Source organism: Streptomyces sp. NPDC085946, assembly GCF_044540485.1.
GTDB lineage: Bacteria > Actinomycetota > Actinomycetes > Streptomycetales > Streptomycetaceae > Streptomyces.
In genome coordinates this window covers 1-171630 of record NZ_JBITSF010000001.1, presented here as the reverse complement: position 1 = coordinate 171630, position 171630 = coordinate 1, and the positions used below count along the sequence as shown (strand labels likewise).

Sequence of the window (171630 nt, the reverse complement as noted above, 5' to 3'; positions counted from 1 at the left end):
GCGCACCACGAGGCCTGGAAACGGCCGGTCGGACCGCGGGGGCGTCGCCGGGCCGCGGGGGGCGGGGGGGGGGGGGGCCCCCGCCGCGCGCGGGGGGGGGCGGGGGGGGGGGGGGGGGGGGGGGGGGGGGGGGGGGGGGGGGTTTGGGGGGGGGGGGGGGGGCGGGGGGGCGGCCCCCCCCCCACCTTCCGGTCCTACTGCTTCGAACCCCTCACCGCCAACGAAACCGCCGACTCCTCACCACCCAAAGCCATTGGCTGCCCACCCTGTTCGAACCCGCCCTGCACATCGGACTCCGGACTCCGCGAGGCGAACTCCTCGGCCTGTGCTGAGAAGACCTCGACCTCAACGCAGGCACCGCCGCCATCCGCCACTCGCTCCAGCGCACCCGCACCAGCGACTTCACGCACCTGCCCACCAAGACCCGGGCGTCCGAGCGCCGTATCGCGCTCCCGACCGAATGCATCCACTCCCCCAAGGAGCACAAACAGCAGCAGGACACGGAGCACGAGACCGCAGGGTCAGCCCGGCGGGACAGCGGCCTCATCTTCACCACCCCTACCGGCCGGCCTCTCGACCCCGCCAACCTCACCGCCACTTCCGCAGCTTCCTCGACCAGGCTGGGCTCCGCCGCGTTCGCTTCCACGACCTCCGGCACTCGACCGCCAGCCTGCTCCTCGAACAGGGCGTCGAACTCGTCGTGATCAAGGAACTCCTCGGCCACGCCCACATCGGCGTCACCACCACCGTCTACGCCCACGTACGCATCCGCCTTCAGCGCGACGCCATCGACCTGCTCGGCCACGCGCTCATCCGCCCCTGACAGTCAGACGGCGGCGGACACCACTGTGTCCGCCGCCGTTGCCGTCAACTACTGCCGTCAGGCGGTAAATTAGCCCCGCCGCACACAGCTCGGCGGGGCTAAAATTTGCTACTGGTCACGATCCCTAGCAGCGCAACATCTACTAGCGGTCACCGGACAGCCGGGCAAGTACATCCGCAGCGAGCTCTGCTGAAGCGTGGTCGAGACCTACCGTCGCCGTTCCATCCAGACGTTCGGACATGTAACCGGCCATCGCAGACACTGCATCCGCAGAGGCCACGGGGGCGAGCCACCTAAGCCACTCGCAGACCATGCGCATTCGAAATTCCCTGAGGATTTCCACGCGGTCCAAAGGATCTGACTCCGAGGCCAGCTTGATCACCTTGAACGAGGCGGCAAGGCGATTGTGCGGCATATCGTGAGCCGAAAGAATCAGTCCAAGTTCATCAGACTTACCGAGATTGAAATTATCGGCTACTACAAACTGGGGCAGCGGGTAACCGTCCACGCTTGTCAGTGCTTGCCCGTCGCGTCCGGAATCGATAACTACGTCGACACGGGAAGCAATCCCGGGGTCATCGACAGCGACTCGGATGTGATGCACGCCAGGATCCCCGACGTTCTGCACGAAACGTGACACGCCGAGGATGTCGCCGACTCCGACGGCCCCGTCGTCGAGCACCAGGTCTCCGTCGAACAGGACGCTGCCTTCGGCCGGGCCAGCCCTGTTCCACAGCCTGACCCGGACCAGCCCCACCTGCGCACGTGCGGCGATCTGGACGTGACTCCTAGACGCCACCAGTGGCGCACCGGCCAGCGCCAGAACCTCCTCCGGAGGGGCTGTCGATCCAATACGGATCACGCGATGGTTCAAGTAGAGCTCGGCACTACCGATGAGCATTTCTCCGCCAACTACCAGATCTGAATTTGATGGTGCACCCGGTCAGCGCCATCGCCAACCGGGCGCACCCTGACCCTACTACCGCGTATGGCCTGGCAGTAGCTCCGCTAGCTTCTCAGCTGCACTCGGAATCCCTGGTAGCCCCGCAAACGTGGGATCGTGATAGCCGTGATTGCGCAGCATCTGCTGGGCTTTCGATACAGCAACCGCCTGAGTATCACTGCACGTTTCACAGTGAGGAAACAGGCTGCGCGGAAGGCTAGTCGGTCCAATTCCAGTAGACGGCTGGTGGTCACCCGTCATCGTCGGACTGCTCCCACCGCAGGAGTGGCATGGCCTTCCCTGCATGGCCGCACTCTGCTCCGAGGTAACGACCGGCCCGGTCGCAGGCACCGACTCATCGGCATGAGGACCGACGCGCAGCGTATTCGCCTCCCTCTGACTCAGCGATACGTTGCAGTTGTGAACCAGGATTGGCGTGGCGCCCGCCACCACATAGTACGTATGCAGATCACTGACAGTCAGGTTGTGCACCGTCGCCGATGCGACAGTCCAGCGCTTGACCTTGGTGATCTGGACGTGCGTCCCGGCGCTGGTGCGCAGCCACTCGCCCGATGTCAGGTCGGTGGCGTCGATCCATTCGCCCAGTTCGGCGACCCAGAAGGGATGGCCGTCGGTCGCGGTGACCGACGTGGTCTTCGTGCCCTTGTCACCGTCGACGTCGATGGTGACCTTGACGAGGTGCTTGAGCCCGTGCCCCTTGATCTCGGCCGTGACCGTCTCGACCGTCGTCTCCCCGGTCTCCGGATCCGTGGCCAAGACCTTGTCGCCGATGTCGACGTCCTTGATCGCCTTGTGGGATCCGTCGGCCATCAGGACCTTCGTCCCGGGCGTGAAGCTGTTGTCCTCGACGTCGCAGGTCGAACGCGCGGCCCTGCTGCTCTTCCGCCAGTCCCCGAAGGCTTCCCACAGCTTCCGGCCCAGGTTGGTGATCCGCTTCACCAATGCCCAGGCCTTGTCCATCTTGTTCCAGTACTTCACGGCCAGGCGGGCCATGGGACCGCCGGCCAGCAAGGAGGACACGACGTTGAGTGCCGTGGCTCCGCAGGAGCCGAGGGCTCCGGTGGTGAAGCAGTCGAGAGCGTCGGTGAGCCCGAGCTCGTCCGCGGTGATCTGCGCCAGTTCCTTGGCGATGGCGATCGCCCGCTGCTTGGCCGCCTCGGCCGCTGCCTTCTGCTCGCGGGCCCTGTACTCGGCCGTCGACTCCTTCGGCTTCTGGACGCTGTAGTACTCGTAGTACGTGTCGGTCGCCTTGACCTCCCAGCCGTCCTTGGTCAGCGAGCAGGTGATGCCGGTCAGCACACAGTCGTCGGGCGCCAGACCGCTGGGGTCGGACAGCGTGACCGGGCTGTTGTTGCTGTAGGAGTAGCCGTTGATCTGCTGCGGGTCGCTGTAGTCGATCAGCGGGTCCGCCGAGATGAAGCGGCCCGTGTCGGCGTCGTACTCGCGTGCTCCGAGCGTGGTCAGTCCCGTGGACTCCTGGACGGTGCCGCCCACGAAGCCCTTGTCGTTCACCCAGCCGGAAGAGGACGACGTCGACTCGTCACGCCTGTTCCCGAAGGGGTCCATGCGGCGGCGGGTCGTCTCGCCGGTCTTGGCGTCGATCGCCAGCTGTGCCGTGCCCTGATGGTCCGAGGCGAGGTAGTGGACGCCGCTCGCGTCCCGCATCGCGACGGTCGTGCCGGCGAAGGAGTAGTAACGGGTCGCCGTCACCTTGGCCGTGGCCTTGTCCAGGCGCAGCTCCATGCCCGGCAGGTAGAACGTCTTCTCACCGGAGGTGTCCCGGAGGATCCGCTCGCCCGACGCGTCGTACTTGTACTGCGTCACCGTGCCGTCGGCGTTGGTGACCTTCGTCAGCTCACCCTGCTTGTCCCAGTCCAGGGTCTGGGTGTCGCCGCCGAGGACCCGCGTCCTGGTGTGGCCCGACACGTCGTACGTGTAGGTGTCCTGGGACGTGACGGCGGGCGTCGTGCTCGTCGCCTCGGTCGTCTCCACGACCGACGAGACCGTGTGCGGACCGGAGTTCGTGCCGTTCGGGCCCGAGCCCTCTCCGTACGTGTACGTCCGGGTCCTGGTCGGGGCACCGTTCAGCCCGTGGCGGACCTCACTCTTGCGGTTGCCGATCGCGTCGTAGTCGTACTCCGTCCAGTACGGAGACGCTCCGCCCACGGTCGAGGACGAGGCCCCCGACGTGCAGGCCGCGTCCGCGCTTCCCGTGCCCTTGGCTCCGTTCGGCGACAGCGACGAGGTCCACGCGTCGGTGAGGCGGCGCAGGCCGTCGTAGGCGAAGCACTGCACGTCCTTCGCGCCGTTGGCGGGCGTGTCGGCGATGGAGAGGATGTCACCGGCCGCGTTGTACGTGTAGTTCGCGTTGTACGCGGTGCTCGACGCGCCCTCCACCGTCACGCTTCCGCGGGTCAGACGGTGCGTGCCCGCTTCGAAGGTGTTGTTGATCCAGGTCTTCCGCGCCGTCGACTCGCCCGTGAAGAGCTCCACCTGCTCCAGGTCGGACGTCGGCGAGTACGACGCATCGGTGACGTACTTGAGTCCGCCGAGCGACGTGTTGAGCCCGTCCGGCCGCTGCAGTTCGTCGTAGGCGAAGCCCAGGGCCTCACCGGGCAGGTCACCGGCCGCCGGAAGGCCCTGGGCCTTCATGGTGCCGTCGTCGTTGTACTCGGTGGTGAACTCGTAGGTGCCGCCCAGCTCGGGCTCGGCCGTCTTCGACAGGTAGTACTTCGTCGAGACCGGCTTGAAGTCGTTGTTCGGGTCGAGGGCGGGGTAGGTCACCGAGGAGTGGACCGCGCCGTCCTTGTAGGTGTAGACGCCGTACAGCTCGCCCTTCGCGAACGTGTCGTACTTCGTCAGCGACAGCCTGGTACCGGTGTCCGGCTCGCCCTGCCAGGTGGAGACCGCGCGGCCCAGTTCGTCGTACTTCGTGGAGGTCTTGTCGCCGTTGACCGTCACGGACGTCTGACGGTCCAGGTCGTCGTAGGTGAACGCCGACGTGCCCGTGTCCGGGTCGACCGCCGTCTTCTTGCGCCCCAGCTGGTCGTACGTGTACGTCCACAGGTTCCCGGCGGTGTCGGTCACCTTCCGCAGCTGACCGGCCGGCGTGTAGGCGTAGGACGTGGTGACCGCGCTCCCGCCCTCGGGGTACTGGATCTGGGTCGTGGTCCGGTCCCGGGCGTCCTTGACGACCGTCGTCTTCACGCCACCGGCCGGCGGCGTGGTGGTGACCCGGTCCCCGCCGTGCGCGTACGTCGTGCGGTGCCGCTCCGCTCCCTGCACCTTGAAGACGGAGGCCGTGACCCGGCCGGCGCCGTCGTACTCCGTGACCGTCTGCGCGTCGAGGTCCGCGTTGACCGGCTGGAAGAGCGTCGAGGAGGGAGCACCGGAGGCGTAGTAGGTCTGGTTGGTCTGCACCACGCGACCGGAACCGTCGTAGCGGGTGTCGGCGACCATGCGACCGCCTCCGGGACCCTCCGTCTGCTCCTGGCGCGGCCTGAGCAGACCGTCGTAGAGCGTCCACTCGCTGCCGTACGAGGTGGCCCCGTTCTCGATCTTCTGGGTGTGCACGGCGGTCGGGCCGTCGTCCCCGCGGACCACGTAGGAGTACTTGACCGACGGACTCATGCCGATGCGGTCGGGGAACCACACCGACGTCAGGCGGCCCAGGCCGTCGTAGGCCATCTCGGTGCGCCTGTTGTTCTGGTCGACCTTGACCTTGGGGACGCCCCAGTGGGGCGCGTACTCGGTCGAGGCCGTCCACCCCAGCCTGTTCGTCACGACCGACTTCGTGGCCAGGCCGAAGGTGTCCGTGTACGTGGTCGACGTCGTGTAGGCGGTGGAGGAGGCGGCGGTCTCCGCGTCCTTCACCACCAGCGGGCGGCCGTAGTCGTCGTACGTCGTGACGGCGGTCGTCTGGTACTTCGCCGTCGTCCCGTCGTGGGAGACCAGCCGCTTGATCGTGGTGGCGTCGCCCTTGACGGGGGCGGCTCCCAGCGTGGTGGAGCCGTCGTAGAAGGTCAGATCGTCCGAGATGACCTGGCTCTGACGGTTGGGGGTGGCGGCGCACTCGACGCTGACCGTCTCCTGGCGGGAGACGTACGTGTACATGTGCCGGCTCGCGTTGTCCGCGTACTCGACACGGGTGCACTCGTTGTCGGCTACGCCGATCTCGCCCACGTCGTTGACCTGGGTCACGCGCCCCGTCTTGGAGTCGTACGTGGTGATCGACCGGGTGTGGCGCCAGCCTCCGACGGCGAGCGCGACGTAGGAGTTGGTCGTCCCGCTCGCGACGTAGCGGGCCCTGCGCGTGCCCCAGTCCTTGGTGGAGGTCGCCGTCACCGCGGTCCAGGGAGTGGTCACCGACTTCTGGGTGATGTCGGAGCCGTTGTACGTGATCGTCTCCAGCTCCCGGCCGGCCTTCCACTCCGAGTCCTCGTGCGAGACGCCGGTGGAGTCGGTCACCGTCGCGGAGCGCGTCGCACCGCTCGCGTCCACGTCGCCGTGCAGACCGCGGAAGAAGACGTGCTCCGTCCTGGTGTTGGACGGTGAATTGGTGCCGTCGGACGTGACGACCCGTACCTTGCCGTAACCGCGCCAGTCGCCCCAGGTGCGGTACTCGGACTTGGTGATGCCGTCGGCCCTCGCCTTTCGCCAGCCCGCGTCGCCGAGGTACGTGTACGAAGTGACCTGGTCCCTGCCGCCGCCGGTCAGGTCGGTCTCGACGACCGACTCGACGACGTACTTGTGGAACCAGTCGACGATCGGGTCCTCGACGCCCGGCGGGTTCCACTTCACCGGGAAGCAGCGCTTGGTGGAGGAGTCCTCGGCGGGCAGGCTGCTCGCCGTGCACTCCGCCGGGGCGTAGTTGACGCTGAGCGCGCCGCCCGACTCGTTCTTCACGCCGGTCAGGCGGTGGCGGTGGAAGGGCTGGATGTTGTCGCCGGCCACGTCGACGCGGTTGGGGAGCTGGGTGCCGTAGAGCTCGACGGACGGCACGGACGTGTCGGTGCCGACCTTTCCGGTGTGGTCGATGCGGTCCAGCCACAGCGACTTCGAGCCGTCACCGTTGTCGGTGAAGATGTGGGTGAGCCGCCACTCGTCGACCGGGGAGTAGGTGGCGTCGCCCGTGCGGATCTGCGTGGTGACCTTGGTGAGCTTCTTGCGCGTCCAGAACGTGGGCGAGTTCTGGCCCTCGCACTTCGTGTCGGCCTTGCAGTTCTGGTCCCAGGGGACGTCCGGCCAGTCGGCGGCCGTCGCGTCCGTGAGGTCGGCGGCCTCGCAGTCGGTCAGGCTGCCGATGCAGCGCTCGGCGGTGGTGAAGACGACCTGGGCGGCCGGCTTCGTCGTGTACGCCTTCCCCTCGCGCTGGCCGTAGTCGATGCGCTTGAGGTAGCCGCCACGGGTGTAGGCCTTGCCGTTCTCGGCCGTCTTCAGACCCTGGGTGTAGTGGTTCGTCTCCTTGCCGTAGAAGAACGACATCGCGTTGCCGTGCCGGTCGATGACGTGGTCGAGGTTCCAGCGCCAGGCCTGCGCACAATGGGCGCTGGCGAACGTGGCGTTGTAGCAGGGCTCGCCGGAGTCGTCGCCGTAGACCGGGACGGTCCAGGTGGAACCCGTCTCCTCGTTCCCGCTGGCGTAACCGGGCAGGCGGTTCAGGCCGAAGAAGTACTGGGTGCCGTCACCCGTGGTGACCTTCCAGTGCTCACCGTTGTTGTCGCCGTTGGTCGTCCCGGTCAGGCGCTCGACCTTGGAGTTGTCGTCGTTGCTGATCCGCCACTCGCCCGTGGTGTCGTCCTTGACGATCTCTCCGGAGGTGCCGCCGGCCAGGGCGAGGGTGGCGTTGTCGTACGCCCAGCACTGGTCGCCGTAGGTCTTGTCGTGGCCGTCGTCGGCGCAGGGCTTGTACCGGCGCTCGATGTGGCCGGGTTCGTAGGAGAAGCCCTGTCCGACCCAGGAGCCCTGGTTGTTCGTGGTCGCCGTCTGGCCGTCGATCGACTGGGAGTTGTAGCCCAGCCCGACGCTGGGCTGCAGACCGCCGGGGACGGGGGGCGTGGTCACCGGGTACGACCAGGTGAACGCGCCCGACCTCGTGTCGACGCCCCACTCGGACGACGCGGAGAGGCCGGTCGCCTTGTAGTCGCCTCCGTCACCCGCACTGCCCGCCGTGGCCGCCAGGACGGTGGCGGAGGAGGTGCCCGACTCCGCCTCGATCAGCTGAGTACGGGGACCGGAACTGTCGCCGGCGGCGTTGACGGTCGCCGTCAGCGTCTGCTGCACGGCGTTGTTGGTGCTCTTGACGTACGTGGGGGTCGAGCACCCCTTCTTCTCCGGGGTCGTCAGCACACACGCCGGGTACTGCGCGAGGCGGAGCCGGGAGCCGTAGCCGCCACCGTAGGCATGCGCGAAGTCCGAGTAGTCCAGCGTCAGGCGAGCGGGGCCCTTGGCGGTCTCGCCGTCGGTGCGGGCGACGGTGAACAGGACGCCGTCGACGCCCGCCGCCTTGACCGCCTTGCGGCCGAGGACTTCGACGCGGATCGACTCGGCGGCCTTCGCCCCGCCTGCCGCCTCGGCGGTCACCGGCAGGTCGCCGGCCTTGGCCGCCTTGCCGGACAGAGTGACGTCGGCGCGCGCCGCCTTGGGCCAGCGCACATGGTCGGCCTGTTCGACCGCGGCCTTGCGAGCCTCGTCGGTCTTCTTGAAGACCCTGGGCTCGGCGTTCTTGCCACGCACCGGGTCGTCGAGGTCGGTCTGGGCCTTCGGCCTGGTCGCGCCTGTGTCGGCGGCGGCTTCCGGGCCGTACTGCGGAAGCAAGCCCACCGACAGGGCCAGACCCAGCACGATCGCCGCGCGACGGCGGCCATTGCGCCAGGCCGGTCTGGCCGACCGGAACCAAGGGGGCGAGGACATGACATCTCCATCGGATTGAGGGATGCGGAGGACAGCGGAAAGGCAGGGGTGGGGGGCGAGCGGCTCCGTGCCGCTCGCCCCTTCGGATCCGTGGGTCAGGCCGAGGTCTCCTGGATGCTGGCGCCGCCGGGCAGAGCCGCGACGATCGGCACCATGGAGGCGTCCAGGGGACCCTGGTACATGCGGACCTCGTCGACGGCACCCGAGAAGTGCTCCTTCGCCGCCGTCCCGGACAGTGTCCGGCCGACCTGAAGGCTCGTCGTGCTGAAGTTCCAGGTGTTGTCCCAGGCCGCCTTGGCGGCCACGTCACCGTTGACGTACAGGAGCGCCTCGCCGAAGACCGCGTTGTAGACCAGCGCGAGGTGGTCGCCGATCCCCATCGTGTTGGGCGCGGGGCCGTTGTCGAGGACCGTGGTGACCACCGGGGTGGCGGAGTCGCCGCCGGTCACGACGAGCTGCCAGCGGGCGTCTGCCGCGCTGTACCTCACCCTGATCGCACTGCTGTTGGCTCCCGTCAGGGACAGCACCGTCTGGTCCGTGGCCGCGTTCGCCGAGGTGAGCCGGGCACGGGCGGTCAGGGTGAAGCTGTCCTGCGCGGGCAGCGGTCCCTGGGGACGCGTCGCGTAGGCGCTGGTGCCGTTCAGGGCCAGATGTCCGTCACCTCGCAGAGGCGCGGCCGGCGGCGTGCACTCCGGGTCGGCCGCGGGGTCGCAGGACTCGTCCGGCACGTAGACGGCGGCACCGCCGCCGAGGGTCAGACCCGTGCCGCCCGCCGTCTCCGGGGAGACGCCGTTCGTCGCCTGGTCCATCTGCCAGTAGGCGAGCTGACTGGGCCGGATGCCCCCGAGGTCGTGCCCCTCGGTCGGGGGGATCACCCGGTCGTGGAGCTTGACGTCGGCGACGCTGCCCTTGAGGTGGTTGGTGTAACCGTCCAGGGAGATCTTGCGACCGATCTGCAGGGCCCCGGTGGCGTTCCACGTGGTGTGCCGGGCCTGGACGTCGTCGGCGACGAGGACGCCGTTGACGTACAGCATCATCTTGGCCAGTTCGGCGTCGTAGACACCGATGAGGTGCGTCCAGGTCTGGGGCACGGCCGCCGCACCGGAGACCTTCCACGTGCCGAGGGACTCGACGTCGCTGACCGGGATCCGGAAGGTCCACGACGCGCTGTCCACGTCGTAGCCCAGCTCGAAGCCGGGCTGCCCGGTGCCGTCCTGGCTGACGACGGTGACGTTCTCGGTGGGCAACGACGGGAGCATCACCCAGGCACCCACGGAGAAGCTGCCGCTGGTGTCGACCGCGGACGCGCCCGCGTCGAGGTAGGCGTTCTCGGTCCCGTCCAACGACGCCGCGGTGTCGGCGGAGCCCAGCGGTCCCTTGGCTCCGAAGGTCACTCCCGGTCCGGCCGTGGCGTCGGGCGCGCCACCGCTGCCCGCGGCCTTCGCGGCACCCTTGGGGTCACCGAGCGTCCACGCCGCGACCGGAGCCCGGCCGTCACTGACCAGGAAGGCATGACTGGTCCGCGTCCGCTGGTCGTTCCCCGCGCCGTCGACCGCGGTGACGTGCAGGTTGAACGGACCCTCGCTCGGCGGCATCCAGCGGATGGTCGCCGGACCGCCGGCCGATGAGGCGGCCACTGTTCTCGGCCTGGTGTCCGCCTGCGGGCCGGTGAAGTAGTACCTGTACTCCACCACGTCCGAGCTCGGTGAGTCCATGGTGAAGTTGCCGTAGTCACCCACGCCCACATGCCACTCTTCGTCGCTCGGGTACTCGGATGACGTGATGACGGCGGCCTTCGGCTGCTTGTCGTCGAAGATGAACTCGCAGCGGGTCTGGTCGCCGTCGGTGGACCACGGACCGGGCGACGCGTTGTCATGACCGCGGACCGCCCACGCGATCGTGGTGTTCAAGGGGAGGGAGAAGCCCGGCTCGCCATCGCCCGACACATCGCTGCCGACCCTGTACGTGAAGGCTTGCTGGCCGATCTGGTCATTGCCCGCGTCGATGGTGCCCTTCTTGACCGTCCTCGCGTAGTGGACCACCTCCGCACCGGAACTGTTCGTCCACCAGACCTTGAACTCGGCGTACACCTGCTCGGACGCGCCGGTGTCGCGGTGGTCGTAGTCCTTGATGACCGCGTTCAGGGTGGGCGCCTCGGTCACGTAGTGCTCGGTGGCCCGCCCGTACTCGCACGTGTCGCCGGGCGTCATGCTGAGGGCGTCCTGGTCCGGCTGCAGCGGCGGCCGGTTGTAGGTCACCGAGAGAAGCGCGTTCCCGCAGAACCGCTTCCAGTACGAGGTGTCGCTCTCGCTGCCCGCCCTGAGCCGGAAGGTGGTGGTGTCCCAGCCGCTGTCCGCGGCCTTCTGGACCGTACCCGTCACCCCGAAACGGACGTTCTGGTTGGTCGCCGTGCAGGATCCGGCCGGGTTCGTCGGCGACTTGGTGGCGATCGTGTCCTTCGAGGAGGGCTGGTTGGACCAGTTCGTGGACGAGTTGATGGCACTGGCGCCCGTGCTGTTGACACGGGCCAGCTGCACTTCACGCGCCGAGTCGCTGTAGGTGTGCACCATCGTCACGGCGAACTCGGCGCTGATGATGTCCTTGCCCTCGAAGCCGCCGGTCGGGATCGCGAAGAACTGCCGTTTGACGTCGGAACTGCTGGAACAGCGGTACGACACGTCGGACGGGCACCGGCCCACGCCCTCGTCGTCGTCGAACTTCCAGAACTCGGAAGACGAGTAGTACGAGGACACCATGGTCCAGCCGCTGCGGTTGGCGGTCTTGACGACGGGGTCGATGTAGACCGGATAGACGGTGTCCGCGTCGGTCAGCATCTCCTTGTCGGGAGTGAGGACCAGGGCGTCCGACGCAAGGTCCACGTCGACGTCGGCCACCTGAGCGCCGTCCGGCGGCGTCACCGCGTCCGCCTGCGCGTCTTCCGGCGAGGGGGACGGAGACGGTCCTGCGGCCGTCGTGTGGCTGGAGTCCCACATCACCGGCTGCGGCGCCTCGAAGACGACGCCGCCGGCCCCGCTGTCGGTGGCCGTCAGCCCTCCGTCGGCGGACTCCGTGAGCTCGAGCGACGAGCTGTCGACCGGCAGGTGAAGGTCGACGAGGTCGGGGTTGGCCGCCGCCTCGGCGTTCTTGACCACCAGCACGTGCGAGAAGCCCTCCGTGCTCGCGGTGACCTTGAGGTCGACCCCGGGCAGGACGCTTGCATAGGTGGCGGTGGAGCCGTCGACCTTCGGCTTGGGCAGCTTGCCCGGCCAGTCCAGGGCGAGCGTACGCCCGTCCTTCTCGATCGCGGCGAAGGTCGTGTCACCGCCGCCGGAGAAGGACATCGCGGTCACGGCGGCCTTCGGCGCGAAGGTGCCGTTCTTCTGCTCGACCAGTGTGGTGTCGACGTCCGTCCACCCGTCGTCCTTGCGGACTCGGACGGGCTGGACGTACTCGGTGCTGGTGAAGGTCCCGTCCGGGTTGGCGACGGTGGTGCTGCGCTCGTCGCGCAGGCTGAGCATCTCCACCGGCTCGTCGGACTTCGCGGCCTCGGCCTGGGCTTCGGCCGGGCTGAGCGCCGGGCTGCCGGTGCTCTGCTCGGTGACCGCCTCCGAGGCGGCCGCACGCTCGACAGCGGGCACGCCGCTCGCGCCGGACGCCAGCAAGGCCGCAAGCGCTGTGGCGACGGCAGTCGTACGGCGTTTGCCGGCCATGTAGGTCCTCACGGCGGTGCGCTTCCTTCTTCCCGTCCCGCTCATCCGACCGTTCCGAACGCCACGCCCTGATCGGGCAGCCCGCCGGTGCCCGGCAGGTAGGTGGTGGCGCCGGCAGTGGTCGTGCCGTCGACGTCCGTCCACGGCAGGACGTAGAGCACACCCTTGGAGGAGTCGGACGCCTTGCTGTACGGAACTCCGACGTAGAGGTTGCTGGAGCCCGAAGACAGGGCCAGGCCGTTGTAGTCGCGGGCGGTGGCGGTGCCGGGCAGCCCTGAGCCGCGGACGAGGATCTTGTCGGTCCAGCCGATGGCCGTGTCCAGTGGCCGCAGGACGCGGACGGCACCCGCGTCCTTGACCGAGGAGGTGTCCCGGCCCGGGACGCCGACCGCGAGGCGCACCGTCGCGGACGTCGTCACGACATTGGTGTCGGTGTTGGCGATCGTCACACGCTGTCCCATGAAGTCGCCGGCCGCCGGTGTTTCCCCGAGATCCGCGGCGTCGATCTCCGCCGTCTCCGTGTACGCGCCGGACGGCTGGACGCGGAACACCGCGGCACTGCCCGCGTCGGCCGTCGTGCCGACGTCCTCACCGGGGATGCCCACGGCCAGGAGTGCGTCCGAGTTGTACGTCTGTCCGCTGGGCCGGTAGTTCGTCATGGAGATCGACGTGCCGAAGCCGTCGTTCGCCTCGGCGACGCCGCTGGCACCGACGCTGTCCTGATCGAGTCCCAGGAGAGCGGTCGGCAGGCCAGCGGACAGCGTGTGGTTGAAGACGGTGACGCCCCCCGCGAATTTCGCGTCTCCGATGGCCTCACCTGGCGTACCCACCGCGAAGAAACGATTCGTCCCCGTCAGCGAGTAGCCGAAGCGGTCGTGCGCCTCGACGTTGCCGGGAACACCCGGGTCCTTCTGGCTCACCGGGACCTTGACCGAACCCTGCACGTACTCGACACAACCGGCGTCGGCGTACGTCTTCCCGTCCTCGGTGACGTTCTCTCCGGGCACGCCGACGACCAGGTAGGGAGACCCGCTCGCCGTACTGCCGGCCTTCACCGCGTATCCGAACCAGTCGTAGGCCTCGGTGGAGGTGACGGGGTCGAGCTCTCCCTGGGTGTAACCCACGATCCGCGAACCCGCGCCGATACCGGTCGGCGTCCCGTGGATCACGTAGACGGCTCCGGCATCCGCCAGCTGCGCGCCGTCCTTGGCCACGTCCTCGTACGGGGTGCCGACCACCAGGTCGGTGCAGCCGTCGCCGTCCGCGTCGTAGGTCGTGCGCGAGAAGCCGAAGTGATCACCGGCCTCCGCGGTGGCGGCCATGCCGCTGGTCGCCTGGGAGATCTCCGATACACCCTTGCCGCCGCCGAGCACCACGCGCACCAGGCCCGCGCCCTTGGCCCCGTTCACCGTGGCGTTCGGGTCGGCGATGACCGTGTCGGTCACCCCGTCGCCGTTGAAGTCACTCGACGTTCCCGCGGAACAGGTGGCGGCCGCGGCCTGTTGCGAAGCCAGCGGCACACCCCCTGCCGCCATCACAAAAGCGCTTGCCGATGCCGCGAGGACACCGGCAAGACGCGTACGCGTACGCACACCCCACCCCTTGGGCCGATTTGGCAGACTCTCCCCAGCCTGCTCTGTGTAAGTTGTAAAGGCAGACTAAATACGGGCCGAGTAAAGACTGTCAAGCCTCGAATGGAGCGCTGAATGTAGCCGACACTCACCCGAGAGGTGATGTGTGCCACCTTCTGCGGCGCAATGAATCGGAAGCAATCATTCCGCATTGAAACGGACATATCGCCAGCAGGATCGACGGCTGAAAACAGTCTTGCGCCACCCCTTCACCGAGTGGTCACCCTGCAGGTACGGGCGATTCATGTTATCTTCGCAGTCCTCATGGCACCGTTCCCCGAATAAGCGGCATTTCAAGGCTGAACAAAAGCCCGATTGCGGGCCCACGAAAAGCGGGGTGTGGGCCCCGCATTTCTGGGAGAGCACAACCATGACCGGCCCGACCGTTTCGGTGATCATCGCCGCTTACAACGCAATGCCTTATATAACGCGTTGCGTTCTTTCCGTCGCCGGACAGAGCATCGGACAGGAAGCGCTGGAAATCGTCGCGGTCGACGACGGCTCGACCGACGGGACCAGCGAGGAACTCGACCGGCTCGCAGGCCTCTATCCGAACCTTCTGCGGGTCATTCACCAAGACAATTCAGGTGGCCCTTCGGCCCCGCGCAACGCCGGTCTCGACCACGCGCGGGGAACGTTCGTCTTCTTCCTGGACGCCGACGACCACCTCGGGCCGGAGGCCCTGCAGCGCATGGTCGCCATGGCGGAGGACAACGGCACGGACATCGTGCTCGGCAAGATGGTGGGCGTCGGCGGCCGCGAGGCGCCGACCTCGATGTTCCGGCGCAACCAGCCGAAGACCGACGTGTTCTCGTCCCGCGTCTACTGGACGCTCAACCCCATGAAACTGTTCCGTCGCGCCTTGCTGGAACGGCTGGAACTCCGTTTCCCGACCGACCTGAAGATCGGCGAGGACCAACTGTTCGTGGCCCCGGCCTATCTGCACGCGACCGGGATCTCGGTCCTCGCGGACTACGACTGCCTGTTCTGGGTGGAGCGCGAGGACAGCGGAAACATCACCCTGCAGACCGGTGTCACCGAGCGCCGTCTGAAGTTCCTGCCCCGCATGGTCGACATGCTCCTGGAGCAGGTGCCGTCCGGACCGGGACGCGACCACCTGGCCCACCGCCATCTGACCGTCGACGTGCGGCAGGTTCTCGAGGGTCTGGTGCAGGAGCCTCGCCCCCGGCAGGAGAAGCTCCTGCGCCGCCTGGCCGAGATCATCGCCCCGCTCTGGCACGACGGATTGAACGACCGCCTGTCCGCGATGGCCCGCCTGCGCCTGCATCTCGTACGCCACGTCATGCTCGACGAGGTGCTGGAACTGATCCGGTTCGAGGACGAGCTGGCACGGAGCAAAGTCGCCACCCCGGTACTCCTCGACGGCGGCCGCGCCTACGCCCGCTACCCGTACCTGCGCGACCCCGCTCGCGCCATCCCCGACCGTTGCTACGACGTCACCGGCCAGTTGGGGGTCCGCCACCGTGTCACCCGCGCCGAACTGCGCGGCACCGCTCTGCATCTCACGGGGTTCGGCTATCTCCACCGGGTGGCGACCGAAGACGTGACCACCGGGCTCGTCCTGCGGGAGAGGGACGGCGGCTCGGAATACCGGATTCCCGTCAGACACACAGCGACGCCCGGTCTCGGCAAGGATGAGGACGAGGGGCGGTACGCCTACGGGAGGGCCGGGTTCGAGGCCGTCGTCGACCTCGGCACCGCTGCGGACGGTCACCCGCTCGGGGACGGGCTGTGGGACGTCTTCCTGGTGATCGGTGCGCAGGGACTCACACGCGAGGTACGGATCGGCCACAAGCGGGACGCCGACGTCTCGGGCAAGCCCGCGACCCACCTCGTCGACGTCGGCGGAGAACTGCGTGCCGTCACCCTCTACGCCACCAAGCCGCACGGCAACTTCACGCTGGACATCGGCGAGTGCAAGCACGAGGTGCTGCCGCAGCTCGGTCTCCACGGCGTGAACTGGGCACCGGACGCGCCGGCCACGCTGGAGTTCACGGGCCGCTGCACGCTCGCTGCCTTCCCGGACGGCCACCTCGCCGTCCATCTGGCGAACGAGCGAGGAGACACCGCTCGATTCCCCGCACACCCGGCCCCGGAAGCCGATCACGCCTTCGTCGTACGGGTGCCGGTCGCCGAGCTGCCGGCCGGAGTCTGGGCCGGAGAACTGCGCGTGGGGCCCTGGACCCTGCCCCTCCCCCAGCTGCCCGACGACCTCGCCCCGGCCAAGTGGCGCCGCCGCGGACTGCCTTGGTACGCGAAGCCGGCCGATGAACCGTCCGAGGCGTTCGGGCTCCAGGTCGCGCGGACCGACCTCGTCCGGGCCGTGACCCGTCGCCTCAAGGCCTAGGCCGACTCACCCTTCCACCGCTCCAGGAACACGACCGACACCACCGCCGCCCCGGCGTCCGGTCCCCTTCCGCAGGACCACAGCCGACCGGTAGCCGCAGGGTCACGAAGGCACCCACAGGAGCAGGGCCAGGACGGCTATGCCCTTTTTGTCCCTGGACTCCCCGACAGTGACGCCCTGTACCGCGACAGGGTGATCCTCGGCGAACCCCCGGCACCCCCCGCACCTCACGCCCCTGACGGAGCCGGCCGTACGCCCGGGCATGGCCCGGCCGTCGCCGGGGAAGTCTCCCCCGGACCCCCTCTGGACAAGATCTGAGGTTAGGCTAACCTAAGGCTGACTCAGCCAAGTGGCCCAACCGGTGCGCACGCAGTGGCTCCGTACGCATGAAAGCAGATCCACCCATGTCGAATGCCAGAACCGCCCGCTTCTCCCGTCGCGGACTCCTCGCCACCGGTGGCGCCCTCGGCCTCGGTGCCCTCGTGACCGCCTGCGGCAGCGACAGCAAGGACGGCGGTTCGGACTCGACGGCTTCCGCCAAGGCTTCCGGCCCCTGGACGTTCAAGGACGACCGGGGCACCACCGTCAAGCTCGACAAGGCCCCCGCGAACATCGTCGCCTTCACCGGCGTCGCCGCGGCCCTCTTCGACTACGGCGTCTCCGTCAAGGGCGTCTTCGGCCCGACCAAGACGCAGGACGGCAAGGCCGACGTCCAGGCCGGCGACATGGACGTCAGCAAGGTGACCGTCCTCGGCAACACCTGGGACCAGTTCAACGTCGAGAAGTACGCGACCCTGGCGCCGGACGTGCTGATCAGCACCATGTTCGACGACGCCGGCACCCTCTGGTACGTCCCCGAGGCGTCCAAGGAGAAGATCGCCAAGCTCGCCCCGAGCGTCGGCATCTCCGTCTACGACCGCCAGCTCACCGCGCCCCTGCAGCGCATGTGGGAGCTGGCCGAGTCGCTCGGCGCCGACATGACGGCCGCCAAGGTCACCGACGCCAAGAAGCGCTTCGAGGAGGCCTCCGCGCGGCTGCGCAAGGCCGCCAAGGCGAACCCCGACCTCAAGGTGATGGCCGGTTCCGCGAGCCAGGAACTGTTCTACGTCTCCGGCACCAACCTCTCCATCGACCTGGAGTACTTCAAGGCGCTCGGCGTGAACTTCATCGAGCCGCCGGAGAAGGCCAAGGCCGAGGGCGGCGGCTGGTACGAGTCCCTGAGCTGGGAGAACGTCGACAAGTACAAGGCCGACATCATCATGATGGACGACCGTTCCTCGACCATCCAGCCCGCCGACATCACCGAGGCGACCTGGAAGAAGCTGCCCGCCGTCAAGGCCGGCCAGGTCATCCCCCGCTCCCCCGAGCCGATCCTGTCCTACGACAAGTGCGTGCCGCTGGTCGAGAGCCTCGCCGAGGCCCTGGAGACGGCCAAGAAGGTCGGCTGACCCCCTCACCGGCCCCCTGACGACACATCAGGAGCACTCATGACGACGGCCGTAGCCGCCCCGTTCCGCTTCTTCTCCCTCCAGGTCGTGCGGACGAGGCGGCTCGGCCCGTCCCTGGCCCGGATCACCTTCGCCGGACCCGATCTGCACGCCTTCCACTCCGACGGGCGCGACCAGTCGCTGTCGCTGTTCCTGCCCCGTCCGGGGCAGCGCGAGCCGGTCGTGCCGCTGGAGCTCGGCGACGGCTGGTGGCAGGGCTGGCGGGAACTCCCGGACGACGTACGGGCCGTGATGCGCTCGTACACGCTGCGGGCCCTGCGGCGGGACCCCGACGAGATCGACATCGACTTCGTGCTGCACGGCGTGGAGCCGGGCGCCGCCACCGAGGCGGGCCCCGCCTCCCGGTGGGCCGCGCGGGCCGCGGCCGGGGACCGGGTGCTGCTGCTGGGTCCGGCGATCGCCGACAACCGGGCGATCCGCTTCCGCCCGCCCGAGGACACGGACCTGGTGGTGGTCTGGGGCGACGAGACGGCCGTGCCCGCCGCCTCGGCCATCGTCGAGTCGCTGCCGGCCGGCGTCCGCGCCCGGGTGTGGCTGGAGGTGCCGCACGCCGGGGACATCCAGGACCTGCCCACCGCGGCCGACGCCGAGATCACCTGGCTGGTGCGCGACGCGCACGGGCCGCACGGCACCCCGTCGGCCCTCGACGTCCTGCGCGCCGCCCGGCTGCCGGACGCCGAGCGGCCGTACGTCTGGATCGCGGGCGAGTCCGGCTGTATGAAGCGGCTGCGCCGGCACTTCGTGGGCGAGCGCGGGATCGACCGCCGCTCGGTCACGTTCGTCGGATACTGGCGCCAGGGGCTGACGGAGGAACAACTGCGGGCGCGCGGCGAGTAGGTGTGCGCTCCGGCGCCACGGCACCCGCGGCGCCGAGTGATCGCGATCACGGCAGGGGCCGGGTCTGGCGAGTCGAACTTAGGTTAGGCTAACCTAAGTTGAACTCGGGCTCGGCCCCGCTTCCGTCCCGCACCGGACCGTCCCCACCGGAGGACCCCCACATGCGCTCGCACCTGCTCAACGACACCACCGCGGAGCATTACCGCCGCTCCGTGACCGAAGGAGTCGAGCGGGTGGCCGCGAAACTCGCCACCACCGACCGGCCGTTCACCGGCGTCACGGTCGACGCCCTCGCTCCCCGCATCGACGAGATCGACCTCGACCAGCCGCTGCACGACACCACCGCGGTGCTCGACGAACTGGAGGACGTCTACCTCCGGGACGCGATCTACTTCCACCACCCCCGCTACCTCGCCCACCTCAACTGCCCGGTCGTCATCCCGGCCGTGCTCGGCGAGGCCGTGCTGTCCGCCGTCAACTCCTCCCTGGACACCTGGGACCAGTCGGCCGGCGGCACCCTCATCGAGCGGAAACTGATCGACTGGACGGCCGGCCGCATCGGCCTCGGCCCCGCCGCCGACGGCGTGTTCACCTCCGGCGGCACCCAGTCCAACCTCCAGGCCCTGCTGCTGGCCCGCGAGGAGGCCAAGACCGACGACCTGGCGAAACTGCGCATCTTCGCCTCCGAGGTCAGCCACTTCAGCGTGAAGAAGTCGGCGAAACTGCTCGGCCTCGGCCAGGACGCCGTCGTCTCGATCCCCGTCGACCACGACAAGCGCATGCAGACCGTCGCGCTCGCCCACGAGCTGGAGCGCTGCCACCAGGACGGCCTCGTCCCCATGGCCGTCGTCGCCACCGCCGGCACCACCGACTTCGGCTCCATCGACCCGCTGCCCGAGATCGCCGAGCTGTGCGAGCAGTTCGACGCCTGGATGCACGTCGACGCCGCCTACGGCTGCGGCCTGCTCGCCTCGCTGAAGTACCGCGGCCGCCTCACCGGCATCGAGCACGCCGACTCCGTCACCGTCGACTACCACAAGTCCTTCTTCCAGCCGGTGAGTTCCTCCGCCGTCCTGGTCAAGGACGCCGCGACGCTGCGGCACGCCACCTACCACGCCGAGTACCTCAATCCGCGCCGCATGGTGCAGGAACGTATCCCCAACCAGGTGGACAAGTCCCTGCAGACCACCCGCCGGTTCGACGCGCTCAAGCTGTGGATGACGCTGCGCGTGATGGGCGCCGACGGCATCGGCCAGCTCTTCGACGAGGTGTGCGACCTCGCGCAGGAGGGCTTCGAGCTGCTGGCCGCCGACCCGCGCTACGACGTCGTCGTCGAGCCGACCCTCTCCACCCTCGTCTTCCGCTACGTCCCGGCGACCGTCACCGACCCCGCCGAGATCGACCGGGCCAACCTGTACGCCCGCAAGGCCCTGTTCGCCTCCGGCGACGCCATCGTCGCCGGCACCAAGGTGGCCGGGCGCCACTACCTGAAGTTCACCCTGCTCAACCCCGAGACACAGGCGTCCGACATCGCCGCCGTCCTCGACCTGATCGCCGGCCACGCCGAGCAGTACCTGGGAGAATCCCTTGACCGCGCTTCCTGAAGCCGCCGTGCCCACCGACAAGACCCACGACTTCGTGGGGATCGGGCTCGGGCCCTTCAACCTGGGACTGGCCTGCCTGACCGAGCCCATCGCCGAACTGGACGGCGTGTTCCTGGAGTCGAAGCCCGACTTCGAGTGGCACGCCGGCATGTTCCTGGACGGTGCCCACCTCCAGACGCCGTTCATGTCGGACCTGGTCACCCTCGCCGACCCGACGTCCCCGTACTCCTTCCTCAACTACCTGAAGGAGAAGGGCCGGCTGTACTCGTTCTACATCCGCGAGAACTTCTACCCCCTGCGGGTCGAGTACGACGACTACTGCCGCTGGGCCGCCTCCAAGCTGAGCAGCATCCGCTTCCGCACGACCGTCACCGAGGTCACCTGGGACGAGGCCGCCGAGCTGTACACGGTGCGCACCGAGGCCGGTGACACCTACCGCGCCCGCCACCTGGTCCTGGGCACCGGCACCCCGCCGTACGTGCCCGAGGCCTGCCGGGACCTGGGCGGCGACTTCCTGCACAACTCCCGCTACCTCCAGCGCAAGGCGGAGCTCCAGCGCAAGAAGTCGATCACCCTGGTCGGCAGCGGCCAGTCCGCCGCCGAGATCTACTACGACCTGCTCAGCGAGATCGACGTCCACGGCTACCAGCTGAACTGGGTGACCCGCTCCCCGCGCTTCTTCCCACTGGAGTACACCAAGCTCACGCTGGAGATGACGTCGCCGGAGTACATCGACTACTACCACGCGCTGCCCGAGCGGACCCGCTACCGCCTCACCGCCGAGCAGAAGGGCCTGTTCAAGGGCATCGACGGCGACCTGATCAACGAGATCTTCGACCTGCTCTACCAGAAGAACCTCGGCGGCCCGGTCCCCACCCGCCTGCTCACCAACTCCGCGCTCACCGGCGCGGCGTGGGAGAACGGCACGTACCGGCTCGCCTTCCGCCAGGAGGAGCAGGAGAAGGACTTCGAGCTGACCAGCGAGGGCCTGATCCTGGCCACCGGCTACAAGTACGTCGAGCCCGAGTTCCTCGCGCCGGTCCGCGACCGGCTGCGCTACGACTCCCAGGGCAACTTCGACGTCGCCCGCAACTACGCCGTCGACGTCACCGGTCGGGGCGTGTTCCTGCAGAACGCCGGCGTCCACACCCACAGCATCACCAGCCCCGACCTGGGCATGGGCCCGTACCGGAACGCGTACATCATCCGCGAGCTGCTCGGCACCGAGTACTACCCGGTCGAGAAGACCATCGCCTTCCAGGAGTTCGCCGTATGAGCACCCCCACCATCGGCACCCTCGCCTTCCGTCCGCTCGACCCGCTGAAGGACGCGGAGCTGCTGCACGGCTGGGTCACGCACCCGAAGTCCGCGTTCTGGATGATGCAGGACGCGCGGCTCCAGGACGTCGAGCGCGCCTACATGGAGATCGCCGCCGACGAGCACCACCACGCCTACCTCGGGCTGCACGACGGCGAGCCGGCCTTCCTGATGGAGAAGTACGACCCCGCCCACCGCGAGCTGGTCGGCCTGTACGCGCCGGAGCCCGGCGACGTCGGCATGCACTTCCTGGTCGCGCCGACGGACCGGCCGATCCACGGGTTCACCAAAGCCGTCATCACCGCCGTCATGGCGTTCCTCTTCGAGGACCCGGCGACCCGGCGCGTGGTCGTCGAGCCGGACGTCGGCAACAAGGCGGTGCACGCCCTGAACGAGGCCGTCGGCTTCGTGGCGGAACGCGAGATCCAGAAGCCGGAGAAGAAGGCCCTGCTGAGCTTCTGCACCCGCGAGCAGTTCGAGAAGGCGGTGCGCGCATGACCCTCACCGACGCGGTCGTCCACCTCTCCCCCGAACGCTGGGAGCAGGCCAACCGCCTGCTGATCCGCAAGGCCCTCGCCGAGTTCGCGCACGAGCGCCTGATCACCCCGGAGCCGGACGGGGAGGAGTACGTCGTCCGCAGCGACGACGGCCTGACCCGCTACCGCTTCCGGGCCGTCCGCCGCGCCCTGGACCACTGGCAGGTGGACGCCGGCTCGATCACCCGGCACCGCGACGGCGCCGAACTGCCGCTGGCCGCGCTGGACTTCTTCATCGAGCTGAAGGGGTCCCTCGGCCTGAGCGACGAGATCCTGCCGGTCTACCTGGAGGAGATCTCCTCCACCCTCTCCGGCACCTGCTACAAGCTCACCAAACCGCAGGTGACCTCCGCCGAGCTGGCGCGGAGCGACTTCCAGGCCGTCGAGACCGGCATGACCGAGGGCCACCCCTGCTTCGTCGCCAACAACGGGCGGCTCGGCTTCGGCATCCACGAGTACCTGTCGTACGCGCCGGAGACCGCGAGCCCGGTCCGCCTGGTCTGGCTGGCCGCGCACCGCTCGCGGGCCGCCTTCACCGCCGGCGTGGGCATCGAGTACGAGTCGTTCGTCCGGCAGGAGCTGGGCGAGGACACGGTCGAGCGCTTCCACGGCGTGCTGCGCGAGCAGGGCCTGGACCCGGCGGACTACCTCCTCATCCCCGTCCACCCCTGGCAGTGGTGGAACAAGCTCACCGTCACCTTCGCCGCCGAGGTCGCCAGGAAGCACCTGGTCTGCCTGGGCGAGGGCGACGACGAGTACCTGGCGCAGCAGTCCATCCGGACGTTCTTCAACACCTCGCACCCCGAGAAGCACTACGTGAAGACGGCCCTGTCCGTCATCAACATGGGCTTCATGCGCGGGCTGTCGGCCGCCTACATGGAGGCCACCCCGGCGATCAACGACTGGCTGGCCCAGCTGATCGAGGGCGACCCGGTGCTGAAGGCGACCGGCCTGACGATCATCCGGGAGCGGGCGGCCGTCGGCTACCGGCACCTGGAGTACGAGAAGGCCACCGACCGGTACTCGCCGTACCGCAAGATGCTCGCCGCGCTGTGGCGGGAGAGCCCGGTGCCCTCGCTCCAGGAGGGCGAGACGCTGGCGACCATGGCCTCCCTGGTCCACGTGGACCACGAGGGCGCCTCCTTCGCGGGCGCGCTGATCGAGCGGTCGGGGCTCGCCCCGAAGGAGTGGCTGCGCCGCTACCTGCGGGCGTACTACACCCCGCTGCTGCACAGCTTCTACGCCTACGACCTGGTCTACATGCCGCACGGCGAGAACGTCATCCTGGTCCTGAAGGACGGGGTGGTGCGGCGGGCGATCTACAAGGACATCGCCGAGGAGATCGCGGTGATGGACCCGGACGCGGTGCTGCCGCCCGAGGTCGCGCGGATCCGCGTCGAGGTGCCGGAGGACAAGAAGCTCCTGTCCGTCTTCACGGACGTCTTCGACTGCTTCTTCCGCTTCCTGGCGGCCAACCTCGCCACCGAGGGGATCCTCGCCGAGGACGACTTCTGGGGCACGGTCGCGGAGGTCACCCGCGAGTACCAGGAGGCGACGCCGGAACTCGCCGACAAGTTCGCGCAGTACGACATGTTCGCCCCCGAGTTCGCGCTGTCCTGCCTCAACCGCCTCCAGCTGCGCAACAACAAGCAGATGGTGGACCTGGCGGACCCGTCCGGCGCGCTCCAGCTGGTCGGCACGCTGAAGAACCCGCTCGCAGGGCTGTAGGCCCCCGCAGACAGACGGGCACCCCGCAGTACGGTCCTGCGGGGTGCCCGTCCGGCGTTGCTCAGGCCGCCGGCCAGGGCACCTGCGGCGAGCGGTAGTAGCCGATCCCGAGGGCGTCCCAGCGCGGCCCCTGCGCGGCGAGCCGCACCCGGTAGTCCTCCCAGTCGTGGGTGGCGGCCGGCGACCAGCCGAGTTCGGCGACGCCGGGCAGCCGGGGGAAGGCCAGGTAGTCGACGTGGGCGGAGTTCTCGACGGTCTCCGTCCACAGCGGCGCCTCGACCCCGCGGACCGCCGAGGCGGGCACGTCCGGCAGGTAGGCGCCCGGGTCCCAGTCGTAGGACCGCCGCACCTCGACGTATCCCGCCCAGGACAGGCCGAGCGGGGTGTCCTCGGTGTACTTCATGTCGAGGTAGATCCGGTCGGCCGGGGACAGGATCAGTCCCGTGCCGCCCCGCGCGGCCCGCGCCACCTGCGCCTTCTCCTCGGCGCTCGTGCCGTCCAGGCCCCAGTACTGGGCGAGCGCGCCCTCGGCGGGGGCGGCGCCGGTGAGCTGGTGCCAGCCGACGACCGTCTTGCCGTACTTCGCCACGATCGGCTGCACCCGGTCCATGAACCGCACGTAGTCGGCGTGGCTGGTGGAGTGCGCCTCGTCGCCGCCGATGTGCAGGTGGCGGCCCGGGGTGAGCGCGGCGATCTCGCGGACGACGTCGTCGACGAAGTCGTAGGTGACCTCCTTGTCGACGCACAGCGAGCTGAAGCCGACCTCGGTGCCGGTGTAGAGCGGGGGTGCCACGCCGTCGCAGTTCAGCTCGGCGTAGGAGGCGAGGGCCGCGTGGGTGTGGCCCGGCATGTCGATCTCGGGGACGACCTCCAGGTGGCGGGAGGCGGCGTAGCGCACGATCTCCCGGTACTGGGCCTTGGTGTAGGAACCGCCGGGGCCGCCGCCCACCTCGGTGGAGCCGCCGTACGCGGCCAGGCGCGGCCAGGAGTCGACGGCGATGCGCCAGCCCTGGTCGTCGCTGAGGTGCAGGTGCAGCTTGTTGAACTTGTAGAGGGCGAGCCGGTCGACGTACCGCTTGACCTCCTCGACGGTGAGGAAGTGGCGGGCGACGTCGAGCATGGCGCCGCGCCAGCCGTAGCGCGGGGCGTCCTCGATCGTGCCGCCCGCGACGAGCCAGGGGCCGGGCTGCACGGAGTCCTTCTCCACGGCCGGGGGCAGGAGCTGGCGCAGGGTCTGCACGCCGTGGAAGAGCCCGGCCGGGGACCCGGCGCTGATCGTGAGGTGTCGGTGGCTGCTGTCCAGGCGGTAGCCCTCGGGTCCTGACACGCCCTTCGTGAGGCGGAGCCGGATGCCGCCGTCGCCGTGGGCGGTGACGGGCAGGCGGTAGCCGGTGGAGGGCCGCAGGAGGTCCGCGAGGTACTCGCCGACCCGGCGGGCCTCGCGGGAGCCGTCGACGCGGATGTGCGTGCCGCGCGTGATGCGGTACGGGGATCCGCCGGGGTGGACCGCGGCGGGGGCCGGGACGACCCGGTCCAGCGGGGTGGGGGCGGCCGCCCGGGCGGGGGCGGCCGCGGTGACGCCGGCGCCCGCCGCGACGAGCAGCAGGGAACCGAGAAGGCGCAGTGTTCTGTGGTGCTGTCTCACAAAACCGTTCCTTCCGTGAGCCGTTGAGCTCCAAGAGGTCTGGACCACTCTCTCGTGAGACTGATGGAACAATCCACCCCATGGCGGAAATCATCCAGCGGGACGGCACCTGGGTCTTCGACGGCGACACCCTGCGCCTGACGCCCGGACGGGACAAGAGCGTCAGCCTGCTCCGCAGGACCCTGGGCGAACTGACGATCCCGCTGCGGGCGTTGGCGGGCATCTCGTTCGAGCAGGGGAAGAAGGCCGGGCGGCTGCGGCTCCGGCTGCGGGACGGCGCCGACCCGCTGCTGCACGCGACCGGGGGCCGGCTCACCGAGCCCCACGACCCCTACCAGCTGATCGTCGAGTCCGACCGGTACGGCGTCGCCGAGTACTTCGCCGAGGAGGTCCGCGCCGCGCTGCTCCTGGACGAGGTGCCCTCCGGCCCGGTGGGCGAGTACCTGCTGCCGGGCCCCGCCGTGCCGCTGTCCTGCTCGGCCGGGGACGGCACGGCGAGCTTCGACGGGGAGCGGGTCCGCCTGGAGTGGAACTGGAAGACGGAGGACGCCAAGGCCGCCGCCGGCCCCCGCGTCCTGGCGCTGGCCGACATCAGCGCCGTGGAGTGGCACCCGGCCTCCGGCCTGGACAACGGCCACCTGCGCTTCACCGTGCGCACCGCCCCCACCGAGGCGCCGCCCAAGTACGACCCGAACGCGGTCGAGTTGTGGGGCTTCAAGAAGGACCCGCTGATGGCGCTGATCGCCGCCGCGGTGCAGGCCCGGCTGCCCCGTCCGGCCGCCCCGCGGGACGCGGTCCCGCCGGCGACCGGGGCGCCCGGCCGGACCGCCCCCGCCGGCGAGGACGACCACGACGCGCTGCTGCGCCGGCTGCGCGAGCTCGGCGAGCTGCACCGCACCGGGGTGCTCACGGACGAGGAGTTCACGCTGGCCAAGCAGGCGATCCTGAAACGGATGTAACAGGGCAATCCGGACCGTACGAAGTGACGTATGCCACGCTCCACAGCAATCTCCGCACCCTTTCAGGGACTTCACACAGCCGCCTGCCCGGAATCGGGCAGGATTCTTGCGAAACCGCGGCCGGTACCTCAGGATCTACCGGGTGCACGACGAACTCGTTGATCATCTGACGCGGTCCACGCCCCTCAACCGGGGCGAGGCGCTGCGCGTGGTCCAGGACGTGCTCGCCTACTTCGACGAGACGACCGAGGAGTACGTCCGTCGCCGCCACCGCGAGCTGCAGGCCCAGGGCCTGGTGAACGCGACGATCTTCGAGCGGATCGAGGCGGACCTGAAATACCGGGCGGTGGCACCTCCGGAGCTGACGCTCCGCCAGCTGCGCCGCATCGTCTACGGCTGAGGAATACACCTTTATGTGCGGAATCGTCGGATACATCGGGAAGCGTGACGTCGCTCCCCTGCTCCTGGAGGGCCTGCAGCGCCTGGAGTACCGCGGCTACGACTCCGCGGGCATCGTCGTCACCTCCCCGAAGGCGGCCGGCCTGAAGATGGTCAAGGCCAAGGGCCGGGTCCGCGACCTGGAGGCCAAGGTCCCGGCGCGCTTCAAGGGCACCACCGGCATAGCCCACACCCGCTGGGCCACCCACGGCGCCCCCTCCGACGTGAACGCCCACCCGCACCTGGACGCCGAGGGCAAGGTCGCCGTCGTCCACAACGGCATCATCGACAACGCCTCCGACCTGCGCCGCAAGCTGGAGGCGGACGGCGTCGAGTTCCTCTCCGAGACCGACACCGAGGTCCTCGTCCACCTCATCGCCCGCTCGCAGGCCGGGAAGCTGGAGGACAAGGTCCGCGAGACCCTCCGGCTCATCGAGGGCACGTACGGCATCGCCGTGCTGCACGCCGACTTCCCCGACCGCATCGTCGTCGCCCGCAACGGCTCCCCGGTCGTCCTCGGCATCGGCGAGAAGGAGATGTTCGTCGCCTCGGACATCGCCGCCCTGGTCGCCCACACCCGCCAGATCGTCACCCTCGACGACGGCGAGATGGCCACCCTCAAGGCCGACGACTTCCGCACGTACACCACCGAGGGCACCCGCACCACCGCCGAGCCCACCACCGTCGAGTGGGAGGCCGCCTCCTACGACATGGGCGGCCACGACACCTACATGCACAAGGAGATCCACGAGCAGGCCGACGCCGTGGACCGCGTGCTGCGCGGCCGCATCGACGACCGCTTCTCCACCGTGCACCTCGGCGGCCTCAACCTGGACGCCCGCGAGGCGCGCCGGATCCGCCGCGTGAAGATCCTCGGCTGCGGCACCTCGTACCACGCGGGCATGATCGGCGCCCAGATGATCGAGGAGCTGGCCCGCATCCCCGCCGACGCCGAGCCGGCCTCCGAGTTCCGCTACCGCAACGCGGTCGTGGACCCCGACACCCTCTACATCGCGGTCTCGCAGTCCGGTGAGACGTACGACGTGCTGGCGGCCGTGCAGGAGCTCAAGCGCAAGGGCGCCCGGGTGCTGGGCGTCGTCAACGTGGTCGGCTCCGCGATCGCCCGCGAGGCGGACGGCGGCGTCTACGTCCACGCCGGCCCGGAGGTCTGCGTGGTCTCCACCAAGTGCTTCACCAACACCACGGTCGCCTTCGCCCTGCTCGCCCTGCACCTGGGCCGCACCCGCGACCTGTCCGTGCGGGACGGCAAGCGGATCATCGAGGGCCTGCGCAAGCTGCCGGGTCAGATCGCCGAGATCATGGAGCAGGAGGAGGAGATCAAGAAGCTGGCCCTGCAGTACGCCGAGGCCCGCTCCATGCTCTTCATCGGCCGCGTGCGGGGCTACCCGGTGGCCCGCGAGGCCTCCCTGAAGCTGAAGGAGGTCTCGTACATCCACGCCGAGGCCTACCCGGCCTCCGAGCTCAAGCACGGCCCGCTGGCGCTGATCGAGCCCGCCCTGCCCACGGTCGCCATCGTCCCCGACGACGACCTGCTGGAGAAGAACCGGGCGGCCATGGAGGAGATCAAGGCCCGCCAGGGCCAGATCCTCGCCGTCGCCCACCAGGCGCAGGAGAAGGCCGACCACACCATCGTCGTCCCGAAGAACGAGGACGAGCTGGACCCGATCCTCATGGGCATCCCGCTCCAGCTCCTCGCCTACCACACGGCCCTGGCCCTGGGCCGGGACATCGACAAGCCCCGCAACCTGGCCAAGTCGGTGACGGTGGAGTAGCGGACCGGCGGGGGACGCGGGGCGCCGCGCACCGGGCCCCCGCACCCGCACCCGCACCCGCACGGGCGGAACAAGCGAACGGACCCCCGCGTGTCGCCACCGGACACGGGGGGTCCGCTCGTGTCGCCGGGGCCGCCCGCCCCCGGCACGGCTGCCGATCAACCGGTGGCCGTCACTCCCCGGCCGGCAGCACGTCGAGGGAGGGCCACCGGCCCACGGCCGGGAGCAGCAGGGCGGCGATGGTGGTAGTGGTGGCGCTTCCCGCGGAGACGTCGTCGTCCGCGGCGGGCTCCCCTCGTGCGGGCGCGGTCGTGCGGTGACCGGTACCTGCCCTTCACACCGGCACGAACACCTCTGCGCGCCGGCGGATCGGCGCGCCACCAAGGGAGTTGGGGGTGCCCGGGTCTCATCCCGCCCGGGAGGGAGGCCCGTTACGGGATGACGACGACGGGGCGCTTGGCCCGCTTGGCGAGCCGCCCGGCGACGGAGCCGAAGATCCGGCCGACGATGCCGTGGGTGGATCCGACGACGATCGCGTCGGCCTCGTACTCCCGCCCCACCTCTTCGAGTTCGTGGCAGATGTCCCCGCCGCGCTCGACCAGGATCCAGGGCACCTCGGCGAGGTAGTCCGCACAGGCGAGCTCCAGCCCCAGCACCTCGGTGCGGTGGTCCGGGACGTCGACGAAGACCGGCGGTTCGCAGCCCGCCCACACGGTGGTGGGCAGCCGGTTGGCGACGTGCACGATGATCAGGCCCGCACGGGAGCGCATCGCCATGCCGATCGCGTACGCGAGGGCGCGTTCGCTGGAGGTGGAGCCGTCGAAGCCGACGACGACGCCGTGCTTGAAGGCGGGGTCGCACGCGTGGCGTGGCTCTTCCGCCGCCAGGGGATCGGCCGCCGTGGGGTCGGCGACCGGCCGCTTGCGGTCCGCGGGTTCGGAGAATTCGTGACCGGCCATGGCTGTCTCGGCGTTGTGATCCTTGTCGGGTGGGGACGACCGGGTGCGGCGGAGCTGTGTCCGGGAATCATCTTCCCAACCCCATACCCTCAAGGGTACGGCGGCACGCCTCCTTCGCCCAGGGCCCGCGCACGCTGGGCACGGGTTCCCCGGAGCATGCACGAGGGGACGCCCGTAACGCAATGGTTGCTGCGCTGTACAGGCGGTTTGCACGGGATTCACTTACCCGTGGGGGTGAGGCGCCGACCAGCGGTTGCACAGTGACCGACGGCCCGGCCGCGCGTTGAACCCCGTGAGCCACGCCACAGGGAGCACGCATGCCCGGACCCCGCCCCACCCCCGAGGCCGACCGCGCGGTCCCGCCGTCCCGGGACACCGCGGCCGACGTGGTCCGCTGGGCGGTCTTCAGCTGCCTGCTCGTACCGGTCGTCCTGCTCTGGTGCGGCACCTCCCTGGCGGGCACCGCCGGCACGGCCGCCGGGCTCGCCGCCGTCACGGGCGCGTGCCGCCTGCTGCTGCGCCGGTCCGAGCGCGGCGCGGCCCGGCTGCGCGCCGAGGAGCACCCGCACCACCGGGGCCGGCACCAGCGCACCGGGAGCGGGGCGCACCGGGGCGGGCGGCACGGCGGAGGCGATACACCGGTCGGTTGACCGGTTTCCGCGCACGCGCCCGCATCTTTTCAGCCAACTTCTGAAACCCGTGCATCCCCCACCCCGAGTACCCCCCAACCCCCGTTCCACCTGCACGGAAAGGGCCTCGGAGGGCCTGCGCACCCTACGGGGATTGGCCACCGCGACGAGGCGCACTTCCCTGCACCCTCCCCGAGCGCAACGCTTCGTGATCGAATGCTTCACGCCAAGTTGCCAAGTCGACAATGAGCCGGGTAGCGAACCGGCCACTGCGGCACGAGGCGACACAGTAGATTCGATCTTGACTGTCTACGGCGGGGGACTCGTGCAGGACCGAGGGGAAACGTGCAGGAACGACGCAACCGAGGAGCCGCGACCACCGAGGGGGGCTTAGCAGTATGAGCCACGACTCCACTGCCGCGCCGGAAGGCGCAGTCCGGAAACTCTCCGGGCGACGCCGCAAGGAGATCGTCGCGGTGCTGCTGTTCAGCGGCGGCCCCATCTTCGAGAGTTCCATACCGCTGTCGGTGTTCGGGATTGACCGCCAGGACGCCGGCGTGCCGCGCTACCGCCTGTTGGTGTGTGCCGGCGAGGAAGGCCCGCTGCGGACCACAGGGGGCCTGGAACTCACCGCACCACATGGCCTGGAGGCGATCTCGCGGGCGGGCACGGTCGTCGTGCCGGCCTGGCGCTCGATCACTTCGCCACCGCCGGAGGAGGCGCTCGACGCGTTGCGCCGGGCCCACGAGGAGGGCGCCCGCATCGTCGGGCTGTGCACGGGCGCCTTCGTCCTCGCGGCGGCGGGCCTGCTGGACGGCCGCCCCGCGACCACACACTGGATGTACGCGCCGACGCTGGCCAAGCGCTACCCGTCGGTGCACGTCGATCCACGGGAGCTCTTCGTGGACGACGGGGACGTGCTGACGTCGGCGGGCACGGCGGCCGGCATCGACCTGTGCCTGCACATCGTGCGCACGGACCACGGCAACGAGGCGGCAGGGGCCCTGGCCCGCCGTCTGGTGGTGCCGCCGCGCCGGTCGGGAGGCCAGGAGCGCTACCTCGACCGGTCTTTACCGGAGGAGATCGGCGCCGACCCGCTCGCCGAGGTCGTCGCCTGGGCGCTGGAGCACCTCCACGAGCAGTTCGACGTGGAGACGCTGGCGGCGCGCGCGTACATGAGCCGTCGTACGTTCGACCGCCGGTTCCGCTCGCTCACCGGGAGCGCGCCGCTGCAGTGGCTGATCACGCAGCGGGTGCTCCAGGCGCAGCGGCTGCTGGAGACGTCGGACTACTCGGTGGACGAGGTCGCGGGCCGCTGCGGCTTCCGGTCGCCGGTGGCGCTGCGCGGGCACTTCCGCCGCCAGCTCGGCTCGTCGCCGGCCGCGTACCGGGCGGCCTACCGCGCCCGGCGCCCGCAGGGCGAGCGTCCCCAGGACACCGACGGCTCCGCCCTGCCCGGCTCCGGACCGGCCGGTACGCCGGGCCAGCCGGGCCTCGGGCAGCCGCTCCACGCGGGCCAGCCGTCCCTGGCCCCGCACCCGGAGAGCCCCGTCCCGCTCCAGTCCCGCCGCGCGGCGGCCGCGAGCGCGGTCGGCCCGTCGTCCCTGTCGGCGCCGGCCGCGTCCGACCACGGCCGTGAGGCGTACGCGGGGAGCCGGGCGAGTCTGCCGGGGCAGCGCAGCGCGCCCTGAGGACACCGGGCCGGGCCGGTGAGGAGAGCCTCCTCGCCGGCCCGGTGCCGTGCGCGCCCGCCGGGTCGCCGCACGGCCCGCTCCCCTCGCACACCCGCGCCGTATGGTGAGACACATGAACGATCGCATGGTGTGGATCGACTGCGAGATGACCGGCCTCTCGCTGTCGGACGACGCGCTCATCGAAGTGGCCGCCCTCGTCACCGACTCGGAGCTGAACGTGCTCGGGGAGGGCGTGGACATCGTCATCCGCCCGCCGGAGCGGGCGCTGGAGACGATGCCGGAGGTGGTGCGCCAGATGCACACCGCGTCCGGGCTGCTCGCGGAGCTCCCGAACGGCACGACCCTGAAGGACGCCGAGGAGCAGGTCCTGGCGTACGTCAGGGAGTACGTCAAGGAACCCGGCAAGGCGCCGCTGTGCGGCAACTCGGTCGGCACGGACCGCGGCTTCCTGCTGCGCGACATGCCGACGCTGGAGGACTACCTCCACTACCGGATCGTCGACGTCTCGTCGATCAAGGAGCTGGCCCGCCGCTGGTACCCGCGGGCGTACTTCAACAGCCCTCCGAAGAACGGCAACCACCGGGCCCTCGCCGACATCCGGGAGTCCATCGCGGAGCTGCGCTACTACCGCGAGGCCGTCTTCGTCCCGCAGCCCGGCCCCGACTCCGACACGGCCAAGGCGATCGCCGCGAAGCACGTCCTGCCTGCTCAGCCGGCCTGACGGGGCCCGCCGGAGGGGCGCCGCGAAACGCGGGCGCGAGCACCCCTTCGGACCCTGTACACTTTTTCTCGGCCGGTCAGGGAAGCGACTGATTCCCCAGCCGGTCATGGTGGGTGTAGCTCAGCTGGTAGAGCACCTGGTTGTGGTCCAGGATGCCGCGGGTTCGAGTCCCGTCACTCACCCTGAACGAATCAGCCGGTGGCCTTCGGGCCACCGGCTGATTCGTTTGCCCGGCCGGGGCAGGCCGGGCCCTGGCCGCGTCGAGGACGGGGCCCGTCGCTCGGGGAGGACGGCGCGGCGAGGACGCGCGGGACGCGGTCCCTCAGGACGACGCCCGCTCCACCAGTTCCGTGGCCAGCACCACCTGGCGTCGTTCCAGGCCGCGCGAGGCCGGCGGGCGGCGGTCGGCGATCTCGCTGAGGAGGAGGTCGATCATGCGGCGGCCCATCTCCTCGATGGGCTGGCGGACGCTGGTGAGCGGCGGCTCCATGTGGCGGGCGATGGCGGAGTCGTCGTAGCCGACCAGCGCCACGTCGTCGGGGATGCGGCGGCCCGCCTCGCGCAGCACCTGGCGGGCGCCGGCCGCGGTCACGTCGGAGGCGGCGAAGACGGCGTCCAGGTCGGGCCGGCGCTCCAGCAGGGCCGCCATCCCCCGGCGGCCGCCCTCCTCCGTGAAGTCGCCCGCCTCGATGAGCAGTTCGTCCGGCGCGTGGCCCGCGTCGCGCAGGGCGTCGCGGTAGCCGTCGATGCGCCGCTGGGCGCCGTACACGTCCAGGCGCCCGGTGATGTGGGCTATGCGGCCGCGGCCGCGGGCCAGCAGGTGTTCGACGGCCTGGCGGGCGCCGCCGTAGTTGTCGGAGTCCACCGAGGTCAGGGTCTCCGCGGCCGACCTCGGGCCGCTGATCACCGCCGGGATCTCCAGCTGCGAGAGCAGGTCGGGCAGCGGGTCGTCGGCGTGCGTCGAGACCAGCAGCACACCGTCCACCCGGTGGGCGGCCAGGTACTGGGCCAGCCGGCGCCGCTCCCGGTCGTTGCCCGCGAAGATCAGCAGCAGCTGCATCTCCGTCTCCGACAACTCGGCCCCGACACCCTTCAGCATGTCCGAGAAGTACGGTTCCGCGAAGAACCGGGTCTCGGGCTCGGGGACGACCAGGGCGATGGCGTCCGTGCGGTTGGCCGCCAGGGCGCGGGCCGCGGTGTTCGGGACGTAGCCGAGTTCCGCCACGGCCGCCTCGACGGCCGCGCGGGTCGCGTCGCTGACCCGGGGAGAGCCGTTGATCACCCGGGAGACGGTGCCCCGACCGACGCCGGCGCGCGCCGCCACCTCCTCGAGGGTGGGCCGGCCCCCGCTCCGGCCCCGCGCTCCGTGGCTTGCCATGGGCTCCGCCTTCCGTCGTGTGTCACGCTGGCCTGGAATCTAACAGCCCCGTCAGGGGTGGTGACCGTCCCCGGGAGTCATCGGCGTCCAGGCCTCCGCTTCGGCCCCGACGGGACCGTTCCCGGGCACCGGACCGGCTGAAACGAGTCAGCCGGGGGTGCCGGTCCACCGCCCCCGGCGTCCAGTTAACAGCCCGATAACTGAACACATCTCTCGGCGTCCGGTCCCTTGACACCCCCGCCGCAACCGGGGACTCTTCAACACATCACCGGTGGGAGCGCTCCCACGGTACCTGACACTTACACATCCCGCACGTTCCCCGCCCGAGCCGCAGCGACTGAAGCATGTCAACTAACGGGCCCAACAATGCCGTTGGCCGGGGGGTCGGCACGTCAGGGCAACAGGAGGACGCAATGCGAGCAGCACGCACTCGATCCGCCCGCAAGGCGCTGGCCCTCGCGGCCGTCGCGTCGCTGGGCGCCGGGCTGCTGGCCGGCTGTGCCGACGACGGCGGAGACGACGGCTCCGGCTCGTCGTCCGGCGACGGCAAGGGCAAGACCACGATCACGCTGGGCCTCTTCGGCACCATGGGCTTCAAGGAAGCCGGCCTCTACGCCGAGTACGAGAAGCTCAACCCCAAGATCAAGATCGCCGAGAACGTCGTCGAGCGCAACGAGAACTACTACCCGGCGCTGCTGAACCACCTGACGACCAACAGCGGCCTGCAGGACGTCCAGGCCGTCGAGGTCGGCAACATCGCCGAGATCGTCAGCACCCAGGCCGCCAAGCTGGAGGACCTCTCCAAGGCCCCCGGCGTGAACAAGGCCGACTGGCTGGACTGGAAGTGGCAGCAGGCCACCACCAAGGAGGGCCAGACGATCGGCCTGGGCACCGACATCGGCCCGATGGCGATCTGCTACCGCAAGGACCTGTTCGAGAAGGCCGGTCTGCCCAGCGACCGCGCGGAGGTCGCCAAGCTGTGGGCGGGCGACTGGAGCAAGTTCGTCGACGTCGGCGAGCGCTACCAGAAGAACGGCCCCAAGGGCACCACCTTCCTGGACTCCCCCGGCGGCCTGATCAACGCCATCCTCAGCAGTGAGGAGGAGAAGTTCTACGACGCCTCCGGCAAGGTCGTCTACAAGACCAACCCGGCCGTCAAGAACGCCTTCGACCTGACCGCCGAGGCCGCGGAGAAGGGCCTGGTCGGCTCGCAGACGCAGTTCCAGCCGGCCTGGGACCAGACGATCGCGAACAACAAGTTCGCCGCGATGGCCTGCCCGCCGTGGATGCTCGGCTACATCAAGGGCAAGTCGCAGCCCGACGCCAAGGGCAAGTGGGACGTGGCCGTGGCGCCCAAGTCCGGCAACTGGGGCGGCTCCTTCCTGACCGTGCCGAAGAACGGCAAGAACGTCGAAGAGGCCAAGAAGCTGGTGGCGTGGCTGACCGCGCCGGAGCAGCAGGCCAAGCTGTTCAAGGTGCAGGGCAGCTTCCCGAGCGCCCAGGCCGCCTACGACAGCCCCGAGGTGACGGGCGCGAAGAACGACATGACCGGGGACGCCCCGATCGGTGAGATCTTCGCCGAGGCCGCGAAGCAGATCCCGGTCCAGGTGATCGGCCCGAAGGACCAGATCATCCAGCAGGGTCTGACCGACAACGGCGTCATCCTCGTCACGAAGGGCAAGTCCGCGAAGGAGGCCTGGGAGACGGCGACGAAGACCATCGACAACAACCTGGACCAGTGACCCGCATGGCCACCCGTCACGACACCGCCGCGCCCCCCGTCAAGGGGGGCGCGGCCCCGGGCCGCCCGCCCGCCGACGCCGCCTCCGAGCAGGAGGTGAAGCGCCGGGCCAAGCTGTCCCGCCGCTGGCAGCGCGACGTGCGCTGGAGCCCGTACGCCTTCGTCTCGCCGTTCTTCCTGCTCTTCGTGGCCTTCGGCCTGTTCCCGCTGGTCTACACGGGCTGGGCCTCGCTGCACCAGGTGGAGCTGACCGCGCCCACCGACATGAACTGGGTGGGGCTGCGCAACTACACCCGCATCTTCGACGACGAGTTCTTCTGGAACGCGGCGAAGAACACCCTGACCATCGGCATCATCTCCACCGTCCCGCAGCTGCTGATGGCGATGGGCATCGCCCACATCCTCAACTACAAGCTGCGCGCCTCGACCTTCTACCGGGTCGCGATGCTCGCGCCGTACGCCACCTCGATCGCCGCCGCCTCGCTGGTGTTCGTGCTGCTCTTCGGCCGCGACTACGGCATGATCAACTGGGCGCTGGACTTCGTCGGCGTCGACCCGGTCGACTGGCAGGGCGACAAGTGGCCCTCCCAGATCGCCGTCTCGTCGATCATCGTCTGGCGGTGGACCGGCTACAACGCGCTGATCTACCTGGCCGCGATGCAGGCGATCCCGCAGGACCTGTACGAGTCGGCGGCGCTGGACGGCGCCAGCCGCTGGCAGCAGTTCCTGCACGTGACCCTGCCGTCGCTGCGTCCGACGATCCTGTTCACGGCCGTGGTGTCGACGATCGGCGCGAGCCAGGTCTTCGGCGAGCCGCTGCTGTTCGACGCCAACAAGGGCGCCTCCGGCGGCGCGGAGCACCAGTTCCAGACGCTCGGCCTGTACCTGTACGAGCAGGGCTGGGTGAACCAGCACCTGGGCCGTGCCTCGGCGATCGCCTGGACGATGTTCCTGATCCTGATCGTCATCGGCATCGTCAACTACGTCATCTCGCGCCGGCTGCGCGCCAGTAGTTAAGGAGTTGTGGCCGTGACGACGACTGTGACGCCCCCCGAGACCGCACCCGCCCGGCAGGTCAAGCGCTCGCGCCTGCCGAAGTCGGCGCGGGCCGGCGGGACCCTGCACGGCGGCCCGATCGCGTACGCGATCCTGATCCTGTTCACGATCGTGTCGCTGTTCCCGCTGGTGTGGACGGCGATCGCCGCCTCCCGCGACAACCAGCGCCTGGCGCAGACCCCGCCGCCGTTCTGGTTCGGCTCCAACCTGTTCAAGAACCTGGAGATCGCCTGGACGGACGCCAACCTGGGCGAGGCGTTCCTCAACACCACCATCGTGGCGGGCATCTCGGCGGCGACCATCGTCGTGCTGTCGACGATCGCCGGGTTCGCCTTCGCCAAGCTGCGCTTCAAGGGCCGCAACGCGCTGATGCTGGTCGTCATCGGCACGATGATGGTGCCGCCGCAGCTCAGCGTGATCCCGCTGTACATGATGGTCGCCAAGCTGGACTGGACCGACCAGCTCCAGGCGGTGATCTTCCCGTCGCTGGTGAGCGCGTTCGGCGTGTTCTTCATGCGGCAGTACCTGATCCAGGCGCTGCCGGACGAGATCATCGAGGCCGCCCGGGTGGACGGCGCGAGCAGCTGGCGGGTGGTGTGGCACGTGGTGTTCCCCGCCGCCCGGCCCGCGATGGCGGTGCTCGGCATGCTGATGTTCGTGCAGACCTGGAACGACTTCCTGTGGCCGTTCCTGGTGCTCACCCAGACCGGCAACCCGACCGTGCAGGTCGCGGTGGCGGGCCTGGGCCGCGGCTACACCCCCGACCAGTCACTGATCATGGCGGGCGCCCTGCTGGGCACGCTGCCGCTGCTGCTGGTCTTCGCGATCTTCGGCAAGCAGATCGTGGGCGGCATCATGCAGGGCGCGGTCAAGGGCTGACGCCCGTACACGTTCCCCGGGGGCCGGGTCACCGCCGCCTCGGCCCCCGTCTCCCCGTTCTCCTCTCCTCTCCTCCCCCTCCCCCTACCCGCCGGTCTCCTCGACCTCCGATGGGAGCGCTTCCATGCCTGACTCCGCACACCCGGTGACCCCGGTGACGTTTCCTCCCGCCTTCCTCTGGGGCGCCGCGACCTCCGCGTACCAGATCGAGGGGGCGGTGCGGGAGGACGGCCGAACGCCGTCGATCTGGGACACCTTCAGCCATACCCCCGGCAAGACGGCCGGCGGCGACACCGGCGACATCGCCGTCGACCACTACCACCGCTACCGCGACGACGTGGCGATGATGGCGGCCCTGGGCCTGGGCGCCTACCGCTTCTCCGTCTCGTGGTCGCGGGTGCAGCCCACCGGCCGCGGTCCCGCCGTCCAGCGCGGCCTGGACTTCTACCGCCGCCTGGTGGACGAGCTGCTCGCGCACGGCATCCGGCCCGCCGTCACCCTGTACCACTGGGACCTGCCGCAGGAGCTGGAGGACGCGGGCGGCTGGCCGGAGCGCGACACGGCGTACCGGTTCGCGGAGTACGCGCAGCTGGTCGGCGAGGCGCTCGGCGACCGCGTGGAGCAGTGGATCACGCTCAATGAGCCGTGGTGCAGCGCCTTCCTGGGGTACGCCTCCGGGGTGCACGCCCCGGGCCGCACCGACCCGGCGGCCTCGCTGCGCGCCGCCCACCACCTGAACCTCGCGCACGGTCTGGGCACCTCGGCGCTGCGCTCGGCGATGCCGGCCCGCAACTCGGTCGCGGTGAGCCTGAACTCCTCCGTGGTGCGGCCGCTGTCGCAGGACCCGGCCGACCTGGCGGCGGTCCGCCGGATCGACGACCTGGCCAACGGCGTCTTCCACGGCCCGATGCTGCACGGCGCCTACCCGGAGTCGCTGTTCGAGGCGACCGCCTCGCTCACCGACTGGTCCTACGTCCAGGACGGCGACCTGGAACTGATCCGCCAGCCGCTGGACGCGCTCGGCCTGAACTACTACACGCCCACCCTGGTGTCGGCGGCCGACCCGGCGGCGAAGGGGCCGCGGGCGGACGGGCACGGGTCCAGCGACCACTCGCCGTGGCCGGCCGCGGACGACGTGATGTTCCACCAGACGCCGGGCGACCGCACCGAGATGGGCTGGACCATCGACCCGACCGGCCTGCACGAGCTGCTCATGCGCTACACGCGCGAGGCGCCGGGCCTGCCGCTGTACATCACGGAGAACGGCGCGGCCTACGACGACAAGATCGACTCGGACGGCCGCGTGCACGACCCGGAGCGCATCGCGTACCTGCACGGCCACCTGTCCGCGGTCCGCCGCGCCATCACCGACGGCGCGGACGTCCGCGGGTACTTCCTGTGGTCCCTGATGGACAACTTCGAGTGGGCGTACGGCTACGGCAAGCGCTTCGGCGCGGTGTACGTCGACTACGCCACGCTGGAGCGGATCCCGAAGTCCAGCGCGCACTGGTACGCCCGGGCGGCGCGGACGGGCACGCTGCCGGGCGTGGACGAGCCGGCGGAGCCGGTCGAGACGGTGGAGTAGACCGGCGGCCACCCTCCGGGGGAACGGGGAAGGGGCGCGGCACCCGACGGGGGGTGCCGCGCCCCTGCGCGTTGCGGCGGGGGAGCTCACCGGTAGGCGGCGAACGCCTTGGTGAAGGCGAACGGGGACTGCAGGACGGAGCTGCACGTGGCGTCCGCCGCGGGCTTCTCGCCGCCGGGGCACTGCTTGTCGCGGGTGGCGGACCACATGGAGAGCCAGCCGAGGCCCTTGGCCTTGGCGAAGTTCACCAGCTGGGTGGCGTCGTCGACCTTGAAGACCTCGGTGGTGACGTCGTTGACGCCGATCATGGGCGTGACGGCGACCGTCTTCCAGGCGGCGCTGTCGCTCAGGCCGAGGACGCCCTTGACCTGGGCCTGGGTGGCGGTGGCGGCCTGCTCGGCGTAGGTGCCCATGTCACCGCTGTACGCGGGTCCGTAGTCCATCGCCATGATGTTGACGGTGGTGATCCGCACGCCGTTCCTCTCGGCGTCGGCCAGCAGGTCGACGCCGTCCTGGGTGAGGCCCTCCGGCATGACCGGCAGGGTGAAGGAGACGTCGAGGCCGGGGTGGCGCCGCTGGAGTTCGGCGACGGCCTGGGCGCGGCGGGTGTTGGCCGCCTTGTTCGGCAGCGCGCCGCCCTCCACGTCGAAGTCGACCTTGGTCAGCTTGTACGTGTCCACGACCTTGCCGTAGGCCGCGGCCAGCGCGTCCGCCGACGCGCAGGTGGTGCCGAGCTCGGAGCCGGCCGCCCCGCCGAAGGAGACGCGGACGTCACCGCCCCGGGCGCGCAGGGCGCCGATCTGGGCGGCGACCGCGTCGCTCGCCAGGTCGGTCACGCCGCCCCACTTGGGCGTGCAGCCGCCGCCGTCCGTGACGAAGGCCAGGTTGTAGTCCTTCACCCCGGTGGCCTCGGCGCTCGCGACCAGGTCGAACGCCGGGTAGAGGGAGGTGTCGACGTACGGGGCGAAGCCGGCGGTGGCGGGGGTGCCGGTGCCGGTGCTCTCGGTGGGCTTCGCGGTGGCGGTCGGGGTGGGGGCGGGGCTCTGGGCGGGGGGCGCCGTGGGGGTGGGGGACCCGGTGGGGCGTCCGGAGGGCTCGGGCGTCGCGCCGCCGTCCGCGGAGCACGCGGCGCCGTCGATGCGGCACCCGGACGGGTCGCCGGTGCCGTCGACGACGAAGCCGACGGTGACCGACTCGCCGGCGGCCAGCCCGTCCGTGTCCCACTTCGGCGGCGTGACGGTGACGCGCTGCCCGCTGACACCGGCCTCGCCGTTCCACAGGGAGCCGAGCTTCGCCCCGGACGGCAGCTCGAACACCAGCGTCCAGTCGCGCTTGGCCTGCCCGCTGTCGTTGGTGACGACGTACTGGGCGGTGTACCCCGTCGACCAGGAGCTGGTCCTCGTGTACGCCGCGCCGGTCCCGGCCGCCTGGGCGGTTCCGGTGACCAGGAGCGCGCCGCCGCCCGCCACGGCCGCGGCGACGACCGCGCCGATCGCCTTGTTCCTGCCGCTGACCCTGCGCCGGTGCGTACTCATCGTGCCTGCCTTCGCCGTTCGGGGGTCCCGGTGCCCTGCGGGGCCCCGGGGGTGGGTGCGGCAGCACGCTAGCGACGCCGAACCGGGCAAAGCGCCTGATCCGGGCGGGCGCCGGGGATCTTAGGGTGCGCTTAAGGAAGGGATCGGGACCGATTAATGGTGGCGGTCCGTCCGGGGCGCCGGCGGCGCCGGACGGCTCCCCGGTGTCCGCGGCGCACCGGCTCCCTGCCGTCGAGCTGGAGCCAGATCCGCACCTCGGTCCCGCCGAGCACCGACGAGCCGATCCGCACGTCCCCGCCGGTGGACTCCGCGAGCCGGCGCACGATGTCCAGGCCCAGTCCGGTCGACCCGTCGCTGCCCGAGCCCCGGCCGCGCGCCATCGCCGCCTCCGGGTCGGGTATGCCCGGGCCCGCGTCGGACACCAGCACGATCACCGCGTCCTCGGCGTTGTGCACGTCGACCGCGAAGGCGGTGCCCTCGGGCGTGTGCCGGAAGACGTTGCCGAGCAGGGCGTCGAGCGCGGCGGCCAGGTCGGCGCGGGCCACGGGGATCCGCACCGGGCGGTCGGCCCCGGCCACCCGCCACTTACGGCCCTCGTCCTCCGCGAGCGCCGACCAGAACGCCATCCGCTCGCGCACCACCTCGGCCGCGTCGCACCCGGCGCCGGGTCCGGCCGCGGCGGTCTGCGGCTTGGCCTCCCGGGCGGTGCGGATGATGGTGTCGACCTCGCGCTCCAGCTGCTCGACGGCGACCCGGGTCTGCTCGGCGGCCGGTCCGTCCCCGAGCGAGGCCGCGTTGAGCCGGAGCACGGTCAGCGGCGTCCGCAGCCGGTGCGAGAGGTCCGCCGCCAGTTCCCGCTCGTTGGCCAGGAGCTGGACGACCTGGTCGGCCATGGAGTTGAACGCGACCGCCGCCAGGCGCAGTTCGGTCGGTCCCTCCTCGGGCACCCGGGCGCCCAGCTTGCCCTCCCCCAGCTCGTGCGCGCCCTCGACCAGGCGCTGCGCGGGCCGGACCATCCGGACGCCGAGGCGGTCGGCGACCGCGACGGAGCCGACGACGAGCGCGGCCCCGACGGCGGCGAGCACCGCCCAGGCCGTGCCGACGCCGTTGGTGACCTCGGCCTCGGGCACGTACACCTCGACGACGGCGATGCCGGAGCTCAGCGCCACCGGCTGCAGCAGCGTGGAGCCGCCGGACACCGTGGTGGTGGAGGCCCGCCCCAGCTTGCGCACGGCCGTGATGTCCGCGTCGGCGGCGCGCTGCCGCCCGAGGTCGAAGGCCGGCCCGGCGTCGCCCGCCGGTATGTGGACGGCCAGGTCGGCGTCAAAACCGGCGGAGGCCACGACCCGTTCGAGCTGCTCGCGGTCGGTGGTGATGGACAGGGCGGGGGCGAGGGCCGCGGCCTGGCGCTCGGCGTTGGAGAAGGCGCGGTCGCGGGCCATCTCCCGGACGACGAGTCCGAGCGGCACCGCGAAGGCGACCACGACCATGGTGGTGACCGCCAGCGACACCTTCACCAGGGCCCACCTCATCGCGGCGGCTCCGCCGCGGGGAACTGCCCGGCGGGCGGCTCCAGTTTGACCCCGACGCCCCGGAGGGTGTGCAGGTAGCGGGGGTTGGCGGCCGTCTCCCCCAGCTTCCGCCGCAGCCAGGACAGATGGACGTCGATGGTCTGGTCGTCGCCGTAGGACTGCTGCCACACCTCGGCGAGCAGCTCCCTGCGGGGCACGACGACGCCGGGCCGGCGGGCCAGGAAGGCGAGCAGGTCGAACTCGCGCCGGGTGAGGTCGAGTCGGACACCGTCCAGTTCGGCCTGGCGGCGCAGCGGGTCGACGGTCAGGCCGCCGACCCGCAGGACGCTGGAGGGCTGGGCGTCGGCGGGGCCGGAGCGGGCACGCCGCAGCACGGCCGCCATCCGGGCCGAGAGGTGTTCGACCGAGAAGGGCTTGGTCAGGTAGTCGTCCGCGCCCGCGTTGAGCAGCCGGACAATCTCGGACTCGTCGTCCCGGGCCGTGGCGACGATCACCGGGACGTCCGTGATGCCGCGCAGCATCTTCAGGGCCTCGGACCCGTCCAGGTCGGGCAGTCCGAGATCCAGGATCACCACGTCGAAGCGGAGCTGGGCGACCTCGCGCAGCGCCTCCAGGGCCGTCCCGACGCTGCGCACGGTGTGCGAGGCGTCGGTCAGGTGCCGGATGAGCGCGGAGCGCACGAACTGGTCGTCCTCGACCACGAGCACACTTGCCATGCGCCGCACCGTACGCCATCCGCCGTACGCCGGTGCGAGCCTGTGGACAACTCCCGTGGCGCGACACCGCTGTGGCGCGTGAGGCAGTATGGCCGCGATGCGCAGAGGACTCGTACACGTACTGGCCTGGCTGCTCGCCACGGGCGCGGCGGTCACGCTGTCGTGGTGGGGTGTCCACACGGTGATGGCGGGCACGGCCTACGACCCGCCGCGCGCCCTGCCCATCACGGCCGCCGACGCGGCCGCCGGCACGGCCGCGCGGGAGTCGCAACCGCCGGCGTCGTCGACCCGGCGGCCCGCTCCGGCGCCCAGCCCGTCGCGCACGCCGGCGCCGGCGTCGACGCCGTCCCGGGAGCCGAGTCCGCCGCCCCCCACGAGGACACCGGCCCGGACCCCGAGCCCCTCCCCCACTCCGTCCGGCCGGATCAAGAGCTACGACACCGCCGGCGGGCGGGCGGTCTTCGACCTGGGCCCGGCCGCCGCGTCCCTGGTGTCGGCGACCCCCGCGGCGGGCTGGTCGATGCAGATGTGGAAGACGCCGACGTGGATCCGCGTGGAGTTCGCCTCGGGCGCGGACCGGGTGTCGGTGTTCTGCACCTGGCACGACGGGCCGCCGCGGGTGGAGATCGGCACCTACTGAGCGCGCCGCCGGAGCGGAGCGCCGGTCACGTGAAGACGGACGGGGGCGGCGCCGGGGACGCCACCGCCGCGCTGTCCGCGACCGGCGCGGCCCCTCCGGTGAAGTCGGTGAGCGCCCTGCCGTGCTCGACCCGGCCGGGATGCGGGTCGGAGGCGGCCCGCCGGGTCAGTTCGGCGACCGGCAGCGGCTCGTCGCAGGCGACCAGGACGGCGTTGCCGAAGCGCCTGCCGCGCAGCACCGCCGGGTCGGCGACCAGCGCGAGGTGCGCGAACCGGGCGGCGGCGGTGGCGATCTGGCCGCGCAGGTGGGCCAGCGGCGGCCCGTCGGCGACGTTGGCGGCGTAGACGCCGCCGGGCCGCAGCGCCCTGCGGACCTCGTCGAGGAACTCGGTGGAGGTCAGGTGGGCCGGGGTGCGGGCTCCGCCGAACACGTCGGCGACGACGAGGTCGGCCCACCCGTCGGGCACCTTGGCGAGCCCCGCGCGGGCGTCCGTCGAGCGCACCCGGATCCGCGCGTTCGCCTCCAGCGGCAGTTCCCGGCGGACCAACCGGACGAGGGCCGCGTCACGCTCGACGACCTGCTGGGTGGAGCGGGGGCGGGTGGCGGCGACGTACCGGGCGAGCGTGAAGGCGCCACCGCCGAGGTGCACGGCGTGCAGGGGCCGGCCCGGCGGGGCGGCGAGGTCGATGACGTGCCCGAGGCGCCGCTGGTACTCGAACGACAGGTACGCCGGGTCGTCGAGGTCGACGTGCGACTGGGGCGCCCCGTCGATCAGCAGGGTCCAGGCCCGTGCCCGGTCCCGGTCGGGGACCAGCTCGGCGAGACCGCCGTCGACGCGCTCGGCGACGGCTGCGGCGGCGGCCGGCCGGCGCCGGGCGTTCCTGGACTTCCCCATGGCGGCATTGTCGCAAGCCGCTCCGGCCCGCGGCCGACGGGCCTCACCGGACCGCACCGCGGGCTGCGGGCCGTGCGCGTACCGCTCAGGTGCAGCTGTCCGCCGCCTCGATCGTCCGCGCCGCCTCGCCCAGCGCCGCGCGCAGCACCGCGGGGTCCGTCGCCGGTTCCGCCTCCCCGGGCGGCAGCAGCCAGTCCGCGCCGTCCACCGGCGGGCCGGGGACCGGGCTCACGCCCCGCCCCTCCGTCCGGGTGCAGGTGCTGCCCGGCACGTCCCAGCCCGCGGCGGTGCCCGGCGGGACCAGGAAGACCAGGGTGCCGCCGCCGTCGTCGTGCAGCACCGGCCCCACCGCGTCCCCCGCGCCGCGCCGCAGGATGTCGACCGCCTCCAGCCCCTGGCGCGCCGGAACGGTGACGACGTCGCACCCGCCGGGAGCGGGCGGGCGCGTGTCACCCGGCGCGATCGGCGGCGTACGAGGATCGTTGCCCTGGCTGGTCTCCATGCCGGCCTCCACGACGAGAACCCCGGTGCGGACGAGCGGGTCGGGAGTCGGGGGCCTCCCGGTCCACGGGGTTCAACGGCCGCGGCCGTCAACGGCTACGGCGGACGTCAGCCGCAAAGGATGGCACTTCATGGCGGATCACGCATGAGACATCCGGTTTGTAGCCAAACCCCGCGTGGCGACTCCGTCACAGCCGGTACGTTCTTGCCCGCCGGACCCAGGACGGCGATCCGGGCGGAACGGCCCGCCGTCGATCCGTCACTGGTCCGGCATGGTTCGACGGTTCGCACGAGAGGACCCGGCCATGGCGTCGTCAACGGTGACCTCGTCCCCATCCGACCGGCCACCGCGGCCGAACCTCGTCTTCCGGCACCTGCGCGGACAGCGCTCGCCGGCCGAGTTCGCGGCGGCGGTGCGGCGGGCCGCCCGCGAGATCGGCGAGCGGGTCAGCTGCGACGCGCGGTACATCGGCCGGGTCGAGGCGGGCGAGATCCGCTGCCCCAACTACGCGTACGAACGGGTGTTCCTGCACATGTTCCCCGGCCGCACGCTCACCGACCTGGGGTTCGCGTCCCGCTCGTCCGTACGCGGACGCCGGGCGCGCGCCGCCGAGGACGCGCCCGGCCCGCGCCCCCCGGACCCGGCGAACGCCACGAGTGAGACCAGCGGGGCGTACGGGCCGTATGACACGCAGGACCCGTACGACCCGCACGACAACCACGAGGAGAGCGACGTGCTGCGTCGCGCATTCATGACCGGCGGGGGCGCCACGGTGGCCGCCGCCTCCCTGGGCCCCCTGGGGCTCGCCTTCGACGCCGCGGCGGCGGACACGCCCGTGCGCCGCGCCGGGGCGAGCGACGCGGGCGCCCTCGAAGAGGCCGTCCGGCGCATCCGGCTGCTCGACGACCGCCACGGCGCGGACGGCCTCTACCGGCGCGCGGCCGCCCCGCTGCGCGCCGCCTACGCGCTGCTCGACGCCGGCACGACCCGGCAGAGCACCGCGGACCGGCTGTACTCGGGCGCCGGCGAACTGGCCGTCTCGGTGGGCTGGCTGGCGCACGACTCGGGGCGGTTCGACGACGCCCGCTCCCACTACGCGGAGGCGCTGGCGACCGCCCGCCTGAACGGGGACGCGGCGCTGGAGGCGCACGCCTTCTGCAACACGGCGTTCCTCGCGCGCGACGCGGGCCGGCCCCGGGAGGCGGTCCGGGCGGCGCAGGCCGCGCAGCGCGCCGCGCGCCCGCTGGGGTCGCCGCGCCTGATGTCGCTGCTCGCGCTGCGCGAGGCGGGCGGCTGGGCGGGGCTCGCCGACCGGGCCGGCTGCGAGCAGTCCCTGGCCCGCGCCCACGCCCTGTTCGAGCGGGGCCCCTCGCAGGCCGACCCGGAGTGGATGACCTTCTACGGCGAGGCCGAACTGGAGGGGCTGGAGGCGCAGTGCTGGTCGACGCTGGGCGACTGGCCCCGGGCGGCCCGGCACGCGCGGCGGGCCGCGGAGCTCCAGGACCCGCACTTCACGCGGAACATCGCGCTGTACACCGCCGAACTCGCCGACGACCTGGCCCGCGGCGGCCGGCCGGACGAGGCGGCGACGGCGGGCATGCGGGTGCTGGACCTCCTGGGGGAGGTGCAGTCGTCCCGGATCCACACCATGCTGGCCGGGACGGCCCGGGTCCTGCTGCCGCACCGCCGGGCCTCCGGGGTGTCGGCGTTCCTGGAGCGGCACGCCTCGCTGCCGCGCACGGCGTGAGCGGGCCGTGCGGTCGCCGGCCGGGTCACCGGCCCGGCCCCGGCGCCCGGGGCCGCCGCCGGGCGGCTATCCCGCCAGGTGCCCCAGGTCGTTCCAGCTCTCGACGGCCGGTTCCCCGTACGCCCACCCCAGGACCGACAGCGACGTGGGGTTGAGGCGTATGCGGGCCGCGAAGCCGATCGGCAGGCCGAGCCACCGTGCCCCGATCGACCGGAGTATGTGCCCGTGGGCGAAGACCAGCACGTCCCGGTCCTCGGACCGCGCCCAGGACACCACCTCGTCCGCGCGGGCGGTCACCTCCGCCAGGGTCTCGCCCTCGGGGACGCCGTCGCGCCAGATCAGCCAGCCGGGCCGGACGGCCTGGATCTCGGCCGGGGTCATGCCCTCGTACGCCCCGTAGTCCCACTCCATGAGCGCGTCCCAGGTCCGCGCGCGGTCCCCGAAGCCGGCGAGCTCGCACGTCTCCCGCGCGCGTGCCAGCGGGCTGGTGCGCACCTCCACGCCGGGCAGGGCGTCGTACGGCGCCCGGTGCAGTCGCTCGCCGAGCAGCTTGGCGCCCCGCCGGCCCTCCTCCAGCAACGGCACGTCGGTCCTGCCGGTGTGCTTGCCGGACAGCGACCACTCGGTCTGTCCGTGCCGGGCCAGCAGGATGCGCGGTGCCATGGGAGACCTTTCCGGAACGGGAACGCGGGCTGAACTCCTCTCCATCATCGCGCACCCCCCGTGCGGGCAACCCGGCGGGCGATCTCAGCGTCTATCAGGGCCGGAGGCGCGCACAGGGGGCGCGCGCACGCCTTAAAGTGGCACGACCGACCGGCCGGGCGCCGTGCGAGACCAAGGGGGAGGGCGATCGGATGCCGCACACCGAGACACCGGGCACCGAGGCGACCCCGGCGACCCGGCTGCGCTGGTGGACGGAACTTCCGCTGATACTGCTGGTGTACGCCTGCTACTCGGCGGGCCGGCTGCTCGCGCGGGGCGACGTCGCCGGAGCCGTCGACCACGGCCTGGCGATCCTGCGCGTGGAGAAGGCGCTGTACCTGAACGCCGAGCACCCGCTCAACCGCCTCTTCACGCGCGAGCCCTGGATCGGCATACCCGCCGACTTCTGGTACGCCTCCCTGCACTACCTGGTCACCCCGGCCCTCCTGGTGTGGCTGTTCCGCTCGCGCACCGTGCACTACCGCGCCGCCCGGACCTGGCTGATGACCTCCACCTTCATCGGCCTGATCGGCTTCACGCTGCTGCCGACCTGCCCGCCCCGCCTGCTCGACGCGCGTCACGGCTTCGTGGACACGATGGCCTACTACAGCTCGTACGGCTGGTGGGGCGGCGAGGCGAGCGCCCCGCGCGGACTGGGCGGCATGACGAACCAGTACGCGGCCATGCCCAGCCTGCACGTGGGCTGGGCGCTGTGGTGCGGGGTGATCCTGTGGCGCCACGGCGGCGGCACCCGGACGGCGAGGACCGCGGCCGTCCTCTACCCGCTGGTGACGACGGTCGTGGTGATGGGCACCGCGAACCACTACTTCCTCGACGCGGTCGCGGGCGCGGCCGTCATGGGCGCGGGGCTGCTGCTCGCGCCGTTCGTGACGCGGGGCGCGGACCGGGTACGGGCCCAACTGCTGCCGCGTGTCGCACCCGTCACGGCGGACTCCCCCGGCGCAGATTCCCCCATTGTCAGTGCCGGATGCCAGACTTCCGCGGGTGAGCGAATCCCACGGCAGCGCGAATCACGGTTCCCAGCGGGAACCGAGCCGAGTTCCTCCCCCTCGGACGCGGGAGAAGGCGCTCCGGCACCTGCTCGCTGAGCTGCGCGGTCCCGACGTACCGGCCAAGGCGCTGGACGCGCGTGCCCTGGCCGCCCTCGCCGCCAACCCGGGCTGCCGGCGGCGCGCGATCCTGGACGGCGCCGGGGTGGACAAGACGGCGCTGGCGAGCGCGCTGGGCGCGCCCTCCGGGTTCGGGCAGTCGCAGTTCGCGTTCATGCGGGGCAACGCGTTCGAGGCGAAGGTCAAGGCGGACGGCGGCGCGGAGTTGCTGCGGCTGGCGCACGAGCGGCTGGACCGGGGCGCCGAGCCGCCCGCCGGCGCGCACGTGCCCGACCTGACGGCGGCCGGTCCCGAGGGGCGGACGGCGCGGACGGCGCTGGCGCTGCGGGAGGCCGCGGCGGCGCCGGGCACCTGGACGCTGCTCGACCACCCGATGCTGGCCCTGCACGTCGCGGGCTCGCCCGCCTTCCTGGAGCCGGACGCGGTGGTCGTGCACCCCGACGGCAGCTGGACGGTCGTCGAGATCAAGTCCTTCCCGCTGCTGGACGGCGCCGCGGACCCGGCGAAGGTCGGTGCGGCGGCCCGGCAGGCGGCGGTGTACGTGCTGGCGCTGGAGGAGGTCGCGGCCCGTCTGGACCCGGCCCCGCGCGTGCGGCACCGGATCCTGCTCGTCTGCCCCAAGGACTTCTCGAACCTGCCCGCCGCGTCCGCCGTGGACGTCCGCAAGCAGCGCGCGGTGACCGCCCGTCAACTGGCCCGGCTCACCCGGATCGAGGACATCGCCGAGGCGCTCCCCGAGGGCACCTGCTTCGCGCCGGACCTGCCCTCCGAGGCGCTGACGGCCGCCGTGGAGTCGGTCCCGGCGACGTACGCGCCCGAGTGCCTGTCCGCGTGCGAACTGGCCTTCCACTGCCGGGCCCGCTCCCGCGAGGCGGGCGCGGTGACCGCGCTGGGCCGGCCGGTCCGTGCCGAACTGGGCGCGCTGGCCACGGTGGAGGACGTGCTGGCGGCGGCGCGCGGCGAGGCCGGCGATCCGGCGGACCCGGCGGTGGCGGCCCTGCGCCGGGCGGCGGCGCTGCGCGCGGAGGCCCTGGAGGGGGCGGCATGTCGCTGATCGCCACCCTCGCCCGCCTGGAGGCGGTCCGCACCGGCCGCGCCCAGCCCGCCGCGACCGTCCGCCACCGGCACCTGTCCGAACGGCCCCTGGTGTTCGTGCCGCTCACCACCGCCGGTGAGGCCGGTGCCCCGCTCGGCGCCCTGGTGGGCACGGACCGCGACGCGCCGCACCTGCTGGTCGTCCCGCAGCCCCGCGACCGCGACCTGCGCTTCGCGTTCCTGGCGGAGCTGTCCGACATCGTGCTGCCGTACGTCGACGGGTACGCCGACGCCGTCGAGGCCGCCGAGCGCACCGAGACCGACCCGGAGACCGGCAAGCGGGTCAAGGTCGAGGTCGACCTGTGCGCGGACGCCCCGCAGCTGATCGTGCCGAGCCGCGCGGGCATCGACTACGTCCGGCTGCTGGGGCGTTCCATGCGGTTCCGGCGGACGGCGGAGCAGGACCCCGAGGCCCCGCACCCGGCGCCGCCGCGCGTGCCGCTGCTCGGGCGGTGGCTGACGCACTTCGGGGAGCGGGCCCGGGTGCCCGGCTCGTCGCTGCTGCTGGCCGTGACGGACCTGCTGGCCCGGCACTGGGCGACCGGCCAGTCCACGCTGGAGGACCAGCACCTGGGCGCGCTGCTCGCCTGGATCGACCCGCCCGAGGGCCTGTCGGGCGCCGAGGCCGCGGTGCGGGCCGAGCTCGCGCGGGACGCGGACGGGCAGTTGCTGTGCCCGCCCGCCGGTCCGGCGACCGACCCGGCCTTCGACAACAGGCTGCTCGCCCCGGCCGTCGAGCGCTACGACCGGGCCCGCACCGCGCTCGCCGCCGCCGAGGACGGCCTGGAGGCCGACGACCGGCTGGGCGCGCTGACCGCCGCCGAGCGGGAGATCCGCGCGCTGGTGGCGAGCCGTACGCGGCCCACCTGGGACGCGGTGTGGCGGGGCCTGGACCTGCTGCGCGGGCTGCCCGAGGGCGCGCACGTCGAGGACCGGTGGACGCGCGACCGCTGGTCGTTCACGGGCCACCGCGACCGGGTCCTGGCGGGCGAGCCCCCGCAGCCGCGCCGCGACGACGCGGTCACCGCCGCGAACAAGCTGGCCACGCGCGAGCGCGAGCAGGCCCGCCTGGAGGCGCACGAGGCGCTCGACGACCCGCTGGCGATGGCGGCCCGGCGGCTGTCGGGGGAGGCGTTCGCGGGCGAGGTGACCGACGTCGCCATGGCGTACAGCGAGGGCAGGCGGCCCGGCCCCCGTCCGCTGGTCACGGTCCGCACCGACGACCGGCCGCACCTCGGGGAGCGGGTGAAGGTGTACCGGTCGCTGGGCGGCAAGCCGCAGTCGGCGGAGTTCGTGGGGTACGAGGAGGACGGCGCCCTGGTGGTGCTGCGGATCCTCGACAAGATGGGCCGGGGCAAGGAGCCGGAGGCCGGGTCGGTGCCGGAGAAGGGCGACCCGGTGTGCTTCACGCTGTTCGAGCACGAGCCGCGCGGCGGGGCGAAGCTGCCCGACCCGGAGGAGACGCCCTGGACGCACGGCGGGCCGCCCGGCGAGGCGACGCCGGAGGCCGCCGACCCGGTGACCGAGGAGGACGTGCTGTGACGACCGCCCGCGCGCCCGAGGCGCGCGCCGCCTTCGACCCCGGTGCCGCCGCCGCGCGCGCCACCGACGCGATCCTGCGCGACACGCTGCACGGCGCCGCGCGCGGGGTCGTCGTCGACTCCCCGCCCGGCGCCGGCAAGTCCACGCTGGTCGTGCGGGCCGCGCTGGAGCTCGCCGACGCGGGGCGCCCGCTGATGGTCGTGGCGCAGACCAACGCCCAGGTCGACGACCTCGTCCTGCGGCTCGCCGAGAAGAACCCCGAGCTGCCGGTCGGCCGTCTGCACAGCAGCGACGCCGACCCGTACGACAAGGCGCTCGACGGCCTGGAGCACGTCCGGAAGTCGGCGAAGGCCGCCGACCTGGCCGGCCTGCCGGTGGTGGTGTCCACGGCGGCCAAGTGGGCGCACGTCAAGGCCGACGAGCCGTGGCGGCACGCGATCGTCGACGAGGCGTACCAGATGCGCTCGGACGCGCTGCTGGCCGTGGCGGGGCTGTTCGAGCGGGCGCTGTTCGTGGGCGACCCGGGGCAGCTGGACCCGTTCGCGATCGTGGGCAGCGAGCAGTGGGCGGGCCTGTCCTACGACCCGTCCGCCTCCGCCGTCACCACCCTGCTCGCGCACAACCCGGACCTGCCGCAGCACCGCCTGCCGGTGTCCTGGCGGCTGCCCGCCTCGGCGGCCCCCCTGGTGTCGGACGCGTTCTACCCCTACACGCCCTTCCGCAGCGGCACCGGCCACGGCGACCGCCGCCTCGCCCTCGCCGTCCCCTCGGACGGCTCCGGGCCCGACCGGGTGATCGACGAGGCGGCCGAGTCCGGCTGGGGCCTGCTGGAGCTGCCCGCCCGGCACACCCCGCGCACCGACCCCGAGGCGGTGCGGGCGGTCGCGACGGTCGTGCGGCGGCTGCTGGACCGGGGCGGCGCGGCGGTCTCGGAGCGCTCGCCGGACCCCGTGCCCCTGACCGCCGGCCGGATCGCCGTCGGCACGGCCCACCGCGACCAGGCGGCGGCGGTGCGGGCCGCCCTGGCCGAGCTCGGCGTGCCGGACGTCACCGTCGACACGGCCAACCGGCTCCAGGGACGGGAGTACGACGTCACGGTGGTGCTGCACCCGCTGTCCGGCCGCCCCGACGCCACGGCCTTCCACCTGGAGACCGGCCGCCTGTGCGTGCTGGCCTCGCGGCACCGGCACGCGTGCATCGTGGTGTGCCGGGCGGGCGTGGGCGACCTGCTGGACGACTACCCGTCCACGGAGCCGGTCCAGCTCGGCACGCTCGTGAAGTTCCCGGACGGCTGGGAGGCGAACCACGCCGTGCTGGCGCACCTGGCGGAGCACCGGGTGGCGTGGCGGCCGTGACCGCCGCCGGGGGACCGTGCCGGGTGGTGGGGGCGGCGTGACCCGCGCCCGGGCGGGCCGGTGCGACGGGAGTGCTCCCGCACGCCTCGGGCCCTCTTGCGCGGCCGCGCGACAATGGACGGTGGCCCACCGCACCGGCGGGTCCACGGCGACGAGCCGGACGTACGAGGAGGAGAAGACATGGCGGAGCAGACGCCGCGTCGGAACGAACCGCGGCTGCGCCCCGCGCCCCTGCTCTTCGAGCCCGCCGAGGCGGCCTCCGATCCGGAGCACTTCTTCGACCTCGAGTCGATCGACGACCCCCGGGCGCTGCTGGAGCGGGCGACGGAGCTGACGCAGGCGTTCCGCGCCGCGGCGGACCGTGCCGTGGAGTTCCAGGCGATGGCGGCCGCGCAGCTCGCGGACCCCCGGCGGTTCGACCGGCTGACGACCGCGGACATCGCGGAGCGGGCCGAGTGGACCGAGGACTACGCGAAGAGGATGGTCGAGTTCGGCCAGGACCTGCTGCGCGGCGGCGAGGGGTCCGGGCACGCCGACCCGGTCTGACCGCCTGGCATATGCCGGGCGGGCAAGATACCCGCTCCCCCGCCCCCCTGTCCCGGTTTCCCGCAACTCTGCGCAAGGGTCCGCTCACCGCCGGTAGACCTGACGGCATGAGCGGCATCTGGAAGGTCTCCGACGTCACCACGGACGGCGCCGACTGGCTCGCCTCGGCAGGAACGTATCCGCGCAGCACGCTCGCGTACTGGGAGGAGCGGCCGGACGCGCCGGTCGTCCTGCCCTGCGGTGCCGTCTTCGACGTGGTCAGCACCCCCGCGACGTTCGGGCGGCGGATGCTGGACCGGCTCTGGGAGGACGGGCCGGGCTCCGGCCCGGTGGCCGAGTTCCGCGGGCGGACGCTGCTGTTCGCCGCGCCCGGCACCGCCCAGCGGCTGCCCTCGCTGCTGGCCTGGGAGGAGTGGGGCGCGCACGGCCGCGACGACACCCGTACGGCGGCGATCCCGCCGCTGCTGTGCCACGGCACCGGCGACGCGGTGACCGTCCCGGCCCCCTGCGGAACGGCGGCCTCCGCCCGGTCCGGCGCACGCTGGCTGGTCGCCCCGGACACCCGTCACCCCTGGCTGCCCGGCCCGGAGGTCCTGCTGTGGGCGGCCGTGCGGGCGGCCCGGGCGGCCGTGCGGATATCGATTTTTCCTCCCGCCGATCAGGGTGCTAATGTCTACGACGTCAGCAGGCGCCGCTAGCTCAGTTGGTTAGAGCAGCTGACTCTTAATCAGCGGGTCCGGGGTTCGAGTCCCTGGCGGCGCACGGTGACGATGGCGAGGAAATTCGCGGAAAACGCGAATCTCCTCGCCATCTCTGTTTGTGCGCGGTCGGCGCCGCGCGGTGCGGGGCTTCGCCGCTCGCTCCCCCTCCGGGGCCGACGGGACAGCCGCCGGATCACGGGCGCCGGGTCCGCCGGACGGGAGGCCCGGGGCGGCCACCGGAGCCCGGACCGCCCGGCAGGGCGCCCCCGCGCCGGCCGCCACGGCCGCACGTCCCCGGGCCGGGCACCGGAGCCGCACCGGCCGGGTTCACACCGTGGTGATCTTCACCGTCCAGCCGCCGGCCGCCGTCCGGTCCTCCACCTCCACCCGTACGCCCTCCCCCGGCACCGTGAAGCTCTCGCCCACGGCGACCGGGGCGTCGGCCAGCGGCGGGTAGACCGAGTCCTCCCAGCAGGCCTCCGTCTCCGGGTGGGCGTCGATGACCTCGATCGGTCCGCCGCCGGACTGGGCCCCGCTGCGCACGCGGTACACGAGCACGCCCTGCCGGCAGGCGGCCGCGTCGTTGCCGACGGGGGCGCGCACCTCGAACGCGAGCACGCTGTCGGCGCCCGTGCGGACGACCGCGAGCTTGGTGCCCCGCCCGAGACCGAAGGCCGGCGCCCCGGCGGCACCCGTCACCGGCGCCCCCGGCCCCGCCTCCAGCGGCTCCAGCGTCAGCCGCGCCGGCTCGGCGCCCCGTACGCACGCCACCTGCCGGGAGTCCAGCCAGCCCAGCTTCCACTTGTGCCAGCCGAACAGGTCCGGGGCCAGGCCGAACTGGCTGCCCATCAGGTCCCAGTCGCCGACGTACGTGTCCCAGTCGCCCTTGCCGTCGACGGGCCGCCGGTACAGGTCCGGCAGGTCGAAGACGTGCCCGGTCTCGTGGGCCAGGACCAGCCGGTCGGGCGGATGCCGCTCGAACACGGTGACGATCCGGCGCAGGTCGGTGCCGTCGGCCCGCAGCGGGGTGTCCAGGTTGACGACCTTCGTGGCGTCCGAGTCGACGCCGGGCGCGTCCGGGTCGGCGACGAAGTAGACGACGTCGTAGCGGGCGAAGTCGACCTGCCCGTCCGCCGCGGCGAGCGCGTCGCGCAGGTAGGCGGCCCGGTCCGCGGCCTTCCAGTCGCGCTGTATGGCGTACGCCGTGGAGGGGCGCGGCATCCGGATCCAGTGCCGCAGGGGGTGCGGGCGCAGGGTGAACCTGCCGTAGGAAGCGCGCGCGAAGAAGCGGGTGGTGTCCGGGAAGTGGTCGGCGGCCAGTTCGTGCGGTTCGGTGAGCGGGTGGGAGTCGGGGAAGGACAGGAAGACCAGCACCGCGTCCAGGCTGCGGGCCGGGCGCGGATAGGCGGCGTTCCAGGTGTCCAGGCCCTCGGAGTGGTGGGCGTCGGTGCGGGTCAGGACGCAGGGGGCCGACGTGCGGGACTCGGTGTCCGACGGGCCGGCCGCCAGGGACGTCGCGGCGAGCGCGGACAGGGTGGTGCACACCGCCGCGGTGCCGCGCAGTCGGGGCCGCGCCCTCAGCGGACCTGGGAGCTGACGCGGCACAGGGACCTCCGGATGCGGTTGGCGGAACACCGCATCCAGATTGTGTGTGCTTGTCGTACTGCGTCCTGTTTGTCTGCACCAGTCGGGTGAGAGTGCCCACACCAAGGGGGGCCGACACCCTGGAACCACTCACGGAACGTCACAACTGGTCGGAGGCCCGCAGAAGCCGTCCAGGTGCGGGCAGAAACGATCTGTCAGGGGGGTGGGCCGGGTCCGGAGACCGTCGAGCGGCTGGAAGGGTCCGGGGGCAGCATCTATGATCGGCACACTTTCCTGAGACTTTCCTGCACGGACAGCGATCGAGTGCACTGCGGGAGCGAGCGGTGAGCGGAACGTCCGAAGGGCCGGCGCCCGCGGCACACCCCGACCGGCCGGTCGTCACAGAGAGTGAGATTGAGACGTCTCCCCGTACTGAGCCCCCGTCAGGCGCGCCGTACCGTTCCGTCTTCGCGGCCGCCCCGCTCGCCATGGCCGTCGTCGACCGCGAGGGCCTGGTCGTCAGCGCCAACGACACGCTCGCCGCGCTGCTCGGCAGCACGCCGGACGCGCTGAGCGGGACCGTCGCCGCCGACCTGGTCGACCTCACCTCCGACGCCCGGACCTGGCACGCCTACCGCGAGGTGCTGCGCGGCCGGCAGGCCCGGCTGCGCTGCACCCGCCGCCTCAAACGCCCGGAGGGGCGGTCGGTGTGGGCGCAGGTGACGGTCGCCCCGCTGCCCGCCGGGGACGGCGGCGGCGTGCTGCTGTCCGTCGCCGACGTCAGCGCCCGCCACGAACTGCAGGCGCGGCTGCGGCACTTGCAGATGCACGACCCGGTGACCCGGCTGCCCAACCGCACGCTGTTCTTCGAACGCCTGTCGGCCGCGCTGGAGGCGGAGTCGTACGAGCAGAGCGGCACCGGCCGGATCGGGCTGTGCTACCTGGACCTGGACGGTTTCAAGGCCGTCAACGACACGCTCGGCCACCGGGTCGGGGACCGGCTGCTGGCCGCCGTCGCCGAACGCCTCACGCGCTGCGCCGACGAGGCCGGTCACGCCCGCGCCGGCACCCCGCTGGTGGCCCGGCTCGGCGGCGACGAGTTCGCGCTGCTGGTCGAGGACTCGACGGGCACCGAGCAGCTCGCGGACCTCGCCGAGTCGGTGCTGCGGGCGGTGCAGGCCCCCTTCGACATCTCCGGCCAGCGGCTGTCGGTGTCGGCGTCGATCGGGGTGGTCGAGCGGCACGCCGCCGGGACCAGCCCGACCGCCCTGATGCAGGCGGCGGACACCACGCTGTACTGGGCGAAGGCCGACGGCAAGGCCCGCTGGACGCTGTTCGACCCGGAGCGCAACGCGCACCGCATCACCCGCCAGGCCCTCGCCTCCACGCTCCGTCCGGCCATCGAGCGCGGTGAGTTCACGCTGGAGTACCAGCCGCTGGTGGGCATGGAGGACGACCGCGTGCACGGCGTCGAGGCGCTCGTCCGCTGGAACCATCCCCAGTTCGGCGTACTGACGCCGAATCGGTTCATCGGACTTGCGGAGGAGGACGGTTCGATCGTCCCGCTGGGCCGCTGGGTGCTGCGGACGGCCTGCCGGCAGGCCCGCCGCTGGCAGGTGGACCACCCCGGCGAGCCGCCGATCTTCGTGAGCGTGAACGTGGCGGTCCGCCAGGTGTGGGACTCGGACCTGGTGGCGGACGTGGCGGAGACGCTGGCGGAGACCGGCCTCGCCCCGCACCTGCTCCAGCTGGAGCTGACCGAGTCGGCCGTCATGGGCTCGGCGGGCCGCCCCCTGCAGACGCTGCAGGCCCTGAGCGACATGGGCGTGCGCATCGCCATCGACGACTTCGGCACCGGCTACTCGAACCTGGCGTACCTCAGCCGCCTGCCGGTGTCCGTGCTGAAGCTGGACGGCTCCTTCGTCCGCGGCTTCCAGTACGAGGACCGGGACACGGCCGCCCAGCCGAACCCGGCCGACGAGGTCATCGTGGAGGCGATGATCCAGCTCGCCCACCGGCTCGGCCTGACCGTCACCGCGGAGTGCGTGGAGACCTCGGCGCAGGCGACGCGGCTGCGCCGGATCGGGTGCGACACCGGGCAGGGCTGGCTGTACTCGCGCCCGGTGCCGCCGGATCGTATCTCCGGACTGCTGGGGCCGTCCGGGGTGCAGGCGGGGTGCGGGAAGCCGTGACGGCCTCCGGCCGGCTCCTCAGGCGGGGGCCGGCAGCCCGTAGGCGTCCGCGATGAGCTCGTAGGAGCGCAGGCGCACGTCGCCGCCGTGGGCGTTGGCCGTGAGCATCAGCTCGTCGGCGCCGGTGCGCTTGTGGAGGTCGTCGAGGCCGGCGCGGACCTCGTCGGGGGTGCCGTGGATGACGTTGGCGTTCCAGGAGTCGACGAAGTCGCGCTCCATCGGGCTCCAGTCGTACGCCTCCGCCTCCTCGGGCGTCGGGACCAGGCCCGGACGGCCGGTGCGCAGCCGGACCATGTTGAGGGCGGCGGCCAGCACCTGGCGGCGGGCCTCCTTCTCGTCGTCGGCGGCGAGCGCGGAGACGCCGATCAGGGCGTACGGCTCGGCGAGGACGGCGGACGGCCTGAACGACTCCCGGTACAGGTCCAGGGCCGGGACGGTGTTCTGCGCCGAGAAGTGGTGGGCGAAGGCGAAGGGCAGGCCGAGCACCCCGGCGAGGCGGGCGCTGAAGCCGGAGGAGCCGAGCAGCCAGACCGGCGGGCGGTGCGGGGACTGCACGCCGCCCGGGCTGGTGGCCTGGACGGGGCCCGGGACGGCGTGGATGCGGCGGTAGGGGTGGCCGTCGGGGAAGTCGTCGTCGAGGAAGCGGGTCAGCTCGGCGAGCTGCTGCGGGAAGTCGTCGGCGCCCTCGTTCAGCCGGTCGGTGCGGCGCAGCGCGGCGGCGGTGGCGCCGTCCGTGCCCGGGGCGCGGCCGAGACCGAGGTCGATCCGGCCCGGCGCCATGGCCTCCAGCGTCCCGAACTGCTCGGCGATGACCAGCGGGGCGTGGTTGGGCAGCATCACGCCGCCCGAGCCGAGCCGGATGCGGTCGGTGTGGGCGGCGAGGTGGGCCAGGATCACGGCCGGGGAGGAGGAGGCCACGCCCGGCATGGAGTGGTGCTCGGCGACCCAGTAGCGGTGGAAGCCGCGTGCCTCCGCGAGGCGGGCCAGGTCGACGCTGGTGCGCAGCGCGTCGGAGGCGGTGCGGCCCGCGCCGACGGTGACCAGGTCCAGTACGGAGAGGGGGACGGGGGCGCTGCCCTGGGCCGCGCCTCGGATCTCGTCTGCCGCCACGGTGGGGTGCCTCCTGGTGTGGGCCGTGTGCTGGTTCCGCCGGTGGGCGGGTGCTGTCGCGGCCCACCGGCGTGTGCGGTCGTTCCGGCGGAAACAGGAGACTGTCCCCGGTTATTCCCGGGCGGCCGGGGCAGGCCGGATCCGCGGGGCCGGGGAGGGCGTTTAGTGTGGTGCATCCACGTGTCCGTGCATCCACGTGTCCGTGTGTCCGTGTGTCCGTGTGTCCGTGTGGATCGGCACGCGCCGTCGGTGTCCGACGCCGCGTGCGACCCGATCGATGGTGGGGGTGGCGGCGTGCCCGGTGAGCGACCGGAGCTGTACGAGGTCCTCGACGAGCGGTTCCGTACGGGCCGGTGCACCGCGGGCGACTCGAAGCTGGAGGTCCTCCACGAGGGCTGCCGCTGGGCCGAGGGTCCCCTGTACGTCCCGGCCGGGCGCTACCTGCTGTGGAGCGACATCCCCAACGACCGCCTGCTCCGCTGGGACGAGACCACCGGGAAGGTCGGCGTCTTCCGCTCGCCCGCCGGATACCCCAACGGCAACACGCTGGACGGCGAGGGTCGCCTGATCACCTGCGAGCAGGGCAACCGCCGCGTCACCCGCACCGAGCACGACGGCTCGGTCACCGTGATCGCCGACCGTTTCCGGGGCAAGCGGCTGAACAGCCCGAACGACGCCGTGGTGCGGTCGGACGGGTCGGTCTGGTTCTCGGACCCGGACTTCGGCATCGCCAGCGACTACGAGGGCCACCGCGCCGAGAGCGAGATCGGCGCCTGCAACGTGTACCGCGTGGACCCCGGCAGCGGCGAGGTGCGGCTGGTCGCCGACGGCTTCAGCGGCCCCAACGGCCTGGTCTTCTCCCCCGACGAGCGCCGGCTGTACGTGTCGGACAGCCGGGCCAACCACATCCGCGTCTTCGACGTCGACGGGGAGCGGGGCACCCTCTCGGGCGGCGAGGTCTTCGCCGCGTGCCGGATCGGCACCTTCGACAACATCCGCTTCGACGACGCCGGCCGGCTCTGGGCCGCCGCCCTCGACGGCGGCGTGCACTGCTACGACCCGGACGGCACGCTGCTCGGCCGCCTCCTGGTCCCCGACGTCGTCGCCAACATCCGCTTCGGCGGCGCCCGGCGCAATCGCCTGTTCATCGCCGCCGACACGGCGCTGTACTCCCTGGTGATGTCCGTCACCGGCACACCGCCGCTGCCGGCGCGCCGCCCCTGACCACCCCTCCCCCGACCTTCCGACCCCTTTCAGGAGCAACCGTGACCGACCCGACGCCCATGGCCGTGCAGCAGGAGATCGCCCGGGACCTGCGGGTGAGCGCGTCCTTCGACGCCCGGCAGGAGATCGAGCACCGGGTGGCCTTCCTCGCCGGACGGCTGACCTCGACGGGCCTGCGCTCGCTGGTGCTGGGCATCAGCGGCGGGGTGGACTCCACGACCACGGGCCGGCTGTGCCAGCTCGCGGTGGAGCGGGTGCGGGCCGCCGGGCACGAGGCGACGTTCTACGCGATGCGGCTGCCGTACGGCACGCAGGCCGACGAGAAGGACGCGCAGCGGGCGCTGGAGTTCATCCGGCCGGACCGGGTCCTGACCGTGGACGTGAAGCCGGCGAGCGACGCGGCGCTGGAGGCGGCGGTGGCGGGCGGCACGGTGTTCCGCGACGCCCACCACCAGGACTTCGTGCACGGCAACATCAAGGCGCGGCAGCGGATGATCGCGCAGTACGCGGTGGCGGGCGCGCACGACGGCCTGGTGGTGGGCACCGACCACGCCGCCGAGGCGGTCTCCGGCTTCTTCACCAAGTTCGGCGACGGCGCGGCGGACGTGGTCCCGCTGACCGGCCTCACCAAGCGGCGCGTGCGGGCCGTGGCGGCGGAGCTGGGGGCACCGGACGCGCTGGTGTGGAAGACCCCGACGGCGGACCTGGAGACCCTGGACCCGGGCAAGCCGGACGAGGACGCGCTCGGTGTCACGTACGACGACATCGACGACTTCCTGGAGGGCAGGCCGGTCGCCGAGCCGGCGTTCTCGGCGATCGTCGCCCGCTACCGGCTGACGGAGCACAAGCGGCAGCTGCCGATCGCTCCCTAGCGCTCCGCTTCGGGCAGGGCGGGGTCCGTCCCCAGGGCGTCGGCGGAGGCGGTCGCGCGGCGCGCGGCGTGACGGACCCGTCAGGCCGCCCGCTCCCCGGCGGACCGGGACCCGGCGGGTCGTCGATCGGCGGGGGACGGCCGCCCGGCCGTCGGGGAACGCGGCCGCTCGGTCCCCGGGGCAGCGTCGGACCTGCCGCTTCGCGCGCGGCGCACGTCCGTGGTGCGATGGAACCGGGGGCGGAGAGGAGAGCGGTCATGCCCGCAGCGAAGCGAACGAGTGCCGCCGCCCCGGTGTCGGTCCGCCCGCTGGCCGAGCCGGACCTGGACCGGGCCGACGAGATCTTCAGGGTCGCCTTCGGGACCTTCCTCGGGGCTCCTGAGCCGGAGACGTTCTTCGGAACCGCCGACTACGTCCGCACCCGCTGGGCGGCGGACCCCCACGCGGCCTTCGCAGCGACCGTCGGGGGCGAGGTCGTCGGATCGAACTTCGCCGCCGACTGGGGCAGCGTCGGGTTCTTCGGCCCGCTGACCGTACGTCCGGACCTGTGGGACCAAGGCATCGGCAGACGCCTCATGGAACCGGTCATGGCCTGCTTCGGCACCTGGGAGAACCGCCACCTCGGCCTGTTCACCTTCGCGCACAGTCCCAAGCACCTGGAGCTCTACCGCCGGTACGGTTTCTGGCCCCGGTTCCTCACCGCCGTCATGAAGAAACGGGTCGCCGCCGGCGCCGCGGTCCCCGGCCGAGTGCTGTACGGCGAGCTGACCGCCGCCGAGCGGCCCGGCGCACTGAGCCTCAGCCGCGCACTGACGGGGAGCGTGTACGCGGGCCTGAGCCTGGAGCGCGAGATCACGGCCGCACAGGCGCAAGGGCTCGGCGACACCGTCCTCCTCGAGGGCGCCGACTCCGGCCTCGACGGCCTGGCTGTCTGCCACTGCGGGGCGGGGTCGGAGGCCGGTGAGGACGTGTGCTTCGTCAAGTTCGGCGCCGTACGCCCCGGCCCGGGCGCCGCGGACCGGTTCGAACGGCTGCTGGACGCGTGCGAGCGGCTGGCCGCCGAGAAGGGACTGGGGCAACTGGACGCCGGTATGAACCTGGCCCGCCAGGATGCCTACCGGCGCATGGCCGACCGCGGTTTCCGCACCTGGCTGCAGGGCGTGACCATGCACAAGCCCAACGAACCCGGCTACAGCCACCCGGACGCCTACGTGATCGACGACTGGCGCTGAGCCCACCGCCGTACTGGGCTCCGGGGAAGACCCGATGCCGTCAGGAGACGGCTGGCACCGGGACCCCACACCGAGCGCCCTGCCGCTGCCCCCTCCCCGTTCCTGCTGATCACGCCGGCGCACCGCGGGGATCACGAGACGTCAGCCCTTGCGACACCACGCGCCGAAGGTCAGTGACCGCCGGCCGGGAGGGGCGTTTTCAGCAGGGCCGGCCCAGGGCAGACCGACCACAGGTCGGAGACCTCGGCGTGAGGAGAACGTGAGGAGGGAGGGGAGGTGCCGATGTTCGCTGCCGCCGGAGGTGCGAGCCTCCCGGTCGGGACGGCGACGGTTGTCGTCGTCCTTCTCGTGGGTGTCGCCTGCCTGGTCGCCGCCCACCTGACCGAACGCGGAACCCGGTCCGGCCCCGGGGAACCGGATGAGCGGTGAGCGGTCCGGCCTGCCCCGGCGGGGGCGTGGTGCGCTCCGGCTGGGCGTCTTCGGAGGCATCGTGACGGCGCCGCAGGGGTTTCTCGGCTCCGGGGCCGGATGGGACGCCCTGCTGTCGCCGCTGGTCGGGGCCGTCGCAGGGGGAGTCGCCGGGTTCGCCTTCCCCGCTCTCCTGGCCCGCCACCGGAAGGAGCGCACCCCTCCCCCGCCGCCGCCGCATCCCCCGGGCCCACCCCCGCCGCTCGACTGAGGAGGAGACGACCCGGTGAAAAGGCCAGTCGCTCTGATCATGATCTGGACCGGCCTCGCGCTCGGCGCGCTCGGTGTGCTGTTCTCGCTGCTCGACCGATGACGGGCCCGCTCCGGCGGACCCGCCCCTGCCAGCCCCGTGGGAACCCGCTCCCGCGGGCACCCCTCACACCTGCACGATCGGCTCCCGGGTGAACAACCGGCCCAGCTCCGGCGCGTTCACCCGCCGGTCCGCCAGCCGCAGGGCCTCCCAGACCGTGACCTGGTTGGCGGTGAGGACCGGCTTGCCCAGTTCCTTCTCCAGGTCCGTGATGTGGGCCGCCGTGTGCAGGGCGTTGTCGGGGAGGAGGAGCGCCTGCGCGTCGGGGTGGTCGGCCGCGCGGGCCAGCGCCAGGAGCTCCGGCTCGCCCCACGTGCCGGCCTCGGCCGCCCCGACGGTCCCCGCGCTCTTCACCGCCACCACGTCCAGGTCCGCCGCCCGCAGGAACTCCGCGAACAGCGACGCCACGTCCTCCGGGTAGGTCGCCCCGACCGCCACCCGGTGCACGCCGAGCTCCTGGACCGCGTGCACGAAGGCGAGCGACGTGGAGGAGGCGGGCAGGCCGGCCGCCTGGGCGAGGGCGCGGACCTGGGCCCGGGCACCGTCCCAGCCGTGCACGAAACCCCCGCTGGTGGACGCCCACACCACGGCGTCCGCGCCGGCGTGCCGCAGTTCCTGGACGCCCACGGCGAGCCGCTCCGGCGAGCCCAGCTCGCGCAGCGCGTCCAGCCGGTGCGCGTCCTCGCCGAGGTCGGTGTGCACCAGCTCGACCCGGATGTCGCTGCCCAGGAGCTGCTCGATGCGCGGGTAGTCGTCCTCGGCGGAGTGGCCCGGGTAGAGGAATCCGAGTGCGGTCATGTCCAGCCTTCCTGCTGATCTGCCATCGGCCGACGGGGGCCGGTACGGCCCCTCGGCACGGGTACCCCGTAGGCGGACCGCCGCCCACATCGGCACCGGGGCGCCGGACGCCGGGATGCGGGCACGCGGCGCGCCCGGCCGCCGGCCTGCCGTGCGCGCGGCCGTGTTGACGGTGACGGTGTGCGGTGCGAGCGTGGTCCGTCCGCCCCCTCGCCCCCGTCCCCGCCCGCAGGACCCGGTCGGCCCGCCCGGAGAGGAACGGCTGTCATGACCACCCCCACCCTGCTCGTCCTGGACGCCGACCCGCCGCCCCGCCTCGGCCGTCTCACCGGCCGCGCGAGGATCGAGCACGCGGACGCCGCCACCCTCGCCGGGCGGCTGCCGCGCGCCGACGTGCTGCTGGTGTGGGACGTCACCTCCTCCGCGGTGCGCGAGGCGTGGCCGGGCGACGGACCCCGGCCGCGCTGGGTGCACACGGCCAGCGCCGGGGTCGACCACCTGATGTGCCCGGCGCTGACCGCCTCCGCGACGGTGGTGACGAACGCGCGCGGCATCTTCGACCAGCCCGTCGCCGAGTACGTCGCCGCCCTCGTGCTGGCGATGGCCAAGGACCTGCCGCGGACGCTGGAGCTTCAGCGGGAGCGGGTCTGGCGGCATCGGGAGACGCAGAGGGTGGCCGGGACGCGGGCGGTGGTGGTCGGGTCCGGGCCGGTCGGGCGGGCGATCGTCCGCGCCCTCAAGGCGCTGGGCGTCACCACCGCGCTCGTCGGGCGCACCCCGCGCACCGGCGTCCACGGCCCCGACGACCTGGACCGGCTCATCGCCCGCGCCGACTGGGTGATCGCCGCCGCGCCGCTCACGGAGCAGACCCGCGGCATGTTCGACGCGCGGCGCTTCGGCGTGATGCAGCCGTCCGCCCGGTTCGTCAACGTCGGCCGGGGGCAGCTCGTCGTGACCGAGGCGCTCGCCGACGCCCTGGCCAGGCGCTGGATCGCCGGCGCGGCCCTGGACGTCTTCGCGTCCGAACCCCTCCCGTCCGGCAGCCCGTTGTGGGGGCTCCCGGGGCTGGTCGTCTCCCCGCACATGAGCGGCGACACCGTGGGCCGGCTCGACGAACTCGCCGCCCAGTTCGTGGAGTTTTACACCCGCTGGGAGGCGGGCAGGCCGCTGGCGAACGTGGTCGACAAGCGGCGCGGATACGTGCCCGGCCACTGACGGCCGGGCCCGCACCGCCGCCCGCCGGCCCGCTCGTTGCGGGCGCATGCTTTGCATCGGCTCGGGCAGCCGCGCGCCCATGGCTCCACCACGACACAGAAATGGCCGGAACTCACCCGGACTTGCCCGCCGGTCGCTGCTCGCGGGGGTCGCGGCGCTCGGCGCGCGCTCGGGACCGCGGGCTGTTCCCGGGTGGCCACCGCGTCGCGTGCGAACGGAGGTGACCTGCTGGAACGCCTGCGGGCCGCGGGCGTCGTACGCCTCGGGATCGCCGGGGAGATCCCGTTCGGCTACATCGACCGGGACGGTGAACTGACCGGTGAGGCACCAGAGTTGGCCAAGGCCGTCTTCAAGCGGCTCGGCGTGGACCGGGTGCAGCCCGTACCGACCGAGTTCGGCTCGCTGATACCCGGGCTCACCTCCCAGCAGTTCGACGTCGTGGCCGCCGGGATGCACGTCACCCCCGAGCGCTGCGAGCAGGTCATCTTCTCCGACCCGGACTACCAGATGCTGGACGCGTTCATCGTCCGCAAGGGGAACCCGATGGGGTTGCACACCTACCGGGACGTCGTCGGGAAGAAGGCGAGGTTCGCCACCGGGACCGGATACGCCGAGATCCGGTACGCCGTCGAGGCCGGGTACCCGGAGAGCGACATCCTCATCGTCCCGGACCAGGTGGCCGGACTGAACGCCGTCGAGGCCAGCCGCGTCGACGTCTCCGCCGGCACGGCCGTGACCACCCGCGAGGTGGCGAGGAAGTCGGCCGGGGCGGAGGTCACCCGGCCGTTCAGGCCGGTCGTCGGCGGCAGGCCGCACGTCGACGGCGGCGCCTTCGCGTTCCGGCCGGCCGAGACACGGCTGCGGGACGCCTTCAACGCCGAGCTGCGCGGGCTCAGGAAGAGCGGCGAACTGCTGCGCATCCTGCGGCCGTTCGGTTTCACCGGGGCCGAGATGACGGAGCTGACCGCGAAGGAGCTGTGCCGCGGATGACCCCGGGACTCTGGAAACCGGTGTTCGAGGGCGTCTGAGTCACCCTCCAGCTGCTCCTCCTCAGCGGACTGCTGGCCGGCGCGGCCGCCTTCGCCGCCGGCATCGCGCGCACCCACCGGCGGTGGATCGTCCGCTTCCTCGCGGGCCTCTGCACCGAGGTGTTCCGCGGCACGTCCGCGCTGGTCATGATCTTCTGGGTGTTCTTCGTGCTGCCGCTCGCCCTGGGCCGGCAGCTCGTGCCGATGTGGGCGGGCACGCTCGCGCTCGGCCTGACCTACGGGCCGTACGGCGCGGAGATCGTGCGCGGCGCGCTCGGCGCGGTCGACCCGGCGCAGCGGGAGGGCGGGATCGCGCTCGGCTTCACGCCCTGGCAGCGGATGCGGCTGATCCTGCTGCCGCAGGCCGTGCCGGAGATGATCCCGCCGTTCTCCAACCTGCTGGTCGAACTGCTCAAGGGCACCGCGCTGGTGTCGGTCATGGGCATGGGCGACCTGGCCTTCAGCGGCAACCTGGTGCGCCTGGCGCTCCAGGAGAGCGCGGAGATCCACCTGTACGTCCTGCTCCTCTACTTCGCCATCGCCTTCCTGCTCACCCGGAGCATGCGCGGGCTGGAGAGGCGGCTGAAGGCGGGCGCCGGCACGGCGCCGCGGAAGGGGACGGCCGCCGTGCGCGTGCCCGAGGGGAGTGGTGCGGCATGAACCGGGAGTGGAGCGCGGTCGCCGACTTCGTGCCGCACCTCCGGGACGGCCTGCTGGTCACCCTCCAGGCGCTGGCCCTCGGCTCGCTGATCTCGTTCGCGCTGGGACTGGTGTGGGCGCTGCTGACGCGGGCGCCGAGCCGGTGGGTGCGCCGGCCGGTCGGGGCGGTCACGGAGTTCGTCCGCGACACCCCGCTGCTGGTGCAGCTGTTCTTCCTCTTCTACGTGCTGCCCGAGTGGGGCGTGACCGCCTCGGCGCTGACCACCGGGGTCCTCGCGCTGGGGCTGCACTACTCGACGTACACGATGCAGGTCTACCGCGCCGGCATCGAGGCGGTGCCGGCCGGCCGGTGGGAGGCGGCGACGGCGCTGAACCTGCCGCTGCGGCGCACGTGGACGGTGGTGATCCTGCCGCAGGCGGTGCGCCGGGTCGTCCCCGCGCTCGGCAACTACGTGATCGCGATGCTCAAGGACACGCCGATGCTGATGACGATCACGGTCCTGGAGATGCTCGGCGAGGCGCGGCTGTTCTCCCAGGAGACCTACCGGTTCACCGAGCCCGTGACCGTGATCGGCGTGGCCTTCGTCGTTCTTTCCTGCGTGGCCTTCGTCGTTCTTTCCTGCCTGGCCTCCCTCGTCCTGCGAACCCTGGAGCGACGCCTTGTCCCCTGACACCCGTCCCGCCCACGGAAAAGACCCCGCGCGCCCCTCGGGCGAACCGGTCCGCCTGGAGCGGGTCACCAAGCGGTTCGGGGACCGCACGGTCCTCGACGGGCTGGACTTCTCGGTGGACGCCGGCCGGCACGTCACCCTGATCGGGCCGTCCGGGTCGGGCAAGACCACGATCCTGAGGCTGCTGATGACGCTGGCCGAGCCCGACGAGGGCACCGTCACCGTCGACGGTGAGCGGCTGTTCCCGGCGTCCGGGAAGCAGGTCCGCGAGGTCCGCAAGAAGATCGGGATGGTGTTCCAGCAGTTCAACCTGTTCCCGAACATGACCGTCCTGCGCAACCTCACCGAGGCGCCGGTGACCGTGCTCGGCATGTCCAGGGACGCCGCCGAGGAGCGGGCGCGGGAGCTGCTGGAGACGGTCGGGCTCACCGAGCACCTCGGCAAGCGGCCGGGGCAGCTGTCCGGCGGGCAGCAGCAGCGGGTGGCGATCGCGCGGGCCCTGGCCATGCGGCCCAAGGTGCTGCTGCTCGACGAGGTGACCTCCGCGCTCGACCCGGAGCTGGTCGCGGGCGTCCTGGACGTGCTGCGGGACATCGCCCGCTCCACGGACATCACGATGCTGTGCGTGACCCACGAGATGGCCTTCGCCCGGGACATCTCCGACCAGGTCCTGATGTTCGACCAGGGCCGGGTGATCGAGGCGGGCCCGCCGGAGAAGATCTTCGGCGAGCCGGAGCGGGACCGGACCCGGGAGTTCCTCGGCGCGGTCCTGTGACCACGGGCCGTGCCCGGGCCAGGAGGCGACACCCGAGGGCCGGGTGGTGCCGCTGTCATATGCCAGCGTGCCAGCGCCCCAGTTGGGAGGGACGGATTCTTGTCAACCTCCGCTCCCGGGGCGTCCCTTGCCGGTTATCGTGGAAGAGGTTAACCGACCGGATTACGGCCTTATCAGCAAGCGCAGGGGGAGACCACCGTGGCGCTGAAGCACGAGCCGACCGCGCCGCACCACTCGGCCCAGGACGCCCTGCGCGTCCTGGAGACGGTGGCGCGGTACACCGCCGGAGTCACCGAAGCCGACCTCGTCCGCCACACCGGCCTGAGGCAGGAGCGACTGACCGCCCTCCTGCGCATGCTGCGCCGCGAGGGATACGTCGAGCAGGTGGCCGACGGCGCCTACGTCACCGGGGAGGCCCTGGCCCGCCTCGGCTCGGCCGAGGACCGCGAGGAGGCGCTGCGCGAGAAGCTCCAGCGCATCCTCGACCGGCTGCGCGACTCGGTGGGCGCCGCCGTCTACCTCAGCCGGTACGTCGACGGGGAGGTCAAGGTCACGCAGTACGCCGACGGCCCGGACACCCCGAGGGTGAACGAGTGGGTGGACTTCCGCTCCTCGGCCCACGCCACCGCCGTCGGCAAGAGCCTGCTGACGCAGCTGGACCACGACGGCCGCCGCGACCACCTCTCCCGGCACCGGATGGCCCGCCTGACCTCGCGCACCATCACCAGCGACAAGCTGCTGCTCTCCCGCCTGGAGTCCCAGCCGCCCACGGTGCCCGTCCTGGACCTCCAGGAGTACGCGGTCGGCACGGTCTGCGCGGCCGTCCCGCTCACGGCCGGCGCCACGGCGGGCTGCCTCGCCCTGTCGCTGCCCGTCGCCCACGCGCACCGGCTGCGCCGGGCCGCCGACACCCTGAACCGGAACGCGGCGCCGGTCCTGCTGTCCCTGACGATCTAGGACTGCCGGCCCTGGTCCCGGGCGGTCGGAAGCACCCCCCGGGACCAGGTAGTATTTCTCTCGTCGCCGGCCGCGAGACGCGCTTCACGCGGACGGCGGGAGTCATGCGCCGCTAGCTCAGTTGGTTAGAGCAGCTGACTCTTAATCAGCGGGTCCGGGGTTCGAGTCCCTGGCGGCGCACAGATGAGGGGCCTCTCGTGGGAGCGAGGGGCCCCTCGGCATGTGCCCCGGCGCACCGGCCGGGGCCGCCCCGGTACCGCTCCGGGGCCGGTCCGCCGGACGCGACCGGCCGGCGCGGGGAACCTCCCCGCGCCGGCCGCACCGGTGACCCCGGGAACCTCAGAACGTGACGTCCGAGCACGCGTAGAAGGCGTTGCCCGTGTCGGCGATCGTCCACACCGCGAGGATGACGTGCCGCCCGCTCAGCCCGGTCGGCAGGGTGCCGCTGTGGGAGAGGGTGGACGGCGGGCGCTGACCGCCGTAGGGCACCGTCAGGAACGGGGTGAGGTTGAGGTCGGACCGGGCGAGGTTGTGGTTCTGGTCCCAGCCCGGCTTGGTGATGTAGTACTTGAAGTCGGTCGTGGCGTGCATGGCCGTGAACTGCCACCGGAAGGTGTAGCTCTGGCCGCCCGTCACCTTGGTCGCCGGCCAGGCGCCGCCCGAGGGCGTGCGCGGGCTGTCGAGCTGCGCGAACGTCGTGTTGTTCCCGGAGCACAGCCGTCCGTCGGCCGGTCCGGAGGCCGGGAAGCCCTTGGGGCCCTCGACGCTCTGCGGCTCCCACTGGATGGCTCCGCAGTTGGTGACGGTGCCGTTCTGGCAGAGCTTCTGCCGACTGAGGGGAAGGTCGGTGTAGCCGTGGCTGCTCGCGCCGCCGGTGGAGAGCACAAGGGCCCCTGCCGTGGTGAGCCCGAGCGCGGCGGCGTACCACTTGGTCTTTTTGCGCATTGCTGCCGCTCCTGGAGAACGTGGGGGAGATTCAGTGAGCCGTGCAGAGTAGGTCTAGACCAAGTCCCACATTATGACCGCGGGTTGAACATGTCCATACCAATCACGGACCTTGTTCGCCACGGCCCGCGCAGAACGCCACCGTCAAGTCCTTGACCAGCGCCTTGCGTTCGCGGTCGTCGAGCTCGACGAGCCCGCGCGTGGTCAGCCGGGTCACCGTGTCCTCCACCGAGTCCACGACCGAGGTGAGCACGCTCGCCCGGTACTGGGCGTCCAGCGCGGCGATCCGGCGGCGGTGCATGGCGGAGGCGACCTCGGGGGCGTACTCCACCCGCAGCGGCTGCACGGAGTACACCTCCAGGCCGACCGGTCCCGCGTCCGCCGTCACGAGCCGGGTCAGCGCGTCACCGGCCGCGCCGGCGGACCCCCCGGCTCCGCCCGGCGTCTCCACCGGCACCCGCACCAGCGCCGCCTCGACGCACGCGCGCAGGTACGCCTCGTGGTCCTCCACGCCCAGCGTGGCCCGCGCGGTGTCCCGCACCCGCCACACCACCAGGACGACCACGCGCAGGGCCACCCCGCTCGCGTCGGCCCCGGCCATCGGCTCGCTGCGCCAGTGCCGCAACCGCACGTCGACCCGCCGGCGCAGCAGCAGCGGGTTGACCCACAGCAGACCGGAGCGCCGCACGGTCCCCCGGTAGCGGCCGAACAGGCCGAGCACCCACGCCCGCCCGGTCCGCCCCCGCGCCAGCCCGCCGAGGCCGAACAGGGCCAGCGCGCCGGCTCCGGCGTACGCCGCCCACTGGGCGGGACCGAGTCCGGCGCCCGCGTGGCCCGGCAGCCCCAGCGACTGCGCCGCGGACGGCGGCACCAGGCCCGCCCACCAGGACGTGGCCAGGCACCCGGCCGCCCCGCACGCCCCGGCGAGCACCCCCGCCGCACCGGGCAGCACCCGGGCGGGCCGCTCCACCAGGTCGGGATCGACCCGCGGCACGGGACGGTGCCGCGCGGCCACCGGCCGGCGCGGGCGCGGCTGCTCCCCGGTGCCCTGCCGCCGGCCCACCACCGCGGGCCCGAGCGGCACGGGCACCGGGGTGGGGGCGTCGCGGAAGAGCAGGTGGACCGGGATCTCGGTGGCGGCCTCGTTCCGGATGAGCCGGGCGGGCCGGGCCGGGACGCCCCCGGCGGGATCCTCGGGCCCGGGCGTGTGGGAAGGGGTCGTCCTCATGCGTGCTCCAGCCTCCGCGCCAGACGCGTCATGACAGGGGTCGGCGCTCAGGAGAAGAGCCGCCGCCAGGTCTCCGGCCCCGGGTGGCCGTCCGCCGCGCCGCCCCGCCGCGGCCCCGGCCCGGTCGTGCAGTGCGTGCCGAACCCCTTCCTCACCAGGTGCTTCCCCAGCCGGGTGACGTACGGGGTGTCCGCGCCGGGCCGGAACACGGCCCGGCCCGGACAGCCGTGGACCCCGTGCGAGGCCGGGGGCGCCGCGGCCGGTGCCGTGCCGTCCCCGCCCCGGTCCGTGACCGGCAGCAGCCGGGCCGGCGGGCCCGGCAGCCCGTCGGCGGCGGCGCCCCGCCGGTCCGCGTCCGTCCGGCGCGGACCGGGACCGGAGGCGTGGAACCGCCCGGCGCCGCGCGCGACGAGCACGCGGCCGGGCCGGGCGACGTGCCCGTGGTGCGGGCCGTGGCCGCGGGACGCCGCTCCCGGGTACGGCGCCGGGGGCGTCGTGGCGGGCCGGGCGGGGTCCGGCACGATCCCCTTGTACCGGTGGGGGACATAAGCGGAACCGCTCCCCCAGGCACGGGGAACGGTCTGCCGACGGGTGTGCGGGCGGGTCCGCTCGTAGGCGGTGCGGGAGCTCCGGGTGCGGTCCGTCCAGCCTCCGAAAACGACGACGCGCGAGTCGTTCCGGGGGTCCGCCGCATTGTGGAACAGCAGAATGTCGCCCGCCCGGATTTCCGCCTCGGAAATGCGGTCCGCGTACCGGGCGAGCGAACCCGTCCATTCGTTCCCGGGCAGCTTCCAGGCCATCGGCGCATATCCCGAACAGTCCTGCCGGTATCCGTCGGACCAGTGACCGGACAGGCGGTACGGCACCTCGGCCGCGACCCGGGCCGTGGCCCGCTCGATGATCTCCGTGCGGGTGATCGCGGGAGCCGCCGGGGGACCGGCGGGCCGGGCCGGGCGGCCGCCGGGGCCGTGCAGCGGTGCCGGACCGCCCTGAGCGGTTCCGGGCTCGTCACCTGCGGGAACGTCCGAACGGCGGGGCGCGGCGGTCGCGGCGGCCGTCACGGCCCGGACCCGGTGCGCGGCCGGATGGCCGGCACCCCGGCCGGCCCGGTAGTACGGCAGGACCCGCCGCCGGTGGACGCGGCCGGGACAGTCGCAGTCGCTCGCGGGATCGAATTCCTCGCATACCGGAGACCCCATGCGATGCCCCTCACATTTCCGGTGGAATGGTCCGCGCCCGTGCACGTCGGCAGTTTCTCAACCGTCGTCCCGGTGCGCATGTTGACGGTCCGAATGATGTACGGGGTCCGGCGGCGGGTTTCCGGGCCCGCGGCCGGGGCGCCGGGTGGTCGGGAGCACCCTCCGGCGTCCTGTAGAGTTGTCCCGTCAGCACGCGCCGCTAGCTCAGTTGGTTAGAGCAGCTGACTCTTAATCAGCGGGTCCGGGGTTCGAGTCCCTGGCGGCGCACCGACCAGAAGGCCCCTCGCTCCGGCGGGGGGCCTTCTGCATGGGTCCGGCGGGCCGGCCGTCCGGGGCGGTCCCGTTGAACGCGACGCGCCCGCCGACCGTATGGGACGGCGGGCCGCCCGGGGCGCCGGCCGCACCCGGACCGGCCGGGGCCGAAAGATACCGGGCGCGGCCCGCCGCGGTCATGCGATCCGGGCAGAGGAGTCCATAGGAGAATACTTCGGTAACATCCCCCCGCACCTGTCCGCAGCGGCTCCACCCGCTCCCCACTGGCACCACAATGAGCGGATATGACCGGTAAACACCGTGTTTCGCATCTTGCGATCATGATGAACACCGTAGAACCCTGGTTCTTCAACATTCCGCACGAACGCGGTAGTTGGGGGGCAGGGACCGGTTGCCCGTACTGCGGGGAGAGGGGCCCCGTTCATGACGGGATGCCGAGGGGGGCATCATGCAACCGGAACGTCGCGTTGCCATGTCTATAGGGTGTGGATGACGTGGTGACAGCGACCCACCACTGATACGTCTGTGACGGTCGAGGGGGACCGGCAGCAGGCGGTAGGAAGCGACGAAACACGCGGGGAGCCGCGTGTGGGGGGATGACTCATGACGTCGACACCGACGGGCTCCCGGCAGGACGACCCGTCACAGACCACCCAGCTCAGGGTGCCGGCCCACCGGATGAGCACCACGGGGACATTCCGGCGGATCAAGAAGACCCTGCCGAAATACGACTACGAGCACTACAGCCGGCTCGCTGGTCCCCTCACCCAGCCCGATCCGGCCAAGCCGTACAAGGTGCAGTACCGCTCGCTGATCTCGCAGGAGCCGCACCGCATCCGGATCGCCCTGATGCTGGCGGCGGCCCCCGTGCTGTCGCTGGTGCTGCTGGTGTGGCTGCTCCAGCCCTCGCACTGGACCGAGCGCGACTACCCGGCCTTCGACTGGCTGCCGGCGCTCGACGTCGTCATGCTCGTCTCGATCGGCCTGATCGAGTTCTTCCGCTGCATGAATGTGCTGTCCAACGCGCACGCCACGCTGGTCGCCCGCGACCCGGTCCCGGTGGTGCCCGAGACCGGCACCCGCGTGGCCTTCCTCACCTCCTTCGTGCCCGGCAAGGAGCCGCTGGAGATGGTGACCAAGACCCTGGAGGCGGCCGTCAGGATCCGCCACCGGGGCCTGATGCACGTCTGGCTGCTCGACGAGGGCGACGACCCCGAGGTGAAGGCGGTCTGCGAGCGCCTGGGCGTGCACCACTTCTCCCGCAAGGGCGTGGCGAAGTGGAACCAGCCCTCCGGCCCGCACCGCGCCAAGACCAAGCACGGCAACTACAACGCCTGGCTCGAGGCCCACGGCGACGACTACGACTTCTTCGCCTCGGTCGACACCGACCACGTGCCGCTGCCCAACTACCTGGAGCGGATGCTCGGCTTCTTCCGCGACCCGGACGTCGGCTTCGTCATCGGCCCGCAGGTGTACGGCAACTACGACAACTTCGTCACCAAGGCGGCCGAGTCGCAGCAGTTCCTCTTCCACGCGCTCATCCAGCGCGCCGGCAACAAGTACGGCGCGCCGATGTTCGTGGGCACCTCCAACGCCGTGCGCATCAAGGCGCTCAAGCAGATCGGCGGCCTGTACGACTCGATCACCGAGGACATGGCCACCGGCTTCGAGATCCACCGCCACAAGAACCCGGCCACGGGCAACAAGTGGCGCTCGGTGTACACCCCGGACGTGCTCGCGGTGGGCGAGGGCCCCAGCGCCTGGACGGACTTCTTCACCCAGCAGATGCGCTGGTCGCGAGGGACGTACGAGACGATCCTCAAGCAGTACTGGAAGGGCTGGTACTCGCTGCCGCCGAGCAAGCTCTTCAACTACACGATGATGATCATCTTCTACCCGATGTCGGCCCTCAACTGGATCCTGGCGGCGCTGAGCTGTGCGCTGTTCCTGGGCCTGGGCGCCTCGGGTGTGAACATCGACCCGGCGGTGTGGCTGATGCTCTACGGCAACGCCTCCGCCCTGCAGATCGGCCTGTACGTCTGGAACCGCCGCCACAACGTCTCGCCGCACGAGCCGGAGGGCTCCGGCGGCGTGGCCGGCATGGTGATGTCGGCGCTGTCGGCGCCGCTGTACGCCAAGGCGCTGATCGACTCCGCGCTGCGGCGCAAGAGCAAGTTCGTGGTCACCCCCAAGGGCGACTCGGCGAGCCCGGACCGCTGGTTCGGGACGTTCCGGTACCACTGGTACTTCATCGCGATCTTCGGCGGCTCCATCGCGGCCGGCTTCGTCTTCGGCCACTCCCACCCGGCGATGGTCATCTGGGCCGTGTTCGCCATGCTCATCACGGCGTTCCCGATCTTCGCCTGGCGCCACGAGCTGCGGCAGGCGCGGAAGAAGCCCGGCGCGCACGCGTCGGGCGCGCCCTCCGCCGCACCGCCGCAGGAGGCCGCGGGGCCGCACCGGGTGCCGCCCGTGCCCCAGCAACAGCAGGCGCACGCCCCGCAGGCCCGGCCCAGCTGGTCCGCCTCCCCCGGAGGCGCCGACGGAGGCAACGACCAGACCATGCAGATCGCCCTTGGTGGACTTGGGGGACGTAAGGAATGAACGACCGTGCAGGCCGCCGCCGCGCCCGTCGACTCGCGATAGGCACGGCGGTGGTACTCGCGCTGGCCGGCATGAACGGGCCGTGGCTCTACCGCTTCGGCACCGAGAAATACCACCAGTACAAGATCAACAAGCCCGAGTACAAGGCCGCCAACGGCAAGTGGGAGATCGTCGAGTTCCCCGAGGAGTACCGGCAGAACACCATCCACGCGGCGCTGCTGCGCACCGGCAAGGTGCTGCTCGTCGCGGGGTCGGGCAACAACCAGGACAACTTCGACGCGAAGAGGTACGACACCCGCATCTGGGACCCGGTCAAGGGCACCATCAAGAAGGTCCCCACGCCGACCGACCTGTTCTGCACCGGCCACACCCAGCTCGCCAACGGCAACCTGCTGATCGCGGGCGGCACCAAGCGGTACGAGAAGCTCAAGGGCGACGTGAAGAAGGCCGGCGGCCTGATGATCGTCCACAACGAGAACCCGGACAAGCCGATCACCCTGCCCGCGGGCACCAAGTTCACCGGCAAGGAGAACGGCAAGACCTTCATCTCGAAGGACCCGGTCCTCGTGCCGCGCGCCAAGAAGAAGTTCGACCCGGCGACGGGCGCGTTCCTGGGCAACGACCCCGGGCTCGGCCGGATCTACGTCGAGGCGGCCAAGGAGGGCGCCAAGTACGAGACCGGCACCCAGGACAACTACCGCATCCAGGGCCTGAAGGGCGCCGACGCCCGCAACACCTACGGCATGGCGCAGAAGCTCGCCCTGGACAAGAAGGACTTCCAGGGCATCCGCGACGCCTACGAGTTCGACCCGGTCGCCGAGAAGTACATCAAGGTCGACCCGATGAACGAGGCCCGCTGGTACCCGACGCTCACCACGCTGAGCGACGGCAAGATCCTCAGCGTCTCCGGCCTCGACGACATCGGCCAGCTGGTCCCGGGCAAGAACGAGATCTTCGACCCCGAGACCAAGAAGTGGACGTACACGGCGAAGGCCCGCCAGTTCCCGACGTACCCGGCGCTGTTCCTCATGCAGAACGGCAAGATCTTCTACTCGGGTTCCAACGCGGGCTACGGGCCGGACGACGTGGGCCGCGAGCCCGGCGTCTGGGACGTGGAGACCAACGCCTTCACCAAGATCCCCGGGCTGAGCGACCCGAAGCTGATGGAGACGTCCGGCACGGTGCTGCTGCCGCCGGCGCAGGACGAGAAGTACATGGTGATCGGCGGCGGCGGGGTCGGCGAGTCCCGGCTGTCCAGCAACAAGACCCGCATCGTCGACCTGAAGGCCGACAACCCGCGCTTCGTGGACGGCCCGGCGCTGGAGAAGGGCACGCGCTACCCGCAGGCCTCGGTGCTGCCCGACGACAGCGTGCTGGTCACCGGCGGCTCGGAGGACTACCGCGGCCGCGGCGACTCCAACATCCTCCAGGCGCGGCTGTACGACACGGAGAAGAACGCGTTCCAGCGGGTCGCCGACCCGCTGGTGGGCCGCAACTACCACTCCGGCTCGGTCCTGCTGCCCGACGGGCGGGTCATGGTCTTCGGCTCCGACTCGCTCTTCGCCGACAAGGCCAACACCAAGCCGGGCCGGTTCGAGCAGCGCATCGAGATCTACACGCCGCCGTACCTGTACCAGGACGGGGCGCGGCCGGAGCTGTCGGGCGGTCCGCAGACCCTCGCGCGCGGCGCGTCCGGGACCTTCACCTCGAAGCAGGCGGCGTCGGTCGAGAAGGTGCGGCTCATCCGGCCGAGCGCGTCCACGCACGTCACGGACGTCGACCAGCGGTCGATCGCGCTGGACTTCGAGGCGGACGGCGACCGGCTCACGGTGACCGTGCCGAAGAACCGGAACCTGGTGCAGCCGGGCTGGTACATGCTGTTCGCCACGGACGGGCAGGGCGTGCCGAGCAAGGCGCGGTGGGTCAAGATCTCCTGACCCGTCCCCGGGCCACGACGACGGCCCCCGGCGCCGAGCGCCGGGGGCCGTCCCGTTCCCGCGACCGGGAGCCGCCGGAACCCGTCAGTCCGACCCCTGCGCCAGCTTCACGGCGTACTCGCCCCACCACTGGCCGGCCTTCGGGCCGCCCTTGCACTCGCCGTCGGACTCGCCGGGACGCTTCACCCAGAGGTAGGCGTCCACCAGCGGGTCGGCGGTCCTGACCGTCGGGGTCTCGCCGAGCGCCCGGCCCGGCGGGTTGCACCAGCGCTCGCCGGGATCGCCCTCGGTGTAGGGGCCGTTGCCGTTGCGGCTGGTGTCGACGACGAAGTGCTTGCCGCCGACCTTCGCGGACAGCTCCTTGCCGTACGCGATGGAGTCCTCGGTGGTGTAGAAGTTCGAGACGTTGACCGAGAAGCCGTCGGCCCGGTCGATGCCGGCCCACTTCAGCGGCTCGAAGATCTGGTCGGGCTTCCCCCAGCCGGCGTTGCCCGCGTCCAGGTAGACCTTGGTGTTCTCCAGCGCCGTGAGCTTGGCGATGGCGCCCTTGAGGAGGTCGTAGCGCTCCTCGTGGAACTGGTCCGGGGTGCAGCTGTCCACCAGGTGCAGCACCGCGTCGGGCTCCAGGACGACCGTCGCCGGACGGTCCCCGATGCCCTTGGCCACGCCGTCGATCCACGCCCGGTAGGCGTCGCCGTCGGCGGCGCCGCCCTGCGAGTACTGGCCGCAGTCGCGGTGCGGGATGTTGTAGAGGACCAGCAGGGCGGTGCGCCCCGCCTTGTCGGCGGCCTCGGTGAAGCCGCGGGCCTGCTCCTCGGGGTTGTCCGGGCTGATCCACTCGCCGGTCGGCTGCTCGGCGATCTTGCGGATCCGGGCGGCCTCGTCCTTCTTGCCGGCCTTCTCCAGGGCCGCGAGCTGCCGGGCCGCCGTACCGTCCGGGTTCACCCAGAACGGGGTGACGTCCTTGGGCCGCTGGGTGATCCCGGCGCCCGCCCCGGTGCCGCCCCCGCCGTTCGCCCCGTCACCGTCGCCGTCGCCCGAACACCCCGTGGCCAGCAGCGCCGCCCCCAGCACCGCTGCGGACGCCCGCCTCGCGACGGACGCCCCCACCCCCCTGCTGCCGTACATCCAACTCCCCCTCGGGTGCACCGTTCCGAGCCCCAATCCTGACATAGGTCCCGCGCCCCGCACGCGGTCGGCGACTTCCCCGTCCGCGGCCCGTCTACCCTCGCCCCGGCCGGTGCCACCTGGGCGGACGGCACGGGGAGCGGTCAGCGGCCGGTCCCCGTGAGGTAGGCGGAGACGATCACGTTCGCCGTGTAGCTGCGGGTCCGCTCGTCGAAGGTGCCGCCGCAGGTCACCAGCCGCAGCTCGGCCCGGCCGGCCCGGCGCGGCCCGTAGGCCAGGTGGGCGTCGAAGCGGTCGCGGGCGACGACCTGGACGTCGTCGACGGTGAACTCGGCCACCCGGGCGTCGTCGCGGACCACCCGGATCCTGTCGCCGGGCCGCAGGGTGCCGATCCGGTGGAAGACGGCGGGCCGGGTCTCGGTGTCGACGTGCCCGACCATCAGCGCGGTGCCGGCCGCGCCCGGCTTGGCCCCGCCCGCGTACCAGCCGACGACTCCGGGCTGGTCGAGGGGCGGGGGGTCGAGCGCGCCGCGCGCGTCCAGGCCGCGGGCCACCACCGGGGCCTGGACGCCGAGGCCGGGGATGTCGACGCGCTGCGGCAGCGCGTCCGCGAGCGGGCGGTGGGCGGGGGGCAGCTCCCTGTGGGGCGGCCGGCCCACCGCCGCCATGTCGCCGGTGGCCGGCCCGGACGTCCCGGGCGGTACGTCGGTCGCCTCGCGGCCCCACAGCCACAGCCCGAGCAGCAGGACCGCCCAGGCCAGGCCGATCGTCATGCGTCCCGCGCCGGAGCCGCGCCGTCTGTCGTCGGACATCGTCACCGCGCTCCACGGCTCCGGCGGGCCCGGGCGACGGCCACCGCGGCGATCCCGGCCAGGACCGCCCCGGTCACCGCGTGCGCCGTGCCGGGGCCGGTCTGCCGGGCCTCGGCGGCGAGCCGGGCGGTGCCGCCGCCGCCCGCCCGCACCGGGGCGACGGGTGATGCCGGGGCGGACGGCCGCGCACCGGCCCGTGCGACGGTGATCGTGCCGGTGCGGGCGGTGCCGCCGCAGGTGACCCTCACGGCGTAGGAACCGGCGGTGAGGGTGGAGCGGACGCGGCTCTCCCCGACGAGCGTGCCGTCGGCGGGGGCCAGCGGCACGGCCGCGACCAGCGCGGAGGAGGCGGCCACGGCGGTCCGCTCGGCGCAGTCGGACACGCGCAGCGTGACGTCGGTGCCGGGGGCGGGAGCGGCCGGGATCACCGAGACGCCCCCGCCGCCCGCCGCGTGCGCCTCCGGCGCGAGGGCGACGGCGGCCAGGGCACCCGAACAGAGAGTGACGCGCAGTGATCCCATCGTGTACCTCCAGTCCCCTGGAGCCTGCCCCGCCGCACCCCGCCCCGCATCCTCGAGGCGGGCCGGGGTGCGCCGGACGGGTGACGACGGGTTTGGACGGCGCGGGCGCCCGGAGCGGCCTGGAGCTGTCGTTCGGATCAGGTCGCGGGGAATCGGCCGTAGGCCGTCGGCGCCGGTGAGCGGGGCCCGGTGTGTGCGGCCGCACGGCGCAGGAGGGCGGCGATGCGGAGCACCGGCGACCGACGACGACGCCGCGGACGCGCGCACCGGGCCCGCGTCCGCGGCGTGATCCGGACGGCAGCCCCTAGATCCGGTCGACGAGGTCCGCGATGGAGTCCACGATCTGCGAGGGCCGGTACGGGAAGTTCTCCACCTGCTCGGGCGCGGTCAGGCCGGTGAGCACGAGGAAGGTCTGCATCCCGGCCTCGATGCCGGCCAGCACGTCGGTGTCCATGCGGTCGCCGATCATCGCGCTGGACTCGGAGTGCGCGCCGATGGCGTTGAGCCCGGTGCGCATCATCAGCGGGTTCGGCTTGCCCGCGAAGTACGGCTGCTTGCCGGTCGCCTTGGTGATCAGCGCGGCCACCGCGCCGGTCGCCGGGAGCGGGCCCTCGGTGGAGGGGCCGGTCTCGTCGGGGTTGGTGCAGATGAAGCGGGCGCCGCCGTTGATCAGCCGGACCGCCTTGGTCATGGCCTCGAAGGAGTAGGTGCGCGTCTCGCCCAGCACCACGTAGTCGGGCTCGTGGTCGGTGAGGATGTAGCCGATGTCGTGCAGCGCGGTGGTCAGCCCCGCCTCGCCTATGACGTACGCCGATCCGCCCGGCCGCTGGTCGTCGAGGAACTTGGCGGTGGCCAGGGCCGAGGTCCAGATGTTCTCGATCGGCACCTCCAGGCCCATGCGGCGCAGCCGGGCGTGCAGGTCGCGCGGGGTGTAGATGGAGTTGTTGGTGAGGACCAGGAAGGGCCTGCCGGACTCGCGCAGCTTCTTGAGGAAGGCGTCGGCGCCGGGGATGGGCACGCCCTCGTGGATGAGGACGCCGTCCATGTCGGTGAGCCATGACTCGATGGGCTTGCGGTCTGGCATGTGCTTCGGTCTCCTGGCGTACGGGCGGGCAGGGGCTGGGCCGGAACCACGGCGTACCGACGGCCCCAGCCTAGTCAGGACGGCGTGATCCGGACCCCGTCGATCACCAGGTACCGCGGAGGGGCCGCCTTTCACCCGTGTCCCGTCGGCGACCGCCCGGCGGCGCCGGGCGGTGGGCGGTCCCTCCTCCTGGCGCCCCCTCAGCGGCGCCGCCGCGCCACCAGCAGCGCACCGCCGGCGGCGAGCAGCAGGGCCACGCCCGCGAGCGCCGCGTAGGCCCGGCCGGGTCCGGTGCGGGCGAGTTCGTCGGCGAACGGGAACGGGCTGGACACGGCGGGGTCCGAGGCCCGGGGGGCGGGCGAGGCGGGGCCGGTCTCCGCCTCGTCCGGCGGGGGGTAGGCGCGGATGCGGAAGCGGTAGTCGCCGGACTGGCCGACCCAGTCGCCGTCGTCCCGGTGGCGCTGGACGACGGCGGCGTTGGCGGTGACCTCGTCGGGTGCGGCGTCCGCGGTGAAGGAGAGCCGGAGCTTCACGGTGAGGGTGCGGCCGGGGCCCACGGTGAAGCCGGGGAAGGCGGGCGGCGCGGTGGTGTCCCCGGCCTCGCCGCCGTCGTCGGCCAGCGCGGCGACGAGTTCGTCCCGTTCGGTGCGCTCGAAGCGGACGGGGCGCGGCCGGTCGCCGTCGTAGAACTCCAGCTGGGGCTGGGACGGCAGCAGGGCGCGCCGGGCGTCGACGAGGACGACGACCGGGTGGATGTGGGTGCAGGTCCGGTCGGTGGTGTTGGTGAGGTCCAGGTACCAGGTGCCGAAGCCGCCGCCGGCCTCGTAGCGGTCGGGGCCGCCGTGGATGCGGGTGGTGAGGGGGAACGCCTGGTCGTCGGAGGCGGCGCAGCCGGGCTCGGGGGCCGGGGCGGCCGCGTGCGCGGCGACCGGCACGGCGAGGAGGGCGGCGGCGGCCGCCGACAGGCAGAGGGAGGTGGGCGCATACCGTCGCATGAACACATGACCATGCCGGTGGACGCGGCCCACGGGGGACGCCGTGCCGTACGGGGGCCCCGGACGGCGCAGCGCGGCCGCCCGGCCGGACCAGTCCTCAGGCGTCGCCCCGCCCGAACAGCGGCGCGAGGAGGAGTTGGGCCGCGCCCTCCGCGACCCCGCGCGCCCCGCCGGGCACGCTGCGCACCGGCACCGCTCCGTCCCGCCCGCCCGCGCGGCGGGCGCGTGCGTCCAGGACCGCGCCGACCCCGCGGACGAACACCTCCGGCGCGGCGGCGACCGTGCGGCCGCCGAGCAGGACCAGGTCGATGTCGAGCAGCCCGGCCAGGTTGGCGGCGCCCGCGCCCAGCACCCGGGCCGCCTCGTCGAGCTCGCCGCGCGCGACGGCGGCCAGGCACAGCGCCTCGACGCAGCCGCGGTCGCCGCAGGTGCAGGGCGGTCCGTCGAGCTGGATGACCTGGTGCCCGAACTCGCCGGCCCCGGTCCGGGCCCCCCGGTGCACGCTGCCCGCGATCACCAGCCCGGCGCCGAGTCCGGTCCCGAGGTGCAGGTAGGCGAAGGAGCCGCCCTCGCCGCCGACCGCCAGGGCGAGGGCGGCGGCGTTGGTGTCCTTGTCGACCACGACCGGCACGCCCAGCCGCCGCGCCAGGGCGTCCCGCAGCGGGAACCCGTCCCACTCGGGGAAGCCGGTGACCCGGTGCAGCACGCCCCGCGCATGGTCGAGCGGGCCGGGCAGCGCGACCCCCACGCCGAGCAGGGCACCGGCCCCGGCGGTCGCCGGCAGTTCCTCGGACACCAGCCGCTCCACGACGTCCGCCACCGCCGCGACCACGGCCCGCGCGCCGGCCCCCAGGTCCAGCGGGGTCCGCCGCTCCCCCACCACGGTTCCCCTGAGGTCGGCCAGGACCGCCCGCAGCTCGTCGCGGTCCAGGTGCACCCCGGCCGCGTACCCGGCCTCCGGCACCAGCCGCAGCACCGTGCGCGGCTTGCCGCCGGTGGAGGCGCGGCGCCCGGCCTCGGCCGCGAGGCCGTCCGCGCGCAGCCGGGCCGTGATCTTGCTGACCGCCTGCGGGGTGAGCCCGGTCCGCTCGGCGAGCTCCAGCCGGCTGATGCCGCCGGCCCCGGCCGTGCGCAGCAGGTCCAGGACGAGGGCGGTGTTGTGGCTGCGCAGCGCCAGCAGGTTCGCGCCGCCCGTCGCGCCGCGACCGCGCATGCCGCCCGCCGTCACGGCCCGACCGCCGCGGCTGCCGTGCCGGTCACCGTCGCCCGGATCGTCACCGGCGCCCGGACGGTCACCGCTGCCCGGACGATCACCGCTGCCGGGCCGGTCCTCGCCACCCAGCCGGTCACCGCTGTCCGGCCGGCCCTCGCCGTCCGGCCGATCGTCACCGTCCGGCCGGTCACCGCGCCCCTCCGGGCCGCTCGCGCCCGCTCCGTCACTCGCCCTGTCCACGCTCCCATTCTCTCCTGCGCTTGCACTTTGGCAACAGCGTTGCGAAAGTAGACGCATGACTGGCACCCCCCTCCGCGTCGGCCTCGTCGGATACGGCCTGGCCGGCTCCGTCTTCCACGCCCCGCTGATCGCCGCCACCGAGGGCCTGGCCCTCGACACGGTGGTCACCGCGAACCCCGAGCGGCAGCGGCAGGCCCGCGCCGAGCACCCGGACGTCCGGGTCGCCGAGTCGCCGGACGAGCTGTTCGAGCGGGCCGGCGAGCTCGACCTGATCGTCGTCGCCTCCCCGAACAAGACGCACGTCCCGCTCGCGGCGACCGCCCTGAAGGCCGGCCTGCCGGTCGTGGTGGACAAGCCGGTCGCGGGGACGGCGGCCGAGGCGCGCGAACTGGCGGCGCTGGCGGACGAGCACGGCCTGCTCCTGTCCGTCTTCCAGAACCGCCGCTGGGACAACGACTTCCTCACCCTGCGCAAGCTGATCGCCGACGGTGAGCTGGGCGACGTGTGGCGCTTCGAGTCCCGCTTCGAGCGCTGGCGGCCGCGGCCCAAGGGCGGCTGGCGGGAGTCCGGCGACCCCGCGGAGATCGGAGGTCTGCTGTACGACCTCGGCAGCCACGTCGTCGACCAGGCGCTGGTCCTCTTCGGCCCGGTCACCGCGGTGTACGCCGAGACGGACGTCCGCCGCCCCGGCGCGGAGACCGACGACGACACCTTCCTGGCGCTCACCCACGCGAACGGCGTCCGCTCGCACCTGTACGTCTCCGCCACCACGGCCCAGCTCGGCCCCCGCTTCCGCGTGCTGGGCTCGAAGGCGGGCTACGTGAAGTACGGCCTGGACCCGCAGGAGGCGGCCCTGCGCGAGGGCGGGCGGCCGGGCACCGGCGGCGCCTGGGGCGTGGAGCCCGAGGAGCTGTGGGGCCGGGTCGGCGCCGGCGAGTCCCCCGTGACCGGCGGCGGCCGCCCGGAACCGACCCTGCCGGGCGACTACCCCGCCTACTACGCGGCGGTGGCGCGGGCCCTGCACGAGGGTGCTCCCAACCCGGTGACCGCGCTGGAGGCGGCCGCCGCCCTGGAGGTACTGGAGGCGGCCCGACGTTCGGCCCGCGAGAAGGTGACGGTGACGCTGTGACGCCCAACCAGGAGATCACCCCGAAGTTCCACCCGGAGCTCACCCCGAGTTTGGAGGAACTGGAGGCGCAGGAACGGCGGCTGGTGTTCCGGCAGTTCACCCACGACGACGCCTGGGAGCTGGGCTCGCTGCTGGTGCGGCTGGCCCGGGAGCGGCAGGCCCCGGTGGCCATCGACATCCACCGCGCCGGCCAGCAGCTCTTCCACGCGGCGCTGCCCGGCTCCGCCCCGGACAACGACGCCTGGATCGCCCGCAAGCGCCGGGTCGTGGAGCGCTACGGCCACGCCTCCTACCTGGTCGGCGCCCGCTTCCGCGCCAAGGGCTCGTCGTTCGAGGAGTCCTCGCGCCTGGACCCCGACACCTACGCGGCGCACGGCGGTTCGTTCCCCGTCACCGTCGAGGGCGTGGGCGTCGTCGGCGCGGTCACGGTCTCCGGCCTGCCGCAGCTCCAGGACCACCGGTTCGTGGTGGAGGCGCTGGAGGAGTTCCTCGGCCTGGCCGAGTAGCACGGCCGGGCGGCCCGGGGCCGCACCGGGGATTACCCGCGGGCCCCCTCCGGTTGGCACGTGCGGTACGTGATCGCGTACGGCAGCCACCCGGAGGGACGGAACCTGTGACCACCCCGCTGAAAGAGACGGTCGGCCGGTACGGCGTCTGGAGCGTCGGTCTGCGCGCGGAGGACCCCGCCCGGCACGGCGAACGCGCCGAGGCCGCCGCCGAACTGGAGGAACTCGGGTACGGCGCCGTCTGGCTGGGCGGCAACAGCGCCGCCCGGCACGCCGCGCCGCTGATCGGGGCGACCTCGGCGCTCACCGTCGGCACCAGCATCCAGAGCATCTGGGAGCACGAACCGGCCGCCGCCGCGGCGGCCTTCGCCGAGCTGGAGGCGGCCCACCCCGGCCGCTTCGTCCTCGGTCTCGGCGTCAGCCACGCCAAGCTCGCGGACGGCTACCGCCGCCCCTACTCGGCGCTCGTCTCCCACCTCGACGCCCTGGACACCGCCGGGGTGCCCGCGGACCGCCGCGTGCTGGCGGCCCTCGGCCCGAAGACGCTGCGGCTGACCCGGGACCGGGCGGCGGGCGCGATCCCGTACCTGGTGACCCCGGAGCACACCGCGCGGGCCCGCGAGGCCCTCGGCGAGGCCCCGCTGCTCGCCCCGGAGCTGGGGGTCGTCCTGGAGACGGACCCGGACCGGGCCCGCGCCCTCGCCCGCGACTTCCTCTCCCTGTACCTGGGCCTGCCGAACTACACCAACAACTTCCTGCGGCACGGCTTCACCGAGGACGACCTGGCCGACGGCGGCAGCGACCGCCTGGTCGACGCGCTGTTCGCGTGGGGCGACGACAGCCGGATCCGGGAGCGGATCACCGCCTTCCAGCAGGCGGGCGCGGACCACCTCGCCCTCCAGGTGGTGGACGACGGCCCGCGCGACGCACTGCCGAGGGCGGCCTGGCGCCGCCTGGCGGACCTGCTGGCCTGACCCGGCCCGACGCGAGGGGCGTGGGGAACCGCGCGGCCGGCCGCGCACCGCCCGCGGTGTCGGCGCACCGCGGTTCCCCACCGCTCAGGCGTCCTCGAACACCTGCCGCTGCCGCCCGAGCCCCTCGATCTCCAGCTCCACCACGTCCCCGGCCCGCAGGAACGGCTTCGGCTCCGGATGCCCCATCGCCACCCCGGCGGGCGTCCCCGTGTTGATGACGTCCCCGGGGTACAGGGTCATGAACCGGCTCAGGTACCGCACGACCTCCCCCACCGGGAAGATCTGCTCGGCCGTCGTGCCGTCCTGCTTCAGCTCCCCGTTGACCCACAGCCGCAGCGCGAGGTCCTGCGGATCGGGCACCTCGTCGGCGGTCACGAGCCACGGCCCGAGCGGGTTGAACGTCTCGCAGTTCTTGCCCTTGTCCCAGGTGCCGCCCCGCTCGATCTGGAACTCCCGCTCGGAGACGTCGTGCGCGACGGCGTACCCGGCGACGTGCGCGAGCCCCGCGTCCGCCGACTCCAGGTAGCGGGCCGTACGCCCGATGACGACGGCCAGTTCGACCTCCCAGTCGGTCTTGGCCGACCCGCGCGGCACGAGCACGGTGTCGTGCGGCCCGACGACCGTGTCCGGCGCCTTCATGAAGACGACGGGCTCGGCGGGCGGCTCGGCCCCGGTCTCGCGCGCGTGGTCGTGGTAGTTCAGCCCGATGCACACGATCTTGCCGATGCGGCCGAGGGGCGGCCCGATCCGCAGCCCGGCGGGGTCCAGCGCCGGCAGCTCGCCGGCGCCGGCCGCGGCGCGGATCCGGTCGAGCGCGGCCCCGTCGGCGAGCAGCGCCCCGTCGATGTCGGCGACGAGACCCGACAGGTCACGCAGGGTCCCGTCGGCGTCGAGCAGCGCGGGCCGCTCCGCTCCCGCCGTACCGACTCGCAGCAGCTTCATGATCACAATCTCCCTCGATCGCGGGCGCCCGGCCGAGGCGTGCGACCGGGTGCGGCGGCGCCGGCCATCGGAGGACCGGTCGATCCTCCAAGGTCGGTGTCCAGGTCGCAAGACCCCGTTCACGGACTGGACCGAAGCCCCGCCCCGGCCGCGGCGCCCGCCGCCCGGCCTACCGGTGGAGCACGGCCCGCTCGGCCACGCTCCACGTCGTGCTGGTCACCACGTACAGCGCGGCGGCCAGCGGCACCACGGCCACGGTGACGAGGGTGAGGAAGGGCAGGAACGGCATGACCCGGGTGATCGCGCCCGCCCCCGGCACCGGCTGCCCGTCCCCCGTCACCGGCACGGCCGGGTTCGCGGCCGTCATCAGCTTCGTCAGGTGGCAGCCGAACGCGGCGACGACCGCGACGAGGGCGAACACCCCCGCGTACACCAGCCCGGCGTCCCCGAACGGCCCGCCGTGGCCCAGCGCGTCCGCCCAGCGCCCGCCGAGCGGCGCGGCGAACAGCCGGTGGGCGAGCAGTCCGTTGGCCCGCCCGCCGATCGTGTCGCTGGAGAACAGGTGGTACAGCAGGAAGAACGCGGGCGCCTGGAGCAGGCTCGGCGCGAGGCCCGACAGGGGGGAGACGTTCGCCCGCGCGTGCAGGTCGAGGACGGCCTCCCGCAGCTTCTCCGGGTTCCGGGCGTGCTTCCTGCGCAGTTCGGCGATCCGGGGCTGGAGCGCGGCCCGGGCCTTCTGCCCGCGCGCGGCGGCGCGGGACAGCGGGTGGAGGAGGAGGCGTACGAACGCGGTGAACAGGACGATCGCGGCGGTCGCGGCGCCGGCGCCGAACAGCGGCTGGAGCAGGTCGGCCAGGTGCTCGACCAGGGAGGCGAAGACGGACATGGGTGAGCCCTCCGGGGGTCTCGTCGTGCCGGACGTCCGGAACGCGCGCAGGGGGCGTTCCGGGCAGGGAGAGGCGGCATGACGACCCGCGCGGGGCGGCCCGTGGGCGGGCAGCCCTACGCGGCGGTCGCCGGGAGGGCGTGTCCGGGCGCCCGGGGCCTGGTGCGCCCCCGGGCGTCGGGATCGCGCTGCGGCAGGAAGGCGGTACGGCGGTCGCGGTCGCGGATGGCCGTGCGCACCCGGGTGCGCGGCACGGCGGGCGTGCAGCGCGCGGCGAGGACGGCGCAGGCGGTGAGCGCGGCGCCGGCCGCGGCGGTGGCGGCGAGGGCGACGGTGGCGGTGAGGCTCCCCGTGTCCAGCAGCACGCACTGCAGGAGGAGGAACAGCGGCACGAGGGCGGGCCGCAGCCGCGTCCGGTCACGGACCATCGACTGCCCCCTCTCGCGTCGTACGCGTCGTACGCGTGTGCGTCCTGCTGACGGTTATACAGGACCACCCCCGCGAACGACCCCTCCCCCGGGCGCCAACCCTTGTCCTAACCGTTGGACGAATGACGGAGAAAGCGCTGTCACACCTCTCGACAATCCCACCCGACGCGCCCGATGCTTCGGATGACACGCGGGGGAGCCCAGCCCATCAGCGCTCAACTGCCTTTCTTTCTAGGGCAATTGACCGTTCGGACGGATAGGCGGAACACCCATGATCCGACGCAGGAGCCTGCTGGCGGCAGCGGGCGGCACCGTCCTCGGCGGCGCCCTGGCGGCCGGCACCGCGCACGCGGACGCCACGATCGCCGTCGACCCGTCGACGACGTACGGCACTTGGCAGGGCTGGGGCACCTCCCTGGCCTGGTGGGCCAACGTCTTCGGCGCCCGGGACGACTTCGCCGACCTGTTCTTCACCACCGGGTCCGTCCCCTACGACGGCCGGACGCTCCCCGGGCTGGGCCTGAACATCGCCCGCTACAACCTCGGCGCGTGCAGCTGGAACAGCGTGAACGGCGCGTCGATGGTGAAGTCGCCGAACATCCCCGGCTTCAAGCAGATCGAGGGCTTCTGGCAGGACTGGACCGACGAGGACCCGGCGTCCCCGGCGTGGAAGTGGTCGGCGGACGCCGACCAGCGGGCCATGCTGGTGAAGGCGACGCAGCGCGGCGCCGTCCCGGAACTGTTCGCCAACTCCCCGATGTGGTGGATGTGCGCCAACCACAACCCGTCGGGCGCCGCGGACGGCGGCAACAACCTCCAGTCCTGGAACCACCGCCGGCACGCCTCCCACCTGGCGGCCGTGGCGCTGCGCGCCCGCACCCACTGGGGCGTGGACTTCGCGACCGTCGACCCGTTCAACGAGCCGAGCTCCTCCTGGTGGACGGCCACGGGCACCCAGGAGGGCTGCCACATGGACGCCGCGGTCCAGGCGTCCGTCCTGTCGTACCTGCGCGGCGAGCTGGACAGGCGCGACCTGACCGGCGTGCGGATCTCGGCGTCGGACGAGACGGGCTACGACCTGGCGCGCACCACCTGGAACTCCTTCGGCGCGTCGACGAAGGCGCTGGTGGACCAGGTCAACGTGCACGGCTACCAGGGCGCGGGGGGCCGGCGCGACCTGCTCCACACGGACGTGGTGACGACCTCCCGCAAGGTCCTGTGGAACTCGGAGACCGGCGACGGCGACGGCACCGGCCTGACCATGGCGGGCAACCTGCTGTACGACTTCCGCTGGCTGCACCCGACGGCCTGGTGCTACTGGCAGGTCATGGACCCGTCGGCGGGCTGGGCGATGATCGCCTACGACCCGGGCACGCTCCAGCCCGGCGCGATCCAGACCAAGTACTACGTGATGGCCCAGTTCAGCCGCCACATCCGCCCGGGCATGACGATCCTCGGCACCGGAGTGAGCCACGCGGTCGCGGCCCTGGACCGGGCGGCGCGCCGCCTGGTGATCGTGGCGGCGAACACCTCCGCCTCGCCCCAGACCCTCACCTTCGACCTCTCCCGCTTCTCCTCCGTGACGGGCGGGCCAGGCGGCCTGGTCCCCCGCTGGAACACGGTGACGACGGGCGGCGGCGACCTGTACACGGCCCGCTCGGACATCCGTCTGAGCGGGAGGTCGGTGAGCGTGCCGTTCGCGGCGAAGTCGGTGCAGACGGTGCAGGTGGACGGGGTGGTGGCGTAGGGGGCGGGCGGGCGAGGGGCGGGTGGGTGCGGGACCGGTGGGGCGGCGTGCGGAGCGGTTGCGGGCCGGCGGAGGCCGCGGCCGGGGTGAGCGGCGAGAACCGACGGCCGCTCGGCGAGGCCTCGGGACGGCCCTGACCCGCACCTCCCTCACCTTTGTCACCGACCGGCAGTACGGTGTCCCCCATGCGCCCCGACACGCCTGCCGAGAACGTCGACCACGCCACCGAAGCGGCACGCCTGGAGCGGACCGCCGGCCTGTACCCCGAGGACGCCGAGGCCCTGCTGCTGCGGGCCGCGGCCCACCGGGAACTGTCCGGCGACCGCCCCGCGGCCACCGCGCTCTACGACCGCCTGCTGGCCTCCGCCGAGAGCCTGGAGAACCCCTTCCTGGTCCGCGCCCTGAAGGCCTCCAACCTGTGGGAGTACGGCCACGAGGCGGAGGCCCGGGCGATCATCGACGGCATCCGCACGGGCTCCCCGCGCGACCCCGCGCCCTGGGTGATCGCCGCGGAGGCCCTGGAGGCGCACGACGAGCTGGAGGCGGCGCACGAGACCTTCACACAGGGCGTGCGGCTGCTCCTGACGGACGTGCCGGAACCCCCGTACGCCACGCACCCGCTGCTCTTCGGCCGCCACCGGGTCCGCCGCATGCTGGGCGTCGCCCACGACGAGTGGGACGCGGTGGCGGACTCCGTCCACACGCTCCCGGTCTCCCTGGACGAACTGCACGACCCGGGGCGCGTGTGGTCCCTCGGCTCGGAGAACCCGGCGGAGCTGGAGGCGGAGATCTCCCGCCTGCGCGCGGAGCTCGGCGCGTACCGCACGGCCCTGTCCCGCCCGTTCCCGGTGGCGATCCTGCACTGGCCGGCGCAGGAGCTGACGGAACTGGTCACGGCGTACCCCTCGCTGGCGTCGGAGTACCCCTCCCACGAGGAGCACCTGGCCGCCATAGAGGCCGCCCTGCGCGAACTGGCCGCGTCCGGCACGCCCAACCTCGGCGTCGTGACCGGCACGGTCCCGTCCTACGAGGCCTTCGCGGCCTCGGAGGGCACGTCCCCGTCCGACACGTCCCTGCTGCCGCAGTACGCGACGATCCTGGCGGCACGGGGCCGGGCGGTGGCTTGGCCGCCTCGGGGCGGGGCCTGCTGGTGCGGGTCGGGGCGGGGGTATGAGGGGTGTCACGGGAGCGAGGACGCCTGATCCACTCGACCGGAGCGCGGATGTCAACTGATCGTGACGACATGTGTTCGCGAGGCCCGACGACGGTGAACAGCGTGACGCCTTCCTCCCCCGGTGTCTCGGCCCGCATGAGCAGGCAGGCGAGCAAGGACACGGGTGTCGAGCTGGCCGTGCGACGGCTGCTGCACGCGGCCGGACTGCGCTATCGCGTGGAGTACCCCGTGCCGGGCATGCCACGGCGGCGCATCGACGTGGCGTTCCCGCGTGCCAAGGTCGCGGTCCTCATCGACGGCTGCTTCTGGCACGGCTGCCCTCTGCACGCCACACAGCCGAAGGCGAACGCGGACTGGTGGCGCAGCAAGCTGGACCGGAACATGGCCCGCGACCGGGAGACGACCGAGCATCTGATCGCGGAGGGCTGGACGGTGCTCCGGTTCTGGGAGCACGAGGCCGCCGAGGACGTGGCCGTACGGGTGGGGGCGGCGGTGGAGCGGCGCAGGGCGGAGCTGATGAGGGGGAGAGCTGAATAAGCCCGCTCACCTTTGTGGACGTGTGTGCCGGTGTACGAGTGGTGAGAGCGGACGGGGGCCGCGAAGCAAGAGGGCGTAAGAAGTACCTCGGCATCACGTCACGCCCCGCCCTATGCAGTCTTGCCGTGACGACCTCAGCCACGGCCGACGTAAGCCGCCAGGTGTTTCCCCGTCAAAGTCCCGCGCCCCGCCACCAACTCCCCCGGCGTCCCCTCGAACACCACCCGCCCCCCGTCGTGCCCCGCCCCCGGCCCCAGGTCGATGATCCAGTCCGCGTGGGCCATGACCGCCTGGTGGTGTTCGACGACGATGACGGACTTGCCGGTGTCGACGAGGCGGTCGAGGAGGGTGAGGAGTTGCTGGACGTCGGCGAGGTGGAGGCCGACGGTGGGCTCGTCGAGGACGTAGATGCCGCCCTGCTCGGCCATGTGGGTGGCGAGCTTGAGGCGCTGGCGTTCGCCGCCGGAGAGGGTGGTGAGGGGCTGGCCGAGGGTGAGGTAGCCGAGGCCGACGTCGGCGAGCCGGGTGAGGATCTTGTGCGCGGCCGGGGTGCGGGCCTCGCCCGTGCCGAAGAACTCCTCCGCCTCGGCCACCGACATCGCCAGCACCTCGCTGATGTCGCGGCCGCCGAGGTGGTGGTCGAGGACGGCCGTCTGGAAACGCCTGCCCTCGCAGTCCTCGCAGGTGGTGGCGACGCCGGCCATCATCGCCAGGTCGGTGTAGATGACGCCGGCGCCGTTGCAGGCCGGGCAGGCGCCCTCGGAGTTGGCGCTGAACAGGGCCGGCTTCACGCCGTTGGCCTTGGCGAACGCCTTGCGGATCGGATCGAGCAGGCCCGTGTACGTCGCCGGGTTGCTGCGGCGCGAGCCGCGGATCGCCGTCTGGTCGACCGTGACCACGCCGGCCCCCGCGGGCATCGAGCCGTGGATCAGCGAGCTCTTGCCCGACCCGGCGACGCCCGTGACGACGCAGAGCACGCCCAGCGGGATGTCGACGTCGACGTCCCGCAGGTTGTGCCGGTTCGCGCCCCGGATCTCCAGCGTCCCGGTCGGCCGCCGGACCTCGTCCTTGAGCCTCGCCCGGTCGTCCAGGTGGCGGCCGGTGAGGGTGCCGCTGGCCCGCAGCCCTTCGACGGTGCCCTCGAAGCAGACGGTGCCGCCCGCCGTGCCGGCGCCGGGGCCGAGGTCGACGACGTGGTCGGCGATCGCGATGGCCTCCGGCTTGTGCTCCACCACCAGCACGGTGTTGCCCTTGTCGCGCAGCCGGCGCAGCAGGCCGTTCATCCGCTGGATGTCGTGCGGGTGCAGGCCGATCGTCGGCTCGTCGAAGACGTAGGTGACGTCGGTGAGCGAGGAGCCGAGGTGGCGGATCATCTTGGTGCGCTGCGCCTCGCCGCCCGAGAGGGTGCCGGAGGGGCGGTCGAGGCTGAGGTAGCCGAGCCCGATCTCCACGAACGAGTCGAGGGTGTGGGCCAGCCCGGTCAGCAGGGGCTTCACCGACGGCTCGTCGAGCGCGCGCACCCACCGGGCCAGGTCGCTGATCTGCATCGCGCAGACGTCGGCGATGTTCTTCCCGTCGATCGTCGACGAGCGGGCCTCGGCGCTGAGCCGGGTGCCGTCGCACTCGGGGCACACGGTGAACGTGACCGCCCGCCGCACGAAGGCGCGGATGTGCGGCTGGAGCGCGTCGACGTCCTTGGCCAGGAACGACTTCTGGATCTTCGGGATCAGCCCTTCGTACGTCAGGTTGATCCCGTCGACCTTGATCTTGGTCGGTTCCTTGTGGAGGAGGTCGTACCGCTCCGTCTCGGTGAACCGGCGGATCGGCTTGTCCGGGTCGAAGAAGCCGCAGCCGCGGTAGATGCGGCCGTACCAGCCGTCCATGGTGTAGCCGGGGACGGTGAGGGCGCCCTCGTTGAGCGAGAGGTTCTCGTCGTACAGCGCCGACAGGTCGATGTCGCTGACCGACCCCATGCCCTCGCAGCGCGGGCACATGCCGCCGAGGCGGTGGAAGGTGACCTTCTCCGCCTTGGTCCGGCCCGCGCCGCGCTCCACGGTGATCGCGCCGCCGGCCTTCACCGAGGGCACGTTGAACGAGTAGGCGTTGGGCGGGCCGATGTGCGGTGTGCCGAGCCGGCTGAACAGGATGCGCAGCATCGCGTTGACGTCGGTGACGGTGCCGACGGTGGAGCGGGGGTTGGCGCCGATCCGCTCCTGGTCGACGATGATCGCGGTGGTCAGCCCGTCGAGGAGGTCCACCTCGGGCCGGTTCAGCGCCGGCATGAAGCCCTGTACGAAGGCGCTGTACGTCTCGTTGATCAGCCGCTGCGACTCCGCGGCGATGGCGTCGAAGACCAGGGAGCTCTTGCCCGAGCCGGAGACGCCGGTGAAGACCGTCAGCCGGCGCTTGGGGATCTCGACGCTGACGTCCTTGAGGTTGTTCACGCGCGCGCCGTGCACGCGGATCAGGTCGTGGCGGTCGGCGGCGTGCGGCGCGGGTGACTGCGTGTCCGTCCTCGTGGTCATGCTCTTGGTGTCTCCATCCGGTGGGCGGGCCCGACGGGCCGGTCGCGGTCCCCGTCGGCGTCGTGGTCTGGCCGGCGCCGCCGGGCGGGCCCGGCGGCGCGCGGATCACTCCTTGCGGAGCTGGCTGAAGCGGAGCATGTTGCCGGCCGGGTCGCGGAAGGCGCAGTCGCGGACGCCGTACGGCTGGTCGGTGGGCTCCTGGAGGACCTCGGCGCCCGCGGCGGCGATGCGCTCGAAGGTGGCGTCGCAGTCGTCGGTCCGGAAGATGACGCCGCGCAGCAGGCCCTTCGCCAGCAGTCCGGCCACGGCCTCCCTGTCGGCGGCGGAGGCGCCCGGGTCCGCGAGGGGCGGTTCGAGGACGATGTCCACGTCCGGCTGTGCCGGCGAGCCGACGGTCACCCAGCGCATCCCCTCGAACCCGACGTCGTTGCGGACCTCCAGCCCGAGCACGTCCCGGTAGAAGGCGATCGCCTTGTCGTGGTCGTCGACGGCGATGAAGCACTGCGAGAGGTTGATGTCCATGCGCTTCACGCTAGGGGCGGGGCGGCCGGTCCCGCTTCTCCGTTCCTGACCGGTCGCGTGTGCACCTTGGCGACGCACGGCGGAATGGCGGCGCCCTCCTCGTGGCCGCGCGCCCGGTACGCGCTCGGGCTCTCGCCGACGAGTTCGGTGAAGCGCGTGCTGAACGAGCCCAGCGAGGTGCAGCCGACCGCGAAGCAGACCTCCGTCACCGTCAGGTCCCCGCGCCGCAGCAGCGCCTTCGCCCGCTCGATGCGGCGCGTCATCAGGTAGCTGTACGGCGTCTCCCCGAAGGCGGCGCGGAAGCTGCGGGAGAAGTGGCCGGGCGACATGAGGGCCCCGCGCGCCAGGGCCGGGACGTCCAGCGGCTCGGCGTAGTCACGGTCCATCCGGTCACGGGCCCGGCGCAGCCGGACGAGGTCCTCCAACGTCACGCGTCCACCATGGCACAACCCCGGCACCGCCGGTACGGGCGGCGGTGGATGAGGGCGGCACGCAACACCGGCCCGCCCGGGGGCAGTTCGGGCGGACCGGCGCCTTCCGTTCCGGGAACCCGCGGGAGCGCTGCCGGAGTGCGGCCCGTCTGTCCCGCCGGTCCTCGTCGACACCGTCCGTGCCGGGCTCCTCCTCGCGGATCCGGCCGCGCGCCGTCTCCTCGCCGACGACCTCCTCGGCCGGCCTGCGCGCCCGCTCCAGCGGCACCGGCCCGGTGCCCCGCCGGTCTCGTGGCGCCGGGCGTCGTGGACCGGATGACCGGGCACGGCCGGGGTCCGCTCGCGCGTGGTCATGAACTCGCGGCCTCTTCCGCCGCGTGCGGCTCACCCCGCGCCCGGCTCGCCGCCGCATCCGCGGCCAAGCCGCGTCCCCGGCCGAAACCGCGTACCGCACCGAAGCCGGCGAAGAGCGCGAAGGTGCGGGGGCGGCCTCCGGCGGCCGCCCCGTCGCCAGGCGCCGGACTACCCGGCGGGGCTCAGCTCCGCCCGGCCGAAGAGCAGGGCGTATCCGGGAGGGAGCTGGGCCAGGACGCGGGTCACCAGGTCGTCGCCGACCAGGGCCGGCAGGACGCCGAGGACCGAGCCGACGTCCCAGCGGGCCGTGGCGGGGGTGGCGCCCTCGGTGCGGGCGGCGACCGAGTCGACGAACTCCGCGGCGGTCAGCCGGCGGGTGACCGGGATCTGGGAGGCGATCACCCGGGCCGCCCGGCCGGGCAGGGCGCGGGCCAGGTCGACCCGTTCGTCGCCGGTCACGTGGCCGCCGAGGGCGGAGAGGACGATGCGGGTGACGCGTTCCGCCTCCGCCCGGGTCGCGTACCGGCCCGACTCCCGCACCGCGTCGACCAGCTCGTTCCAGCGGGGGTCGTCGTCACGGGTGCGGCGGCCGCGCGGCGGGGCGGGGATCACCGCCCTCGGGCCGGGGGACGTCTCGGCGGTCGCGGTCGTCGGCGTGCGCGTCACGCCGGTCACCGTCGTCGCGCTCATCTACGGGTTCCTCCTCCAGGTCCTCACGGGGTGCCCGGGCGGACGGTCCGCGGGCCGGTCGCCGCGGCCCGGCGTCCGGCCGGGCGTGCCGTTCCGCCCGGCGCGCGGCCCCGCGGAGCCGCGGTCCCGCCGGGCGGAACGGGCGTGGGTGAACCGCGTCCCGCGGGAGGTCCCGCGGGACGCTTCTCGGTGGTGCCGGGTGCGGGGTGCCGTCAGCCGGCGAGCTGCCTGCGGCCGTCCCCGCCGGTGATGTGGATGCGGCGCGGCTTGGCCTGCTCGGCCACCGGGATGCGCAGCGTCAGGACACCGGCCTCGTACGAGGCGTCGATGCGGTCGGTGTCGAGGGTCTCGCCCAGGAACAGCTGCCGCGTGAAGGTGCCGGTGGGACGCTCGGCGACCAGCAGCTCCGCCTCCTCGGGGGCGGGGGACGGGCGCTCGGCGCGGACGTTCAGGACGTTGCGCTCGACGTCCAGCTCGATCGACTCGGGGTCGATGCCGGGGAGGTCGAAGTGGACGACGAACTCGTCCCCCGACCGGTAGGCGTCCATCGCCATCGCGGACGGGCGGGCGGAGCCGAAGACCTGCTGCGCGAGCCGGTCGAGATCGCGGAAGGGGTCCGTGCGCATGAGCATCACAGGTCACTCCTCTCCTCAGGCGCTCTGTGTGCGATGCCCTACGTTCCCTTCTTATATAACTCGGGGGAGGAAAGTTGACAACCCTCGACTCAATCCGGGCCGGGGGTCCGGAGGCGGTTAGCCTCGCAACAGGCCGGCAGTCGGCACGGTGACAGGAGGCAGACATGGCTGAGGTTCCCGGTGCGGTGTTCGCCGCGGGCGGGCTCGTCGGCGGGTACGGCGTGGCCCGCTGGACCAGGCAGCGGCCGCTCGGCGGGGCCGTGCTGGCCGTCGCCGGGGCCGCCGCGGCGCGGCAGTGGCACCGTCGGGCGGGCGGACCGGCCGCGGGGGCGCTGACCGCCGCGTACGCGGCCGCGTTCGCCGGCTCCCACCCGCTGGCCAAGAAGGTGGGCGCCTGGCCCGCCGTGTTCTCGGTGGCGGGCGCCGTGGCGCTGGCGTCCTGGGCGGTGGCGGACCGGCGCGGCTGAGTCCGTCCCGGGCGGGTCCGCACGAGGTGCGGGCGGTGATCGGCCGCCGCCGCTCCGCCGGGTGACGGCCACCCTCCGGACGCGCTATAGTTGATCTACGCCCGGTCGCCGCGCACAGCGGCACCCGGTCGCGCGTTGGTGGTCCAAGGAAAGACGTCCCGCTTCCTGCGGGGAGATGCAGGTGCAAGGCCTGCCCGGCGCTCGACACGAGAACCCCGGCCCTGTTCGTCAGGGCCGGGGTTCTCGCCGTGCGGGGCGGGATCAGGCCGGCCGGGCCTGCGCCCGGCCCGTCGGCGCCGTGGCCGCCGCGGTCAGCGGCTGGGCGATGTCCTCCAGGGAACGCCGCTCCGCGCGCACCGCGAGGAACGCCGCCACCAGGCCCGCCAGGCACATCAGCGCCGCGCCGATCTGGAAGGCCAGCACCGTGTCGCCGACCTTGCCCGTGCCGGTGAGGTCGGCGAACAGCAGGGGCCCGCTGATGCCGCCGGCGGCGGTGCCGAGGGCGTAGAAGAAGGCGATCGACATCGCGCGGGTCTCCATGGGGAAGATCTCGGAGACCGTCAGGTACGCGCTGCTCGCGCCCGCCGAGGCGAAGAACAGCACCGCGCACCAGCACGCCGTCAGCGTGGCCGCGCTCAGCGAGCCGCGGTCGAACAGCCAGGCCGTGCCGAACAGCAGCAGACCCGACAGCAGGTAGGTGCCCGAGATCATCACCCGGCGGCCGACCGTGTCGAACAGCTTGCCCAACAGCAGCGGGCCGAGGAAGTTGCCGACCGCGATGACGGCGAAGTAGTAGCCGGTGTTGCCGGTCGGCACGTCGAAGAACGTGGTCAGGATCGCGCCGAAGCCGAAGGTGATGGCGTTGTACAGGAACGCCTGCCCGATGAAGAGGGAGAAGCCCAGGGTGGCCCGCTTGGGATACTTGGCGAAGACCGTGCGGGCGATCTCCACGAAGGTGACGGCCTTGCGCTGGTGGATGGTCAGCTCGCCCTCGGGACGCGCCAGCGGCTCGCCCTTCTCCCGCTCCACCTGCTCCTCGATGGCGGACACGATGCGCTCCGCCTCGTCGTCACGACCGTGGATCAGCAGCCAGCGCGGACTCTCCGGGACGTGCCGCCGGACGAGCAGGATCACCAGGGCGAGGACCGCGCCGAGCGCGAACGTCAGGCGCCAGCCGACGTCCTTGGGGAAGATCGCCGTGTCCAGCGCGACGATCGACAGCAGGGAGCCGCCGACCGCGCCCAGCCAGAAGCTGCCGTTGATCATCAGGTCGACGCGTCCGCGGTAAGGCGCCGGGATGAGCTCGTCGATCGCGGAGTTGATCGCCGCGTACTCGCCGCCGATGCCGAAGCCGGTGAGGAAGCGGAAGAGGAAGAACCACCAGGTGTCGAACGAGACCGCCGTCAGGGCCGTCGCGCCCAGGTAGACGGCCAGCGTGATCATGAAGAGTTTTTTGCGCCCCCAGAGGTCCGTCAGGCGGCCCCAGAACAGGGCGCCCGCGCAGGCCCCCGCCACGTACAGGGCGGCGGCGAGGCCGGTGACCTGCCCCGAGGTGATGGGCAGTCCGCTGCCGGGTTCCGACAGGCGGCCCGCGATGTTGCCGACGACCGTGACCTCCAGGCCGTCGAGGATCCACACGGTGCCGAGACCGATCACGATCGTCCAGTGCCAGCGCGACCACGGGAGTCGGTCGAGCCGGGCGGGAATGGAGGTGGTCAGGGTGCGGCCGGTCTCGGCCTGCGCGGTCGTCATGGGCTCCCTCCTCATCGAGTGGAATGCCCGATCGGGTGCCCCCGGCCGGTCGTTTCACGCCCGGCCGGGAGCCGCTCCGCGCCCGGCGGGGACGCCGCGCTACGCCCCCACGGCCCGTGACACCGTGTAGATCAGCAGGCCGGCCAGGGAGCCGACCACCGTGCCGTTGATCCGGATGAACTGCAGGTCACGGCCGATGTTCGCCTCGATCTTCCGGGTGGTGTGCTCGGCGTCCCAGCTCGCCACCGTGTCCGTGATCAGGGAGGTGACCTCCGTGCGGTAGGTGGTGACGACGTACACCGCGGCGTCCTCCACCCAGCCGTCGACCTTGCCCTGGAGCTTGGGTTCGGTGGCCATCCGGGCGCCCAGCGACAGCAGGGCGGCCCGTACGCGCAGCCGCAGTTCGCTGCGCTCGTCCTCGGCGGCCGACACGATCATCGAGCGGACGGCCGTCCAGGCGGAGGCGATCAGGTCCTGCACCTCGCCGCGGCCGAGGACCTCGCCCTTGAGCCGTTCGACCCGCGCGCGGGTGTCGGTGTCGGACTGCAGGTCGGAGGCGAAGTCGGTGAGGAAGCGGTCGAGGGCGCCGCGCGCGGGGTGGGTGGGCATGTCGCGCATCTCGGTGGTGAAGCGCAGCAGTTCCTTGTAGACCCGCTCGCCGACCTTCCGGTCGACGAACCGCGGGGTCCAGCCCGGGGCGCCGCCCTCCACGGCGTCCATCACCTCGTCGCGGTGCAGCACCAGCCAGTCGTGGGCGCGGTTGACGACCAGGTCGACGACCCGTTTGTGGCCGCCGTCGGCGACGACCTTCTCCAGCATCTTGCCGATGCCCGGCGCGATCTCCTGGGCGTTGGCGCGGCGGGTGACGGCCTCGCCGACCACCGCCTGGACGTCGGAGTCGCGCAGCACCCTCAGGGCGCCCCGCAGCGCCGTCGACAGCTCCGCGGTGACCCGGTCGGCGTGCTCGGGCACCGCCAGCCACGCGCCGAGCCGGCTGCCGATGCCGACGGCGCGCAGCCGCTGCCGCACGACGTCCTCGGAGAGGAAGTTCTCCCCGACGAACTCGCCCAGGGAGACGCCCAGCTGGTCCTTCTTGGTGGGGATGATCGCGGTGTGCGGGATGGGGATGCCCAGGGGGTGGCGGAACAGGGCGGTGACGGCGAACCAGTCGGCGAGCGCGCCGACCATGCCGGCCTCGGCGGCCGCGGCGACGTAGCCCGCCCAGGCGCCGGCGCCCGAGTTCTGGGCCCACTTGGCGAGGACGTACACCACGGCCACGAAGAGCAGGAGCCCGGTGGCGGTGAGCTTCATCTGGCGCACCCCGCGCCGTTTTTCCTCGTCCGCCGGGCTGAAGGTGGTCATCGCGCGGTTCGAGGAGGGACCGGGACGGGCATGCTGCCCTCCGGCGCCCCGCTCTCCGGTTCCTTCGGCTTTCGTCCGTTCCATCCGCTCCACCCGTTCGGTGATCTCTCACACATTGTCCCTTCCTGACCGACTCCCGGAACGGAACAGGAGTTCCCGGCGTCTGTCCGGACGGGGGAATGCGACGGGGTCCTGTCAGGTTCCCCCCAACCCATGGCGCATCATGGGGTCATCGGATCGGAGCCTCGGGCTCCCATCTCCCGAGGAGAACAACACAGCATGACCCAGGGTCGTGACGGGGTCGTGGGGCCCGCCGCGGAGCAGCGGATGCCCGCGGCCTCCCCCAAACACCGTGCCCTGCTCGCCGCGGTCGTCGCAGCGATCGTGGCCGCTTCCGCCGTCATATACGTCGGTGCGGCGGCCGACGACGGAACCGACAAGCGCGCCGCTCCCGCCGGCGGCCCCCGACCGCACAACTCCGCCGCCCCCGCCTCCACCGGCACCTGGGTCGGCGCCTGGTCCGCGTCCCCGGCCGGAGCCGAGCCCGGGACCGAGACGACGGGCATGGCGGGCCGCTCGGTGCGCAACGTCGTGCACACCAGCGCCGGGGGTACGAGTGCCCGGATCACGCTGTCCAATCTCTACGGACAGACACCGCTGACCGTCACCCACGCCTCGATCGCGCTCGCCGCGACCACCGACAGCGCCGCCGCGGTCCCGGACACCATGCGGCGGCTGACCTTCAACGGCAGCCCCACCGTCGTCGTCCCGGCCGGCGGGCAGACCACGAGCGACGCCGTGCGCGTCACCGTGCCCCACGACAGCGACGTCCTGGTCACCCTCTACTCCCCCACCGCGTCCGGCCCGGTCACCTACCACCCGCACGCGCGCGAGACCTCCTACCTCGCCCAGGGCGACCTCACCGAGGACGCCACCGGCACCGGGTACACCGAGGAGACCTCGTACTGGCGCTACCTGACCGCGCTGGACGTGCTGAGCAACGAGTCCGACGGCACCGTCGCCGTCCTCGGCGACTCCCTCACCGACGGCATCACCTCCACGGCGGGCGCCAACCGCCGCTGGCCCGACGTCCTGTCGGACCGGCTGCACGCGGCGGTCGCGGCCGGCCGGGACGTGCCCCGCTACAGCGTCGTCAACCAGGGCATCAGCGGCAACCGGGTCCTCACCGACGGCCTCGGCCGCCCCGCGGACAACCCCAGCGGCCTCACCCGCTTCGGCCGGGACGTGCTCGGCCGGACCAACGTCAGGGCCGTCGTCATCGACCTCGGCGTCAACGACATCCTGCGCAACCCCGGCCAGGCCGACCCGGACGCGATCGTGGACGGCCTGCGCACCCTGGTCGGCCAGGCCCACGCCCGGGGCCTGAAGGTCGTCGGCGCGACGCTGATGCCGTTCGGCGGGCACCGCGGCTACACCGACGCCCGCGAGGCCGTCCGGCAGGCCGTCAACGCCGAGATCCGCGCGGGGCGCGTCTTCGACGCGGTGGTCGACTTCGACCGGGCGCTGCGCGACCCGTACGACCCGCGCCGGCTGCGTGACGTGTACGACTCCGGCGACCACCTGCACCCCAGCGACCAGGGGTACGCGCGGATGGCCGAGGTCTTCGAACTGGGCGACCTGAAGGGGTCGGCCCCGGCACGGCTGTAGGACCGTCCCGGCCGGGCCGGCCCCCCGCGCGGCCCCGGAGGCGCGCGGGGGGCCGGCCCGTCAGTACCCGGCTTCGTTCTGCCGCCGGCGCCGGTGCGGGTCGTGCAGCCCGGCCGGCGGCTCGTGCCGGGAGCCGTCCAGCTCGCGGTGCCCGCCGCCCCCGCCCTCCAGCCTCTCGCGCCGCCGCTCCTCCCGGAGCCGCTGCCGCTCGGCCCGGGTCGCCTTCCGCTCGACGCCGACCCCGCCCCAGAAGGCCAGACCCGTCACGACCACCCGGGGCGCCCCGGGATCGCCCGGCACGCCGTCCTCCCGCTGGTCGAAGCCGCCCATGATCCCGACGCCCCGCACGACGACCTCGACCCCGGGCGGCACCACGATCTCCACCCCGCCCATGATCGCCACACAGTTGATCTCGACCTCGCGGCCCGCGAAGTCCGCCTCGCGCAGGTCGATCTCCCCGCCGCCCCAGAAGGCGAAGCAGGTGAACTTCCGCGGCACCGTCCAGCGCCCCTTGCGCTGGAACCCCGACATCACGGCGACCGCGCCCGCCGACGAGCCCTCCCCGCCGACGATCCGGTCCGCCCAGCCGCGCTCCCCGGCGTCCTTGCGCAGCGACACCGGCGGTGCGACGGCGGCGCTCCCGGCCGGCAGGTCCCGGGTGATCGGCGCCAGCTCCCCGTAGGTGCGCGCCCGGTACGTGGCGTCCAGCCGCTCCTCGAACTCCGTCATGTCCAGCCGGCCCTCGGCGAGGGCGTCCCGCAGGACCTCGGCGACCCGTTCGCGGTCGGCGTCCGAGGCGCGGAGGTCCGGGGCTGTGTCGTCGGTCATACCAGCAGCCTACGAGCTCCCCGCCGCCCGCACTACGGCGTCGTCCGGCCCGCGTACATGTCGGCGATGACCGCCTCGATGTCCGGCTCCCGCACCGACAGGTCCACCAGCGGGTACTCCGCCGCGATCCGCGCCACCAGCGGGGCCGCCGACTGCGACGCCGGGAAAGCCAGCCACTGGCGCGGCCCCGCCACCCGCACCACCCGCGCGGGCGGCGGCACCGCGATCGGCGGCAGCTCCCGCTCCAGGTCCACCACCAGGGTCCGTTCGCTCCCCCCGGCCTCGCGCAGCCCGGCGAGCGCACCGTCGTACACCATCCGCCCGTGGTCGATGACCATCACCCGGGAGCACAACTGCTCGATGTCCTGCAGGTCGTGCGTGGTCAGCAGCACCGTCGTGCCGCGCTCGGCGTTCACCTCCCGCAGGAACTCCCGCACCTTCGCCTTGGACACCACGTCCAGGCCGATGGTCGGCTCGTCGAGGTAGAGCACCTCCGGGTCGTGCAGCAGCGCCGCCGCGATGTCGCCGCGCATCCGCTGCCCGAGCGACAACTGCCGCACCGGCACGTCCAGCAGGGCACCCAGGTCCAGCAGTCCGACGAGCCGGTCCAGGTTCGCGCGGTAACGGGCGTCCGGGATGCGGTACATGCGGTGCATCAGCCGGTAGGAGTCGACCAGCGGCAGGTCCCACCACAGCGTCGTCCGCTGCCCGAACACCACGCCGATGCGGTACGCGAGACGGGTCCGCTCCCGGGCCGGCTCGATGCCCGCGACCCGCAGCCGGCCGCCGCTCGGCGTCAGGATCCCCGTCAGCATCTTGACCGTCGTCGACTTGCCGGCGCCGTTCGGCCCGATGTACCCCACCATCTCGCCCCGCGCCACGGTGAAGGAGAGCGAGTCCACGGCCCGCACCCGCCGCCGCTCCCGCTTCAGGAAACCGGTCCTCCTGCGCACGTCGAAGACCTTCTCGACGCGGTCCACCTCGATGAAACGCCCGTCCGTCATCCCTCAGCTCCCCGTACTCCGATACGAGCGAAGCGCCGACCGCCACGCCAGGCCCGCCGGCACGCAGACCCCGGCCGCCACCAGCGGCGGCGCCCACGCCGCCCACCCGGGCAGCCCCAACGGGTACGCCCGCCCCAGCAGATGGGCCGCCGGCACCCAGTTGACGAAGGCCAGGGGCAGCACGAAGGTCACCCCGCGCACCAGCTCTCTGCCGAACACCGTGGGCGGGTACTGCAGCAGCGTCGTGCCGCCGTAGGTGAACGCGTTCTGCACCTCGGCCACGTCCTGCACCAGGATCTGCAGGGCCGCCCCCGCGACGAACACCGCGCCGAAGATCACCGCGCCGCTGACCAGCGTCACCGGCACCAGCAGCACCCTCGGCGCCGTCCAGTCCACGTCGACCGCGGCGAGCGCGTAGCCCAGCACCAGCGCGCCCTGCGCGAGACGGGCCACCCGGCGCAGCGCGAAACGGTCCGCCGCGGCCTGCGCGAGCACCGGCGCCGGCCGCACGAGCAACGTGTCGAGCGTGCCGTCGCGCACGCTCCGGCCCAGCTGGCCCAGCGAGTTGACCGCCAGGTCCGCCAGCCCGAAGGACGTGGCGGACAGGCCGTACAGCAGGGCCACCTCGGGCAGCGCGTACCCGCCGAGCGAGCCGACCCGCGAGAACATCAGCAGGATCGCGACGAAGTCCAGCCCGCTCAGCAGCAGACCGCCGAACACCGTCATCGCGAAGGAGGCCCGGTACGCCAGGCTGGAACGGATCCACATCCCGGTGATCAGGCCGTAGGCGCGCACCCCGTCCGACAGCCGGCTGCGCTCACCCACCCTGGACCACCACCCGCCGGGTCGCCGCCGCCTGCAGCAGCCGCCCCGCCGCCAGCAGCACCACCGCCCAGGCCGCCGCGAAGGCGTAGGCCCCGAGCGGATCGGCCTTCCCCATCAGGACGTCCGCGGGCACCTGCAGCAGGGCCGACCACGGCAGGACCCGGACCACCTCGCCCAGCGCCCCCGGGAAGACGTTCAGCGGCAGTGTCATCCCCGAGCAGAACAGCCCGGTGATCATCAGGAGCTGCAGCACGCCCTTGCCGTCCAGCAGCCAGAACGCGCTCAGCGCCACCAGGTAGCGGACGGCGAAGCTCACGACCGCCCCGAGCACGACCGCCACCAGGAACGCCGCCCAGGCCAGCGGATCACGCGGCAGCGCCGTCGGGAAGCACCACGCCCCGAAGACCACGGGCACCACCCCCCGCCCCAGGAGCTGGAACAGCGTCCTGCCCAGGTCGTTCGCCAGCCACCACAGCTGCAGATCGGCCGGCCGGTACAGATCCGTGGCGATGTCACCCGTACGGATGCGTTCCATGAGCTCGTTCTCGAAACCCCCGCCCTGGATGGCCAGGGCGGCGAAGAGCGCCTGCCCGATCCACACGTAGGTCACGGCCTGCGCCTGGTCGTACCCCCCGAGGTGCGGTCTCTCGTCCCACAGCGCCACGTAGGTGTACACGAGGATCACACCGAAAACGGTGTTGGTGAACACCCCTGCGGCCGTGGCCGCCCGGTACGTCGCGTACCGTCGGAAGCCCCCCGCCGCGACGGCCGCGTACAACCGTCCCGAACCCACGCCACAACCCTCCTCGCCCGCCGGAGACCCCCGGCACCGAAGCGCAGGAGCCTAGCGGCGCGGGCGGCGGACCCGCCGCGGGTTTTCCGGTGCACGGGCCCCCGACCGGGACCCGGCCCACCGGTTCACCCGCATGTGCGGTTTCCGGGAACGGAACGCCCGGTGCGAGAGTCTTCATCAGGGGGCGCAGAAGGCGTACGAGGCGTACGGGAACGTACGACGCGAAACAGGAGTCCATGCACGACATGAGCGACGAGCCGCAGCCGCAGCAGCCGACACCGGGCTGGGCACCGACCGAGCCGCAGGCGGCCGACGACCCGGAGGGCACCCGGCCCGGCGGAAAACCCGGGCGCACCGGCCTGCGCCGGATCATCCCGACCTGGCGGACGGCGCTCGGCACCGCCGTCGTCGTCGCCCTGCTGCTGGCCGGCGCCTTCTTCCTCGGCTACACCCTGGTGAAGATCCCGCCCGCCAACGCGCTCGCCACCAAGCAGGCCAACGTCTACCTCTACGCGGACGGTTCGCAGATCGCCCGCGACGGCGAGATCAACCGCGAGAACGTCACCCTCGCCCAGATCTCCAAGGACGCCCAGCACGCCGTCCTGGCCGCCGAGGACCGCGACTTCTACACCGAGTCGGCCGTCGACCCCAAGGCCATGCTCCGCGCCGCCTGGAACACCGCCACCGGCAAGGGCAAGCAGTCCGGCTCCACCATCACCCAGCAGTACGTGAAGAACTACTACCTGCGCCAGGAGCAGACCGTCACCCGCAAGGTGAAGGAGTTCTTCATCGCCATCAAGCTGGACCGCGAGCAGTCCAAGGACAAGATCCTCGAGGGCTACCTCAACACCAGCTACTTCGGCCGCAACGCCTACGGCATCCAGGCCGCCGCCCAGGCCTACTACGGCATGGACGCCGCCGAACTCGACCCGGCCCGCGCCGCCTACCTCGCCGCGCTGGTCAACGCGCCCAGCCAGTACGACGTCGTCGCCCACCCCGAGAACCGCAGGGCCGCCGAGGCCCGCTGGAACTACGTCCTGGACGGCATGGTCACCAAGGGCTGGCTCGGCGAGACCGAACGCGCCGGCATCACCTTCCCGATGCCGAAGGAGACCACCGTCTCCACCGGCATGTCCGGGCAGCGCGGCTACATCGTCCGCATCGTGCGCGACTACCTCGTCGACAACAAGATCGTCGACGAGGGCGCCCTCGACGCCGGCGGCTACCGCATCACCACCACCCTGCAGAAGGACAAGCAGGACGCCTTCGTCGAGGCCGTCGACGACAAGCTCATGTCCAAGCTCGACCCGAAGAACCGCAAGGTCGACACCTACGTCCGCGCCGGCGGCGCCTCCGTCGACCCCAGGACCGGCAAGGTCGTGGCGATGTACAACGGCATCGACTACGTCAAGCAGTACACCCCCAACGCCACCCGCCGGGACTTCCAGGTCGGCTCCACCTTCAAGCCGTTCGTGTTCACCGCCGCCGTCGAGCACAAGTCCAACACCCAGGACGGCCGCCTGATCACCCCCAACACCGTCTACGACGGCACCAACAAGCGCCCCGTCCAGGGCTGGAGCGGCGGCCTGTACGCCCCGGAGAACGAGGACCAGGTCTCCTACGGCGACATCACCGTCCGCGAGGCCACCGACAAGTCCGTCAACTCCGTGTACGCGCAGATGGCGGTCGACGTCGGCCCCGAGAAGGTCAAGCAGACCGCCATCGACCTCGGCATCCCCGCCGACACGCCCAGCATGCCCGACGGCCCCGCCCTCGCCCTCGGCACCGCCAACGCCAGCGTCCTCGACATGGCCGAGGCCTACGCCACCCTCGCCAACCACGGCAAGCACGGCACCTACACGATGGTCGAGAAGGTCACCAAGGAGGGCGTGCCCGTCACGCTGCCCGAACGCCGGACCCGCCAGGCCGTCAGCCGCGAGGCCGCCGACACCACCACCGCGGTCCTGCAGAGCGTGGTCCAGAACGGCACCGCCACCGCCGCCCAGGCCGCCGGCCGCCCGGCCGCCGGCAAGACCGGCACCGCCGAGGAGGACAAGGCCGCCTGGTTCGCCGGCTACACCCCCGACCTCGCCACCGTCGTCGCCGTCATGGGCCAGGACCCGGTCACCGCCGAGCACAAGCCGCTCTACAACGCCCTCGGCCTGCAGCGCATCAACGGCGGCGGGGCACCCGCCGAGATCTGGGGCCAGTACACCCGCGACGCCCTCGACGGCGAGCCGGTCAAGAGCTTCGACCTGCGGCTCCAGATCGGCGCCGACCAGACGCAGGCGCCCAGCACCGAGCCCCCGGCCGACCCGACCGGCGACGAGGAGACCGGCGACGACGCCACCCCGGACGAGGACACCGGCCAGACCCCCGAGCAGAGCCCGAGCGCGCCCGGCGAGCAGACCCCGGGCGAGACCGACGGCACCACCGGCGGCACCACCGACGGCGCGACGACCGGCGGCACCACCGACGGCACCACCGGCACCGGCGGCACCACCGGCGACACGACCGGCGGCGACACCACGGGCGGCGACACCACCGACGGCACCACCACCGGGAAACCGGCCGGCGGCAGCACCGAAGGCGTCACGGGCATCGTGCCGCAGCTGGCCCGCCGCGAGTGAGTCAGTGACCCGAGGTCGCCTTCAGCCCCACCACGGCGACCAGCAGCAGGCACACGAAGAAGATCCGGGCGGCGGTCGCCGGCTCCCCCAGCACCGCCATGCCGAGCACCGCCGCCCCGGCCGCCCCGATCCCGACCCACACCCCGTACGCCGTACCGATGGGCAGGGTCTTCGCCGCCTGGGACAGCAGCAGCATGCTGGCCACGATGGCCGCGCCGGTGAGCACACTGGGCAACGGCCGGGTGAACCCCTCGGTGTACTTCATCCCCACCGACCAGCCGACCTCCAGCAGACCGGCGACCACGAGCAGGACCCACGCCATGACGGCACCTCCGTGAACGGACGAAACGGTGGTGCGTCGTCTTTGCCTTCACCCGGTACGGCGCGTCTCGTCGGGGTCCTTCCAACCTAGCAAAGGCAGCCCGAAAGGGGCCGGTGACCATCGTCACCGGCCCCTTCCCGTGCACTCGGGTCCTACAGGTACAGCCCGGTCGAGTCCTCCGACCCCTCGAACCGGTCCGCGGCCACGGCGTGCAGATCGCGCTCGCGCATCAGCACGTACGCGATCCCCCGCACCTCGACCTCCGCCCGGTCCTCCGGATCGAACAGGACCCGGTCCCCCGGCTCCACCGTCCGCACGTTCTGCCCCACCGCGACCACCTCGGCCCAGGCCAGCCGACGACCGACCGCCGCGGTGGCGGGAATCAGGATGCCGCCACCGGAACGCCGCTCGCCCTCGCTGGTGTCCTGCCGCACGAGGACCCGGTCGTGCAGCATGCGGATGGGCAGCTTGTCGGGATGGGTGCTGTCGTTTCTGTTGGCGCTCACGCTCTGAAACCTACCTGCCTCCGCCGCGGACACACGCGGGCGGGTCAGCCCCTGCGCCGCCGGGTGCTCAGCGTGAGCAGCCCGACGACACCGGCCACCAGGAGCGCGGCGGGCACCACCCGCTCCAGCCGCGGCGCGCCCCGCTCGTCCACGAACTGCGCCTTCACCTCGCTCACCACCCGGTTGACCTCCACGTAGGCCCGGCCGAGGGTGTGGTCGACGTGGGAGGCGACCTTGGCCTTGGCGTCGCCGACGACCGTCTTCGGGTGCACCCGCACCCCGATCTCGTCGAGCGTCTCGGCCAGCACCGCGCGGCGGCGCTCGATGTCCGCCTCGATCTGCGCCGGGGTTCTGGTGTCCGCCGTGTCCGCCACCGTGTCGCCTCCGAAGTCCGCTTGTGCCTGTTGTCGGACAGTCTGTCAGCTCCTCGCCGCACCGCACGGCCGGGACCCCCGGTTACGCTCGATGCCGGCACCCGATCCACGCAGTGCGTCCGTACGAGGAGACCAGACCGATGACCGACCGCCTCCAGCCCGGGGACGTCGCCCCCGCCTTCACCCTGCCCGACGCCGACGGCACCGAGGTGTCGCTGGCCGACCACAAGGGCCGCAAGGTCATCGTCTACTTCTACCCGGCGGCGCTGACTCCAGGCTGCACCAAGCAGGCCTGCGACTTCACCGACAACCTGGAGGTCCTGGCGGGCGCCGGCTACGACGTCATCGGCATCTCCCCCGACAAGCCCGAGAAGCTCGCCGCGTTCCGCGAGAAGGAGTCCCTGAAGGTCACCCTGCTCGCCGACCCGGACAAGAAGGTCCTGGAGGCGTACGGCGCCTTCGGCGAGAAGAAGCTGTACGGCAAGACGGTCGTGGGCGTCATCCGCTCCACGGTGATCGTCGACGAGGAGGGCCGGGTCGAGCGCGCCCTGTACAACGTGAAGGCGACGGGCCACGTGGCCAAGATCATCAAGGACCTGGGCGTCTAGCGCACCCCTCCGCCCTCCGCCGTCCGAGCGGCCCGTACCGGCGTGATCCGGTACGGGCCGCTCCGCTTGTCGCGCGTGACCGTCCGACCACCGGTTCGTTGCTCCGTACGCGCCACGAACGCGTGGCCGAACGGGAAGAGGCGGACGGAAGAGGCGGACGGAGGGGGCGCGGTGGGGGCCGGTGCGTACGGCAGGGAACGGCTGGAGGAGGCGGCGCGGGGGGCGCGGACGCTGTCGGAGGCGCTGGAGAGGCTGGGGGTGGATCCGCGCGGTCCGACGCGGCGGTACGTCCGGGAGCGCATGAAGAACCTGGGAATCGACGTCTCGCACTTCGAGCGGGAGGGGGTGAAGTGGACCCGGGAGACCCTCGCGGACGCGGTGGCGGCGTCCACCACCATGTGCGAAGTGCTGCGGCACCTCGGGCTGGAGGTGGTGGGCGGGCACCACACCTACATCAGCCGGAGGATCAGGGCGTACGGCATCGACACGTCGCACTTCCGGATGCCGAGCCGCGCCGGGAAACCGTGGCGCCCCCGGACACCGGAGAGGCTGCTCGTGAAGCAGCCCGAGGCCGAGGCCCGGCGCATCCCGGGCGACCGGCTCAGGTGGGCGATGACCGCCCTGGGCGTTCCCGAGCGGTGTGCCCTGTGCGGCACGGAGGCGGTCTGGCGAGGTCACCCGCTGCCGCTGGAGGTCGACCACGTCGACGGTGACTGGCGCGACAACCGGATCGAGAACCTGCGGTTCCTCTGTCCCAACTGCCACGCGACGACGGACACGTACCGAGGGCGCGGCAAGCGGCGCGCCAGGAGGGCAGCGGGATGAGCGGCGGCGTGCGGTCCTCCTGCGAGCGCCCCACCTCGGAGGAACTGCGCTCGGCAGTCGCCGCTTCGATCTCGTGGGCGGGCCTCCTGCGCCGACTGGGACGCCCGGACACCGACACGCAACGTGCCCTGGTGCGTCGGTGGATCGCCGAGGAAGACCTGCCGACCGGTCACTTCCTCGGGCAGGCGCACCAGCGCGGCAAGCCGGGCCCGGTCCCTGCCAGGAAGCCGGAGGAGATCCTGGTCAAGCACGACGGCAAGCGCCGGACGAAGACCGCTCTGCTGCGCCGGGCCCTTTCCGGGTGCGGCGTGCCCGAGGAGTGCGCGGAGTGCGGCACCGGCCCCGAGTGGCTGGGCCGGCCCATGCCCCTGGAGGTCGACCACGTCAACGGGGACTGGAGCGACGACCGGCGGGAGAACCTGCGGCTGCTGTGCCCCAACTGCCATGCGGTCACCCGCACCTGGTGCAGGGGCGGAAAGCGGCGTCCCACCTAGACCGAGCCCACTGTCCCGGTAGCATGGCCTGACACGCGGCCGTTGCTGAATGGTATAAGCGGAGGTTTTAGGTGCCTCTGGGCGTTTGCCCATGTGGGTTCGAATCCCATCGGCCGCACGCCGAGGAAGGGGCCGCCCGGTCGGGCGGCCCCTTCGCGTTCCTCAGCCCAGCAGCTCCCGCACCACCGGTACCAGTGCCCGGAACGCCTTGCCGCGGTGGCTGATCGCGTTCTTCTCGTCCGCGGTCAGTTCCGCGCAGGTGCGCGTCTCGCCGTCGGGCTGGAGGATCGGGTCGTAGCCGAAGCCGTTCGTGCCGGCCGGCTCGCGGCGCAGGGTGCCGGGCAGGCTGCCTTCGACGACGCGTTCCGTGCCGTCCGGGAGGGCGAGGGCCGCGGCGCAGGCGAAGTGGGCGGCGCGGTGTTCGTCGGCGATGTCCGAGAGCTGGGCGAGCAGCAGGTCGAGGTTGGCCCGGTCGTCGCCGTGGCGGCCCGCCCAGCGGGCGGAGAAGATGCCGGGGGCGCCGCCGAGGACGTCGACGCAGAGGCCGGAGTCGTCGGCGACGGCGGGCAGGCCGGTGGCCCGGGCGAGGGCGTGGGCCTTGAGCAGGGCGTTCTCGGCGAAGGTGACGCCGGTTTCCTTGACGTCGGGGACGTCGGGGAAGGCGTCGGCGCCGACGAGGTCGTGGGGCAGGCCGGCCTCGGCGAGGATCGCCCGGAGCTCGGTGATCTTTCCGGCGTTGCGGGTGGCGAGGATCAAGCGGGTCATGGCCCCCAGTATCGCCGGGGGCGGGGGCCGCGGGTTACGGCGTGCAGACCTTGGTGAGTTCGCCGGCGGCGTCGGTGACGGGGCTGATGTCGGGGGTCTCGTCGCCGTTCTCGATGGCCGTGCGGACGTTGCCGACGGCGCGTCCGAGGTCGTCGACGGCCTTGTCGACGTCGGCGTTGTCGGTCTTGTCGCCGATCTCGTCGAGGTTCTTGTCGATGGAGTCGAGGGACTCATCCAGCCGGGTGGGGTCGTCGGCGGCGTTGCCGACGGCCTGCTGGAGGTCGGTGACGCTGTCGGCGATGGCGTCGGCGGTCTGGACGCAGTCCAGTGCCTTGTCGACGGCGGCGCAGCCGGTGGTCAGTCCGGCGGTCAGCGCGATCGCCGCCAGGGTGGCGGCGACGGCCGGGGTGCGGCGTCGGCGGCTCGCGGCCATGGGACGGTCCCTCTCCTTCGGTGGGCGCGGGGCCCTTGTCGCTGGCCGGGCGCACAGGGTTGAGCTGTGCGCCCGTGTGTGTGGAGACGCGCCGGGACGCGGCGCGGTTGCCCGCGCCGGGGATCTGCCGGGTGCCGGGGTCAGCGGTCCTGGGTGGCGTCGAGGGCGGCGCGCTGGAGGGCGGTGAGTTCGGTGCAGCCGGTGACGGCGAGGTCGAGGAGGGCGTTGAGTTCGTCGCGGGCGAAGGGTTCGGCTTCGGCGGTGCCCTGGACTTCGACGAAGCGGCCGTCGCCGGTGCAGACGACGTTCATGTCGGTGTCGGCACGGACGTCTTCCTCGTAGCAGAGGTCGAGCATGGGGACGCCGGCGACGATGCCGACGGAGACGGCGCTGACGGTGCCGGTGAGGGGGCGGCGGTTGGCCTTGACGAGTTTGCGGCCCTGGGCCCAGTGCACGGCGTCGGCGAGGGCGACGTAGGCGCCGGTGATGGCGGCGGTGCGGGTGCCGCCGTCGGCCTGGAGGACGTCGCAGTCGAGGACGACGGTGTTCTCGCCGAGTGCTTTGTAGTCGATGACGGCGCGCAGGGAGCGGCCGATGAGGCGGCTGATCTCGTGGGTGCGGCCGCCGATGCGGCCCTTGACGGACTCGCGGTCGCCGCGGGTGTTGGTGGCGCGGGGCAGCATGGCGTATTCGGCGGTGACCCAGCCTTCGCCGCTGCCCTTGCGCCAGCGCGGGACGCCTTCGGTGACGGAGGCGGTGCAGAGGACCTTGGTGTCGCCGAAGGAGACGAGGACGGAGCCTTCGGCGTGCTTGCTCCAGCCGCGTTCGATGGTGACGGGGCGGAGCTGTTGGGGGGTGCGGCCGTCGATTCGAGACATGGGCGCAGCCTAGCGGGACATGCGGAAGGGGCCCCTCCCGCGGTGGGGAGGGGCCCGTGAGGCAGGGAGCCGAGGGGGGTGCCGGGGGCCCTCAGGGGGTGGGGCCGGGGGTGCCTCGGGGGGTGAAGCCGGGGATGATGCCCGCGCTTCACATCATGTCTTCGATCTCCGCGGCGATCGGGTCGGCGTCGGTGCCGATGACGACCTGGATGGCGCTGCCCATCTTGACGACGCCGTGGGCGCCGGCGGCCTTCAGGGCGGCCTCGTCGACCTTGCCGGGGTCCACGACCTCGGTGCGCAGGCGCGTGATGCAGCCCTCGACTTCCTCGATGTTGTCGATGCCGCCGAGCCCGGCAACGATCTTCTCAGCCTTGCTGGCCATGTTCGTTCTCCCTGATCCGAACCGCTTTGTCGCAGTAACCCACAGTTGGCCCATCTTCGCGAGCGGTCGTGTCGTGGGTGCCGAAGGATGGCGTCACGACAGCGGAACCGTCCGCCGACTGGTCTACACCACCCTGCGGACCGCCGCCAAACCGCCCCCTGGGTCGAGGGTCCCGGAAGGACTGTCATGAGCGCCGCCGACCGTTCCGCCAGCGCCGCCGAGGCCCGTCCGGCGCGTGACCGCTGGAACCGTCTGTTCCAGGGTCTGCAGAAGATGGGCCGCAGTCTTCAGCTGCCGATCGCCGTGCTGCCGGCGGCGGGCATCCTCAACCGGCTGGGGCAGCCGGACGTGTTCGGGGACGAGGGTCTGGGCTGGACGGACGTCTCGAAGGTGATGGCGGGGGCGGGCGGTGCGCTGCTGGACGGTTCGCTGGGGTTGCCGCTGCTGTTCTGCGTGGGGGTGGCCATCGGGATGGCGAGGAAGGCGGACGGGTCGACGGCGCTGGCGGCGGTGGCGGGGTTCCTCGTCTATTACAACGTGCTGCGTCAGTTCCCGGAGCCGTGTCCGGCGGGTGCGGAGGTGGTCGACGCCGGCTGTCGGGCGGCGGACGGGACGGTGACGGAGTTCGGTTACCAGAATCCGGGGGTGTTCGGCGGGATCGTGCTGGGGCTGACGGCGGCGTATTTCTGGCAGCGTTTCCACCGGACGAAGCTGGTGGACTGGCTGGGGTTCTTCAACGGGCGGCGGCTGGTGCCGATCATCATGGCGTTCGTCTCGATCGCGTTCGCGGCGCTGTGCCTGTGGGTGTGGCCGCCGGTCGGTGGCGCGCTGGAGGGTTTCGGCGACTGGATGAGCGGTCTGGGTGCCTGGGGTGCGGGGGTGTTCGGGGTCGCGAACCGGGCGTTGCTGGTGGTGGGGCTGCACCAGTTCCTGAACGTGCCCATCTGGTTCCAGTTCGGCAGTTACACGCGGCCGGACGGGGAGGTGGTGCACGGGGACATCAACATGTTCCTGGCGGGCGACCCGGACGCGGGCCAGTTCACGTCGGGCTTCTTCCCGATCATGATGTTCGCGCTGCCGGCGGCGGCGCTGGCGATCACGCACTGTGCGCGGCCGGGGCGGCGCAAGGAGGTGGGCGGTCTGATGCTGTCGGTGGCGCTGACGTCGTTCGTGACGGGCATCACCGAGCCGATCGAGTATTCGTTCCTGTTCGTGGCGCCGGCGCTGTACGTGGTGCACGCGCTGCTGACGGGTGTGTCGATGGCGGTGACGTGGGGGCTGGGGGTGCACGACGGTTTCAGCTTCTCGGCGGGGCTGATCGACTACGCCATCAACTGGAACCTGGCGACGCGGCCGTGGCTGATCGTCCCGATCGGGCTGGGCTTCGCGCTGGTGTATTACGCGGTCTTCCGTTTCGCGATCACGCGGTTCGATCTGAGGACTCCGGGGCGGGAGCCGGAGGAGGAGGTCGAGGACGTGACGAAGGGCTGATCTTCTAGGCTTTGAGGTGGCTGTCCGGGCCCTCGGGAACACCGTTCCGGGGGCTTGTCGGTGTGCTCGGATCCGGTACTGCGCGTAGTGCTTCCGTCGCTGGAATCGCGGGTTCCTTATGCGGCCTTCATCGTGCTACAACAGGTCTACACCACTGAGTGGTGTAGACCACCACCGTTGGAGGACGTATGAGCACCGCCACCGCATCGGCGGCCCCCGCAAAGAGGCGGGGATCCGGCCTGTTCCAGGGACTGCAGAAGGTCGGCCGCAGTCTCCAGCTTCCGATCGCCGTCCTGCCGGCGGCGGGCATCCTGCTGCGGCTGGGGCAGGACGACGTGTTCGGCAAGGACGGCCTGGGCTGGGACAAGGTCGCGGCCGTGTTCGCCACCGCCGGTGACGCGGTCTTCGCCAACCTGCCGCTGCTGTTCTGCGTCGGCATCGCCATCGGCTTCGCCAAGAAGGCCGACGGCTCCACCGCGCTGGCGGCGCTGGTCGGCTTCCTCGTCTACAAGAACGTGCTGACCGCCTTCCCGATCACCGAGGCGAAGGTCACGGAGGGCGCCGACGTCGCCGCCACCTACAACGACCCCAAGGTGCTCGGCGGCATCGTCATGGGCCTGATATCCGCGGTCGTCTGGCAGCGCTTCCACCGCACCAAGCTCCCCGACTGGCTGGGCTTCTTCAACGGCCGCCGGCTGGTCCCGATCCTGATGGCCTTCATCGGCACCGCCGTCGGTGTCTTCTTCGGCCTGGTGTGGGAGCCGATCGGCAACGTCATCACCGAGTTCGGCGAGTGGATGACCGGCCTCGGCGCCGCGGGCGCGGCCGTCTTCGGCGCGATCAACCGCGGACTGCTCCCCGTGGGCATGCACCAGTTCGTGAACACGGTGGCCTGGCAGGAGATCGGCTCCTTCAAGGACGCCTCGGGGACCGTCTGGCACGGTGACCTGCCGCGCTTCTTCCACGGCGACCCGACCGCCGGCCAGTTCATGACCGGCTTCTTCCCCATCATGATGTTCGCGCTCCCGGCCGCCGCGCTGGCGATCACGCACTGCGCCCGCCCCGAGCGCCGCAAGGTCGTCGGCGGCATGATGATGTCGCTCGCGCTGACCTCGTTCGTCACCGGCATCACCGAGCCGATCGAGTTCGCGTTCATGTTCATCGCGCCGGTGCTGTACGTCATCCACGCGGTCCTGACCGCCATCTCCATGGCCGTCACCTGGGCGCTGGGCGTGCACCACGGCTTCAGCTTCTCGGCCGGCGCGATCGACTACTTCCTCAACTGGAGCCTGGCGACCAAGCCCTGGCTGATCATCCCGATCGGTCTGGTGTTCGCGGCGGTCTACTACGCGGTCTTCCGCTTCGCGATCACCAAGTTCAACCTGCCGACCCCGGGCCGGGAGCCCGAGGAGGAGGTCGAGGACGCCGCCAAGGCGTGACGACCCTCGCACCCACGCGGCGGGAGGCCCGGAACCCTGCGGTTCCGGGCCTCCCGCCGTGTCACGGCCGCCAGGGTCCGTCCGACCGTCGCCGCGGGACCGCCCTCCGGGCGACGACGGCAATGGTCGGACAGCCCCTAGACCTCGTAGGTCCGGCGCGGCACCGCCAGCTCCACCGGCCCGTCGTAGACCGCGCGGGCGTCGACGAGGTTGACCTCGGGGTCCGTCCACGGCGGGATGTGGGTGAGGACCAGGCGGCGGGCGCGGGCGCGGGCGGCGGTCTCACCCGCCTCGCGGCCGTTGAGGTGGAGGTCGGGGATGTCCTCCTTGCCGTGCGTGAACGCGGCCTCGCACAGGAACAGGTCGGCGTCCCGGGCGAGGTCGTCCAGGGCCTCGCTGACGCCGGTGTCGCCGGAGTACGTCAGGGTCTTCCCGCCGTGCTCGACGCGGATGCCGTACGCCTCCACGGGGTGCGCCACGCGCTCGGTGTGCACGGTGAACGGGCCGATCTCGAAGGTGCCCGGCTTGACCGTGTGGAAGTCGAAGACCTCGCTCATGGAGGAGGCCGAGGGGGTGTCGGCGTAGGCGGTGGTCAGCCGGTGCTCGGTGCCCTCGGGTCCGTAGACGGGGAGCGGGGCGCAGCGGCCGCCGTCGTGCCGGTAGTAGCGCGCCACGAAGTACGCGCACATGTCGATGCAGTGGTCGGCGTGCAGGTGGCTGAGGAAGATCGCGTCGAGGTCGTAGAGACCGCAGTGGCGCTGCAGCTCGCCCAGGGCGCCGTTGCCCATGTCGAGAAGCAGCCGGAAGCCGTCGGCCTCGACGAGGTAGCTCGAGCAGGCCGATTCCGCGGACGGGAACGACCCCGAGCAGCCGACGACGGTGAGCTTCATGAAGCAGAAACCTCCGCTGGCGGGATAAGTCTGAGAGGGGCGTCGGGGGTCGTGCGGTTCGTCGAGCGTAAGGCGCGAGACCTCCGGTCGCTCCTCCGCCAGGGGCGGTTGTGGGCGAACTCACCTGTGGTGTCACCGGTTCGGCTGGATGCGGGGCGCATGGGGTGTGTGAGGGGGCGTGCGGGTGGTGCGCGTCCGCGCCTGACGTTCCCCTCCACGAAACGCCGAAGGGACCGAAGCCGCAAGCCTCGGTCCCTTCCCGGTGCCGTCCGGGGGCGTCACGCCCAGAGCTGGCCCTGGAGCGTCTCGATGGCCTCTTCGGTCGTGGCGGCCGTGTAGACGCCGGTGGAGAGGTACTTCCAGCCGCCGTCGGCCACGACGAAGACGATGTCGGCCGCCTCGCCGGCCTTGAGCGCCTTGCGGCCGACGCCGATCGCCGCGTGCAGGGCGGCGCCGGTGGACACGCCGGCGAAGATGCCCTCCTGCTGGAGGAGTTCGCGGGTGCGGGTGACCGCGTCGGCGGAGCCGACGGAGAAGCGGGTGGTGAGGACGGAGGCGTCGTACAGCTCGGGGACGAAGCCCTCGTCGAGGTTGCGCAGGCCGTAGACCAGGTCGTCGTAGCGCGGCTCGGCGGCGACGATCTTCACGTCCGGCTTGTGCTCGCGCAGGTAGCGGCCGACGCCCATGAGGGTGCCGGTGGTGCCGAGCCCGGCCACGAAGTGGGTGACGGAGGGCAGGTCGGCGAGGATCTCGGGGCCGGTGGTGGCGTAGTGGGCGCCGGCGTTGTCGGGGTTGCCGTACTGGTAGAGCATCACCCAGTCGGGGTGCTCGGCGGCCAGTTCCTTGGCGACCCGTACGGCGGTGTTGGAGCCGCCCGCGGCCGGGGAGGAGATGATCTCGGCGCCCCACATGCCGAGCAGGTCGCGGCGCTCCTGGGAGGTGTTCTCGGGCATCACGCAGACCATGCGGTAGCCCTTGAGCTTGGCGGCCATGGCCAGGGAGATGCCGGTGTTGCCGCTCGTCGGTTCCAGGATCGTGCAGCCCGGCGTGAGGCGGCCGTCCTTCTCCGCCTGCTCGATCATGTGCAGGGCGGGGCGGTCCTTGACCGAGCCCGTCGGGTTGCGGTCCTCCAGCTTCGCCCAGATGCGGACGTCGGCGGACGGCGAGAGCCGCGGCAGGCGCACCAACGGGGTGTTGCCCACCGCGGCCAGCGGGGAGTCGTAACGCATGGAAATCGGCAGCCCGTCAGGCCATGCCGCCGGCCACGGCCGGCAGGATCGTCACGTTGTCGCCGTCGGTCAGCTTGGTGTCGATGCCGTCGAGGAAGCGGACGTCCTCGTCGTTGAGGTAGACGTTGACGAAGCGGCGCAGCTGGTCGCCGTCCACGATGCGGGCCCGGATGCCCGCGTGCCGGGTCTCGAGGTCGGCGAAGAGCTCGGCGAGGGTGTCCCCGGTGCCTTCCACCGCCTTCTGGCCGTCGGTGTACGTGCGGAGGATGGTCGGGATGCGGACCTCGATGGCCATGGCTCAGGGCTCCTGTCGGAAGGTTTCGTCGGGTCGGTGGACGCGCGGCGGCGCGGTGGTGCGTGGGTCACGCAGGGAGAGCGGTCGCCGCGGCCCACGGCCGTACGGCGGCAGGGCGGCGTCAACAGATGGCGCTGGCGAGCCTGCACAGGTCGACGTGCAGCCGCGCCACGAGCAGCGTGCCCGGCGTCTTCTCGCTCACGTCGTGGAAAACCATGGGCTCATCGTATCGATTCCCGGTCCTGGACCCGGAGTGTGATCTCGCACTTCGGACGGTTTCTGCCCGTTCTTCGAGACGGGGCACTTCAGGCGGCCGGCCGGCGGTCCGCGGGAGCCGGCACGCGGTCGGCGGGCGGCCGGTGGGCGGTCAGTAGGCGTCGACCACCTTGACCTCCTCTTCCGTCACCTCGCCCTCGACGATCCGGAAGGAGCGGAACTGGAACTCGCCGAGCCCGTCGGTGTCCGCCGTGGAGACGAGCACGTAGTGGGCGCCGGGCTCGTTGGCGTAGGAGATGTCGGTGCGGGACGGGTAGGCCTCGGTCGCCGTGTGGGAGTGGTAGATGATCACCGGCTCCTCGTCGTTGTCGTCCATCTCGCGGTAGAGCTTCAGCAGGTCGCCGGAGTCGAACTCGTAGAAGGTGGGCGACATCGCCGCGTTCAGCATCGGGATGAAGCGCTCGGGGCGGTCCGAGCCCGCCGGGCCGGCCACGACCCCGCACGCCTCGTCGGGGTGGTCCTTGCGCGCGTGGGCGACGATCCGGTCGTACAGGGCCTGGGTGAGGGTCAGCATGTCCGTCAGGATAAGCAGAAGGGCCGTTCCGTACCGAGGGGTGGTACGGAACGGCCCACATGCCGGACATCCTGAGCGGCAGCCGCAGGGAGTGCCACGAGTACTCCCTGCGGCCGGACGTCCTCGGGGGTCGGTCAGCCGACCTTCTCGAACTCCGCGTCGCCGCGGCGCTCGGCGATCTGCGGGTTGCGGCTCTTGAGGACCGCCCAGCCGATGCCGAGGGCGACGGCCCAGCCGGCCGCGACGTACAGGCAGATCCGGGCGTCCTTGTCGTACGCGATCATGCAGGTCACGCCGACGAGGAAGAGGAGCGCGACCCAGCTGAAGAGCGCGCCGCCGGGGGCGGGGAAGGACGAGGCGCGCAGCCGGCCCGCGTCGACCGCGGCGCGGTAGCGGATGTGGCTGACGAGGATCATCATCCAGGTCCAGATGCCGGCCGCGGTGGCGACGGAGGTGACGTAGAGGAACGCCTTCTCCGGGACGACGTAGTTCAGGACCACGCCGATGCCCATGAGCGCCACGGAGACGGTGATGCCGACGGCGGGCGTCTTGCGGGCGTTGAGCTTGCCGAACGCCTGCGGCGCCTCGCTGTTGGAGGCCAGGTCGCGCAGCATCCGGCCGGTCGAGTACATGCCCGAGTTGCAGGACGACAGGGCCGCGGTGAGCACCACGAAGTTGACGATGCCCGCGGCGAGCGGGATGCCGATCTTGCCGAAGGCGTGGACGAACGGGCTCTCGCCGGCGGAGAACTCGGTCCACTTGACGACGGAGAGGATCACCAGCAGGGCGCCGACGTAGAAGACGATGATGCGCCAGGGCAGGGTGTTGATGGCCTTGGGCAGGGTCTTCTCGGGGTTCTCGGACTCGCCCGCGGTGACGCCGACGAGCTCGACGGCGAGGTAGGCGAACATGACGCCCTGGAGCGTCATCAGGCTGGAGCCGATGCCGTTCGGGAAGAAGCCGTCGTGCGCCCAGAGGTTGGAGACGGTGGCGGTGTCACCGGCGTCGGAGAAGCCGAGGGTGAGCACGCCGAGGCCGATGACGATCATGCCGATGATGGCCGTGACCTTGATCATCGAGAACCAGAACTCGACCTCGCCGAAGATCTTGACGGAGATCAGGTTGACGCCGAAGAGCACCACCAGGAACACCAGGGCGCTGACCCACTGCGGGATCTCCGGGAACCAGAAGTGGATGTAGATCGCGGCGGCCGTGAGCTCGGCCATGCCGGTGACCACCCACATGAGCCAGTACGTCCAGCCCGTGACGAACCCGAAGAACGGGCCGAGGAACTCGCGGGCGTACTCGGCGAAGGAGCCGGAGACGGGCCGGTAGAGGAGCAGCTCGCCCAGCGCCCGCATGATGAAGAAGATCACGACGCCCGCGAGGGCGTACATGAGGATGATGCTGGGGCCCGCCTTGGCGATGTTCGCCCCGGCGCCCATGAACAGGCCGACGCCGATGGCGCCGCCGATGGCGATCATCTGGACCTGACGGCTGCCGAGCCCGCGCTCGTACCCCTCTTCGGGGGCCGTTTCCTTGTCGACCTGCGCTGAGGTCATGTGTGGTGCGCCTTTCTCCATGCCGACCCGGGCCTTGAGTCGGCCGCGGATCGGGTCACGATCCCCCCGGATTGCTGGAGCGGTGCCTGGCCGGCGATCCGCCGGCCACGTGGCGCACCCGGCGGAACGTGGGTGGTGTTCGCCGGGCGGTCGTGAAGATTTATCACGGCCGCACCGGTGATCACCCGGAGCACCTGTGGCGCACACCACAGGAAGAAGGGGACAAAGAGTCCCCTAAACGGACAGAAAGGGCCCTCGCTTTAACGGGATCGTTATCCGGATTTGAGTGTCCTCTGAGCGAACACCCGTGTCCCGCGGATCAGGGCATCAGGGTGGTGACCAGCGTCTCCTGGAGCCCGCCCAGCCACAGGTACGCCATCACCATGGGCTTGCGCGGGTCCTCGTCGGGGAGGCGGTAGAGCAGGTCGATGTCGTCCTCGTCGGTGATGTCCAGCCGGGAGCCGATGGCCAGGCGCAGGTCGTTGAGGGCGCCCAGCCAGCGCCGGGACTCCGCGGCGGACAGCTTGAGCACCGCCCCGCCCTCCCCGGCGGCGGCCGGGGCGAGCGCGTCCAGGGAGCGGATCACGGCCAGGGCGTTGTCGCGCTTGCCGGCGCGCAGGTCGTTCTCGGTGTAGCGGCGGAACTCCGCGGAGTACGCCCGCCGCTCCTCGGCGTCCCGCGGGGAGGCGGGGGCGTGCTCGGGGTCGGTGTAGGCGTCCGGGAAGAGCCGCTTCAGCACGGGGTCGGCGGGCGGTTCGCTCGGTCCCTCGGCGAAGAGCTCGGCGAGCGGGTCGCCCTGCGCGTCCTCGGCGGGTCCGGGGCCGATGAGCTCCAGGAGCTGCACGGCCAGCGACCGGATGATGGAGATCTCGACGTCGTCGAGGGCGACGGCCGCGCCGCCGCCGGGGAGCGGTTCGAAGTGTCCGGGCATGAAGGCGATTCAGCTACTTCCGTCCTGCGGGCGGGCGTGGGTCATTTCCGGTCCTGCTGGAGGGTGGCCCACAGGCCGTAGCCGTGCATGGCCTGCACATCCCGCTCCATCTCCTCGCGCGACCCGCTGGAGACGACCGCCCGGCCCTTGTGGTGGACGTCGAGCATGAGCTTGGTGGCCTTGTCCTTGGAGTAGCCGAAGTACGTCTGGAAGACGTACGTCACATAGCTCATGAGGTTGACGGGGTCGTTGTGGACGATCGTCACCCAGGGGACGTCGGGCTCGGGAACCGCGGAAACCTGCTCCGCAGACTCGGTCTTCTCGATCTCGATGGGTGCGGCTGCCGTCACAAGGCCCATGCTGCCATCACAAGGGGGTACTCGCACAAACAGGGCTGCAAATCGTCAGAGTGACGAAATGGGGGTACCATTCTTGCCATGAACACAGCGGACCTTGGGCTGCCGGTGGACGTTCCCTCGACGGCGCTCTTCACGGACCAGTACGAGCTGACCATGCTCCAGGCCGCCCTGCGGGGCGGTACGGCCGAGCGGCGGAGCGTCTTCGAGGTCTTCACCCGGCGCCTGCCCGAGGGGCGCCGATACGGCGTGGTGGCGGGCACCGGGCGCGTGCTGGACGCCGTGGAGAACTTCCGTTTCGACGCGGGCGTCCTCGGCTTCCTGCGCGAGCGGGGGATCATCGACGAGGAGACCCTGGCCTGGCTCGCCGACTACCGCTTCACCGGCGACATCTGGGGCTACCCGGAGGGCGAGGTGTACTTCCCGGGCTCGCCGGTCATGCGGGTGGAGGGCACCTTCGCCGAGTGCGTCCTGCTGGAGACGGTGATCCTGTCGATCCTCAACCACGACTCGGCGATCGCCGCGGCCGCCTCCCGGATGTCGTCGGCCGCCGGTGACCGCCCGCTGATCGAGATGGGCGCGCGGCGCACCCACGAGCTGGCCGCGGTGGCCGCCTCCCGGGCCGCGTACGTCGGCGGCTTCGCCTCCACCTCCGACCTGGCGGCCGGCTTCCGCTACAACATCCCGACCGTCGGCACCTCCGCGCACGCCTTCACCCTGCTGCACGACAGCGAGCGCGACGCCTTCCGCGCCCAGGTGGACTCCCTCGGCCGGGGCACGACGCTGCTGGTGGACACCTACGACGTCACCGAGGCGGTCCGGGCGGCCGTGGAGATCGCCGGGACGGAGCTGGGGGCCGTGCGGATCGACTCCGGCGACCTGCTGCTGGTGGCGCACCGGGTGCGGCAGCAGCTGGACGAGCTCGGCGCGCGGGACACGAAGATCATCGTGACCTCGGACCTGGACGAGTACGCCATCGCCTCGCTGGCGGCGGCGCCCGTGGACGCGTACGGCGTCGGCACGCAGCTGGTGACCGGGTCCGGCCACCCCACCTCCTCGATGGTCTACAAGCTGGTCGCCCGCGCCGAGTCCGCCGACCCGAGGGCGCCGCTGGCGCCGGTGGCGAAGAAGTCCACCGGCGGCAAGACCTCCGTCGGCGGCCGCAAGTGGGCCGCGCGGCGGCTGGACTCCGACGGGATCGCCGAGGCCGAGGTGGTGGGCACCGGGCCGGTGCCGGGCGAGCTCGCGGACCGGCAGCTGCTGGTGGAGCTGGTCAAGGGCGGCGAGGTCGTCGCCCGCGAGCCGCTGGACGCGGCCCGCGAGCGGCACGTGGCGGCCCGCGCCAACCTGCCGCTGTCCGCCACGCAGCTCTCGCGCGGGGAACCCGTCCTGCCGACGGAGTACGTCCAGGGGCGTCCGGGTAGCTAGGACCTGTCCGACCCGGTACCCGCCGTCCGCCCGGAAGGCGGGCGGGAAGGTGCCGGACAGGCCCGGGGCCTGTCCGGCCTCCGCCGGGCGGGGCTGCCGCGGGGTGCCCGACGTGCGTCCCGCGCCGCCCCTCCCGCACCGCACAGGAAGTCAACAGGCTCGGAGGTTCACCGGGCGGGCCGGCCCGCCCGAACCCCGACCCCATAGTCGAAGGACACCGACCATGCGCCGCGCCTTGATCGTCGTAGACGTGCAGAACGACTTCTGCGAGGGGGGCAGCCTCCCGGTGGCCGGCGGGGCCGACGTGGCCGCCGCCATCACCGAGCTGATCGGGCAGGCGCCCGCCGGCTACCGGCACGTCGTCGCCACCCGCGACCACCACATCGCGCCCGGCGGCCACTTCGCCGACAACCCCGACTACGTCCGCTCCTGGCCCGCGCACTGCGTGGCCGGGACGGAGGGCGTCGGCTTCCACCCGAACTTCGCCCCGGCCGTCGCCTCCGGCGCGATCGACGCCGTCTTCGACAAGGGGGCGTACGCGGCGGCCTACAGCGGGTTCGAGGGGACCGACGAGAACGGCGTGCAGCTCGCGGACTGGCTGCGGGCCCGGGAGATCGACGAGGTCGACGTGGTCGGCATCGCCACGGACCACTGCGTCCGGGCCACCGCCCTGGACGCCGTGCGGGAGGGCTTCCGGACGCAGGTCCTGCTGGACCTGACCGCCGGGGTCGCGCCGCAGACCACCGAGCGGGCGCTGGAGGAGATGCGGGCGGCCGGGGTGGAGCTGTCCGGGAAGCCGGTCGTCTCGGGCTGAGAGGGCCCGCCCGGTCCCGGCCTACGCCTGGGCGGCCGGGCGTCCCAGCAGGGCCCGGATCGGGCGCCACAGCTCCTGGACGAGCTCCGGGCCGGCGGTGACACCGTTGTCGGGGGCCGTGCGCCATATGAGGCCGTCCGGATGGTGCAGGACCGCCGTGATCTCGTCGGGGGACGGCGGGGCCGCGTTGCCCCGCAGGTAGACCGCCCGCATCCCCAGGTTGCGCAGCCTGGTCAGGGCGCGCGCCCGGTTGGCCGCGTGCACGAGCACGCGCACGGAGCCGGGGCCGTCGGCGGCGGGGCTGGGCAGGTTCAGCGCCACCACCACCGAGCCGTTCGGCAGCTTGCAGAAGCCTCCAGCGGCCATGCGGTCATCCCCCCGTGTCGGTCGGTGTCAATAGCGAAGCCACGGACGCACCTAAACACGGATCGGCGGCAACCCGCCAGGGGGTCACCGCCGAATACCGTCTGACCTGCTAGAACGCCGATTACTTCACGGCGGGGCCGACCTCGAGCGAGATCGTCGAGCCGTCCTTGGCCTCCTTGACGATCCTGATCTTGGTGTTGGTGTCAGTGATCTTGACGCCGGCGGTCTTGTTCGACTCGTCGTAGTAGGTGCTGGTGTGGTCGTTGAAGACGCCCACGCCCTGCGACGACGGGACGCGCGTCGCGACACCCGCCTTGTGCAGCGTGATGCCGTCCGTGCGGTACAGGCTGAACGGCGAGTCGTAGGACTGGATGCGGTTGCGCATCAGCGTGCCGTCGGACCACTTCAGCGCGGCCGGGTGCGAGTCGACCGGCAGGACCAGGCCGGTGCCCGGGTGCTCGCTGGTGTTGTTGTCCGCCCGCGAGGTGTCCCACTTCCAGATCAGCAGGCCGTTCTGGTACGGGTAGTGCTCCACCCAGTCCGGACGCTCCGGCGCGAAGCCGAAGTTGTACGGGCCGACCTTGAGGGTCTTGTCGTACGAGACGTACTGCCGGTTCTCGGCGATGTAGTACTGCTCGTAGTCCTCGGTGAAGGACGCGCCGATGCGGGAGAAGCCGGTGGCCGTCCAGGCCGCGTCCGCGCTCTCGGCGTCGTCCGCGAACAGGGCGGCGCCGTCGGCGGTGACGGAGATCCGGTCGGCCGCGAAGCCCTTCATCGCCAGGCCGCCGTCGGTGGCGTAGCGGAAGCGCAGGTCGATCTTCTTGCCCGCGTAGGCGTCCAGCGGGTACGCCAGGTTCTTCCAGCCGTCGACCGTGCCGGTCAGGGCCGGCTTGTCGCTGCCGTCGCGCGGGACGGGCTGACCGTCGACCGTGCCGTCCAGGGCGGTCCAGTTGGCGCCGCCGTCGGTCGACACCTCGGCGTAGAGGTAGTCGTAGTTGGCCTCGATCTCGTACCAGCCGTCGAGGGTCAGCGACGCCGACGCCTTGCCGGTCAGGTCCACGGAACGGGTCAGCGTGTTCTTCAGGTTGTTGCCGCTGCCGCTCCACCACTGGGTGGCGCCCTGGGCCGGGGTGACGAGCTCGGTGGTGACGGCCTTCTTCGGCAGCTCGACGACCAGCGCCTGCTTGTTCTTCGTGTTGTACTCGGCGACGCCCAGCTTGTGCTTCGACTTCGTCGCCGCCTTGGCGGTGTCGTAGTCGAGCCAGCCCAGCTGGAGCTTGTCCCAGGCGGTCATGTCGCCGGGCAGGTCGCCGATCTCGTTCTTGCCGGTGCCGAGCCAGGAGCCGGAGGACATCAGCGTCCAGAACCCGGTGGAGTTCTCGCCGCCGTTGGTGTCGTAGTGGTCCGGCAGGCCGAGGTCGTGGCCGTACTCGTGGGCGTAGACGCCGAGTCCGCCGTTCTCGGGCTGGACGGTGTAGTCGCCGACCCAGATGCCGGTGGAGCCGATCTGCGCGCCGCCCAGCTTGTTGTCGGCCGGGCCGGTGGCGCCGGCGTCGGTGCCGAACGCGTACCAGCGGTGCGCCCAGATGGCGTCCTCGCCCTGCGCGCCGCCGCCCGCGGACTCGTCCTCGCCGGCGTGCACGACCTGGAAGTGGTCGATGTAGCCGTCGGCCTCGTTGAAGTCGCCGTCGCCGTCGAAGTCGTAGCGGTCCCACTGGTCGTACTGCGCGACGGCCGCCTTGATCTCGGCGTCGGTCCTCCCGGCCGCCTTCTGCTGGGCGACCCAGGCGTTCAGACCGTCGCTGACGACGTTCCACACGCTCGGGCAGTTGGTGTCGCCGCAGGCGTTGTTGCCGTAACGGGCCTCGTTGTAGGGGACCTTGACCCAGTCGGAGACCTCGCCCTCGACCGAGTAGCGGCCCGAGGACTGCTTCTCGTAGTACTTCTTCACCGACTCGGCGTTCTTGCCGGTGCCGAAGTAGAGGTCCTGGAAGTGCTTGCGGTCGTAGTCCGCCTTCCAGGCCGTGGAGTTGTCCTTGGTGCGGTCCGGCTGCGGGATCTGGTTGTGCAGCGGGCCGGGGGTGCCGCCGTAGCGGCTGTCGATCCGGTCGCCGAACTCCACCAGGATGGTGAAGATCTTGTCGGTCTTCTCGCGGCCGAGCTCGACGTACTTCGGGTCGCCCTTCCTGCTCTTGAGCTCGACGACCTTGGAGCCCTCCCGGTCCTTGACCGTGGCGGCGCCGGATATGACCTGGTTCAGCGCCTCTTCGCGCTGGGCCTCCTGGGTCTTGGAGAGCGGGCCCTCCAGGTCGTGCTCGACGTGCTGGTGTTCCGCCGGGTCCTGGCGGTCCACGGTGGCGGGCGTGCCGGCCGGGTCGGCGGCCTGGGCCACGGTGACCGCGGAGAGGGTGGCGGTGGCCGCCGCGAGCGCCACACCGATGGCGGCGGCTCTGAACGTCCAGGGTCTGCTGGTCACTTGAGATCCTCCCCCGCGTCCGGGCACGCGGAAGGGGGGTCCTGGTGGTGGAGGGTCCGCGCGCGCCTGATCAACGCGTGTAGTCAAGTGACGACATTGGACTAGAGGTTGACCAGAAAAGACAGACCTTGACTTGAGCAGGTCAATTGCATTATGCGGAGCCGACGTTCAATTTAACGAACAACCCCGCGGCCCCTCCGGGCGCGTCCGGCCGTCCGCCTGGCGGACGCCATGACTCCGTGCGCCCCCCGTGCACCGGCACTGTTGGTCAGGTCACGCTTACTGTTCGTTCCCCCCGGGCACGCTGCCGATTAGAGTTGTCCGGCGGAACGCCCTGAAATCGGCGGAAAGCCAGGCCGACAGCCCGTCCGACCCCCTTCACGTCCGCACCCTCCCCCGGTAGTGAGAGGCACGGGGGGAGACCCCACTTCCGAGGACACGATGGCCATGCCCCGTCCGACCGTCGCACAGCTCGCCTACGGTTCGTGCACCGTGATCTTCTCGACCCTCGCCATGCTGCTGCTCTCGGGGGCGAGTTCGGGTGTCGGCATCACGCTCGTCGCCGTCGCGGCCCTCGTCCTCGGGCTGCTGGTCGCCCTGACCGTGCCGCTGCCCGGGCCGCGCGCGACCGTGGTGGCGCGGTCCGCGCCCCGGGAGCGGACCGCCCCGGCCCCGGCGGCTCCCGCGGAGCCGGTGCGGGAGCGCGCGGCCTGACCCCGCGCGGGCCGGCCGCGGCTCAACCGGTGCTGACCACCACCGTCCTGGCCGCCTTGTCGTGCAGGCCCTGCTTGTAGGGCCGGTCGAAGAAGCTCCACCCGCCCGCGAGCACGGTCCAGATGCAGGCGCAGCAGAACGCGAACGGGAGCCACAGCACCGCCGCGCGCGCCAGCGAGGTCTGCGTGGTGGGCGTGGCCCCGTCGCTCAGGTTGGCCACCCGCATGTTCAGCCACCTCTTGCCGAGCGTCTGGCCCGTGCGCGCGGTCAGGAAGGTGTCGTACGCGATGTAGAGCACGGCGGCGATCAGCGACTGGGCGAAGGAGTCGCCCACCTCGATCCGCTCCCCGTCGAGGCCGTACTCGGTGACGCCGAACGGCAGGGTGAGCAGCACGACGACGATGCCCACGAGGACCATGTCGATGACGCGGGCGAGCGTGCGCCTGCCGCTGTCGGCGAGCGGGGGCATGCCGGCGAGCGGATCGGTGGGCGGGGGGCCGTAGGGGGAGCCGCCGTACGGACCGCCGCCGTGGGGACCGCCGCCCCCGCCGTACGGACCGCCGCCGTACGGGTCACCGCCCTGGGGACCGCCGCCGGGGGGCGGGGTGCCGTAGGGCGAGCCCGCGCCCTCGCCGGGCGGGGGCTGCTTCTTGAACGGGTCGTCCTCGGGCGGCCGGCCGGAGCCGGGGGGCGGTTCGGAGCTCATGGCCCGAGTGGACCGCGAACCCCCCTGCCCCGCACCCGGCGGGCGGCCGTCCGGGGGACCGGACCGGCCGGGCCGTGCGCCGTCCTCCGTACGCCGTCAGCCCGCCACGAAGGTGTGCGCGGCCTTGTCGTGCCAGCACTGGCGCCACGGCTTGTCGAACAGGCCCCACAGGACGCCGACGATCCCGACGACGAGCAGTCCGGGGATGCTGTAGACCAGCCAGCGCTTCAGGGCCGCGCCGAACTCCGGGGCCTCGTGGCCCTCGATGTCCCGGACCTCCAGACCCAGCAGCTTCTTGCCCAGGGTGCGGCCCCACTTGGCGGTGGGCAGCACCTCGTAGACCACGCCGAAGAGCAGCAGGACGGCGAGGACGATGCCGAGGTGCACCGACGTGGTGCCGTCGAGCAGCCAGACGGTGACCGTCTCGCCGGAGAGCTTGGCCGCGTCGATCTTCGCGTTGATGTGGTCGACGGCCTGCATGCCGAGCGGGACGGCGGCCGCGGAGGTGACGCCCGCGAGGACGAGGGTGTCCACCAGCCGGGCGGCCAGCCGCTTGCCGAGCCCCGCGGGCCGGGCCGACGCCTGGCGCCGGGCGGCCGCCTGGAACACGTCCTCGACCGGCGGCTTCCAGGGCGCCACGGGCTGGTCGTCGCCGCCGGGCTCCGCGAGCCGGTGCACCTGCTGCGCCCAGGACGCCTGCCCGCCGCCGGGCCCGCTGGTCAGGGGCGTGGAGGGGGCGGCCTGGGGACCGGCCGACTGCGGCGGCACGGCCGGGGAGGCCTGCGGCGCGGCGGCCGACGGGGCCTGCTGGGGGCCGGACGGCGCCGCCGGGGCGGCCGGGGTCACCGGGGCGGCCGGAGCGGCGGCGGCCCGGGCCGCGGCGGCCTTTCCGGCGCCGAAGCCGGGGCCCTGCGGGGCACCCGGGGACGCGGGGGTCCCGGCCTGTCCCGCGGCACCGAAACCGGCCGGTGCGGGGCCCGCGGCGGGGGACGGCGCCGCGGCCCGGCCGGGCACTCCGTGGCCGGAGGGGGCGGCCGGGCCGGCGCCCGGGGGGACGGCGCGGAAGGTCATGGTGCCCTCGTCGGCGGGCGGAGTGCCCGCGCCGGACGGGCCGGCCGGTGCGGCGGCGCCGCCCGTGCCCCGGGCCTTCGCCGCCGGTCTGCGGAAGACGAACGTGCCGCCCTCCCGCTCCGGCTCGGCCGCCCCCTGCGCCGGGGCGGCCGGGAAGTCGGCGGAGGCCGCCGCGCCGTCCGGGCGGGCCGGCCCGGCCTCGGGCCGCCGGGCGGCGGGCCGCGGCACCCGCGGGTCGGCACCCGACGCGCTCTGCGCGCCCTGGGGGGCCGGGGTGGTCTGCGCGCCGTGCGGGGTCTGCGCGTGGTGTGCGCTCCGGGTGCCGGGGGTGTCCTGGGCGCCGTGGGCGTGCTGAGCGGCCGGCGTGCCTTGGGCGCCCTGGACTCCGGGGGTGCCCTGAGCACCGGGCGTGCCCTGAGCACCGGGGGTGCCGGGGGCGCCTTGGGCACCCGGTGCGCCCTGACCGCCCGGCGTGTCCGATGCGCCCTGGGCGCCCGGCGCGCCGGGTGTTCCCTGGGCGCCGTGGGCGCTCTGGGCGCCCTGGGGAGCGCCCCAGGAGACGCGGCGGTCCTGGTCGCCGCCGAAACCGGACTGGCGGGAGCGCTCCGCGCCCCAGGCGGAGGCGGGTTCGGGCCGGCTGCCGTGCTGCGCCCCGGGCGCCTGCGCCGGCTCCCCGACCGGGTCCTCGTCGAAGAAGTGCGGGCCGGTCTCCTCGACCGGGGCGGCGGTCTGCGCCGGGCGCACGCCGGGCGGCGGTGCGAGCTGCTCGCCGTCCGTGGGCGCCGGCCGGCTGGTGCCCGGCACCCAGGCGGCACCGTTCCAGTACCGGACGTATCCAGGGATGGACGGGTCCGGGTAATACCCTTCGCGGGGCCTGTCGTCGCCGGGGGCCGGGGTTGGGGCGCTCATGTCCGTCGTCCCGTATCTGCTCGAGGGGTGTGATGGGGGCCTCCACATCTATCAGACGAGCGCAACCCCCACCGCCCGTCCGGCCGGACCCACCCCTTTCGGGCACCGATGTGGTAACCCGCGCGCCCCGCGCCGGAGAAAAGTGCCGCGGACCCGCGTAACGCTCCCGGCCCGGCCCGCTCTCCCCCGGCGGGCCGGCACCCGACCGCCGGTCGTCGCGAGAGAGGAGCAGCGCCATGCACAGCGTGGTGGAGCGGGAACTGGAACTGAGGCTCGTCCTGTCGCCGGAGCACGGCATCGCGGTACCGGCCCGGCTCGGCTACCGCGCCGACGACCCGTACGCCGTCCACATCGCCTTCCACGTCGACTCGGGGCGGCCCGTGCACTGGACGTTCGCCCGGGACCTGCTCGTGGAGGGCGTGTTCCGGCCGTGCGGGCACGGGGACGTGCGGGTGTGGCCGGCGAAGGCCGACGGCAGGGGCGTCGTCCTGATGGCGCTGGCCTCGCCGGACGGGGAGGCCCTGCTGGAGGCGCCGGCGGCCCCGGTGTCGGCGTGGCTGGAGCGCACGCTGCGGGTGGTCCCGCCGGGGACCGAGGGCGAGCGGCTCGGCCTCGACGGCGAACTGGCCCGGCTGCTCGCCCGGTGAGCCCCGCCGCGGGGAGGGAGTCAGAACAGCTTGCCCGGGTTCAGGATGCCCAGCGGGTCGAAGGCCCGCTTGACCGCCCGCTGCATCTCCACGCCCACCGGGCCGATCTCGCGCGCCAGCCACTCCTTCTTCAGGACGCCGACGCCGTGTTCGCCGGTGATGGTGCCGCCGAGTTCCAGGCCGAGCGCCATGATCGCGTCGAAGGACTCGCGGGCCCGGCGGGACTCGTCCGGGTCCCGGGCGTCGAAGCAGACCGTCGGGTGCGTGTTGCCGTCGCCCGCGTGGGCCACGACCCCGATGGTGAGCCGGTGCTTCCCGGCGATCCGCTCGACCCCGTCGAGCATCTCGCCGAGCCGGGAGCGGGGCACGCACACGTCGTCGATCATCGTCGTGCCCTTGACGGCCTCCAGCGCGGTGAGGGACAGCCGCCGCGCCTGCAGGAGCAGGTCGGACTCGGCCGCGTCGTCGGCGGGGACGACCCGGGTGGCTCCGGCGGCCTCGCACAGCGCGCCGACCGCGGCGAGGTCGGCGGCCGGGTCGGCGGTGTCGAAGGCCGCCAGCAGCAGGGCCTCGGTGCTCTCCGGGAGGCCCATGTGCGCCAGGTCGTTGACGGCCTTGACCGTCGTGCGGTCCATGAGTTCGAGGAGCGAGGGGACGTGGCCGCCCGCCATGATCCGGCAGACCGCGTCGCAGGCGGCGGCGCCGGAGGCGAACTCGGCGGCCAGCACCAGCTGCCCGGGCGGCTTGGGCCGCAGCGCGAGGACGGCCCGGACGACGACGCCGAGGGAGCCCTCGGAGCCGACGAACAGGCGGGTCAGGTCGTAGCCGGCGACGCCCTTGGCGGTGCGGCGGCCGGTGGACATCAGGCGGCCGTCGGCCAGCACCACGTCCAGCCCGAGGACGTACTCGGCCGTCACGCCGTACTTCACGCAGCACAGGCCGCCCGAGGCGGTGCCGATGTTGCCGCCGATGGTGCACGTCTCCCAGCTGGACGGGTCCGGCGGGTAGTACAGGCCGTGCGCGCCGACCGCGCGGGCGAGGACGGCGTTGACGACGCCGGGTTCGACGACGGCGATGCGGTCGACCGGGCTGACCTCCAGGATGCGGTCCATCCTCGTCAGGGAGAGCACGATGCAGCCGTCGGAGGCGTTGGCGGCGCCGGACAGGCCGGTGCGGGCGCCCTGCGGGACGACCGGGACGCGCAGCGCGGTGGCGGTGCGCATCACGTGCTGGACCTGTTCGACGGTGCGGGGCAGCACGACCACGGCCGGGGTGCCGGCCGGGCAGAAGCTCGCCATGTCGTGGGCGTAGGAGGCCGTGACGTCGGGGTCGGTGAGGACGGCCTCGGCGGGCAGGCCGCCGAGCAGTCGGTCGACGAGGGTGCCCGTCACGTCGTCGCGAGGCGCTTCGATACGGCTCATGATCACAGCGTCGCACCGGGGGCCATCGGTGTGAACCCCGTGTACGGCAGCCGCCGGATGCCCGGTGTGCTCGTCGTACTGACGCACAGTGAGCGCCATGGAGGCCACGGAGAAGGAACAGGAGCCGCGGAAACTGCCGGTCCGGCGGTGGGTGCTGATCGCCGTCGTCGCCGGGTGTGCCGTGCTCGGCGGGGTGGCGGCGCTGCTGCCGTGGGAACGGACGCCGCCGCCGCCGCGGCCGGCGTCGCCGGCCCCGGGCGCGCAGGCGCTGGCGGCGGTCACCACCGGGGTGCCGGCCGCCCTGCCCGACCTGGCGGCGCTGATCGACGAGCGCGAGCGGCACCTGCGGGCGCACCCGCGGGACGCGCGGTCCTGGGCGGTGCTGGGCACCGCGTACGTGGAGCAGGGGCGGCGGCTGGCGGACGCGCGGTACTACCCGCGGGCCGAGCGGGCCCTGCGCAGGTCCCTGAAGGTGGTGCGGGCCGGGCGCGGCGGGGACCGGGCCGCGGCCCTGGCGGGTCTGGCCGCGCTGGCCAACGCGCGCCGGGACTTCCCCGCGGCGAAGAAGTGGGGCGAGGCCGCGCTGGAGGTCCGGCCGAAGCGGTGGACGACGTATCCGCACCTCCTGGACGCCTACACCGGGCTCGGCGACCACGAGGCGGCCGGCCGGACGCTGGACGCGCTGCTGGAGCTGCGGCCCCGGCGGCCGGCCGTCATGGCGCGGGCGGCGGGCGTCTACCGGGACCGGGGCTGGCGCGAGGACGCGGCCGCCAAGCTGTCCGACGCGGTGGCCCGGGCCCGGACGCCGGCCGAGCGGGCGGCGTACCTGGAGCAGGCCGGGCAGCTCGCCTGGGAGCGCGGTGACCGGGGGAGCGCGCTGCGGCACTTCCAGGAGGCGGTGCGGCTGGACCCCGACCAGCGGGCCGCGCACGCCGGGCGGGGCCGGGCGCTGGCGGCGCTGGGCCGCACGACGGAGGCGCTGAACGCGTACCGGGTGGCACTGGCCAGGCAGCCCCGCGCGGAGTACGCCCTGGAGCTGGGCGAGCTGTACGAGTTCCTGGGGCTGCCGGAGGCGGCCCGGGTGCAGTACGACCTGCTGCGGGAGCGGGTGCGGGAGGCCGCCGCGGGCGGGGTCGGCGAGGAGCTGCTGCTCGGGCGGTTCGAGGCGGACCACGGGGACCCGGAGGACGCGGTGCGGCGGCTGCGGGCCGAGTGGCGGCGCCAGCCCGGGATCGAGGTGGCCGACGCCCTGGGATGGGCGCTGTACCGGACCGGGGAGTACGAGGAGGCGCTGCGGTTCGCGCTGCGCACGACGGACCCGGAGCGCGGCGGCGGGGTGCGCAGTGCGCTGTACGCGTACCACCTGGGCATGATCGAGCAGGCGCTGGAGCGGTACGGGCCGGCGCGGCGGCGCCTTCAGGAGGCGCTGCGGATCAACCCGTACTTCTCGCCGCCGCGGGTGCGGGAGGCGCGGGCGGTGCTGGCGGAGCTGGGCGAGCCGTCGGTGGCGGAGCTGCCGGTGATGGAGACGCAGCAGTCCTGGTGAGGTGCCGCCCGCGCGGCGTCACGTCCGCGGCTTGCAGTAGACGGAGAACCGGCGCGCGCCCACGGGGCCGGAGGCCAGGCCCAGGCACAGGCGGGGCTCGGGGCGGTGCCGGACCGCCAGGCCCTCCGGCTCGCGGAAGTCCAGGGAGTGGCCGGCCTCGGTGCGCCGCCGCTGGACCAGGGCGCCGGTGCGGATGTCCAGGCAGGACAGGTAGGCGTTGCCGTGCCGCGCGGGCGGGTTGGCGGTCCCGTCGTAGGCGCTGCCGGCCAGTTGGTAGAGGTGGTCGCCGTACAGGGCGTACCCCTGGAAGGGGACCTCCGGGTCGGGGTGCGTACCGGTCTGCGGGAGGTCGGCGAGCGCGTGGGCGTAGTCGCGGGCGGTGAACGCGTCGAGGTCCCAGACGCGGTAGCGGGGTCTTCCGTCGCGGCGGTAGCGGACGGCGATGCGGCCGGTGGCCGGGCAGACCGACGGCTGGTTGTGCGTGGATCCCTCGATCGGGTGACGGATCTTGACGTCCCGGCGGGTGCGGACCGCGCCGTGGGAGAAGCGGAAGCGGGTGACGCCCCGGCCGTAGCCGTCCTTCGCGTCGGCCTCGGTCCAGATCCAGACGGTGCCGTCGGGGGCGTGCTGGACGCCCATGCTCACGCCGTGCCCGAAGCCGTGCAGGTACATGTGGCCGAGCCGCTCGCCCCGCTGGTCGAGCCGGTTCAGGCACAGGTCGCCCCGGTCCGCGCCGCCCGGCCGGAGCTGCAGGACGTACAGGTGCCGGTTCACCTCGTCGAAGGCGAACGACTGCAGCACCGTCGGTTCCCTGAGCGTGGCCTTGCGCCACAGCCACCGCACGGCCGGTGCCGCGAGGTCGATGTGCTCCTGCACTGGTGTCTCCCCGAGTCGTGCGGGTGCCCCGTGACACCCGCACGACCGGAGATGCCCGGGCGTCCCGCGCCGGTTGCGGGCCCCGGTGTCAGAGGTTGCCGCGACGGGCCTGCTCACGCTCGATGGCCTCGAACAGCGCCTTGAAGTTGCCCTTGCCGAAGCCCATGGAGCCGTGCCGCTCGATGAGCTCGAAGAAGACGGTCGGGCGGTCCTGGACCGGCTTGGTGAAGATCTGCAGCAGGTAGCCGTCCTCGTCGCGGTCGGCGAGGATCTTCAGCTCGCGCAGCGTGTCGACCGGGACGCGGGTCTCGCCGACCCACTCGCCGAGGGTGTCGTAGTACGAGTCGGGCGTGTCCAGGAACTGCACGCCGGCCGCGCGCATGGTGCGTACCGTCTGCACGATGTCGTTGGTGTTGAGCGCGATGTGCTGCACGCCCGCGCCGCCGTAGAACTCCAGGTACTCGTCGATCTGGGACTTCTTCCTGGCGACGGCGGGCTCGTTGATCGGGAACTTGACCTTGAGCGTCCCGTCGGCCACGACCTTCGACATCAGCGCGCTGTACTCGGTGGCGATGTCGTCGCCCACGAACTCCTTCATGTTCGTGAAGCCCATGACCTTGTTGTAGAAGCCGACCCACTCGTTCATCCGGCCGAGCTCGACGTTGCCGACGCAGTGGTCGATCGCCTGGAAGGTGCGCTGCGCGGGCGGCTCGACGATCGGGTCGGCGGCGACGTAGCCGGGCAGGTACGGGCCGTCGTAGCCGGAGCGGTCGACCAGGGTGTGGCGGGTCTCGCCGTACGTGGCGATCGCCGCGAGGACGACCGTGCCGTGCTCGTCCTTCAGCTCGTAGGGCTCGGCGACCGGGCGGGCGCCCTGCTCGACGGCGTAGGCGTACGCGGCGCGCGCGTCCGGCACCTCGATGGCCAGGTCGACGACGCCGTCGCCGTGCTCGGCGACGTGCCGGTCGAGGAAGTGGCCCCAGTCGGTGGACGGCTTGATCACCGAGGTGAGGACGAAGCGGGCGGACCCGTTCTCCAGCACGTAGCTCGCGGTCTCGCGGCTGCCGTTCTCCGGTCCGGAGTAGGCGACCAGCTTCATGCCGAAGGCGGTGGAGTAGTAGTGCGCCGCCTGCTTGGCGTTGCCCACGGCGAAGACGACCGCGTCCATTCCCTTGACCGGGAAGGGGTCGGCCTGCCGGGCGGTCGTGTCGGGAGTGAGGTGTGTGGTCTGCGTCATACCGGCAGCCTGGCCCGGCCCCGCAAGGTGCGCAATAGTTTGCGTTTCGGCTGGGCAATGTGCTCAGCCGTACGGCCGCGTGCACGGCCGGTCTGTACAGGGTGACCACTTGCGGAGGCAGCCATGGCGATCGATCATCTGGACGGCCGGATCATCCTGCTGCTGGCCCGGGAGCCGCGGATCGGGGTGCTGGAGATGTCCCGGCGGCTGGGGGTGGCCCGGGGCACCGTGCAGGCGCGGCTGGACCGGCTTCAGTCGAACGGAGTCATCCGCGGATTCGGTCCCGAGGTGGACCCGGCGGCGCTCGGCTACCCGGTCACGGCGTTCGCGACGCTCCAGATCCGGCAGGGCCAAGGGGCCGACGTACGCGCCCACTTGGCGACCGTGCCGGAGGTGCTGGAGCTGCACACCACCACCGGCACCGGGGACATGCTGTGCCGGCTGGTGGCCCGCTCGAACGCCGATCTCCAGCGGGTCATCGACCGGGTCGTCGGTTTTGATGGGATCGTCCGGGCCTCCACCGCGATCGTGATGGAGAACCCCGTTCCGCTGCGGATCATCCCGCTGGTGGAGCAGGCGGCGCTGGGCGAGTGAGCCCGAGGCGCCGGGGCGAGGGACCCGGCCGACCTGAGTCGTGGGGTGAGCGGCGTGACCTTCTGGGAGTACCTGGGCGACCGGCACCGGCAACTGCTCGCGGACGCCTGCCAGCACGCCGGCGTGGTCTTCCAGTGCATGGTCGTCGCGACCGTGCTGGGGGTGCTGACCGGCGTCGCCGCCCACCGCAGCGGCTGGGCGGGCGGCCTGGCCACGACGGCCGCCTCGACCGTCCTGGCCGTCCCGGCGCTGGCCCTGATCGGCCTGCTCGTCCCGCTGGTGGGGCTGGGCGTGACGCCGACGGTGATCGCGCTGACCCTGTACGGGCTGCTGCCGGTCGTGCGCAACGCGGTCGTCGGGCTGCGCGGCGTCGACCCGGCGCTGGTGGACGCGGCCCGGGGCATCGGCATGTCCGGCACGGCCCGGCTGCTGCGGGTGGAGCTCCCGCTGGCCTGGCCGCCGATCCTGGCCGGCATCCGGGTCTCCACGCAGATGCTGATGGGCATCGCGGCCGTCGCGGCGTACGCCTCCGGACCCGGCCTCGGCAACGTGATCTTCCGCGGCCTGGCCTCGCTGGGCAGCGCGAACGCGCTCCACCAGGTGCTCGCGGGCACGCTGGGGATCATCGTGCTGGCGCTGCTGTTCGACACCGTGTACGTCCTGATCGGGCGGCTGACCATCCCCAGGGGGATCCGTGCCTGAGACCCTGTCCGAGACGCCCGCGGGCGGGGCGGCCATCGAGCTGGAGCACCTGACCAAGTGGTACCCGGGCAGCCCGCGGCCGGCCGTCGACGACGTCTCCCTGGAGATCAGGGCGGGCGAGACGGTCGTCCTCGTCGGCCCCCCGGGGTGCGGGAAGTCCACGACCCTGAGGATGATCAACCGGCTGATCGAGCCGACCGGCGGGCGCGTCCGCATCGGCGGCGAGGACGTCACCGGCATCGACCCGGTGCGGCTGCGCCGCGGGATCGGCTACGCGATCCGGTCCGCCGGCCTCTTCCCGCACATGACGGTCGCCCAGAACATCGCCCTGGTACCGGAGATGCTCGGCTGGCCCGGGGCCCGGATCCGGGCCCGGACCGAGGAGCTGCTGGACCTGGTCGGGCTGGACCCCGGCGAGTTCCACGACCGCTATCCGCGGCAGCTGTCCGGCGGGCAGCAGCAGCGCGTCGGCGTGGCGCGGGCGCTGGCCGCCGACCCGCCGGTGCTGCTGATGGACGAGCCGTTCGGCGCGGTGGACCCGGTCACCCGCGACCGCCTCCAGGACGAGCTGATCCGGCTCCAGCGCGAGCTGCGCAAGACGATCGTCCTCGTCACCCGCGACTTCGACGAGGCGATCAAGGTCGGGGACCGTGTCGCGGTGCTGCGCGAGCGCTCGCGCATCGCCCAGTTCGACGTCCCGGAGGCGATCCTGACCAACCCGGCGGACGCTTTCGTCTCCGGGTTCGTCGGCGCCGGGGCGGCGCTGAAGCGGCTGAACCTGAGCCGGGTGCGGGACGTGGAGATCACCGACTACCCGACGGTGACCGTGGACGATCCGCCGCAGGGCGTCCTCGACCGGCTGCGGAGCAGCGGCACCGACGAGATCCTGCTGCTCGACCGGCGCGGCCGGCCCTACAAGTGGCTGCGGCGCGGCGACCTGACGCGGGCCCGGGGCTCGCTGGCGCGGGCGGGCACGCCGGTGCACGGCACGGTGACCCGGGACGCCACGCTGCGCGACGCGCTGGAGGCGGTGCTCACCGACAGCAGCGGCCGGGTGGCGGTGACCGGGCGGTACGGCCGGTACACCGGCGTCGTCGACGTGGAGACGCTGATGAACTCCGTCCACGGACTGCTGGAGGCCGACCGGCTCGACGCCCTGGAGCACCGGCACGAGCCGGCGGAGCCGCGGGCCGGCCGGACGCACGCCGAGCGGGAGGGCGTGGAAGTGGAGCGGAAGGCGTGACCGCCACGGTCCGGCCTCGGGAAAAGGAGGAGAGGGAGGAGCGGGCCGTCCCCGCGCCGCCGGTCCCGCGCGGGGTGACCCGGCAGAGGCTGACCGTGCTGCCGGTGGTGCTGGTGGCGCTGCTGCTGGCGACCTGGCTGTGGTTCGCGCGGGCCGACCTCGACCCGCTCACCCGCAACGCGCTCTCCGGCGGCCAGGTCACCGAGGCCCTGTGGCAGCACGTCGCGCTGACGGTGATCTCCACCTTCTTCGTGCTGGTCATCGCGGTCCCGCTGGGGATCGTGCTGACCCGCGGGGCGTTCCGCGGGGCCGCCCCGGCGGCGACGGCGCTGGCCACCACGGGCCGGGCCACCCCGGCGATCGGTCTGCTGGCCCTGCTGGCGGTCTGGCTGGGCATCGGCCGCCGGGCCGCCCTGATCGGCATCATCGCCTACGCCGTCCTGCCGGTGCTGTCGAGCACCGTCGCGGGCCTGCAGGCGAACGACCCGACGCTGCTGGAGGCGGCGCGCGGCATCGGCATGTCCCCGCTGGGCGTCCTGACCAGGGTGGAACTGCCCCTGGCCGTCCCGCTGATCCTGGCCGGCGTCCGCACGGCCCTCGTCCTCACCGTGGGCACGGCGACCCTGGCGGCCTTCGGCGGGGGCGGCGGCCTCGGCGTGCTGATCACCACCGGGATCACCGACCGGCGCATGCCGGTGCTGGTGCTCGGCTCGGTCCTCACGGTCGCCCTGGCCCTGCTGGTCGACTGGCTGGCCTCGCTGGCCGAACTGCTGCTGCGGCCGAGGGGGCTGGACGCGTGAGGCGGCGGGCGTGCCTAGTGGCGGCCGGGCTGCTGGCGGCCTCCGGCTGCGGGCTGACCAGCGGCTCCCCCCTGGCCGACGACGTGCGGCCCGGCTCCGTCGGACGGGGCGAGCCGCTGAAGGGGGCGCGCCTGACGGTGACCTCCAAGGCGTTCACCGAGCAGCTGATCCTCGGCGCGGTCATGGGCATCGCCTTCGAGGCGGCCGGCGCGGACGTCCTGGACCGGACCGGCATCCAGGGCTCCGTCGGCAGCCGCGAGGCGGTCCGCAGCGGCGACGCCGACGCCGGGTACGAGTACACGGGCACGGCCTGGATCACGTACCTGGGCCGCGACGAGCCCCTCGACGACCCGCACGCGCAGTGGGAGGCGGTCCGCAAGGCCGACGCGGGCAACGGGGTGACCTGGCTGGCGCCCTCGTCGCTGGACAACACCTACGCCCTCGCGACGAACCGCGCGAACGCCCGCAGGTACGGCACGCGGACCCTGTCGGACGTGGCCGGGCTGGCGAGGTCCGACCCGGGGGCGGTGACGCTGTGCGTGGAGGGCGAGTTCGCCGACCGCGCGGACGGCCTGCCGGGCCTGCGGAAGGAGTACGGCATGGACGTCCCGGCCCGTTCCGTCACGCAGATGGACACCGGGACCATCTACACCCGGGCCGCGCAGGGGAGTTGCACGTACGGCGAGGTGTTCACCACCGACGGGCGCGTCAAGTCGATGGACCTGGTGGTGATGGACGACGACCGGAGGTTCTTCCCGCACCGCAACGCCGCCCCGATGGTCAACACCGCGACGCTGAAGGAGTGGCCGGCGATCGCCGCGGTGCTGGGCCCGGTCACCGCGAAGCTCGACAACGACGTGGCGCGGACGCTGAACGCCGCGGTGGACGTGGACGGGGAGGACCCGCACCAGGTGGCGCTGGACTGGATGGTGGCGGAGGGGTTCGTGAGGGAGGGCTGAGGACGGGCGGGCGCCGGCGGGGCCGGTGCTAGCAGCTCGGCACGGACCCCTTGCCCGTCTCCAGTGCGGTGAGCGCGCTCACCGCGCCCTTGAGGGTAGTGACCGGGATCAGCCGCAGTCCCTCGGGCAGCTCCGCCCGCGCGTCGCCGCACTCCGCCGCCGGCACGAGGAACACGGTGGCGCCGTCCCGCCGGGCGGCCTGGGTCTTCAGGGCGACACCGCCGACCGCGCCCACCGTGCCGTCGGGGGTGATCGTGCCCGTCCCGGCGACCGTGCGGCCGCCCGTGAGGTCGCCGCCCGCGCCGTCGCCCGCCAGCTTGTCGACGATCCCCAGGGAGAACAGCAGCCCGGCGCTGGGCCCGCCGACGTCGGCGAGCCGCAGGGTCACCTTGACGTCCTTGCCGTCCAGGCCCAGGTAGCCCAGCGCGGCCTCGCTCGCCGCGTCCTGGGAGGCGCGCATCTGCTCCTCGTTGTAGCGCTCGATCTCCTTGAGGCTGTCGCCGCTCGGGTAGACCGCGTCGCGCGGCATGACCGCCTGGTCGGTGCGGAACCAGCCGTCGATCACGTCCGGGAGCGAGACGCGGGTGTCCGGGGAGGTCGCCTCGATCGTCGTCATCCGCAGCTGCCCGCTCGTCTCACGGGTCCGCGCACCGGAGACGGTGATCACCGGCGTCCCCTTGTTCTCCCCGAGCACGTCCGCCGTCAGCCCCGGCTGCGCCACCGAGAACGGCAGCGGCGCGAAGGCCGCGGTGGCCAGCAGGGCCACGACGGGGACGGCACAGACGGCGAGGGCCCGGGGGCGCGTGAGGCGAGAGAGCACGGGGTCAATCTAACGCGACGGCCGGAACCGGCCGGAGGCGGACGGGGCGGCACCCCTGGGGGCCGGGAGAGGACGGAGGGACACCCCTGGCGGCCTGAGACGGACGGGGGCGACGCCCCTGGGGGCGGGGACGGACGGAGCGACGTCCCCGGCGGCCGGGAATGGACGGGGGCGACACCCCGGCGGCCTGAGACGGACAGGGCGACGCCCCTGGAGCCGGGAACGGACGGGGCGAACCCTTGGCGGCCTGAGACGGACAGGGGCGACACCCTTGGCCGCCTGAGACGAACCGGGCGACGCCCCTGAGGACCGGGAACGAACGGGGCGACACCCCGGCGGCCCGGAGCGGACGGGGGCGACGCCCCGGGGAGCCGGTGGGCAGTCGGGCGGCGTCAGCGCAGGGCCTCGGCGACCTCCCGGGCCGCCTCGACGACCCGGGAGCCCACCCGCTCCGGTACCACGTCCGACAGCATCACGACCCCGACGCTGCCCTCGATGCCCGTGAGCCCGAGCAGCGGCGCCGCGGCCCCGCAGGCCCCGGCCTCCAGTTCGCCGTGCGTCAGCGTGTAGCCCGGGTCGCGCGTCGGCTGCCGCCGGGCCGAGAGGATCGCCTTGCCGGCCGCGCCGCGGTCCAGCGGGTGCCGGAACCCGGCCCGGTAGGCCACGTGGTAGTCCGTCCACGTCGGCTCCACCACGGCCACGGCCAGCGCCTCCGCCCCGTCCACGAGCGTGAGGTGCGCCGTCGCGCCGATGTCCTCCGCCAGCGACCGGAGCGCCGGCATCGCCGCCTCGCGCACCAGGGGATGCACCTGGCGCCCCAGTCCCAGCACGCCGAGTCCGACCCGGGCACGCCCGCCCAGGTCGCGGCGGACGAGCGCGTGCTGCTCCAGCGTGGCGAGCAACCGGTACACGACGGTCCGGTTCACGCCCAGTTTGTGGGAGAGTTCGGTGACGGTCAGGCCATGGTCCGTGTCGGCCAGCAGCTTGAGGACGCGCAGTCCCCTGTCGAGCGTCTGGGAGGTCTCCGCGGTCACGACGCCCACTCCTTAGTGGTGAGGTCGGCGGCCCCCGTACGGCGGGTGCGTCACGGAGTCCCGTCGGTGACGCGCATCAGAGGCCGCCGATCGGCTGGCGGCCCGGCGTTCTCGTCCGGGCTCAGTCGCTTCACGGCTGCGCTCCGCGGCGGCGCTGCCACGGGGCGTGTGCGTAGCGGGACAGTAGCGAGCCGGTCCGCTCAGCGGAAGGCTCCGTCCAGAATCCGGGCAGCGGCCGAGAGAAAGTGCTTCGCTTTGTCCGGATACGCGCCACGGCCGCGCGGGGGCGCGCGAAGGGCCCCGCGCGCCCCTGGAGCGCCTGCCTCACCGCATCCGCGTGGCCCACTCCTGCACCTTGGCGATCCGCTGCCGCAGCTGCCCGGCCGTGGCCTCCGCGGCCGGCGGCCCGCCGCACACGCGGCGCAGCTCGGTGTGGATGACGCCGTGCGGCTTGCCGCTCTGGTGGACGTACGCGCCGACCATCGTGTTGAGCTTGCGCCGCAGCTCCATCATCTCCTTGTGGGAGACCACCGGGCGCCGCTCGGCGGGCAGTTCGAGCAGGTCGGCCTCGGTGTCCGGCTTCTTCTTGCTGTGCGCGATCTGCCGGGCCTGCCGCTTCTGCAGCAGCAGCTGCACCTGCTCGGGCTCCAGCAGCCCGGGGATGCCGAGGTAGTCCTGCTCCTCCTCGCTGCCGGGGTGGGCCTGCATGCCGAACTCGGCGCCGTTGTACATGACCCGGTCGAAGACGGCGTCGGACTCCAGCGCCTCGAAGGGGAGCATGTCCTGCTCGCCGGTGTCCTCGTCCTGCTCCCGGTTCGCCTCCTCCATCTCCTTCTCGGACTCGGCGTACGGGTCCTCCTCGCCCTCCTTCTTGGGCTTGTCGAGGACGTGGTCGCGCTCGCGCTCCATCTCGTTGGCGAAGGAGAGCAGGTCGGGCACGGTCGGCAGGAAGACGGACGCGGTCTCGCCGCGCCGCCGGGACCGCACGAAACGGCCGACGGCCTGCGCGAAGAACAGCGGGGTCGAGATGGTGGTGGCGTACACGCCGACCGCGAGGCGGGGCACGTCGACGCCCTCGGACACCATGCGGACGGCGACCATCCACCGGTCGTCGTTCGCGCCGAAGTCGTCGATCCGCTGCGAGGCGCCGGCGTCGTCGGACAGCACGAGGGTCGCCTTGTGGCCGGTGATGTCCCGGATGAGCTTGGCGTACGCACGCGCCGACTCCTGGTCGGAGGCGATGACCAGCGCGCCCGCGTCCGGGATGGCCTTGCGGACCTCGGTGAGGCGCTGGTCGGCGGCGCGCAGCACGGCGGGCATCCAGTCGCCGCGCGGGTCCAGGGCGGTACGCCACGCCTGGCTGATGGCGTCCTTGGTCATCGGCTCGCCGAGCCGGGCCTCGATCTCGTCGCCGGCCTTGGTCCGCCAGCGCATGTTGCCGCTGTAGGAGAGGAAGATGACCGGGCGCACGACGCCGTCGGCGAGGGCGGAGCCGTATCCGTAGGTGTAGTCGGCGGACGACCGCCGGATGCCGTCGTCGCCCTCCTCGTACGTGACGAAGGGGATGGGGTTGGTGTCGGAGCGGAACGGCGTACCGGTGAGGGCCAGGCGCCGGGTGGCCGGCTCGAACGCCTCCAGGCAGGCCTCGCCCCAGGACTTGCTGTCGCCGGCGTGGTGGATCTCGTCGAGGATGACGAGGGTCTTGCGCTGCTCGACGCGGTTGCGGTGCAGCATGGGCCGCACGCCCACACCGGCGTAGGTGACGGCGACCCCGTGGTACTCCCTGCCGAGCGGCCCGGCGCTGTACTCGGGGTCCAGCTTGATCCCTATCCGCGCGGCCGCCTCCGCCCACTGCTTCTTCAGGTGCTCGGTGGGCGCGACCACGGTCACCTGCTGCACGACGTGGTGGTGCAGCAGCCAGGAGGCCAGCGTCAGCGCGAAGGTCGTCTTACCGGCGCCGGGGGTGGCGACCGCCAGGAAGTCGCGCGGCTGCTCCCGGATGTACTTCTCCATCGCCCCCTGCTGCCAGGCGCGCAGCTTGCTGGCGGTACCCCAGGGGGCGCGGCCGGGGAACGCCGGGGACAGGTGGTGCGAGGAGGAGCTGGTGCTGGAGCTGGCGGTGGTAGTCACGGTCTCCGCGGGGGGTCGAAGCGTCGGGGAGCCTGACGGCTCGGCCACGTCTGACAACCGGGCCACCCTACCGGCGGCCCGGCGGTGTCAACGCGCGGACGGCACGGGGTCCCCCGAGGGTGGGACCGACGTCACAACCGCCTCAGCCGCTCCGCGATCCCCGCCACCTCGCCCTCGGCCCCGGAGGCCACGCCGACGACCAGGTCGTACGCCGCGTCCTGGTCGACGCCGGCGAGGTCGACGCCGTTGACGGCGAGGAAGGTGGCGGTGGCCAGCCAGGCGGTGCGCTTGTTCCCGTCGACGAGGGGGTGGTTGGTGGCGAGGGCGTGCAGGAGGGCGGCGGCCTGCTCGTACAGGTCCGTGTACGCCGCGGTGCCGAACATCCGGGCGCGGGGGCGGTGCACGGCCGAGGCCAGCAGCTCCGGCGCCCGCGCCTCGGGCGGACGGCCCCCGAAGGCGACCTCGGCGATGGCGGTGACCTCCGCGACGGTGAGGTGGCGGGTCATTCGCCGAGCCTCCTCAGCAGGTCGGCGTGGTGCCGCGCGAGCCGTTCGGCGACGGCCCGCACCCGGGCGCCCTCCTCCTCCAGGCAACGGCGTACGGCGTCCCGCGCCACCTCCTGCGGCGCGCGGCCCTGCGCGTCCGCGAGGTCGTGCAGGGCGTCCCGCAGGGCGGGGTCGAGGTGGAGGACGAGTTCCGGCATGCGGCGAGGCTACGACCCGCCGTCCCGCGAGGGCGACCGCTTTACGCCCCGACGGCTCGCCGGCCCCGGCCTCCGCCGCCCCACGGGGCCTCGGCCCCGCCGGCCCCTCGGGCCTCGCTCCCCGCCGCCCGCTCGTCCCGGCCCCGCTCCCCGCCGCCCGCTCGTCCCGGCCCCGCTCCGGCCGCTCCCCCGTCCCGCCCCTCCGGCCGCTCCCCGCCCCGGTGCGAGCCGGCCCTCAGCGCTCCCGTACGCGTGTCGTCACCCACGCGCCCACCAGTGCCACCGCCGCCATCGGCAGGAACACCGCGGCGAAGGCGGCCGGGTGGGAGGCGGAGGAAGAGGCGGCGGCGGTGTGGGCGACCGTGCCGCCGCCGAGCGCGGCGAAGGCGGCGCCGCCGGCCGCCAGGAGCAGGACGTTGGACAGGCCGTCGGAGATCTGGAGGGCGGCGGAGTTGGCGCCGGCCTCCTCGGGGGCGGAGAGCTGGAACAGCAGCACGCTGGTGGAGGAGATCACCAGGCCCATGCCGAAGCAGCCGAAGCCCCAGGCCACGGCCACCGTCCAGGCCGGCACGGCGTCGATCAGCACGCTGGGTGCCGTACCGATGGCGGCCGCCACCAGCAGCATGCCGACGGTCATCAGCCGCTCCCGGTACGGCTCCAGCCGCGGCCGGGACTGCACCCACGAGCCCAGCGCCCAGGTCCCGCCGCCCGCGGCCAGCGAGAACCCGGCCAGCGTCGGGGACAGCCCGCGCTGGGTGACCAGCATCAGCGGCACGAAGGACTCCGCGGCGATGAAGGACCCGGCGGCGACCCCGCGCAGCAGCACCACCGAGGGCAGCCCGCGGGCCGCCCGGTACGTGCCGCGCGGGAGCAGCCCGAGCACGGCCGGGACGAGCAGGGCCGCGCCCGCCGCCCCGGGCAGCAGCGAGGCCCAGCGCAGGTCCTGGGCGGCGTACTGGAGCAGTCCGGCGCCCAGGGAGATGCCCAGCGCCAGCCGGATGCGGTGGCGGTCGAAGGAGGCGCCCGGATCCGTGCCGTCCGCCGGGCCGGACGCCCGGCTGCGGATGCGGGGCAGCGCGAGCGCCAGCGGGAACACCACGAGGACCGGGATGCCCACGAACACCCACCGCCAGCCCAGGTGCTCGGTCACCGCGCCGGAGGCCAGCGGGCCGACGACGGACGGGACGACCCAGCTCGCCGCGAACGCCGCCATGATCGCCGGCCGCAGCCGTTCCGGGTAGGCCCGCCCGACGACGACGTACAGCGCGACGATCACCAGCCCGCCGCCGAGCCCCTGCACGGCCCGCCCCAGGACGAACGGCCACATCGCCCCGGCCGTCCCGGACAGCAGCAGCCCGGCCGCGAAGGCGGCGATGCCCCAGGTCAGCGCGCCGAGCGGTCCGCGCCGGTCCGACCACTGCCCGGCGAGCACCATGCCGAACAGGCTGGTCGTGAAGTACGCCGAGAACGCGAACGCGTACAGCGGCACCCCGTCCAGCTCCCGCGCCGCGACCGGCATCGCCGTGCCCACCGCGGTCGCCTCGAAGGCGATCAGCAGGACCACGGAGACGACCCCGATGCTCAGGGCGCGGTACGGCCGGCTCAGCACACCGCCCTCGTCTCCGGCGTCCGGGGAGGGGGCGGTGTCGGCTGCGACCTCGGTGTCGCGCGGGTCCAGGGCGGTCATGCCCGCCAGCGTAAGGTCCACGGCCGCCGTTGACCCCTGTCGGGCGGCGGTCCCGGCCCCGGTCCTTGGTCCTACGACCGGTCACCGGCCGCCCCCGTTTCATGAACGGCGTGTGGCAGTCCCGTTGCAGCACCCCCGGCGACCTTGAGTCCCGGCCGCACCGCACCCTACGGTCGGGTCACCGAGTTCGGCACGGCCGTGTGCCCGAGTGGTTCAGGGGCTCGCCTGCAAAGCGAGTTACGTGGGTTCGAATCCCGCCACGGCCTCTTCCTCCCCCTCACCGGCCCCTCGTCGGCCCCTCCCGGCTCCCGCCCGAACAGGAGCACAACCCTCGACGCCCTCCGGGTGTCCAGGACATGACCGGTTGATCACCCTCCGGTCGCCGTGCCCCTGCCCCGCGAGGAGTCTTCCGTGCGCCAGCGCATCCGTCCCTCCGCAGCCGCCGTGGCCGCGGCCGCGATCGCCGCCGCCGTGCCCGCCGCCGTCGCCCCCGTGGCGCACGCCGAGGAGGGCGGGCCCGCCCTGGTGGTCTCGGCGCTGCCGCGCCCCGCCCTGGCGCCCGGTGACGTGTACGACCAGGCCGTCACCCTCACCAACAAGGGCACCGAGGCCGTGGACGGCGTCACCTTCCGGGTGCGGCTGACCCGCGGGCTGGACTTCCCCGAGCCCGTCGAGGGCTGCTCCTACACGACCGTGCAGGAGCAGGTCCGGCAGGCACTGTGCACGCTCGACACGGTCGTCGGGCCCGGCGCCTCCGTCACCGCGCCCGTCCGGTTCCGGGCGCTGCCGAAGGCGCTGATGGAGGCCGTCGAGTACGGCGTCGCGCCGGCCGGCGAGACCCCGGTCGAGGGCTACGACGACAGCAACCGCCGCCTGGCCTTCACCGCCGACAGCTCGGCCGACCTCGTCGCCCTCGGCGAGGACACCGAGGCCCTGCGCGGCGGCAGGCAGTCGTTCACGGTCGGGCTCCGCAACGACGGCCCCGGGTGGGTCCAGAACCAGGTGAGCGACGACCTGGCGGCCCTCCTGGTGCGGATCCCGCCGGGCACCGAGGCCGTCGGCGTGCCCGGGGACTGCGCGCCGTTCGGCGTCGACGGCCCGAGCGGGCCGCAGGGCACACCGGGCAAGCCGGTCTACGTCTGCTGGCGCGACGGCGGCGTCGTCGAGACCGGCGAGACGCTGTCGTACACCTTCATGCTGGAGATCGGCAAGACCGCGCAGGACCCCGAGGGCCGGGTCGAGGCGACGTCCGTGTACGGCATCGCCCCGGCGTACGACAAGAACCCGGCCAACAACACCGCGCGGATCCGCATCGACCTGGCCGACGACAACGAGCCCGGCCCGAGCCCGTCGGGGGACACCACCACCGGCGGCGGCGCGGGCGGCGGCGGCTCCGCGACGGGCGGCGGCCCGGGAACGGACGGGGGCTCCGGCACGGCCGGCGGCAACGACCCGGTGGGTCAGGCGGCCGGCGGCTCGGGCACCTCCGGTCCGGCCGGCTCCCCGGCCGGCTCCGCGGCCGGCGGCTCCACGGAGGTCTCCACCGGGGGCAACCTCGCGCACACGGGCTCCGACGGCACCCCGCTCCTCGCCGGTGCGGCGGCCGCCGCCGCGGCGCTCGGCGGTCTCCTCGTCGTCGCCGTGCGCCGCCGCGGGGCCGTCCGGTCCTCCTGACGTCCGCGGCGCGCGGCGTCCCGGGCCGAGGACCGGCCGGGGCGCCGCCGCGCGGCCCTCAGCGGCAGGACGCGACCGAGGGGTCCACGGCGGACAGCACCTGGAGCATCGTCATGGCCAGCTGGTCGTAGAGGTCGGCGGTCAGCGCGTGACCGGACCCCTCGTCGACGGTGTGCTCGCGGTGCAGCAACCACAGGGTCGCGGCGAGGGTGGAGACGTCCGTGTTCAGCGGGTGCAGCGTGCCCTCGGGCTCGTGGAAGCCGAGGACGGCGCCCGTGCGGCCGTCGACGACCAGGCCGGTGTCCCCGACCAGGTGGCCGAGGCGGACCAGCCGGCCGGCGCGGGCGGGCAGCCGCCCGGCGGGGAACTCCCCGGCCCGTGCCTCCCCGGCGTGCTCCGCCAGGGTGCGCGGCGGCACGTCGGGGTCGAGGCGGAAGAGGAAGCCCTCCTCCGGCAGGCCGGTCTCGCGCAGGAAGCGGCGGGTCGGCTCGTGCGTGAGCGTCACGGGGAGGTCGACGTCCTCGAAGCGCACCACGCGCCCCCGGCCGAACTCCTCGTCCAGCAGCCGGACCGGAAGGTCCAGGGCCAGCCCCGATCTCGTGCCCGGGCCCGCCGCGAGCGCGAGCGGGCGGATCAGGGCGGCCAGCCGCCGCAGCGGCGCCGCCGTCCCGCCCGTGCCCTCCTCGCACAGTGCCAGCAGCCGCCGGGACGCCCCGGCCACCGCCTCGGTCCCGAAGCGGTCCGCCCGGGACGCCAACTGGCCGCGCAGCCCCGCCAGTTCGTCCACCGCCGCGGCGAACCGCACCAGCGTCGGCAGTGCGGGCGCGAGCGGGCGGCAGTCCATGGGATCGGGGCGGTCGTGGAAGAAGTACGCCGTCGGGACCCCTCCCGTCACCCCGCCGAGCAGCACCGGCTCCGCCTCCGGGCCGGCCACTCCCCCGGCGACGGACCGGTCCCGCGGCCCGGCGGCGAGCCGGCCGCCCGGACCGCGCACCGGGGCCGCGGCCGGGCGCGGGCCCTGGCCGCACCGCTCCGCGAAGCCCGGCACCCCGCCGTCGCCGGGCAGTCCGGGCCCGGCCGGCCGGCGGCGCGCCGGTGCGTGCGGGACGTACGGATCCGGTGCGTCCCCGGTCGGTGTGATCGTCGCCGTACCGGCGTCGGTGCAGTTCATCGTTCCCCCGTGTTCTCCGTCCCCGTGCCCCACGCGCCCCGGCCGGTGGCCCCCGCGCCGGAGCGGGAGGGGCGCCCGCCCTCCGGGCCCGGCGGTCGTCCTCCACTGCCCCGCACATTACGCGCCGCCACTGACAACGCCCCCGGATTTTCGGGGCGCCCCGCCGGGGCCGGTCCGGAGGCCGCCCGGCGCACGTCCCCCACCCCTCAGGACGCTCGGACCACCCCGCGCGTTGCCTCCCGGCCGGGATCGCGTCCGCCGTCCCCGCGACGGCCGGCCCCGCCGGGGACGATCACGCGGCGGAAGGAGCGGAAGGGGCGGAAGGGGCCCCGCGGACGTGCGCGGCCCGCGGCAGCCGCTCCGCCGGCGCCCGCGCGACGGTCGGCTTCCCCGCCGCCCTCGCTCAGCCGCCGTCGCTCAGCCGCTCCCGCCCAGGTGACGAGCACGGCGCCGCCGGGCCGGGCACGCCGTGCGCCGGGCGGCGCTCACTGACCGGTGACCACCGCGGCCTGCGGCCGGATCGGCAGCCGGTTGACGGGCCGGCCCGTGGCGGCCCGTACGGCGGAGGCGACGGCCGCCGGGGAGGTGACCACCGGCACCGCGCTGACCGCCTTCGCCCCGAACGGCGCCACCACGTCCCGTTCCTCGACCAGCTTCACGATCCGGATGTCGGGCGCGTCCAGGGCCGTCGGCAGGGCGTACCCGGTCAGGTCGGGATGGCGGATCAGCCCGCGCGGGGTGCGCAGGTTCTCCGTCAGGGCGATGCCCACGCCCTGCGTGACACCGGCCTCGATCCGGGCGGCCAGCTGGGCCGGGTTCAGCACCCGCCCCACGTCCTGCGCGACGGCCAGCTCCACGACCCGCACCGAGCCGAGCTCGATGTCCACGTCCACCACCGCGCGGATCGCGCAGAAGGCCAGGCCCACGAAGGCGTCGCCCTGCCCGGACTCGTCCAGCGGTTCGGTCGGGTGCGGGCGGCACTGGGCGGTGGCCCACAGCTCCTTGCCGTCCATCGCCTCGGTGACGGTCGTGGAGAGCACGCCGTCGTACGAGGTGATCTTGCCGTCGGTGATCTGGAGGAGCTCGGTCGACATCCCGAACTTGTGCGCCAGGGGTTGCAGCACCTGGGTGCGGACCATCTTGGCCGCGCGCTCCACCGCGCCGCCCGACACCCAGGTGTGCCGGCCGCGGCAGCCCGCGCCCGCCGGCGGCTGGTCGGTGTCGACGGGCGCCACGTGCACCTCGTCGATGCCGAGGGTCTCCTGGACGATCTGCCGGGCGAGGGTGGTGAAGCCCTGGCCGGTCTCGACGGCCGCGCACAGCACGGTCGCCACGCCGTCCTGCACCTTCACGGTCGCCGTGGAGACCTCGTCCGCGCCCTCCGCGCCGAGCATGTGCACCATGCCCAGGCCGTAGCCGACGCCCCGGCGCACCGCGCCCGGTTCGCCCGCGCCCTCGGGGCCGCCGGGCAGCAGCCACTCGTCCTCGGGGGTGTCCTTGGGCAGCGGCGGCAGGGGGTGGTCCCGTACGGCCTGGAGGAGCTCGGCGACCGGCGCCGGGCAGGTCACCGTCTGGCCCGTCGGGAGGACGTCCCCGGTGGCCATGACGTTGCGCAGGCGCAGTTCGGCCGGGTCGAGGCCGAGCTTCTTGGCCAGCTTGTCCATCTGCGCCTCGTAGGCGGCGCACACCTGCAGGGCGCCCTCGCCGCGCACGTGCCCGGAGGGCGGGTTGTTGGTGCGCACGGCCCAGCCCTCGATGAAGGCGTTCGGGACGACGTACGGGCCGCAGGCGAAGGCGACCGCGGCGGCCAGGGCGTCCGAGGAGGTGTCCGCGTACGCGCCCGCGTCGAGCAGGATCTGCGCCTCGACCTTGACCAGCTTGCCCTCGGCGTCGGCGTGGTGGCGGTAGCGCAGCAGGGTGGGGTGCCGGTGGGCGTGGCCGAGGAAGGACTCCTCGCGCGTGGCGGTGAGCTTCACCGGGCAGCCGGTCTTCAGCGCGAGCAGGCCGAGCGGCAGCTGGAAGCCCTGGTCCTCGCGGTCGGCGGTGGCGCCGGGCACGCCGGTGACGACGATCTTCACCTGTTCGGGTGCCAGGCCGTAGCAGGCGGCGGCCGTGTCGCGGTCGGCGTGCGGGTCGGTGGAGGCCAGGTACAGCTCCACGCCGCCGTCCGGGCGGGGCACGGCCAGGCCGGCCTCGGCGCCGATGGGGGCGGGGTCCTGGCGGCCGATGCGGTACAGGCCCTCGACGACGGTCTCGCCGTGCGCCTCCGGGTCGCCGTGGCGCAGCGGGATGTGCCGGATCAGGTTGCCGTCGGGGTGCAACGGTTCGGCCTCGAAGGCCTGCTCCGGGTCGGTCACCGGGTCGAGCACCTCGTACTCGACGATGACGGCGGCGGCGGCCATCCGCGCGGTGTCCGGGTGGTCGGCGGCGACGGCGGCGATGGGCTCGCCGTGGTGGCGCACCACCTCGGAGGCGAAGACCGGGCGGTCGGCCGTGCCGCGGCCGTGCAGCGGGCTGCCGGGGACGTCCTCGTGGGTGACGACGGCCCGGACGCCGGGCATCTCGCGCGCGTGGGTGGTGTCGATCGACAGGATGCGCGCGTGCGCGTGCGGCGAGCGCAGCACCGCTCCCCACAGCAGGCCCTCGGCCCACAGGTCGGCGGCGTAGGGGAAGGTGCCCTCGGTCTTGGCGCGCGCGTCGGCGGCCGGGAGCGAGGCGCCGAGGCCGTGCGGGATCGCCTCGGGGGCGGGGGCGGCCTCCGCGGGCTGCGCGGCCTGCGCGGCCTGCGCGGTGGCTGCTTCGTTGCTCACGCGGGGCCTCCGTCCTGACCGTAGGGCTGGTCATGCGGTGCGGGCTGCGGGAACGCCGCGGGGTTGACGCCCCCCGCGCCGGGTCCCGCCTGGTGAGGGATGCGGGCTTCGTCGGCGTCCGCCTCGGGCGCGTCGGCGGAGGCGTGCGCCTGCCGCTCGGTGACGACCTCCTGGACGGCCTGGACGACGCCCCGGTAGCCGGAGCAGCGGCACAGGTTGCCGCACAGCGCCTGGCGGGTCTCCAGCTCGGTCGGCGCCGGGTTGCCCTCCAGCAGGTCGTGCACGGTCATCGCCATGCCCGGCACGCAGAAGCCGCACTGCACCGCGCCGCACCGGGCGAGCGCCCGCTGCACGTCCGACGGCTGCCCGTCGACGGCCAGGCCCTCGACGGTGCGGACCTCGCTGCCGGCCGCGGTGACGGCCGGGACCAGGCAGGAGGCGACGAGCCGTCCGTCGACCTGCACGTTGCACGCCCCGCACTCGCCCTGCGAGCAGCCGTCCTTGGCGCCCGCGAGGCCGAGGCGCTCGCGCAGCACGTACAGCAGCGACTCGCCGATCCAGGCGTCGGAGACGGGGCGGTCGGCGCCGTTGACGCGCAGCACGTACGAGGCGAGGGGGTGCTCCTCGCCCACCGGCGGGCGGGCCGCGTCCTGCGGCGCGGCGGCGTCCGGGTCGTCGGGGGCGGCCTGCCCGGGCGGCACCTCGGCGTCCGGGGCGCCGTCCGTGGGCGCGCCGTCCGGGGCGTCGGGGCCGTCGGCCGGGGCGGTGCCCTCGGCGGCCTGCGGCCCGGTGTCCGCCTCGGCAGCGGCCGGCTCCGGCTCCGCCGGGGCCTCGGAAGGCCCCTCAGGGGCTTCTGGGGCCCCCGGGGCGTCCACGGCGTCCGCGGGGGCCTCACCGTCGCCCTGGGCGCGCTGTGAGGCGTCCGCGGCGACGGGGGCGGGCTCCGGGGCGGGACCGCCGGGCACCGCGTCGGACGCCTCCCCGGGCGCCGGCTCGGCGTGGTCCGCCGGGGCGGGGACGTACGCGGCCGGCTGCTCGGCGCCGGCCGGGACCGGCTCGCCGGGCGCGGGCCGGTCCGGGCCTGACCCGTCCGCGGCGTGCTCGGCGTGCTCGGCGTGCTCGTGCGGGTGCCCGTCGGGGGCGGGCCCGGCCGCCGCGGGCGGCTCCGGGGCGTGCGGGCCCGGCTCGCCGGGTGCGTGGACGCCGGCCGGGTGTTCCGGCGCGCGGGGGTCCGGGGCGTGCCCGCCCGCGGCCTCGGACGGGAATCCGGGGTCGGCCGGGTGCCCGGGCCCGTGCCCGGGTCCGCCCGGGTACTGCTCCGCCTCGGGCCCGGCCTCGTCCCGCACGGTCCCGGCACCGGCCTGCGCGGGCCCGTGCCCGGCCGTCTCCGGGTCCGAGGGCGCGCCGGGTCCCCAGGGCTGCCCGGCCGCCTGGGTCGCCCAGGGCGCGGCGGCGCCGCCCGGCAGGGTGGCCGGGGGCGTGCCGCCCCACTGCTCGACCAGCGCGGACGTGGTGAACTCGCCCGACTCGTCCGGCAGGTCGCCGCCCGCGACGGGGATGGACCACTGCCCGGTCACGTCGTGGCCGGGGGCCGGCGGCGCGGGCTCCGCGGCCGCGGCCTCCTCGAAGCTCCACTGGCCGGTGGCGCCCGGGTTGTACGTGAACCTGTCGTGCGCGGTGTGCTGGTGCGCCCCGGGATCGTGCCCGTGCGGGTCCTGCCCGTGCGGGTCCTGCCCGTGCGGGTCCTGGCCGTGCGGGTCCTGGCCATGGGGATCCTGCCCGTGCGGGTGCGCCCCGGCGTGCGGGTCGTACTGCCCGTGCCCGGCGCCACGGCCGTACGGGTCCTCACCGGCACCACGGCCGTACGGATCGCTCCCGGCGCCATGGCCGTACGGGTCCTCCCCGGAGCCATGGCCGTACGGGTCCTCCCCGGCGCCGTACTGCTCGTGCCCGGGCTCCCCGCCCTGCCGGCCGGGGGCGTGCGCCGCGTGCGGGTCGTGCCACCGGGCGCCGTCGACGGGCCCGCCCGGCGCCTGCCAGGAGCCGGTGGCGGCGGGGTCGGTGCCGGCGGTCGTGGCGGGGGTGACCGTTATCTGCGGGGGCACGTAGCCGTGGCCGGGCGCGGCGAGGGGGCTGTCGGTGCCGGCCAGCAGGGCGTCGACGCCTCCCTCGGGGAGCTTGACGAAGGCGGTGGCCCCGTCGTCGTAGTCGCCCTGCGGCAGCGGGTCCCAGCGTCCGCCGCCCTGGGGCGTGCCCTCTCCGTGCTGGTCGTCGGTCACGACAGCGCCCTCCCCAGTGCTCGTCGGGCCAGCGCGGCGACGGTGCGCCGCAGGTGCAGTACGGCGGGCGGCAGCGGCGGGACGGAGCCGTCCTCGGCCGGGGCCGGATCGGGGATGCAGGCCGCGGCGACGTACTCGCCGAACGCGGTCAGCGCCTCCGGCACGATCGCCCGGTTGTTGTCCCAGTCGATGAGCTGCGCGACCCACTGCTCGGCCTCCAGGGGCCGCAGCGGCATCGGCGCTATGGCGCCGACGGCGCACCGCACCCCGCGCCGGGCGGGGTCGAGGACCAGGGCGACGGAGGCCACCGCCCGCCCGGGACCGGTGCGGCCGGTCGCCTTCAGGAAGACCTGCGGGGCGTGCAGCAGCGGCACGCGCACGTAGCCGATGAGTTCGCCGGCGCGCAGCATGTCCACCCCGGCCAGCAGGTGCGACACGGGGATCTCCCGGCGGGCCCCGCCCTGGCCGGCGATGATCAGCGTCGCCTCCAGGGCGGCCAGCACCGGCAGCGCGTCCCCGGTGGGGGCGGCCGTGGCGATGTTGCCGCCCAGGGTGCCCGCGTTGCGGATGTGCGGCGGGCCCGCGGCGCGCGCGGCGGCGGCGAGCGCCGGGATGAGGGCGGCGAAGTCGGGGCGGCCCATGCGCGCGTGCGTGAGGCCCGCGCCGAGCAGGGCGTGACCGTCCAGGTACTGCCAGCCGCGGATCTCGCTGATCCGGCCGAGACCCACCAGGGCGGCGGGCCTGAGCTGCCCGGAGTTGACGGCGGCCATCAGGTCGGTGCCGCCCGCGACGGGCACGGCGGCGGGCGTGGCGGCCAGCGCCGCCACTGCCTCGTCCAGCGTCGTGGGCAGCGTCACGGCCTGCGCCGCCTGCGGTGCGTGCGTGGTCAAACCGGCTTGCCCCTTCCCGCTGCCCCACCTGGTCCCACCTGTGTTGCCGTACGGTACGTGCTGACAGGGCGGACGTGGCAACTCTGGCACATCTTCGCAAGCGCCGAAGACGGGGGTCCGCTAGGAGGCATTCGCCCACCTCACCCGGGAGATGGTCCGTTTTCGCACGGCTTCGCCGGTGCACGCCGATTGGCACTCTTCGGTGACCCTTGCGTTCTTTTTCCGTGACGTGTTCGGGCCCGCGCACGCGCGTGCGCTACCGGGCGGGGGGCGTGCCGTCGATCGGGCGCCCCAGGACGCCGGGGCGCTTCTGCCAGGGCAGCGGCCCGGCGGGCGGCCGGTAGGAGACCCCGAGGGCGTCGAGCCGCCGGTAGTGGGCGGCCATCCGCCGCTCGAAGTCCGCGAAGTCCCGCTCCGCCGGGGCGGGCAGGCGGCTCCAGGCCACCTCGGCGAAGGCGGCGAGCCGGGGGAAGGCCTGGTAGTCCACGCGCGCGGCGTCCTCCATCACCTCGGTCCACAGGTTGGCCTGCGTCCCGAGCACGTGGCGGGCCTCCCCGGGCGTCAGCTCCGGCGGCACGGGCTCGAACCGGTAGACGTCCTCCAGGGTGCGCACCCACCCGATCGGGACGGGCTCGTCGGGGCCGGCGTCCTGGCGGTGGTCCAGGTACACCTGCTGCTCGGGGCACATGACGACGTCGTGCCCGGCCCGGGCGGCGGCGATGCCGCCCGCGTAGCCGCGCCAGGAGGACACCGCCGCCCCCTCGGCCAGTCCGCCCTCCAGGATCTCGTCCCAGCCGATGAGCCGCCGCCCGCGCGCGGCGAGCCACCGGTCGAAGTGGCCGACGAACCACGCCTGGAGCTCGTCCTCGTCGCGCAGCCCGAGTTCCCGGATGCGCGCCTGGGCCGTCGGGGAGCGCCGCCACTGGTCCTTGGGGCATTCGTCGCCGCCGATGTGGACGAACTCCGAGGGGAACAGCTCCAGGACCTCCTCGAAGACCCCCTCGTAGAAGCGCAGGGTGCTGTCGGTGGGGGCGAGCACGTTGGGATTGATCCCCCAGGTGTCCCACACGGTCAGGGCGGTGGTGTCGACGACGTCGGTGTTGCCGAGTTCCGGATACGCGGCGATGGCGGCCTGCGAGTGCCCCGGCACGTCGATTTCCGGGACGACGGTGATATGCCGTTCGGCGGCATAGGCGACGATCTCCCGGATGTCGTCCCGGCTGTAGTGGCCGCCGTGCGGTTTGTCCTCCCAGAGGGGCGAGGCGCGGTGGCCGATTTTCGTGCGGGCGCGCCAGGAGCCGATCTCCGTCAGCCGCGGGTACCGCTCGATCTCGACGCGCCAGCCCTGGTCGTCCGTCAGATGGAAGTGGAGGACGTTGAGTTTGTGCGCCGCCATCAGGTCGAGGTAGCGCAGCACGCCGTCCTTGGGCATGAAGTGCCGGGCGACGTCGAGCAGGAGGCCGCGCCAGCGGAAGCGGGGCGCGTCCTCGACGCGGAGCAGCGGCAGCCGCCACCGCCGGCCGGGCAGCGGGGCGCGCCGGAAGGCGTCGGGGCCGAGGAGCTGGCGCAGCGTCTGGGCGCCCCAGAAGAGCCCGGCGGGGCCGCCGCCGGCCAGGTGCACGCCGGCCGGGGTGACGGCGAGGCGGTAGCCCTCCTCGCCGAGGTCCCCGGTGACGGCCGGGTCGAGGGACAGCCGGACGACGCCGGTCCCCTCCGTGCCGCTGGGGGCGAGGGGCAGGCCGGTGGCGGCGGTGAGCGTGGCGCGCAGCCAGCGCTCCGTGCGCTCCGCGCCGGGCTCCGCGGCCAGCGTGGTGTCCGGTCCGAGTTCCAGGAAGCGCGGCCCGTCCTCCGTCACGTGCCCGGGCCGGGGAATCAGGTTCGTCACGTCACTCCTTCACCGCGCCGCCCAGTCCGGAGACCAGCCGCCGCTGTACGAGTACGAAGAAGACCAGCACCGGGACCGTCATGACCGTGGAGGCGGCCATGACCCCGCCCCAGTCGGGCTCGTCGGGTTTGTAGAACACCAGCAGGGCCATCGGCAGCGTCGACAGGGAGGTGTCGCTGATGATGAACGACTTGGCGAACAGGAAGTCGTTCCAGGTGGAGATGAAGGAGAACACGCTGGTGGCCACCAGGCCCGGCAGGACGAGCGGGAAAAGGATCTGCCAGAGGAATCTGGCGCGGCTCGCCCCGTCGATGTAGGCGGCCTCCTCCAGGGCTTCGGGAACGGCTTTCACGAATCCCCGCAGCATCCAGATCGCGAAGGGCAGCGAGAAGGCGATGTGGGGCAGGATCAGGGCGCCCAGTGTGTTCAGCTGGCTGGCGTCCCGCATGACGAAGAACAGGGGGATGGTGAGGGCTTCGACGGGCACCATCTGGGCCACCAGGAACATGATCAGCAGGGTGGTCCGGAAGCGGAACCGGAATCGCGTCACGGCGGTCGCGGCGAGAAATGCGATCAGGGCGGAGGCGATCACCACACAGCCCGCCACGACGAGGCTGTTGAGGAAGTAACGGCCGAATTCCTGCTGCCCGAAGACGCGTCGGAAGGAGTCCAGCGAGGGCGCCGAGGTCCACGGCCGCGGCTCGGCCGACTCGATCTCGCCGGCCGGCCGGAAGGCGCCGAGCACCATCCAGTACAGCGGGAAGGCGACGAGCGCCGCGACCAGCAGCGCGGACGCCTCGGCGGCCAGCCGGCCGGGGCGCCGCACCCGTGCGTGCGGAAGGTTCACAGTTCCTCCCCCTGGCGGCGCAGCAGCCGCAGGTAAACCAGGGTCACGGCGAGCAGGATCAGCAGCATGACGACGCCGATCGCGGAGCCGAGGCCGTACTGCGAGGACGCGAAGGCCTGTTGGTAGGCGTACACGTTCAGCACCAGGTTCTGTCCGGCGATGCCGCCGCCGTTCGTCATGACGTAGATCTGGGTGAAGACCTTGAAGTCCCAGATGACCGACTGGATCGTGACGACGACCAGGATCGGGCGCAGCATCGGGGTGAGCACCGAGCGCCAGATCCGCCACTGCGAGGCGCCGTCCAGGGCGGCGGCCTCCAGCACCTCGGCCGGCACCGCGCGGATCCCGGCGTACACCGTCACCATCACGAACGGGAAGGAGCACCAGACGACTTCGAGCAGGACGAGGAAGAAGGCGCTGTAGCGGCCGTACGTCCAGGAGAAGTCGCCGATGCCGAGGATCCGGTTGACCGGGCCGAAGTCCGGGTCGAACAGGAACAGCCAGACCGTGGAGCCGGTGACGGCCGGGGTCGCCCAGGCGCCGAGCGCGGCCAGCATCAGGGCGAGCCGCGGCACGGCCCGCACGCGGGTGAGCAGCACGGCGAGCGCGCAGCCCACCGCGAGCGTGGACACCACGCAGGCCGCCGCGAACACCACGGTCGCCAGCAGCACCTGCCAGAACCGGTCGTCCCCGAACAGCTCGGCGTAGTTCCCGGCCCCCCGGAAGACGGCCGGCTCCCCGCCGCTGACCTGGGCCTGGGTGTACTCGAAGACCGAGATCAGCCCGAGCTGGTACACCGGGTAGACGAGCAGCCCGCCGAGCACGACGAGGGCGGGCGCGAGGTACAGCCAGGGAGTGCTCCGGTGCCCCGGCAGGCGCGGGGCCGTGGCGGACCCGCGGCGGCCGCCGCGCGGGCGCGGAAGGCCGCGCTCCACCCGTGCCCGCTCGGCGGCCTGCGCGCGCGAGGGGGCCGTCATCCGGCGGAGCCGAACGCGTCGTCCATCTTCGCCGCCGCGTCCCCCGCCGCGGCGGCCACGCTCTTCCGGCCGCTGACGACCTCCTGGAACATCGTCGGCAGGACCTGGGAGGAGTCGATCCGCGACCAGGCCGGCGAGGCGGGGACGAACTTCGTGCCCGCGGCGAGGGTCTCGACGAACGGCTTCACGAACGGCTCCTTCGCCGCCGCCCGCTGCCGCACGTCCGCGAAGGTCGGCAGGAATCCCATCGCGTCGAAGAGCCCGGACTGCGTCTCCTTGGACGCCAGCCGCTTCATCAGGTCGACGGCGAGGGTGCGGTGCGAGGTGCTCCTCAGGACGCCGACGTTGTTGCCGCCGGCGAAGGCCGGGGCGATGGAGCCCGCCCGCACGCCGGGCAGCGGGACGACGGCGTACTTCCCCTTCACCGCCCCGGCCTCCACGGCCGCGTGGCTGAAGTCGCCGCCGATCGCCATGGCCGCCTTGCCGGCGGCGAACGCGGTGACCGTGTCGTTGCCGCCCATGCCCGCGCACTTGGCGGCCGGGCAGTTGTCGTCGCCGAAGAGGGAGGTGTACGCCTCGATGCCCTTCCGGGCGGCCGGGGAGTCGATGGCGGAGACGTACGAGCCGTCCCGGCCGGTGGCCAGGTCGCCGCCGTGGGCCCAGACGAAGGGCAGCGCGCCGTAGGTGTAGGCGCCGCCGACGACGAGCCCGTACAGCCCGGGCCTGGCGGCGCGGACCGCGCGGGCGGTGGCGGCCAGCTCGTCCATGGTCCGCGGGACGTCCAGGCCGAGTGCGTCGAAGACGTCGGTGCGGTAGTACAGGGCGCGGACGCCGACGTAGAGGGGGGCGCCGTAGACCTTGCCGTCGACGGCGACGGACTGCCGGGCGGTGGGGTCGGTGTCCTCGGCCTCGTCCCAGGCGGTGAACTCCTCGGTGACGTCGAGGAGTCCGCCGTCGCGGACGTGGCCGGCGGTGTCGGTGTTGCCGAACTCCATCACGTCGGGCGCGGACCCGGGGTCGTTGAAGGCGGCCTTGACGCGCTGGGCGCGGGTCTCGACCGGGATGTACTCGACGTCGACCTCGGTGTCCGGGTGGGCCTTCTCGAAGGCGGCGACGACCGTGTCGACGACCTTCTCCTTCGGGGCGTTGCCGACCTCCTGGAAGAGCCAGACCCGCAGGGTGCCGGTTCTGTCGTCACGGTCGGAGGAGGTGGTGCCGGAGGTCTGGGGGGCGCAGGCGGCGGAGACGAGGAGGGCCGCGGTCAGGGCGGCGAGGCGGACGGGCAGTTTCATGGCGTGCTCCTCCGAGAGGGCGTTGCAACATGCGCAATGATGGTTTCGCTGTGCACAACACCTCGGAGGCTAGAGACCGCGTGAACATGCCGACAAGAGGTCTCCACCACTCTGTGACCCGCCGGCGCACTCCGTGCAACGCCCGGACAGCACAAAGGCCCCCAGGGCACGCGAAACGCACCCTGGAGGCCTCACACCCGCCGGACGGGAAGGGCTACTTGTCGCCGCCCTTGCCCTTGTCGTCGCCGCCGGATCCCATGGACTCGTAGATCTCCTTGCACATGGGACACACGGGGTACTTCTTCGGGTCGCGGCCCGGCACCCACACCTTGCCGCACAGCGCCACGACGGGGGTGCCGTCGAGGGCGCTCGCCATGATCTTGTCCTTCTGGACGTAGTGGGCGAAGCGCTCGTGGTCGCCGTCGCCGTGGGACACCTGCGGCGTCGGCTCTACGAGGGTCCCCGTACCAGTCCCGCGCTCGGGCTCAAGAGTGCTCATAGCCCCAAGGGTACTGAAGCTCACACCCGGCGGATGAGCGAAGGGGCGGCCTCCGCCGCGGCCCTCCGGCCGGGCCCTCAGTTGAGCGTGGGGTCGTCCGGGTAGGTGGCCACCATCGCCAGCTCGTTGCGCTGGCGGCGCAGCACTTCGCGCCAGAGCCGCTCCGGCGCCGGGGAGGAGACGTCACCGGGTTCGGACTCGACGACGTACCAGGCCCCGTCCACCAGCTCGTCCTCCAGCTGGCCCGGGCCCCAGCCCGCGTACCCGGCGAAGATCCGCAGGGAACCCACGGCGGAGGCCAGCAGTTCCGGCGGCGCCTCCAGGTCCACCAGACCGATCGCGCCGTGCACCCGGCGCCAGCCCAGCGGGGCCGCCTCCCCGGACGCGCCGCCCGGCACGACGGCGACGCCGAGGGCCGAGTCCAGCGACACCGGGCCGCCCTGGAAGACGACGCCGGGCTCCCCGGCGAGGTCCGCCCAGCCCTCCAGGATGTCGCCCACGCCCACCGGGGTGGGGCGGTTGAGGACGACGCCGAGGGAGCCCTCCTCGTCGTGGTCGAGAAGGAGCACCACCGCACGGTCGAAGTTCGGGTCCGCCAGGGCGGGCGTGGCCACGAGCAGCCGCCCTGTGAGCGAGGACACCTCGGTCATGCCAGACATGATCCCGCATCTTCCCGCCCCGTGGGGAGGCAATCCGGGGCACGGGCGTGCGCGCAGGTCGGAGGAGGCGCGCGGCGCCCCGTGCGCGCACCGGCGGTCGTGACCCCGCGTGCCCGGCGCGGAACGGTTCGTGTTGTGACACAGCCATGACCTCGCTGAGCCGTCCTCGGGCTTACAGGACGGGGCCCGGCGGCCATTACTCTGTCTCTTCGGCCCCTGCCCAACTCCACGGAACGCGAGATTCATGACCGTCAACGGCGCTGATGACGTACTGCTTGTCCACGGCGGAACTCCGCTGGAGGGCGAGATCCGTGTCCGCGGTGCGAAGAACCTCGTGCCGAAGGCCATGGTCGCCGCCCTGCTGGGCAGCGAGCCAAGCCGGCTGCGCAACGTTCCGGACATCCGTGACGTGCGCGTCGTACGCGGTCTGCTCCAGCTGCACGGGGTGTCGGTCCGCCCCGGCGAGGAGCCCGGCGAACTGGTGCTCGACCCCACGCGCGTCGAGAGCGCGAACGTCGCCGACATCGATGCCCACGCGGGTTCGTCCCGCATCCCGATCCTGTTCTGCGGCCCGCTGCTGCACCGCCTCGGCCACGCCTTCATCCCCGGCCTCGGCGGCTGCGACATCGGCGGCCGGCCCATCGACTTCCACTTCGACGTGCTGCGGCAGTTCGGCGCGACGATCGAGAAGCGGGCGGACGGCCAGTACCTGGAGGCCCCGCAGCGGCTGCGCGGCACCAAGATCCGGCTGCCCTACCCGTCCGTCGGCGCGACCGAGCAGGTGCTGCTGACGGCGGTCCTCGCGGAGGGCGTCACCGAGCTCTCCAACGCGGCCGTCGAGCCGGAGATCGAGGACCTCATCTGCGTCCTGCAGAAGATGGGCGCCATCATCGCGATGGACACCGACCGGACCATCCGCATCACCGGTGTGGACAAGCTCGGCGGCTACACCCACCGCGCGCTGGCCGACCGCCTGGAGGCCGCCTCCTGGGCGTCCGCGGCGCTGGCGACCGAGGGCGACATCTACGTCCGCGGCGCCCAGCAGCGCTCGATGATGACGTTCCTGAACACCTACCGCAAGGTGGGCGGCGCCTTCCAGATCGACGACGAGGGCATCCGCTTCTGGCACCCGGGCGGCCAGCTGAAGTCCATCGCGCTGGAGACGGACGTCCACCCGGGCTTCCAGACCGACTGGCAGCAGCCCCTCGTGGTCGCCCTGACGCAGGCCACCGGCCTGTCGATCATCCACGAGACGGTCTACGAGTCCCGTCTGGGCTTCACCTCCGCGCTCAACCAGATGGGCGCCCACATCCAGCTCTACCGCGAGTGCCTGGGCGGCTCGGACTGCCGCTTCGGCCAGCGCAACTTCCTGCACTCGGCCGTCGTGTCGGGCCCCACGAAGCTCCAGGGCGCCGATCTGGTCATCCCCGACCTGCGGGGCGGCTTCTCGTACCTGATCGCGGCGCTGGCCGCCCAGGGCACCTCCCGGGTGCACGGCATCGGCCTGATCAACCGCGGCTACGAGAACTTCATGGAGAAGCTCGTCGAGCTCGGCGCCAAGGTCGAGCTGCCGGGCAAGGCCCTCGGCTAGCCGACGGCCCTCCGCACGCCGATGGGGCGGTCACCCGAGTCCGGGTGACCGCCCCATCGGCGTCTTGCGGGAACGCCCCCGAGGGGGGCGCGGGGACCTGCGTGACCGGCCACAGCCGGCCGGCAGCCGCCCACGGCGCCGGGCCGGCGCGGCGCTCACGCGCTCGGGCTTACTTGCCCTTCGCCGCTTCCTTGAGCTTGGAGCCCGCGGAGACCTTCACGCTGTAGCCGGCCGGGATCTGGATCGGCTCGCCGGTCTGCGGGTTGCGGGCGGTGCGAGCGGCACGGTGGGTGCGCTCGAAGGTCAGGAAGCCGGGGATGGTGACCTTCTCGTCGCCCTTGGAGACGATGTCGCCGACGACCTCGGCGAACGCGGCCAGCACGGCGTCGGCGTCCTTGCGGGTCACCTCGGCGCGGTCGGCCAGCGCGGCCACCAGCTCACTGCGGTTCATGTTGTTACTCCCGTGTTCATCTTGCCGTTGAGGCGTCGAAGCCGATGCTGCCAGGGTCCTCGGTGAGTCCCCGGACCCGGGTCCTTGTGTGCCGGACCCTCGCGCCCAGGGACGCATCCTGCCTCTACCTGCGGCGGTAAAGCCAATCCGGCACCCGCAGGAGTCGTGAGAACACCCTTGGGAGTCACACGATGAGAGGGCCTGAGCCTGGCCGACACGATAGAGGGCGCCACCGACACGTCGGTTCCCCGACGCGCCGTCGCCGGGCCGGCCGTGGCGAGCCTCACAGCCCGTCGCAGGGCGGCCCTCAGGAGGCCGGCGCGGCCACCGCCCTGGCGGCCTCCCGGACCGCACCGGCCACCGCGCCCGCGACCTTGTCGTTGAAGACGCTGGGCACGATGTAGTTGGGGTTGAGCTCGTCCTCGGTCACCACGCCCGCCAGCGCCTTCGCGGCCGCGAGCATCATCTCGGTGTTGACCGTGCGGGACTGGGCGTCCAGCAGGCCGCGGAAGACGCCCGGGAAGACCAGCACGTTGTTGATCTGGTTGGGGAAGTCGGAGCGGCCGGTGGCCACGACCGCCGCCGTCTGACGGGCGATGGCCGGGTCCACCTCGGGGTCCGGGTTCGCGAGCGCGAAGACGATCGCGTCGTCGGCCATGGCGGCCACGTCCTCGCCGTCCAGGACGTTCGGGGCCGAGACGCCGATGAAGACGTCGGCGCCGCGCACGGCCTCCTTCAACGTGCCCGCCAGGCCCTCGGGGTTGGTGTTGTCGGCGATCCAGCGCAGCGCCGACTCCGGGGCCGCGTCGACCAGGTCCTCGCGGCCCGCGTGCACCACGCCCTGAATGTCGGCGACGACGGCGTTCTTCACGCCCGCGGCGAGCAGCAGCTTGAGGATGGCCGTACCGGCCGCGCCGGCGCCGGACATGACGACCCGGACGCTGTCCATCGACTTGCCGACCACGCGCAGCGCGTTGGTGAGGGCGGCGAGGACGACGATCGCGGTGCCGTGCTGGTCGTCGTGGAAGACCGGGATGTCCAGGGCCTCGCGCAGCCGGGCCTCGATCTCGAAGCAGCGGGGGGCGGAGATGTCCTCCAGGTTGATGCCCGCGAAGCCGGGGGCGATCGCCTTGACGATCTCGACGATGGCGTCGGTGTCCTGGGTGTCCAGGCAGATCGGCCAGGCGTCGATGCCCGCGAACCGCTTGAACAGGGCGGCCTTGCCCTCCATGACGGGCAGGGCGGCCTTCGGGCCGATGTTGCCCAGGCCCAGCACCGCCGAGCCGTCCGTCACGACCGCGACGGAGTTGCGCTTGATGGTCAGGCGGCGGGCGTCCTCGGGGTTCTCGGCGATCGCCATGCAGACGCGGGCCACACCCGGCGTGTAGACCATGGACAGGTCGTCACGGTTGCGGATGGGGTGCTTCGACGCCATCTCGATCTTGCCGCCGAGGTGCATGAGGAACGTACGGTCCGACACCTTGCCGAGCGTGACGCCCTCGATGCCGCGCAGCTTCTCGACGATCTCGTCCGCGTGTCCGGTGGAGGTGGCCGCGATGGTCACGTCGATGCGGAGCTTCTCGTGACCGGACGCGGTGACGTCGAGGCCGGTCACCGAGCCTCCGGAGGACTCCACGGCGGTGGTGAGCTGCGAGACGGCCGTTCCGCTCGCGGGCACCTCCAGCCGGATGGTCATCGAGTAGGAGACGCTGGGCGCCGTTGCCATGGCCGACTTCCTCTGCTTTCACCGTGTCAAGACATTCGTGCCGTCCGATCGTCGCACCTACCCCTGAGTACGCGGTAGCCGCCCTGGATTGCGGACGTTAAGTTCACAGGGTGGGTGTGAGATTCGGAAAACATCTTTCACGATACGAGAAGTGATCGGCCAGTGCCGCCACAGCAAAGAGGCCCACGTCACATCGGACGTGGGCCTCTCGCTCGTTCATGACACCGACCCGCCATGCTCGCCTCGCGGCAAGTGGTCGCTCGTAGCGACGAAGGTTGGGCCCGGGGGCTTGGATCGGGCCGGTGTCACGTCCAGGCTAACAAACGGATGGCGCCGGGCCATTCCCGCCGCGGGAAAAGATCCGCCCGATCAGTCCCGCAGCAGGTCGGGCACCCCCGCCGCGTCCGGTTCGTCCCGGTCGCCGGAGACCACCGTGAGCTGCTGGGTGGCCCGGGTCAGGGCGACGTACAGCACCCGCAGGCCCGCCGGGGACTCGTCGGCGATCTCCGCCGGGGAGACCACGACCGTCGCGTCGTACTCCAGGCCCTTGGCCTCCAGGCTGCCGAGCGCCACCACGCGGTCGCCGAGTCCGGCCAGCCAGCGCCGGGCCTCCTCGCGCCGGTTCATGGCGACGACGACGCCGATCGTGCCGTCGACCCGGTCCAGCAGCCGCGCGGCCTCCTCCCGGACCGTGTGGCCCAGCGAGTCCCGCACGACCGTGAAGCGCGGCTCCACGCCGGTCGAGCGCACCGCGGACGGCGACTCGGCGCCCGGCAGCGCCAGGGCCAGCACCCGCGCCGCCAGCTCGGCGATCTCCGCGGGGTTGCGGTAGTTCACGGTGAGGCGGAAGCGGCGGCGCGGGCGGGTGCCGAGCGCCTCGTCGCGGGCCTCGGCCGCCTCGTCGGGGTCGGACCAGGAGGACTGGGCCGGGTCGCCGACGACCGTCCAGGTGGCGTGCCGGCCGCGCCGGCCGACCATCCGCCACTGCATCGGCGTGAGGTCCTGCGCCTCGTCGACGATGACGTGGGCGTACTCGGTGCGCTCCTGCGCCAGCCGCTCGGCCCGCTCGCGCTGGGTCTCCTCGCGCACCGGCATCAGCTCCTCCAGGCCGGTGAGCTGGTCCAGCGGGTCGAGCTCGCGCTTCCTGCGGGGGCGGGCCGGGGCGCCGAGGATCGCCTGGAGCTCGTCCAGCATCGCGATGTCGTGCACCGAGTGGCCCTCGCGCCGCAGGGAGCGGGCCACCTTGCGGACCTCGCCGGGGTTGAGGACGCGGCGGGCCCAGCGGCCCAGGCGCCGCTCGTCCGCCATGGCCGCCAGCACGTCCCGGGGGGACAGCTCCGGCCACCAGGCGTCCAGGAACGCGATGAACGCGTCCTCCGACGTCACGTCCTCGTCGAAGGAGGAGCGCAGCTCGGCGGCCAGCTCCGGGTCGGTGTGCCGGGTCGCCCCGCCGGACTTCTCCCACAGGGCGTCCAGCAGCAGTCTTCGCGCGCGAGGACGCAGCAGGTTGACGGGCGCGGTGCCGCCCAGGGCGGTGCGCCGGATCCGGTCCAGCTCCTCGGCCTCCAGCTCCAGCCGGCGGCCGAAGGCGACGACCCGCAGGCGCTGCGGCGCGTCGTTCAGCTCCAGCGCGCCGCGCGCGGCCTTGCGCAGCACCCTGAGCATGCGGGAGGAGCCCTTGGCGCGGGCCACCGCGGGGGAGTCGTACAAGGTGGCCTCGGCGCCGTCCACCAGCGAGCCGATGGCGCGGATGGCGACCTGGCCCTCCTCGCCCAGCGAGGGCAGCACGCCCTCGGTGTACGCGACGAGCAGCGGGGTCGGCGAGACGATCAGGATGCCGCCCGCGTACCGGCGCCGGTCCTGGTAGAGCAGGTAGGCGGCCCGGTGCAGGGCGACGGCGGTCTTGCCGGTGCCGGGGCCGCCCTCGACGTACGTCACCGAGGCGGCGGGGGCGCGGATGACCAGGTCCTGCTCGGCCTGGATGGAGGCCACGATGTCCCGCATGGTGTGGCCGCGGGCCTGGCCGAGCGCGGCCATCAGGGCGCCGTCGCCGATGACGGGCAGCTCGTCGCCGTCCAGGAACGCCCGCAGCTCGGGACGCATCAGGTCGTCCTCGACGCCGAGCACCCGGCGGCCCTTGGAGCGGATGACGCGGCGGCGCACCACCCGGCCGGGGTCGACCGGCGTGGACCGGTAGAAGGGAGCGGCGGCGGGCGCCCGCCAGTCGATGACCAGCGGGGCGTAGTCCTGGTCGAGGACGCCGATGCGGCCGATGTGCAGGGTCTCGGCGATGTCGGCGGTGTTGTCCGGGCGCACGGCGCCCTCCGCCGGCTCGACGGCGGTGTACGCGCCGTCCGGCCCCTTCTTGCCGTCCCTGCCGAGCAGCAGGTCGATGCGGCCGAAGAGGAAGTCCTCGAACTCGTTGTTCAGCCGGCTGAGGTGGACGCCGGCGCGGAAGACCTGCGCGTCCCGCTCGGCCAGCGCGCCGGGTGTGCCGACCTGGCCGCGCTGGGCCGCGTCGTTCATGAGGAACTCCGCCTCGTGGATCTTCTCCTCGAGACGGCGGTACACCCGGTCCAGGTGTTCCTGTTCCACGCTGATCTCACGGTCTCGGACGGAGTCGAGCGCGGTTTCCTGTTGCGCCTGAGCGGCCACCGGGCCCCCTTCTGACGTGCTGGGCAGCCGTCCACCGTACGCGAAGGGGGACCGGAAAGGCTACGCGTCGACCTCGACGAGCCTCTCGCCTTCGAAGGTCATGACCTCGAAATGGTCGATCTCGTTCGGCTGCGGCGCGGCGGCGCCCTGGATGTACAGGGGCTGCTTGGCCTGGTCGGTCTTGGCGTCCGGCAGGCCGTAGCCCCAGTTCGGCACGGACCAGGAGGTCAGCGTCCAGCGCTCGCCGTTCTTGCCGACGGCGATGAGCGAGCACTTCTCCGGGCCCTTGACGTTCTTCAGCTCCAGGACCGCGTCGGTGCCGTAGGGCTTCTCCTGCAGGGCGATGGTCGCGGTGACCTTGGTGTCCGGGTCGGTGGCGGAGACCTTGTCGGTCATGAGCCCGAAGGCCTCCTCGGCGGCGCTCGCCACGACCGGGCGGTTGGTGGCGCCGCCCCCTCCCCCGCCGCCGTCCCCGCCCCCGCCGCCGCTGGTCGCCACGGCGACGAACGGACCGCCGATGATCAGCGCGCCGGCCGCGGCCACCATGTAGAAGTTGCGGCGGCGCTTCTGGGCGCGGCGCTCGGCGACCTCGTCGACGAGCTTCTCCACCAGGCGCGGACTGGGCTTGGCCGACAGCGACTCGCCGATCGCCGGGGTGCCGGCGCCGGGGAGGTCCGCGAGCGCGGCCAGCATCGGTTCCATCCCGGCGAGCTCGTCGAGCTGCTGGGCGCACCATTCGCAGGTCGCGAGGTGGGCCTCGAAAGCGGTTGCTTCGGCGTCGTCGAGAAGCCCGAGGGCGTACGCGCCGACGGTCTCGTGCTCATTCGGCGCCGGAGATCCCTGCATGGAGCCAGACATACCCGCACCGCCCGCGCCGAATCCCTGATATCCCCCGTACCCGCTCATCACGCCGTCACCCCCCGCTCCTCCAGTGCCAGCTTCATCGAACGCAGGGCGTAGAACACCCTGGAGCGGACGGTGCCGCTGGGTATGCCCAGGGTCTCGGCCGCCTCGTTGACGGTACGCCCCTTGAAGTACGTCTCGACGAGGACCTCCCGGTGGGCCGGGGTCAGGTCGTCGAGCGCGTCCGACAGCGTCATCAGCCACAGCGCCTTGTCGATCTCGTCCTCCGCGGGGATGACCTCCAGCGGCGACGGATCGACCTCCTGCGGCCGGGCCTGCCGGCTGCGGTGGCCGTCGATGACGATGCGCCGGGCGACCGTCACCAGCCAGGGGCGTACCGATCCGGTCGCACGATTGAGCTGACCGGCGTTCTTCCAGGCACGGATGAGCGTCTCCTGCACGACGTCCTCGGCGCGCTGGCGGTCTCCGGCGACGAGACGCAGCACGTAGGCGAGCAAGGGTCCGGCGTGCTCGCGGTAGAGGGCGCGCATCAGCTCCTCGTCGGGTTCCGACGAGGGCTGGGACATGCGATGTCGGGCCCTCGTTCCACGTTCCTTGGCCACGGCCGCATCCTTGCGCACGCCCACCTCCGGTGTCCGGGGGTTCCCCCAGTCGGTCGCTCGCCCACCCGTACGGAGAGGGGCCGCCGGATGTTCAAAGCGGGGCGACAGTTTTCTGCGGGGTGACGTGACGAGCGGGACATGCGGCCACATTCCCCCCGCTCGTTCTTTACATTTCCGACACAGGCGGCAAGGAGAAGTCCGCTGCCCCTACGGGACCGTAGGGAAACGCGGTGTTACGCAGATCACGTCCGCGGCGCACGCCCAACTGCCGCACGGCGTCGGCGGGTACGGCGTCCGGCGCCGGGGCCGGGTGCCGGGTCCGGGTGCCGGGTTCAGGTGCGGGCGAGGGCCGCGCGGCGGCGGTGCCGGGCCACCCTTTCGCGGTTCCCGCAGACCTCGCTGGAGCACCAGCGCCTGCGGTGCCCCCGTGACGTGTCCAGGTACACGATCGGGCAGTCGTCGCCCGCGCACTGGCGCAGGGCCGCCCGGGCCACGGGGTCGGTGAACAGGTCGACGGCGTCCCGGGCCACCGCGCCGAGCAGCGCGGCGCACTCCGGCGGGGCGGTCAACCGCCGCTCCAGCGCGCCGTCTTCGCCGCGGACCGCGCGCGGGGCCGGCGGCGCGGCGCGCGCCAGGTCGTTGACCCGGGCCAGCGCCCGGTCCTGCGCCCGCCCCCCGGGCGCCTGCCAGGACCGCACCAACAGGCCGATCTGGGTGCGCAGTTCGCAAAAGCCGGCCAGCCAGGAGGCGTCCGCGTGGGCCAGCGGCGTGCCCGCCGGGACGAGTCCGCAGCCGGTGATCCAGGCGCGCAGCACCTCGACGGAGCGCAGCCGCTCACCGGGATGCGCGGTCGTCAGCAGGTCCAGGCAGATCCGCCCCGCGTCGAACCGCAGCTCGTGGGGGGCCGTGTCCGTTCCCGGTGCCATGCGCCTGTCACCGCCTAGGGGCCCCGGTCGCGCGGGGCGGGTGGGATGCCGGTGGGAGGGCGGGGAAACCGCTCCCTCCCACAGTGCCCGCCCGCGGACGCGCCCGGAACCCCCCGCGGGGGGGGGGGGGGGGGGGGGGGGGGGGGGGCCCCCCCGCCGCCCCCCCCCCCCCCGCCCCGGCCCCGGGGCCCCGGGGGGGGGGGGGCCGGGCGGGGGGGCCGCGGGCCGGGCCGCGCGCGCAC

Annotated in this window: 145 protein-coding genes, 6 tRNA genes, 2 pseudogenes and 1 riboswitch; of the genes and pseudogenes, 70 read left to right on the top strand and 83 right to left on the bottom strand. The window is 72.8% G+C overall.

Annotated features, from left to right (window positions below; genetic code table 11):
• Window positions 1-201: 201 nt before the first annotated feature.
• Window positions 202-823: pseudogene (locus ACIF8T_RS00765) on the top strand (site-specific integrase); the annotation flags it as partial.
• Window positions 824-965: 142 nt separating this feature from the next.
• On the opposite strand, the gene ACIF8T_RS00760 reads toward ACIF8T_RS00765, so the two are convergent.
• From ACIF8T_RS00760 to ACIF8T_RS00745, 4 genes are all read right to left on the bottom strand, one after another.
• Window positions 966-1724 (bottom strand): hypothetical protein, encoded by a 759-nt coding sequence (locus tag ACIF8T_RS00760; protein WP_400029712.1) that lies wholly within the window; start codon window positions 1722-1724, stop codon window positions 966-968.
• Window positions 1725-1802: 78 nt separating this feature from the next.
• Window positions 1803-8699, bottom strand: a complete 6897-nt coding sequence (locus ACIF8T_RS00755) for a polymorphic toxin-type HINT domain-containing protein (RefSeq protein WP_400029710.1) — start codon at window positions 8697-8699, stop codon at window positions 1803-1805.
• Between the two features lie 95 nt (window positions 8700-8794).
• Window positions 8795-12421, bottom strand: a complete 3627-nt coding sequence (locus tag ACIF8T_RS00750; RefSeq protein ID WP_400029708.1) for a LamG-like jellyroll fold domain-containing protein — start codon at window positions 12419-12421, stop codon at window positions 8795-8797.
• A 29-nt stretch (window positions 12422-12450) separates the two neighbouring features.
• Window positions 12451-13854, bottom strand: a complete 1404-nt coding sequence (locus ACIF8T_RS00745) for an integrin alpha (RefSeq protein WP_400029706.1) — start codon at window positions 13852-13854, stop codon at window positions 12451-12453.
• Window positions 13855-14410: 556 nt separating this feature from the next.
• On the opposite strand from ACIF8T_RS00745, the gene ACIF8T_RS00740 reads away from it, so the two are divergent.
• The 7 genes from ACIF8T_RS00740 to ACIF8T_RS00710 all read left to right on the top strand — a co-directional run bounded on the left by ACIF8T_RS00740 (window position 14411) and on the right by ACIF8T_RS00710 (window position 23938).
• Entirely contained in the window at window positions 14411-16408 is a 1998-nt protein-coding gene (locus tag ACIF8T_RS00740) for a glycosyltransferase (protein WP_400029704.1), read from the top strand.
• A gap of 404 nt (window positions 16409-16812) precedes the next feature.
• Window positions 16813-17856 carry an ABC transporter substrate-binding protein gene (locus tag ACIF8T_RS00735; protein ID WP_400029702.1) on the top strand — a complete coding sequence of 348 codons (1044 nt, stop codon included), beginning with the start codon at window positions 16813-16815 and terminating at the stop codon, window positions 17854-17856.
• A 39-nt stretch (window positions 17857-17895) separates the two neighbouring features.
• Window positions 17896-18753 (top strand): siderophore-interacting protein, encoded by an 858-nt coding sequence (locus ACIF8T_RS00730; protein WP_400029700.1) that lies wholly within the window; start codon window positions 17896-17898, stop codon window positions 18751-18753.
• Window positions 18754-18914: 161 nt separating this feature from the next.
• Window positions 18915-20357, top strand: coding sequence for a lysine decarboxylase DesA (gene desA, locus ACIF8T_RS00725; RefSeq protein WP_400029698.1), 1443 nt, complete (start codon window positions 18915-18917; stop codon window positions 20355-20357).
• Window positions 20341-21633 (top strand): lysine N(6)-hydroxylase/L-ornithine N(5)-oxygenase family protein, encoded by a 1293-nt coding sequence (locus ACIF8T_RS00720; RefSeq protein ID WP_400029696.1) that lies wholly within the window; start codon window positions 20341-20343, stop codon window positions 21631-21633. The genes desA and ACIF8T_RS00720 overlap by 17 nt, the downstream gene beginning before the upstream one ends.
• On the top strand, window positions 21630-22172 hold the full coding sequence (locus ACIF8T_RS00715; RefSeq protein WP_400029694.1) for a GNAT family N-acetyltransferase: 543 nt from the start codon (window positions 21630-21632) through the stop codon (window positions 22170-22172). The genes ACIF8T_RS00720 and ACIF8T_RS00715 overlap by 4 nt, the downstream gene beginning before the upstream one ends.
• Entirely contained in the window at window positions 22169-23938 is a 1770-nt protein-coding gene (locus ACIF8T_RS00710; RefSeq protein WP_400029692.1) for an IucA/IucC family protein, read from the top strand. Before ACIF8T_RS00715 ends, ACIF8T_RS00710 begins: the two co-directional genes overlap by 4 nt.
• A 61-nt stretch (window positions 23939-23999) precedes the next feature.
• Here ACIF8T_RS00710 and ACIF8T_RS00705 read toward each other — a convergent pair whose 3' ends face one another.
• On the bottom strand, window positions 24000-25583 hold the full coding sequence (locus ACIF8T_RS00705; protein ID WP_400029690.1) for a beta-N-acetylhexosaminidase: 1584 nt from the start codon (window positions 25581-25583) through the stop codon (window positions 24000-24002).
• Between the two features lie 80 nt (window positions 25584-25663).
• On the opposite strand from ACIF8T_RS00705, the gene ACIF8T_RS00700 reads away from it, so the two are divergent.
• The 3 genes from ACIF8T_RS00700 to glmS all read left to right on the top strand — a co-directional run bounded on the left by ACIF8T_RS00700 (window position 25664) and on the right by glmS (window position 28773).
• Window positions 25664-26542, top strand: a complete 879-nt coding sequence (locus tag ACIF8T_RS00700) for a DUF4429 domain-containing protein (RefSeq protein ID WP_400029688.1) — start codon at window positions 25664-25666, stop codon at window positions 26540-26542.
• 142 nt (window positions 26543-26684) lie between these two features.
• A complete protein-coding gene (locus ACIF8T_RS00695) occupies window positions 26685-26942 on the top strand; it encodes a hypothetical protein (protein ID WP_266413732.1) in 258 nt (85 codons plus the stop codon).
• A 13-nt stretch (window positions 26943-26955) separates the two neighbouring features.
• Entirely contained in the window at window positions 26956-28773 is a 1818-nt protein-coding gene (gene glmS / locus ACIF8T_RS00690) for a glutamine--fructose-6-phosphate transaminase (isomerizing) (protein ID WP_400029686.1), read from the top strand.
• Window positions 28774-29204: 431 nt separating this feature from the next.
• On the opposite strand, the gene ACIF8T_RS00685 is transcribed toward glmS, so the two are convergent.
• On the bottom strand, window positions 29205-29732 hold the full coding sequence (locus ACIF8T_RS00685) for a universal stress protein (RefSeq protein WP_400029684.1): 528 nt from the start codon (window positions 29730-29732) through the stop codon (window positions 29205-29207).
• A gap of 317 nt (window positions 29733-30049) precedes the next feature.
• On the opposite strand from ACIF8T_RS00685, the gene ACIF8T_RS00680 reads away from it, so the two are divergent.
• The 4 genes from ACIF8T_RS00680 to ACIF8T_RS00665 all read left to right on the top strand — a co-directional run bounded on the left by ACIF8T_RS00680 (window position 30050) and on the right by ACIF8T_RS00665 (window position 32958).
• Entirely contained in the window at window positions 30050-30382 is a 333-nt protein-coding gene (locus tag ACIF8T_RS00680; RefSeq protein ID WP_400029682.1) for a hypothetical protein, read from the top strand.
• A gap of 377 nt (window positions 30383-30759) precedes the next feature.
• Window positions 30760-32052 carry a helix-turn-helix domain-containing protein gene (locus tag ACIF8T_RS00675; RefSeq protein WP_400029680.1) on the top strand — a complete coding sequence of 431 codons (1293 nt, stop codon included), beginning with the start codon at window positions 30760-30762 and terminating at the stop codon, window positions 32050-32052.
• A 115-nt stretch (window positions 32053-32167) separates the two neighbouring features.
• The gene (gene orn, locus ACIF8T_RS00670) at window positions 32168-32776 is read left to right on the top strand and encodes an oligoribonuclease (protein ID WP_400029678.1); all 609 of its coding nucleotides are present in this window, start codon (window positions 32168-32170) and stop codon (window positions 32774-32776) included.
• A 109-nt stretch (window positions 32777-32885) separates the two neighbouring features.
• Window positions 32886-32958: transfer RNA gene (locus ACIF8T_RS00665), tRNA-His, on the top strand.
• A gap of 140 nt (window positions 32959-33098) precedes the next feature.
• Here ACIF8T_RS00665 and ACIF8T_RS00660 read toward each other — a convergent pair.
• A complete protein-coding gene (locus ACIF8T_RS00660) occupies window positions 33099-34154 on the bottom strand; it encodes a LacI family DNA-binding transcriptional regulator (RefSeq protein ID WP_400029676.1) in 1056 nt (351 codons plus the stop codon).
• A 413-nt stretch (window positions 34155-34567) separates the two neighbouring features.
• Here ACIF8T_RS00660 and ACIF8T_RS00655 point away from each other — a divergent pair, with 413 nt between their 5' ends.
• The 4 genes from ACIF8T_RS00655 to ACIF8T_RS00640 all read left to right on the top strand — a co-directional run bounded on the left by ACIF8T_RS00655 (window position 34568) and on the right by ACIF8T_RS00640 (window position 39415).
• On the top strand, window positions 34568-35896 hold the full coding sequence (locus tag ACIF8T_RS00655; RefSeq protein WP_400029674.1) for an extracellular solute-binding protein: 1329 nt from the start codon (window positions 34568-34570) through the stop codon (window positions 35894-35896).
• A 5-nt stretch (window positions 35897-35901) separates the two neighbouring features.
• Window positions 35902-36912, top strand: a complete 1011-nt coding sequence (locus tag ACIF8T_RS00650; protein ID WP_400029672.1) for a carbohydrate ABC transporter permease — start codon at window positions 35902-35904, stop codon at window positions 36910-36912.
• A gap of 12 nt (window positions 36913-36924) precedes the next feature.
• Window positions 36925-37830, top strand: coding sequence for a carbohydrate ABC transporter permease (locus tag ACIF8T_RS00645; RefSeq protein ID WP_400029670.1), 906 nt, complete (start codon window positions 36925-36927; stop codon window positions 37828-37830).
• Window positions 37831-37954: 124 nt separating this feature from the next.
• Window positions 37955-39415 carry a GH1 family beta-glucosidase gene (locus ACIF8T_RS00640; RefSeq protein ID WP_400029668.1) on the top strand — a complete coding sequence of 487 codons (1461 nt, stop codon included), beginning with the start codon at window positions 37955-37957 and terminating at the stop codon, window positions 39413-39415.
• A gap of 86 nt (window positions 39416-39501) precedes the next feature.
• Here ACIF8T_RS00640 and ACIF8T_RS00635 read toward each other — a convergent pair whose 3' ends face one another.
• From ACIF8T_RS00635 to ACIF8T_RS00625, 3 genes are all read right to left on the bottom strand, one after another.
• On the bottom strand, window positions 39502-40950 hold the full coding sequence (locus ACIF8T_RS00635) for a cellulose binding domain-containing protein (protein WP_400029666.1): 1449 nt from the start codon (window positions 40948-40950) through the stop codon (window positions 39502-39504).
• Window positions 40951-41081: 131 nt separating this feature from the next.
• A complete protein-coding gene (locus ACIF8T_RS00630) occupies window positions 41082-42482 on the bottom strand; it encodes an ATP-binding protein (protein ID WP_400029664.1) in 1401 nt (466 codons plus the stop codon).
• Window positions 42479-43198: a response regulator transcription factor gene (locus ACIF8T_RS00625; RefSeq protein WP_400029662.1), complete on the bottom strand. Its 720-nt coding sequence runs from the start codon at window positions 43196-43198 to the stop codon at window positions 42479-42481. The genes ACIF8T_RS00630 and ACIF8T_RS00625 overlap by 4 nt, the downstream gene beginning before the upstream one ends.
• Before the next feature lie 97 nt (window positions 43199-43295).
• Here ACIF8T_RS00625 and ACIF8T_RS00620 point away from each other — a divergent pair, with 97 nt between their 5' ends.
• Window positions 43296-43838: a hypothetical protein gene (locus tag ACIF8T_RS00620; RefSeq protein WP_400029660.1), complete on the top strand. Its 543-nt coding sequence runs from the start codon at window positions 43296-43298 to the stop codon at window positions 43836-43838.
• 25 nt (window positions 43839-43863) lie between these two features.
• Here ACIF8T_RS00620 and ACIF8T_RS00615 read toward each other — a convergent pair whose 3' ends face one another.
• On the bottom strand, window positions 43864-44733 hold the full coding sequence (locus ACIF8T_RS00615; RefSeq protein ID WP_400029658.1) for a spermidine synthase: 870 nt from the start codon (window positions 44731-44733) through the stop codon (window positions 43864-43866).
• 85 nt (window positions 44734-44818) lie between these two features.
• Entirely contained in the window at window positions 44819-45235 is a 417-nt protein-coding gene (locus ACIF8T_RS00610; RefSeq protein WP_400029656.1) for a hypothetical protein, read from the bottom strand.
• Window positions 45236-45539: 304 nt separating this feature from the next.
• Here ACIF8T_RS00610 and ACIF8T_RS00605 point away from each other — a divergent pair, with 304 nt between their 5' ends.
• Entirely contained in the window at window positions 45540-46982 is a 1443-nt protein-coding gene (locus ACIF8T_RS00605; protein WP_400029654.1) for a hypothetical protein, read from the top strand.
• Window positions 46983-47048: 66 nt separating this feature from the next.
• Here ACIF8T_RS00605 and ACIF8T_RS00600 read toward each other — a convergent pair whose 3' ends face one another.
• Window positions 47049-47645, bottom strand: a complete 597-nt coding sequence (locus ACIF8T_RS00600) for a histidine phosphatase family protein (RefSeq protein WP_400029652.1) — start codon at window positions 47643-47645, stop codon at window positions 47049-47051.
• Between the two features lie 191 nt (window positions 47646-47836).
• On the opposite strand from ACIF8T_RS00600, the gene ACIF8T_RS00595 reads away from it, so the two are divergent.
• The 7 genes from ACIF8T_RS00595 (at window position 47837) to ACIF8T_RS00565 (ending at window position 54114) form a co-directional block, all read left to right on the top strand.
• Window positions 47837-48793 (top strand): phosphatase PAP2 family protein, encoded by a 957-nt coding sequence (locus tag ACIF8T_RS00595; protein ID WP_400029650.1) that lies wholly within the window; start codon window positions 47837-47839, stop codon window positions 48791-48793.
• Window positions 48690-49868, top strand: a complete 1179-nt coding sequence (locus ACIF8T_RS00590) for a hypothetical protein (RefSeq protein WP_400029648.1) — start codon at window positions 48690-48692, stop codon at window positions 49866-49868. The genes ACIF8T_RS00595 and ACIF8T_RS00590 overlap by 104 nt, the downstream gene beginning before the upstream one ends.
• On the top strand, window positions 49859-51451 hold the full coding sequence (locus ACIF8T_RS00585; protein ID WP_400029646.1) for a hypothetical protein: 1593 nt from the start codon (window positions 49859-49861) through the stop codon (window positions 51449-51451). Before ACIF8T_RS00590 ends, ACIF8T_RS00585 begins: the two co-directional genes overlap by 10 nt.
• The gene (locus tag ACIF8T_RS00580; protein ID WP_400029644.1) at window positions 51448-52806 is read left to right on the top strand and encodes an AAA domain-containing protein; all 1359 of its coding nucleotides are present in this window, start codon (window positions 51448-51450) and stop codon (window positions 52804-52806) included. The genes ACIF8T_RS00585 and ACIF8T_RS00580 overlap by 4 nt, the downstream gene beginning before the upstream one ends.
• 180 nt (window positions 52807-52986) lie before the next feature.
• Window positions 52987-53352, top strand: a complete 366-nt coding sequence (locus tag ACIF8T_RS00575; RefSeq protein ID WP_400029642.1) for a hypothetical protein — start codon at window positions 52987-52989, stop codon at window positions 53350-53352.
• 47 nt (window positions 53353-53399) lie between these two features.
• Window positions 53400-54050 carry a bifunctional DNA primase/polymerase gene (locus tag ACIF8T_RS00570; RefSeq protein WP_400031430.1) on the top strand — a complete coding sequence of 217 codons (651 nt, stop codon included), beginning with the start codon at window positions 53400-53402 and terminating at the stop codon, window positions 54048-54050.
• Window positions 54041-54114 (top strand) — tRNA-Lys (locus ACIF8T_RS00565). Before ACIF8T_RS00570 ends, ACIF8T_RS00565 begins: the two co-directional genes overlap by 10 nt.
• Window positions 54115-54380: 266 nt before the next feature.
• On the opposite strand, the gene ACIF8T_RS00560 is transcribed toward ACIF8T_RS00565, so the two are convergent.
• Window positions 54381-55658 (bottom strand): M6 family metalloprotease domain-containing protein, encoded by a 1278-nt coding sequence (locus tag ACIF8T_RS00560; protein ID WP_400029640.1) that lies wholly within the window; start codon window positions 55656-55658, stop codon window positions 54381-54383.
• Window positions 55659-55981: 323 nt separating this feature from the next.
• Between ACIF8T_RS00560 and ACIF8T_RS00555 the strand changes: the two genes are divergently transcribed.
• On the top strand, window positions 55982-57829 hold the full coding sequence (locus tag ACIF8T_RS00555; protein WP_400029638.1) for a putative bifunctional diguanylate cyclase/phosphodiesterase: 1848 nt from the start codon (window positions 55982-55984) through the stop codon (window positions 57827-57829).
• 18 nt (window positions 57830-57847) lie between these two features.
• Here ACIF8T_RS00555 and ACIF8T_RS00550 read toward each other — a convergent pair whose 3' ends face one another.
• Window positions 57848-58939 (bottom strand): LLM class flavin-dependent oxidoreductase, encoded by a 1092-nt coding sequence (locus ACIF8T_RS00550; RefSeq protein ID WP_400029636.1) that lies wholly within the window; start codon window positions 58937-58939, stop codon window positions 57848-57850.
• A 294-nt stretch (window positions 58940-59233) separates the two neighbouring features.
• On the opposite strand from ACIF8T_RS00550, the gene ACIF8T_RS00545 reads away from it, so the two are divergent.
• From ACIF8T_RS00545 to ACIF8T_RS00535, 3 genes are all read left to right on the top strand, one after another.
• Window positions 59234-60163, top strand: coding sequence for an SMP-30/gluconolactonase/LRE family protein (locus tag ACIF8T_RS00545; RefSeq protein WP_400029634.1), 930 nt, complete (start codon window positions 59234-59236; stop codon window positions 60161-60163).
• Between the two features lie 59 nt (window positions 60164-60222).
• The gene (nadE, locus tag ACIF8T_RS00540; RefSeq protein ID WP_400031428.1) at window positions 60223-61035 is read left to right on the top strand and encodes an ammonia-dependent NAD(+) synthetase; all 813 of its coding nucleotides are present in this window, start codon (window positions 60223-60225) and stop codon (window positions 61033-61035) included.
• A gap of 257 nt (window positions 61036-61292) precedes the next feature.
• Window positions 61293-62267 (top strand): GNAT family N-acetyltransferase, encoded by a 975-nt coding sequence (locus ACIF8T_RS00535; protein ID WP_400029632.1) that lies wholly within the window; start codon window positions 61293-61295, stop codon window positions 62265-62267.
• Between the two features lie 844 nt (window positions 62268-63111).
• On the opposite strand, the gene ACIF8T_RS00530 is transcribed toward ACIF8T_RS00535, so the two are convergent.
• Entirely contained in the window at window positions 63112-63843 is a 732-nt protein-coding gene (locus ACIF8T_RS00530) for a decarboxylase (RefSeq protein WP_400029630.1), read from the bottom strand.
• Window positions 63844-64110: 267 nt separating this feature from the next.
• Here ACIF8T_RS00530 and ACIF8T_RS00525 point away from each other — a divergent pair, with 267 nt between their 5' ends.
• The 7 genes and pseudogenes from ACIF8T_RS00525 (at window position 64111) to ACIF8T_RS00495 (ending at window position 69329) form a co-directional block, all read left to right on the top strand.
• Window positions 64111-65058, top strand: coding sequence for a D-2-hydroxyacid dehydrogenase (locus ACIF8T_RS00525; RefSeq protein ID WP_400029628.1), 948 nt, complete (start codon window positions 64111-64113; stop codon window positions 65056-65058).
• A gap of 79 nt (window positions 65059-65137) precedes the next feature.
• Window positions 65138-66048: pseudogene (gene ehuB / locus ACIF8T_RS00520) on the top strand (ectoine/hydroxyectoine ABC transporter substrate-binding protein EhuB).
• A gap of 50 nt (window positions 66049-66098) precedes the next feature.
• The gene (ehuC, locus tag ACIF8T_RS00515) at window positions 66099-66746 is read left to right on the top strand and encodes an ectoine/hydroxyectoine ABC transporter permease subunit EhuC (protein WP_400031426.1); all 648 of its coding nucleotides are present in this window, start codon (window positions 66099-66101) and stop codon (window positions 66744-66746) included.
• Complete coding sequence (gene ehuD / locus ACIF8T_RS00510; RefSeq protein ID WP_400029626.1) at window positions 66743-67417, top strand: ectoine/hydroxyectoine ABC transporter permease subunit EhuD; 675 nt, start codon at window positions 66743-66745, stop codon at window positions 67415-67417. Before ehuC ends, ehuD begins: the two co-directional genes overlap by 4 nt.
• Complete coding sequence (locus ACIF8T_RS00505; protein ID WP_400029624.1) at window positions 67407-68192, top strand: amino acid ABC transporter ATP-binding protein; 786 nt, start codon at window positions 67407-67409, stop codon at window positions 68190-68192. Before ehuD ends, ACIF8T_RS00505 begins: the two co-directional genes overlap by 11 nt.
• Before the next feature lie 198 nt (window positions 68193-68390).
• Window positions 68391-69149 carry an IclR family transcriptional regulator gene (locus tag ACIF8T_RS00500; RefSeq protein ID WP_400029622.1) on the top strand — a complete coding sequence of 253 codons (759 nt, stop codon included), beginning with the start codon at window positions 68391-68393 and terminating at the stop codon, window positions 69147-69149.
• 106 nt (window positions 69150-69255) lie between these two features.
• Window positions 69256-69329: transfer RNA gene (locus tag ACIF8T_RS00495), tRNA-Lys, on the top strand.
• 159 nt (window positions 69330-69488) lie between these two features.
• On the opposite strand, the gene ACIF8T_RS00490 is transcribed toward ACIF8T_RS00495, so the two are convergent.
• The 3 genes from ACIF8T_RS00490 to ACIF8T_RS00480 form a co-directional block, all read right to left on the bottom strand.
• Window positions 69489-70094: a lytic polysaccharide monooxygenase gene (locus ACIF8T_RS00490; protein WP_400029620.1), complete on the bottom strand. Its 606-nt coding sequence runs from the start codon at window positions 70092-70094 to the stop codon at window positions 69489-69491.
• A gap of 103 nt (window positions 70095-70197) precedes the next feature.
• Window positions 70198-71322 carry an SPFH domain-containing protein gene (locus tag ACIF8T_RS00485; RefSeq protein ID WP_400029618.1) on the bottom strand — a complete coding sequence of 375 codons (1125 nt, stop codon included), beginning with the start codon at window positions 71320-71322 and terminating at the stop codon, window positions 70198-70200.
• Between the two features lie 47 nt (window positions 71323-71369).
• The gene (locus tag ACIF8T_RS00480; protein ID WP_400029616.1) at window positions 71370-72521 is read right to left on the bottom strand and encodes a hypothetical protein; all 1152 of its coding nucleotides are present in this window, start codon (window positions 72519-72521) and stop codon (window positions 71370-71372) included.
• 193 nt (window positions 72522-72714) lie between these two features.
• On the opposite strand from ACIF8T_RS00480, the gene ACIF8T_RS00475 reads away from it, so the two are divergent.
• The 3 genes from ACIF8T_RS00475 to ACIF8T_RS00465 all read left to right on the top strand — a co-directional run bounded on the left by ACIF8T_RS00475 (window position 72715) and on the right by ACIF8T_RS00465 (window position 77335).
• Window positions 72715-72788: transfer RNA gene (locus ACIF8T_RS00475), tRNA-Lys, on the top strand.
• A gap of 609 nt (window positions 72789-73397) precedes the next feature.
• Window positions 73398-75398, top strand: a complete 2001-nt coding sequence (locus tag ACIF8T_RS00470; RefSeq protein ID WP_400029614.1) for a glycosyltransferase family 2 protein — start codon at window positions 73398-73400, stop codon at window positions 75396-75398.
• Window positions 75395-77335: a galactose oxidase-like domain-containing protein gene (locus ACIF8T_RS00465; protein ID WP_400029612.1), complete on the top strand. Its 1941-nt coding sequence runs from the start codon at window positions 75395-75397 to the stop codon at window positions 77333-77335. Before ACIF8T_RS00470 ends, ACIF8T_RS00465 begins: the two co-directional genes overlap by 4 nt.
• An 84-nt stretch (window positions 77336-77419) precedes the next feature.
• Here ACIF8T_RS00465 and ACIF8T_RS00460 read toward each other — a convergent pair whose 3' ends face one another.
• The 6 genes from ACIF8T_RS00460 to ACIF8T_RS00435 all read right to left on the bottom strand — a co-directional run bounded on the left by ACIF8T_RS00460 (window position 77420) and on the right by ACIF8T_RS00435 (window position 83088).
• Complete coding sequence (locus ACIF8T_RS00460) at window positions 77420-78463, bottom strand: glycoside hydrolase family 6 protein (RefSeq protein WP_400029610.1); 1044 nt, start codon at window positions 78461-78463, stop codon at window positions 77420-77422.
• Between the two features lie 143 nt (window positions 78464-78606).
• Window positions 78607-79275 (bottom strand): class F sortase, encoded by a 669-nt coding sequence (locus ACIF8T_RS00455; protein WP_400029608.1) that lies wholly within the window; start codon window positions 79273-79275, stop codon window positions 78607-78609.
• Window positions 79276-79277: 2 nt separating this feature from the next.
• Complete coding sequence (locus ACIF8T_RS00450) at window positions 79278-79796, bottom strand: hypothetical protein (RefSeq protein ID WP_400029606.1); 519 nt, start codon at window positions 79794-79796, stop codon at window positions 79278-79280.
• A 304-nt stretch (window positions 79797-80100) separates the two neighbouring features.
• Entirely contained in the window at window positions 80101-80880 is a 780-nt protein-coding gene (locus tag ACIF8T_RS00445) for an HAD-IIA family hydrolase (RefSeq protein ID WP_400029604.1), read from the bottom strand.
• A gap of 200 nt (window positions 80881-81080) precedes the next feature.
• A complete protein-coding gene (locus ACIF8T_RS00440; RefSeq protein ID WP_400029602.1) occupies window positions 81081-81875 on the bottom strand; it encodes a hypothetical protein in 795 nt (264 codons plus the stop codon).
• A gap of 97 nt (window positions 81876-81972) precedes the next feature.
• Window positions 81973-83088, bottom strand: coding sequence for an ROK family protein (locus ACIF8T_RS00435; protein ID WP_400031424.1), 1116 nt, complete (start codon window positions 83086-83088; stop codon window positions 81973-81975).
• A 295-nt stretch (window positions 83089-83383) separates the two neighbouring features.
• On the opposite strand from ACIF8T_RS00435, the gene ACIF8T_RS00430 reads away from it, so the two are divergent.
• From ACIF8T_RS00430 to ACIF8T_RS00420, 3 genes are all read left to right on the top strand, one after another.
• Window positions 83384-84457 (top strand): Gfo/Idh/MocA family oxidoreductase, encoded by a 1074-nt coding sequence (locus ACIF8T_RS00430; protein WP_400029600.1) that lies wholly within the window; start codon window positions 83384-83386, stop codon window positions 84455-84457.
• Entirely contained in the window at window positions 84454-84963 is a 510-nt protein-coding gene (locus tag ACIF8T_RS00425) for a heme-degrading domain-containing protein (RefSeq protein ID WP_400029598.1), read from the top strand. The genes ACIF8T_RS00430 and ACIF8T_RS00425 overlap by 4 nt, the downstream gene beginning before the upstream one ends.
• A gap of 107 nt (window positions 84964-85070) precedes the next feature.
• Entirely contained in the window at window positions 85071-85937 is an 867-nt protein-coding gene (locus tag ACIF8T_RS00420) for an LLM class F420-dependent oxidoreductase (protein ID WP_400029596.1), read from the top strand.
• An 84-nt stretch (window positions 85938-86021) separates the two neighbouring features.
• On the opposite strand, the gene ACIF8T_RS00415 is transcribed toward ACIF8T_RS00420, so the two are convergent.
• From ACIF8T_RS00415 to ACIF8T_RS00405, 3 genes are all read right to left on the bottom strand, one after another.
• Entirely contained in the window at window positions 86022-86879 is an 858-nt protein-coding gene (locus ACIF8T_RS00415; RefSeq protein ID WP_400029594.1) for a fumarylacetoacetate hydrolase family protein, read from the bottom strand.
• Window positions 86880-87048: 169 nt separating this feature from the next.
• Window positions 87049-87765 carry a YidC/Oxa1 family membrane protein insertase gene (locus ACIF8T_RS00410; RefSeq protein ID WP_400029592.1) on the bottom strand — a complete coding sequence of 239 codons (717 nt, stop codon included), beginning with the start codon at window positions 87763-87765 and terminating at the stop codon, window positions 87049-87051.
• Window positions 87766-87881: 116 nt separating this feature from the next.
• Window positions 87882-88193 (bottom strand): DUF6412 domain-containing protein, encoded by a 312-nt coding sequence (locus ACIF8T_RS00405; RefSeq protein ID WP_400029590.1) that lies wholly within the window; start codon window positions 88191-88193, stop codon window positions 87882-87884.
• A 271-nt stretch (window positions 88194-88464) separates the two neighbouring features.
• On the opposite strand from ACIF8T_RS00405, the gene ACIF8T_RS00400 reads away from it, so the two are divergent.
• The 3 genes from ACIF8T_RS00400 to ACIF8T_RS00390 all read left to right on the top strand — a co-directional run bounded on the left by ACIF8T_RS00400 (window position 88465) and on the right by ACIF8T_RS00390 (window position 91651).
• Complete coding sequence (locus ACIF8T_RS00400; RefSeq protein WP_400029588.1) at window positions 88465-89940, top strand: glycoside hydrolase; 1476 nt, start codon at window positions 88465-88467, stop codon at window positions 89938-89940.
• Window positions 89941-90125: 185 nt separating this feature from the next.
• The gene (locus tag ACIF8T_RS00395; RefSeq protein WP_400029587.1) at window positions 90126-91142 is read left to right on the top strand and encodes a hypothetical protein; all 1017 of its coding nucleotides are present in this window, start codon (window positions 90126-90128) and stop codon (window positions 91140-91142) included.
• 107 nt (window positions 91143-91249) lie between these two features.
• Window positions 91250-91651, top strand: coding sequence for a very short patch repair endonuclease (locus ACIF8T_RS00390; RefSeq protein WP_400031422.1), 402 nt, complete (start codon window positions 91250-91252; stop codon window positions 91649-91651).
• Between the two features lie 134 nt (window positions 91652-91785).
• Here ACIF8T_RS00390 and ACIF8T_RS00385 read toward each other — a convergent pair whose 3' ends face one another.
• The 5 genes from ACIF8T_RS00385 to ACIF8T_RS00365 all read right to left on the bottom strand — a co-directional run bounded on the left by ACIF8T_RS00385 (window position 91786) and on the right by ACIF8T_RS00365 (window position 96805).
• Entirely contained in the window at window positions 91786-94176 is a 2391-nt protein-coding gene (locus ACIF8T_RS00385) for an ATP-binding cassette domain-containing protein (RefSeq protein ID WP_400029585.1), read from the bottom strand.
• 105 nt (window positions 94177-94281) lie between these two features.
• The gene (locus tag ACIF8T_RS00380) at window positions 94282-94698 is read right to left on the bottom strand and encodes a VOC family protein (RefSeq protein WP_400029583.1); all 417 of its coding nucleotides are present in this window, start codon (window positions 94696-94698) and stop codon (window positions 94282-94284) included.
• Window positions 94699-94703: 5 nt separating this feature from the next.
• The gene (locus ACIF8T_RS00375; protein ID WP_400029581.1) at window positions 94704-95129 is read right to left on the bottom strand and encodes a helix-turn-helix transcriptional regulator; all 426 of its coding nucleotides are present in this window, start codon (window positions 95127-95129) and stop codon (window positions 94704-94706) included.
• A 522-nt stretch (window positions 95130-95651) separates the two neighbouring features.
• Window positions 95652-96173 (bottom strand): DUF2267 domain-containing protein, encoded by a 522-nt coding sequence (locus ACIF8T_RS00370; RefSeq protein ID WP_400029579.1) that lies wholly within the window; start codon window positions 96171-96173, stop codon window positions 95652-95654.
• 212 nt (window positions 96174-96385) lie between these two features.
• The gene (locus tag ACIF8T_RS00365) at window positions 96386-96805 is read right to left on the bottom strand and encodes an Hsp20/alpha crystallin family protein (protein ID WP_400029577.1); all 420 of its coding nucleotides are present in this window, start codon (window positions 96803-96805) and stop codon (window positions 96386-96388) included.
• Between the two features lie 167 nt (window positions 96806-96972).
• Between ACIF8T_RS00365 and ACIF8T_RS00360 the strand changes: the two genes are divergently transcribed.
• On the top strand, window positions 96973-97275 hold the full coding sequence (locus tag ACIF8T_RS00360) for a hypothetical protein (protein ID WP_400029575.1): 303 nt from the start codon (window positions 96973-96975) through the stop codon (window positions 97273-97275).
• A gap of 261 nt (window positions 97276-97536) precedes the next feature.
• Here the strand turns inward: ACIF8T_RS00360 and ACIF8T_RS00355 are convergent, their stop codons facing one another.
• Window positions 97537-99027 (bottom strand): MFS transporter, encoded by a 1491-nt coding sequence (locus ACIF8T_RS00355; protein WP_400029573.1) that lies wholly within the window; start codon window positions 99025-99027, stop codon window positions 97537-97539.
• A 99-nt stretch (window positions 99028-99126) separates the two neighbouring features.
• Window positions 99127-100473 (bottom strand): DUF445 domain-containing protein, encoded by a 1347-nt coding sequence (locus ACIF8T_RS00350; RefSeq protein WP_400029571.1) that lies wholly within the window; start codon window positions 100471-100473, stop codon window positions 99127-99129.
• A gap of 195 nt (window positions 100474-100668) precedes the next feature.
• Between ACIF8T_RS00350 and ACIF8T_RS00345 the strand changes: the two genes are divergently transcribed.
• Window positions 100669-102057, top strand: coding sequence for an SGNH/GDSL hydrolase family protein (locus tag ACIF8T_RS00345; RefSeq protein ID WP_400029569.1), 1389 nt, complete (start codon window positions 100669-100671; stop codon window positions 102055-102057).
• Window positions 102058-102117: 60 nt separating this feature from the next.
• Here ACIF8T_RS00345 and ACIF8T_RS00340 read toward each other — a convergent pair whose 3' ends face one another.
• The 4 genes from ACIF8T_RS00340 to ACIF8T_RS00325 are packed head-to-tail and all read right to left on the bottom strand — an operon-like array spanning window position 102118 to window position 105507.
• On the bottom strand, window positions 102118-102885 hold the full coding sequence (locus ACIF8T_RS00340; protein WP_400029567.1) for a DUF1707 domain-containing protein: 768 nt from the start codon (window positions 102883-102885) through the stop codon (window positions 102118-102120).
• A gap of 32 nt (window positions 102886-102917) precedes the next feature.
• Entirely contained in the window at window positions 102918-103889 is a 972-nt protein-coding gene (locus ACIF8T_RS00335) for an ATP-binding cassette domain-containing protein (protein WP_400029565.1), read from the bottom strand.
• Between the two features lie 3 nt (window positions 103890-103892).
• Window positions 103893-104714, bottom strand: coding sequence for an ABC transporter permease (locus ACIF8T_RS00330; protein ID WP_400029563.1), 822 nt, complete (start codon window positions 104712-104714; stop codon window positions 103893-103895).
• The gene (locus ACIF8T_RS00325; RefSeq protein ID WP_400029561.1) at window positions 104707-105507 is read right to left on the bottom strand and encodes an ABC transporter permease; all 801 of its coding nucleotides are present in this window, start codon (window positions 105505-105507) and stop codon (window positions 104707-104709) included. Before ACIF8T_RS00325 ends, ACIF8T_RS00330 begins: the two co-directional genes overlap by 8 nt.
• 245 nt (window positions 105508-105752) lie before the next feature.
• On the opposite strand from ACIF8T_RS00325, the gene ACIF8T_RS00320 reads away from it, so the two are divergent.
• Entirely contained in the window at window positions 105753-108137 is a 2385-nt protein-coding gene (locus ACIF8T_RS00320) for a transglycosylase domain-containing protein (RefSeq protein ID WP_400029559.1), read from the top strand.
• 1 nt (window position 108138) lies between these two features.
• Here ACIF8T_RS00320 and ACIF8T_RS00315 read toward each other — a convergent pair whose 3' ends face one another.
• The 3 genes from ACIF8T_RS00315 to ACIF8T_RS00305 form a co-directional block, all read right to left on the bottom strand.
• Complete coding sequence (locus tag ACIF8T_RS00315) at window positions 108139-108459, bottom strand: DMT family transporter (RefSeq protein ID WP_400029557.1); 321 nt, start codon at window positions 108457-108459, stop codon at window positions 108139-108141.
• Between the two features lie 30 nt (window positions 108460-108489).
• Window positions 108490-108560: riboswitch (guanidine-III (ykkC-III) riboswitch) on the bottom strand.
• Window positions 108561-108611: 51 nt separating this feature from the next.
• Window positions 108612-108914, bottom strand: coding sequence for a co-chaperone GroES (locus tag ACIF8T_RS00310; protein ID WP_189941586.1), 303 nt, complete (start codon window positions 108912-108914; stop codon window positions 108612-108614).
• A 95-nt stretch (window positions 108915-109009) separates the two neighbouring features.
• Window positions 109010-109339 (bottom strand): DUF3618 domain-containing protein, encoded by a 330-nt coding sequence (locus ACIF8T_RS00305; RefSeq protein ID WP_400029555.1) that lies wholly within the window; start codon window positions 109337-109339, stop codon window positions 109010-109012.
• Between the two features lie 140 nt (window positions 109340-109479).
• Between ACIF8T_RS00305 and bcp the strand changes: the two genes are divergently transcribed.
• The 4 genes from bcp (at window position 109480) to ACIF8T_RS00285 (ending at window position 111384) form a co-directional block, all read left to right on the top strand.
• The gene (gene bcp / locus ACIF8T_RS00300; protein WP_400029553.1) at window positions 109480-109947 is read left to right on the top strand and encodes a thioredoxin-dependent thiol peroxidase; all 468 of its coding nucleotides are present in this window, start codon (window positions 109480-109482) and stop codon (window positions 109945-109947) included.
• Between the two features lie 171 nt (window positions 109948-110118).
• Complete coding sequence (locus tag ACIF8T_RS00295) at window positions 110119-110772, top strand: HNH endonuclease signature motif containing protein (RefSeq protein ID WP_400029551.1); 654 nt, start codon at window positions 110119-110121, stop codon at window positions 110770-110772.
• Window positions 110661-111266: an HNH endonuclease gene (locus ACIF8T_RS00290; RefSeq protein ID WP_400031420.1), complete on the top strand. Its 606-nt coding sequence runs from the start codon at window positions 110661-110663 to the stop codon at window positions 111264-111266. The genes ACIF8T_RS00295 and ACIF8T_RS00290 overlap by 112 nt, the downstream gene beginning before the upstream one ends.
• Before the next feature lie 35 nt (window positions 111267-111301).
• Window positions 111302-111384, top strand: a tRNA-Leu gene (locus ACIF8T_RS00285).
• Between the two features lie 44 nt (window positions 111385-111428).
• Here the strand turns inward: ACIF8T_RS00285 and rdgB are convergent.
• The 4 genes from rdgB to ACIF8T_RS00265 all read right to left on the bottom strand — a co-directional run bounded on the left by rdgB (window position 111429) and on the right by ACIF8T_RS00265 (window position 113724).
• On the bottom strand, window positions 111429-112031 hold the full coding sequence (gene rdgB / locus ACIF8T_RS00280; RefSeq protein ID WP_400029549.1) for an RdgB/HAM1 family non-canonical purine NTP pyrophosphatase: 603 nt from the start codon (window positions 112029-112031) through the stop codon (window positions 111429-111431).
• A gap of 34 nt (window positions 112032-112065) precedes the next feature.
• The gene (locus ACIF8T_RS00275) at window positions 112066-112464 is read right to left on the bottom strand and encodes a hypothetical protein (RefSeq protein ID WP_400029547.1); all 399 of its coding nucleotides are present in this window, start codon (window positions 112462-112464) and stop codon (window positions 112066-112068) included.
• 140 nt (window positions 112465-112604) lie between these two features.
• Window positions 112605-113342: a ribonuclease PH gene (gene rph / locus ACIF8T_RS00270; RefSeq protein WP_400029545.1), complete on the bottom strand. Its 738-nt coding sequence runs from the start codon at window positions 113340-113342 to the stop codon at window positions 112605-112607.
• Window positions 113343-113490: 148 nt separating this feature from the next.
• Window positions 113491-113724, bottom strand: a complete 234-nt coding sequence (locus tag ACIF8T_RS00265) for a PTS glucose/sucrose transporter subunit IIB (protein ID WP_365825347.1) — start codon at window positions 113722-113724, stop codon at window positions 113491-113493.
• 186 nt (window positions 113725-113910) lie between these two features.
• Here ACIF8T_RS00265 and ACIF8T_RS00260 point away from each other — a divergent pair, with 186 nt between their 5' ends.
• Together ACIF8T_RS00260 and ACIF8T_RS00255 are read left to right on the top strand one after the other, a co-directional pair.
• Window positions 113911-115215 (top strand): PTS transporter subunit EIIC, encoded by a 1305-nt coding sequence (locus ACIF8T_RS00260; protein WP_400029543.1) that lies wholly within the window; start codon window positions 113911-113913, stop codon window positions 115213-115215.
• A 188-nt stretch (window positions 115216-115403) separates the two neighbouring features.
• Window positions 115404-116654, top strand: coding sequence for a PTS transporter subunit EIIC (locus tag ACIF8T_RS00255; protein WP_400029541.1), 1251 nt, complete (start codon window positions 115404-115406; stop codon window positions 116652-116654).
• A 137-nt stretch (window positions 116655-116791) separates the two neighbouring features.
• Here ACIF8T_RS00255 and ACIF8T_RS00250 read toward each other — a convergent pair whose 3' ends face one another.
• The 8 genes from ACIF8T_RS00250 to clpS form a co-directional block, all read right to left on the bottom strand.
• Complete coding sequence (locus ACIF8T_RS00250; protein WP_400029539.1) at window positions 116792-117544, bottom strand: MBL fold metallo-hydrolase; 753 nt, start codon at window positions 117542-117544, stop codon at window positions 116792-116794.
• Between the two features lie 278 nt (window positions 117545-117822).
• The gene (locus tag ACIF8T_RS00245; RefSeq protein WP_400029537.1) at window positions 117823-118773 is read right to left on the bottom strand and encodes a PLP-dependent cysteine synthase family protein; all 951 of its coding nucleotides are present in this window, start codon (window positions 118771-118773) and stop codon (window positions 117823-117825) included.
• Between the two features lie 16 nt (window positions 118774-118789).
• Window positions 118790-119068: a MoaD/ThiS family protein gene (locus tag ACIF8T_RS00240; RefSeq protein WP_400029535.1), complete on the bottom strand. Its 279-nt coding sequence runs from the start codon at window positions 119066-119068 to the stop codon at window positions 118790-118792.
• A 121-nt stretch (window positions 119069-119189) separates the two neighbouring features.
• Window positions 119190-119285 carry a putative leader peptide gene (locus ACIF8T_RS00235; protein ID WP_328363763.1) on the bottom strand — a complete coding sequence of 32 codons (96 nt, stop codon included), beginning with the start codon at window positions 119283-119285 and terminating at the stop codon, window positions 119190-119192.
• Between the two features lie 150 nt (window positions 119286-119435).
• Window positions 119436-119858: a Mov34/MPN/PAD-1 family protein gene (locus ACIF8T_RS00230; protein ID WP_400029533.1), complete on the bottom strand. Its 423-nt coding sequence runs from the start codon at window positions 119856-119858 to the stop codon at window positions 119436-119438.
• 134 nt (window positions 119859-119992) lie between these two features.
• Window positions 119993-121420, bottom strand: a complete 1428-nt coding sequence (locus tag ACIF8T_RS00225; protein ID WP_400029531.1) for an amino acid permease — start codon at window positions 121418-121420, stop codon at window positions 119993-119995.
• 319 nt (window positions 121421-121739) lie between these two features.
• Window positions 121740-122351, bottom strand: coding sequence for a DUF2017 domain-containing protein (locus tag ACIF8T_RS00220; RefSeq protein ID WP_400029529.1), 612 nt, complete (start codon window positions 122349-122351; stop codon window positions 121740-121742).
• Between the two features lie 41 nt (window positions 122352-122392).
• The gene (clpS, locus tag ACIF8T_RS00215) at window positions 122393-122710 is read right to left on the bottom strand and encodes an ATP-dependent Clp protease adapter ClpS (protein ID WP_400029527.1); all 318 of its coding nucleotides are present in this window, start codon (window positions 122708-122710) and stop codon (window positions 122393-122395) included.
• 78 nt (window positions 122711-122788) lie between these two features.
• Here clpS and ACIF8T_RS00210 point away from each other — a divergent pair, with 78 nt between their 5' ends.
• On the top strand, window positions 122789-124135 hold the full coding sequence (locus ACIF8T_RS00210; protein WP_400029525.1) for a nicotinate phosphoribosyltransferase: 1347 nt from the start codon (window positions 122789-122791) through the stop codon (window positions 124133-124135).
• A gap of 223 nt (window positions 124136-124358) precedes the next feature.
• Window positions 124359-124949: a nicotinamidase gene (locus tag ACIF8T_RS00205; RefSeq protein ID WP_400029523.1), complete on the top strand. Its 591-nt coding sequence runs from the start codon at window positions 124359-124361 to the stop codon at window positions 124947-124949.
• Window positions 124950-124970: 21 nt separating this feature from the next.
• Here the strand turns inward: ACIF8T_RS00205 and ACIF8T_RS00200 are convergent, their stop codons facing one another.
• Together ACIF8T_RS00200 and ACIF8T_RS00195 are read right to left on the bottom strand one after the other, a co-directional pair.
• Window positions 124971-125315, bottom strand: a complete 345-nt coding sequence (locus tag ACIF8T_RS00200) for a hypothetical protein (protein WP_400029521.1) — start codon at window positions 125313-125315, stop codon at window positions 124971-124973.
• A gap of 121 nt (window positions 125316-125436) precedes the next feature.
• Window positions 125437-127791 (bottom strand): immune inhibitor A domain-containing protein, encoded by a 2355-nt coding sequence (locus ACIF8T_RS00195; RefSeq protein ID WP_400029519.1) that lies wholly within the window; start codon window positions 127789-127791, stop codon window positions 125437-125439.
• 447 nt (window positions 127792-128238) lie between these two features.
• Here ACIF8T_RS00195 and ACIF8T_RS00190 point away from each other — a divergent pair, with 447 nt between their 5' ends.
• Window positions 128239-128505 carry a hypothetical protein gene (locus ACIF8T_RS00190; RefSeq protein WP_400029517.1) on the top strand — a complete coding sequence of 89 codons (267 nt, stop codon included), beginning with the start codon at window positions 128239-128241 and terminating at the stop codon, window positions 128503-128505.
• 22 nt (window positions 128506-128527) lie between these two features.
• Here the strand turns inward: ACIF8T_RS00190 and ACIF8T_RS00185 are convergent, their stop codons facing one another.
• Entirely contained in the window at window positions 128528-129211 is a 684-nt protein-coding gene (locus ACIF8T_RS00185) for an RDD family protein (RefSeq protein ID WP_400029515.1), read from the bottom strand.
• A gap of 96 nt (window positions 129212-129307) precedes the next feature.
• Window positions 129308-131191 (bottom strand): RDD family protein, encoded by a 1884-nt coding sequence (locus ACIF8T_RS00180; RefSeq protein WP_400029513.1) that lies wholly within the window; start codon window positions 131189-131191, stop codon window positions 129308-129310.
• A 236-nt stretch (window positions 131192-131427) separates the two neighbouring features.
• On the opposite strand from ACIF8T_RS00180, the gene ACIF8T_RS00175 reads away from it, so the two are divergent.
• Complete coding sequence (locus ACIF8T_RS00175) at window positions 131428-131838, top strand: SsgA family sporulation/cell division regulator (protein WP_400029511.1); 411 nt, start codon at window positions 131428-131430, stop codon at window positions 131836-131838.
• Between the two features lie 20 nt (window positions 131839-131858).
• On the opposite strand, the gene ACIF8T_RS00170 is transcribed toward ACIF8T_RS00175, so the two are convergent.
• Window positions 131859-133265, bottom strand: coding sequence for an FAD-binding oxidoreductase (locus ACIF8T_RS00170; protein ID WP_400029509.1), 1407 nt, complete (start codon window positions 133263-133265; stop codon window positions 131859-131861).
• A 91-nt stretch (window positions 133266-133356) separates the two neighbouring features.
• Between ACIF8T_RS00170 and ACIF8T_RS00165 the strand changes: the two genes are divergently transcribed.
• Window positions 133357-134805 (top strand): tetratricopeptide repeat protein, encoded by a 1449-nt coding sequence (locus ACIF8T_RS00165; protein WP_400029507.1) that lies wholly within the window; start codon window positions 133357-133359, stop codon window positions 134803-134805.
• Window positions 134806-134823: 18 nt separating this feature from the next.
• Here the strand turns inward: ACIF8T_RS00165 and ACIF8T_RS00160 are convergent, their stop codons facing one another.
• Window positions 134824-135681, bottom strand: a complete 858-nt coding sequence (locus ACIF8T_RS00160; protein WP_400029506.1) for a Teichoic acid biosynthesis protein C (Precursor) — start codon at window positions 135679-135681, stop codon at window positions 134824-134826.
• Between the two features lie 88 nt (window positions 135682-135769).
• Entirely contained in the window at window positions 135770-136918 is a 1149-nt protein-coding gene (hppD, locus tag ACIF8T_RS00155; protein WP_400029504.1) for a 4-hydroxyphenylpyruvate dioxygenase, read from the bottom strand.
• A gap of 123 nt (window positions 136919-137041) precedes the next feature.
• Here hppD and ACIF8T_RS00150 point away from each other — a divergent pair, with 123 nt between their 5' ends.
• Genes ACIF8T_RS00150 through ACIF8T_RS00130 form a run of 5 tightly spaced genes read left to right on the top strand, consistent with a single transcriptional unit; the run spans window position 137042 to window position 141216 of the window.
• Window positions 137042-137512: an Lrp/AsnC family transcriptional regulator gene (locus ACIF8T_RS00150; protein WP_351999922.1), complete on the top strand. Its 471-nt coding sequence runs from the start codon at window positions 137042-137044 to the stop codon at window positions 137510-137512.
• A gap of 54 nt (window positions 137513-137566) precedes the next feature.
• Entirely contained in the window at window positions 137567-138214 is a 648-nt protein-coding gene (locus ACIF8T_RS00145; protein ID WP_400029501.1) for an ABC transporter permease, read from the top strand.
• A gap of 4 nt (window positions 138215-138218) precedes the next feature.
• Window positions 138219-139457: an ABC transporter ATP-binding protein gene (locus ACIF8T_RS00140; RefSeq protein ID WP_400031418.1), complete on the top strand. Its 1239-nt coding sequence runs from the start codon at window positions 138219-138221 to the stop codon at window positions 139455-139457.
• Window positions 139454-140257 carry an ABC transporter permease gene (locus ACIF8T_RS00135; RefSeq protein ID WP_400029499.1) on the top strand — a complete coding sequence of 268 codons (804 nt, stop codon included), beginning with the start codon at window positions 139454-139456 and terminating at the stop codon, window positions 140255-140257. Before ACIF8T_RS00140 ends, ACIF8T_RS00135 begins: the two co-directional genes overlap by 4 nt.
• Window positions 140254-141216: a glycine betaine ABC transporter substrate-binding protein gene (locus ACIF8T_RS00130; protein WP_400029497.1), complete on the top strand. Its 963-nt coding sequence runs from the start codon at window positions 140254-140256 to the stop codon at window positions 141214-141216. Before ACIF8T_RS00135 ends, ACIF8T_RS00130 begins: the two co-directional genes overlap by 4 nt.
• A gap of 28 nt (window positions 141217-141244) precedes the next feature.
• On the opposite strand, the gene ACIF8T_RS00125 is transcribed toward ACIF8T_RS00130, so the two are convergent.
• The 6 genes from ACIF8T_RS00125 to ACIF8T_RS00100 form a co-directional block, all read right to left on the bottom strand.
• The gene (locus ACIF8T_RS00125; protein WP_400029495.1) at window positions 141245-142036 is read right to left on the bottom strand and encodes a S16 family serine protease; all 792 of its coding nucleotides are present in this window, start codon (window positions 142034-142036) and stop codon (window positions 141245-141247) included.
• Window positions 142037-142428: 392 nt separating this feature from the next.
• Window positions 142429-143070: an IclR family transcriptional regulator gene (locus ACIF8T_RS00120; RefSeq protein ID WP_400029493.1), complete on the bottom strand. Its 642-nt coding sequence runs from the start codon at window positions 143068-143070 to the stop codon at window positions 142429-142431.
• Window positions 143071-143394: 324 nt separating this feature from the next.
• Complete coding sequence (locus tag ACIF8T_RS00115; protein ID WP_400029491.1) at window positions 143395-145200, bottom strand: DEAD/DEAH box helicase; 1806 nt, start codon at window positions 145198-145200, stop codon at window positions 143395-143397.
• A 131-nt stretch (window positions 145201-145331) separates the two neighbouring features.
• A complete protein-coding gene (locus tag ACIF8T_RS00110) occupies window positions 145332-145706 on the bottom strand; it encodes a type II toxin-antitoxin system death-on-curing family toxin (protein ID WP_400029489.1) in 375 nt (124 codons plus the stop codon).
• Window positions 145703-145903, bottom strand: a complete 201-nt coding sequence (locus tag ACIF8T_RS00105) for a hypothetical protein (protein ID WP_400029487.1) — start codon at window positions 145901-145903, stop codon at window positions 145703-145705. The genes ACIF8T_RS00110 and ACIF8T_RS00105 overlap by 4 nt, the downstream gene beginning before the upstream one ends.
• A gap of 235 nt (window positions 145904-146138) precedes the next feature.
• Window positions 146139-147590, bottom strand: a complete 1452-nt coding sequence (locus tag ACIF8T_RS00100) for an MFS transporter (RefSeq protein ID WP_400029485.1) — start codon at window positions 147588-147590, stop codon at window positions 146139-146141.
• Window positions 147591-147784: 194 nt separating this feature from the next.
• On the opposite strand from ACIF8T_RS00100, the gene ACIF8T_RS00095 reads away from it, so the two are divergent.
• Window positions 147785-147856: transfer RNA gene (locus ACIF8T_RS00095), tRNA-Cys, on the top strand.
• 145 nt (window positions 147857-148001) lie between these two features.
• Entirely contained in the window at window positions 148002-149264 is a 1263-nt protein-coding gene (locus tag ACIF8T_RS00090) for a hypothetical protein (RefSeq protein ID WP_400029483.1), read from the top strand.
• Window positions 149265-149322: 58 nt separating this feature from the next.
• Here the strand turns inward: ACIF8T_RS00090 and ACIF8T_RS00085 are convergent, their stop codons facing one another.
• From ACIF8T_RS00085 to ACIF8T_RS00040, 10 genes are all read right to left on the bottom strand, one after another.
• Entirely contained in the window at window positions 149323-150435 is a 1113-nt protein-coding gene (locus tag ACIF8T_RS00085) for an SUKH-4 family immunity protein (RefSeq protein WP_400029481.1), read from the bottom strand.
• 485 nt (window positions 150436-150920) lie between these two features.
• Window positions 150921-153245 carry a xanthine dehydrogenase family protein molybdopterin-binding subunit gene (locus ACIF8T_RS00080; protein WP_400029479.1) on the bottom strand — a complete coding sequence of 775 codons (2325 nt, stop codon included), beginning with the start codon at window positions 153243-153245 and terminating at the stop codon, window positions 150921-150923.
• The gene (locus ACIF8T_RS00075; protein WP_400029477.1) at window positions 153242-155524 is read right to left on the bottom strand and encodes a 2Fe-2S iron-sulfur cluster-binding protein; all 2283 of its coding nucleotides are present in this window, start codon (window positions 155522-155524) and stop codon (window positions 153242-153244) included. The genes ACIF8T_RS00080 and ACIF8T_RS00075 overlap by 4 nt, the downstream gene beginning before the upstream one ends.
• Complete coding sequence (locus ACIF8T_RS00070; protein ID WP_400029475.1) at window positions 155521-156414, bottom strand: FAD binding domain-containing protein; 894 nt, start codon at window positions 156412-156414, stop codon at window positions 155521-155523. Before ACIF8T_RS00070 ends, ACIF8T_RS00075 begins: the two co-directional genes overlap by 4 nt.
• Before the next feature lie 256 nt (window positions 156415-156670).
• Window positions 156671-158299, bottom strand: coding sequence for a beta-N-acetylhexosaminidase (locus ACIF8T_RS00065; RefSeq protein ID WP_400029473.1), 1629 nt, complete (start codon window positions 158297-158299; stop codon window positions 156671-156673).
• A 1-nt stretch (window position 158300) separates the two neighbouring features.
• Window positions 158301-159146 (bottom strand): carbohydrate ABC transporter permease, encoded by an 846-nt coding sequence (locus ACIF8T_RS00060; RefSeq protein ID WP_400029471.1) that lies wholly within the window; start codon window positions 159144-159146, stop codon window positions 158301-158303.
• Window positions 159143-160123, bottom strand: a complete 981-nt coding sequence (locus ACIF8T_RS00055; RefSeq protein ID WP_400029469.1) for a carbohydrate ABC transporter permease — start codon at window positions 160121-160123, stop codon at window positions 159143-159145. The genes ACIF8T_RS00060 and ACIF8T_RS00055 overlap by 4 nt, the downstream gene beginning before the upstream one ends.
• Window positions 160120-161415 carry an extracellular solute-binding protein gene (locus tag ACIF8T_RS00050; RefSeq protein WP_400029467.1) on the bottom strand — a complete coding sequence of 432 codons (1296 nt, stop codon included), beginning with the start codon at window positions 161413-161415 and terminating at the stop codon, window positions 160120-160122. The genes ACIF8T_RS00055 and ACIF8T_RS00050 overlap by 4 nt, the downstream gene beginning before the upstream one ends.
• Before the next feature lie 214 nt (window positions 161416-161629).
• On the bottom strand, window positions 161630-161914 hold the full coding sequence (locus ACIF8T_RS00045; protein WP_030610517.1) for a DUF3039 domain-containing protein: 285 nt from the start codon (window positions 161912-161914) through the stop codon (window positions 161630-161632).
• Between the two features lie 77 nt (window positions 161915-161991).
• Complete coding sequence (locus ACIF8T_RS00040; RefSeq protein WP_400029465.1) at window positions 161992-162564, bottom strand: YqgE/AlgH family protein; 573 nt, start codon at window positions 162562-162564, stop codon at window positions 161992-161994.
• Window positions 162565-162817: 253 nt separating this feature from the next.
• Here ACIF8T_RS00040 and murA point away from each other — a divergent pair, with 253 nt between their 5' ends.
• The gene (murA, locus tag ACIF8T_RS00035) at window positions 162818-164164 is read left to right on the top strand and encodes a UDP-N-acetylglucosamine 1-carboxyvinyltransferase (RefSeq protein WP_400029463.1); all 1347 of its coding nucleotides are present in this window, start codon (window positions 162818-162820) and stop codon (window positions 164162-164164) included.
• Window positions 164165-164333: 169 nt separating this feature from the next.
• Here the strand turns inward: murA and ACIF8T_RS00030 are convergent, their stop codons facing one another.
• From ACIF8T_RS00030 to ACIF8T_RS00005, 6 genes are all read right to left on the bottom strand, one after another.
• Window positions 164334-164615, bottom strand: a complete 282-nt coding sequence (locus ACIF8T_RS00030; protein ID WP_003950507.1) for an HU family DNA-binding protein — start codon at window positions 164613-164615, stop codon at window positions 164334-164336.
• Between the two features lie 307 nt (window positions 164616-164922).
• The gene (locus ACIF8T_RS00025) at window positions 164923-166341 is read right to left on the bottom strand and encodes an NAD-dependent malic enzyme (protein ID WP_400029460.1); all 1419 of its coding nucleotides are present in this window, start codon (window positions 166339-166341) and stop codon (window positions 164923-164925) included.
• 369 nt (window positions 166342-166710) lie between these two features.
• Window positions 166711-168996, bottom strand: a complete 2286-nt coding sequence (locus ACIF8T_RS00020; protein ID WP_400029458.1) for a HelD family protein — start codon at window positions 168994-168996, stop codon at window positions 166711-166713.
• Window positions 168997-169056: 60 nt separating this feature from the next.
• Entirely contained in the window at window positions 169057-169902 is an 846-nt protein-coding gene (locus tag ACIF8T_RS00015; protein WP_400029456.1) for an anti-sigma factor family protein, read from the bottom strand.
• The gene (locus ACIF8T_RS00010) at window positions 169902-170486 is read right to left on the bottom strand and encodes a sigma-70 family RNA polymerase sigma factor (protein WP_400029454.1); all 585 of its coding nucleotides are present in this window, start codon (window positions 170484-170486) and stop codon (window positions 169902-169904) included. Before ACIF8T_RS00010 ends, ACIF8T_RS00015 begins: the two co-directional genes overlap by 1 nt.
• A 308-nt stretch (window positions 170487-170794) precedes the next feature.
• Window positions 170795-171388, bottom strand: a complete 594-nt coding sequence (locus ACIF8T_RS00005) for a CGNR zinc finger domain-containing protein (protein ID WP_400029453.1) — start codon at window positions 171386-171388, stop codon at window positions 170795-170797.
• Between the last annotated feature and the right edge of the window lie 242 nt (window positions 171389-171630).

What these genes read in the sequence shown, in the direction of transcription:
- ACIF8T_RS00760 (WP_400029712.1), bottom strand. Translation starts at nt 1,724, where the DNA reads ATGCTCATCGGTAGTGCCGAGCTCTACTTGAACCATCGCGTGATCCGT.
- ACIF8T_RS00755 (WP_400029710.1), bottom strand. Translation starts at nt 8,699, where the DNA reads ATGTCCTCGCCCCCTTGGTTCCGGTCGGCCAGACCGGCCTGGCGCAAT.
- ACIF8T_RS00740 (WP_400029704.1), top strand. Translation starts at nt 14,411, where the DNA reads ATGACCGGCCCGACCGTTTCGGTGATCATCGCCGCTTACAACGCAATG.
- ACIF8T_RS00735 (WP_400029702.1), top strand. Translation starts at nt 16,813, where the DNA reads ATGTCGAATGCCAGAACCGCCCGCTTCTCCCGTCGCGGACTCCTCGCC.
- ACIF8T_RS00730 (WP_400029700.1), top strand. Translation starts at nt 17,896, where the DNA reads ATGACGACGGCCGTAGCCGCCCCGTTCCGCTTCTTCTCCCTCCAGGTC.
- desA (WP_400029698.1), top strand. Translation starts at nt 18,915, where the DNA reads ATGCGCTCGCACCTGCTCAACGACACCACCGCGGAGCATTACCGCCGC.
- ACIF8T_RS00715 (WP_400029694.1), top strand. Translation starts at nt 21,630, where the DNA reads ATGAGCACCCCCACCATCGGCACCCTCGCCTTCCGTCCGCTCGACCCG.
- ACIF8T_RS00710 (WP_400029692.1), top strand. Translation starts at nt 22,169, where the DNA reads ATGACCCTCACCGACGCGGTCGTCCACCTCTCCCCCGAACGCTGGGAG.
- ACIF8T_RS00700 (WP_400029688.1), top strand. Translation starts at nt 25,664, where the DNA reads ATGGCGGAAATCATCCAGCGGGACGGCACCTGGGTCTTCGACGGCGAC.
- glmS (WP_400029686.1), top strand. Translation starts at nt 26,956, where the DNA reads ATGTGCGGAATCGTCGGATACATCGGGAAGCGTGACGTCGCTCCCCTG.
- ACIF8T_RS00685 (WP_400029684.1), bottom strand. Translation starts at nt 29,732, where the DNA reads ATGGCCGGTCACGAATTCTCCGAACCCGCGGACCGCAAGCGGCCGGTC.
- ACIF8T_RS00680 (WP_400029682.1), top strand. Translation starts at nt 30,050, where the DNA reads ATGCCCGGACCCCGCCCCACCCCCGAGGCCGACCGCGCGGTCCCGCCG.
- ACIF8T_RS00675 (WP_400029680.1), top strand. Translation starts at nt 30,760, where the DNA reads ATGAGCCACGACTCCACTGCCGCGCCGGAAGGCGCAGTCCGGAAACTC.
- orn (WP_400029678.1), top strand. Translation starts at nt 32,168, where the DNA reads ATGAACGATCGCATGGTGTGGATCGACTGCGAGATGACCGGCCTCTCG.
- ACIF8T_RS00660 (WP_400029676.1), bottom strand. Translation starts at nt 34,154, where the DNA reads ATGGCAAGCCACGGAGCGCGGGGCCGGAGCGGGGGCCGGCCCACCCTC.
- ACIF8T_RS00655 (WP_400029674.1), top strand. Translation starts at nt 34,568, where the DNA reads ATGCGAGCAGCACGCACTCGATCCGCCCGCAAGGCGCTGGCCCTCGCG.
- ACIF8T_RS00650 (WP_400029672.1), top strand. Translation starts at nt 35,902, where the DNA reads ATGGCCACCCGTCACGACACCGCCGCGCCCCCCGTCAAGGGGGGCGCG.
- ACIF8T_RS00640 (WP_400029668.1), top strand. Translation starts at nt 37,955, where the DNA reads ATGCCTGACTCCGCACACCCGGTGACCCCGGTGACGTTTCCTCCCGCC.
- ACIF8T_RS00635 (WP_400029666.1), bottom strand. Translation starts at nt 40,950, where the DNA reads ATGAGTACGCACCGGCGCAGGGTCAGCGGCAGGAACAAGGCGATCGGC.
- ACIF8T_RS00630 (WP_400029664.1), bottom strand. Translation starts at nt 42,482, where the DNA reads ATGAGGTGGGCCCTGGTGAAGGTGTCGCTGGCGGTCACCACCATGGTC.
- ACIF8T_RS00625 (WP_400029662.1), bottom strand. Translation starts at nt 43,198, where the DNA reads ATGGCAAGTGTGCTCGTGGTCGAGGACGACCAGTTCGTGCGCTCCGCG.
- ACIF8T_RS00620 (WP_400029660.1), top strand. Translation starts at nt 43,296, where the DNA reads ATGCGCAGAGGACTCGTACACGTACTGGCCTGGCTGCTCGCCACGGGC.
- ACIF8T_RS00615 (WP_400029658.1), bottom strand. Translation starts at nt 44,733, where the DNA reads ATGGGGAAGTCCAGGAACGCCCGGCGCCGGCCGGCCGCCGCCGCAGCC.
- ACIF8T_RS00610 (WP_400029656.1), bottom strand. Translation starts at nt 45,235, where the DNA reads ATGGAGACCAGCCAGGGCAACGATCCTCGTACGCCGCCGATCGCGCCG.
- ACIF8T_RS00605 (WP_400029654.1), top strand. Translation starts at nt 45,540, where the DNA reads ATGGCGTCGTCAACGGTGACCTCGTCCCCATCCGACCGGCCACCGCGG.
- ACIF8T_RS00600 (WP_400029652.1), bottom strand. Translation starts at nt 47,645, where the DNA reads ATGGCACCGCGCATCCTGCTGGCCCGGCACGGACAGACCGAGTGGTCG.
- ACIF8T_RS00595 (WP_400029650.1), top strand. Translation starts at nt 47,837, where the DNA reads ATGCCGCACACCGAGACACCGGGCACCGAGGCGACCCCGGCGACCCGG.
- ACIF8T_RS00585 (WP_400029646.1), top strand. Translation starts at nt 49,859, where the DNA reads ATGTCGCTGATCGCCACCCTCGCCCGCCTGGAGGCGGTCCGCACCGGC.
- ACIF8T_RS00575 (WP_400029642.1), top strand. Translation starts at nt 52,987, where the DNA reads ATGGCGGAGCAGACGCCGCGTCGGAACGAACCGCGGCTGCGCCCCGCG.
- nadE (WP_400031428.1), top strand. Translation starts at nt 60,223, where the DNA reads ATGGCCGTGCAGCAGGAGATCGCCCGGGACCTGCGGGTGAGCGCGTCC.
- ACIF8T_RS00535 (WP_400029632.1), top strand. Translation starts at nt 61,293, where the DNA reads ATGCCCGCAGCGAAGCGAACGAGTGCCGCCGCCCCGGTGTCGGTCCGC.
- ACIF8T_RS00530 (WP_400029630.1), bottom strand. Translation starts at nt 63,843, where the DNA reads ATGACCGCACTCGGATTCCTCTACCCGGGCCACTCCGCCGAGGACGAC.
- ACIF8T_RS00525 (WP_400029628.1), top strand. Translation starts at nt 64,111, where the DNA reads ATGACCACCCCCACCCTGCTCGTCCTGGACGCCGACCCGCCGCCCCGC.
- ehuD (WP_400029626.1), top strand. Translation starts at nt 66,743, where the DNA reads ATGAACCGGGAGTGGAGCGCGGTCGCCGACTTCGTGCCGCACCTCCGG.
- ACIF8T_RS00490 (WP_400029620.1), bottom strand. Translation starts at nt 70,094, where the DNA reads ATGCGCAAAAAGACCAAGTGGTACGCCGCCGCGCTCGGGCTCACCACG.
- ACIF8T_RS00485 (WP_400029618.1), bottom strand. Translation starts at nt 71,322, where the DNA reads ATGAGGACGACCCCTTCCCACACGCCCGGGCCCGAGGATCCCGCCGGG.
- ACIF8T_RS00480 (WP_400029616.1), bottom strand. Translation starts at nt 72,521, where the DNA reads ATGGGGTCTCCGGTATGCGAGGAATTCGATCCCGCGAGCGACTGCGAC.
- ACIF8T_RS00470 (WP_400029614.1), top strand. Translation starts at nt 73,398, where the DNA reads ATGACGTCGACACCGACGGGCTCCCGGCAGGACGACCCGTCACAGACC.
- ACIF8T_RS00465 (WP_400029612.1), top strand. Translation starts at nt 75,395, where the DNA reads ATGAACGACCGTGCAGGCCGCCGCCGCGCCCGTCGACTCGCGATAGGC.
- ACIF8T_RS00460 (WP_400029610.1), bottom strand. Translation starts at nt 78,463, where the DNA reads ATGTACGGCAGCAGGGGGGTGGGGGCGTCCGTCGCGAGGCGGGCGTCC.
- ACIF8T_RS00455 (WP_400029608.1), bottom strand. Translation starts at nt 79,275, where the DNA reads ATGTCCGACGACAGACGGCGCGGCTCCGGCGCGGGACGCATGACGATC.
- ACIF8T_RS00450 (WP_400029606.1), bottom strand. Translation starts at nt 79,796, where the DNA reads ATGGGATCACTGCGCGTCACTCTCTGTTCGGGTGCCCTGGCCGCCGTC.
- ACIF8T_RS00445 (WP_400029604.1), bottom strand. Translation starts at nt 80,880, where the DNA reads ATGCCAGACCGCAAGCCCATCGAGTCATGGCTCACCGACATGGACGGC.
- ACIF8T_RS00440 (WP_400029602.1), bottom strand. Translation starts at nt 81,875, where the DNA reads ATGCGACGGTATGCGCCCACCTCCCTCTGCCTGTCGGCGGCCGCCGCC.
- ACIF8T_RS00435 (WP_400031424.1), bottom strand. Translation starts at nt 83,088, where the DNA reads ATGCGCGGTCGCGGCGCGACGGGCGGCGCGAACCTGCTGGCGCTGCGC.
- ACIF8T_RS00430 (WP_400029600.1), top strand. Translation starts at nt 83,384, where the DNA reads ATGACTGGCACCCCCCTCCGCGTCGGCCTCGTCGGATACGGCCTGGCC.
- ACIF8T_RS00415 (WP_400029594.1), bottom strand. Translation starts at nt 86,879, where the DNA reads ATGAAGCTGCTGCGAGTCGGTACGGCGGGAGCGGAGCGGCCCGCGCTG.
- ACIF8T_RS00410 (WP_400029592.1), bottom strand. Translation starts at nt 87,765, where the DNA reads ATGTCCGTCTTCGCCTCCCTGGTCGAGCACCTGGCCGACCTGCTCCAG.
- ACIF8T_RS00405 (WP_400029590.1), bottom strand. Translation starts at nt 88,193, where the DNA reads ATGGTCCGTGACCGGACGCGGCTGCGGCCCGCCCTCGTGCCGCTGTTC.
- ACIF8T_RS00400 (WP_400029588.1), top strand. Translation starts at nt 88,465, where the DNA reads ATGATCCGACGCAGGAGCCTGCTGGCGGCAGCGGGCGGCACCGTCCTC.
- ACIF8T_RS00395 (WP_400029587.1), top strand. Translation starts at nt 90,126, where the DNA reads ATGCGCCCCGACACGCCTGCCGAGAACGTCGACCACGCCACCGAAGCG.
- ACIF8T_RS00390 (WP_400031422.1), top strand. Translation starts at nt 91,250, where the DNA reads ATGAGCAGGCAGGCGAGCAAGGACACGGGTGTCGAGCTGGCCGTGCGA.
- ACIF8T_RS00385 (WP_400029585.1), bottom strand. Translation starts at nt 94,176, where the DNA reads ATGACCACGAGGACGGACACGCAGTCACCCGCGCCGCACGCCGCCGAC.
- ACIF8T_RS00380 (WP_400029583.1), bottom strand. Translation starts at nt 94,698, where the DNA reads ATGGACATCAACCTCTCGCAGTGCTTCATCGCCGTCGACGACCACGAC.
- ACIF8T_RS00370 (WP_400029579.1), bottom strand. Translation starts at nt 96,173, where the DNA reads ATGAGCGCGACGACGGTGACCGGCGTGACGCGCACGCCGACGACCGCG.
- ACIF8T_RS00365 (WP_400029577.1), bottom strand. Translation starts at nt 96,805, where the DNA reads ATGCTCATGCGCACGGACCCCTTCCGCGATCTCGACCGGCTCGCGCAG.
- ACIF8T_RS00360 (WP_400029575.1), top strand. Translation starts at nt 96,973, where the DNA reads ATGGCTGAGGTTCCCGGTGCGGTGTTCGCCGCGGGCGGGCTCGTCGGC.
- ACIF8T_RS00355 (WP_400029573.1), bottom strand. Translation starts at nt 99,027, where the DNA reads ATGACGACCGCGCAGGCCGAGACCGGCCGCACCCTGACCACCTCCATT.
- ACIF8T_RS00350 (WP_400029571.1), bottom strand. Translation starts at nt 100,473, where the DNA reads ATGGAACGGACGAAAGCCGAAGGAACCGGAGAGCGGGGCGCCGGAGGG.
- ACIF8T_RS00345 (WP_400029569.1), top strand. Translation starts at nt 100,669, where the DNA reads ATGACCCAGGGTCGTGACGGGGTCGTGGGGCCCGCCGCGGAGCAGCGG.
- ACIF8T_RS00340 (WP_400029567.1), bottom strand. Translation starts at nt 102,885, where the DNA reads ATGACCGACGACACAGCCCCGGACCTCCGCGCCTCGGACGCCGACCGC.
- ACIF8T_RS00335 (WP_400029565.1), bottom strand. Translation starts at nt 103,889, where the DNA reads ATGACGGACGGGCGTTTCATCGAGGTGGACCGCGTCGAGAAGGTCTTC.
- ACIF8T_RS00320 (WP_400029559.1), top strand. Translation starts at nt 105,753, where the DNA reads ATGAGCGACGAGCCGCAGCCGCAGCAGCCGACACCGGGCTGGGCACCG.
- ACIF8T_RS00315 (WP_400029557.1), bottom strand. Translation starts at nt 108,459, where the DNA reads ATGGCGTGGGTCCTGCTCGTGGTCGCCGGTCTGCTGGAGGTCGGCTGG.
- ACIF8T_RS00310 (WP_189941586.1), bottom strand. Translation starts at nt 108,914, where the DNA reads ATGCTGCACGACCGGGTCCTCGTGCGGCAGGACACCAGCGAGGGCGAG.
- bcp (WP_400029553.1), top strand. Translation starts at nt 109,480, where the DNA reads ATGACCGACCGCCTCCAGCCCGGGGACGTCGCCCCCGCCTTCACCCTG.
- rdgB (WP_400029549.1), bottom strand. Translation starts at nt 112,031, where the DNA reads ATGACCCGCTTGATCCTCGCCACCCGCAACGCCGGAAAGATCACCGAG.
- ACIF8T_RS00275 (WP_400029547.1), bottom strand. Translation starts at nt 112,464, where the DNA reads ATGGCCGCGAGCCGCCGACGCCGCACCCCGGCCGTCGCCGCCACCCTG.
- rph (WP_400029545.1), bottom strand. Translation starts at nt 113,342, where the DNA reads ATGTCTCGAATCGACGGCCGCACCCCCCAACAGCTCCGCCCCGTCACC.
- ACIF8T_RS00265 (WP_365825347.1), bottom strand. Translation starts at nt 113,724, where the DNA reads ATGGCCAGCAAGGCTGAGAAGATCGTTGCCGGGCTCGGCGGCATCGAC.
- ACIF8T_RS00260 (WP_400029543.1), top strand. Translation starts at nt 113,911, where the DNA reads ATGAGCGCCGCCGACCGTTCCGCCAGCGCCGCCGAGGCCCGTCCGGCG.
- ACIF8T_RS00255 (WP_400029541.1), top strand. Translation starts at nt 115,404, where the DNA reads ATGAGCACCGCCACCGCATCGGCGGCCCCCGCAAAGAGGCGGGGATCC.
- ACIF8T_RS00250 (WP_400029539.1), bottom strand. Translation starts at nt 117,544, where the DNA reads ATGAAGCTCACCGTCGTCGGCTGCTCGGGGTCGTTCCCGTCCGCGGAA.
- ACIF8T_RS00245 (WP_400029537.1), bottom strand. Translation starts at nt 118,773, where the DNA reads ATGCGTTACGACTCCCCGCTGGCCGCGGTGGGCAACACCCCGTTGGTG.
- ACIF8T_RS00240 (WP_400029535.1), bottom strand. Translation starts at nt 119,068, where the DNA reads ATGGCCATCGAGGTCCGCATCCCGACCATCCTCCGCACGTACACCGAC.
- ACIF8T_RS00235 (WP_328363763.1), bottom strand. Translation starts at nt 119,285, where the DNA reads ATGGTTTTCCACGACGTGAGCGAGAAGACGCCGGGCACGCTGCTCGTG.
- ACIF8T_RS00230 (WP_400029533.1), bottom strand. Translation starts at nt 119,858, where the DNA reads ATGCTGACCCTCACCCAGGCCCTGTACGACCGGATCGTCGCCCACGCG.
- ACIF8T_RS00225 (WP_400029531.1), bottom strand. Translation starts at nt 121,420, where the DNA reads ATGACCTCAGCGCAGGTCGACAAGGAAACGGCCCCCGAAGAGGGGTAC.
- ACIF8T_RS00220 (WP_400029529.1), bottom strand. Translation starts at nt 122,351, where the DNA reads ATGCCCGGACACTTCGAACCGCTCCCCGGCGGCGGCGCGGCCGTCGCC.
- clpS (WP_400029527.1), bottom strand. Translation starts at nt 122,710, where the DNA reads ATGGGCCTTGTGACGGCAGCCGCACCCATCGAGATCGAGAAGACCGAG.
- ACIF8T_RS00210 (WP_400029525.1), top strand. Translation starts at nt 122,789, where the DNA reads ATGAACACAGCGGACCTTGGGCTGCCGGTGGACGTTCCCTCGACGGCG.
- ACIF8T_RS00205 (WP_400029523.1), top strand. Translation starts at nt 124,359, where the DNA reads ATGCGCCGCGCCTTGATCGTCGTAGACGTGCAGAACGACTTCTGCGAG.
- ACIF8T_RS00200 (WP_400029521.1), bottom strand. Translation starts at nt 125,315, where the DNA reads ATGGCCGCTGGAGGCTTCTGCAAGCTGCCGAACGGCTCGGTGGTGGTG.
- ACIF8T_RS00190 (WP_400029517.1), top strand. Translation starts at nt 128,239, where the DNA reads ATGCCCCGTCCGACCGTCGCACAGCTCGCCTACGGTTCGTGCACCGTG.
- ACIF8T_RS00185 (WP_400029515.1), bottom strand. Translation starts at nt 129,211, where the DNA reads ATGAGCTCCGAACCGCCCCCCGGCTCCGGCCGGCCGCCCGAGGACGAC.
- ACIF8T_RS00180 (WP_400029513.1), bottom strand. Translation starts at nt 131,191, where the DNA reads ATGAGCGCCCCAACCCCGGCCCCCGGCGACGACAGGCCCCGCGAAGGG.
- ACIF8T_RS00175 (WP_400029511.1), top strand. Translation starts at nt 131,428, where the DNA reads ATGCACAGCGTGGTGGAGCGGGAACTGGAACTGAGGCTCGTCCTGTCG.
- ACIF8T_RS00165 (WP_400029507.1), top strand. Translation starts at nt 133,357, where the DNA reads ATGGAGGCCACGGAGAAGGAACAGGAGCCGCGGAAACTGCCGGTCCGG.
- hppD (WP_400029504.1), bottom strand. Translation starts at nt 136,918, where the DNA reads ATGACGCAGACCACACACCTCACTCCCGACACGACCGCCCGGCAGGCC.
- ACIF8T_RS00150 (WP_351999922.1), top strand. Translation starts at nt 137,042, where the DNA reads ATGGCGATCGATCATCTGGACGGCCGGATCATCCTGCTGCTGGCCCGG.
- ACIF8T_RS00110 (WP_400029489.1), bottom strand. Translation starts at nt 145,706, where the DNA reads ATGACCCGCCACCTCACCGTCGCGGAGGTCACCGCCATCGCCGAGGTC.
- ACIF8T_RS00105 (WP_400029487.1), bottom strand. Translation starts at nt 145,903, where the DNA reads ATGCCGGAACTCGTCCTCCACCTCGACCCCGCCCTGCGGGACGCCCTG.
- ACIF8T_RS00100 (WP_400029485.1), bottom strand. Translation starts at nt 147,590, where the DNA reads ATGACCGCCCTGGACCCGCGCGACACCGAGGTCGCAGCCGACACCGCC.
- ACIF8T_RS00085 (WP_400029481.1), bottom strand. Translation starts at nt 150,435, where the DNA reads ATGAACTGCACCGACGCCGGTACGGCGACGATCACACCGACCGGGGAC.
- ACIF8T_RS00055 (WP_400029469.1), bottom strand. Translation starts at nt 160,123, where the DNA reads ATGACGGCCCCCTCGCGCGCGCAGGCCGCCGAGCGGGCACGGGTGGAG.
- ACIF8T_RS00050 (WP_400029467.1), bottom strand. Translation starts at nt 161,415, where the DNA reads ATGAAACTGCCCGTCCGCCTCGCCGCCCTGACCGCGGCCCTCCTCGTC.
- ACIF8T_RS00045 (WP_030610517.1), bottom strand. Translation starts at nt 161,914, where the DNA reads ATGAGCACTCTTGAGCCCGAGCGCGGGACTGGTACGGGGACCCTCGTA.
- ACIF8T_RS00040 (WP_400029465.1), bottom strand. Translation starts at nt 162,564, where the DNA reads ATGACCGAGGTGTCCTCGCTCACAGGGCGGCTGCTCGTGGCCACGCCC.
- murA (WP_400029463.1), top strand. Translation starts at nt 162,818, where the DNA reads ATGACCGTCAACGGCGCTGATGACGTACTGCTTGTCCACGGCGGAACT.
- ACIF8T_RS00030 (WP_003950507.1), bottom strand. Translation starts at nt 164,615, where the DNA reads ATGAACCGCAGTGAGCTGGTGGCCGCGCTGGCCGACCGCGCCGAGGTG.
- ACIF8T_RS00025 (WP_400029460.1), bottom strand. Translation starts at nt 166,341, where the DNA reads ATGGCAACGGCGCCCAGCGTCTCCTACTCGATGACCATCCGGCTGGAG.
- ACIF8T_RS00015 (WP_400029456.1), bottom strand. Translation starts at nt 169,902, where the DNA reads ATGAGCGGGTACGGGGGATATCAGGGATTCGGCGCGGGCGGTGCGGGT.
- ACIF8T_RS00005 (WP_400029453.1), bottom strand. Translation starts at nt 171,388, where the DNA reads ATGGCACCGGGAACGGACACGGCCCCCCACGAGCTGCGGTTCGACGCG.